Source organism: Rhodoferax sp. GW822-FHT04A08 (genome assembly GCF_058801025.1).
In genome coordinates, this window is record NZ_JBXAMW010000007.1 from 115,344 (window position 1) to 292,519 (window position 177,176).

Consider the following 177,176-nt stretch of genomic DNA (forward strand, 5'->3'; position numbering starts at 1 on the left):
TGGCACAGGTTGTCCAGGCAGGCACCCATCACCTGCGGCACGCAGCGTATGGAGTAGGGGTCTTGCACACGCCCGCAATGGGCGTGGGAAGCCACGATGCCGCTGCCATCTAGTAGCGTGCGCAGCGCAGCCGCCACAGCGACTTGGCCAGCCTGGCCGCGCGCCGTGTGGATGCGGGCATCCAGCGGTTTGACCGATCCCTGTATGGCTTCCAATGACAGGGCTCCGGCCATCAGACCCGCCGCAAAAACCGTCTCGGCACCAAACAGTCCGGACAATGCCAGGGAGGTGGACACCTGCGTGCCGTTGAGCAGCGCCAGGCCTTCTTTGTGGCCCAACACAAACGGTGCAAAGCCAATGCGCTGCATGGCCTCCTTGCCACTGATCACGCTGCCGTCGGGCGCCGTGGCCTCCCCTTCGCCAATCAGTACGCAGGCCATATGGGCCAGGGGCGCAAGGTCACCCGACGCACCTACCGAGCCCTTGGCCGGGATGCGTGGCAACACATTCGCATTGAACAAGGCCAACAGGGCGTCGACCAGCTCCGGTCGCGCGCCCGAGTGCCCACGCGCCAGACTCACTGCCTTGGTGGCCAGCACCATGCGCACCACGCCAGGTGCCAGACTCTCGCCGGTGCCCACGCTGTGCGACAGCACCAGATTGCGCTGCAGTTCTGCCAGACGCTCGGAGGGAATGATGGTCTGCGCCAGCTTGCCAAAGCCGGTGTTGATGCCGTAGACCACGTCACCGCTGTCCACAATTTTTTGCACCGCAGCCTGCGACTTCAGCATGTCTTCCCGCGCAGCGGGGTCCAGCGCCAGGAGAACATTTCCAGCTTCAATCTGGCGCAGTGTGTACAGGTCCACATGGCCTGGCTTGAGTGTGATGGTGGTGGTCATGAATGGCTTTTCTCGGCGGTTGTTGCGGGAGCGGCGGTGTTATCCATTGCGTATTGCATTTTTCATAATGTATAGACAAATATGAAAGAATGCAAGGACATCCACCTACAGACAGGAATGGACCGCAGCTTGTGTAATGCACCATATCCCGTCGTATTGGCCCACCAATCCAGTGCACGTGCACCAGTTCTGCGCATGTAAATTTAAGACGGAATTAGGGTAAACCCTTAGTTTTTGCGTGATGGTCGATGATTTAATATGTATAGGCAAATAGCCCGCGATGCTGGCAGTTGGCAGCATCACTTCCCAACCCTCAATTGGAGTCATCCATGACGAAACGTTTCTTTTTCAAATCGGCGGCTTGCGCGGTCATCGCGTTGGCTTCTCTGGGCGCATATGCCCAAGACGCACTGTCGCGCGTCAAGGCTGCAGGTGTGCTCAAGGTGGGTACGGAAACCGCCTTTGCTCCGTTCGACTTCATCAAGGACGGTGAACACGTGGGCATGAACATGGACCTGTTTGCCGAAATCGCCAAGGAAATGGGCGTGAAGCTGGAATGGGTGCTGCTGCCATGGGAGGGTGTCTTCCCCGGTCTGGAAGCCGGCAAGTTTGACGTGGTCGCTGGCCCAGCCACCATTACCAAGGAACGCATGGCGCGCTTCCGTTTCTCCCCTCCGATAGCAGAGGCAACCGTAGCCTTGCTCAAGCGCAAGAGTGAAACTTCGATCACCAAGCCAGCCGATATTTCTGGCAAGGCCGTAGGCGCTGGCAAGGCCACGGCCCAGCTGGCACAACTCAAGGCGTTTGGTGACACCTTGCCTGGCAAGGTGGACGCTCGCGAATACCCTGGCTACAACGAAGCCTATGCCGACCTGGCCGCCGGCCGCGTGGTTGCAGTTGCCAACTCCATCACCAACATCACTTTCGTGGCCCAGCAGCGCCCCGACTTTGAAGTGGTGAAACCCGCCTTTGGTGCCAAGAGCTACTTTGGTTTCATTTGGCGCAAGGACGCGGACTCCGACAAGCTGGTCGCCGCCCTGAACGCTGCCATCCTGAAGATCAAGGCCGACGGCCGCCTGGCCAGCATCCAGAAGAAGTGGTTTGGCGATAGCTTCGACACGCCCAACGAAATAACCCAGGCCAACTTCTAAGCTACAGGCTTTTGCAAAATAGACCCCGGCGTCCTGGCCCCGTCCAGCGTCGGGGCGTCGATACGCGTTTGGCAAAGGTCTCGCATGTCCCTGAATCTTTTCTGGTTGCTGGTCAAGGCAAGTGGGTGGACGATTCTCATCAGTCTGGTCTCCATTGTTTTAGGCTTGGCGTTGGGCACCGTGATATCGGTGGCCACCTTGGCACGCAACCGTGCCGTTTCTCTAGCGGGCAAGACCTTTGTCAGCTTCTTTCGCGGAGCTCCCTTGCTGGTTCAGCTGCTGCTGATTTACAACCTGCTGCCCGCCATGGGCATCAATGTCCCTAGCGTGGTGGCGGCCATAGTCGGCCTGACACTTTGCACAGCGGCCTATCAAGCAGAGAACCTGCGCGGTGGCTTTGCCAGTGTGCCGCGCGGACTTCTGGAAGCGGCAGAGATGCTGGGCATGAATGCCTTTCAGCAGTTCTGGCGCATACGCACTCCCATCGCCTTGCGGGCCACACTACCCGCCATTGCCAATGAGGCCATCCTGATTCTCAAGGCGTCCTCGCTGGTGTCGGTGGTTGGCGTGGTTGAGCTCTCGCGCATGGCGCAGGATCTCTCGGCCAGCACCTTTCAGCCGCTGCCGCTGTTTGCCTGTGCCGGCTTGCTGTACCTGGTCATCTGCGGCGCAGTGGCATTTGGCGCCCAATATGTAGAGCGTTCCTTTCGCTGGGGAATCAAGCCATGAAGCTCGATTTGAACCTGATTGCATCCCTGGCCCCGGAACTGGCGCGCGCCGCCGGAGTCACCATGAGCGCCTGGTTGGGCGGAGCCTTCATGGCGATTGTGCTGGGCTTCATCGTGGCGCTGCTGCGACGCTTCGGCCCCAGATTCCTGAGCCGCATTCTGCTGGCTTATGTCGAATTGATGCGTGGAACGCCGTTTCTGATTCAACTGTTCCTGCTCTACTACGGTGGCCCCTTCATCGGCATCGCACTGGATCCGTTTCCTGCGGGGTTGCTGGGTCTGGCGATTTATGGCGCAGCGTATTTCAGCGAAATATTCCGCGCGGGTTTTGAAGCCATTCCGCGCGGCCACATTGAGGCCGCCGAGTGTCTGGGCATGACACGGCGTCAGGTGGTGATGCGCATCATGTTGCCGGAAATGACCATGCTCATTCTTCCGGCTGCAGTCAACATGCTCATCATCCTGCTCAAGGAAACGGCCATCCTGTCCATCATCACAGTGCCCGAGCTCACCTTCAAGATCAGCGCGATAGGCACGGAACAATATGCGTTCGTGGAAGCACTGTTTCTGTTGGCTTGCTGCTACTGGGGCATGGTGGAGCTGTGCGGCTATCTGGGTCGTGTGGCGGAAACCAAATTGGCCCGCTTCACTTTTGCCCACCCTTAAGTCAACCTGCATCAACCTATCATTGGCAACCCCATGGCTACACACGCAATCACAGTCAAGAACCTGAGCAAGAGCTTTGGCCAGACAGAAGTCCTGCACAACATCGATCTCCATATCGAAGCAGGCCAGGTCACCTGCCTGATTGGTCCCTCCGGCTCTGGCAAAAGTACCTTGTTGCGTTGCATGGCCTTCCTGGAAGAGGCCACGACCGGCTTCATCCACATCAACGGCGCTCCATTGGGCTTTGAGGAACAGGCCCAAGGTGGTCGTGTACGCATGAGTCCTGAAAATATCCGCGGCGTACGCTCCAAGATCGGCATGTGCTTCCAGCAGTTCAACCTCTGGCCGCATATGACCGCCGTGGGCAATGTGGCCGAAGCGCTCAAGACGGTGAAAAAGATGCCCGCGGCCGAGGCCACTGAGCGTGCCATGGTGCAACTGAGGAAGGTGGGCCTTGAAGCCCGCGCTGGCCACTACCCTTCGCAGCTGTCGGGCGGGCAGCAGCAGCGTGTAGCCATTGCCCGTGCCCTGGCGCTGGAGCCTGAAATCATGTTGTTTGACGAACCGACCTCTTCACTGGACCCGGAGCTGACCGGTGAGGTGCTCAATGTCATGCGTTCCCTGGCGGCCGATGGCATGACCATGGTGGTGGTGTCGCACGAGATCGGTTTTGCCGCCTCCATGGGTAACAAGATTGCCTTTCTCGATCACGGCAAGCTGCTGCTGGAGGGTACACCTCAGCAAGTGTTCGGCAAGCCGCGTCACCCGCGCCTGGACCAGTTTCTCGATACCTACCTGGATCGTGGCGCCGCCATGCTGGTCTGAAAGATGAGTGAAAAGACCGCTGCACCAAGCTCGTCCCTGCACCAGCGCATACTGCACGAGATAGAGCAAAACATACTCACCGGCAAATGGTTGCCGGGCTACCGCATTCCGTCCGAGCACGATCTGGCCATTCAATACCAATGCTCGCGCATGACGGTCAACAAGGTGCTGACCCAATTGGCACAGGCCAATATGGTGGAGCGCAAGCGCAAGGCGGGCACCGTGGTGCTGCGTTCGCAATCCCGCTCGGCTGTGTTGGTCATTCAGGACATACGCGCGGAAGTGGCAGCGCTGAATCTGCCCTATCGCTACGACATCCTGTCACGCAAGAAGCGTCGCAGCACACGCTCCGACATGAAGCTGCTGGACCTGCAGGTACCCGGTCTGGTGCTGGATATGCAGGTCCTGCATTACGCTGGCTCCCGTCCGTTCTGCCTGGAGTCGCGGCTGATCAATCTGGATACCGTGCCGCGCGCCAACGTGGAAGATTTTCTGGATCAGTCGCCGGGGGCCTGGTTACGCGGCCACGTGCCCTGGACATCCGCTGAGCACCGCATACGTGTGGGCAGTGTGGGGCCTGAGCTCACCGAGCTGTTGAAGGTGGCCGTTGGAACGCCTGGGCTCATCATTGAACGCAGCACCTGGTTGCAAGGCAAGTCGGTAACCTTTGTGCACCTGTTGTACCCAGGTGAAGGCCATGAGCTGGTGGCGCGCTTTTCACCCACCATTCAGGCAGGCGGAGCCGAAGAGCAAGGCCCGCTCACCTGACGGGCAAGGGACCAATCGACGCCTTGGCCTGGCGCTTGCCCATGGCCAGCAGCCAGGATCGGAACTGCGGCCCATGCGGCTTTTGCAGCACCGCTCGGTCCCATGCCAGGAAGTAGGGCTGATCCAGAGGCACCCGGTGATCAAAAGGCGCCACCAGACGCCCTGACGCAAGGTCGTCGCCTATCAATGAGACCTGGGCCAGTACCACGCCGCGGCCATGCACAGCTGCGTCGATGGCTGCGCTGGACAGCGAATACGCCAGCTCGCTCGGGGTGCGGTGACGGGAGGCTGCACCAATGCTGGCGGCCCACTCCTTCCAACTCGGCGCATTGCCGAAGCTGCTGTCCCACTCTACGTTGATCAAAGGTAGACGCAGCAGATCCGAAGGCTCCGCCACTGCGTGGGTATGCAGGAGCGACGGCGCACAGACCGGAACCGCCCAGTCATGGAACAACTCCGCGGAGTGTTCAAAGCCACGCACGGCGCTTCCATAGGAGATGCGGAAGTCGACAAACTCACCGGTCAGACGCGGTTCGGTTTCTGCACCGGTCAGGCGGATCTTGGCTTCGGGATGGGCCGCTTGCCAATCGAACAATTGCGGTCCTATCCATCGCGTGGCAATGGACGACAAGCAACTCAGCACCAGGCCGCTGCTGGTCTTGGCGTGCAGCAGTTTTTCCTGGGCACGCCGTAATTGGTCAAAGGCGGGACCCAGTTCCGTCAGATACAGACGACCGAAGAAGCTGAGCTCCAGGCCTTTGCCCTTGCGCTCGAACAAACGCAGCTCCACGCTCTCCTCCAGCTTGCGCAGCTGCTGGCTGATGGCGCCGGAGGACACGCCCATCTCGGCAGCCGCACCTGCCACACTGCCGTTGCGGGCCAAGGATTCAAAGGCCTGCAACGCGCGCAGCGGTGGCAATTTGATCGCGTGATTCTTGCGGGTAGCCATGGTTTTCAGTTTAGCTTATCTAAACTAAATTGCAGAGGAAATGACTTGTATTCCCAGTGGGCCCCTACTAAATTCGTTGCTGATCACCACTTCACTTCAATTGGGGAAAACACATGTTTCTACGCAATGCCTGGTATGTCGCCGCCTGGGATAGAGAGCTGACCGACGCGCCTCTGCCCCTCACGATCCTGGGCGACAAAGTGGCGCTGTACCGCAAGTCGGACAAAACGCCTGCAGCGCTCGAAGACGCATGCCCGCACCGCAAGCTGCCGCTGTCGCTGGGGCGCATCAAGGGCGACCATATCGAATGCGGCTACCACGGCCTGACCTTTGATTGCAGCGGGCAATGCGTCAAGGTGCCGGGCGCCAGCAACATCCCCAAGGCAGCAGTGGTGCGTTCCTATCCGATAGAAGAACGGTTTGGATTGCTGTGGATCTGGATGGGTGAGGCAGACAAGGCCAACCCTGCGGACATCTTTGCGGTGGAGCACTGGGGCGATCCGGCCTGGGGCATGAACCAAGGCGACGGCATGACCATTGCCTGCAACTACTTGTACATGACGGACAACCTCCTGGACCCGTCACACGTGTCCTGGGTGCATCAGACATCGTTTGCTGGCGCTGCGTGCGAGGACACACCGCTGCAGACCACGGTGGCGGACAACGGTGTCACGGTATCGCGGTGGATGATGGACACGGAGCCCGCACCGTTCTATGTACCCTTTCTGAAGTTCAAGGGCAACTGCGACCGCAAGCAGCAGTACGAAGTGCGTTTCCCCTGCCTGGCGTTGATCAGGGCCATCTTCACGCCGGCTGGCCATGGCGGTGAGGGGCGTGCTGCACACCCGGACCTGTTCCACATGGACAGCTACAACTTCATGACGCCCATTGACGAAAACACGACGCGCTATTTCTGGTTCCAGATGCGTAACTTCGCACCCAACGATGCCGAGGTTTCGCGCCAGTTTGCCGAGTCGGTGCGCCAGGCCTTCAGCGAGGACCGCGTCATTCTGCAGGCGGTGCACAAGGGCATGGCAGAAAAGACCGCGCCCAACATCGATCTGCATATCGACGTCGGCCCAATGCGCTTCCGACGCAAACTGGCGCAGCTGATCGACGCTGAAAATGCGCGCTTGTCATTGGCTGCGTGAGTGATGGTGGCGCAGACGGCCAGCAGCCGCGGTTTTCGTCCGCTGAGGGTCAGCGCAAAGATTCGTGAAAGTGACACCATCACCTCGTTTCACCTGAATCCGGTGGACGAAGGGGACTGGCGCCATTTCGAGCCCGGCCAGTTCCTGGTGTTCAAAATCCCGGGGCAGTCAGACGGACAGTCCGTGCTGAGAAACTACAGCGTGTCCTGTGCGCCGGGACAAGTTGGGCACTACCGCATCTCGGTGAAGCGTGAGGCCGCTAGCCAGCCTGGGGTACCGGATGGCTTGGCTTCCTGCTATCTGCATGACCATGTGCAAGTGGGTGATGTCCTGATGGCTGAGGGCCCGCGGGGCGAGTTCGTGTTGGACCGCGCAAGCAACAGGCCGGTGGTATTGCTCAGCGGTGGCGTAGGACTCACGCCCCTGGTGTCCATGTTGCATGCGCTGGCCAGGCAGAGCGAACGGCGCGTGGTGTTTGTGCACGCCTGTGACAACGGATCGGTCCATGCGCTGGGTGATGAGGTGCGTGAACTGGCAGCGTCGCGCAACGGCATTACAAGCCATTTCGTCTACCGATTCCCCACGGCTGCGGATAGTGCCACGGCGCGGCACCATGACGAGGGCGTGATAACGCGAGCACTGCTGCAAAGGCTGTTGCACCTGGATGACTACGATTTCTATCTGTGCGGGCCGCCCCCTTTCATGCAGGCCGTGTACGCACTGGTGCGCAGCCTGGGCGTAGCCAGGAAACGCATTGCCTATGAATTTTTCGGGCCCGCCACGGTGCTGGAGCAGGACCTTGCAACGCAACCCCAAGCAACGGCTCCGGCGGTGAGTACGGCCGCTGCATGCGACGCGGGCATCCAGATCCATTTCAGAAAAAGTGGGCGTACCGCCCCATGGAGCTCCGACGCACGGTCACTATTGGAATTTGCCGAAAGTGTCGGTCTCACACCAGATTTCAGTTGTCGCGCTGGCGTGTGTGGAACCTGTTGCACCGGCCTGCTGGACGGCCAGATCAACTACTTCGAAGAACCGCTCGATGAACCGCCAGCCCATCATGTCCTGCTCTGCTGCGCGCGTCCATCGGGTTCGCTGGTGCTGGATTTGTAGTTTTGGATTGCACTTGGGCCCGAAGTCTCGGGCGGCGATTGGTCCAAATTTTCGACCCTACTTGTTTTCCTGGTGCAGCATGCGGTCTGTTATCTGCTTACGCAAGCTGGCCAGTTCACCACTTGACTTCATCTGACGAATGACGCCTTCGACCCGAGGCACCAGTGCACGATGTCGTTCATTCAGGAAGTGGTATAGCTCGATATGTTGCAACATCGGGAAAAGAGGGTGAATATCCGCCTGAATTCCAAGCCGATTCAAGACAAGCATGCCGCTGAAAAGATCGTTGACTGCCACATCGATGTGGCCTGCATTGAGCATAAGCATCATCTGATCCATGGTCGTGGTCGGAGATACATGTGGCATGCCGGAAACTCCCCGTTCTGACGAGCCAACGCCCCGCACGATTCCTATCTTGTAGGGACGAAGTGAGTCCCAGCCACTTACAGCAAAGCTCAACGATTTGGTAAATGCAATTGGCTCGATGTAGTTGATGGGTTCGGAAACAGCGATCAGCGAGGGGTATTCGCTTTGTACGGCTAGCACGCGCTGTATCTCTCCATCGAGGCGACCTTCGCTTGACTCAATCAACGATCGCTTTGCCGGACCATCTACGAACTGAAGTTGGATACCTAGCTTGCCGTAGACCGCTACAAGAATTTCAGCACCAACCTGTTGGTCGGGAACGTTTTCGATCCTGGCCAGTCGCAAGATGACTTGGGCGTCACATTCGAGGCAGGCAAGGCCGAACAATACGCCGAACAGCGCAATGTATCTCCAACGAGCGAGTCCGAGGCTGCTGCCAACGCACAGCGCACTCATGAGTCATGGCCCTTCAAGAATTTCTACTGAATGGACGTCTAACCTTCTTTCCGCAATTGAAAACACAATTTTCGAAGTACGTCAAGGGCTGCTTCAACTAGCGCTCTTCTCGAGCTGGAATTGGTCTACGCGGCGGCAGTGGAAGCCTCCGCCAAAAGTCAGACTGCCCCTAGAGCGTGGATGTGATCTTGGAAAGATGCCGTGGGGCGTCAGGATCAATCCCGCGCGCGCGCGAAACTGCCTCAACCAGCAGGTAAAAGGACTGTATTGCCACGATCGGATCAAGGTCCGGAATATCTGCCGTGGCCAATGTCAGATCACGTTCGGCAACATCATCAGGCGCGGCGAGCAGCACGTTGGCGCCTCTTTGGCGCATATCTCGCGCGACTTGCAGGAGGCTGGCCTGCGCCGGGCCACGCAGTGCAAAGATCAAGATGATGTACCCCGTATCTACCAATGCCATGGGTCCATGCTGTACTTCGGCACCACTGAATGCTTCGGCCTGAATGCCACAGGTTTCCTTGAACTTCAGCGCCGCCTCATTGGCAATTGCCAGACCCGGACCGCGACCGATGACCAGCAGGCGGTCAGCATCCCTCAGTGCAGGCAGGGCGCAGCTCCAGTCCAGGGAGCAGGCGGTGGCCAAGGCTGAGGAAATATTCCGCAACCCGGCTATCAAATCGAGATAGCCACCCCAGACCGCCGCAAGACGTGCCGCCGCGACCAGTGAGCAGATATAGCTTTTGGTCGCTGCAACACTTTCTTCCGGGCCGGCATGCAATGCCAGTGGCCATTGCACCGCATCTGCGAGCGGAGACTGTGCGGCGTTTACCAATGCCACGGTCGTTGCACCCGCATCGGTAAACATTTGCATGGGTCCATACAAGTCGGGACTGCGGCCGGACTGCGATACCGATACGGCCAGCATGCGCTGATGTGCAATGGGTGCCCGATACAGCGTCATCAGGGACATTGGCAATGACGTCACCAGCTGACCCGTGCGTGACATCACCAGATACGAAAAATAGGAAGCAGCATGATCCGAGCTTCCACGCGCAATGGTCACAATGCCGGTGGGTGCAGAGCCGCGCAACGCGGCTCCCAAGGCCTCATATCGGTCAGTGTCCAAAGACAGTTGCAAAGCTACCTGAGCGGCCGAGGCGCAAGCCTCCTGGTACATCTTGGTTGTCATAAGAGAAATGGATGAAAGGAAGAGCGAAGGCGTATTTATTCACGCAATCAGAATGTCTTGAGCAGCAATTGCGCTGCCCCTTGCATGGCGTCACCTTGTGCACGGGCGATGCGATCGGTGACGGAAAGCGGCAGTCGAGAAACGAGCTGCTGGCCAATGCCTCCAGCAACGACCAATGGAAGCGTATGTCGGTGATCCAGTGCCTCTGCCATGGTGCACAGACTGTCCACGGCCAGCTTGATCAGGTCTTGCGCGGCGGTGTCCTTAGACGCCATGGCAAAGACCAGAGGGGCGCAAGTGGCGTAGGTGTTCTGGTTGGCTTGACCGCACCAATTCAATAATGCTGCGCGACTGCCACCCACATGCTGCAGGATGGCCTGCGTCAGCGCGCAAGGATCCCTGCGACCGTCAAGCGCCTGTTGTGTCAGGCGTATGGCGCGAAGTCCAAGATCGGCTCCGCTGCCTTCATCACCGCTGGGAAAACCCCAGCCACCCACGGTGCGCAGAGCACCATCGCCATCCTGGGCCATTCCGATGGCACCAGTGCCGCAGATGATGAGCGCGCCGGCGGACCCTGCATGTGCGCCATGTAGCGCGGTGAGTGCGTCTGAGTGCAAGTCCACATGCGGGTAGCCAGGATTGGTCCGCAGTAGGTCGGCCGCCCAAACGGGATTGTTGGCACCAGCCAGGCCCAGTCCCAAAGCGGTGTTCGTCCGGATGGGTTTCTGCCAATCGGGGTCGAGATCCGCTGGAGTCGCCGTCTGTATTGCGCATGCGATGTTTTCCCAGGCTTGGGCGCTACCCTGCATCAGTCCTGAAGCGCCAGCGCGCCCCTCTCCGACGAGTACACCACTTCGATGCCAGACCCGGGCTCTTGTACTGGTTCCGCCACCATCCACGGCTGCCAAGTAACTGATATTTGCCGGCAAGGATTGCGGCACTGCCAGCGTACTCATCTTGTGTGCGCGGCGCGCATGTTGCCGGGATTCAGACGCAAGCAAGCAGTGCCATCTACCCGGAAGAGATGCAGTGAATGTGGCGCCGCCCGAACAATTAAATGATCGCCAAGGTTGACTTCCACGTTGCCGTCTCCGCGCAGTATCAGGTCCTGTCCGTCATCGGTGCGGACATACAGCAGATTCGATTCACCCAGGTGCTCAACCAGGGTGATCTCGACGTTCAGCAGCAGATCGTTGCCCACCGGGCGTGCATCGGCGGGCAGTACTTCACAGTGCTCCGGGCGCACACCAATCTCCACCGTCTCGCCAGGCTGAAGCGAACTTGCTTGAACGGTAGCAAACGCAGTGGCGCCATTGCCAAAGCGAACCTGAACGCCTTGCGCATTCACATCAATCACGCGGGCCGGTAGCAAATTGATCGTCGGTGAGCCAATGAAAGTGGCAACAAAGCGGTTGGCAGGCTGCTGGTACAGCGTCAGTGGAGTGCCTGCCTGCTGTACGCGCCCTTCGTTGAGCACCACGATCTTGTCGCCCAATGTCATGGCCTCAATCTGATCGTGCGTGACGTACACCATGGTAGCGGCCAGATCCCTGTGCAGGCGCGCCAGCTCGATACGGGTCTTGGCGCGCAGTGCCGCATCCAGATTGGATAGTGGTTCGTCAAAAAGAAAGAGGCGTGGCTCACGCACAATGGCGCGTCCAATCGCAACGCGCTGTCGCTGTCCTCCGGACAGCTCGCGGGGCAGGCGTTCGAGCAAGTGGTCTATGTGCAGTACACGCGCGGCCTCACGGACACGGCGGTCAATATCGCTGCGGCTGGCTCCGTGCAACTTGAGGCCGAAGGCCATGTTGCGGTACACATTCATGTGCGGGTACAGGGCGTAGCTCTGAAACACCATGGCAATGCCACGTTCGGCGGGTGGCAAGGCGTTGACCACCTGGTTGCCAATGCGGAGTTCGCCGCTGCTGATGGACTCCAGGCCGCATAGCATTCGCAGCAGTGTGGACTTGCCGCAGCCGCTGGGGCCCACCAGTACCACGAGTTCGCCGTGTTCAATATGCAGATCCACATCCTGCAGGACCGGTGGATTGTTGCCATAGGACTTGGTGAGTTTGGAAAGGGTAACGCTTGCCATGGTGTGTACCTTATTTGACGGCGCCCGCGGTGATGCCGCGAATGAGTTGACGGGAGAAGATTGCGTAGAGGCTTACCACTGGAACAATGGCGAGCGAAAGGGAGGCCAGCACGGCATTCCAGTCGGTGGCGTACTGCCCCACAAACTGCTGGATGCCCAGCGTGATGGTCTGGGTCTTTTCGGAAGGCGCCAGAATCAGCGGGAACCACAGGTCATTCCAGATCGGCACCATGGTGAAGACTGCGACCGTGGCTATTGCCGGCCGCACCAAGGGCACTACCACCTTGAAGAAGATGCGAAATTCATCCACCCCGTCACAGCGCGCGGCGTCCTTGAGCTCGCTTGGTACCTGCGCCATGAACTCCGAAAGAATCATCACAGCCAGAGGCAGGCCTTGGGCCACATATACCAGCACCAGCGCCGTCAGCGTGTTGACCAACTGCAGTTCCACCATCAGTTGCAGGATGGATACCGTGCCGAGCCGGATCGGAACCATGATGCCGAAGGCGAAAAAGAATTTCAGCCAACGGTTGCCTGTAAATCTGTACTCCGTCAGTGCCCAGGCGGCCATGGCGCCAAACAGCAATATGAAGAACAGCGAGGCGACCGTCACTGCAAAGCTGTTGCCAAAGTAGTGCATCACGTCCGAGCGCCCCAGTACTTTGGTGTATCCGATGAGCGAAAACGTGTCGGTGGTTGGCCAGGCCAGCGGGTCGTTGAATATTGCGTCGCGGCTCTTGAACGAGTTCATTAGTACCAGCAAGACGGGCAGTAACGCCAGCAGTAGGTAAGCAATCAGCGTTGCGTGAACAAAGACGCGGCTGGTGTCAAACCGCGGACGAATCAGATGGGATGTGCGGTGCATAAACGAGTCCGGGGTTCAAAGTGCAAAGCGCTGCAGACGGCGCTGAACGGCCAGGAAATACCCAGCCACACCACACAGAATGACCAGGAACATGATGGTGGCTACCGCAGCCCCCATCGTTGGACTTGCAACTTGTGACTGGTAGCCAAAGAAGGTCCGATAGAACAGGGTGCCCAGGATGTCGGTGCTGTAGTTGGGGCCGGCCATGGCACCCTTGACGGTATAGATAAGGTCGAACGCGTTGAAGTTGGCGACAAACGTCAGAATGGTGACCAGGCCCAATGTCGGAAGAATCAGGGGCAGGCGGATGAACCAGAAGATGCGCCATGGTGTGGCCCCTTCCACAAGTGCCGCCTCCACGATGTCTTCCGGTATGGCAATCAGTGCGGCATAGATCAGCATCATGGGAATGCCGATGTACTGCCAGACTGACATCAACGAAACTGTAAACAGTGCGCTGCTTTCCAGACCAAGCCATGGCTCGAACCAGTCACCCAGACCAAGCAGTCCGAGCAGACGCTCGGACACTCCCCACAAAGGCGACAGGATCAGTTGCCAGATAAAGCCGATGATCACGACCGAGAGCAAGGTCGGAAGAAAGAAGATGGTGCGGTAGGTGGCAGAAAAGCGCACATTCTTCAGTGACAGCAGTGCTGCCAGGAGGAGTCCAATGGGATTCTGGAAGACCATGTGAATGCCAAAGAACTTGAGGTTGTTGGCCATTGCATTCCAGAAGGCATGCGACCACTGTGGGTCCTGCAGAATGGTGATGTAGTTGTCCATTCCCGCGAAGCTGCGTACTCCGTTTTCATTGGCGGTGTACAGCCCCAGACGCAGGGTGTCCAGCAGTGGAAAGGCACTGAACAGTGCGTAGATGCACAGCGCCGGCAGCAGAAACACCGCCACACGCCATGAGAAACCCGATTGCATGGGGGACTCCCTTCAGATGGAAACTTGGGTGCCATATCCAGCCAACTCGCGCGCCCCAAGAGGTGCGGGAGTTGGCTGATCTTCAGGAAGGCCTACTTGGCGGCCGCGTACCACTTGGCAAAGCCAGTTTGAATCTGGGTCGCCGCTTCCTTGGGCGACATCTTCAGATTGATGACCTGTGAGCCCACGTTCCACAGTTCGTTTTCCATGCTGGGCGTTCCACGACTCATGATCTGAGCGTTCAGGCGGATCGTGCTTTTGCACTGATTACGCCAGCTGATCATCTCCTTGGCTACCGGGTTCTTCACGTCAATCTTGTGGTTGGACAGCGAAAAGAAACCTGTGACCTTGTTGGTATAGAGGTCCGCAAACTCCTTGCTTGCCAACCAGTCCAGAAAGACCTTCGCATCGGCCTTGTTGGGGCTCTTGCTGTTGATGCCCATGGCAATGTCGGTGTGATCCGAGATGTAGCAGGTGTCGCCCGCCTTTTGCACCGGTGGCTTGAACGCGCCGAAGTCCACCTTGCTGTTCTGTTCGAAGTAGGAGATGTCCCAGGAGCCCGCAGGGTAGATGGCTGCGCGGCCGGTGCCAAACAGATTTTGGGAGTCACCGTAGGTCTGGGCTTGGTAGCCCTTTGGCAGATAGGGGGCCCACTTGGCCATCACGTCGAAGGTGCTGACGAACTCGGGATCGGTGAACTTCTTCTTGCCCGCGATCAGCGCCTTGCGACCTTCCTCACCCTTCCAGTGGTTGGCGCCAATGCTGGTGAATACGATCTGGTTGGTTTCCCATTGGTCTGCAGTGCCCAATGCCAGGGGAGCGACCTTGCCAGCAGCCTTGATCTTGTCCAGGACACCAAAGAATTCGGCTTCGGTCTCCGGTACCTTGAGGCCCATCTCGGCAAACACCTTCTTGTTGTAGAAGAAGCCATGGATCACGGAGGCCATCGGCATGCAGTAGGTGGATTTGCCATCGTCCGTTTGCCATGCCACCTGCGCGGATTCGGGAAAGTTCTTCAGTCCGGGTGCGCCGTTCAAGGCGTCGATCTGCCCTTTCTTGAACAGATCCAGCGATACATCGAATGGGCGGCAAGTAATCAAGTCTCCTGCAGTGCCAGCGGTGAGGCGTGCATTCAGTGCCGAGTTGTATTCGGGTGGAGACGTGGGAGCGAACTTCACCGTGATGTCGGGATGGATCTTGTTGAATGCCGGTAGCAGCACATCTTCCCAAAGGGTCTTGTCGTCCACGCGCCAGCTCTCAATGGTGAGATTGCCGGCATGGGCCAAGGTGTTGCAAAGAATCAAAGCACTTGCGGCGACAAGGCGTAGGTTGGATTTCATAACGCACGTTCTCCAAGTTGTTGAGGGAGTGAACTGAAGGTTTATGCAGCGTCCACTGGATGCGCCTACCCGTCAGTGCCGCGGAGGTTATGCTGATACCCATGTAAGCTCAAATGCGCCGCAGAGAGCTCGAATACATTGCGTAACGCATTGATTTGATTCAATAAATTTATGTTTATCACGGCAGTGGCTGACAGGTTTTTTAACGCGCTATCCAACGTTCCCAATAAGGCAACGGTCATGCCTTCGTCTGCCTGCAACATAAAGTTACAAAACGAAATGAAATGAAAGCCTCTATTCGCGCCTGGGGTTCGCTGGTGTTCGGGTTTTCCCTTGCACTGACGGCGATTGCGGTTATGGCGCAGACCCCGGGCACATCGGTCGATGTGTTGCACTGGTGGACGTCCAGCAGTGAACGGCGAGCTGCTGACCAGCTGGCCAGCCAGCTCGCGCTCGCGGGTGTGCAATGGAAGGACGCCGCAATTCCCGGCGGTGGTGGCATGGCCGCAGTGAAGGTGCTCAAGAGCCGTGTGCTGATGGGCGACCCTCCCGATGTTGCACAGTTGATCGGGACCACGCTCACGGACTGGGCAGACATCAAGCTTGTTTTGCCACTCAATGGTGTAGCGCAGCGGCAGCGGTGGCAGAGCGTCCTGTTCCCCACGGTGCTGGACCTGGTGACCTACAAGGGTGACGTGATCGCGGCTCCTTTGGGCATCCATCGCATCAATACGCTGCTCTACAACCGCAGGCTGTTCGCGCATATAGGACTTGCGCCACCGCGCACATGGGCCCAGTTTGAAGTTGCTGCGCAAAAGCTACAGCAGGCGGGCATTCGGCCACTCGCATGGAGCGACGAACCATGGCAAATTGCCACCGTCTTTGAGACCGTTTTGCTTGGCGAAGCGGGCCCTACCCTGTACCAGGATCTCATCGTGCGCAGGCATTCCGCTGCCTGGCTGGATCCGCGCGTGGAGCGGGCGCTTCAACGCCTGCGCTGGCTTCGCAACCTGGCAGGTGAAAATCCGCAGGAGCGGGTTTGGACGGAAGGTGCGCGCGAATTGATGAACGACACCACCGGCATGATGATCATGGGTGATTGGGCCAAGGGGGAGCTGATGGCGTGGGGCGCCAATCCCGCACGGGACTTCGGTTGCATAGAAGTACCTGGCACCAGTGGCATGCATCTGTACAGCATCGATACTTTTGCCATGCTGGTAAGCCCACGCCAGCGAGAAGCGGTGCAGGAGAAAATTGCAGAAGTGGTGGTCGGACCGGTGGCGCAAATCGCCTACAACCGCATCAAGGGCTCTGTTCCGGTGCGGCGTGATATTGATCCTTCCGTACTGGATAGCTGCGCGCGCCAATCGTGGGATACGTTTTCCAATCCGGCCAGCGCCCGGGTGCCAAGCCTGGCGCACAGAATGGCTGCTGACGAGAACATCAAGGATGCCGTGGCGCAGGCGCTATGGCGCTACCTGACTGACCCCAAAGGCGATACGCTGGAAACGCAGCGACGCCTTGCCACCATCATTCGTACTCCAGTTATGGAGCGCTAAGAAAGCCCGCGCCATGTCCCGAACCATATTGGTTGTTGATGACGATCTGAAGACCAGAAACCTGCTGAAGACCTATCTGGAGAAGCAACAGTACGCGGTGCGGGTTGCGCATGATGGTGCCAGCTTCATTGCCGAATTCGAGCGTGGCATGGAGGAACTCAGCCTGGTGATACTCGACGTCATGCTGCCCGACACCGATGGCTTCACGCTGTGCCAGACCGTGCGGAGGTTATCGAGCATCCCCATCATCATGCTCACTGCAAGCGCGGACGATACGGATCGGATCGTGGGCCTGGAACTGGGCGCCGATGACTACATTGCCAAGCCATACAACCCGCGTGAACTGCTGGCACGCATCAAGGCCATTCACCGGCGCATGCAGCTGGGAACACCTTCCGGACCCGTTCGCTATTTGCGATTTGCTGGCTTCACCATGGATCTGGTCGAACGGCTGCTCGTCGATCAAGGCGGCCAGACCATTGCGCTGACCAGCATGGACTTCAATCTGCTGCGCTTTTTTGCCGAGCATGCAGGAGAGACGCTGGAGCGCAGCCGACTGATGGAGCAGACCCGGGGACGCGACTTGGGGCCCATGGATCGCTCGCTCGACGTGCAAATCAGCCGCTTGCGCCAGCGTCTGCAGGACGATGGTAAGCAAACCGCCTTGATCAAGACCGTAAGAGGAAGTGGCTACGTCTTTTCAGCGGAAGTCTCACACCATGGCGATGCCTGAGGGTTCGCGACGCGGTTTGCGATTGCTGCCCGACAGCCTTCTGGGCCGTATCGTGGTGGTCATGGCGCTGGGTGTCATCTGCGCGCAGATGCTGGGAACCCTGCTGTGGGCACGCCAATTGCGCGAGAGCGCACGCGCCGAAGCATTGATTGCCGGTCAACACATTGCGCTGAACGCGGCTGGCAGCATCCGCTTCTTCCGCGATCTGCCGCCGCAATACCGTCCCTTGCTAATTGAGCAGTTACGCACCATGGGAGGGACACGTTTCTTTGTAAACGTGAACAAGTCGGAAGTTCCGCTGCGGCCAGTTGAAGGCAACACGCTGGTTGATGCCGTTGTGAATGTCATTCAGAGCGAGCTGCACAAGAACCTTGGCAATATCCAGACACCGTCTGTTGCCTTCGCCTGGCCCGAAACATTGCAGGTATCAGATGACGGCCGCACAGTGCAAGATCTGCCGGAGTCCTGGGTTGAGGCGACCTTGCTGCTGCATCCGCGCCCGGCTCCGGTATTGGTTGTACAGAGCGAGTTCGAGCCCGGTCGATGGCTGTTCCTTGCCGCTCCTATGCCAGACCCGTACTTTCTCGACAACGCCAATCCGCTCACCATTGATCGGGTGCTGATGCAACTGGTCACGCTCGCAACGGTACTATTGCTGTCGGTTCTGCTGGTGCGTGGGCTGATACTTCCCATCAACCGGATAGCGTCTGCCGCCAACGCATTTGGCAACGACATTGCGCCAGAGCCCGTTCCGGAAACCGGCACTGCCGAGCTGCGCCGTACGGCACGCGCATTCAATGACATGCAGGCCCGCATCCAGGGCTATCTGGTGGACCGTGAGCGGCTGTTTCTGGGTATCTCGCACGGGTTGAAGACTCCCATCATGCGACTCAAGCTGCGTACGGAACTTCTGGACGACGAGACTCTGCGCACGGAGTTCCATGAGGATCTGGATGACCTCGATGTAATGGTCAAGTCGGCTCTGCAAAGCTTGAAAGACACCGATATCCATGAGAACGTCACGCCAGTGCGACTGGACACTCTGCTTGAACGGTTGGCCAGGCGTCCTATTCATCCGGACGCCCGCGTGGAGTGTGACCTGCTGCCGGTTGCTGTGTTGGGCAAACCGCTTGCGCTGGAGCGCGCGCTAAGCAATCTGCTCGACAACGCGGTGTTGTACGGTAAGCGCGTGCAACTGCGCTTGAGCCGCATGGGGTCCAGTGCACTGATTGAGGTGCGGGATTTTGGGCCGGGTATTCCCGTGGCCAGCATGTCTTCAGCGTTTGAACCCAATGTCCGGTTGAGCCATGGACAGCAGCAGAACCGCGCAGGAACAGGCCTTGGCTTGGGCATTGCACGCAATATCGTTCAGGCGCACCACGGTGAAATACGTTTGCACAACCATGTGGAAGGGGGGCTGGTGGTCACAGTGATACTGCCAGCCATCGATGATGTTGCGACTAGCTGAACTTGTCGGCGTGTTGAAGCAGAGGAAGGCTAAGGCCATTGCGAACTACTTCCCCTTCCACCCAGACTTGCTGCACCTGCAAGTCGCGGTCGAGTATTACCACGTCGGCCCACGCGCCCGATGTCAGACGCCCCCGGTCATGCAGGCCGAGATGCTCCGCTGCATAGGTGGATACCCGCCGTGATGCGTCCTCCAAACGGAGACCTACAGCGTCCACCATATTGCGCAACGCGGCATCCATGGTGAGAACCGAGCCGGCCAAGGTTCCGTCAGCTAGGCGTACCCCGCCCAAACATTTGGTGACCGTGTGGCGACCCAGGCGGTAGTCGCCATCCGGCATACCAGCTGCAGCCGTGGAGTCCGTCACACAATAAAGCTTGGGAATGGCCCGCAGCGCCGCCCTGATGGCTCCCGGGTGAACATGCAACAAATCAGGGATCACTTCTGCATATTCTGCATGGCCCAGTGCGGCACCCACCATGCCAGGCTCGCGGTGATGCAAGGCCGACATGGCATTGAACAGGTGGGTAAAGCCGGTAGCACCGCAACGCAGTGCTGCCACGCCCTGTTCATAGCTGCCGGTGGTGTGACCCAGTTGCACGCGAATGCCCATGGCAACCAGTTCAACAATCATTTCCTGGTTGTTGCTCACTTCAGGCGCCAGGGTAAGCAGTCGAATGGGGGCGACGGAATGCAGGCGCCTGATTTCTTCGAGATTTGCGGGCCGAGCAAACGGTGGTTGAGCCCCGAGGCGGGCTTCGCTGATGTAGGGCCCCTCCAAGTGCACGCCCAGCACGCGCGCTGCGCCATGCATTCGCGCAGTGCACACGGCTGCGAGCGCGGCAAACGCGGCATCCAGATCTTCTTGCGGGGCTGTCATGGTGGTCGCCAGCAGCGATGTCGTGCCGTGCGCAGCATGCAGGCGGCTGACCTGTATTGCGGCATCACCGCCGTCCATGATGTCATGCCCCGAGCCGCCGTGCACGTGCAAATCGATAAAGCCCGGCAGTGCAATGGATGCGCGTGCAGCCCGAACAATGCTTTCATCAACGGCAATTCCGCTGATGGATTCGATTCGACCCGAAGTGTCAGTCAGCATGCGGCCCTCCAGGAAGCCGCGCGGCGTGAGAATGAATCCTTCAAATTCGGACATCGGAATCTCCAGTCAATGTGACTTCAAACACGCATTTCGGAAACGAAATCGTAGTAATCACTTCTGCAATAGGACTGCGTGATTTCTACGACGCAGCCGTTGGTTTCAGTGGCAACACGGCTGGCCCACAGCAATGGGGTACCTTGCGGAATCTGTAGATGATGGGCCATCTCTGCACTTGCGCCGATGGCACGGACATGTTGTGTAGCGCGTACAGGCGCACGACCCAAACGGCGCAAATACGCATACAGCGAGCCCTCCAGGCGCTGCGGCTGCGGCAAGATGGCGACAGGCAGAATACTCTGCTCCAAGGCCATACGCACACCGTCTGCAAGTCGGACGCGGTGCAGACGCGCGACGCGTGCGCCCTCTTCCAACCCCATCTTCTGACGCTCGTCATGGTTTGCCGGTCCTACCTTGCGCAACAACCACTCGGAGCTTGGCTGATAGCCGCGTCGCTCCAGCTCTTCGGTAAAACTGCAAAGACGCACTAGAGGCTGTTCCAGATAGGGGGCAATGAAGTTGCCCGAGCCCTGGCGCTGCACCACAAGACCTTGTGCCACCAATACGGCAATTGCCTTGCGCGCTGTAACGCGCGACACCTGAAGTGATTCCGCCAGCACACGTTCGGATGGAAGCGCCTGGTCAACGCTGTAGCGACCCTCGCGAATGTCTAGCGCCAGATCCCTTGCCAACTGCAAATACAGGGGAGAACTATCACTTGTGTCCATGGATATCACAACCGGTAGTTGGTGAATGTCAGTTAATAATACCACTTTAGTACCAGTTATTGAAAGCTCGTTTGATGGCAATATTTGCCGGTCGATCGGCGTACTAGCTACTCTCAGCGATTGCTACATGACGATCGTGCTTCTTCAGATACGCCACATGGCTGCCTTCAATGAAAGAAGCGTTGCAAAGGCGTCTTGCCCTGATCCGGGCTCGCCTAATCCTGCACAGCGGTGAAGAATTGGCTGGGCGTTTGCCCAAACTGCCGGCGAAACATGGTGGCAAACGCACTTGGGCTGTCGTAGCCCAGTGCCATGGCAACTTCAATCACCCTCTCGCCCGTAGCCAGCATTTCCAACGCGCGCAGAAGGCGTGCCTGTTGGCGCCACTGACCAAAGGTCATACCGGTCTCTTTCACAAACAGGCGCTGTATGGTCTTCACATCCACTGCCAGGCGCTGCGACCAATCGGTCATGGTGGAGGCATCGTGTGGGCGTCTTTGCAGACGTTCGCATATCTGCAGGAGACGCGCGTCGGTAGGTAGTTGCAGATGCAGTGGTAGCACGGGCAGGGCGCGCAGCTCGTCCAACAGCAGCCGCATCACACGTCCATCGTGTGTACCTGACGCATACGGCTGCTGTACAGCCATGGCAGCTGCAATCAGTTCGCGCAACAGCGGCGATATGCCCACGGCCTGCGTCTCGTCCAGCAGCTTGGGTGCGGCGTCGGGCATGACCAGAAGGCTGCGCATGTGCACCTCGCCAATGCAGCGAATTTCGTGGCGCATGCCAGCCAGCATCCAGATGGCGCGCGTGGGAGGCACCACCCAGCGCCCCGCCTCGGCCCGTACCACCATGACGCCTTGCACGGCATAGATCAGCTGATGCTTGCTGTGCTCATGCGGCTGTATATGCCAGCCGGACGGATAGTCGGTGGCCCGCCCCATGACGGGTGTGCGGGCCTCTTCTATCTCCCTGAGCGACTGCTCCAGGGCTTTGGGGCTGCGGGAATGGTCCATGTCCTTTTGGCGAAGGTTGTTGGTTTTTTGGCGCGAGGCGGACGTTAGCATGCTTTGCATAATCCGTCCTCGCCGTACTGATTTCCCATTTGAAAGTGAACGCATGACGACTAACGCCGCCAGCCTCGATGGCAAGCAAGCCCGCGCCGCCTCGCCCAAGGCCAAACCCACCTTCGCCATACTGGGCGCCATCAGCAGCGCCCACATGATCAACGACATGATGCAGTCGTTGATACTGGCCATGTACCCCATCCTCAAAGGTGAGTTCTCGCTGAGCTTCAGCCAGGTGGGGTTGATCACGCTGACCTACCAACTGACCGCCTCGCTATTGCAGCCGCTGGTGGGTGTGTTCACCGACCGTCACCCGCAGCGTTACTCCTTGCCCTTCGGCATGACCTCCACGCTCATCGGTCTGATGCTGCTGGCCTTTGCGCCCAGCTTCAGTTTTGTGCTGTTGGCAGCGGCATTTGTGGGCGTAGGTTCATCCGTCTTCCATCCGGAGTCATCGCGCATTGCGCGCCTGGCCTCGGGTGGACAGCATGGCCTGGCCCAGTCGGTGTTCCAGGTGGGCGGCAACACCGGCACCGCCATTGGCCCGCTACTGGCTGCTCTGGTGATCGCACCCTACGGCCAGCACAGCGTCGCATGGTTTGGCCTGGTCGCCTTGCTTGGCATCATTCTGCTGGTCGGGGTCAGTAACTGGTACGCCACGCACCACATGGCTGCAAGTGGGCGCAAGAAGGCCGCGGTCGTGAGCCCTTACCCGCGCAACGTGGTGATAGGTGCCATCGCCGTGCTGTTGATACTCATCTTTTCCAAGTATTTCTATCTCGCAGGCATCAGCAGCTTCTATACCTTCTACCTGATAGAGCACTTTGGTCTCACCGTTCAGGACGCACAGCTGCATCTGTTCCTGTTTCTGCTGGCTTCGGCCATTGGCACCGTGATGGGTGGGCCGATTGGAGACCGCATTGGCCGCAAGCCGGTGATCTGGGTATCCATTCTGGGTGTGGCTCCATTTGCTCTGTTGCTTCCGCATGCTTCCCTGTTCTGGACCACCGCACTGACCGTTGGCATCGGCCTGATTCTGTCCTCGGCCTTCTCCGCCATCCTGGTTTATGCGCAGGAACTGGTACCGGGCAAAGTGGGCATGATCTCCGGCATGTTCTTCGGTTTTGCGTTTGGCATGGGGGGCCTGGGCGCTGCGGTGCTGGGTGTCTTGGCTGACCACACCAGCATTGACTTTGTCTATCAGTGCATCGCCTACCTGCCGCTGCTTGGACTGGTGGCAGCATTCCTGCCCAAGAGCCCGCGCAAAGTCTAGGCAGAGGATCAGGGTGAGGATGTGGCAGAAGTGGCTTCGCTTATCTGAACAGTTTTACCCCAAGAGATAAAGAGACTGCGGGCGGGGTGAATTGATGCAGAGTTGTTCACGCCGCAAGCGGTGGGCAGCTCGGGGCGCCTGGAAATCTCGCGGACGGACATGCTTTCTCGCAATTCCCAACGCCTGACGCCATTCAATGTCGCCACGTTTATCACTCCTAAGTCCCTTGCTTTAAAAACTAGTAGGGTAGGTCCTACGTGGGTCACGTTTTGAATGGAAATTTTTGTCCCAGGTTTCGACGAAACGCAGCACCATAAAGCTGACGTTGGTGAGTACCTTCAGTGTGCCCTAAGCGGAATTCGGCAGCCACAAACTCGTAGCCGGAAACCGGACATTCGGCTTTCGAACTTCCGACAGATGCGGTGGGCGGCTGGAATGGGCTGAAAGAGCTACAAGCAAAAGTCCGCTTTTAGACCGGTCCCTTCGGATTTGTTGAGCAATCAATTTTGACCACTTTCGTTTCAATTCGACCCAGAGTCCTTCTGGGTATAAAGCTGCCTCTCTGTTGCTCAGCTCCGTCGGTCCGTGTGTCCGAGCAAGCAATAAATTAAATACTGAGCTGCTTTGTGTCGTTCGAATGCCATCCCTTGAGATGGTCAATAAACCACCGTCCCGCAGGTCCTGGAGGTGCCGCCGCTTGATGGACTGCAGACATTGGAAGGGGGTAGCCCGTGCGGGGCATGTCGTCTACATCCAAGGCAACCAGTTCTCCCACATCCATGTCGTGCTCAATCATGTGAAGAGGCATGCTGCCCCATCCGACACCGTCCTTGAGGAACGCGTACTTGGTTGACAAGTCCGCCAAACGCCAAGTGGAAGGGGACATCACGCCATAGTCCCGGCCAGCCATCAGCTCTGACCGGTCTGTGAGAACCAACTGCACATACTTTGCAAGTTCATGTCGCGGAATTCGACCCTTGAATTGGGCAAGCGGGTGGTTCGCGCAGGCCACTACAACCAACGGAATTTCACCAAGACGCTCACTCACAAGCGAGGGAAATGCGACAGGCAGTGCGGCCAGGATACCAACGCTGCAACGGCCATCCAGCACGGGTTGGTAGCCTGCCCCCAAGCCCTCCACAAAAAGTCTAAGGGGAGTGAAGGGAAATCGCTCTGCAAATGCCTTGACGGTTGCACTAACCACGTACGTCGGAAAGAAGACGTCAACAACGACAGACAACTCCGCCTCAAGCCCGGCAGCCATCAATTTGGCCCTGGCCTTCAAGGTGTTCACTCCGGATACGACAGCCCGCGCATCTGCCAGTAGCAGCACGCCCTCCGGAGTCAATTTCGGAAACCTCCCAGTGCGGTCGAACAGGCGCACACCGATTTGCTCCTCCAAGCTATTGACCCAACCACTCACTGCGGACTGAACACGGTTGAGCTTTCTGGCAGCAGCAGAAAAGCTCCCCTCATCAACAGCTGCAATGAACGTCCTTAGCTGGTCCAAAGAAACGCCGTCAAGCATCAAAACCTCCTTCTATCTCATATGAAGATAGTTCACATCTCAATATACCGTCTTTTCAGAAGTTGGATTGACCTGCATCATTCGTTCCCATCAAAGCATCTCATTAAGGGATATGACATGAATGCAATCCATCTGAATTCTAAGGGTCACGAAAGTCGGCTGAATACCTCAGTGAATAGAGACCCTGCGGCGGCGCCTAAGCGCTACAGCACCACAGCCATCGTGCTGCATTGGGTGCTGGCTTTGGTCATCGTGGCAATGTTTGGTGCCGGCCTGTACATGGCAAATCTGCCGTTCTCGCCGCTTCGTTTGAAGCTCTACAACTGGCACAAGTGGATTGGAATGACACTTTTGGCCCTGTCGGTGTTTCGCCTGGTATGGCGTGTCACCCATCGCCCGCCCGCACTTCCTGGACACATTGCGGTCGCCATGCCTACCTGGCAACACCATGTGCACCACGCCTCGCATACCGCGCTGTACATCCTGTTCTTTGCTGTGCCCCTGCTCGGATGGGCTTACAGCTCAGCCGTCGGATTCCCCATCGTCCTATTCGGCGTACTGCCTCTGCCTGACTTTGTGGCCGCCGACAAAGCCATGGCGGCGTTCCTCAAACCATTGCACCTGGCCACTGCCTACGCCCTGATTGGCCTGGCGCTGTTACACGCCGCTGCGGCACTGAAGCACCAGTTCATTGACCGCGATGGCCTCATAAGCCGGATGTGGTTCAGCAAACGTTAACACGCGTCACTTCCTCGTTCACCTCTTTTATTTGGAGTTTTTATGAAAACCTATCGTTTATTCATTTCCGCTGCAGTGACTATCTGCGGCCTATGTGCCGGGTCAGCCGTCCAGGCTGAGCAAAAGCTCGTTCAACCGCAAAGCGAAATTGTCTTTGTAAGCAAGCAAATGGGCGTGCCAGTTGAAGGTCACTTCAAGAAGTTTGACGCGCAAATCGCTTTTGAGCCGACCAAGCCTGAAGCCAGCAAGATTGCCTTCACGGTGGACATTGCCAGCGCCACGATTGGTGTGCCGGAAACCGATGCGGAGCTGCCAAAGGCGACCTGGTTCAACACAGCCAAGTTCCCACAAGCAACGTTCCAGTCCACAAGTGTCAAAGGACTGGGCGCAGGAAAATTCGAAGTCAGCGGCAAGCTCAGCATCAAAGGCGCTAGCCGTGATGTGGTGATTCCCATCGCGTTGGTACAGGCCGGAGCCACCACCACCGCAATCGGAACGTTCGCGCTCAAACGTCTGACTTTCAAGATTGGCGAAAACGAGTGGGCCGACACATCCATGGTGGCCGACGACGTTCAAGTCAAGTTCAAGCTCGCACTGACCGGCGTGGGCAAGTTGTGAGTTCCCTCGTTTTTCCCTTTTTCTCAACCTCTCTTTAACTTTTTCTGGAGATTTTTTATGCGTACTACCCTTATCGCTGCAGCATTGGCATCCGCCTCTCTTATCAGCCTGGCCCATGCAGAGGTTTCGACCTACAGCATTGACCCGACCCACACCTTCGTGACCTTTGAAGTCACCCACTTTGGTACATCCACCAACCGTGGTCGCTTCGACAAGAAGGAGGGAACCATCGTGTTGGACAAGGCTGCCAAAACGGGCAAGGTCGAATTGACCCTCGATACCAGCTCTATCAATACCGGCACAACCGCTTTTGACAAGCACCTGCAGGGCGACAGCTTCTTCAACTCAGCAGCGTTTCCCAATGCCAAATTCGTTGCCAACAACTTCAGCTTTTCTGGCGACAAAGTAAGCGAAGTGACTGGCCAACTCACGCTTCTGGGCAAGACCAATCCAGTCGTGCTCAAGGCGACTAACTTCAACTGCTACATCAACCCGATGCTCAAGCGTGAGGTGTGTGGTGGTGATTTCGAAACCACCATTGTGCGCAGTCAATGGGACATGGGCTGGGGCGTCAACCTGGGCATTCCTGACAGCGTGAAACTGGCCGTGCAAGTTGAAGCGGTCAAGCAGTAATCCATTCCAAATTCATTCACCTACACATTCTTTTGAGACACATCATGCAAATCCTACATCTTGACTCCAGCGTACTCGGCACTGCTTCCGTGAGCCGTCAACTCTCTGCCGGAATCGTTGCTCGTTACAAAGCCCTCCACCCGGACATCACCATCGTTTCTCGCGACCTCGCGGCCGACCCCGCATTGCACTTGACAGGCACACACATGGCAGCCTTTCAAGGCGCAGTCGTAGAAGACGCAACCATCACCGCGGATCTCCTCAAAGGCAACGCCTATATGGAAGAACTGTTCGCCTCGGACGTCATCGTCATTGGCGCGCCCATGTACAACTTATCCATTCCCACGCCGCTCAAAGCCTGGATTGACCGCATCGCAGTCGCGGGCAAGACTTTCCAGTACACCGCTACAGGCCCGGAAGGTCTTCTAAAAAACAAGCGCGCATTTATTGCTTCCGCACGCGGTGGCGTCTATTCTGCTGGAAGCCCTGCTGCAGCCATTGAGCACCAAGAGAGCTACCTCATCGGGTTGCTGGCTTTCTTGGGTGTGACGGATGTGACCATCGTTCGCGCTGAGGGCATTGCGTTTGGCCCTGAGGCCAAAGAGGCCGCGGTTACACGCGCACTCGCTGAAATCGAAGCCATCGCGGCTTAATCCCCAACTTTCAACTTTTTCAAGGAAATCATCATGACTTTTTCAATCATCGGTTCAGGCAATGTAGGCTCTGCCCTGGCCCGTCAATTTGCCCGCAATAACATTCCTGTTGGTATCGCCAACACACGTGGTCCAGACTCCATTGCGAAACTCGCCTCTGAGCTGGGTGGCGCAGTCACTGCCATGACGCTCCAGGACGCCCTGAAGGCCGACGTCATCATCTTGGCTGTTCCCTTCATGGCCCACACCTCGGTCGCCGCCGCAAGTAAGAACTGGGCAGGCAAGACCATTGTGGACGCGATGAACACGTACGGCGTGCCACCTGAAGTGATAGCCGGCAAAGCATCCAGCGATGTGGTGGCAGCAGCATTCCCCGGTGCCAATGTGGTCAAGTCCCTCAATCAATTGCCAGCTAAGCTGTTGGCTGCGTCTCCTACTGAAAGCGGAGGGAACCGCGTGATGTTCGTAGCGGGCAATGAAGCGAATTCCACCGCGGCGGTAGTGCAACTTGTCGCCAACCTGGGATTTGCGCCCATCGTTCTTGGCAAGCTTAATGAAGGCGGAGTTTTGCTTGAAAAGGGTGGCCCCTTGGTTTTGCAGAACCTCATTAAATTGGGCTAACCCAAGGTGTGGGAGCCATGGCCACATGGCTCCTATCCTCCATTTCGCGTGCAACGAATATCCAGAATTCTTACCACGCAGAAGAAGTGCACGAAGAGTGCCCGGCTTCCTGAACCCAAAATAAAATGACTTCTGCAATCATCAATGTTCAACCGCTTGGCTCGCACTGGGAGACCATTGACCCTTTTTTGGTCTGTGTCCATCACGTAGACAACTACCCTGCGGGAAACGGCCTGTTCGGACCCGATAGCCTTGAGGGGCGCAACTTGGAGGGGACGAATGGCTGGCGTATGTACCATGGGCGCACAGTGCCAGGGTTTCCCGCACATCCCCACCGCGGATTCGAAACCATCACCATCCTTCGCAAGGGGGTAGTCGACCACGCCGACTCTTTAGGCAACAGTGCCCGATTCGGCGACGGAGATGTCCAATGGCTTACCGCCGGCCGAGGCATTGTCCATTCAGAGATGTTTCCGCTCTTGAATCAGCTCGGTCCCAATCCGTTGGAGCTCTTTCAAATTTGGCTCAACTTGCCTGCCCGAAGCAAAATGGTGGAGCCACATTTCAAAATGTTCTGGGCCAATGACATTCCCGTCCACATGCCAAATGGTGATGACGGAAGTGTTGAAGTTCGATGTATCGTTGGTGCCCTGGAATTAGCCATCCCCTCTCGTCCTCCAGCGCCACCCGTTGATTCATGGGCTGCTGAGCAGAATGCGGATGTGGCTATCTGGACCATCAAAATGGCGCCAGGGGCGAAGTGGACCTTGCCAGCGTCCTTGGTCAAGCTGACACGAAGACAGCTGTTCTTCCATAAGGGAGAAAGCATGACCATAGACGGAAGTTTCGTGCGGGCTGACTCGGCAATTGAAGTCCATTGTTCCGAGAAACTTCAGTTAGTCAATGGCTCCGAACCCAGTGAGCTCTTAATGTTGCAGGGTAGACCTATTGGCGAACCAATTGTTCAAAGTGGACCGTTTGTAATGAATTCAGCCAGAGAAATAGAGCAAGCCTATGCCGATTTTGAACGCACACGATTTGGCACGTGGGACTGGCCAACAATTGACCCCGTCCATGGCAGAGAGAAGTCAAAATTTGAGTCCCCCCAATCACAAGAAAACTCATTTGTCACGCCATCTACATCACTTGGGCGGCACTGTATCTCGTGATACTGCACTTGTGTTGAAGGACCGCTTCTTGCCCTGGGAACATCCCATACGCAATGTCACCTCAGTTCGGCACATGGCACCTGATTAGTTAAAGGCGTAGACCGGTAGCCGAACGGTGAACGTATTGCCAAAAAGCGGACATGGGCAAATGACCACTTCTGGTCGACTCCTGAATGAGAGGCACCAAATCGACCTTACCCAAAGCTGCCGTTCAAATCAGATTGCCAGATTGCTGACCTTGGCGAGTAGCGCCAGTGTGCCCATTGCGGAAGTCCGAGGCCAAGATTGCACTAGCCGCAAACCGTATTCGCTTGATATTGAAATCTGTCGAACGATCTTACGACGTTGATGCTGCCAGTTTGGATGACGTGCATTCAGCGAGAAGGAATGTTGCCAAGACAAATTTCGATATTTCCACAGCGAATCTTGAAATTGCGTGGGCAATAGTTGCCTCGGCTAGAACTCTTGGTGGGCCAATAGCTGATTAACGTTTGAAATATGCTCATTAGAGCTTCGGAATGCGACCCGGCGCAGTAACGTCGCAACTGTCTGAACATAGTGACAGGAGAGGGACTGTATGGAACAGCCAAACTCTGCCCAATGGCATAAATTCATGCCGCTATTAAATGGAAGAATGCGGCCTGGAAACGTTGTACTTACCAAGGCAGCGTGGCGAATCGTTCCACCAAAAAATCCAGCAAGGCGCGCACGGCGGGTGACAGGTGTTTGCGCGAGGGATACAGCGCGTAGATCGCCATGTCGGGCAGCTTCCAATCGGGTAGCACCACTTGCAAGCTGCCATCTCGCAAATACATGTTTGCCTGATAAGTTGGCTGCAACGCAATGCCTCCGCCGGTGCGTGCGGCCCAGAGCAAAGCCGTTGCCTCATTGGCGCTGAAGTGGCTGGCCACCCGGACTTCGCTGGTCTCTGCACCACGCCGAAGCTTCCACACGCTTTTGCCAAAATTGGCGTAACTCAAGCAGCGGTGCGTGGCCAGGTCGGCAGGCGTCTGGGGCACGCCATGCTGTGCCAGGTAGGCAGGTGATGCCACCAGTACCGAGTGGCATGGCGCCAGCACGCGGCCAATGAGAGATGGGTCCGGCTCTGCACTGATGCGAATGGCCAAGTCAATGCGCGACTCGATCAGGTTGAGCGCGCCCTCGCTGGCGTTGAGATCCATCTTGAGTTGGGGGTGTTGTTTCAAGAAATCCACCACGGCGGCTGCCATCTGCGAATAGGCAAACGACATGCTGCAGGTGATGCGCAACTGCCCGCGCAGGGTGTCTCCGTGGTTGCTGCTTTCTTCTTCCACGTTTTCCATCAGTGCCAGCATTTGCTGGCTGCGTCGCAAGCAGTTTTCGCCCGCGTCAGTGAGGGTCACGCTGCGCGTGGTGCGCTGCAAAAGGCGCGCGCCAAGCCACTGCTCCAGTTCGGCTACATAGCGCGTGACCATGGCACGCGACATGTCCAGTTTGTCGGCCGTGGCACTGAAGCTGCCGTTGTTGGCTACTTCTACAAACACCTGCATGGCAGTCAATCGGTCCATATTTGCTCTATTAATGAAACAGTAATGGCCGGATTATGGGATTTATCTGTGCGCCCATTGAAACTAAAGTCCAAACCAACGCTGCAAAGCGTCCCCGCCAATCCATCTGACCCATCCACAGGAGTTCACCATGATCCGTACCACCGTAGTCGCCGCATCTTTGGCCATTGCCTTCACATCCGCTCTGGCCGAACAACCCTTGACCGTCAAGGTCTACAACGCCGCAGGCAGCAGCTTCAACGTCAATTCCACGCTGGTGACTGGCGAAAAAGATGCCATAGTGATTGACGCTGGCTTCACCCGCGCCGACGCCCTGCGCATCGCCGCCAATGTGCTCGACAGCGGCAAGCAACTCACCACCATCTACGTGAGCCAGGCCGATCCCGACTACTACTTCGGCGTCGAAACCCTGAAGGAAGTATTCCCGCAAGCGGACGTGGTGACCACCACCGCCGTGCTGGAGAAGCTTAAGCCCAAGGTGGCAGGCAAGGTGGCCTTCTGGGGCCCGAAGATGGGCGCCAATGCACCACATACGCCTGTGCTGCCACGCGCGCTCGTTGGCAACACCCTGACGTTGGAAGGTCAGACGATTGAAATCCGTGGCACCCAAGGTTTACTGGCACACCGCCCCTATGCATGGATTCCTTCGATTAAGGCCGTCGTGGGCAATATTGGCGTGTTTGGCAACATGCATGTCTGGACGGCTGACACCCAAACTGCAGCAGAGCGCGCGGCATGGGTTGCACAACTCGATGAGATGGCAGCGTTGCAACCCTCTCTGGTGGTGCCCGGCCACATGAAAGCCGGTACCACGCTGGACGCCAGCGCCATTGCATTCACCAAAGACTATTTGCAGACCTTCGAGAAAAATCTGGCCACCAGCAAAACCAGCGCCGAACTGATCAGCGCCACGCAGCGGTCGTACCCGCAGGTAAGCGACGGTGCCATGTCTCTGGACATTGGCGCAAAGGTCAACACTGGCGAGATGAAGTGGTAAGGAGATAACACCATGGGCACCACCATTACCTATCTCTTCGATCCCTTGTGCGGTTGGTGTTATGGCGCATCACCCGCAGTGCAGCGACTCGCAAAGCAAACCCATATCCGCCTGGAACTGGCGCCCACGGGCCTCTTTGCAGGCGGTGGGCGAGTGATGGACGCCGCCTTTGCGGACTTCGCCTGGTCCAATGACCTGCGCATTCAGAAGCTCACCGGTCAACCCTTCAGCGAAGAATACCGCACCCAGGTGCTGGGACAGCGTGGCAGCCGCTTTGACTCCAGCGCCTCCACGCTGGCTCTGACTGCGGTGGCCATCACGGCCCCGGAGCATGAATTGGCAACGCTGAAGGCACTACAAGAAGCGCGTTATGTGCAGGGGCTGAACACCAGTGCCATGGCTGTCGTGGAAAAGCTGCTGCGTGGCATCGGTCAAGACGCCGCGGCGGACCTCATGGTTGCAGGTAACCCAACCTTATTGGCAGCCAACAACGCACGCCTGCGGAAAGCGCAAACCTTGATGCGGGAACTCGGAGCGCAGGGTGTTCCCACTGCGTTGGTCAGTGATGACAAAGGCGTCAGATTACTGCCTGGCAACTTGCTTTACGGAGCCTTTGACAATCTGCTCACCCACATCGCTGCGGCCTGATGCACAGTAGCATGTGCGCACCACCGATTCCACCCCACAGCAAGGAGCGCCATGGATACCCTTCAACAAGTCTTGCTGCACATGCGCGAAGAACGCTGGACCCAAGCGCACGATTTGGTGCAGCGCGACGATTCGTTGCTGGGCGCATGGTTGCACGGCATCTTGCATATCCAGGAGGGTGACCTGGAAGATGCCGAATACTGGTACGACAAGGCGGGCCGACATTTCCGCAGCCGCGGAACACTGGAGGAAGAGTTAGAGCGCTTAAGTGCTGCGATCAAACTCGCGGGGAGAGGTCAGTCGCGGTTGACTGCAGTTGGTCGTGAAGAGCTGATCACTTCTCAAGTGGACTTTACAGAATGCAGCCACTCACTGCCGATACGATTCAACTGTCTTCTGGACCACAACATCCGTCTGGCTGGATGTCTGTGTTGCTCTACAGGGATTCGCCAAACCCGAATCGAAAGCGGCTTATTTGCTATCTGTCTCCGAAGGCGCCGGAGAGTTAGTGCCCTTCACTTTGCGAACCACTTTTTTTAATGCACGGTCGGTTGCCGCAGCTCCTCGCTCAACTCCATTGGCAACTGCATGTGCACCACGCTCAACCCCATGAACGGCCGCCGTCGCTCCGTGCTTAATTGCCTTCTTGACCTTCACAACCTTAGACGGTGGAGATTCCACTGCGGGCGCCGTAGTCTCTTCTGCAATGGCCGAGACGCCGAAGCATATAGTCAAGCTTAAGAGCACAATTTTGATTTGTATTGGGTTTTTCATTTGAAGAATTATGTGCTTGTTCATCACTCACTGCTTCACTCCATACTGCATCAGTATTTCAGCCCCGGGTGACATAGCTCAGGGGTGACGATCTAGGTGTAGAGCACTGTTAACGAAATCAAATGCTAACGGGGGGTGTTCTAAGAGGGCCTCGTTTGCGAATACTATTTGGTGCGGTAGGTGTCTGTCACCATCACGTTCTGTTACAAGATACTGGTATTGTGCCGCGGCCATAGGAATGTCGTTCTTTCCCCGGTGAAGCTGCTTGTATGCAGCCAACGTGTGTTGCTAAAAAGGCCTAGCTCCGACCGCCTGCTCATCATTCGCGTCAATGAAGGAATACGCCATTTCTTGAGGACGGAGCATGCCCATGTTTGTGAACCGCATGCGCTCTTCACAGCGGTGAACTGCCGGTCTCGGGCAGCACCGTCAATCCATCTCTCGAGCACTTTGAGTTTGGTCACTGGAAGGATTTGCTGTGGAGAAGGCTGGCTTAGGACATTCCATCCTGCGCAATGAACTGTTCACGTGCTGTGACTTAAGTAGTTGGGTACGTAATTGCGTCGAGAGGTCAAAGATGTCGTTCAAGCCGTGCGAATGATGTGGTCTCCTGTTCAGGCAAGTGCCGCAGGTTTCAGACCAATCCCGCTGCTCTCCGTCCTCTGGCCTGAAAGCGCTCCGATGGCGGTGAAATCTTCACAAATAGGAAGTTGATCCGGACGATCGAGACAACATGCGATGATGGAATGCCTTCGAGTAATCTTTGACTAAGATGGCCGGTACTCAATGAACAAAAGATTGCATTCGTTAAACGCTGTGGTCGACAACACCTTGAAGCTCAGTCACGAATCTCCAGTGCCCGGTTGATGCTCAATGCCGCCAAAGTGCCAAGTGCACCCGTCAAAAGATAGACCCCCACGTAAGCCAAGCCAAAGTGTGCAGACAGCCCCAGCACCACCAACGGCGCGAACCCAGCGCCAGCTAGCCATGCAAGGTCGGACGTCAGGGCAGCACCGGTATAGCGGTACTTGGTCGCAAAATTGGCGGCGACAGCGCCCGACGCCTGGCCATAGGACAGTCCTAGCAGCGCAAATCCCAGCAGAATGAACAGGCGCTGGCCATTCCAGCCATCGGCCAGTAAATTGGGCGCCAACAGGCTGAACAGCGCAATCAGCAGTGCCAAAGCACCCAGCGTGCGGCGCCGGCCGAAGCGGTCGGAAATCAGGCCCGAGGCCACAATGCCCACGATGGCGAGAACCGCACCCACCATCTGAGTCGCCAAAATATCGTCGGCCGATTGCAAGGAATAGAGGGTGATCCACGACAGGGGGAAAACGGTGACCAGATGGAACAGCGCATAGCTGGCCAGCGCTGCCAAGGCACCGATGACCACGTTGCGACCTTGTGTGCGCACCACTTCCACAACCCCGGCGGGCTCCAGCTCATGCGCGTCCAGCAACCGGGCGTACTCCGGAGTGGATACCAGGCGCAAGCGGGCAAACAAGGCAACCACGTTGATGGCAAAGGCTACATAGAAGGGATAGCGCCAGCCCCAGTCTGTGAAGTCCACCGCGTTGATTTCAGCAAGCAGGTAGGAAAACAGCCCGGCAGCCAGAATGAAGCCGACGGGTGCGCCCAGTTGGCCCAGCATGGCGTACCAGCCGCGCTTGTGCGGTGGCGCATTCAATGCCAGCAGCGAGGGTAGGCCATCCCATGATCCGCCCAACGCAATGCCCTGGCCGATGCGAAACAGTGCCAGCAGCATGACTGAGAGCGAACCCCATTCCGCAAAGGTAGGCAAAAAGGCAATGCCTGCCGTAGACGCGCCCATTAGAAAGAGGGCGGCAGTCAGCTTGCTTTCCCGGCCAAACCGGCGCTGCAGCGCCATGAAGGTCACGGTGCCCAGGGGTCGCGCCACAAACGCCAGCGCAAACAGCATGAAAGCATGCAGCATGCCATCCAGCCGAGTCTCCATCGGGAAAAACACGGATGGAAAAACTAGTACTGAGGCTATTCCATAGACAAAAAAATCAAAATATTCCGATGTTCTGCCGATGATCACGCCTATTGCGATTTCGCTTGGTGCAATGTGCGGTGCCTGTGGGGCAACGTCAGTGTGCGTGCTTTCATTGAAATGGGTGTTCGCGGTAGCAGTCATCATGGTTTGTCTCCGTTCTTTTGACCCAGGTTGGTTCTTCACCGTACCGAGCCAGCTCTACTTTTGACCTAGGACAATATGTCCAATCGCCAAATGGTCTAGCTGCGGCTAGATTAGCCGCTTTCACCCTCGGTGCCCCCCTAGGTTTTCCCCATGACTTATCTCAAGCGTCTATACGGACCGCTTTTTCTATTGTTCTGTGCTGGTTTGGCCGGTTGCAACACGGTTGTGATGAATCCTTCGGGTGACATCGCGTCCCAGCAGGCCCACCTGATTGTTGTATCCACGCTACTGATGCTGTTGATCATCGTGCCGGTGATCGTTCTGACCCTGCTGTTTGCCTGGCGCTACCGCCAAAGCAACAAGAACGCAACCTACACACCCGAATGGGATCACTCCACCTCCCTGGAGCTGGTGATCTGGGGTGCTCCGCTGTTGATCATCATTGCACTGGGGCTGCTGACCTGGATTAGCACCCACACCCTGGACCCCTACCGCCCCCTGCAGCGCCTGGACGCCGAGCGGCCCATTTCGCCCGGCACCTCGGTGCTGACGGTGGAAGTGGTGGCGCTGGACTGGAAGTGGCTGTTCATCTACCCCGAGCTGGGCATTGCCAGCGTGAACGAGCTGGTGGCTCCGGTGGATGTGCCCATCCGCTTCAAGATAACGGCGTCCACGGTGATGAACTCTTTCTACATTCCCGCCCTGGCGGGGCAGATCTATGCCATGCCCGGCATGGAGACCAAGCTGCACGCCGTGATCAACAAGCCGGGGGTGTACGACGGCTTCTCTGCCAACTACAGCGGTGCGGGCTTCTCGGGCATGCACTTCAAGTTCCAGGGTATGGCTGCTGCGGACTTTGAGCAGTGGGTCCAGCAGACCCGCTCGGGATCCGCAACGCTGGGCCGTGAAGACTACCTGCGGCTGCAGCAGCCCAGCATCAATGCGCCGGTGCAGCACTTTGCCAAGGTGGCGCCCAAGCTGTTCGACACCGTGGTGGACCGCTGTGTGGAGCCCGGCAAGATGTGCATGAGCCAGATGATGGCCGTGGACGCCCGTGGCGGTATGGGCGTGAACACGTTTGATGTGGGCAACACCCAGCCCTTGCTTTCGCCCGGCAGGCGTTATGTGCTGGCCGAGGCCTGCACCCCCAAGGACAGCCTGGCCTTCAATGGCCCCAGCGATAACGCATCCCCCAACGGCACCCGTAACTGAACCATGTCTGCACAATTCGACTTAACCAACAACCTGCTGGGCCGCCTGAGCCTGGAGGCCATTCCGTACCACGAGCCGATTCTGGTCGGCACGTTCATTTTTGCCGCGCTGGGCGGACTTGGCGTATTTGCAGCGGTGACCTACTTCAAGCTCTGGGGCACCTTCTGGCGCAACTGGGTGACCAGCATCGACCACAAGCGCATCGGTGTGATGTACATCGTGATGGCCATCATCATGCTGCTGCGCGGCTTTGCCGACGCGCTGATGATGCGCGGCCAACAGGCCCTCTCCTTTGGTGACAACGCAGGCTTTCTGCCACCCCACCATTACGACCAGGTGTTTACCGCACACGGCGTGATCATGATCTTCTTCGTGGCCATGCCCTTGGTCACCGGCTTCATGAACTACGTGGTGCCGCTGCAGATTGGCGCCCGCGACGTGGCTTTCCCGTTCCTGAACAACTTCAGCTTCTGGATGACCGCCAGCGGTGCTGTGCTGGTGATGCTGTCGCTGTTTGTGGGTGAGTTTGCACGCACCGGCTGGCTGGCTTATCCACCCTTGTCGGGTATCCTGCAGAGCCCGGATGTGGGGGTGGACTACTACATCTGGTCCTTGCAAATTGCCGGGGTGGGGACGACGCTGTCGGGCATCAACCTGATTGCCACCATCCTCAAGATGCGCGCGCCGGGCATGACCATGATGAAAATGCCCGTGTTCACTTGGACGTCCCTGTGCACCAACGTGCTGATCGTTGCGGCCTTCCCGGTGCTGACCGCCGTGCTGGTGCTGCTGTCGCTGGACCGTTACGTTGGCACCAACTTCTTCACGAACGACCTGGGCGGCAACGCCATGATGTACGTGAACCTGATCTGGATCTGGGGCCACCCCGAGGTCTACATCCTGGTGCTGCCGGTGTTCGGCATCTTTTCTGAAGTGGTTTCCACCTTCAGCCGCAAGCGCCTGTTTGGCTATGCCTCCATGGTCTACGCCACGGTGGTGATCACCATCCTGTCGTACCTGGTGTGGCTGCACCACTTCTTCACCATGGGTTCGGGTGCGAGCGTGAATTCGTTCTTCGGCATCACCACCATGATCATCTCCATCCCCACCGGGGCCAAGATTTTCAACTGGCTGTTCACCATGTACCGTGGCCGCATCCAGTTTGAGGTGCCCATGCTGTGGACCATCGGCTTCATGATCACCTTCGTGATCGGCGGCATGACCGGCGTGCTGCTGGCTGTGCCTCCCGCCGACTTTGTCCTGCACAACAGCCTGTTCCTGATTGCCCACTTCCACAACGTGATCATTGGCGGCGTGGTGTTTGGCGCATTTGCCGGCATCAACTACTGGTACCCCAAGGTGTTTGGCTACAAGCTGGATTCCTTCTGGGGCAAGTGCTCGTTCTGGTTCTGGTTCGTGGGCTTCTACTTTGCCTTCATGCCCCTGTATGTGCTGGGCCTGATGGGCGTGACGCGCCGCCTGAGCCACTTTGAAGACCCGTCCCTGCAGATCTGGTTCCAGGTGGCCGCGTTCGGCGCGGTGCTGATTGCCTTGGGCATTGGCTGCTTCCTGATCCAGCTGGTAGTGAGCTTCCTGCGCCGTGAGCAACTGCGCGACCTGACTGGCGACCCGTGGGGTGGGCGCACGTTGGAGTGGTCCACTTCTTCGCCCCCACCTGACTACAACTTTGCCTTTACCCCCATCGTGTACGACAACGATGCCTGGTACGACATGAAGCAGCGCGGCCACCAGCGCCCCACCAGCGGCTTCAAGCCCATCCACATGCCCAAGAACACGGCGGCTGGCGTGGTGATTGCAGGCTTGTGCACGGTCCTTGGTTTTGCCGTGATCTGGCAAATGTGGCTGATCGCCATCGTGTCGTTTGCCGCAGTGGTGGTGAGCTCCATCGTGCATACCTTCAACTACCAGCGCGACTTCCACATTCCTGCCGACCAGGTAACCCGTACCGAAGACGCGCGTACCCAGGCCCTCGCGGCTCTGGTGTGAACGGCGCAGGAGAACGACCCCCATGACCGCATCCACTACCCTCCACCCCGCCGGCGCCACGCCGCGTTTCTACGACGATGGCAGCCACCATCCGCAGCAAGGCACCTTGCTGGGCTTCTGGCTCTATCTGATGAGCGACTGTCTGCTGTTCGCCGTGCTGTTTGCGGCCTATGCCGTGCTGGGTCGCAGCTATGCCGCCGGCCCGTCTGGTGCCGACCTGTTTGACCTGCCCGTGGTGGCCACCAACACCGCGCTGTTGCTGTTCTCATCCATTACCTACGGCATGACCATGATTGCCATGCAGCATGGCAAGAAGCAACATGTGCTGATCTGGCTGGCCATTACCGGCCTGTTCGGCCTGGGCTTTCTGACGCTGGAGCTCAATGAGTTTGCGCACCTGATTCACGAAGGTGCGGGCCCGCAGCGCAGCGCCTTCCTGTCGTCTTTCTTCACGCTGGTGGGTACCCACGGTTTGCACGTCACCTTCGGCACGATCTGGCTGGTGACGCTGATGGTGCAAGTCGGCAAGGGCGGCCTCACTGCCGCCAACAAGCGCCGCCTGACCTGCCTGTCCATGTTCTGGCACTTTCTGGATGTGGTCTGGATCGGCGTGTTTACTTTTGTCTATCTGATGGGAACCCTGCCATGAGCCAACATTCTCACGACGAACACCACGATGACGGGCATCACGAAGACGACGGCTACCACGCCACGGTCAAGGGCTATGTCCAGGGCTTCTTGCTGTCGGTGGTCCTGACGGCTATTCCCTTCTGGCTGGTCATGGCCAAGGTACTGCCCACACCGGGCATCACGGCCGCGGTGATTTTGTTCCTGGCGGCAGTGCAGATCGTGGTGCATATGGTGTATTTCCTGCACATGAACGCCAAGGTGGAAGGCGGCTGGTCTCTGCTGGCGCTGATCTTTACCGGTGCGGTGCTGGCCATCATGCTCTCGGGTTCGATCTGGGTGATGTACCACCTCAACACCAACATGATGCCCACTCCGCATTCGATGCAAGAACTGCCCTGAGGCATGACGCTGTCGCCGTGATACCGCCCAAGCGCCCGCGCCGTTCCGTTTGGAAACGGGTGCTGCTGTGCTTCGCCGCAGTCTTGGTCATGGGGCTGCTGGCGCTGGGCACTTGGCAACTGCAGCGACGCACCTGGAAGCTCGCGCTCATGGAGCGCGTCGCCCAGCGGGTTCAGGCCGCTGCGGTGCCCGCACCCGGGCTGGCACTGTGGCCGCACATCGATGCGGCCGGTTATGAGTACCTGCATGTGAGCGCCCAAGGAGTCTGGGAGGCAGACAAGTCCTCCTGGGTGCAAGCCGCAACCGGACTCGGCAGCGGCTACTGGCTGATCGTGCCCTTGCGCGGGGAAGATGGAAACCGTGTACTGGTCAACCGTGGCTTCGTCCCGCCCGAGGCCCGCAGCGCGATGGAGCGCCAACTGGCGCAGACACCGCAACCAGCGGAGCCGATGCGCATCAGCGGCTTGCTGCGCCTGAGTGAGCCGGGCGGGGGCTTTTTGCGACACAACGATGCAGCGGCCAAGCGCTGGTATTCGCGGGACGTGCAAGCCATTGCCGCCGCCTATGCACTCCCGGGCGTGGCTCCCTACTTCATAGATGCCGATGCCGAGCCCGACACGCCGACGATTCCCGGAGCAAAGCCCCAGTGGCCCGCAGGTGGAATGACGGTGCTGGTCTTTCACAACAACCATCTGGTCTATGCTCTGACCTGGTACAGCCTGGCGGCGTTGTTGGCATGGGCCACCTGGTGGGTGGCGCGTGATGCGCGTCGAGGGCGTCATCCAGAGGAATTGCCCGACGTGAACCAGGACGAGTCGCATGCAGATGGCCGCTGAGCGCGAGCGCACAGCAGGCATACCTTTGCCGCAATGGGATGCAGCGGGGCACAAGAACATGCATCAGCTGATCCAGTTGCGCTGGATCGCCATTGCCGGGCAGATCATCACCATTGCCGTGGTGACCTTGGGGTTTGGCGTTGCACTGCCTTTGCCGACCATGGTGCAGACGCTGGCCGTGCTGATTGCCTTCAACATTGGCAGCCACCTGCGCTGGCAAGAGATACCCCAGGTAGCCGACCGCGAACTGTTCATCGCACTGCTGGTCGATGTGGCCGTGTTGACGGTGCAGCTCTACCTCAGCGGCGGCACCACCAACCCGTTTGCATCACTCTACCTTCTGCAAGTGATTCTGGGAGCCATGCTGCTCAAGGCGCGCTGGACCTGGATGCTGGTCGCTATCACCACCCTGTGCTTTGCCGCCCTGGCGGTGCTGTCGCAGCCATTGCGTCTGCCACTGGACCATGACCTGGGTTTGAGCAGTCACTACGTGCAGGGCATGATGTTGTGCTTCGTGCTGAACGCCACACTGCTGGTGGTCTCCATCACCCGCATCAACCGCAATGTGCGCGAGCGTGACAAGTACCTGGCCCAGTTGCGGCAAAGCGCTGCAGAGCACGATCACATTGTGCGCCTGGGCCTGCTGGCTTCGGGTGCCGCACATGAGCTGGGTACGCCCCTGGCCACGCTGGATGTCATCCTGGGTGATTGGCAATACATGCCCGAGTTGCAAGGCAACGCTGAATTGCGCAACGAGATGGTGGAGATGCAAGCGCAGGTGCGCCGCTGCAAGCGGATCGTGAGCGACATCCTGCAGTCGGCAGGTGAACCGCGCGGCGAGTCTTCGGCCAAGACCACGGTGGCTGACTTTCTGAACCACATTGTCACGGACTGGCGCAACAGCCGCGCAGTGGCAGCTTTTGACTACACGCTGCGGGGTGACGTTGAACTCGCCATCGTGGGTGACTCGACCATTCAGCAAATGATTTGCAATGTGTTGGATAACGCACTGGAGGCCTCGCCGCTGTGGTTTGCCATGGAAGCCGAGTGCGTTGATGGGCAGTTGACCATAACCGTCACAGACCACGGGCCGGGTTTCCCGCCGCAGATGCTGGCGCAGTTGGGCAGACCGTACCAGTCCAGCAAGGGGCGCCCCGGCAGCGGGCTGGGGTTGTATTTGTCGGTCAATGTGGCCAGAACGTTGGGCGGTAGCCTGACGGCCCAAAACCGTGCAGAAGGTGGTGCCTCAGTGCAGGTGAGCTTGCCTTTGTTGCCTCTTACAATCGCGCCCCATGCAAGCCCCTAGCAACGAACGCCAACTGCTCATCGTCGAAGACGATGCGGCCTTTGCACGCGCGCTGGGCCGATCCTTCGGGCGGCGCGGCTATACCGTGCTGAGTGCAACCAGTCTGGACGAAGTCCATGCACTGCTGTTGGAGCACAAGCCGGGTTATGCGGTGGTAGACCTCAAGCTCAATGGCGCGGCTTCGGGCCTGGCGTGTGTGCAAGCCTTGCATCGCCACTACGCAAACATGCAGATCGTGGTGCTGACCGGATTCGCCAGCATTGCCACTGCCGTCGAAGCAATCAAACTGGGTGCCTGCCACTATCTGGCCAAACCCTCCAATACCGACGACATAGAAGCCGCGTTCGTGAGCAAGGAAGGCAGCGTGGGCGTGGAACTCACCCAACGCTCCACCTCCATCAAAACCCTGGAGTGGGAGCGTATCCATGAGGTGCTGGCCGAAACGGGATTCAATATTTCCGAGACCGCACGGCGCCTGGGAATGCACCGCAGGACCTTGGCGAGAAAGTTGGAAAAACATAGGGTTACCTAGGGACGCTCGCTGATTCGGCCGGCGTTCCGCGCAATTGCCGATTTCCAGTACAGGTGCGATTGCAACACTTAAGCAGTCGTGCGTGAACTTCTACAACTGGTCGACGCCTGAGATAGAGGCGCGTGATCTACGGACAACAAAGCCGACGTTGAAGTCAGCCTTTGAGGCTGCAGTTAATGGTAGGGGCCTCCAAAGTGCCCACTGCCACCTTGGCATACTTCAAATTCATCGCATCGATGCATCCGTTCGCCATACAGTGGTAGCGTGTTGACCGCCGGGACTTATGGTCAATTAGTGATCGTCAATATTGATAGACTGTGTCAACGGTCACGAATCATCTGCGCACGGGAAAATGTAGTGATCCAAGGTCCGTGCGGCAAAGTGCTTTGAAGTATTCAACTGGCTGACCTGTCTCGTTGTAAGCGCATGACTCGACTTCAATCAGGGGCGTTCCGATGGCAACCTGGAGCAACTTGGCGGCCTCTGGTGTTGCTGCTGTTGCTTCAATCCAGCGGTCAGCGCTCTTGAAGTGCAAGCCATACTGTCGTCGAAGGATGTCATACAGTGAACGTGTCTGCAAGGGCAGTTGAGCGAGTCCAGGGACCAGTCTTTCGGGAATTGAGATGGTTACAAACATACGAGGTATGTTTTCTGCGCTGAGCACGCGCGCGATTTCAACGACTCTGGAGTCTGTGCTTCCGTCTGTTGGAAGGCGGAGCATCTCTTGAACGCGAGGCCCAGGAATCTTGCTTTGCTGTACCAAGATTCGCCGCATGACCGTTCTGTGTTTGCCCAGCCATTCATCAGAGAAGCCCATGGCGGAGGATACAAAAACCTCTTGACTCTCCCTTCGGCCAGCGACGAAGGCACCCTTTCCCTGACGCTTGTAGATCACGTGCTCATAAACCAGCTGATTCATGGCCTCTCTGACAACCGTACGAGAGACGCCAAAGCGTGTACACAATTCGCTTTCGGAGGGTAGCGGCGCATCCGCCTGAAGCTGCTGCGTGCTGATCAAGTCGAGAATTGAATTCTTGACTTGAAGCCATAACAAGTCCCGGCTGGCACGAGGAACTGCTTGCTCAAGCGGGGTGCCGGCTGAATGGGTCTCAGATTGAAATGGTGAATTTTTCATGTGAATGAACTAGACATCTGCCGTGCTGAACTTTAACCCGTACTGATTGGTAAGCAGATAAACGCAGTTGGATACTTCTTCACTTATTCGCGCTTCGTCCCACAACATCTCTTTCGCCATCAGGTCGGCCAGTTGGTTCAAAGTCCTCAGTGTGCAGTTTCCTTCAAAGGCCAGCAGTGTGCGGCGAAGAACAAGGTCAGCCAATCGTGTGACGCACTCGTTTTTGACAATGTACAGTAACTCCCCATACCAGTAACCGGGAGCTGCGGACATCGGCAAACTTTCAGTCGAGGATATGGACTCCAATACATCCGAACAACCGGTTCCGTAGCGGTCCCACATCACCGCGACTATTGAGTCTGGGAGCCCGTATTGCGCGGCGAGCGCAGCAATCCGCTCACTGGCATGTTTGGGCCCCTCTGGCCAGGCCCGGCCACCACCGATTGGCAAATCGGATGTGGATTGCCCCCTTGTTTTGTCCAGCATTTTCAGAACTTCATCTGCAACTTCCTCCGCGCATGAGCGAAATGTCGTCCACTTGCCTCCCACCAGTGCCAACACGGGATAGGAGTGCGAGGCATTGCTCTGGAAGATGTGCAGGCTGTGGTCTCTGCTGACCGCGCCTGCGACAGTGCCATCCGTTCGTGGCAAGGGCCTGATGCCAGCGTATCGAAATACAACGTCTTTTTCGGATACGGAAATACCCGGCAAGATGGCGTTCAGTTCCGTGAAGAGGTACTCCACTTCGGCTGCAGTACACAGGCAGTCGTCTGGGTCGTCTACGCGAATATCTGTTGTCCCAAGCAAGACCTTTTCGTTCCCAATACCGTAAGCAAGGCAAATCCGGTGATCGACCGTCTCAAAGTAAATCATGCGGTCGCCCAGTTGGCGGGCTAGCTCTTTGTGTCGCAAAACTAGGTGTGAACCGCGGGTGCCGCCGATCAAGTTGCCTGGAATGTGCAGATGCTCGTTGACCTTGTCGACCCATGGGCCGGCCATATTGGCCACGATACGCGCGCCAACGGTAAACGTTTCCTTTGTGAGCTCATCACACAGTGTGACGGAATGGGCACTGGAGGCAACAACTGAAAGGTATGGGATTGCAAGCGACGCTTGGCAATCCATTGCGGCGTCCTTTACAAGTTCAAGAGCAAGGCGCTCAGGATGAACCAGACGGGCATCATAGAACTCAGCAATCTTGATGACAGTCGGGTCCAACTTGTTCATCTCTTGATCAAAGTCCGGCTTGGCAATCAATCGATGCTTGGGAGTAGACGGAGCTTTGCGTCCGAATCGGTCATACAGCATGAGTCCAAGCTTTGTGACGATTACACCTTTGGCCCCGGGTGCGCGTGTCCAGCCCAAAAAGCGTGCGGGGGCCTTGAGGAGCCCCGCTATCCAACTTCTCAAGGGCACCCAAACGGCCAGTGGCTTCACCAAATGCGGGGCGTTGCGCAATAGCCGATTTCTCTCAACTACAGACTCGCGTACAAGTGCAAACTCACCTGTTTCCAGATATCGCACGCCGCCATGCACTAGACGCGACGGTGCAGCACTGGTGCCGCTGGAGAAGTCCGACTTGTCAATCAAAAGTGCCGCAACCCCTTGAGCGGCCAAGTCGCGGAACAAGCCTATTCCGTTGATGCCTGCACCAATGATGAGAACGTCGGTTGATGGAGTCGATCGTAGCAACTCCAGAGAGGCGCTACGTGATCGGATGGAGGGAAGGGTATTGGTGTGCCCTTGTTTCATGTGCATAGGTCTCCTACTTGTAGTTACATGTAAAGCGTGAGAAGTATAAGCAGATTTAAAAAATATAGATTTGATGTAACAACATAGGGTAAATACCGTGCAAATAGCTATAAAACAGGCAACTCATGATGTCATGAGGGTCGCATAATTCGTAAAAATTCAACTTGTAATATCAAGTTAAGGAAAAAATAAGAGATGACAAGCTATCTAATAGGCCTCGATGCAGGCAACACCATGACCAAGGCAGTCCTGTTCGACGCCAAGGGGCGTGAGGTTGGAGCTGAGCAACGACGCAACCCGATCCACTTTGCTGCACCAGGGCACACAGAGCGGGATCCTGACCGCATGTGGAGGGACGCTGCAGAGGCAATTTCTACTTTGCTCAAGAAATGCAATGTGCGCTCGAGCCAAATAGCAGGAATTGCCACGTCAGGGTATGGCGCCGGTTTGTACTTCGTAGATGACAAAGGAAACTCCACACGAATGGGCATCATGTCCACGGACGCACGGGCCCAATCCATCATCGACGAATGGATCTTGCAAGAAGGCGACAAGGACGCTCAGAACATGGTGCAGCAAAGGTTCTGGTCGGGGCAACCAGTACCTTTGATGGCATGGGTATCACGCAATGAGCCAGACGTCTGTGCGAAAACGCATAGGGTTTTGTTTTGCAAGGACTACTTGCGCATGAAGCTATGCGGGGAGCTGTCGACTGATCCCACAGACGCTGGCATTGGTGGAATCATCAATGTCCGAAGTCAAGCATATGTGCCCGAATTCTTTGCCTCAAAAGGAATCATGGAATGGTATGACAAGCTACCGGATATACGGCCAAGTACGGAAATAGCGGGGCACATTACTGCAGAGGCGGCGCGAATGACGGGGCTGATGGAAGGAACCCCCGTTGTGAGAGGCGTGGTTGATGTTGTCTCCGCAGCACTTGCGACCGGTGTTACCAAATCGACTCAGATGAGTGTCATCGCCGGCACATTCAGCATCAATTCAACACTTCATCGCACGCCACGGCTGGACAGGCTGCCGCTGCTGCAAACGCCGTATCCAATTGACACTCTCTACATGGCGACCGAGGGCTCTCCAACTTCGGCGAGCAACTTTGAGTGGTATTGCAAATCGGTTTTGGGACCCGTAGTTGTAGCTGCTGCAGAAGCAGCAGGAAAGACTGTATACGAAATGCTGGGTAGCAGGGTCCAGGATGCAATGGGCAGACCAAACGACATCCTCTTCTTCCCATTCCTGTTTGGCGGTCCCAAAGGAGCACCGGCGGGTCTCATTGGGCTCAGGGCATCGCATGACAGTTCTGACATTGTTCGGGCAATATTTGAAGGTATCGCATTTGCGCATCGCCTGGACATAGACGCTCTACTAAAAGGAAACGATGTTGCAGATGTGTCCTCCATAAGACTAACAGGTGGTGCCGCACGAAGTGATTTGTGGGCTCAAATGTTTGCCGATGTTCTCGGTCTACCTGTGGAGATTACCGGTGGTACCGAAATGGGAGCCATGGGCGCGGCCATGGCTGCAGCCGTGGGAACAGGAGTGCACGCTGATTGGGCAACCGCCATTTCAGAGATGGTTCAGGTAACCAAGCGGTTTACACCGATACAAAAATCACAAGATGCGTACGAAGAAAAATACCGACGATTCGTACGCCACATCAAGGCGTTGGTAACGCTGAGTCAGGGAGCAAATGTATAGCTACCCATAGAACAGCCCATTCAGTTGCAATCTGACAGACGCTAGATAGAAGACAGCTAGCCGATTTCTGTCCGAACAATCGAAAGAGTAAGTACTTGGAAATACCCGAGAGGGATAACTGTTGCCAATTTTTTGCATTCAATCGAATGCCAATCAAATCAAAAGGAAAGTGAAATGAAACATGTAGGCGACCTGTTGGCTCATATGCTGATGGAATATGGAGTGGAATACGTCTTTGGAATGCCTGGCGGTCAAACAACTGCGCTGCACGACGGTATCTCTCGCCTGGCTCCACGCATCCAGCACATTCTGGTCCGAGATGAACGCTCCGCTCCCTATGCGGCGGATGCCTATGCCAGACTTACGGGAAAGCCCGGCGTCTGCGACGTGACAGTCGGCCCCGGGGCAACCAAACTACCTGACGGTCTCGTTGAGGCACTCAACGCTTCCATTCCAATGATTGCCATCGTTGGAGAGTTGCCGCTTGATTGGGTCACACTCCGGCACAAGGGAGTTGCTTCGCAAGGGTTCGATCAACAATCATTCTTTCAGAGCATAACGAAGGCTACATTCACAGTTCCAAGCGTAGCGGCATTACCTGATGTTGTGCGAGCGGCGTTTCGAATCGCAACCTCTCCACGTCCGGGCCCCGTCGTCATCATTGTTCCGCACGACGTAATGGATGCCGAATACACCAATGACGTATTGCCTCCCATTGAAGTGCGTTGCAGTCAAGCACCTTCAATACGATATCGTCCACCACAGCAAGACATTATTCGAGCAAGCCAACTTATTGCAAAGGCAAAGCGTCCCGCGATCATTGCAGGTGGAGGTGTACACGGCGCAAGTGCCGCAGAGGCATTCACGCAACTGACAGATATGCTGCAGCCATTGGTCGTGACGAGTCTGTCCGGCAAAGGTGGAGTACCCGAAACGCGCCCCTATGCAGCGGGAGTCTTGAACCCATTAGGGTCCCCAGCCGCCAACGATCTGATTACCAGTGCCGACCTCTTGATATGGTGCGGAAGCAAGGCCAGCCAAAACACAGCCATGAACTGGACGCTTCCAATGGAAGGCCAGGCCACCATCACCATCGATGCCGACCCAACCGAGCACGGAAGGACCTTCGAACCCACCGTCGCACTGTGTGGTGATGTGCGCCATACGCTGGAGGATCTGCATGCGCAATTGGTCACTCTGGGCGTTGCACCGCAACCCGCATGGTTGAAGCAAATATCGGCGCGCAAGATGAAGATGGCCGACTCTGCGATTGCAGAGATGAATGAGGAAGCCGGCATTCTGAAGCCTCCGCGAGTCATGCGGGAGATATGCAGCAGACTCCAGCCCCGCGACGTGGTCATCAGCGATGCCAGTTGGTCGGCAGGATGGATTGCACAGTACATCCCGGCCCAGACAACCGGCCGCCACTTTCTGTACGCACGGGGTCAAGGGGGCCTCGGTTACTCGATTCCAGCAGCCATTGGAGCCGGTGCAGTACAACGATCCACAGGAGGCTATGTGGTAACGGTGGCGGGGGATGGCGGCCATTCGTTTTCGGTGGGAGAGTTGGCAACGCTGGCACAAAATCGGCTGCGCGTAGTCAACGTCGTTCTGAATAACGGCACATTGGGTTGGCTCCAAATGTGGCAGGAGATCTACTTCAATGAACTTCGCCAGTCTGTTGATCTCTCATTTGGAGACAAACCCGACTTCGCCGGTGCGGCCAGCGCCATGGGCCTGCTGGGCCTCAAAGTCCGCGACGCCTCGGAACTGAGCGCAGCCTTTGACAAGGCATTTTCCTATGACGGTCCGAGTGTGATTGAAGTGATCGTGGACTCCCGTGCGACGCCCATCCACAGCTTCCGTCGACGCCTCCAGTCCAACGCGGAGGGCGGGAAGTTGGCTGCACGGCCGGGAACTGTATACAAGCTACGCGAGTGGCGTACGGCGGTGGACCTTTCGAACTCCGGTGACACATCGGCTTAGGTTCAGTGAATTTTCGGGTGGTAAGGCTTTACCACCTGCCTCCAGAGGATGAACCCATGATGAACGTTAACGCATGTCCGGAAAAGGAAGGTGATTGCATGAAAGCCCCAGACATTGAAAGTCGGAGTGCCTTACCTCCCCTGCGCAAAGGAGACGGTGCTGCGGCGATTGAGTGCACCAACATCACCAAAAAGTATGACAGTGTCATTGTGCTCAATGACATGACGGCTTCATTTGAACCCAGCAGCGTCACCATTCTTGCAGGGGAAAACGGAGCCGGAAAGTCCACATTGTTCAAGATCTTGATCGGGCAGATAGCGCCTGACGGTGGAGAGTTGAAGATCTATGGCGAGCGGATGAGTCACTTCAATCCGATAGCTGCGGCTGATGCGGGAATCTCCATCATTCCGCAGGAACTTTTACCCATTCCGGACATGATGGTCTACGAGAACATCCTCATCGGACGCGAAATCAGGAATCGCTATGGATTCCTCATGCGCAAGCAGATGATCAAGACTGCGAAGGACATGCTGGAGAAGGTGGGCGTAGACATAGATCCGTGTACTCCCATGCGCAAGCTCAACGTTGCGGCCACCCAAATGGTTGAAATCGTGAAGGCCACGTCCCGCAGCGCACGCATCGTCTTGATGGATGAGCCCACCTCATCACTCTCCTCCAGAGAGTCCGAGAACCTGTTCAAGGTCATACGACAACTACGCATGAAGGGCGCTTGCATTCTTTACACAACGCATCGGATGGAAGAGATAGAAATCATCGCGGACAACGTGGTTGTTCTGCGAGATGGAAAACTCATTGTCCAACGTCGTGCACAGGATATAGAGGAACGCGAAATCATACGTGCCATGGTTGGCCGGGAAGTCGGAAAGACGTTTCCGGAAATGGGCGTGGTAGCCAAGAATGCCCCTGCCGTGCTTGCTGTGCGGGATCTGCAAGTTGCGGGTTATGAGGCCCAAAACAGCTTCACGCTGGCGAAGGGGGAAATTCTAGGGTTGGGTGGACTGGTAGGCGCAGGCCGAAGCGAAATGCTGGAGGCGATATTCGGTACCCGCTCGTCAAAGGGCGCGATCGAAGTCGATGGGGTCGAGCTGCGAAAGGGAAACGTACTTGCCAGCATCGAGATCGGCATGGCCATGGTTCCCGAAGATCGCAAGCTCGCCGGCATATTGACGGCCATGAGCGTGCTGGACAACATGACGCTGCCCAACATTCGATGCTTCCGGAATCGATGGGGTCTTCTGGAGCGGACCCGACGCAGACAGGCGGCAACAGCAGCCCTCCAGACAACGCACGTTCGGTTCAATGGCCTTGGGCAAATGGTCGGTCATCTGTCCGGCGGAAATCAACAAAAGATAGCGCTTGCGCGTTGGCTGATAGATACACCGCCCAAAGTACTGATTCTGGATGAGCCGACAAGAGGCATAGACGTCGCAGCCCGTGTGGATCTGTACTGGCAAATCGTGGAGCTTGCCAAGAAGGGCGTCAGCATCATTCTCGCTTCTTCGGATATGCCAGAACTCCTGCACTTGAGTCACCGCGTACTGGTGTTTCGGGGGGGAAAGATAGTCGGCGAATTGGGACGCCATGAACTGGATCAGGAAACCATTCTCAGATTTGCAATGGGAGCATCAGATGAACGCTAAAAGCGAAACGTTGGACATGAACATGAGCATCGAAGCAACTATGAAGCCGAAAAAACATGCGCGGGTTAATTGGAAGGGCTTCCTCCTCAAGTACCTGCTTGCCATTTTTATGGTGTGCTTTTTCGCGGTGTTAGGAGCTTCCAGCAAGGAGTTCCTGACGCTGTCAAATTTCGAGGTGATATTGCTGCAGATATCCACGAATGCGTTGCTTGCAACCTGCGCAACCTTTGTGATTCTCTCCGGCGGGATTGATCTTTCGATTGGAAGTATCGTGGGCCTGGCAGGAGTGGTGGCGGCCACCGTGGCACAGCACGATGGCCACACCTACACCGTGTTGGCAATAGCCGCCGGGCTATTCGCAGGTGCCTGTGTTGGCGCGGTCAACGGGGCACTGATTGCGTATGCCAAGGTCCCGGCATTTGTGGCTACATTGGGCACGATGACGGTGGTTCTCGGCGTGGCATCTGTCTTGAGCGACGGACAACCCATATCAGGTCTATCCAACAGCTTCCTTGCGATCTCAGACAGTGTCGGACCACTTCCTACTCCCATAGTGATTATGGTTGTGGTGTTGGTGCTATCGCACATCGTGCTGTCCAAGACACATCTAGGAATGCACTTGTACGCGGTGGGGGGTAATGAACAGGCGGCACGCGTGGCAGGAGTCCGAGTCAACCTGGTCAGAGCTTCCGTATATGTTGTAAGTGGCGTGTTGGCGGCTCTTGCCGGAATCATTCTTTCTTCACGCGTTACAGCTGGTATTCCCACTACCGGGTCGGGTTACGAATTGAATGCCATCGCAGCTGCCGTAATCGGCGGAACCAGCTTGACTGGAGGACGAGGAACCCTGATTGGCACATGTTTTGGCATCTTGATCATTGGTGTGCTGGACAACGGGTTGAATATTCTGAACGTCTCCCCCTTCTATCAAAACATCGTCAAGGGTTGCATCATTATTTTTGCTGTATTCATCGATTCATACGTCAACAAAAAGGAGACTTAACCGGGAAACATTCAACAACCTACCTTCTATCACTCATTCAAAGACACATTAAAAATACTTAAGGAAATGCAATGGAGACAAAAACATTCTCAGGAAAGTTGGCTGCAGCTTCTTTGGCAGTTGCACTCGTCGCTTCTCTACCGTTTGGAGCACATGCTGACGCAAAGAAACCCACCATCGGTTTTGCTATGTACGGGATGCCATCGTGGGTGGCATGGGGCAAGCAAGGTGCAGAGAAAGTGGCAGCTGCAAACAACGTAGAGCTGTTGTGGGTTAGCGCGAACATGGATGTAGACACGCAGATTTCACAAATCCAGCAGTTCATCAATCGCAAGGTGGATTTGATCATCGTGGGCGCCGTCAATTCAGCAACTTTGCAACCCCAGTTGGAAGCCGCTAAAAAGGCGGGTATTCCTGTGGTGGGTGTGAATATGGCGATACACGCTCCCAGTGACGCCTTGCTGACCTCCTACGTTGGGCCAGACGATGTGCAAGCAGGCCGGGAGGTTGCGCAGCAAGTCATAGATGCACTGGGGGGCAAAGGCAATGTAGTCGTCTTGCAGGGGCCCATAGGGCAGTCTGCCGAGGTGGATAGAAGTGCAGGTATCAAGGAAGCGTTGAGTAAGGCCAAGGGAATCAAGGTTCTGGCAATGCAACCCGGCAAGTGGGATCGAACGCTTTCCTACAACGTGACGCAAGACTGGTTGTCTCGATTTGGCAAGGATGTCAACGGTGTCATTGCGGAAAATGACGACATGGCAATCGGCGCCATTCAAGCCCTGAAGGCGCGTGGGCTGTACGGAAAGATTCCTGTGGCCGGTATTGATGGAATCAAGGACGGAATGCGCGAAGTGGAGGCTGGCGGCATGATCAGCACCAATCTTCAAAACGCAGCTATTGAGCTGGGTGAAGCGGTGCAGGTGTCCGTTGACTTCCTGCAAGGAAAGCCCTATCCGAAGCAAGCGCTATTGCATATGCTCCCGGTAAAGAAGAGTGATGTGAAGCGTTACTACGACCAGCTGTATACAAACCCTGATGAATTCCTGAAAGGGTTGCCGGAACTGGTCAAGGCAAATTTGAAGTCTGGAAATTTGGCCGATCAGTGAGTTGGTGAATCTCCGCAAATCCGGCATGACGATCCATCTGGATCTTGCGTGCCGGATTTGCAGGTCATGGCGCTGCATCTGGGTATGACGTGACGCTTGCTGCTCCCAAATAATTCGGAACCTAAACTGATGAAACTCGCACACAAGCTGGGCGCAGCTTTTTTGATACTGATCTTCCTGACTTTGATACTGGGGCTCGTTGGAATATTCAACATGCGCAGCATCAACGAGCGGACGCTTGAGATTGTCGCTGGCAGACTGCCAAATGTGAAGGTGGCTACATCAATGCGTGATATCGCCAGCCTGATACGTCATTCTGAAGCAGATCATGTGCTTTCCGCTACAGAAGATGAAATGCTTCTGGCGGAAAAAGCCATGGGCGATGGCAAGAACCTTTTGGAAAAAGAAGTCGCCAACTATCTTTCACGTATTTCTTCGCCTGAGGAAAAGAAACTCTACGATGAAAGCAAAAGTAAGATGGATGTCTACTTCGCTGTGCAGGCACGCCTGATCAAACTGTCACGTGAACGAGAGTCTCAGGCGATTGCTACAAGGGAAGTATTCCGGGGCGAGTCACGCGAGGCTTTTAGTGCGTACTTGGCGGCTCTAGGCAAGCTGGTTGATCTCAATAACAATGGGGCGGACAAATCCGCCGCTGACGCTCAGGAAACTTATGATTCAGCGCGTTTGCTGATGATGGGTCTTGTTCTGATTGGCGTGATGATCGCAGTCGCGTTGGCACTGTATATTTTGCGAGATTTGACAAACCTGCTGGGAGGCGAGCCTGTCGATGCGCGGAGATTTGCAAAGGAGGTTGCAAATGGCAACCTGCGCAATGTAATTGGCACTAAGGCAGGCGATACCACCAGCATGGTGGCTGCAATCAAGGAAATGCAAGAGAGCCTGGTCAAGGTTGTCCTCCGAGTGCGCCAGGGCTCAGAGAGTGTGGCCACCGCTTCAAGTCAGATTGCCCACGGTAACCAGGACCTGTCCTCTAGGACCGAAAGCCAGGCCAGCGCGTTGGAGCAGACCGCAGCTTCCATGGAAGAGCTCAGCTCCACAGTCAGACAGAACGCCGACAACGCCCGCCAGGCAAACCAGTTGGCGCAGAGTGCGTCCAGCGTGGCTGTCAAGGGTGGCGATGTAGTAGCTCAGGTGGTGGACACCATGAAGGGTATCAACGACAGTTCGCGCAAGATTGCCGACATCATCAGCGTGATTGACGGCATTGCCTTCCAGACCAACATTCTGGCGCTGAACGCTGCGGTAGAAGCGGCTCGCGCCGGCGAACAAGGCCGCGGCTTTGCGGTGGTGGCCTCCGAAGTGCGTAGCCTGGCAGGCCGTAGCGCAGATGCCGCCAAGGAAATCAAGACACTGATCAACGCCAGCGTGGAGCGCGTAGAGCAAGGAACCCTATTGGTAGACCAAGCAGGGGAGACCATGACCGAGGTGGTGGCCAGCATCCGCCGGGTGACGGACATCATGGGAGAGATCAGCGCGGCCAGCACCGAGCAGAGCCAAGGCGTCGTGCAGATCGGCGAGGCTGTTCAGCAAATGGACCGCGTTACACAGCAAAACGCGGCGCTGGTGGAAGAGATGGCTGCCGCTGCTTCGAGTCTGAAGGGGCAGGCGCAAGATCTTGTGCAAGCAGTGAGCGTGTTCCAGTTGGGAGCTCAGCCAGACTTGAGCGTTGCCCCGAGTCTGCAGCATGCCAATGTGTGGAGCGTGGAGCGGGCTCACACATCATCCGCAACTGCCGAGCAGTCGACACCAACTGCAACAGCGCGGGTGCCTATGATTGGAAGACAGGCGAAGAAGACGGTCGTTGCAACTGGTGATGCAGATGGCGACTGGTCCAGCTTCTAAATTCAGCGGCTTAATGTCCTCTTCAGGCGAAGACCCCAACAGTCTCAAACGTCAATATTGCCCGCCCTCAGCGCATTGGTTTCAATGAAGTCGCGGCGCGGCTCCACTTCATCGCCCATGAGCATGGTGAACACGCGATCGGCTTCGATGGCGTCGTCGATCTGTACGCGTAGCAGGCGGCGCACGGTGGGGTCCATGGTGGTTTCCCAGAGCTGGCTGGGGTTCATTTCTCCCAAGCCTTTGTAGCGCTGGCGGCTGGTGGAGCTCTCGGCCTGACCGATCAACCAGGCCATGGCTTCGCGGAAGTCGTTGACCTTTTCTTCCTTCTGGCGCTCGCCCTCACCGCGCATGACGCGTGCGCCTTCGGACAGCAAGCCCTTGAAGGTGTTGGCCGCATCGGCCAAGGCGTGGTAGTCGGCGCCGTGCACGAAGTCCTGTGTGAGCACGCTGCTCTTCACATTGCCGTGGTGGCGGCGGCTGATGCGCAGAATGGGTTTGTCGGTGCGCACGTCAAACTCGCCCGCTACTTCGGCGTCGGGCAGCTTGGCCTGCAGAGCAGCGGCTGAGGCTTCGGCGTCGGCTACGGTGTCCAGATTGAGCGCAACGCCATCGGCCACCGAGCGCAGGGCTTCGGCATCCATGAAGTTTTGCAGGCGCGCAATCACGCTCTGCGCCACCTGGTGCTTGCGTGCAAGCTCGGCCAACGTGTCGCCGCTCAGCGTGGTGCCGTTGGGGCCGCCGGTATAGACCGATGCGTTGACCAGTGCAATGCGCAGCAGGAAGCTGTCGAGTTCGCTGGGGCCTTGCAGATAGAGCTCTTCCTTACCGGCCTTGACCTTGTACAGCGGCGGCTGCGCGATGTAGATGTGGCCGCGTTCCACCAGCTCGGGCATCTGGCGGTAGAAGAAGGTCAGCAGCAGGGTGCGGATGTGGGCGCCGTCAACGTCGGCGTCGGTCATGATGATGATGCGGTGGTAGCGCAGTTTGGCAACGTTGAAATCGTCGTTGCCAGTGCTGCCACCGGCCTTGCCGATGCCGGTACCCAAGGCGGTGATCAGCGTGAGAATTTCATTGCTGGTCAGCAGCTTTTCGTAGCGAGCTTTTTCCACATTCAAAATCTTGCCGCGCAGCGGCAGGATCGCCTGGAACTTGCGGTCACGGCCCTGCTTGGCGGAGCCACCGGCGGAGTCACCCTCGACGATATAGATTTCGCACATGGCCGGGTCTTTTTCCTGGCAGTCCGCCAGCTTGCCGGGCAGGCCCATGCCGTCGAGCACGCCCTTGCGTCGCGTCATGTCGCGCGCCTTGCGTGCGGCTTCGCGGGCGCGCGCGGCCTCGATGATCTTGCCGACAATGATCTTGGCGTCGTTGGGACGCTCCTGCAGATAGTCGGCCAGCAGCTTGCTCACGATGTCTTCCACCGGACCACGCACTTCGCTGGAGACCAGCTTGTCCTTGGTCTGGCTGGAGAACTTGGGTTCGGGCACCTTGACGCTGAGCACGCAGGTCAGGCCTTCACGCATGTCGTCGCCGGACACTTCCACCTTGGCCTTCTTGGCCAGTTCGGATTCGTCGATGTATTTGTTGATGACGCGGGTCATCGCTGCACGCAGGCCGGTGAGGTGGGTGCCACCGTCCCGTTGGGGAATGTTGTTGGTGAAGCACAGCACCTGCTCGTTGTAGCCGCTGTTCCATTGCATGGCCACTTCGACGCCGATGTTGGTGCCCTGATCGCTCTGGCGGTCGCCCATGGCGTGGAACACGTTGGGGTGCAGGACGGTCTTGCCCTTGTTGATGAAATTCACAAAGCCCTGCACGCCTCCGGCACCGGCAAAGTCGTCTTCCTTGCCCGTGCGTTCGTCTTTCAGGCGGATGCGCACGCCATTGTTCAGGAAGCTGAGTTCGCGCAGGCGCTTGCTCAGGATTTCGTAGTGGAAGTCGTTGTTCTCTTTGAAGATTTCGGTGTCAGGCAGGAAGTGCACCTCGGTGCCGCGTCGCTCGGTTTCACCGATCACCTTCATGGGCGAGACTTCCACGCCGTTTTGTGTCTCGACAATGCGGTTCTGCACAAAGCCCTTGCTGAACTCCATTACATGCACTTTGCCATCGCGACGAATGGTCAGGCGCAGCATCTTGGAGAGCGCGTTCACGCAGCTCACGCCCACGCCGTGCAGACCGCCAGACACCTTGTAGCTGTTTTGGTTGAACTTGCCGCCGGCATGCAGCTCGGTCAGGGCGATTTCGGCCGCCGAGCGTTTGGGCTCGTGCTTGTCATCCATCTTCACGCCGGTCGGAATGCCGCGGCCGTTGTCCACCACGCTCACCGAGTTGTCGGAGTGGATGGTGACCAGGATGTCATCGCAGTGGCCTGCCAGCGACTCGTCGATGGAGTTGTCCACCACTTCAAACACCAGGTGGTGCAGGCCGGTGCCGTCAGACGTGTCACCGATGTACATGCCAGGGCGCTTGCGCACGGCTTCCAGGCCTTCGAGAATCTGGATCGAGCCCTCGCCATAGGCTTCTGATGCGCCTGCCTGGTGCGCGTCGATGGTGGGCTGGAAGTTGGAACTCTCCGCGCCGCCCTCACCGGTGTGCACTGCGTCCGTGTTTTCGGGGGTGGAATCAGGCTTGTTGCTATCAGTCATGGCTTACTTCTCTTACAAAATCTCAAACTCTTGAATGACCAAACCCCCGCGGGGCGGGGGTTTGCGTCAAAGGGCGCCTGTGGCTTGCGGCCTTAAATCCGCATGGGCATGACCACGTACTTGAAGGTGGCGTTGTCAGGTATGGTGAACAGCGCGGAGCTGTTGCCGTCGGACAGTTCGATGGACACCATGTCCTGGCTCATGTTGGTGAGCGCGTCGATCAGGTAGGTCACGTTGAAGCCGATTTCAATGCTGTCACCGCCGTAGTCGATGTCCAGTTCGTCCACGGCTTCTTCCTGCTCGGCATTGTTGGATGCCACACGCAGCGAGCCCGGATCAATGTTCAGGCGCACACCCTTGAACTTGTCACTGGTCAGGATGGCCGTGCGCTGCAGCGTGGCCAGCAGCGCGGTGCGACCCAGTGTGATCTGGTTCTTGTGGTTCTTGGGGATAACGCGGTTGTAGTCGGGGAACTTGCCTTCGACCAGCTTGGTCACGAACTCCATGCCGTCGAAGGTGAACTTGGCCTGGTTGTTGGCGAATTGCATTTCAATGGCACCATCCGCATCGCTCAGGAGGCGCTGCAGTTCGATCACGGTCTTGCGCGGCAGAATCACCTCCTGCTTGGGCACTTCCACATCCAACGTGGCAGAGGCAAACGCCAGGCGGTGACCGTCGGTGGCCACCAGGCTGAGCTGCTTGCCTTCGGCGACAAACAGGATGCCGTTGAGGTAATAGCGGATGTCGTGCACCGCCATGGCAAACGCCACTTGGCCCAGCAGGTCCTTCAGGGTCTTTTGCGGCACGCTGAACGCGGGGCCGAAGTTGGCGGATTCCTGTACCAACGGGAAGTCCTCCGCCGGCATGGTCTGCAGAGTGAACTTGCTCTTGCCACCCTTGAGGATGATCTTGCTCTGGCTGGATTCCAGCGACACGGTCTGGTCCGAAGGCATGGTGCGCAGGATGTCGATCAGCTTGCGTGCGCCAATGGTGGTGGTGAAGTTGCCGGTGTCGCCACCCAGTTCGGCCGTGGTGCGGATCTGGATTTCCAGGTCGCTGGTGGTGAGCTGGATCGAGGTGCCAGACTTGCGCAGCAGTACGTTGGCAAGAATCGGCAAGGTATGGCGCCGCTCAACGATGCCCGCAACCGATTGCAGAACCGAGAGCACTTTGTCTTGCGTTGCCTTCAATACGATCATTTCAACCTCTTTCAGAGTCTCAGACTTTGCTACTGCCAGTCAAACTGGCTGCTATTTGGTAAATCCCGCCATTTTCGCTGTTTTATGCAGCATTTCACCGGCACGGAAGCTTGTTTTTAGCAATCAACCCTTGAGCGTTTGCTCCAGCACGTGCAATTGCTGATTCAGCTCGGTCATTTGTTGGCGTTCGCCACCAATTTTGCGCACCGCGTGCAGCACGGTGGTATGGTCCCGTCCACCAAAAAGCTCGCCAATTTCCGGCAGGCTTTTTTGCGTCAGTTCCTTGGCCAGGTACATGGCAATCTGGCGGGGCCGCGCGATGCTGGCCGGACGCTTCTTGGAATACATGTCCGCGACCTTGATCTTGTAGTAGTCGGCCACGGTCTTCTGAATGTTTTCCACCGATATTTGGCGGTTCTGGATCGACAGCAGGTCGCGCAGCGCTTCGCGCGCCAAGGCGATTGAGATGTCTTTCTGGTTGAACCTGGAATACGCCAGGATTTTGCGCAGGGCGCCTTCGAGCTCGCGCACGTTGGAGCGCACATTCTTGGCAACAAAAAAGGCCACTTCCTCGGGCATTTCCGATCCTTCGGCACGCGCCTTGTTGATCAGAATGGCTACCCGCATTTCCAGCTCCGGCGGCTCAATGGCCACGGTCAGGCCGGAGTCAAAGCGCGATACCAGGCGTTCGTGGATGTCCGTCAGCCCCTTGGGATAGGTGTCGCTGGTCATCACGATGTGGGACTTCTTGGCCAGCAGCGCCTCGAACGCATTGAAGAACTCTTCCTGTGTGCGATCCTTGTTGGCAAAGAACTGCACATCGTCGATCAGCAGCAGGTCGAGCGAGTGGTAACGCTCCTTGAATTCATCGAAAGTCTTGCGCTGATAGGCCTTAACCACATCTGAAACAAACTGTTCTGCATGGATGTAGAGAACTTTCGCGCCAGGCTTGTCGTCAAGTAAGCGGTTACCCACTGCATGCATCAAGTGGGTCTTGCCCAGGCCAACGCCGCCATAGATGAACAGCGGGTTGTACAAATGCCCTGGCATGGTGGCCACATGCATGGCTGCGGCGCGTGCCATGCGGTTGGCTGTACCCTCCACCAGCGTCTCGAAAGTGAGCATGCTGTTGAGGCGATTCTTGGGGGTCCCGTTGGATCGCTCTTCGCCAATCTCGGTGACTTCCTCCAATGCGATGGCTTCCGTACTGGCAACGGCAGTTTGAGTCCTGGCAACGGTTTCCCGAGGAGTAATGGCTAACTCAACTTGAACTGGCTGGCCGTAAAGCTTTTCCAGCATGTTGGAAATACGGCTGCTGTATTGCGCCCTGATCCAGTCCAGTTTGAAGCGGTTGGCCACATAGATGGTGACCTTGGAGAAGTCCTCCTGCACCTGGGCCTGAAGGGGTTTGATCCAGGTGTTGAACTGCTGTTCGGGCAACTCCTGGGCGAGCTGGTCAATGCAGCTTTGCCACAGGCTCTGGCCGATGTCGCGGGCAGCCGAAGGCTGGCTGCCAGAGCTTAGTCCCGTGCTCATTCTTGTTCTAGGTTTCTGTGGATAGTTCTACTTATTTAGGAGTCGCATTGTAATTTATCAAAGCGTTATCCACATTCCTGATTTTGATGCCCTTGTTGCCAAGTCAGAACCACAATCCCGTCCAAGCCCTTGCCGCAATTGAGAAAGTTTGCGATAATCTTCGGTTTCCCTGATCGTTGTCGGGGTCCAGAGTAGAGATTCCAAATGAAACGCACATACCAACCTTCCAAAATCCGCCGCGCCCGTACCCACGGCTTTCTGGTTCGCATGAAGACTCGCGGTGGCCGTGCCGTGATCAACGCGCGTCGTGCCAAGGGCCGCAAGCGCCTGGCCGTCTAAGCCAACCCACTGGCAATTCTGATCGGCCAATTCTTGGGGCACTTGCTTTGTCTCAAGGGGTTTCAGTTTCGGTGTGCTCCAACGTGCAACGATTGAAAACACGGCCCCAGTTTCAGGCAGTCCTGGCGGGCAAGACCCTCGCCCGCACTGCCCATTTTGCTTTGCACAGTGCAGGCCTGGTGGCGGCCCCGTCAACGGAGCAAGGGCAGTTGCCGCTCTTTCCGCAGAAGTGCGTCTGGTTGGGAGCCATGGTCCCCAAACGCTGGGCCAAGCGCGCAGTCACACGAAACACCATCAAACGGCAAATCTATAGCGTGAGCGCGCAATTCGAGCCGCAGTTGAGCGTCGCCGCCCACGTCGTACGCTTGCGCGCCGGCTTTGACCGTGCCCAGTTTGTCAGTGCCACATCGGATGCGCTCAAGGCGGCTGTTCGCACAGAATTGCTGAGTCTGTTCGAGAGGGCCTGCACAGTGCCCTCCACCCATTTAACCAGAGGCTGACGCGTGCAGTGGTTGCTGATCAGCCTGGTCAAGGCCTACCGTCTGCTGTTGAGCCCTTGGCTGGGTTCTGCCTGCCGTTTCGAGCCCACATGTTCCGTATACTCCCTGCAGGCGCTTGAGCAGCATGGTGCGATGGCCGGAAGCTATCTCACGGCGGCTCGTCTGGTGCGATGCCATCCCTGGTGTGCTGGCGGCTCCGACCCGGTACCTACTGAACCCCCCCGGCTTTTTGGCCGTCTGATTTCTCCGTCTGAAAAGAAACCCTCATGAACGATATCCGCCGCACCATTTTGTGGGTGATCTTTGGCTTCTCCATGGTTCTGCTCTGGGATCAATGGCAGGTCGCCAATGGCAAACGGGCCACTTTCTTCCCCGGACCTGCCGTGCAGGCCAGTGCGCCCAAGGCGGCGGACGGTAAGCCCGTCGCAGGTAAGGATGGCGCTGTTCCAGCACCTGTGGCAGGTCAGGCCACGGTACCGGCGGCAGCTGATGCTGCGCCCGCGGCACCCAAAGAGCGGTTTGTCGTTACCACGGACGTGCTCAAGCTCACTATGGACACCGAAGGTGGCTCCCTGGTGCGTGCCGAATTGCTGAAGTACGCCGATACCGAAGACAAGACCAAGAACTTCGTACTGCTGGACGACAGCAAGGATCGCGTCTACATGGCCCAGTCGGGCGTGGTGGCCGGAGCTGCTGGAGGGGCATTTCCCACCCATAAGACGGTGATGACAGCCAGCGGCCCGCATGAACTCAAGGATGGCCAGAACGAACTTGTGATCCAGTTCACCTCGCCCGACGTGGGCGGCATCAAGCTGGTCAAGACCTATACCTTGCGCCGCGGAGCCTACGATATTGCAGTCAAGCACGAGCTGATCAACACCTCTGCCAATCCGCAGTCGGCACAGCTGTACCTGCAGCTGGTACGTGACGGCAACAAGCCCGCTGGCGGCTCGTCCTTCTATTCGACCTACACCGGACCTGCCGTTTACACGGAAGCCAAGAAGTTCCAGAAAGTGGACTTCTCCGACATCAAGAAGCACAAGGCAGACTTTGAGCCCAGCAGCTCCAATGGCTACGTCGCCATGGTGCAGCACTATTTCGCCAGTGCCTGGATATTGCCCGATGGCGTGCAACGCAATCTGTCCATGGACGCTGTGGACATCGGTGCCTCTGTGGCGGATTGCTGCTACCGCGCGACCATGGTGGCGCCGCTCGAGCCTTTGGCTCCTGGCGCCAGCAAGGTGGTGGATGCCAAGCTGTTCGTGGGGCCGCAAGAAGAAAAAATGCTGGAAGCGCTCACCCCTGGCCTCGAACTCCTCAAGGACTATGGTCGCCTGACGATTCTGGCCAAGCCTTTGTATTGGTTGCTGGACAAGCTGCACAGCTTCATCCAGAACTGGGGCTGGTCGATTGTGGCCCTGGTGCTGTTGCTCAAGATCGCTTTCTATTGGCTCAATGCCAAGGCCTACGCCAGCATGGCCAAGATGAAAGCCATCAACCCCAAGATCATGGAAATGCGCGAGCGTCTGAAGGACAAGCCGCAGCAGATGCAGCAGGAAATGATGCGCATCTATCGCGAGGAGAAGGTCAACCCCATGGGTGGCTGCTTCCCCATCATGATCCAGATCCCGGTATTCATCGCGCTGTACTCGGTGCTGCTGTCCACCGTGGAAATGCGCAACGCTCCTTGGGCACTGTGGATCCATGACCTCTCGGCACCTGATCCTTTCTACATCCTTCCGCTGGTCATGACCTTGACCACCTTGCTGCAGACTTCGTTGAACCCTGCGCCACCAGACCCCATGCAAGCTAAGATGATGTGGATCATGCCGCTGGCCTTCAGCGTGATGTTCTTCTTCTTCCCATCGGGCCTGGTGATGTACTGGATCACCAACAACGTGCTGTCCATTGCCCAGCAATGGATCATCAACACCCGCATGGGTGTGCCGCCCAAGTTCAATCTGCCCAAGTTCTGATGGGCGGAGCCGGATCGCTGACTGTCTAGTGGCGCACCATGCTGCCACGTCACCACGATCCGGTTCTGGCCATTGCCACCGCGCCCGGCCGAGGGGCGGTGGGCATTGTGCGCATCAGTGCCAGGCAGCTCTCACCTTTTGTCCAGGCCTTTTTCGGCCGTTCTCTGCCTCCCCGCGAGGCCCTGTACCTGCCCTTCAGTGATGCCGACGGCATTGCGATAGACCGCGGTCTGGCCATTTACTTCCCTGGCCCGAATTCCTTCACCGGAGAGGATGTGCTGGAGTTGCAGGCCCACGGAGGGCCGGTGGTGCTGCAATTGCTGCTTGCACGTTGTCTGCAGGTGGCAGCGCAGGTGGGCGCCACCAGCAATTTGCCCGTGTTGCCCGGGCTGCGCCTGGCGACAGCGGGAGAGTTTTCCGAACGCGCATTCCTGAACGACAAGATTGATCTGGCGCAGGCCGAGGCAATTGCTGATCTGATTGACGCCAGCACCGAGGCCGCCGCGCGCAGTGCTGCGCAATCATTGTCTGGAGCCTTTTCAAAGGAGGTTCACGCCCTGCTGGCCGCCCTAACCCATTTGCGCATGCTGGTGGAGGCCACGCTGGACTTTCCGGAAGAAGAGATCGATTTTCTGCAAAAGGCGGATGCAGCCGGACAGCTGGAACGCATTCAGTCATCGCTAAAGGAATTGTTTGCCAAGGCGTCCCAGGGTGCCCTGCTGCGCGAAGGCATTCAAGTCGTGATTGCCGGTCAACCCAATGCGGGCAAATCATCCTTACTCAATGCCTTGGCGGGTGCGGAGTTGGCCATCGTCACGCCCATTGCCGGCACCACGCGCGACCGCGTGCAGGAGACCATTCAGATCGAAGGTGTACCCATCCACGTGATCGATACCGCCGGTTTGCGCGAGAGCGAAGATGTGGTGGAGAAGATTGGCATCTCCCGCGCCTGGGAAGCGATTGCCGCCGCCGACGTGGTGCTGTTTCTGCACGACCTGACACGTGCGACCCAGACTGATTACCTGTCTGGTGATGCTGTCATTGCCCAGACCTTGCAGGCGAAGCTGCCAACCGGTGTTCCCGTCATAGAAGTCTGGAACAAGGCAGATGCAGCGCCGAATTCGCAGGGTCAGGCAGGCATCACACTCTCCGCCAAGACTGGCAGCGGACTGGATGCGCTGCGTCAGGCCCTGTTGCAAGCCGCAGGATGGGGGCCTGCCAGCGGCGGCAATTTCATTGCGCGGGAACGGCACATTCAGGCACTGCGGCGGGTCGAGCACCACTGTGAGCTTGCAGCGGACCATTTGGCCGCCCATGCCCAGTCCCTGGACTTGCTGGCCGAAGAATTGCGCCTGGCGCAAGGCGCTTTGGGTGAGATCACCGGTGAGTTCAGCTCGGACGATCTGCTGGGCGTGATCTTTTCGCAGTTTTGTATTGGCAAGTGATCTGTCCTACACTGCTGGGACACGCTTACTCCATACATCTATGTCCTTCTTAAGCTGGTTTGGAAAACGGAAAACGGCCACTGAATCGGCCTCGGTGCCGCCTTCTGATCTGGGTGCCTCCGACGCGACCCTGCCCTTGCAATACCAGTCCACCGACAAGACTGTTCCAAGCAACAGCCGCAAGAGTGAACGCATGCAACGCCGGGAGCTGCTGTATGGCATCGTGCGCGAATGCATGACGGCCTCGGGCATTCTTTCTTCCACCTACAAGTTCAAGGTGCTGTCACTAGATTCCAGTGGTCGCCAGTACCTGATCATGGTGGACGTGCCGCGGGACTACATGACAGATCCGGAGCGCTTTGTGAACATGGAAGGCGCCATAGCCCGTAGCGCCAAGGAGCGCTTTGATATGCTGGTCACTGCCGTCTACTGGCGGGTGAACGACATGGTGAGTGTCCGACCGGCATCCCCGTCGATGGCGCAAGCTGCGCCAGTGCCCAAGGCGGCAGCGAGGCCCGCCACACCCCCGGGAGTTGCGCCACTTGCCCCGCAATCCCGAACGCCCTCTTCGGACGAAGAGGTGTCCGTTGACGAAGTGCTGGCATTCAAGCGGGCTGTAGCCGCTGCCGCAAGTGGTGCCGCGCCAGCTCGTTCGGGCGAGGTGGTGCGTTCTGGCAGGCGCAATCCGGCGCCTGAGCCGGACTTCAGCGATACCGAGCCGTTTGATGCGAATTCACCTTTGGGTCCTTCGCAATTTGGTGGGCTCAACTAGCGTCGGGTTGTTGGCGACCTCGCCGCCCTCAATGCCCGGCAAAGTCCACCAGCGTGAACAGTGACAGCCCGGATTCGCGCAACTTGGCCGAGCCGCCCAGTTCCGGCAGATCCACAATGGCCGCACCTTCGGTCACCACTGCGCCCTGACGTTCCAACAGACGGCGTCCGGCCATCATGGTGCCGCCAGTGGCAATCAGGTCATCAATCAGCAGCACGCGCTGACCTGGCTTGACCGCATCGGTATGCAACTCCACCGTGGCGCTGCCGTATTCCAGTTCATAAGTCTCTTCCACCGTGGTGAAGGGCAGCTTGCCCTTTTTGCGGATGGGCACAAAGCCCACATTGAGCTCATAGGCCACGACAGCTCCGATGATGAAGCCGCGTGCATCCAGGCCGGCAACCACATCGGGGCGACGATCTGCCGACATGTAGCGGTGCACGAATGCATCGATCAACACCCGGAATACCTTGGCGTCCTGCAGCAGCGGCGTGATGTCACGGAACTGTATGCCGGGTGCGGGCCAATCCGGCACGGTGCGGATATGGTCGCGCAGATACTGGTTCACACTGATGTTTTGCATGGGTTGGTCCAAACGGATAAGGGGCACGGGCGCCCATTGTGCCCTGTCTGGGGGCCCAGTCAGCCCTTGAGCAGGAGTTGCTCCGCCAGCGCCAGCGACTCGGCTTTGCCCGACAGCACCAGGGTGTCCCCGGCTTGCAATAGCACATCAGATGCGGTGCTGACCGCCCTGCCATCGCTGCGGCGCAGACTCAGAACGCGGACCTCCAATGTTTCCAGTGCGAAATGCTCCAGTGCGTTGCCAGCCACCGCAGTCAGTTGTGGCAGGGTGATGGAGACCAGCCGCTCGTGATGAAGCTCGTCCACCGAATCGTCGTCTGCGCCATGGAAAAACCCCCGCAGCAGGTTGTAGCGTGCGTCCCGTTGGTCCTGCACGATACGGATCACGCGCCGCATGGGTACGCCCACCAGCGCCAACGCATGGCTGGCCAGCATCAGTGAGCCCTCGATGGCTTCGGGGACCACTTCGGTTGCTCCAGCGGCCTGCAACTTCTCCAGGCTGTGGTCATCCTGGGTGCGAACGATCACTGGCACCTGCGGCGCATGGGCATGTCGGTTGGCCAGCACCTTCAGTGCCGCTGCCTCGTCCAGGTAGGTGACGACCACGGCACTGGCCCGTGCCAGGCCGGCAGCCATCAGTGCCTGCAACCGGGCGGAGTCACCAAAGACCACGTTCTGCCCGGCCGCTGCGGCTTGGCGTACACGGTCCGGGTCCAGGTCGAGCGCCAGGTAGGGAATGCCTTGACTTTCAAGCATCCGCGCCAGGTTCTGCCCACAGCGTCCAAATCCGCAGATGATCACATGCTGCTTCACGCCAATGGATTTGCGGGCAATCGTGGTCATGTGCAGAGACTGCTGCAGCCATTCGGTGGACACCAAGCGCAAGACAATGCGGTTGCTGTACATCACCACAAAAGGTGTGACCACCATGGACAGCACCATGGCAGCCAGAATCGGGTTCAGCAGCATGGGTGGCACCAATGCGTTTTCCTCGGCCAGCGTAAGCAGCACAAAGCCGAATTCACCGGCCTGACCCAGATACAGGCCGGTGCGCAGGGCCACACCGCTGGTCGCGCCCAGGCCACGCGCCAGACCCGTAACCAGAGCGATCTTGAGCAAGGGGGGAATCAGCATCAGCAGCAATACCAGGCCCCAGCTCTGCAACACCAGTCGCCAGTCCAGCAGCATGCCAATGCTGATGAAAAACAGTCCCAGCAAGACGTCATGGAAGGGGCGGATGTCGGTTTCCACCTGGTGCTTGAACTCCGTTTCGGAAATTAGCATGCCCGCGATGAAGGCGCCCAGGGCCATGCTGAGCCCGGCCTGTTCGGTCAGCCAGGCCAGGCCCAGCGTGATGAACAGCAGGTTGAGCACGAACAACTCCTCGCTCTTGCGCCGTGCCACCAGCGTCAGCCAGTGACGCATCACATGTTGGCCGCCCACCAGTAGCACGGTCACCAGCAGCACCGCCTTGACCCCGGCCAGAGACAGTGCGCTGAGTAGGTTCTGGTCGGAGGCCCCTAGCGCGGGTACCAGCACCAACAGGGGAACAACGGCCAGATCCTGGAACAGCAATATCCCCATGATGCGCTTGCCGTGCTCGGCCTCCAGTTCCAGCCGTTCCACCATCAGCTTGACCACAATAGCGGTGCTGCTCATGGCCAAGGCGCCCGACAACGTCAGTGCCGCCTTCCAGTTCATGGCCCACAGGTTGGGCAGCAGTCGGGCCAACAGCAGCATGACTGCAGTGCCCACCAGCATGGTGACCGTGACCTGCAGAAAACCTAGTCCGAACACATGCTGGCGCATGGCGCGCAACTTGGGCAGATTGAATTCCAGACCGATCACAAACATCAGGAACACCACGCCGAACTCGCCCAGATGCTGCACCGCCTCTACATTGCGTGACAGGGCCATGGCATTGGGGCCAATCAGCACGCCCACGCACAGATAGCCCAGCATGGGTGGCAGTTTGAGCAGTCTGCAGGTGACTACCCCCAGCACCGCCGCCAGCAAATACAGGAGGGTAATCTCAAGACCATTCATGCCTGCATCCTAGCAAGTGCGGCCTGAAGCCACCTGGCTCTATAAAATGCCTGCATGACAGCCATCCCACACCGGACCCCCGATTCAGTAGCCCAACGTGCCATTGCCATGGCCCAGGATGCCCTGGTCATAGAAGCCGCCGCCATCGCCGGGCTGCAAGGCCGCATCGGCGCGCCTTTTGCCAGGACGGTGGAAGCTGTGCTGGCCATCCAGGGGCGTGTGGTGGTCATGGGCATGGGAAAGAGCGGCCATGTGGGGCGCAAGATCGCAGCCACGCTGGCTTCCACCGGAACGCCCGCCATGTTCGTGCATCCGGGCGAGGCCAGCCACGGTGACCTGGGCATGATCACCGAACAGGACCTGGTGCTTGCCATCTCCAACAGCGGCGAATCGCAGGAGATGGAAGTCTTGCTGCCGGTGCTCAAACGCCTGGGTACGCCATTGGTCGCAATGACCGGCAACCCCCAGTCCACCATGGCGCGCTACGCCGATATCTGGCTCGACAGCGCGGTGGAAAAAGAGGCCTGCCCTTTGAACCTGGCACCGACTGCCAGCACGATTGCGCAGATGGCGCTGGGCGATGCCTTGGCGGTCGCCCTGCTCGATGCACGTGGATTCCGTGCCGAAGACTTTGCCCGCTCACACCCCGGCGGCGCGCTGGGGCGCAAACTGCTGACCCACGTAAGCGACGTCATGCGTAGTGGCAATGCCGTGCCGCGCGTTGCACCCGATGCGGGATTTAGCGCATTGATGCGGGAAATGAGTGCCAAGGGACTGGGTGCGGCGGCCATCGTGGATGCGGATGACCATGTGCTGGGCATCTTTACCGACGGCGACTTGCGTCGCTTGGTGGAGCAGGGCAAGGATTTGCGCAACACGGTCGCTGCGGACGTCATGCATACCAACCCCAAGACCATTGGTGTAGACGCGCTGGCAGTGGATGCGGCTGACATGATGGAAAGCCACCGCATCACCGGTGTGCTGGTGCTTGATGCGGAAGGACGCCTGTGCGGTGCCATCAGCAGCAATGATCTGATGCGCGCCAAGGTCATCTGATGCCACCCGCCATCTCTTTCGATCCTGCGCTCCTGCTTCAGGCGCAGGGCATCAAAATCGCTTTCTTTGACGTGGACGGTGTGCTGACCGACGGCGGCCTGTTGTATTCCGAGAGTGGCGAAACGCTGAAGCGTTTCAACACGCTTGACGGACATGGGCTGAAGATGCTGAAGAAGGCGGGCATCATTCCCGCCGTGATCACGGGGCGCGATTCCAAGGCCCTACGCAAGCGCCTTGAAGCATTGGGTATCACCCACACCCATTTCGGTACGGAAGACAAACGCCCTGCCGCCGAGCAAACCTTGCGGGAGTTGGGGTTGCAATGGAGTCAGGCCGCCGCCATGGGCGATGACTGGCCGGACCTGCCCATGATGCAGAGCGCGGCGTTTTCCTGTGCACCAGCCAATGCCCATGTTGAAGCGCTTGGGCTTGCAAATTACCGCACCCGAGCGGTGGGAGGTTCTGGTGCAGTCCGTGAATTTTGCGACCTGCTGATGGTGGCTAGTGGACGCTACGCTGACCTGCTGGCGGAGTACACCTACTGATGTGGAACGCGCGCACTTTCATTCGCGAGGCCGGAGACCGTTTCTTTCTGTACCTGCCGCTCTTGTGCATGGCGGTTCTGGCGCTGGGCACGTACTGGATGGTGCGCACCACGCCCGCAGTCGAGACGCCCGGCGCGCCCAGAGTGCAGCGGCACGATCCCGACTATTTCATGCAGGGGTTTTCGGTCAAAACCTTCGATGCAGCGGGCCGTATCCGCAGCGAGGTCATGGGCGACAAGGTACGCCACTATCCCGATACCCAATGGCTGGAAATTGATGGCATCCGCATCCGCTCCTTTGATACCAAGGGCCATCTGACGACGGCATCCGCAGACCGGGGGCTGACCAACCAGGACGGCTCGGAGGTGCAACTGATGGGGAACGCGGTGGTGGTGCGTGAGGCCAACCGGGAAGCGGGGAAGGACGAAACGCCGCGCATGCAGTATCGCAGTGAGTTTTTACACGCTTTCATGGATACGGAGCGTTTGAAGTCCCACCTGCCGGTGGAAATTCTGCGTGGCAAGGACCGGTTTACGGCAGACAGCATGGACTACGACAATGTCGAGCAGATCGTGCAGCTCAACGGACGGGTGCGCGGTACGCTAGTGCCCACTCCCCAGCACTGAACCAGCGGGACAAAGGCCATGGCTTCATTGGTTTTCATTACCGGCGCATCCAGTGGCATCGGCCAGTCCCTGGCCTGGCGCTTTTACCAAGCGGGCTACAACTTGGCTCTGGTAGCGCGCCGCACGGAAGTGGTACGGGAATGGATGCAGGTCAAGGGCATTTCTGCTGAACGCTGCCACGTCTATGGTGCCGACGTTGCGGACGTGAACAGCATCGTGCATGCGGGGCAGCAGTGCATGCTCAGCCAGGGGTTGCCGGATGTCGTCATTGCAAACGCGGGCATCAGCATCGGCATGGACACGGCGATCCGGTCAGATTTGGACGTCATGGCGCAGACTTTTGCCACCAACAACGTGGGCCTGGCGGCGACTTTCCATCCTTTTATTGACGGCATGTGCAAGCAGGGTTCCGGCACCCTGGTCGGTATCGGCAGCGTGGCAGGTATTCGCGGGTTGCCTGGGCATGGCGCCTACTGCGCAAGCAAGGCGGCTGTCATTTCCTATTGCGAGAGCCTGCGCGGCGAGTTACGCGCAAGCGGAGTGCGTGTGGTCACTGTCTGTCCGGGATACATCGATACGCCGCTCACCCGCAAGAACCGCTATTCCATGCCGTTCCTGATGTCGACGGATGACTTTGCTGATCGTGCCGCTCACACGATTCTGGCAGGCGACAGCTACCGGGTCATTCCCTGGCAAATGGGATGGGTAGCCAAACTCTTGCGGCTATTGCCCAATGCATTGCTGGACAAAGCCCTGGCGGGCAGGCCGCGCAAGCATCGTGCTGATGAGGCTTGAGGGCCCATTTCACCGAGCTCTCAAAGTAAAAAAGGACCCGAAGGTCCTTTTTTACATAGGGGGAGCTGCTTAGTAGCTGCTGCCACGGCCACCGCCGTAACCACCACCGCCGCCGCCGCCAGAACGGCCGCCACCGCCGTAACCACCGCCGCCGGAGCGACCGCCACCACCGTAGCCGCCGCCACCGCCAGCACCGCCGCCGAAGCCGCCGGAACGGGGAGGACGGGGTTCCATGGGACGTGCTTCGTTGACAACCAAGCCGCGGCCACCGAATTGTTGGCCGTTAACGCCGTTGATGGCAGCTTGTGCCTCCGCATCGCTGCCCATTTCCACGAAGCCGAAGCCCTTGGAGCGGCCAGTGTCACGTTCCATCATGACCTTGGCGCTAGTAACGGTACCGTGGGGAGCAAAGGTTTGCTGCAGGTCTTCGTCACGGAAAGAATATGGCAGGTTGCCAACGTAAAGTTTGTTGCCCATGTAAGGACTCCTCAAAATAACTCAAAACGCGATGGAGTCCAAAACCGCAATCAACAAACCAATAAAGACTTAGAGCAGACGCGAAACTGACTAAACACCGCAAACTTCCCCACCAGCTTTCTGGCAAGGCAATTTCATTATGCGCCAATTCCCGCGACATTCCTAATTTTTTTATGGAATGTCCTCCAAGGCCGGTTTGGGGTCAGTCCTGTGTCGTGTAATTGCGCCACTGTTTCATGCCGTTGCGCATGGCGAGCATTTGTCGCTCAAATCGCGGGCACGCCTCGCAGATCAGCAAATGCAGGCGCAAAGCCAGCCGGTCTGCCAGACCCAGCGCGCGGTCCTCCCGGGCCACCATCAGGGCGGTGGCTTCTTTGCAGGTTCTTTTGAATGGCGTCACGAATTCACCTTGTTGCCGTACCAGTTTAATTCCAGGCACTCACGCAATCGCAATCTGGCACGGTGCAATTGAACGTACAGATTGGTCGGAGTCAGGGCCAATTCCTTACAGATTTCCTCGCTGCTGAGCTCCAGCCACTCGCGCATCAGGAACAGGCGCCCCTGCACGGCAGGTAGTCGGTTGGCACAGGCTTCCAGAATTTCAAAGAACTGGCGGCTGCTACTTTGCTGCTCGGGGTTGCCCCATTCGGCGGGCGCTTCCACGTAGTGCCCGTCCGGCTTGAAACCCAGCAGTTCCAGTGGATCTTCCTGGCCATCCGTGGAATCGTCCATCTGACACACTTCACGCCCGTGCAGACGCAGTGCATCGATGATCTTGTGCTTGAGTATGCCCACCAGCCAGGTCTTGAGTTGTGAGCGATTTCCGAAAGATTGCGGCTTGGACAGGGCTGCTACCAGAACTTCCGACACGGCGTCCTCCGCCCAGGTTTCGTTGCGCAATTGCAGGCGCGCGAACTTCATCAGGTAATCGCGCAGTTCGGCAACCTGGGACTCAAAGCTTGGCGCAGCTTTTGGAAGGGGAGATTCGGAGCTTTGCAAAGGAGTCCTCGTTATACGTCAAATTAATTTGGCCATCTTGTAAGAAAAAGCGTGGAGCCCAGACCAAGATATAACCAGCGCGAAGCATCCGATAAACGCAGCTGGTTGATTTTCACAACCCCGTGGTTTTACCACTCTCTAAAGGACTTTGATATGAAACACGCTTCCATGATTGCAGCCACCGCCGCCACTTTGATGACGCTGGCACTCGCTTCTGCGCCAGCCGCTGCGGCAGAAAAAGAAAAATGTTTTGGCATTGCCAAGGCCGGTCAGAACGACTGCGCTAGCACCACCGGCGTGCATTCCTGTGCCGGACAGTCCAAGGTGGACATGGACAAGGCGGAATGGAAGTACGTGGCCAAGGGCACCTGCAAGGACATGAAGGGTATGACGGCCGACGAAGCCATGAAGCCCAAGACCTGAAATACAGGCGCCCGAACACCTTTAGCCAAGCCCACGCCGTGAATCTGCCTTCTCCACACCGTCCCTTGCAGACTGGCCTGGGCTGGCGTCAGCCGCATTACGCCCAACTGCTGCAACAGCAGCCTGCGCTGGATTTTCTGGAGGTGCATTCCGAAAACTTCTTCGCGCCCGGCGGGGCCACCTTGGCGGTGCTGGAGCGCGGACGCAGTTCCTACCCGGTCAGCCTGCATGGGGTGGGGTTGTCGTTGGGCTCGGCGCTGGGGCTGGATGACTGGCACCTCGACCGGTTGGCCGAGCTGGTCAACCGGATCGACCCGGTGCGCGTGAGTGACCATGCCAGTTTTGCGCGCGCAACCTATGCGGGAAGTGCGGTGCATGCGGCCGACCTGCTGCCATTGCCTTTCACCCAGGAGGCGCTGGACGTGCTCTGCAGGAATGTGCAGCGCGTGCAGGACCGCCTGAAGCGGCGCTTCATGGTGGAGAACCTGTCGGCCTATCTGCAATGGACGCCTGCATCGGACCCCTCTCTGGAGGAGACCGACTTTCTGAACGCATTGGCGAGTCGTACCGGGTGCGCCCTGCTGGTGGATATCAACAACATCTACGTCAATGCGCAGAACGCCCAGTTGGCGGGTCTGTGTGCTGATCCTTTGACAAGCTGTGCACGCTGGCTGGAGCGCATTGCGCCCCAGGCCGTCGCAGAGCTGCATCTGGCCGGGCATTGCCATGTACAGGACGAACATGGCGAGATATTCATCGATGACCACGGCAGCCGCGTGTGCCAGCCCGTCTGGGACTTGTACCGCCATGCCGTGGGTTGTTTTGGCGCGGTTCCCACTTTGCTGGAGTGGGATACCGACATTCCTGCGCTGGAAGTCCTGCTGACTGAGGTAGAGCGCTCCCGCGACGAGGCGTGGCAGGTTCTGGGGAGCGGCGCATGAGCAGTCTGGCGTCGCAGCAGCAAGCCTTGCTGGAAGCGCTGTTTGCCTGGCCGGTGCAAGCGGCTGCACAGAGACTGGCCGAGCAGGCAATAGGCGTAGGCGCCAGTCCGCAGCGTGGCCTGCAGGTCTACCAGGCCAACGGCCATGTACTGGCAGAGCGTGCATTGCAGGACGCCTACCCGGTATTGGTGCAGATGCTGGGCACGGAGAGCTTTGCCCACCTGGCGCGTGCCCTGTGGCATGCCCATCCGCCCACGCAGGGCGATATTGCGCAGTGGGGTGAACGCCTAGCCGAGTTTGTGCAGCAAAGCGCACAACTGCAGGAGGAACCTTATCTGGCCGACGTGGCCCGGACCGAATGGGCCATGCACCTCTGCAGCAGGGCCGTGGACCAGGAGGCAGCGCTTTCCACGCTGGTACTGCTCACCACGGAAGACCCACAGACGCTGGGGCTGATTCTGGCGCCGGGGCTGGCAACTGTTTGCAGCCCCTGGCCTGTTGCCAGCATCCTGCTGGCGCACTTGCAGGGCACGCCGAGTTTGGCCGAAGTGGGTGCGCAGCTGCGCAGTCGCACGCCACAGGACGTGGTGGTCTGGCGCCAGGACTTTCAGGTGCGGCTGCGCCAGACGCTGCCCGGCGAATGCGCGTTGCTGACCGCGTTGATGGCAGGTGCGTCGCTTGAGGGTGCACTGGATCAGGCGCCTCTGCTCGACTTTCCCCAATGGTTGCCCATGGCTGTGCAGACGGGTCTGGTGTTGGGCGGACAACGGTTGACGGATGAAATGGCGAGCAACCGTCCTTGACAACTTTTTACGGACTTTGATTTCCATGAACTATTTGCTGCAAATCCCCAGGCTATGGCGCTGGATGGAGTTCCCGCTCAATGCCCTGCAGTCCCCGTTGGCCTTGTTGGGCCGGTTGTACGTGGCCCAGGCATTCTTTCTCTCCGGCCTGACCAAGCTGCGCGATTGGGATACCACGCTGGCACTCTTTCAGGATGAATACCACGTGCCGTTGCTGCCGCCCGAGTTGGCAGCCTATATGGGTACCTGTGGAGAAATCGCCTTGCCCGTGTTGCTGGTGGCAGGACTGGCCGGGCGCTTTGCGCCTCTGGGGTTGAGTGTGATCAACGTCATGGCCGTTTTGTCGCTAACGGAAATTGCCCCTGCGGCCCTGCAGCAGCACATCAGCTGGGGCATTGTGCTGGCGTCGTTGGCCGTATTCGGAACCGGGCGCTGGACCCTGGACCGGTTGCTGGAGCGCATGGGCGGCAAAGCCTGATATTCCCGCCATCCCCTGCAAAGGCTGGTGCCGTCAGCAAGCCTTGGTAGAATTTCGTCCAGCGCCAATTTGCCCTGCTTGCGGGCGCTTTACAAATTCAGCTAAAGACGGACCGACCCAAACTCCCGGCCTCGTTGATTGCGATGCCGGGTTTTGTTTTTTTGGGGTTTGAATGGGAACTAGCTTGGATACGCCTCTGATCGCCCACGCACAAAGCATGCACTTCGCGCAGCCTTTGACGCTGCAGAGCGGTGCTGCCATTCGCGACTATTCGCTATCGTATGAAACCTACGGCACACTGAACGCACACAAGTCCAACGCGGTGCTGGTCTGCCACGCGCTCAATGCCTCGCACCACATTGCCGGCGTATACGAAGGCCAACCCAATTCCGAGGGCTGGTGGGACAACATGATCGGCCCTGGCAAAGCGCTGGACACCAACCGCTTCTTTGTTATCGGCGTCAACAACCTGGGCTCCTGCTTTGGCTCTACCGGCCCCATGCACACCAACCCGGACACGGGCAAGCCCTATGGCTCGGCCTTTCCCGTGGTGACGGTGGAAGACTGGGTCGACGCACAAGCACGCCTGCTGGACGCCCTGGGTATAGACAAGCTGGCCGCCGTCATGGGTGGTTCACTGGGGGGTATGCAGGCCCTGAGCTGGACCCTGCGCTACCCCGATCGGGTCGGACATGCATTGGTGATCGCCAGTGCGCCCAACTTGACGGCCGAGAACATTGCCTTCAATGAAGTGGCGCGCCGCGCCATCGTGACGGACCCGGACTTCCATGGCGGGGATTTCTACGAACATGGCGTCATCCCGAAGCGCGGCTTGCGCATCGCCCGCATGATTGGCCACATCACCTATCTGAGCGACGACGTGATGAATGAGAAGTTCGGAAGGCAATTGCGTGCCGCTGCTCAGGCTGCCAAGGACGGTCGTCCCGAAGAGGCAGCCAGCTACTTGTTCAGCACCCAGGAAGCCGAGTTCCAGATCGAAAGCTACCTGCGCTACCAGGGTGACAAGTTCGCCGAATACTTTGACGCCAATACCTATTTGCTGATCACCCGTGCCCTGGATTACTTTGATCCGGCACGCCACCACGGCAACGACCTGAGCCAGGCACTGGCCGCGGCCACCTGCAAGTTCCTGATCGTGAGTTTCTCCACCGACTGGCGCTTTGCGCCCCAGCGCAGCCGCGAGATCGTCAAGGCACTGCTGCACAACCAGCGCCAAGTGAGCTATGCCGAGATCGATGCCCCGCATGGCCACGACGCCTTTCTGCTGAACGACCCGCGCTACAAGAATGTGGTGCGCAGCTACTTTGACGGTATTGCCCGGGAGGTTTCTGTATGAGCGACGCCGTCATTCAACACGCGATTGCCGAGCTGGTGCCCAAGGGCTCGCGCGTGCTCGACCTGGGTTGCGGCGATGGCGCCATGCTGGACTACCTGCAGCGCGAAAGAGGCTGCAGCGGTTACGGTGTCGAAATAGACGACGCCAATGTACTGGCCTGTGTCGCCCGCGGCGTCAATGTCATCCAGCTCAATCTGGACGAAGGCTTGGCCATTTTTGAAGACGCCTCGTTTGACGTGGTGCTGCAGATCGACACCTTGCAGCATCTGCGCAATGCCGAGGTGATGTTGCGCGAGACCGCACGCGTGGGACGTGTGGGCATTGTGGCCTTCCCCAACTTCGCGCACTGGCCCAACCGACTGAGCATCCTGCGTGGCCGCATGCCGGTCACCAAGCGCCTGCCTTATCAGTGGTACGACACGCCCAACATCCGTGTGGGCACCCATGCCGACCTGGCCGACCTGGCTGCGCGCAACGGCCTGCGCGTGCTCGACAGCTTTGGCTTGCAGGAAGGACACACCGTGCGATTTGCGCCAAACTGGTTTGCCGGGACATCGGTGTACAAGTTGGCGCGCTGAGCGGCGGGCGTGGCATGATTCTGTTGCCGCCACTCGCGGTGACTTGATCCAGGAGACCCCATGAACGCCCGCATTCCTCCACAGGCTCTCAACGCCTCGCAAGCCCTTGGTGAAATTACCAGTGCCTGGGACCATCGCATTGTTCCGGAGCTGACCGACTACATCGCCATTCCCGCCAAGTCGCCGATGTTCGAGGCGGACTGGGAGGCCAAGGGTTTGCTGGAGACGGTGGTGCGCAATACCGCTACCTGGATCGAAGCCCAGAAGGTTCCCGGCCTGACGCTGGAAGTCGTGCGCCTGCCGGGTCAGACGCCGGTGCTGTTTTTCGAGGTGGCTGCCACGCGCAGCCTGGCCGAGCACACGGTGCTGATGTATGGCCATCTGGACAAGCAACCCGAGTTCACCGGCTGGCGTTCGGACCTGGGTCCCTGGACGCCCAAATACGAAGACGGCAAGCTCTACGGGCGTGGCGGTGCCGACGATGGATATGCCGCCTACGCAGCCATTGCCGCCATTCAGGCGCTCAAGAGCCAGCAGGTGGAGCATCCGCGCATCGTTGGCCTGATTGAAACCTGCGAGGAGAGTGGTTCACCCAACCTGTTGCAGTACATCGAGGTGCTGGGCAATCGCCTGGGCGATGTGGGACTGGTGATCTGCCTGGACTCCGGCGCGGGCAACTACGACCAGCTCTGGTTGACCAACAGCCTGCGCGGTGTGGCCGCCGGTGTGCTCAAGGTGCAAATCCTCACCGAGGGTGTGCATTCGGGCGATGCCAGCGGCCTGGTGCCCTCGAGCTTTCGCATCATGCGCCAGGTGCTGGACCGCCTGGAAGACAGCGCCACCGGCCGCCTGCTGCCAGCGGCGTTCCACTGCGAAGTGCCGGCAGAACGCCTGGCCCAGGCAAAAGCCACCGCCGCCATCCTGGGCGATGCGATGTTCCAGAACTTCCCCTGGGCGCATTACGACTGCGATGGTGCCAAGACTTTTGCGCTGCCCACCACCACCGATCCGCTGCAAGGCCTGCTCAACCGTACCTGGGCGCCCACGCTCAGCGTGGTCGGCGTGGATGGATTCCCCGACATGAAGGACGCCGGCAATGTGCTGCGCCCGTACACCGCCTTCAAGCTTTCGCTGCGTCTGCCACCCTTGGTGGAGGCGCACACTGCGGTTCAACAGCTCAAGGCCTTGCTGGAAGACAATGCGCCTTACAAGGCGCACGTTACCTTTGAACCGTTGGGCATGGCCACAGGCTGGAATGCGCCCGATACGGCGCCCTGGTTCGAGCGCGCGCTCAACGATGCCTCGCAAACCTACTTTGGCGCACCGTGTGGCTACATCGGCCAGGGCGGCACCATTCCGCTGATGAACATGCTGTCCAAGGGCTTTCCCAAGGCGCAGATGATGGTGTGCGGCGTGCTGGGACCCAAGAGCAATGCGCACGGACCCAACGAGTTCCTGCATGTGCCCTATGCCAAGAAGCTGACTGCCGCAGTGGCTCAGGTCATCGCCCTGACACCTTGAGCGTGACTCCGCTGCCCGAGACCATGGTTGAACCCGTTCTCTCGCCCCACATCACCCGCGATGGCCGCACCCTGGCCATTTACGACTGGATGTTGCAACCCGGTCTGGCCGTGCGTGGCGTGGTGGTGCTGGTGCACGGGTTGGGAGAACACATGGGTCGCTATGAAGCGCTGGCGGACCGGCTCACCACCTGGGGCTTTGCCGTGCGCGGCTACGACCAGCACGGGCATGGTGAGTCGCATGGCGCACGTGGCTCGCTGCCCAACGACAGCTGTTTGCTCGACGACCTGGCAGAGGTGCTGGATGAAACCCGCACACGCATGGCAGCGGATGTGCCGCTGATATTGCTGGGGCACAGCATGGGCGGCTTGGTGGCGGCACGCCTAGTATCTTTGAAGTTGCGCCCGGTGCAGGCACTGGTGCTGTCCTCCCCGGCGCTGGATGCGGGCTTGAGCGCATTCCAGAAAGTTCTTGTGTCGCTGATTCCCCGCGTGCTGCCCGACTTGCGCGTGGGCAATGGCCTGAATCCCGCTGACATTTCGCACGATCCCCAGGTGGTGCAGGCGTACATGGCAGACCGCTTGGTACATGACCGCATCAGCGCGCGGCTGGGGTCGTGGATTGCAGAAACTGGTCCGGCCACGGTCGCCCTGGCACCCGGCTGGACGGTGCCCACTTTGCTGCTGTATGCCGGGCAGGATCGGTTGGTGAACGCCGAGGGCAGTCGCCGCTTTGCGCAAGCCGCGCCCCAGGGCGTGGTGCAAAGTCAGTGCTTCGAGGCGCTGTACCACGAGATCTTCAATGAGCTGCACGCCGAGCCGGTATTTGCCGCCCTGCAGCAGTGGCTGGATCAGCGCTTTTAGGCCAGTAGCGCCAGTGCGGTGAGTGCCGCCGTTTCCGCCCGCAAAACCCGTGCTCCCAGGCTGACCGGCGCAAAACCGGCAGCAATGGCCGCACTCTCTTCCACTGCGCTGAGCCCGCCCTCCGGACCCGACAGAAAGCAGGCACCGGTCGCAGTCGGAGCCAGACTGCGCAAAGGCACGCTGCCTTCACGCAGCGACAGCAGCAGGCGCTGGGGTGCTTCCTGGGATTGGTGTTCAAGGGTGGTAAGCCACTGGTGCAAGGTTTTGATGCCATGCACCACAGGCACACGGTTGCCACCGCATTGCTCGCAGGCAGCAATCGCCACACCCTGCCAGTGCTCCACCTTCTTGGCAGCGCGCTCGGCAGCAAGACGCAGTACGCTGCGCTCCGTCATCAGGGGCTGGATGCTGGCCACACCCAGTTCGGCCGCCTTCTCGACCAGCCAGTCCATGCGTTCATTGGCAGGCATGCCCACGGCCAGATGCACGGCACGCTGTGCCTCGCGCTCCAACGCATGGTGGACGCCGACCTGCACTTGCACCTGGCTGCGGCCCATGAGGGTGACGGTGGCATCGAATTCACCACCCGGGCTGGTGCCGGCCCAACCAGGCCCGTGGTTGAACAAGGTGATGGCGTCACCCGGTTGCAGCCGCAATACCTGCACGTGACGCGCCGCGCCAGCCGGCAGATCCAGCAGGGCGCCGGTCTGCAGCGGGGCGGGGCAATAGAAGCGCGGCATGGTCCGATGGGGTTGCGGGTGCTGCGCTCGCTCAGAACTTGCCGAAGACAAAGGCGGTGGGCACCTCGATGCCTTCAACAGACTCCACCAGACGCAGCAGCGGCTTGAGCGCCATGTAGCGGCTGCAGGTGGAGCGGATGTAGTGGATGAAGCGTGGCGTATCAGCCAGGTACTGCGGCTTGCCGTCGCGCAGGGTCAGGCGCGCAAAAATGCCGGCGACCTTGAGGTGGCGTTGCAGGCCCATCCATTCCACGCCCTGGTAGAAAGCGCCGAAGTCATCCCCCACGGGCAGCCCGGCCTTGCGCGCCTTTTGCCAATAGCGCACGGTGACGTCCAGGCAGAACTCTTCTTCCCAGGTCAGGAAAGCGTCGCGCATCAGGCTGGCAATGTCGTAGGTGATGGGGCCGTACACCGCGTCCTGAAAATCCAGCACGCCCATGCCCTGGGGCGACATCATCAGATTGCGCGGCATGAAGTCCCGGTGCACGTACACGCTGGGCCAGCTCAGGTTGTTCTGGATGATGCGCTCAAACGCTTCGTCCAGCGTTGCGCGCTGCTTGCTGTCGAGCTCCACCTTGCGGTGCCGGACGATATACCACTGCGGGAATAGCTCCAGTTCGCGGCGCAGCAGCGGCTTGTCATAGGGGGGTAACACTTCCGGTTGCGAAGCCAGTTGCCACTGCAGCAGCTGGTCCACGGCCTGCAGGTACCAGTCCAGCGGCGGTGGGGCCTGCAGGTCCATGCTTTGCAGCATGGTCTTGGAGCCCAGGTCGGTCAGCAGCAGGAAGCCGTGCGGCTCGTCCCAGGCCAGCACCTCGGGCACGCGCAAACCGGCGGCCTGCATCAATTGGCCGACCTTTACAAAAGGTTTGCAGTCCTCCTTGTCGGGTGGTGCGTCCATGATGACCAGACTGCCGCGACCGCTTTCGATGCGCAGGTAGCGACGGAAGCTGGCGTCGGCCGAGGCCAGGCGCAAGCTGGATGGTTCCAGGGCCAGTTCGGTGGGCAGGCTGCCAAGCCATTGCTGGAACTGCGCTTGCCGTTGCGGGTCGGGCCAGTGCGGCAGCTTGTCCTTGTCTGGGGCGGGGGATGGTACGGCGGGTGGGTTGCTCATGGATAATCCATTCTACAAAGCCCGCCTACACTCCGCCCCTCTTCTACGCCTTCATCATCGCGCCTGCTGTCTCCATGTTGCCTTTTCCCCGAGCGTTTCGTTGCACGCCGCAGCGCCTGTGCCTTGCTGTTGTGCAATGCCTGACGGCGTGGGGCAGTGTGCAGGCCAGCCTGGCACAGACCCAAACGTCTTCGGACCAGGGATTGCAGCTCAAACCCACACCCGCCTTGAGCGAGGAACTGACTTCCGCGCAGCGCCGTGAATCACCGGTATTTCTGCGTGGGGATACGGTCTCAGGGCGCACCGATCTGGAAACCGTCATACAGGGCAACGCCGAGTTGCGCAAGGCCGATACCGTAATACGTGCCGACCGGCTGGAGTACAACCAGCCCAGCGACCAGGCGCGCGCCAGCGGGAATGTGCGGATCTACCGCAATGGCAACCTGTACGAAGGCCCGCTCATGGAGATCCAGGTCGAGAGCTTTGAGGGATTCTTCCAGCAACCGTCCTACCACTTTGGCAAGAACGATGCCCATGGCGAAGCCTCACGTGCCGACTTTCTGGACGAGTCCCACACCGTGGTGCACGACGCCACCTACACCACTTGCAGGCGCCTGCCTGGCCCGAGCTGGATGCCGGATTGGGTTTTGCGCGCCACCACCATCACACTGGACAATGACGAAGAAGAGGGACTGGCCGAAGGTGCCTATCTGAGCTTCAAGGGTGTCCCCATTTTGCCGGTGCCCGCCATTGGCTTTCCCCTGACCGAGAAGCGTCGCTCGGGCTTCTTGCCGTTGACGGTGGGTTTTGACAACGTCAGCGGCACCACCGTGGCCGTGCCGTACTACTGGAACATTGCGCCCAATCGCGATGCCACCATCACCCCGACGCTGATGGCCTCCCGTGGTGTGGATGTGGCAGCCAACTTCCGTTACCTGGAGCCTACCTACAACGGACGGCTGTTCGTGGACAGCATGCCCGGCGACAAGATGCGCGATCTGGATCGCTGGGGTCTGGTGTTCGTCCACAACGACACGATCAACACCGGCATTCCCAATGTGGCGCCCGTGACACTGGCGATGAATATCAACCGGGTCAGTGACAACAACTACTGGCGCGATTTCAGCAGTCCGGAAACGACACTGACACAGCGTCTTCTGTCGGGAGACATTCTGGCCAGCTGGTCGTCCGGCCCAGTCAGCGGGACGGTGCACATGCTGCAATGGCAGACCTTGCAGGACCCGGATGCGCCCATCGTCCCGCCCTATGACCGCATGCCACAGATCACGGCGCACTATGGCAAGAACAATGTCAGTGGTTTTGACTACTCGCTGGATGGTGACTTCACCCAGTTCCAGGCAGACAGCCACTTGACAGGGCAGCCCAACGCCCAGCGTACCTTCGCCCTGATGCAGGTGAGTCGTCCCTGGCTGGCCCCTGAAGGCTACATAACGCCCAAACTGCAATTGCATGCAACCAGCTACCAGTTTGATTCCATGCTGAGTGATGGCAGCCAGTCCGCCAACAGCGTGGTGCCCACTTTCAGTCTGGACAGCGGCCTGGTATTTGAGCGGGAGAGCACGCTCCTGGGACGCAACTATGTGCAGACCCTGGAGCCACGGGCGTTCTATGTGTACACGCCCTACGTCAATCAAAGCATGCTGCCCAACTATGACACCGGGGCAGCAGATTTCAACTTTGCCAGCATCTACACGGAAAACGCTTATGTCGGCAACGACAAGATTTCCGATAACAACCTGCTGACTCTGGGTGTCACCACACGTTTCCTGGACCCCGACAGCGGTGCGCAATACGCCCGCTTTGCCATTGCGCAACGCTTGCGCATGGAAGAGCAACGGGTGACGATCAATAGCAGCACCGATACGGCCAAGGCGGGGCTGAGTGACTTGCTCTTGGGCGCGGAAGTCAATCTCAATGAGCGCTGGGCCCTGGACACCACCACCCAGTACAACCCGCTGACGGACCAGTCGGTGCGCTCCACCATAGGTGCGCGGTACAACCCCAGCCCTTATCGGGTCATCAATGCGGCCTACCGCTTCCAGCGCGACGTAAGCGAACAGATCGACGTGAGCTGGCAATGGCCCATCAATGACCTGTGGGGTGATCGGGGGCAGGATCTGGGCGCCGGGCGTGGACAAGGTGAAGGTCGCTATTACGCGGTGGGCCGCATGAACTACAGCATGGACCAGAGCAAGCTCACCGACACCATTCTGGGCGTCGAGTACGATGCGGGTTGCTGGTTGGGCCGCGTGGTGTTTTCCCGTTTGCAGACCAGCACCTCTTCTGCGGTGGAGCGTTGGGTGTTCCAATTGGAGTTTGTAGGATTTACACGCGTAGGTACGGCGGATCCGACATCGACCTTGAAGCAAAATATTTCCCGCTATCAGAATTTGCGCAATTCCGGCTCCGCCGACACCAGTCGCTTCAGCAACTACGAATAAGAATGCTTATGAATTTCCGCCTCAGAACCCTGGCCTTGCTTGCTTCGGCAGTATTGCTGAGCCAGTCCGGATTGGCCCAGCCAGCGCAGTCGGCCGACTTCGTGGTTGCGGTGGTCAATTCCGAACCCATTACCAACAGTGAAGTGCGTGCCGCCATGCTGCGCGTGGCGGAGCAGTTCAAGGCCCAGGGCCAGCCTGTCCCCCCATCGGAAGAGCTGAGAAAAGGCGTGCTGGAGCGGCTTATCAGTGATCGCGCACAACTGCATATGGCGGCGGAATTCGGCATCCGTGTTGACGAAACCACTGTGGATGCAGCAGAGCAAAACCTGGCGCAGCAGAACTCTCTGAGCGTGGAGGCATTTCGCCAGCGCATGGCCAAGGCGGGAGTGTCCGCAACGACATTGCGCGACCAGATCACGCTCACTCGCCTGCGTGAGCGGGAGGTGGACTCCCGTGTCCGTATTTCCGATCAGGATGTGGACCGGGCCATTGCAGAGCAGCAGGCCGCCAATAACGACCCGATGGCGCAGGAAATCAACCTGGCGCAATTACTGGTGGCTGTGCCGGAGCGGGCGGACGCAACTTTGGTATCGCAATTGCAGGCGCAGGCGCAGGCGTTGCTGGTGCGCATCCGCTTGGGGGAGGACTTTGCGACGCTGGTCAAGCAGTATTCCGATGCGGACCGTAGCAACGGTGGCCAGTTCGGGCTGCGGCGTGGTGATCGCTATCCGGCTTCATTTGTGCAGGCCACGCAAAACGTTGCCGTAGGCGCGGTGTCTGACTTGGTTCGCTCGGGCGCGGGCTTTCACATTCTCAAGGTGGTGGAGCGGCGTGCACCCACCAACCTGGTCAAGACCATTACGCAAACCCGGGCTCGTCACATCCTGCTGCGCACCTCGCCGCAGCTGTCCGTCGCAGCAGCTACCCAGCGCTTGAATGAATTGCGCCAGCGCATACTCGATGGCAAGACCGACTTTGCCACGGCCGCGCGCGAAAACTCCCAGGATGGTTCTGCGTCGCAGGGCGGGGATCTGGGTTGGGCCAGTCCGGGCATGTTTGTGCCGGAATTCGAGGCAACCATGAACGCCCTGGCCGAAGGGGAAATCAGCAAACCCTTTGTGTCGCGCTTTGGTGTGCATCTGATTCAGGTCAACGACAGGCGCCGCGTCGACCTGAGTCCGCGTGACGTGCGCGAGCTGGTGCGCAACCAGCTGCGTGAAGCCAAGCTCGAGGAAGCGTATGCAGCCTGGGCTAAGGACGTGCGCGAGCGCGCCTACGTGGAGCTGCGCGAGCCGCCGCAATAAACCATGAAGCATATTGCGCGCAAGCGCTTCGGCCAGCACTTCCTGTCGGACGCGGGGATCATTGACGCCATCGTGCGCGCCATTGCGCCCCAGGCCGGGCAGCGCATGGTGGAAATCGGCCCGGGCCTTGCAGCCTTGACCCAACCGCTGGTGGAACGCCTGGGGCATCTGACGGTGATTGAGCTGGATCGCGATCTGGCGCAGCGCCTGCGCGCCCATGGTCAACTGACGGTGATCGAGTCCGACGTACTCAAGGTCGATTTCAGCCGCATCGAGGCCGTGCCTTCGCAGGCTGCAGGCAAGTGGCGCGTGGTGGGCAATCTGCCCTACAACATCTCCACTCCCATCCTGTTTCATCTGCTGGGCTACGTGGACTTCATAGAAGACCAGCACTTCATGCTGCAAAAGGAAGTGATTGACCGCATGGTGGCGCAACCCAGCACGTCGGCCTACGGGCGTCTGAGTGTGATGCTGCAGTGGCGCTACGCCATGGAAGACGTGTTGTTTGTGCCACCTGAGAGCTTTGATCCGCCGCCGCGGGTCGACAGTGCGGTGGTGCGCATGGTGCCCTGGGAGCAGCCGGCTGAGCTGGACGTGCAGTTGCTGAGCGAACTGGTGCAAGTGGCTTTCAGCCAGCGTCGCAAGCTGCTGCGCCACACGCTGGGCCGCTGGCTGGAGGAAAAAGGCTTCTCGGGCGATTTCGATGTGCAACGCCGTGCCGAAGAGGTACCGGTTGCGCAATACACGGCGCTGGCCCAGCAAATTCGCTAAATTCTGCATTGGCTGTTTTATGATGGTGCGCGCAGTTCGCCGCACCAGACCATATGCAAGATAAGGGGATACCCATGAAGAAGAGGCTCAACGCGCTGCTGGCGGCGGCGCTCGCGATTTTTCTGGGTTTGATGAGTGGGGGAGCGCATGCAGAGCCGCCCAGCTACAACTTTTCGCCCGTCAACCAATACGACATCAACCTCACCGCGGCGTATTGGAATCCCATCATTGCGTACGTTTCAGAAAAGAGCGGTGTCAAACTCAATCTGAAAATCGGGCGTACCTCGGCTGACACCACAAGCTTTGTTCTGGCCAAGGAGGTGGAGTTTGTCTTCAGCAACCATTTGTTCAGTCCGGAGCGCGAGCAGTTGGACTGGAAGGTATTTGGCCGCCGCAACACACCTACCGTGCAAGGGCAGATAGTAGTGCCAGCAGACTCTCCCATTACCGACATTGCGCAGCTCAAGGGGCAGGAAGTCGCCTTTGCAGGGCCCGAGGCCTTCATCATCTACAAAGTACCCTACGCGTACCTGCTCTCCAAGAATGTTGACGTGAAAGTGGTTTTTGCAGGCAATCAGAATGCCGCCTTCGCCCAGTTGTTTGCTGGCAAGGTGGTTGCCAGTGGCGGCAATTCACAACTGGTGGACGGCTATTCCCGGCGCGAAGGAAAGAAGTTCCGTGTTCTTTGGAGTTCCGAGCCCTTTCAGGATCTGGCGCTGATGGCATCCAGCAAAGTACCCGAGGCGGATGTGCGCAAGGTGGCTGCAGCGTTCATTGACATGTACAAGGACCCCAAAGGGCGCGACATCCTGCATCAGGCGTCCAAGGAGGTTGGACTGCCCAACGACGCATATTTTGTGGCCGCCAGCGCGGCCGACTACGCAGCCTACAAGCGCTTCTACCAGAGCGCACCCGTATCCCTGCACTGAATAGGCCGCATCCATGACGGTATTGCAGCGTTTTCTCCCGCAGTCCTTGGTGGGACGGGTTTTTTCGCTGTACGTGGTGTCCCTGCTGCTCTTCGTGATTGCGGGGCTGGCAATCTTTTACCGCTATCAATTCGTGCAGCAGATGGAAGACCAGTTGCTGGCAGGCGAGATGATGGTGAATGTGGCAGCGCAAACCATTGGCGACAGTGCCATCATCGGCGATTACGACACCATTGCCAAGACCTTGGAGCGCGCCATTTCGCAATCGAACTTCGACAAGGCGCAGTTCATTGATACCAAGGGCGGTGTACTCACTGCCAATCACCACGCCCGCATCTGGGCCACGCCACCGACATGGCTGGTGAATCTGGTCTCGGGGCGTCTGTTTGACATCAACGAGAACATCCGTGTGGGTGGCAAGGACTACGGTGTTCTGCGCCTGAGTTTTGACGAAACGCAGATCGCCTCCGAGCTGTGGCGCGTGACCATTTACACCGCGCTGGTGTCACTTGTCGCCCTGTTGGTGGGGGTGGTGCTGATACGCATTCCTCTGAAGCGCTGGCTGGGCAACTTTGACCGTGTGCGCTCGCATGAAAGTGAGATCCTGGCTGGAAGCATCGACATCCGGGCCTTGCTGGATTCCGATGCCCCGGTGGAAATCCGCCACACCATTGACATCATCAACCGCGCTGCGGGTCGGCTCTCTGCGCAACGCGAAGAGGCGGAAGTGACGCTCAACGCGATTACCGATGGCGTCTTGCGTACCGATGCGGACTACAAGCTGGTGTATTCCAATCCAGCTGCGGACCAGATGCTGGGCCTTGGCGGGCAAAATCTGGCGGGAAGGGATGTGCAGAAGATGCTTCCCACTGCCTTCAGCGAAGATGCCGAACCCATGCACTGGAAGGTACGGCGACTCGAGGTCACAGGCCCTGCGGGTCAGCGCGTCATTCTGGACACCACCATGTCCACCATCTTCTCCAGCAGCAATGTCATTGCGGGCCATGTATTGACCTTTCGCGATGTCACGCGCCAGCACGCGCTGGACCTGCGCCTGCGCAACGAGCTGCAAATGCGCCAGCGGGCACTGGATTCGTTGCGGCAGATATTGAGTACGCTGGAAGTGGAGCCCGACAGCGGCACCGTTCCACTGGACGTGGATGACCTAGACACGCTGATCAATCGGGTTGTCACACTGATGCGTGAGCGTGAACTCGGTCGGCGTGCGCTGACCAACCAGAAGTTTGCGCTGGACCAGCATGCCATCGTCAGCATCACCGATCTGCAGGGCAATATCACGTATGCCAATGGCAAGTTCTCGGAAATCAGCGGCTATTCAGAAGCCGAACTCGTGGGCCAGAACCACCGCATCGTCAACTCCGGTCATCACTCTGCGGACTTTTTTGCCCATATGTGGATCACCATCAGTCATGGCCAGGTGTGGCATGGCGAGATATGCAACCGCAGCAAGTCAGGTGCGCGGTACTGGGTTGATGCAACGGTTGTGCCCCTCATGGGCGCGGATGGATTGCCGGAGCAATACATTGCCATTCGCACGGACATTACCGTGCGCAAGACCATGGAAGCCCGGTTGGCCGAGCAGTTGCGATTTGTGGAAGTATTGCTGGAGGCAACGCCCACGGCCATCTACCTCAAGGATCGCCAAGGACATTACCTGCGCTTCAACAAGGCGTTTGAAACGTTGTTTGGCATTGACCGCACCGAGTGGATTGGGCGCTCGGTATTCGAACTCGTACCTGGAGAAGTCGCAGAGCTGATGCGCGCCAAGGACCAGGAGTTGTTTGAGTCCGGTGCGGTACAAACTTATGAGGCAACCTTTCGCAACCGTAGGACCGGGGAGTTGCGCGAGGGGCTTTACTGGAAGGCGCCGCTGACGGATGTGGATGGCAAAGTGACAGGCCTGGTCGGAACGATTCTGGATATCACCGAGAAGAATCGGATTGAGCAGGAGCTGCGCGACGCCAAGCGCAGCGCCGAGGCTGCCAGCCAAGCCAAGAGCGACTTCCTGGCCAATATGAGCCATGAAATCCGCACCCCCATGAATGGCGTCATCGGCATGACCGATCTGGCGCTGGACCTGGTGCAAAGCCCTGCACAGCGGGAGTACCTGCAGATCGTCAAAAGCTCGGCGCAGTCCTTAATGGTCATCCTCAATGACGTGCTGGATTTTTCCAAGATCGAGGCGGGCAAACTCAATATCGAGGCGGTGCGGTTTTCCCTGCGGCAAACCATAGAAGAGACACTGAAGACTCTGCGCAGCCGGGCGATGCAGAAAGGCCTGGAGCTGCAGAGCACACTGCAACCTGATCTGCCCGATGAGGTCGTGGGAGACCCGGTGCGCCTTGGCCAGGTACTGACCAATCTGTGTGACAACGCCATCAAATTCACCAGCAAGGGTGGCGTTTACGTCCATGTGGGTTGTGTTGGGGAAGCGCTTGGCTTCAAGCTGCAATTCTCGGTTCGGGATACGGGCATTGGCATTGCTGTAGACAAACAAAAGGACGTGTTTGAAGCGTTCAGCCAGGCCGACACCTCCACCACGCGGCGTTTTGGTGGAACGGGGTTGGGGCTGACCATTTGCGCACGTCTCGTGGAATTGATGGGGGGGCGGATCTGGCTCGAAAGCTCAGAAGGCCAGGGCAGCACCTTCCACTTCACATTGCAGGTGCAAAGTGCGTCCCCTGTGCCCAGTGCCACCACCCAGATCGCCATGGCGGCGCCACAGCCGTCCAAGTCCTTGCAAGTGCTTCTGGTGGAGGACCACCCGATCAACCAGATGCTGGCCACGACACTGCTCAAGAAATGGGGCCATACGGTGGTCCTGGCCCACAATGGTCAAGAAGCGGTGGACCTGTTCGGTAGCCGGGGTTGGGACATTGTGCTGATGGACATGCAAATGCCCGTCATGGGTGGCCTGGAAGCCACCCGCCTGATTCGGGCGGAGGAGCCAGCAGGTACAAGGACACCCATAGTGGCCATGACTGCCAATGCCATGGAATCTGATCGGCAGGCCTGTCTGGACGCTGGCATGGACGACCATTTGGCCAAGCCCTTCAATGCGGCTGCACTGCTGGCCAAACTGGAGCGATGGGCTCCAGTGAATACGGATTAATGCGCTGAAGGGCCAAAAACAAAGGCCCGCTGCTACACGGGCCTTGGTCTATTTCAACGCAAAAAAGGATCAGGCAGCTGCCAGCCAATATCCTGCGTTGAATGGGCTGCTCATGCGTAGAGCCAGTGGGGAAACGTCCAACAGCTTGTCTGTGGGCATCTTCTCGCCGGTTTCCGTGAGCGCCTCTGCAGTAACTACCACTTCTGTAGCAGCTCCGCTGTTTGCCTCGTTAGCCCGTTCTGCTTGGCTATTTTGTGCAGAACGGGCTACAGAAAAGAATAGAAGCATCGGAAGGGTATCTTCCGGTCTCCCCAGTAGTCCGCCGTGTCGCGGAAGATGTCGAGCAGTTGCTCGCGTGCCTCCTTGTCAAATTTGGCGTTGGCAGGAATATGCTCCAGCACGGCGATGAAGCCGGGCTGCGGGCCCGATTTATGCACCGGATCGGTCATGCTGTCATACAGGGCATCAAAATTCTTGCTGACCTGCGTTGAGAGAATGAACTGCTGGCTGATCATGTCCAGCACATCCTGCTTGGACTGTGCATTGGCCAGGTTGGCGTACAGAAAGTGGTGACCCAGAGCCTGGGCAGCTTCCTGCAAATCCTGCACCCTGAAGGCGCGTATCGACTGAACGATATTGGTTCTTACGGTTCGAAGTGGCGTATCCATCCCCGATTCACTTTCTCAAAGTACAAAATAAAAATTCAAGGCTCGATCCTGCGGAAGTTCGCGTAGTGATCGGCCGAGTAATAACAGGCATTCGGCTGGGTGGCAGGGCCACCGCATACAATTCTTCTGACTCCCCGGTCCCGAGACCCTGGGGTTTTGACGGTGTACTCCCGGTAATAACCGCGCTTGCTGATAGGCAGCAGACGCTCCCGGTTTCCAAACACGACGCCGTCCTTGTCAAACGGAAAAGGGCCACCCTGGCGTATCAAGCGGTATGTCTCCTGGCCTTGCGGTGGCAGCTCGCCCAGCGCAATCGCTCCAACTTCCGGTACCGCTGTGGTGGTTCTCGCTGCTACATTTTCACTGCCTAGTGAACTAATCAACAATAGGCCAGTAAGTACTAACTTAAACCAGTTGGTGCCCACCTGAAATTCCTGTAACAAGGTTCGGGTAAACCCGATATCTCAAGGCCCGTAGTGTCGTCCATCCGGCCCAAAAAAGCAAGGCCTTGCCCAGTTAAGAGGCAAGGCCTTTGGCTAATAAAAGTAAAGAAGTATGTACTAACTAAGCGTATAGGCCTTAGCGGACAGCATTTGCATCTGCGATGGTCAGCGCCGTCATATTTACGATGCGCCTTACCGTGGTGCTTGCAGTCAAAATATGCACCGGTTTGGCCGCTCCGAGCAAAACCGGCCCGATAGCGATGTTTCCGCCCGCCGCCGTCTTGAGCAGGTTGTATGCAATATTGGCCGCGTCGATATTGGGAAGCACCAGCAGATTGGCGTCGCCCTGCAGCGTGCTGCGGGGCATCAGTGCCTTGCGCGCATCGCCGTCCAAGGCCACGTCGCCATGCATTTCACCGTCCACCTCCAGCCAGGGCGCCTGCTGCTGCAGTAGAGCCAGCGTTTGGCGCATCTTGACCGCGCTGGGTTCATTGCTGCTGCCAAAGTTGGAGTGGCTCAAGAGTGCTGCCTTGGGCTTGATGCCAAAGCGCATCATTTCTTCTGCCGCCATCACGGTGATACGGGCCAATTCCTGGGCAGTGGGGTCGTAGTTGACGTGCGTATCCACCAGGAACACTTGGCGTCCGGGCAGCATGAGACCGTTCATGCAGGCATAGATGGCGCAGTCCCCGCCAGGCGCGCCCTTGGCATCGGTGCGATTGCCAATGACCTGGTCGATGTATTCCAGGTGGAGCGCCGTGCGCCCCCAGGTGCCGCAGATCAGGCCGTCCACGTCGCCCTTGTGCAGCAACATGGCGCCAATCAGACTCAGGCGGCGACGCATTTCAATCTTTGCCACCTGCACGGTAATGCCTTTGCGTTCCGTCATGCGGTGGTAGGTCTGCCAGAAGTCGCGATAACGGTGGTCCTGCTCCACATTCACCACGCTGTAGTCCACACCTTCCTTGAGGCGAAGACCGAACTTTTCAATGCGTTCGGCAATCACCGCTGGTCGGCCAATCAGGGTCGGCAGTGCAAGACCTTCATCCACCACGATCTGGGCGGCGCGCAGTACGCGCTCGTCTTCGCCCTCGGCATAGGCCACGCGCTTCTTGAGTGCCTTGCGGGCCGCATTGAAGATGGGCTTCATGGTGGTGCCGGAAGCGTAAACGAAGGTCTGCAATTTCTCGCGGTAGGCATCCAGGTCCGCAATCGGGCGCAAGGCCACACCGCTGTCGGCGGCAGCCTTGGCCACAGCCGGAGCGATCTTCATCATCAGACGCGGATCAAACGGCTTGGGGATCAGATATTCGGGGCCAAAGGCCAGTTGCTCACCGGCGTAGGCCGCCGCAACGACTTCGCTTTGTTCCGCCTGTGCCAGTTCGGCAATGGCATGGACTGCGGCAATTTCCATCTCCACCGTGATGGTGGATGCGCCTGCATCCAGCGCACCGCGGAAGATATAGGGGAAGCACAGGACATTGTTGACCTGGTTGGGGTAATCGGTGCGGCCCGTGGCCATGACGGCGTCGTCGCGCACGGCCTTGACTTCTTCCGGCAGGATTTCCGGCGTGGGGTTGGCCAGCGCAAAAATGAGTGGTTTAGCGGCCATGGACTTCACCATGTCTGCCTTGAGTACACCGCCGGCGGACAAGCCCAGGAACACGTCGGCGCCATTGATAATTTCGCGCAGCGTGCGCGCGTCGGTCTTTTGGGCGAAAAAGGCCTTGTCGTCATCCATCAGCTCGGTACGTCCTTCGTAGACCACGCCAGCCAGGTCGGTTACGTAGATGTTTTCGCGCGGAATGCCTAGCTTCACCAGCAGTCCCAGGCAGGCCAGGGCCGCCGCACCCGCACCGGAGGTGACCAGCTTGACCTTCTTGGGATCCTTACCAACCACTTTCAGACCGTTGAGGATGGCTGCACCTACGCAGATGGCAGTGCCGTGCTGGTCGTCATGGAACACCGGGATCTTCATGCGCTCGCGCAGCTTGCGTTCCACGTAGAAGCAGTCCGGCGCCTTGATATCTTCGAGGTTGATGCCGCCAAACGTAGGTTCCAGCGAGGCAATGATGTCGACTAGCTTGTCCAGGTCCTTCTTTTCGTCGATCTCGATGTCGAACACGTCGATGCCGGCGAACTTCTTGAACAGCACGCCCTTGCCTTCCATCACCGGCTTGGCAGCCAGCGGCCCGATATCACCCAGGCCCAGCACAGCCGTGCCGTTGGTGATCACGGCAACCAAGTTGCCGCGGCTGGTGTACTTGAAGGCGTTGTTGGGGTCCTTGACGATTTCTTCGCAAGGTGCGGCAACACCGGGTGAATAAGCCAGCGCCAAGTCGTGCTGGTTGACCAGTTGCTTGGTGGCTGCAATAGCGATTTTGCCGGGTGTGGGGAACTGGTGGTATTCCAGGGCAGCGCGGCGCAGTTCGGCGCGCTTATCGAGTGTGTTGGAGGAACTGGGGCTGTGAGAGCCGGCGGAGGAGTCCTGGGTCATTGTGCGTCCTTGTTCGTCGGGGCGGGCAAGAAAGGCGCGGGCCCCTGTGGGTGTCGGGCGATTGTAGACCTGTGCGGAAAGCGGTTTGATCCGGATCAGGGCGCCGCCTGCAATACCGTCTCCTGGGCTAGCTCCATGCGCCGCGCACCACTCTTGCCAGTCAGCACAAAGCCCCTCTGCACGCCTTGATCATCCAGGAAGCGCCAGGCGCCGGTCTCGCCACTGCCATCGGCCACCCAGCCGCCCGCCGTTTGCGGGTGCGGTGCGCACACCACGATGGGCAGCGCTGGCGTCTTGATGGAAACCGGCATCAGCGGAAACACCAGGTCGGTCGGCGTGCCGGCCAGCGTAGCGGCCAGCGCCTTGGCCGCACCCATGATGGGCATCACAAATGGCAATGTGCGTGCGCCAGCAGAGGCATATTGCGCGCCATCACCCAGCGCGTACACGCCGTCGACAGAGGTCTGTAGCTGTGCATCCACCACAATGCCGCGCTCGCAGGCGATGCCCGCGGCGCTGGCCAGATCGGTTTGCGCGCGCAGCCCGATGGCACTCAAAACGGTATCGACCCGCAATACGGACCCATTGGCCAGGCTAACGTCAAGGCGACCATCGGGCGCCTCATCCACGGTCCGCACCGTCGTGCCGAAGTGCCAATGCACGCCCAATGCCTGCAACGCGTCCTTGAGTTGCAGACCGGCTTGCTCAGGTAGTAGTGACGCGAGTGGCCGTGTCGATGGGTCTACCACCTGGACGCTATGGCCACCTAGTACCAAATCGTTGGCAAACTCACATCCGATCAGCCCGGCTCCAATGACCAACACGGTTTGGGGTTTGGGCAATCCGTCCTGGCCTGGTGCTGCAGAAGCGCCCTGCAGCTCCTTGTGGAAAAGCGCGAAGTCATCCAGTGAATTCACGCTGCGCACACGCTCTGCCGCTTTGCCCTGCAGCGGTGCGCGAATCGGTTGGGCGCCGGTGGCCAATACCAGTCGTCCAAAACGCAGGGTCTGCACACCGTGCGGCGACCGCAGGGTCAAGGTGCGCGACTTGGTTTCGATGGCTTGCACCGTGCTGAAGGCGAGCAGCGTGACGTTCAACGTCTCGGCCATCTTGGCGGCGGGCGTGGTGACCATCTGATGGGGCGCCCGCTTTTGCGCCATCGCGTTGGAAAGCGATGGCTTGGCATAAAAGTCACCGCTGTCCGCAGTGACCACCACAACCGGCGTTGCGGTATCAAGCTTGCGGAACTCGCGCACGGTAGTCCAGCCGGCCAAACCGGCACCGATCACCACCAGAGGGGCGACCACCACTTCCGCTGCAGGTTGCGCAGAGGTTACCGGGACGGGGGTGCGCGGCTCCATGGTCATGCTCAGATCTCCGTGACTTCGAAGTCGGCCTTGGCCACGCCACAGTCCGGGCAGGCCCAGCTGTCGGGAACATCAGCCCACAAGGTGCCGGGCGCAATGCCGTCTTCGGGGCGGCCCGCCTGTTCGTCGTACACAAAGCCGCAAACGATGCAGATATAGGTTTTCATGGAGTTCAGTCTTTCAAAGTTTAAACGTGGATGGAATAGGGGGCTGGAAACTCAGGCGCTCACCTTGGCAAGCTGAGCCTTGTAGTGGTTGGCATGACGCTCTTCTACCTTGGCCAATGCGGCAAAGCGCTTCTGGGCCTTTTCCAGCGTGGCCTTGAACTGGGCTGCGTGGACCTTGCTTTCTTCAATCTGCTCGTCCATTTCGGTCACGGCTGCGGCGTTGCCCTCGGCTTCGGCGGTCTTGCGGAAGGTGGGGTACATCTCGGTGTACTCGTAGGTTTCACCGTCAATGGCTATCTGCAGTGCCTTGGCCGGGGTCATGGTCGCCTTGGGGTAGAGCAGGTCCAAGTGGCCGAAGGCGTGCATCACTTCCTGGTCAGCGGTCTCTTCAAAGGTGCGGGCCGTCTCTTCATCACCGGCTTCGCGCGCCAGCTTGGCAAAGTAGCGGTACTTGATATGCGCCATCGACTCACCGGCAAAAGCCGCTTCGAGGTTGGCAATGGTCTTGATTTCCGGGCGTTGTGCTTGGGACATGGTCAGCTCCTTGGGGTTTGGATGAATCGGTAGAAGGCTTCTATCAACTTGTGGTCAAGTTTAGCTTTTAACTAAAAATAGGGCAATCGATTGTTCCTATTTGATTAATAGAAACAATCGTCGGACGGCTGCACAATGGGCATCCACCGCAATTTCCGTTCCCAGCCATGACCAACTCTGCCGATCAACCCACCCTGTTTCCCCCTTTGCAACCCCATGGCAGCGGCATGTTGGCAGTGGATGAGATCCACACCCTGTACTGGGAGGAATGCGGCAACCCGAACGGAGTGCCGGTACTGTTCCTGCATGGTGGACCGGGCGCCGGGCTCTCGCCCAAGCACCGCCAGTTTTTCGACCCGGCCTATTACCGCATCGTGCTGTTTGACCAGCGTGGCGCCGGGCAATCCACGCCATTGGGCGAGACCCGCAACAACACCACGCAACTGCTGATTGCCGACATCGAGCGCATCCGCGAGATGCTGGGCGTGCAGCAGTGGCTGGTGTTCGGCGGTTCCTGGGGCTCCACTCTGGCACTGGCCTATGGGCAGGCGCACTCCGAGCGCTGCAGCGGCTTCATCCTGCGTGGCATCTTTCTCTGCACGCCCGCCGAGGTGGACTGGTTTCTCAACGGTATCCGCTGGTTCTTCCCCGATGCGCACGAGCGTTTTGTGGCGCCGATTGCCGAGGCGGACCGCGGTGACCTGTTGCCCGCCTTCTGCAAAAAGCTGTTTGGAGATGACCGCGCTGCGGGAGTGGCCGCTGCGCAAGCCTGGGGCCGCTATGAAGGCAGCACCATCAACTTGCTGCCCAACCCGACGGTGGAGGAGGAGTTCGGCTCCGAGTCGGTCGCCTTGGGGGTGGGCCGTCTGGAAGCGCACTACTTCACGCACGGTGCCTTCCTGTCGGAAGACCAGCTCATCCGCAATGTAGACCGCATCCGCCATCTGCCCTGCATCATCGTGCAGGGGCGCTATGACGTGATCTGCCCGCCGCTCTCAGCCTGGCGGCTGCACCAGGCTTGGCCTGAGGCTGGTTTCCACATCGTCCCTGACGCGGGGCACGGTGCGTTTGAACCCGGCATCAGCCGGCTGCTGGTGCGTGCCACCGAGCAGTTCAAGCACGGCAACCTAGACCTGCGGTAGCAGGAAGCGCCGCTCCCAGGCGCTGATCTCGTGCAAATAGCTGTCGTATTCCACCGCCTTTACCCCACAGTAGCCGGTGACAAAAGCGTCGCCCAGCAGGGCGCGCGCCGACGCACTGTTTGACATGCGCTCATGCGCGGGCAGGAAGCTGCGCTCCAGTCCGTGGGATTTGCCCAAAGCGTTGCTGCCTTCTTCCAGCGGCGCTGAGGGATGCAGCTTTTCGTTTATGCCAGCCAGACCGGCTGCCAGCGAGGCGGCAATGGCCAGATACGGGTTGGCATCCGCGCCGGCAATGCGGTTTTCCACCCGGCGTGCGGCCGGGCCACTCTTGGGAATGCGCAGGCCGGCGGTGCGGTTGTCATAGCCCCAGGCCAGGTTGACGGGCGCCTGCGTGCCGGCGATGAAGCGGCGGTAGGAATTCACGAAGGGCGCGAACACCAGCATCAGGTCCGGGCCGTAGGTTTGCAGCCCCGCAATGAAGTGTCCAAAGGCTGCCGTCTCGCTGCCGTCTTCCGCACTGAAGATATTGCGCCCGGCACTGTCCACCACGCTCTGGTGCAGGTGCATGGAGCTGCCCTGGTCACCGGCAATCGGCTTGGCCATAAACACGGCATTGAGCCCGTGCTGGATGGCAATTTCCTTGGCCGCGTACTTGAACAAAAAGGCTTGGTCGGCCACCGCCAGCGGGTCGCCGTGCATCAGGTTGATCTCGTACTGGCTGGTGCCCACTTCATGGATCCAGGTGTCGGCCTGGATGCCCAGGCCCTCCAGGGCCTTGCGGAATGCGTCCCAGAACGGGGCCAGCTCGTTGAGCATGTTCATGCTGAAGGCCGACTGGCCGGCTTCGGCACGGCCATTGCGCGCCTGCGGCGGTGTCAGGGGCACGGCCGGGTCCATACACGGTGCGGTCAGGTAGAACTCGATCTCAGGCGCCACCACGGGCGTGAGGCCCTGTGCGGTGTAGCGCGCCACCACGGTTTCCAGCAGCGAGCGCGCCGAAAATGCGCAGGGCTCGCCATTGAGTTCCACACAGTCGTGGATGGTAAAGGCGCGTGGAACGCTGGACCAGGGCGACAGCTTGAGCGTGCGGTAGTCCGGCACCAGGCGCACGTCGGGGTCGGCATCCGGGAAGATCGGGTCGTAGGAGTAGTCGCCGGTTACGCACTGCATGGGAATGGCCTGCGCGATACGCAACTCATTGCCTGCAGCAAAGCTGTGTGCGGGCATGAGCTTGCCGCGCGGATAGCCCGACACGTCCGGAAAAATGCACTCGACATCGCGGATGCCGTGTTGGTCGAAAAAGGCCTGCAGTTCGGCGCGGTTGTTGTGGGTCATGGTGAAATGCGAAGGGATGGGGACATCAGTCTCCAAGCCATTCTCGCGCAAGCGCTTGGGCCCCGAAGGGTCCACTTGGGGTGAAACACATGCAGCAATTTGACTTGGTCGTGATCGGTGGCGGCTCCGGTGGCGTGCGGGCGGCGCGCATTGCCGCGGGCCACGGTGCCAAAGTGGCACTGGTAGAGGAGTACCGCCTGGGCGGCACTTGCGTGATCCGTGGCTGCGTGCCCAAGAAACTCATGGTGTATGCCTCGCGCTTTGCCCAGGAGTTCGAAGAAGCGCACGGCTTTGGCTGGACCGTAGGCCAGAGCCACTTCGACTGGGCCACACTCAAGGCCAACCGCGACCGCGAAGTGGCCCGCCTGGAAAGCGTGTACCGCAGCAACCTGTTGGCGGCCGGTGTCACCCTCTTCGACAGCCGTGCCGTGCTGCAGGAGTCGCATGTGGTGCGCCTCACCGATGGAACGCTGCTGCAGGGCAAGACTATTCTGGTGGCCACCGGCGCCAGGCCGGAAACGGGCCCGGCCATACCAGGTTTGGAGCTGAGCATCGACTCCAACGGCTTTTTCGAACTGGAACAACTACCCAAGCAGGTGGTGGTCCAGGGCGCAGGCTACATTGCTCTGGAGCTGGCCTGTGTGCTGCGCCGGCTGGGATCAGAGGTCAGCGTGGTGCTGCGAGGGGAACAGATCCTGCGCGGCTTTGATGACGAGTTGCGCGCACACCTGTCCAACGAGCTCGCCGCCATCGGTATCCGCTTTCTGTTCGGTCGTACCTTCGCTGCAATCAGCCGCCAGGGCGCGGGACTGCAGGTCACACTGGACGACGGGCAGACACTGGATGCCGACTGCGTGTTGCGTGCTGTCGGGCGTACGCCCAACACCGCCGGACTGGGTCTGCAGGAAGCCGGCGTGGCACTGGATGCCAAGGGCGCGGTGCGGGTGGAGGGGCTTTCCCAAACCTCGGTGCCGCACATCCATGCGGTGGGGGATGTCACCAACCGCGTCAACCTCACGCCCATGGCCATCCGCGAAGGCCATGCTTTTGCCGACACCGTGTTCGGCAAGACGCCGCGCGGCGTGGACCACACGCTGATTCCCAGCGCCGTGTTCACCACGCCGGAGGCCGGTGTGGTGGGACTGACCGAAGCACAGGCACTGCAACAGTATCCGCATCTGGATGTGTACCGCACCACCTTCCGGCCGATGAAGGCCACGCTGTCGGGCCACGCATCCCGCGTCTTCATGAAGCTGCTGGTGGACCGCGATACCGACCGCGTGCTGGGCTTCCATGCGGTAGGACCGGATTCGGGCGAGCTGGCGCAATTGGTGGGTGTGACGCTGCAACTGGGTGCCACCAAGAGCGCCTTTGATGCCACGCTGGCGGTACACCCTACGGCGGCGGAAGAGCTGGTGACCATGCGTACGGCCACCGTGCGGCACAACCTGTAGACGTCGCAGACAAACCAGGCTCCCCCTCAGCATGTCCACCCGTTCCAGCGATCACCTGCCTGCTTCCATGATGGCCATGGTCACCGTTGGTCAGGGCGGATACGACCAGTTGGTCTACCGAGAAGTACCTGTGCCGACACTGCAGGCCGGCGAAGTGCTGCTGCAGGTACTGGCCGCAGGAATCAACAACACCGATATCAATACCCGCGTGGGCTGGTACGGAGCGGGCTGGAATAGCGCCACACCCTTCCCCTTGATCCAGGGTGCCGATTGTTGTGGCCGCGTGGTGGCCATGGCGCCGGATGTGATCAGCCAGGTGCCAGGTCAGCGCGTGCTGGTGCGCAGCTGCATGCGCACCGCAGGCTTTGGCTCCATGGACACGCGCTGGCTGGGCACCGACTTTGACGGAGCCTTCGCTCAATACGTGAAAGTGCCGGCCACTGAAGTCTTCGCCGTTCATTCCGATTGGACGGATGCGGAACTGGCCTCTCTGCCCTGCGCCTGGGGCACCGCGGAAAACATGCTGGAGCGCGCGCACCTGGGGGTGGATGAACAGGTCTGGGTCACCGGCGCCTCCGGCGGAGTGGGTTCGGCAGCTGTGCAACTGGCCAAGCGCCGCGGCGCGGTGGTCACCGCCATCACCAGCCGCGACAAGCGTGAACAGGTCGCCGCGCTGGGTGCCGACAACGTGCTGTGCCGCGAGGACGGCGCTGCCGCCTTTGCCCAACTGCAGGCCCCCGACCTGGTGGTGGACAACGTCGTTGGCTCGGGCTTTGCCGCGCTGCTGAAGGCGTTGCGCCGGGGCGGTCGCTACGTGACATCCGGTGCCATTGCCGGCGCCGACGTGGCGCTGGACATGCGATCGCTCTACTTGCGCGACATCACCCTGATCGGCTCCACCGCTTGGGACGAGGCGGTGTTTCCCAACCTGGTCGGCTATGTGGAGCGCAATGAAATCCGTCCAGTGGTAGCTGCCACCTTCGCCTTGCAGGACATGGCGCTAGCGCAGCAGGCGTTTCTGGAGAAACGCCACACCGGCAATCTGGTGCTGATTCCCTGAGGCCGCCTGGACACCCTCTACCTAGTCGGGTCGATCCAATTTGGTGGACAACAAAATGGTCGAGAATGCCGTCGCAACGCCTTTGATGGCGCGCACCTTGTCCATCAGGGCGTCCAACTCCTGCGTGGACTCCGTCGTCAACAGTGCGCAGTAATCGTAGCGGCCACTCACCGTATACAGCTTGGTGATTTCGTGTCGCCTCGAGAGCGCACGCACCACCTCGGACTCATGCCTGGAGTCGATGGTGATCAGCACCATGGCCCGTATGCCGGGTGTTGCGCGCGGAACGGTCACGCTCACGGTGTAGCCGGAAATCACGCCTGCATCTTCCAGTGCCTTGATGCGCAATTGCGCCGTGCTGCGTGCACAGCCCAGGGCCTTGGCCAACTTGATGACTGGCAAGCGCGCATTCACCTTCAGCAACTCAATGATCTGGCGATCCAGAGAATCCAGTGGGGGCAAATCAGGAGCGGTTGGAGACATGCGTTTGGAAGACGTCGATTTCATCGGACCATTGTGAGATGACAGGGGGTCATCAGTCAATATGACTGATGATGAATCAATATGCCTGATTTGGCGACAGTGCATCAGTCATATTGGATGTTTCCAACGGCTGGGTACCTCCCTAAACTCAAGTTCAAGGCGGAGCTTGCGCATGCGATGCCAGGCCCAGTCGTTCACCTACATCCCAACAAGTATTGCCCATGCCTATTGATACCCCCAAGCCCGTCACGCAGTTCGGTCCGGACTTTCCATTCGCATTTGATGACTGGATTTCCCATCCGGCAGGGCTTGGCCAAATACCCGCCGCTCGGTATGGCCAAGAGGTTGCCATCGTGGGTGCAGGGATGGCGGGCATGGTGGCTGCCTATGAACTGATGAAACTGGGCCTCAAACCCGTCATATACGAGGCCTCGCGAATGGGCGGCAGGCTGCGGTCCCAGCGTTTTGAAGGCACGCACGATGTGGTGGCTGAATTGGGCGGCATGCGCTTTCCGTTATCGGGGACGGCCTTCTTTCATTACGTCCACACACTCGGCCTGAAGACACGACCCTTCCCCAACCCGCTCACACCGGCGTCGGGCAGCACGGTCATCGACCTGGAGGGAAATACGCACTATGCCGAGTCGCTCCAGGACCTGCCGCCCTTGTTTCAAGAGGTAGCGAATGCCTGGGCCGAGGCACTGGAGACCGATGCCCGCTTCAGCGACATGCAGCGCGCCATACGGGAACGTGATGTCCCTGCCCTCAAGGCACTATGGAACGTGTTGGTGCCACTCTGGGATGACCGCACTTTTTACGACTTCGTGGCCACCTCCAGTGCCTTCTCCAAGCTCAGTTTTGCGCACCGGGAGGTGTTCGGGCAGGTGGGGTTCGGCACCGGCGGATGGGACTCCGATTTCCCCAACTCCATGCTGGAGATCTTGCGTGTGGTTATCACCAGCTGCGACGACAACCAGCACCTGATTGTGGGCGGCTCCGAGCAGGTGCCCCATGGCCTGTGGCGCCACGCTCCTGAACGATTGGTCCACTGGCCTCTGGGCACCACGCTGGAACGCCTGCATGCTGGAGCGACGCGCCCCGGTGTGACCGGGATCGTGCGAGACAGCGACGGCCAACTGGTGGTAACAGACACCTGGGGCACCCAACGGCGCTACGCCGCTGTACTGACTACCTGCCAAAGCTGGTTGCTGACGACGCAGATTGCGTGCGATGAGGCGTTGTTCTCGCAAAAAATGTGGATGGCACTGGACCGTACCCGCTATATGCAATCAAGCAAAACGTTTGTGATGGTGGACCGTCCGTTCTGGAAAGACAAGGATCCGCAAACCGGGCGTGACGTCATGAGCATGACTCTGACCGATCGCCTCACACGCGGCACTTATCTGTTTGACAACGGCCCTGACAAGCCCGGTGTCATATGCCTCTCCTACGCATGGATGGGTGACGCCCTGAAGATGCTGCCGCAATCAGTGGACAAGCGTGTTCGTCTGGCGCTCAAGGCCCTGAAGCAAATCTACCCGAAAGTGGATATCGCCAGCCACATCATTGGTGATCCCATCTGTGTCTCCTGGGAGGCAGATCCCCATTTTCTGGGGGCCTTCAAAGGGGCGCTGCCGGGTCACTACCGCTACAACCAGCGCATGTATTCGCACTTCATGCAGGACCAATTCCCCGAAGCGCAGAAGGGCATCTTCATTGCGGGTGACGACGTGTCCTGGACGCCTGCCTGGGTGGAGGGCGCGGTGCAGACCTCACTCAATGCCGTGTGGGGTATCCTGCACCACCTGGGCGGCAGCACGCACCCGGTAAACCCAGGCCCGGGCGATGTGTTCGACGCCATCGGACCATTGAAACTGGAAGACTGATGAGCGCCGCTGAACTCCCCGACCAAGTACGCAGTCCGCTCACGCTGGCCGTGTACCAGTGCCAGTCCCGACCGCTGGACGTTGCTGCCAACCTGGAGCGCATGGAACGCGTTGCTGGGCAGGCGCGCACGCGCGGTGCCGAAGTGGTGCTGTTTCCCGAGATGTTTGTCACGGGCTACAGCATTGGCGCCAGCGCGGTTCGGGCCTTGGCGCAGAGCTCGGAAGGCGCCTATCGCCACGCCGTGGCGCAGATTGCCCGCTCGGTCGGCATTGCCATCGTATTTGGATATCCCGAGCGCGATTCGACCGACCGTGTATTCAATGCCGCACAGTGGATTGATGGCAAGGGTGAGGTGGTCCTGAACTATCGAAAGACGCATCTGTACGGAGCACTGGATCGCAGCCAGTTCAGCGCAGGTGTGGCTGACCCATCGAACCTCCAGCTGGGGGAGCTCAACGGCTGGAAAATGGGTTTGCTGATTTGCTATGACATCGAGTTCCCCGAGAACACGCGCCGCCTGGCGTTGGCGGGTGCGGACTGCGTCCTGGTGCCAACCGCAAACATGGACCGCTACGACTTTGTGCCCGACACCCTGGTGCCCACGCGGGCCTTTGAAAACCAGATGGTTGTGGCGTACGCCAACTACTGTGGGCCTGAAGGGAGCTTGCGCTACGGCGGACTCAGTTCCATTGTCGATGCTTTGGGCCGGCCACTAGCCAAGGCAAAACGGGATGAAACGCTGCTCGTCGCGGTACTACAACCCGCCGAGCTGAACGACGCGAGACTTCAACAAACGCATCTGCAAGAGATGCGCGCATACATGCTTGGGTCCGCGATGAACCAGTAGACGGGCCGTGCGGGCACGGCCTGGTCAGCTTGGGCAAACTACTGATGCCCGTCCGGTTTGTTGCGATTGATGGGGGCGCTGGATCCTCAGTCGCGCATCAGCGCCTCGATGGCGTCCGCGTCCACTGGCACGCCGCGGCTGATCAGCTCGCAACCGTCTGCGGTCACGATGGCATCGTCCTCGATGCGGATGCCGATGTTGTGGAACTGCTCCGGCACGCCTTCGGCTGGGCGCACATAGATGCCCGGCTCTATGGTCAGCACCATCCCGGGCTGGAGGATGCGCGCCGGGCGGTTGATGATGGTCTCGCCGGTGAGCGCATCCTTGCGCTCGGTCTTCTGCCCGATCTCCGAGGGCTCGGTGTACGGGCCGCAGTCGTGCACGTCCATGCCCAGCCAATGGCCGGTGCGGTGCATGTAGAACTGGAAGTAGGCGCGCTTTTCAATCACGTCGTCCAGTGTTCCCACCTTGTTCCTGTCCAGTAGCCCCAGATCCAGCATGCCCTGGGCCAGCACCTTCACCGTGGCTTCGTGCGGGTCGGTAAAGCGTGCACCCGCATGGGTTGCCGCAATGGCAGCCTCCTGCGAGGCGTGCACCAGGTCATAGAGCGCACGCTGCGGACCGCTGAACTTGCCGTTGGCCGGGAAGGTGCGGGTGATGTCGGAGGCGTAGCCATTGAGCTCGCAACCCGCGTCGATCAGCACCAGCTCGCCGTCGCGCACCAGTCCGGCGTCGGCTCGGTAATGCAGCACGCAGGCATTGGCACCTGCGGCCACGATGGACTCGTATGCCGGGTATTGCGCGCCCTGCGTGCGAAAGGCGTGCAGCAGCTCTGCATCCAGGTGGTATTCGCGCACCTCCTTGCCTGCGCGCAGCATGCGCGCACACGTCTGCATGGCGCGCACATGGGCCTGTGCGCTGATCTGGCCGGCACGGCGCATGGTGTCCTGCTCGCTGGCGTCCTTGACTAGGCGCATCTCGTCGAGCGGGCCGCACAGGTCACGCTGCTGTTCCGGTGCCAGGGTGCCGTAGCGTACCCGGGCGCGCAAGGTGCCCAGCCAGCCGTCCACGCGCGACTCCAGACCCTTGTGGGTAGCGAATGGGAACCACACTGCATCACAGCCATCCAGCAGGGCAGGCATGCGGGTGTCGAGCTCGGTGACCGAATAGGCCGCATCCACCCCCAGGGTTTGTGGTGCCGCGTCAGGGCCGACGCGGAAGCCGTCCCAGATCTCGCGCTCCAGATCCTTGGGTTGGCAGAACAGGGTGGTGTGGCCGTTGGCCTTGATCACCAGCCAGGCCTTGGGTTCGCGAAAGCCGCTCAGGTAGTAGAAGTAGCTGTCATGGCGGAACTGGAAGTCGGAGTCGCGGTTGCGTTGCTGTTCGGGCGCGGTGGGCAGTATGGCCACGCCATGGGGGCCCATGTGCTGGGCCAGGGCGGCGCGTCGTGCTTGGTAGAGGGCGGTATTCATTGCGGATTCCAGATCAGTTGTTGAGCAGGGCCAGGCGCTGAGGCGTGCCTACGTCGGTCCAGGTGCCAGTGTAGAGCGCGGCACTCACCCTTTGCTGGTCCATGGCCAATCGCAGCAGTGGTGCCAGGGCTGCATGTGTACCTGCCGGATTGCCCGGCGGTACGTCGCACCAGGGCTGCAGGAACAGCTCCTTGCGGTACAACCCGATGGTCGAGAAGGTGTAGCGCGGCATGCCCGTGTCCTTGGGTATGTTGAGCGCCAGCCCGCTGGCTGGGTCCAGACCAAAGTCGCCCGCCGGGTTGTGCTCCGGGTTGGGCACCAGCCAGATGTGCGCCAGTTTGTCGCTGCGCAAAAAGGCCTGTACATCGTCCCGACTGAACACGAAGTCGGGTGCAAACACGTCGGCGGCCATGGCCCAGAACGCGTCGCCCAGCAGCGGCAGGGAACGGCAGATGCCGCCTGCGGTTTCCAGCGCACCGCCAAAGTCCAGGCCCTCGCGTGAATAGCGCAGTTGCATGGACCCGGTGGCCGGAGGATGTGCAAAGGTGTTGCCGAAGCGGGCCTCGATCTGCTCGCCCAGCCAGGCGGTGTTGATCACTCCGTTGTGGAATCCGGCTTGCAGCAGTGCCTCCATGCGCCACTGCAGCAACGGCTTGCCGCGCACGGTCAGCAGGGGTTTGGGCGTGCGGTCGGTCAAGGGACGCATGCGTTCACCGCGTCCGGCGGCCAGCAGCATCACAGGGATATCAAGGGTGATTTCAGAAGGCATTTAGGCGTGTTGCAAGAGCAAAAGAGTAAACAAACGTAAGCAAGACCATGATTTGTATCGTAGAAGCACCAATCCGGGTCATATATGGCTTGCTATGCGTACGCGGCCCGCTATATTGGCAGATGGACGCATGCTGTATCGGGAGACAGTTGTGAAAATAGACCATAAATTAAAGAACCGCATCCGCTTCAATCAGTTGGACGCCGATGCCCGTGACCGTTTGCGTCGTATCTACCACCTCACCTCCGCAGCTGCAGCCCTGCAGATTGTGCAGTCCGGCTTCATCTGGAGCGACGCGCCCGACCTGTGTCCCAATTTTTCGCCCAATTCCAGCAGCAAGCCGGTGATCAAGGCCGCACCTGAAATCTGGCTGGGATTCCGGTTTTCCGGCCCGGCCCATCTGGTGTCGGAAGATACCGAGGCCTCCAGCTATGCGCCGCAGTCCATGTACGTGCACCTGTACGAGTGGCCCGATATGTTTGGGCTGCAAGGCATGCGGGTGGCCCGCATACGCATCTCGTCGCCCACTGCCGCCGGTCTGGAGTGCATAGGCTTTCAGGCAACACCCGCCTTCATGGAAAAGTGCAAGACCGACATTGCATCCACCTTGCTGCTCACGCGCCTGAAACGCCTGACGGCCCTGTCGCGCAGCGTGCAGGTGCCCGCCAACGCGGCCGAGCGCGCGGCCACGTTGGCCGCATTTCCGGTGCCACAATTCAGCGCCATGGATATCTACCAGATGCGTTTTCAGCTGTGGCGCAGGCGCCTGCTCAAGCGGTTCCAGAAATAGCCGCGGCACCTATGGAACAAGAGGAGGAACTGGCTTCATTACCCATGATTCTGGTGGTGGATGACTCGCCGGACTTTCTGATTCTGATGCATGGTCTGTTGCGCGACCGATACCGGGTCAAGGTGGCCAGTGACGGTGAGCGTGGCTTGGCTGTGGCGCGCCAGTCACCGGCGCCTGACCTGATCCTGCTGGACGTCTCCATGCCTGGCCTGGACGGCTATGCGGTCTGCCAGCAGCTCAAGCAGGACCCCGCCACGCGGGACATACCGGTGATCTTTCTGACCTCCCGCAGCGAGGTGCAGGACGAAGAAAAGGGCTTTGCCCTGGGCGCAGTGGACTACATCACCAAGCCCGTGAGTCCGGTGGTGGCACTGGCCCGGCTGCGCACGCATCTGGCCATCAAGACCAGTACCGACTATCTGCGTGACAAGAATGCGCTGCTGGAAGAGGAAGTGTCGCGGCGCACGCGCGAAATCAATGCCATCCAGGACGTGACCATTCTGGCCATGGCCTCCATGGCCGAGGCCCGCGATGTAGACACGGGCAACCATGTGCGGCGGGTGCAGCACTATGTGCGCGCCCTGGCCTGGAAGCTCTCCAGCCATCCGCGCTTTCGCGACTACCTCACCGTGCCCACCATCTCCATGCTGTTCAAATCCACGCCGCTGCACGACATTGGAAAGGCCGGCATACCGGATCGCATTCTGCTCAAGCGCGGGCGCCTCACCCCGGAAGAGTTCGAGGTCATGAAGACCCACACCACCCTGGGGCGCGATGCCATCGCCCATGCGGAAGCGGCACTGGGTGTGGACGTGCCGTTCTTCACCATGGCCAAGGAGATTGCCTACTCGCACCAGGAAAAGTGGGATGGCACGGGTTACCCGCAAGGTCTGGCAGGAGACCGCATCCCCATCCCTGCGCGTCTGATGTCGGTGGCTGACGTGTACGACGCGCTCATCAGCCGCCGCGTGTACAAGGAGCCGATGCCGCATGCCGACGCGGTGCAGGTGATACAGGGCGCCAGCGGTCAGCATTTCGATCCGGACGTGGTCGAGGCGTTCATGCAGATCCATCAGCAGCTGTATGCCATCGCTCTCACTTACGCCGATAGCCATAGTGACCTTGAGCGCAAGGCACAATACCTAAAAATCAGTCTGGAGACACCCCCATGAACAACGATATCTCTCCCGCCGAGCAGGCGCTACGCGACGCCGCCCGCGAATACCATCGCACCCCCACGCGCGGCAAGATTTCCGTCAACGCCACCAAGCCGCTGCAGAACCAGCGCGATCTCTCGCTGGCCTACTCACCGGGTGTAGCCTATCCGTGTCTGGACATCCAGGCGGACCCGAGCCTGGCCTACGAGTACACCAGCCGCGGCAACCTGGTGGCCGTCATCACCAACGGCACGGCGGTGCTGGGGCTGGGGGACATCGGCCCGCTGGCGGGCAAGCCGGTGATGGAAGGCAAGGGCTGCCTGTTCAAGAAGTTTGCCGGGATCGATGTGTTCGACATCGAGTTGGCCGAGCGCGACCCCGACAAGCTGGTGGACATCATTGCCGCCATGGAGCCCACGCTGGGCGGCGTCAACCTGGAAGACATCAAGGCGCCCGAGTGCTTCTACATCGAGCAGAAATTGCGCGAGCGCATGAACATCCCGGTGTTCCATGACGACCAGCACGGCACCGCCATCATCTCCAGCGCCGCCCTGCTCAACGGGCTGGAGCTGGTGGGCAAGGACATTGCCAAGGTGCGCGTAGCCGTCTCTGGCGCGGGCGCAGCGGCCCTGGCCTGCCTGGATGTGATGGTGGGCTTGGGCGTGCGGCGCGAGAACGTCTACGTGTGCGACTCCAAGGGCGTCATCTACGAGGGCCGCCCCGGCGGCTACGACGAGTCCAAGGCGCGCGTGGCACAGAAGACCGAGCTGCGCACCCTGGCCGACGTGGTCAACGGCGCCGACGTGTTCCTGGGCTGCTCCACCGCCGGTGTGCTGACGCAGGCCATGGTCAAGACCATGGCCGACAAGCCCATCATCCTGGCGCTGGCCAACCCGGAGCCCGAAATCCGCCCCGAGCTGGCCAAGGAAGTGCGCCCGGACTGCATCATCGCCACGGGTCGCTCCGACTACCCCAACCAGGTCAACAATGTCCTGTGCTTCCCCTACATCTTCCGTGGCGCGCTGGACTGCGGCGCCACCAAGATCACCGAGGCCATGAAGCTGGCCTGCGTGCGCCAGATCGCCGATCTTGCCAAGGCCGACATCAGCGAGGAAGTGGCCACAGCCTACGCCGGCAAGGAGCTGGTGTTCGGCTCCGACTACCTCATCCCCACACCCTTTGACTCGCGCCTGATCCTGCGCATCGCACCCGCCGTTGCGGCCGCTGCAGCGGAGTCTGGCGTGGCCACCCGTCCGATAGAGGACATGGAGGCCTACCGCCAGCAGCTATCGCGCTTTGTCTACCAGACCGGCATGTTCATGCGCCCGGTCTTCACCGCCGCCAAGAGCGTGCCCATGGAGGCCAAACGTGTGGCCTATGCCGAGGGCGAAGACGAGCGCGTGCTGCGCGCCGTGCAAGTGGTGGTGGACGAAGGCCTGGCCAAGCCGATTCTGGTGGGCCGCCCGGCCGTCATCGAGGCGCGCGTCAAGAAGGCGGGCCTGCGCATCCGCATGGGAGCGGACTTCGAGGTGGTGAACCCCGAGGACGATCCGCGCTTCAAGCAGTACTGGGAAACCTACCACCGCATCATGGGCCGCAACGGCGTCTCCATGGAGGCGGCCAAGGCCGCAGTGCGCCGCTCCAGCACCACCATTGCCTCACTCATGGTCAAGCTGGGCGATGCCGACGCCATGCTGTGCGGCCTGGTGGGCCGCTTTGACACCCACCTGGACCATGTGCGCGACGTCATCGGCATGCGCCCCGACGCCACCAGCATGGCCGCCCTGAACGCTCTCATGATGGAGCACCGCACGCTCTTCATTGCCGACACCTTTGTCAACGAAGACCCGGACGCCCAGCAACTGGCTGAGATCGCCCTCATGGCCGCAGAAGAAGTGCAGCGCTTCGGCCTGCCGCCCAAGGTGGCCTTTCTGTCGCACTCCATGTATGGCAGCTCCAAACGCAAGTCCGCCGTCAAGATGCGCCAAGCCTTTGAGCTGTTCAGCAAGATGGCGCCGCATATCCCCTGCGATGGCGAGCTGCATGGGGACGCCGCACTGAGTGAAGAGATGCGCAACAACGTGCTGATGGACGGCAAACTTCAAGGCGAGGCCAATATCCTGATCTGCCCCAACCTGGATGCCGCCAACATCCTGTTCAACGTGCTCAAGATGGTGGGCGGCCATGGCGTGACCGTAGGCCCCATCCTGCTGGGTGCAGCCGGCCCCGCCCACGTGCTGACGCCCTCGGCGACGGTACGCCGTGTGGTCAACATGACGGCACTGGCTGCCGCACACTCGGTCCTGAAGGCGGGCAGCTGATTGACTGGCCATGCGCCTTGCATAACGGGGATGACGCCTTGAGCACGCTGCAGGCCGAGCTGGCGCGCCTGTACGGGCAAGCGTCCGAGCCGCGGGCGGATGCCGCTGGCATGGTGGATGTCAGTGGACAGGTGCGTGCTTTGGTTCTGGAACTGGCCAGGCCGGCCGACTGGACGGCCTTGTCCGCCGTATGGCGCGGCGTACAGGCGGACCTGGATCTGCCGGCACCTGCCATTGCGGTCAACGGGAATGATGGCTACCAACTGTGGTTTTCACTGGCCGACCCGGTCACGGTGGCCGATGCCCATACCTTTCTGGAGGCGCTGCGCAAACGCTATCTGGATGCCGTGCCGGTAGCGCGTATCAGCTTGTTTCCCGCCATGGATGAAGGTGTGGGGACCTTGCGCCAGGCCCCACCGGTGCCGGCCCAACAGCCGCAGACCGGGCACTGGTCCGCCTTTCTTGCACCCGATCTGGCATCCATCTTTGTCGAGGAACCCTGGCTGGAACGCGAACCCAGCCAGGAAGCGCAGGCCGGTGTGCTCGCAGGTCTCCAAAGCATCAAACCTGCCGAATTCCGCAGCGTGTTGCAGCAGTTGAGGTCCGTAAGCGCCGTCGCCGCGCCAGTTGCGTCCAGCACCATGGCACCGGCTTCTTCAACCCAGGCCGGAAATTTGCAGCCCCGACAGTTTCTGCTGGATGTGATGAACAACCCAGGCGTGGAACTGCATTTGCGCATCGAGGCCGCAAAGGCCTTGCTGCCTTACTGCTCCGACTGAAGCGCCAGTTCGGCCAGCCGGATGGTGCCTTCCAGGCTGCGGGCGCCACCGATGAACAGGTTGAGGTGACAGAACACGCTGTCTTCCACGCCGGTGACTGCGGCCAGCTCCGCATCGCGCAGGCCGGCCCAACTGGCAGGCAAGTCCTTGCGGGAAGTAAATGAGCCATGCGCGACGGGTGTTGTCTTCAACTGGTACTGCCGTCCGTCGGAGTCGGGGTAGATGACAAACAACACCTCGGGCATTTCTTCCACGACCACGCGCGTCCATGGCATGCCGCCTTCCTGCAAATGCAGCACCCGACCGTCGAACAATCGGGGTGACTGGCGCACGATGTCCATGGAACGCAGCTGCGAAATTTGCTTGAGGATGGCGCGGTCCAGGAAGCGGGTGGTGATGGCCACCGCTTCGCGAAAGCGCTCTTCCTGCAGGCTGGCCTTGGCGTCCACGTCCAGACCGGCTTCTTCCATCCAGTTGGAGTTGAGCTGGGCAATCAGCGCCGACAGCCCGAAGATGCCGGGCGCCACGTCGCCCTGGCCAGTGTCCACAATGTCCAGGTACTGCACCAGGGCGTTGTCAATGGAGTGGGTGATGTCCGCGATTGCCTGGGCATCCGCCTGCCAGCCGGTGCGCGCGGCAAAGGCGCGCACGTAATCGGCGCCATGCGCGGACCACACCAGGCCTGCGCTGGCATAGCCCACACCGGGAACCCCCGCACCGTCTACCAGGCGTGCCGGGCGGGCACCTTCAAAACCACGCTGGTGGTGGTCAAAGCGGCCGCTGCCCGCATCCCACAGGCCGCCCACATCGACGGCGAAGTCGGCGGCTTCAATCAGGGCGCCATTGCGCGTGCGGACCAGGGTATGGGCGGGGAAGACGCCCATCAGGACGGCGACGCCGAAGACGTCGTCGGCGTGAAAGCTGCCGTTGTGTGTGGCAATGGTTCTGTGTTGGGTCATGGCTTGATTATCAAGGAGCCAGACGTTTTATGGGCTTGTGCGAGTGGCTAGTATCATGGCCTCACTTGCCACCTCAGGAGCGCACCATGGGTTTGCTGGACTTCATCAAGAAACAGTTTATTGACGTCATTCAATGGACCGAAGAGTCCGATGGCACTTTGGCCTGGCGCTTCCCCATGGAAGACATGGAAATCCAGAACGGCGGTGTGCTGGTGGTGCGCGAGTCGCAGATGGCGCTGTTCGTGAACGAAGGCAAGGTGGCCGACGTATTCGGCCCCGGTACGCACAAGCTCACCACACAGACGCTGCCACTGCTGACCAACCTCAAGAACTGGGACAAGCTGTTCGATTCCCCGTTCAAGAGCGATGTGTATTTCTTCAGCACGCGCCAGCAGATCGACCAAAAGTGGGGTACCCCGCAGCCCATCACCATCCGCGATGCGGACTTCGGCGCGGTGCGGCTGCGTGCCTTTGGCAACTTCAACTATCGCATTGCACAGCCAGCCCTGTTCTACACCGAAATTTCCGGCACCCGCAGCAGCTACGGTGTGGATGAAGTGGACGGCCAGTTGCGCGGTCTGGTGTTGCAAAACATCAGTGCTGCCATCGCTGGCAGCGGCGTGGCATTCCTGGATCTGGCGGCGAATCAGGTGGCGTTTGCGCAGGCGCTGACCCAGCAGCTTGCGCCCGAGTTCGAAAAAATCGGTCTCAAGCTCGAGGGTATGACGGTGCAGAGCGTGTCCCTGCCCGAAGAGCTGCAAAAGGTGCTGGACCAGAAGATCGGCATGGGCATGGTCGGTGGCGACATGGGCAAGTTCATGCAGTACCAGACGGCGCAGGCCATTCCAAAGTTTGCCGAGGGCGCAGGCCATGGCGGCGGCGTGGCAGGGGACGCCATGGGGCTGGGTGCCGGTGTGGCCCTGGGCCAGGTGCTGGCGCAGAACCTGCAGGCCGGTTTGCAGGCTGCACCTGCGGGCGCGCAAGCCGCTGTTGCGGGCGTGAAGCCCGACGAGGTCATGGCCACACTGGAAAAGCTCGCCGACCTCAAGGCCAAGGGCATCCTCACCCAGGAAGAGTTTGACGCCAAGAAGGCCGAACTGCTCAAGAAACTGGTCTAGCCCTTTGTAGCAGGGAGTGGCCACCGACAACCTTCAGCGCAGCTATCGGGCGCCCTGCCCGGGGTGTGGCGCGCCAGTCGATTTCCGCAGCGCCCAGTCCACCCATGCCATTTGCGCGTATTGCCGCAGCATGGTGGTGCGTGATGGCGAGGTGCTCAAGCGCATCGGCAAGATGGCCGAGCTGTTCGACGACCACAGCCCATTGCAACTGCAAACCTCCGGGACCTGGAACGGCAACGGCTTCACCCTGGTGGGCCGGCTGCAATACAAGTGCGACGAAGGCACCTGGACCGAGTGGCATGCGCTGTTGGCCGACGGCAGCAGCGCCTTTCTGAGCGAAGACAACGGCGCCTATGTATTCGGCACCGACCTGCCGACTCCGCGCGAAATACCCGCGCCAGAAACTTTCCGCGTAGGCGCCACCACGGCCATCAATGGCAAGTCGTATGCCGTAGCCTCCAACCAGCAGGCGGTGTTCATGGCGGCACAGGGCGAGCTGCCGCACCTGCCCGAGCTGGGCCGCCCATTTGCCCTGGTGGAGTTGCGCAGCCAGAGCGGCGAAGTGCGCGACGCGGGCGAGGTGCTCAGCATCGATTACAGCCGCACACCGCCGGCCCTGAGTGCGGGCAGTGCGGTGTTGCTGGAAGACCTCAAGCTCTCGGGCCTGCGGGATGAGCAGACCAAAGAGGAAAGCGGGCGGGCCTTCAATTGCCCCAACTGTGGTGCCACTCTGACCCTGCAGCTGTCCACCACCCAGAGCATGACCTGCGGCTCCTGCCACAGCATCATCGATGTCTCCCAAGGTCTAGGCGGCGAGCTGCGCCACGCCACGCAGGATGAGCCGGTACAACCGCTCATCGCGCTGGGCAGCACCGGCACCCTGCAGGGGGTGGAGTGGCAGGTGGTGGGTTTTCAGCACCGCATGGGCATGGACCCGGCCGACACCAGCGAACAATTCGGCTGGGAGGAGTACCTGCTCTACAACCGCAAGCGTGGGTTCACCTTTCTGGTGGACAGCACGGAGGGCTGGAGCGTGGTCAAACCCGCCACCGGCGCACCCGTGGTCAGCAGCAACGGCCAGAGCGCAAGCTACCTGGGCACGCGCTACCAGCTCAAGGAAAGCTACAGCGCCGAAACCAACTACGTGGTGGGCGAGTTCTATTGGCAGGTGCACCGCGGCCAGCGCACCAGCAACCGCGACTACGCCAGTGGCAGAAGCATTCTTTCCATGGAGCAGTCGCCCCAGGAGCTGACCTGGTCGGTGGGTTCCATGGTCTCCAGCGACACGGTGACCCAGGCCTTCAAGCTGCAGGACCGCAAGGAACTGCTGCAACGCAGTGACGTCAAACCCTTTGCTGCCAGCGGCGCGTTCTGGATGCGCCCGGACTTCTGGGTGTTCGTTGTCATCGTGCTCATCATGCTGTCCATCGCCACCTGCTCGAACGACTGCGACCCGAATACGCAGGACTGCTCCAGCTCATCCTCCAACTATGGGCGCACTTCGGGTGGGTCGTTTGGCGGGTTCTCCACCGGTGGTGGGCATAAGTAGCCATGTACGGCAGAGGTTTTCGCAGAATGCCTCGAAATATGTGTAACAAACTTCGGCCCACCCTGATTGGCCGCATTGCCCGAGAGAAAATCGGCACCGATACGCGACAATCGGTGCTCTGCCTGAAATCACAATGCAAACCAAAACTTTCCCCATTCTCCCCATCGTCTTTGCAATCGCTGCTGCCACCCTGATTCCCGGTACTGCCTCCTTCGCAGCCAGCCACCACGCAACCAAGTCCAAGCCCGTTGCCAAACCTGCAGCCGCAAAGAAGGCCGCTGCTGCCGATAGCGGCTTGCCCCCGCTCGCCGCCCAGACCACTCTGGCAGCCAATCCACCCGAGCTGCCCGCCAAGGCATGGCTGCTGATGGACTTCGACTCCGGTGAGGTGCTTGCTGCGGCCAACCCCGACGAACCCCTGCCACCGGCCTCGCTGACCAAGATGATGACCAGCTACCTGGTCGAGCAGGCGCTGCGCTCCGGCAAGCTCAAGCAGACGGATCTGGTCTCGGTCAGTGAGAACGCCTGGTGCCGCGGCTCCAGTACCGAGTCGTGCATGTACCTGCCGCTGAACAGCCAGGCCACGGTGATCGACATCCTGCGCGGCATCATCATCCAGTCGGGCAATGACGCATCCAAGGCAATCGCCGAGCACATGGCCGGTACCGAAGAAGGCTTTGCCAAGCTGATGAATGCCGAAGCCCAGCGCCTGGGCATGACGCACACGCATTTCGTGAACCCCACGGGCCTGCCCGACCCGGCGCACAAGTCGTCGGCGCGTGACCTCGCCATCCTGGCGCGCGCCATCATCCGCGATAGCGTTGACTACTACCCGATCTACGCAGAGCGGGATTTCAAGTACAACGGCATCAAGCAGGGCAACCGCAATGCCCTGCTCTACACCGACCCTACGGTTGACGGACTGAAGACCGGTCACACCGAAGATGCCGGTTACTGCCTGGTCACTTCCTCCAAGCGCAACGGAATGCGCCTGATCACGGTCATTCTCAATACCCACAGCGCCCAGGCACGGGCCGACGAAACGCGCGCGCTGCTCGGTTGGGGCTTCAGCAGCTTTGAGAAGGTCACGCCGATTCAGCCGAACACGGTGGTCGCAACGGCCAAGGTCAGCTTCGGCAAGGCAGACACGGTAGCCGCCGGACTGGGCGAACCCTGGATGCTGACCGTGCCACGCGGACAGCAGGTGCAGACCTCGGTAGAGGTCAAGCCGGGCCTGGAGGCTCCGGTGGCCAAGGGCGCCGTCATCGGCAAGGTGATTGCAACCTCGAACGGCAAGCCAGTAGGCGAAGCGCCGCTCGTTGCACAGGCTGAAGTGGAGCGCTCAGGCCTGCTGCTGCGCGCCTGGCAGCACGTGACCAAGCTTTTCGGAAAGTAAGCGCCGACAGGCCTACTTTCCTCCGAACAAATCCTTCAACCGTTCCAGCAGATCCAGGTCAATCGGCTTGGCTGCTGTGTTGCCCTGGAACTCGTCATAGACCCAGTCGCCCTGCACCTGTGACACGCCTGTGGGTTGGGGTATTTGGTTGGGGTATTTGATAGGGGGGGCGCCCTTGAGCAAGAAAGCATTCAGGGCGACAAGATGTCGATCAATGAAACGATTTGGTTCGGTGCGCCGCCGAACATTCTTTGCATCTCCGCATTCATTCAAGAAGTCTCGCGCCCCCCGGTTTTCCGTGCCGTGTAAATAAAAAAGCCACCGATTGATCCAAGGTTTTTCTTTAGAAACTGTCGGAAGGTTTGGGTGCAGCTGCTACAGGGAATTCGCTCGGAGACAAGCGTAAGAAACCCCGGCGTATTGTTCCGCTGCTGGATTTTTTCGGACGAAATCAGAAGATGAAGGTAGTTCACGACAAGGTGTTCAGAGTCATGACGACGGTCATCACCTTCGCTGCACTTTGTCTGAAAGATGGGATTGAACTCATGCGTCCACTCGAATAGCGTCCATTCTTGTCCTCCGAGTCTGCGTTGATCTGGGAATCCGGTTGCGTGTACCTTGAAGGAGAGACTCTGGGCAATCCACGCTCTATGTCATGTTGTCACAGGTCAAAGCGACCTTTGCCAGATTGCCTTGCAGCACGGAGCCCTTCGCGACATCAAGCAAGCGCGGTGCATGGTGGCCTGCTCTTGCCGTGCCGTTGTGAGGCTTTTCCGAACCGTTCAACGTCGCACCGACAGCGCTGTGCAATGTGTATTCCGCGTTCTTTCCAACGATCAACAGATGGCTAACTGCATTAGCGAGAACATCAGGATTACGCGGCTTGGGGCCCATGGCATCTTCAACTTTGCCGTCAACGCTTGATGGACGCTTGAAGCTTCCCTCCATGGGTGAGCAGCAGCTTCTCGATCGTTGGTCGCATGGCCTTGAAACGCTGGGTGGGAACTGGAACGGAGATCGCGGCGATTTCTCCACTGGGCAGGCTGAGTGCCATGGCCACCGCGCAGATGCCCATCGAGTTTTCTTCGACGTCGGCACCGATGCCACTCTCGCGTACCACTGCAATCTCCTCGACCAGGTCCGTCCATGTCGTGATGGTGTTGGGGGTCATGCGGGCGAATGACATGCGTGGACGCAGCGCGAGCATGTCGGCGTCGGACATGGCTGCTAGCATGGCTTTGCCAGGGGCCGTGGAGTGCAGGCTGAATGAAACGCCGATGCCGGATTCCGCCTTCAGGCGGTGTCCCCCCACCACCTGGTCTACGAACACCAGCTTGTTGCCGTCCAGCAGTGACAGGTCCACGGTTTCCCCACTGAGCAGCGAGATCTCCTGCAGGGTGGGGCGAGCGACTTCGGAGATTTCAAATCGCGTAGCGGCGGCCAGCGCGAGCAAGGCCGGACCCAGGCGTACTCCGCGGGTGGGTGAGGCCGAGATGACAAGGTTTTCATCGTCCAGCGCGGCAACGATGCGTTGAATCGTGGACCGGGGCAGCTTCAACAGCTTCGCCAATTCGCCCAGTGACAAGCCAGCTGGGTGCTCCCGCAATTTCTGCAGCACGGCCGCTGCACGCGCAATTACCTGAATCCCTCCCTTGCTGGCGGACTCATCGGCCAATTCGTCTTCTGTGGTCATGCAAGTTTTCTCCTTGTCCAAGTGTGCCAGCAGAACGCGTTGGTCATGCACGCGCGGGTTTACCCGATGCGGGTATGTCCCAGTTCCTGGCCCCCAAGTCGATCGATACATTACGCCACATTGAATCGCATAACGATACAACTGTATCGCAATACGGTTCAGTATAACAGATCAAATTTTCAAATCCGTCAGCAACAAGGAGCCTGTGATGATTAATGTGCGCGGCACGATGTACGAAGAGAACCTCAACAACAAGATGGGGTTGGAGTTTTATGACCTGAGTCATCCCTGGGGTTTGGGACAGCCCTGCTGGCCCTACTTCGAAGATGTCAAGATCGAACGGCTGCACACCATGGCCCGTTCCGGCGTGCTGACCCAGAAGATCACGACCGTGATGCACTCGGGCACCCACATCGATGCGCCGGCGCACGTCGTGGAAGGCACCGCGTTCATGGACGAAGTGCCGTTGCCGCACTTCTTCGGCACCGGAGTGGTGGTGTCCATCCCCAAGAAAAAGTGGGAAGTGATTACCGCTGCCGACCTGGAGGCCGCAAGTCCGCAAATTCGCGAGGGCGACATCGTCATCGTCAACACCGGTTGGCATAAGCACTACGGCGACAACCGCATGTATTACGCCTATTCCCCCGGCTTCTACAAAGAGGCCGGCGAATGGTTTGCCAAGAAGAAGGTCAAGATGATTGGCAGCGACACGCAAGCCCTGGACCATCCGCTGGGTACGGCCATTGGCCCACATGGCCCCGGATGGCCCAATGGCCTTCTGCCCGACATCAACCGTGAATACGAACGGGAAACCGGCCGCAAGGTGATCGAAGACTTCCCTGAGTGGGAGCCCTGCCACCAGGCCATCCTGAAGCAAGGCATCTGCGGCTTCGAAAACGTGGGTGGCGACATCGACAAAGTCACCGGCAAACGCGTGACCTTCGCCGCCTTTCCGTGGCGCTGGACCAAAGGCGATGGATGCATCGTGCGCCTCGTGGCCATCGTGGACCCGAGCGGCCAATACCGTTTCGAGACGGGCAAGTAAGCACAGGGAGCGGATGCGATGAAGGTCAAACGTTTCCCGGATGCGCAAGCCTATGTGGCACCCAACCACTATGAGATGCGCTCCCTGCGGTTGCAAGGGTTTGAAGAGGGTGGTCCGGAGTCGTTCTGGACGGGGCTGTCGCACTTTCTTCCCGGTGGAGGTGCCGGGCCTGACTCGTCTCCGCTGGAAAAGGTCTATGTAGTGGTCGCGGGTGAATTGACCGTGGCCGTTGGCGGTGAAGAAGTCGTTCTGGGGGCCATGGACAGTTGCTTCATCCCGGGTGGGGAAATACGTGAAGTCAAGAACCGCACGAACGCCGTCGCCAGCATGCTGGTGGTCATGCCGTATCCGCCAACCCAGCAGGGAGCCCAGTGATGGACGACGCAACACCTGATTGGCTGAAGAACCCGGCCCGGCTCTTTGACATACGCGGCAAAGTAGCAGTCGTGACCGGAGCCTCGGGCGCCTTTGGCATGTTGGCCGTCAAGGTATTGGCGGGCGCAGGGGCCAAGCTGGTTCTGGCCGCTGGAAACGGGAAGGCCCTTGATGAAGCAGCCGCAGCCTGCAATGCCATGGGCGCAGAGGTGGCCTGCGTAGCGCTGCGCCCGAACACGGAGGCGGACTGCGACACCATCATCCAGACCGGCATAGATGCATTCGGCGGAGTGGACATTCTGGTGGTGGGCTCCGGCATGAACGACCCCTGCCCCATCGTCGACATGCCACTGGAGCGATTTGAATCCGTCATGGACGGAAACGTCACGGGTGCATGGCTGATCTGCAGAGCCTTCGGCAAACACGCCATTGCCCGAGGACGTGGAGGCAAGGTGGTACTGGTCTCTTCTGCACGCGGCAAACTGGGCCATCCGGCGGGCTACAGCGCCTACTGCGCCTCCAAAGCGGCTACCGATGGCCTGACCCGGGCGCTGGGGTGCGAATGGGGCAAATACGGAATCACGGTGAATGCCATTGCGCCGACCGTCTTCCGATCTCCCCTGACCGCATGGATGTTCGAGGACAACGAAAAGGCCAATGGCGTGCGGGCCGGCTTTCTATCCCGCGTACCGCTGGGGCGCCTGGGTGAACCGGAGGACCTGGCTGGTCCTCTCCTGTTCCTGGTGTCCAGGGCATCCGACTTCCATACCGGGCATACCGTCTATGCCGACGGTGGTTACACGGCGGGCTAGACATGCAACACATATCCGTCATAGGTGCTGGCCTCATGGGCCATGGCATTGCACAGGTGTTCGCACTGGCAGGACGCATTGTGCGTGTCTACGACCCGGACCAGAAAGCGCTGATGTCGCTGCGTGAGCGCATAGAACGCAACCTGAAGGATTTGAAGCAGGACGTGAACGCTGCAACCCGGGTGTTTCCATCGGAAGACCTGGGAGAGTGCGTCAGCGGTGCGGATGTCGTATTTGAAGCGGGGCCGGAAAACCTCGCCTTCAAGCAACGCCTCTTTGTGCAGCTCGAGCAACTGGCGCCGCCGCATGCTCTGCTGGCAAGCAACACCTCGGTGATACCCATTACGGAAATCATGCGCAACGTCGGGACCGGGCACAGGGCCATGGGCACCCACTGGTGGAACCCGCCGTACCTGGTGCCGCTGGTCGAAGTGATCAAGACCCCCCACACCGATCCGCGGCTCGCACAAGACATGTTCAACCTGCTGGCAGAAGTAGGCAAGACGCCTGCCATGGTGGAAAAGGACATACCAGGGTTCATTGGCAACAGGCTGCAGCATGCCCTGTGGAGGGAGGCCATTGCATTGGTCGCCAGCGGCGTATGCGACGCCGAAACAGTGGACACCGTTGTCAAGGCCAGTTTTGGTCGGCGTCTACCCGTTCTCGGGCCTTTGGAAAACGCAGACCTGGTTGGAATCGAGCTGACCCAGGCGATTCACCAGACGGTACTTCCCTTTATCGACCACACCCCAGGCCCATCACCGTACCTGCAACGCCTGATCGACGACGGCAGGCTGGGAATGAAAAGCGGTGAAGGCTTCAGAACCTGGACACCTGAACAGCAAGACGAACTACGCGCCAAGGTCTTGTCCCATCTCAAAGCAATGAACGTGGCGGAAGGCCGCTAAAGGAATACATCATGGATGAAAGCAGCAGGGTCATTCTCACGGTAGCCTGCACTGGCGCCTGGCCCCAAAAGTCAGACACGCCCTACGTGCCACTGACACCACAAGAGGAAGCTGATGAGATCGTACGTTGTGCCGATGCGGGCGCATCCATCGCACACATTCACGTGCGCGACGATGCCTTCCACGCGTCCATGGACTTTGACAAATTCGCCGAGACCGTGCGCCTGGTGCGGGCCCGTTGCAACATAGTCTTGAACCTCACGACCTCGGGCGGACTGGGCCTTTCAGACGAAGTACGCATGAGGCCCTTTCAAGAGCTGCGCCCCGAGATGGCCTCGTTCGACGCAGGAACGATGAACTGGGCCCACACCACCGTCTTTGAGAACAGCCCGCGGTTCCTGGAGAAGCTGGCCAACTCCATGTCGGAATGCAACGTCAAGCCCGAGTTCGAAATCTTTGATGCCGGAATGATCTACAACGTCCTGCACTACATGAAGAAGGGCCTCATCACCGGCCGCCCGCATTTCCAGTTCGTGCTGGGTGCGCCTGGCGGCATGACAGCCGACGTGAAGAACATGATGTTCCTGCTGGACACCTGCAAGGACAACCTGGGTACAAATTTCACCTGGTCCGCTCTGGGCATTGGCAGAGGCCACCTACCCATCATCTACGCCGCCCTGGCCATGGGCGGGCATGTGCGCGTAGGGATGGAAGACAACATCTTCTACCGCAAAGGCCAGCTTGCCAAATCCAATGTGGAGTTTGTCGAGCGGGTGAAGCGCACGGTGGCCGAGATTGATCGCACGGTCGCCACCCCGGACGAGACACGAAAAATACTGGGCCTGAAGAACGTGCCCGCAGCGGTTGTCTGAAGCAAGCGCAAAGAAAGAGAGACAGGGAAGACCCACCACCCCACCAAATAAATACGAGGAGCACAGATTGAAAAACACCCCCATCAGCATGGCATGCGCCGTGGTGATTGCATCCGCAATGGCCACCGGAGCAGCAGCACAAGGCAGTGACGGTGACGGCGACGAAAAGCCGTTCTCACTGTTTGGAGACGCACTGGAAAGCGCGGCAGGAATCAACGCCTTTGGCTTTCTGCAGGTTGGCTTTTCCTCCAACAACACCTCGACGCACGACCAGGCGGCGGCAGGGCACTCCAACTTCCCGATTGCAGGTGCCGCAGACGAGGGCTTGCAGCTCAACGCCTTGTCATTGGCGCTGGAGCGGCCTATCACGACGAACATCATCCCCCGCGTCACTCCTACGCCAGGGCCTGTACCATGGGAGTTTTCGTGGGGGTTCCGCACGGAGTTGCTGTATGGACGCAACGGTTTGCCAGCCCAGATGTTTGGCTTTGATTCGCAATGGACGGTCAACCAGACACCCGCCGGAGTGAACCCGGGAAGCACACGGCAAAACTACGTCGCCATGCCCCAGGCATTTTTGCAAGCCTACTTTCCGGTGGGCATGGGTGTTGCCGCGATGGTGGGGCGGTTTGGTTCCGGTGTGGGGCATGACATAGCACCCGAATGGCGGCCAGGCCCCAATGTGTTCTATACCAAAACCTACACCTTTGTAGCGCAGCCCGATCAGGTCTACGGGGCCCTGGTGTCGGCCAATCTGATGCGCAACGAATATGGATTTCTGGCGGGCGAACTGGGTATTGTCAAAGGCCGCCAGAACCTGAACGACAACAACAACAGCAACAGCACGATTGGTGCGCTGCGTTGGCGCAGCACCGATATGAATACCTGGGTTGACTACAGTTTCATGATAGGGGACGAGCAGAACGACCCTATAGTCAACAACGTCCAGATGCCCATTGCGCGCATCATTTCGGCCAATGGCCAAAAGCGTGAGCACCACTCCCTGAGCGTGGGCTTCAAGCCAGCCGATGCCTGGCAAGCCAATGTGGAGTTTGTATACGGCAAACAAAGCGGCGATGGCCAGCCGGGAACGATTGACATCCTGACCTTCAACCCGGCTGCTGGAAATTTCTTCACGGGTGGGGAATACACCGGCGTGGTTGCGCAGGCGGTCTATACCGCCAATGAAAAGCTGAGCTATGGCGCACGGTTTGAGAACTTCCGGGACCCCCAGGGCGTGGCACTGTTTCCCGTAACCGCCGTAGCCAGCGACTTCAATGCGGTCACGTTGGGGCTGACCTACAAGCTCAGCAAGAGTGCCATCCTGCGTCCCGAGGTCCGTTACGACTGGCAGACCGGCAACAACGGAGTCAATGCGTTCGGCGGTGGCACTGCCGACAAGCAAACCACGCTGTCGACCGACCTGGTCATCTATTTCTAAAAAACAACGAGGAGCGTCAAATGAATTTCCAATACAAGCTCGCGCAAGTGTCGATCGCAGCATGTCTGCTGGCGGGTGCCATGTCCGCCACGCATGCAGCTGATGAAATCGTGATCGGCGCCTCGATTCCATTGTCCGGCCCCTTGGCTGGCTTTGGCATGTACCAGAAGTGGGGTTACGAGACAGCCGTGAAAGACCAGAACAAGGCCGGAGGCATTCTGGTGGACGGCAAGAAGATCCCGGTGCGATTGGTCATCCGGGACGACAAGACCGACCCCAACGTGACTGCGAGCAACTCCGAGTCACTGCTTTCGCGGGACAACGCCGTGGCATTGCTGGGTTCCTGCACGCCAGCGTTGGTGAACGCAGGCGCACTGGTTGCGGAGCGGCGCAAGGTTCCCATTGTTGCGGGTTGTGATCCATTGGGCGCTTTCCGCTCCGTGCGCAAGTGGAATTACGCCTGGGTCATGTTCTTTGATGAGGGCGATCTGGCCACAGCGCCCTTTCGCATGATGAACGACTACGGCATCGTCACCAACAAGAAGGTCGCGATATTGGCGGACAACGGCCCTGATGGCATTGTCGTGGGCGGAAAGATATGGCCTGAAACTGCCAAGGCCAATGGCTATTCCGTGGAGCAAAGCACCTCCTTCCCCACGGATGCGCAGCAGTTCACCTCCATGGTGGCGCAAGCCAAATCCACCGGAGCGGACGTGGTGCTGGTGGACGCCATACCGCCCCAGGCCATTGCCATGCGCAAGCAAATGGCTTCAGCCGGATTCAGTCCCAAGGTGCTTGTGATGGAGAAGGGGGCTGAGCCCGAGTTCTTCGCACAGGCCACCGGAAAGTTGGCAGACGGTGTTCTGGTCGGCGGCTACTGGGACCCCAGCTTCCCGTATCCAGGTGCAGCCGATCTCGCCAAACGCTTCGAGTCGGAAACCAAACAGACCCAGAGCCAGCACATTGCAGACTCCCACGCCGCAGCGCAAGTCCTCATGGATGCCATAGCTGCCGCGGGAACCCTGGACCGCGAAAAGATCAACGCGGCCATAGCCAAGACCAACAAGACCTACGTCATTGGTCCGGTGAAGTTCGACGCCACCAACACTTCGGCCATTCCCATCACCTTGATGCAATGGCAGAGTGGCAAGGCCGTCGTGGTCTGGCCCAAAGACCGAGCCAATGGCAAGCTGCTCTTTCCCCTGCCTGAAGCCAAGTAAGAGAAGCCCCTGCAGTCCATTGGGTTGGCTGCAGGGCATCAAGAAGGAGTAGGCATATGAGTTTGCCAAACGTGGAAGTAATAGCCGGGAGCCTGGCTTCCGGGCTGCTGTTGGGCGGCAGCCTGTCGCTCATTGCACTGGGCCTGTCCATTTCGCTGGGCGTGATGCGTCTTGTCAATCTGGCGCATGGCGAGTTGTTGGTGTGTGGTGCCTACCTGAGCTACTTCCTGCTCAGCTACCTGGGGCTCGATCCCATTCTGGGTTTGCCGCTGGTGGGGGCCCTGGTTGCGCTGGTGGCATTGCCTTTCCACCGGCTGCTGATCGCACCTCTGGCGGGCAAAGGAATGGAGGCGCCCATGATGACCATGTTTGGCGTTTCCATCATCCTGCAGAACCTGTTGCTTCTCGCCTTCTCTGCCGACACCCGCAACATCGAGGCGTCCTATGCCACCCAACCTCTGATACTGGGGCCGGTCGTCGTGCCCAAGATCTACCTCATCGGGTTTGTGGTTTCGGTGGTCTTGGTGTGGTGTGTGCACTTGCTGGTCACCTGTACCGCATTTGGCAGGGAGCTGCGGGCCAGTTCGGCCGACCCCGGTGCGGCCGCCACGCTGGGCGTGGATGTGCGGCGCGTGCACGCCCTGACGTTTTCCATGGGGGCCGCTTGTGCGGCCATGGGAGGAGTATTGATCGGTACCGCCTTCTCCTTCACCCCGAGCACGGGTGCTACCTACCTGCTGATCAGCTTCGCCATTGTGGTTCTGGGTGGGGTTGGAAATATCTTTGGAACACTGGTTGCGGGAGTCGCCATGGGTGTCTTGCAAAGTATTGGGGCGGTCGTGCTGGGTGATGGTTACCGAGACCTGGTCGGCCTTGTGTTATTCCTTCTGGCACTGGCACTGCGCCCGGCCGGAATCGTGTCAGCGAGGGCGTAACCACCATGCTTTATGCCGAATACGAACCCACCAGCGATCCTGAAGTGGCCGAAATGATCCGAAGAAACGTTTCAAAAATTGTGGTGCCCACGCTCCTGATGGCACTGGCGATAGCGAGTCAGGGGTTTTCAGATTACGCACTTGAAATCGGCTTTCGCCTCATGGTGATGATCACGTTGGCCGAGGCGTGGAACCTGCTTGCAGGCTATGGTGGTCTGGTGTCCTTGGGGACGGCCTCCTTTGTCGGCATTGGCGCCTATGCGCTTACCGGCCTTGTGAACAATGCGCACCTGCCTCTGTATCTGGCCATACCCGGCGCGGGTCTTGCTGCCGCAATGCTTGCGCTGCTGGTCTCCCGCGCAGTGTTTCGGCTCCGGGGGTTGTACTTCACAGTGGGCACGCTCGCCTTGGCGGAAGCCTTGCGCATGTTCATGGTGAACTACGATGGCTTTGGTGGAGCCTCCGGTCTCTTCTTGTCGCAGGACCCGCCGGGCCTGTATGCGCTGTTTTGCATTGCCATTGGCTTGATGGCCGTCACCACGCTGGTGATAACCATCGCGACGGCATCCCGGTTTTCCATCCTCCTGCGGGCGGTGCGTGACGACGAAGACGCGGCTGCGCAAATTGGCGTGAAGGCATTCCGCATCAAGCTGGTTGCCTTTGTGCTGGCAAGTTTCCTGATGGGCATGGCAGGCGCGCTACAAGGGCTGAAGGTGGGAACCGTGGAGCCCTACGGCATGTTTGGCATTCAGTGGACCGTCAGCGTGCTGTCGATCGTCATCATTGGCGGTCAGGGCTTGCGTCTGGGGCCGGTTGCCGGCGCATTCTTTGTCATCGCCCTGGGTGAAGTACTGGCGGACTATCCCGCATTGCATCTGGCCATTACCGGCGTGATATTGATTGTCGTTATTCGGTTTGCCCCCAAAGGTCTGGTCGGGCTCGCCCGCGATATTGCAGCCAGAAACAAGGGGGAGGCGAAATGAGCACACCACTTTTGCAAGCGAACGGCTTGGTCAAGCGCTTTGGCGGTGTGGTTGCAACCGACAACGTTTCCTTGGCAGTCCATCCACACCAGGTCATGGGAATCATCGGTCCCAACGGCGCTGGCAAATCCACCTTGATCGGGTTGCTCGGTGGCGGCCTGATGCCCAGTGCCGGAAGCATTGCGTTCGACGGGCAGGACATCACGCAGATGCAAGCGTTTGACCGCGCCCGTATCGGGATTGGCCGGACGTACCAAATCCCTCGCCCCTTTCTCGACATGACCGTGCGGGAGAATTTGTTGGCGGCCAGATATTCATTGCGTCCCTGGGAAGCCGGGGTCAAGGCAAACCGCGCATGCGATGCCATTCTGGAGCGCACAGGCCTTGCCGATGCGGCACACCTTACGGGGCGGGGGTTACCCTTGTTGCGTCGCAAGCGCCTGGAAGTTGCCCGCGCACTGGCCTTGCAGCCCAAGCTGCTGCTGCTCGACGAAGTTGGTGCCGGCCTGATTGACTCGGAAGTCACGGAGCTTGTGGAACTGATCAAGTCCTTGCGCAAAGAGGTGCAGGGTATTGTCATCATCGAACACGTGTTGCGTGTCGTGCGGGAATGTTGCGACCGCCTTGCGGTGATCAATTTTGGAAAGAAGATCGCCGAAGGCAGTACCAAGGATGTGCTCAATAGTGACGACGTCGCGGCTGTTTACCTGGGCACTTCGCACTCGGCAAAGAAGGTGGAAACTGTCCGCTCCGAGGCAACGCAGCCAGGGCAAGCGACCGTTTCACGCGCCATGGCGGGGCTGGTTACTCCGACCCGGATCGAGGCCGGCAAAGCGCGTGCGCCCATTCTGGAGTTGCGTGGCATCCATGCGGGCTATGGCCAGGCTCGGGTTCTCAACGGCATCGATCTTGTCGTGCAACCCGGCAAGGTGATCGCCATTCTGGGAACCAATGGCGCCGGCAAGACCACCTTGGCCAATGTGGTGAGCGGCGCCATCAAGGCCAGTGCGGGGCACATCCTGGTGGAGGGCAAGGACGTCACAGGTTCTGCTCCGTATCAGTTTGCAAGGCTTGGCCTGGCGCAGTGCATGGAGGGGCGCCGCATATTTGCGCCGCTTACCGTTGAAGAAAACCTGATGCTGGCAGCCCGTGGCGTGGCGCAGGCAGAGGTGGCCGATCGACTGGAGCGCATCTACACCCTGTTCCCAGAACTGGCGGAGCGCAGGCGCATTGGCGGCACATCCATGTCCGGTGGGCAGCAGCAGATGCTGGCCATAGGCCGCTCCTTGATGTCCAAGCCCAAGCTCGTCCTGTTTGATGAGATCAGCCTGGGCCTGGCGCCGGTCATGATGGACCGCCTCTACCAGGCGCTTGGCGAACTCAAGGCTGCCGGGCTGACCATGCTCATCGTGGAACAGGACGTGGAGCGGGCACTCCATTTGGCAGATGAGGTGCATGTCATGGAGCACGGCACCTTTGCGCTCTCGGGCAATGCCACATCCATACGAGAAGACCCGCGTCTGCGCCACCTCTATATTGGCACTGCGGATTGAAAATATTCTTAATGAAAACAGGAGACACAAGATGGAACTGAAAGAAGCCAATCGTTTGCTAGACCCCACACCCATGCCTTTGGAACTGGGCTATGAGCGCCTTGCGGATGGCGTGCTGCACGTGGCCTGTCGCACGGACCTGCACGGCTGCACTGGCGAGATGTTCGAGTGGTGGTTCAGATCCCGTCCCAACACCCAGCACTATGTGTGGTGGCACCCGGTAGACCATGTATCGAGCGACTGGATTGGGGGCGACGCGTCCACGCACGTGGGGTCCATCCACAAGGTGGAGGAGTTCTTCACCGGACTGCCATCGGCCAAACTGCTGATTCAGTTCCGTCCCAACGAGGAGTTCTTCGACGCCGATCGCTACCAAAAGGCACGTCAGGAAGGGCGCATCAGTGCCTCGGTATGCGGGCGGACCGGTATGTCCTGGGATACACCGACCTTGCCCGACGGGAAACTGTTGGGCGGACGCTTGCTCCATATCGGCCGTGACACACCGTGGGGCTGCGCTTTGCGTAGCCATTTCTACATGGGGCAGGATCTACCTTCCATTGGAAAGTCACCGAAGGAAATCGAGGAGATGATTCCGGATGCGTTCGGCATTGCACTGCTTCAGCACTGCTACAACGAATTCACCTTCCTCTCGCGGTTCCTTCCTTCCCTTTTCATTGCCGAGAACCGTGCAACGCATGAAGTAAAGCTGCCTTGGTAGCGGGAGCATCCTGGTTGACCAGCACTGCGCAAGGCAGGGCGAAGCTCCTGTTATGGGTTTCGCCTGCCTTCATTTCTTCCAACTACATCCTTGCCAAGGCTGCCAGCGGGGAGATTGCGCCCCACCTGATGGCGCTGATTCGGTGGTCTGTGGCGTTGTGCCTCATGGGCGCCTTTTCATGGAGGCAGCTCGGTCAATTGATGCGCCTGCCCGCGCGCGAGTACCTCCATGTGCTGGTGCTTGGTGGACTGGGCATGTGGATTTGTGGCGCCTTCGTCTACGAGGCTGCGTTCTCAACCAGCTCCACCAACATTGCCCTGATCTATGCCGTCACACCGGTTGCCATTGCCGCGGTCAACTCCGGAGCATCCGGCGGTACCGTGCTGCCGCGCCATTGGGTGGGCATGTTGCTGGCGCTGTTCGGTGTCCTGTTTGTGATTTCCAAGGGTCACCTTGGGAACTTGTCCGCCACGCGGCTTGTCGTGGGAGACGTGTGGGTTGTGGTTGCCGCCACGGCCTGGGTCGCCTACACCTTGTTGACGCAGCGCTGGCCAAGCGCCTTGGATACCTCGACGCGCTTGTGCGCCGTGACATGTGCAGGTGTGCTGATCCTGCTGCCATGCACCGTAATCGAGGCCTTGCACGCGGGGCAGGTGCTCCTTACGCGGCGCGGGCTTTTGCTGGCAGCGGTGGCGGGTGTAATTCCCGGCTTCGTTGCCTACAAATCCTATGCGTTTCTGATCCAGAAGCTGGGCCCGGCCCAAGCCGGTCTGGTGATGTATCTGTCACCCGTGTATGCCGCAGCCATTGCCTGGGTTCTGTTGGGTGAGGCGCCGTCGTGGTTTCACTTCGCAGGTGCCGCCATGATCTTGCCCAGCATTTATCTGGTGACTTCGCAAAACACCAGAAGCACGGAAGCGGGCCGTTGACCTACTTGCCCCCGAACAGATCCTTCAACCGTTCCAGCAGATCCAGGTCAATCGGCTTGGCTGCTGTGTTGCCCTGGAATTCGTCGTACACCCAGTCGCCCTGCACCTGTGACACGCCTGTGGGTTGGGGCATCTGGGTGGGCGGTTTGCCCTTGAGCGCGACGCCCATGTAATCCATCCAGATGGGCAGCGCCAGCGTGGCGCCGAATTCGCGGCCCCCCAATGATTGCGGGTCGTCATAGCCCATCCAGGCCACTGCGGTCACATTGCCGCTGTAACCGGCAAACCATCCGTCCACCGCGTCGCTGCTGGTGCCGGTCTTACCGGCCAGGTCCGGGCGGCCCAGCTTCTGTGCAGCGGCTGCGGTGCCGCTCACGGTCACCTCGTGCAGCATGCTGGTGGTGACGAAGGCATTGCGAGCATCCAGCACGCGGTCGCTCTCCTGCGCCACGGCCACGGGCTTGGCCTCGAATAGCACGGCGCCACGCGCATCGGTCACTTTCTGGATCAGATACGGATTGATCTGGAAGCCACCATTGGCAAACACCGAGTAGGCGCCTGCCATCTGCAGCGGCGTGACCGAGCCGGTGCCAAGTGCCAGTGTGTAGTTGACGGGCTGCTTGGTGCCGTCAAAGCCAAAGCGCGGCAGGAAGTCGTGGGCGTACTGCGGCGTGATGGCGCGCAGCAGCCGCACCGCGGCCACGTTCTTTGACATGGCCAGCGCATGGCGTAGCGTGATGGCGCCTTCGTACACATCGTCATCGTTCTGCGGAGACCAGGGCTGGCTGCCGGTTTCTGCGGGCGTGAGCGTGAGGGGCGCGTCGTTCACCTGCGTGGCGGGCGAGTAGCCCTTCTCCAAGGCAGCTGAATAGATGAAGGGCTTGATGGACGAGCCGGGCTGGCGCCAGGCCTGGGTGGCGTGGTTGAACTGGCTGGCGTTGAAATCAAAGCCACCCACCAGCGCGCGGTAGGCGCCGGTCTGGTTGTTGAGGGACACAAAGGCGCTACCCACATTGGGCAACTGCGTGATGCTCCAGCGGCCCTTGGCGTCCTGCACCACGCGGATGATGGAGCCGGCCTTGAGCTTGAGCGCGGCTGGTGCCTTGGGAGCCAGGGCTGCTGCGGCCCAGCGTACGCCATCACCATTGACGTCGATCTGGTCGCCATTGGGCAGCGCAGCGCGCACGCTCTTGGGTGTGACCGTCAGGGCCACGGCCGACAGCATGCGGTCGCTGGCCGGGTGCTGCTGCAGTGCATTTTCTATGACCTTTTGGCGTTCGGTCGCGTTGGCAGGCAGCTCCACAAAGCCTTCTGCTCCGCGGTAACCATGACGCTGGTCATATGCCAGCACATTGCGACGCACCGCATCGTAGGCCGCATCCTGCTCGGTGCTGATGAGTGTGGTGGTGACGCTGATGCCACGCGTGTAGGTGTCGTCCTTGAACTGGGCCGCCATGCTCTGGCGCACCATCTCGGCCACGTACTGCGCATGGCTGTTGTAGCTCTGACCATCCATGCGCACGTGCAGGTCTTCGGCCATGGCCTGTTTGAGCTGCGCGTCATTGATATAGCCCAGCTCGCGCATACGCTTGAGCACCAGCTGCTGGCGCGCCTGTGCGCGCTTGGGGTTGACCACGGGGTTGACCGTGCTGGGTGCCTGCGGCAGGCCGGCCAGCATCGCGGCCTGTGCAATGGTGACGTCCTTGAGCGACTTGCCGAAGTAGATCCGCGCTGCGCTGCTGAAGCCGTAGGCGCGCTGGCCCAGATAGACCTGGTTCATGTAGAGCTCCAGGATCTGGTCCTTGGTGAGCGTGCGCTCTATCTTGTAGGCCAGCATCACTTCGGTGAGCTTGCGCGAGAGCACCTTCTCCTTGGTGAGGTAGAAGTCACGCGCCACCTGCATGGTGATGGTGGAGGCACCTTGCTTCATGCCGCCAGTCAGGTCCGCGATCAATGCGCGCGCCACGCCCTTGAAGTCCACGCCGCCGTGTTCGTAAAAGCGCGAGTCTTCAATGGCCAGCAAGGCCTGCTTCTGGATCAGCGGGATGTCCTTGATCGCCACGAACTCGCGCCGCTCCTGGCCGAACTCGCCAATCAGCACGCCGTCGCTGGTGTACACGCGCAGCGGAATCTTGGGGCGGTAATCCACCATTGCGTCCAGACTAGGGAGGTCCAGCGGGGTGGCAGCCTGCGTGCCAGGAGTTGCCAGTGCGGCTGCAAGCAGCACACTGGCGCAGCAAAACGAAGTGAGGAATTTCAAGATAGTCGCGAGTCTAGGCCAAATGGGCGCCACCGATCGGGCGGCCAGAGCAGCATGCTATTGTCGCTCGAGGGGAGGACGCCCAGGGTGGGCGCCGTTTTTACCTTCGTTTACAACAATCCCGCAATGTGGAAGCGGCTACGGGCGCAACCAGGCGCCGAAAATGAGGGACACTGCGGCTTTGTGTTCGCTTCCCAAACAAACACCAACCACCGAGGACGCATCATGGAATGGATGAAACCCGGGGTCCTGCTGGGCTCCATCGTATTTGCATTGATGGGTGTGCTGATCTTCTGGATCAGCTTTGTCATCATCGACAAGATCACGCCCTACAACCTGTGGGAAGAGATTGTGGAAAAGCAGAACCAGGCGCTAGCCTTGGTCGTGGCAGCCATGTCGCTGGGCATCTGCATCATCGTCGCTGCCGCCATCCATTGAGCCTGCATGCTTCCAAACCGGGCCCCAGCCCGGTCGAGCTGGCGCTGCTGACCTCCGTCTTCGTCGTCTCTGCCTGCGGGCTGGTGTACGAGCTGGCGGCGGGCGCGCTGGCGTCGTATTTGCTGGGCGACTCTGTCCTGCAATTCTCCACGGTGATTGGCGCTTACCTGTTTGCCATGGGCGTGGGCTCGTATCTCTCGCGCTTTCTGGAGCGCCAGCTCAGCGCCCACTTTCTGCGTATTGAGCTGCTGGTGGCACTGGCCGGGGGCCTGCTGCCGGTGCTGCTGTTCGTGGCGCATGCGGCGCTGCCCAATTCCTTTCGCTTCGTGTTGTATGCCATGGTGGTGCTGGTGGGCATTCTGGTGGGGCTGGAGATCCCGCTGGTGATGCGCATGCTCAAGAAGAACGTGGCGCTCAAGGACCTGGTCTCCCAGGTGCTGACCTTTGACTACCTGGGCGCGCTGGCGGTGTCCATTGCGTTCCCCTTGCTGCTGGTTCCGCATCTGGGGCTGGCGCGCACCGGCCTGCTGTTCGGGCTGATGAATGCGTTGGTAGCGCTCTGGGCCCTGTGGCTGTTCCGCCATGAGTTGCGGCATCTGTCCGCGCATGCGTTGACGTGTGTGGCCACCCTGGCGGTGCTGCTTGCGGTGTTTGCCTGGGCCGACCACATCACCACCTGGGCCGAGGACAAGCTCTACCAGGACCACGCGGTGATCGCGCTGACCACGCCCTACCAGCGCATCGTGGTGACCAACGCGCCGGGTGAGGGGCGCCTGGGATTGCGTTTGTTTTTGAACGGCAATCTGCAGTTTGCCCAGCGCGACGAATACCGTTACCACGAGGCCCTGGTGCATCCGGTCATGGCAGCGTTTGCGCAAGGTGGCGCGCCCAAAAAGGTTGCCATCCTGGGCGGCGGTGACGGCATGGCCGCGCGCGAAATCCTCAAGTACCCCGGCGTGGTAAGTGTCACGCTGGTGGAGCTGGACCCGGCCATGACCGATCTCTTCACCCGTGAGCCCATGCTGACGGCGCTCAACGCGCATGCGCTTTCTTCGCCCAAGCTCAAGGTGGTCAATACCGATGCCTTTGGCTATCTGGAAAACGCCAGTGACGTGTTTGACGTAATCGTGGTGGACTTCCCCGACCCCACCAACTTCTCCATCGGCAAGCTGTTCACCAACTCCTTTTATGCGCTGCTGGACAAGCATCTGTCGGCCAGCGGCTACGCCGTGATCCAGACCACCTCGCCGCTGGTAGCACGCAAGAGTTTCTGGACGGTGGTGCACACGGTGGAGTCCGTGGGGCTGACCGCCACGCCCTACCATGCGCACGTGCCCAGCTTTGGCGAGTGGGGCTTTGTGATTGCCAGCCGCAGGCCCTACCGGCTGCCTACTGCATTGCCGGCGGGCCTGCGCTTTCTGAACCTGCAAAGCCTGCCGTTGCTGTTCGACTTTCCGCAGGACATGGACCGCGTGCCCACCGAGATCAACCGCCTGTCCAACCAGGTGCTGGTCACCACCTATGAAGAGGAGTGGGGCCGTGTCGCCCACTGAAGGCCGGGCTCAGACGAACATGCCGCCAGACACCTCAATGCGCTGGGCGTTGACCCAGCGGTTGGCCGGGCTGCACAGCGAGGCAATCATGGCGCCAATATCGTCGGCCTCACCCACGCGGCCCAAGGCAGTTTGCGACGCCACGAAGGCGTTGAGCTGAGCGTTGTCGCGCACCGCGCCGCCGCCGAAATCGGTGGCAATGGCGCCCGGCGCCACCACGTTGACCGCAATGCCGCGTGGGCCCAGCTCCTTGGCCATGTAGCGGGTGAGCGTCTCGATGGCGCCCTTCATGGACGCGTAGGCTGCGTAGCCGGGCAAGGCAAAGCGCGCCAGCCCGGACGACAGGTTGACAATGCGCCCGCCGTCTGCCATCAGCGGCAACAGCTTTTGCGTCAGGAAGAAGACGCCTTTCAAATGCACGTTGACCAGCGCATCAAACTGGGCCTCGGTGGTGTCCATCAGCGAGGCATGCACGCCGGTGCCGGCGTTGTTGACCAGGACCTGGAAGTGCTCGGTGTTCCAGCGGCTGCGCAGGGCTTCGCGCACGCTCTGGGCAAACGCGCTGAAGCGGCTGCTGTCGGCCACGTCGAGCGGCAAGGCCAAGGCTTTGCGCCCGGAGGCTTCGATTTCTGCAACCACGGCTTGTGCCTGTGTGGCCTGGGTCTGGTAGGTCAGGATGACGTCAAAACCTTGGCCGGCCAGATGCAGCGCAGTGCTCCTGCCCAGACCGCGGCTGCCGCCGGTAACGATGGCGATGGGGTTGGTGGTGGTGCTCATGGGGTTTGCCTTTCATGCAATGTGGATGGGATGAAGTGCAGTCTATTGATCGGCGCGAAATGAATAAATGGTTGAAAGTTGATTGCTTTGTTCAATAAAATAAAACAATGAACTTTCTGGAACACATGCGCATCTTTTCGCGCGTGGCCGAGCTTTCCAGCTTTACGCAGGCGGCAGACAACCTCGGGCTGCCCAAGGCCACGGTCTCGACTTCGGTGCAGCAACTGGAAAACCAGCTGGGCGCACGGCTGCTCCACCGCACCACGCGCAAGGTGTTGCTGACGCAGGACGGGCAAGCCTTCTATGAGCGCTGCGTTGACGCTTTGGCCGACATGGATGAGTTGCAGACCATGTTCCTGCAAAAAGATGCCGCGCTGCTCAAAGGGCGCGTGCGCATCGACATGAGCACGGTGATGGCGCAGGACGCCGTGCTGCCGCGCCTGCCCGAGCTGTTGCAAACCTATCCCCTGCTGGAAGTGGAGGTCAGCAGCACCGAACGCCGCGTGGACCTGGTGCGTGAAGGCTTTGATTGCGTGCTGCGGGCCGGCAAGGTGGTGGAGCCCGGCCTGATTGCCAAGCCGCTGTGTGACATGCGGCTGGTCAACTGCGTGAGCGCGGACTATGTGGCGCGCCATGGGCTGCCTCATACGCTGGCCGATCTGGCCGCGCACCAGCTGGTGCATTACGCGGCGGTGCTGGGGAGCAAACCCACAGGATTTGAATACTTGCAGGGCGACGAGGACCGCGCGCTGCCAATGCCGGGTCAGGTCACGGTCAACAACGCTGGCGCCTACCAGTCGGCCTGTCTGGCGGGTTTGGGGCTCATCCAGGCGCCCTATGTGGGCCTGCGCCGCTGGATCGCTAGCGGGGAGCTCATCATGGTGCTGCCCGCGTTCGAGGCGCGGCCCCTGCCGCTGTCACTGGTGTATGCCAGCCGGCGCAACCAGTCGGCCCGGGTGCGCGTGGTCATGGACTGGCTGAGCCGTGTGGTCATCGCGCATTGCACCGTGGATGCCGCTCATTTGGGTTCGCAATGAAGCAGCCCATACCGAACCGCCGCCAGTTTTTGCACGGTGCTGCGGGCACGCTGGCGGCCTTGGCCGGTTGCAGCGCCCGGGAGCCGCTGCAAGGTGGCTTCACGGGCATCAACCATGAACGCGGCCACTCGTTGCGCGACACCACCTCCTGGCCTGCTCCTGCGGTGGTGCGCAGGGCACGCGTTGTCATTGCCGGTGGCGGTGTGGCCGGTCTGGCCGCGGCGCGCGCCTTGGGCCTGCAGGGGGTGGAGGACTTTGCCTTGCTGGAGCTGGAAGACGAAGCGGGTGGCAATGCACGTGGCGGAAGTGTTGGGGGAATAGCCTGCCCATTGGGCGCGCACTACCTGCCCATTCCCGGCGATGACGCGCCCGACTTGCAGAATCTGCTGCAGGAACTGGGCCTGCGCAGACGGGTTGCAGGGCGCTGGGAATACGACGAGCGCCACTTGTGCCACAGCCCGCAGGAGCGCTTGTACTTCCACGGTGCCTGGCAGGACGGCCTGCTGCCTGCGCGGGGCGTGGGGGGCGATACGCTGGCGCAGTACCGGCGGTTTGCGGCGCTGGTGGACGAAGCCCGCCGCGCAGTGCGTTGGAGCATTCCCGCTTCGCACTCCCCGCACAGCGCCTTCAAGCAGCGGCTGGCCTCCATCACCTTTGAGACCTATCTGGGTCAGCAGGGGCTGACCGATGCGCATCTGCGCTGGTACCTGGACTACTGTTGCCGGGACGACTATGGCGCAGGGCTGTCCACCGTGTCGGCCTGGGCCGGCATCCATTACTTCGCTAGCCGCCATGGCTTTCAGGCGCCGGGCGCCGAACACCCGGAACACGACGGCCTGCTCACCTGGCCCGAGGGCAACGCCTGGCTGACGCGGCGCATGGCTGTACCGCTGGGCGAGCGGTTGCACACCGGGCAGGTGGTGCTGCGCATTGCGCAAGACAAACACCAGGTGGAGGTGGACAGCTTCAACACCCGCACCCACACCGTGGAGCGCTGGCAGGCGGACCGCGTCATCGTGGCGCTGCCCCTCTTCATCGCAGCGCGCGTGCTGCAGGACGCGCCGGACTTTGTGCACGAGACGGCCGCGCGCACCCAGCACGCGCCCTGGCTGGTGGCCAACATCCATATCGACCGGCCCCTGCAGGACAGGCCCGGCCCGGCACCCAGCTGGGACAACGTGCTGTACGGCGACGCGCAGACCACGCCCGGCCTGGGCTATGTAGACGCCATGCATCAGAGCCTGCTGCCGGTTCCGGGCGCTACGGTGCTGACCTACTACCGCGCCTTGGGCGACGTGCCGGGCGGGCCGCTGCGGGGGCGCAGGCAGTTGCTGCAGCAGCCCTGGAGCGTCTGGCGTGAAGCCATCATCAGTGAACTGACACCTGCGCATCCGGACCTGCCCTCCAAGGCGACGCGCATGGACATCACCCGCTACGGCCACGCCATGGCCATCCCCACGCCAGACGCGCAAGGCCGGGTGGGCTATCTGCCGCCAACTACCGGGCGCATTCACTTTGCCCATAGCGACTGGGCGGGCTATTCGGTGTTTGAAGAGGCCTTTGCCGCAGGACACCGCGCCGGGTCCACACGGATGCGTGACTGAGTCGCAAATTTCAAGAGGCGTATTGTTGCGATAAGCGAAACATGCTTGTTCTGTTTTGATGATTTCTCTTTGTATTTGGAAATACTAAAGTTCATCCCATCGACGAGACGAATGCAATTCCGCCCCATCGGTACCGCAAACAAGGCGTATTGCCGCAGTTTGCGGAATCATCAACTTTTAAGGAATGAAATCATGAAAACCTCTTACGCAAGCGCAATCGTTTTGGCTCTTTCTGCTTTGGCTGCTGGACATGCATCTGCAGGTACCGGCCCCGACCCATACGGTGAGGTTATGGGCTCGGGTGCTTCGACAATTTCCGCAGCCGGCAAAACCCGAGCGCAAGTGCTGAAGGAACTCGCTGACGCACAACGCACAGGCAATATTGTCGCCAATGTTGGCGGTGAAAAATCTGGCGTGAAGCTAGTCCAGCTGTACCCAACACAGTTCGCTACACAGGAAGCCCCAATTGGCAAGTCCCGCAGCCAAATAATGAAGGAGCTGTCTGAAGCACAGCGTACAGGTGACATCGTTGTGAACGTGGGCGGCAGCCACGGCGGTTTGAAGCAAAACCAAGTATTGGAACAACAGGTCTTCGCCGAATAGTCCTTTAGAAGACCTTGGCCATCAAGGCGCCTCTTCAAGGGGCGCTTTTTTTATGTGCGCGAGGGGCCCCATCGGCATGGTCTGTGCATATCATTCGCATGACTACCATGCGGAGCCGCTGTGAAGAAGTTCTTTTTGACTTTGGTTATTTTTCTGACTGCTGGGAGCGCCGTTGCGGAAAACGGTCGACTGGACTGCACCACGTTCAACGGCGGAAACAAGGTCTTTCACTTTCTCATCGATGTGGACCGGGATCGCAAGATCGTGCTGGTAGATGGCCAATTCACCACTGAAGTGTCCATTTCGGATTTCCACGTCAGTTTTGTGCTTGCCGATGGCAATGAAAGCTACAACTTCAATATCTATCCCAATGGCCGCCTGATTGCCATCCATGCGTCCAACAAGTCAACCTTGCTGATGCAGTGCACTTAGGTGAATGCCCGTTGGTCTGGGGTGATTCCGACAACTTGTTCACACCAGCCCGCGCAGCAATTCCTTTTGCTGGTAGTGCGCCGGCTGAAACAGGGCGAGCAAGGTATTCAGCAAGGCGTGCGCCTTGGCAGAGTGGTCACCACCGAAGTTGCACACATATACGTCCAGCGTCACCGCGCCCGTTTCCGGCCAGGTGTGTACGCACAGGTGCGACTCTGCCAGCAGCACGGTGGCGGTGACGCCACCCGGGCCCTGGGCGGTTGCGGGGAAGGTGTGAAACAGCTGGGCCACGGCCTGCAGGCCCGCGTCGTCCACCGCCTGCACGCAATGCGCGCCCAGGCGTATCGCATCGGTCAGAAGGGCCGCATCACAGCCACACTGGCGGAGGTCCGCGGTAAGGTGCAGGCCTTGCATGGCGGTACCGCGCCTCAGCGTGCGCCTATCGAAACCTTGCCAAAGACCTGTTGCGCCTCGCGTGGCAGGCAGCGCCAGTACACCGGGTTGGCCTGTACCGCGTCACCCAGGGCCGCGGCGGCCTGCCAGCCCCAGCGTGGCTGGTACAGAAAGGCACGCGCCAGGGCAATGAGGTCGGCATCCCCGGCTTGCAGAATCGCCTCGGCCTGGTGGGCGTCGGTGATCAGCCCCACGGCGGTGGTGACCATGCTGCTTGCCGCGCGGATCTGCCGGGCAAAGGGCACTTGGTAGCCGGGGCCGATGGCAATCTTCTGCTGCGGCGAGAGGCCTCCGCTGGACACGTGGATGAAGTCGCAGCCCAACGCCTTGAGCCGCTTTGAAAACTCGGCAACCTGATCGGCATCGAGTCCACCTTCCACCCAGTCGGATGCGGAAACGCGTATGCCCAGCACACCCTTGAACACTTCACGCACGGCGGCGAACACTTCCAGTGGATAGCGCATGCGGTTCTCCAGGCTGCCGCCGTAGGCATCGGTGCGCGCGTTGGACAGCGGGGACAGGAACTCGTGCAGCAGATAGCCGTGTGCACCATGCAGCTCGATGGCGTCTATGCCCATCTTGTCGGCGCGGCGGGCGGCGGTGACAAAGGCATCCCGCACCCGCGCCAGATCGGCCTCGCCCATTTCCTGGGGCGGCGCTTCTGACGGCAGTTGCGCGATGGCCGAAGGCCCAAAAGGCTTCCAGCCTCCAGCCTCTGCGCTGAGCAATTGCCCTCCGTGCCAGGGCAGGGCGCTGGAGGCCTTGCGCCCGGCGTGCGCCAGCTGGATGCACACGGCGGTGTGAGGCGCCAGCTTGCGCGCGCGTTGCAAAGTGTCGGACAGCTTGGCCTCGGTACGCTCATCCCACAAACCCAGGCAAGCAGGTGTGATACGCCCTTCGGGCAGCACAGCAGTGGCTTCGATGGTGAGCATGGCAGCGCCACCGTTGAGCAGATTGCCCCAGTGCATCAAATGCCAGTCCGTAGCCTCGCCATTCACGGCCGAGTATTGGCACATGGGCGCTATCACAATGCGGTTGGGAAGGGTGATGCCGCCGCGCGGCGAGGGCAGTGTCAGGGGGGAGAAAAGCAGGCTCATGGGGCAAGCATAGCGCGGGCAAGTAGCCCCGGGTTGCGCTGCATTAAAGGACTACACAGTGGCACCGGTAAAATGCGGAGTTCTCCCACAGCCCATCCCTTTACCGGAGCCGCCAACAATGGCCAATACCCAACAGATGGCAAGCGCAATCCGCGCTCTTGCCATGGACGCAGTTCAACAAGCCAATTCGGGTCACCCCGGCGCCCCCATGGGCATGGCCGATATGGCCGTTGCCCTCTGGGGCGAACACCTGCGCCACAACCCGGCCAATCCCCATTGGATCAACCGTGACCGCTTTGTGCTCTCCAACGGCCACGGCTCCATGCTGATCTATGCGCTGTTGCACCTCACCGGTTACAAGCTGCCCATGGAAGAGCTCAAGAACTTCCGCCAGCTGCACAGCAAGACCGCTGGTCACCCCGAGTTCGGCATCACGCCCGGCGTGGAAACCACCACCGGCCCCCTGGGCCAGGGCCTGACCAATGCCGTCGGCATGGCACTCGCAGAAAAACTGCTGGCCAAGGAATTCAACCGCGAAGGCCACACCGTGGTGGACCACAACACCTATGTGTTCATGGGTGACGGCTGCCTGATGGAAGGCATCAGCCACGAAGCCGCCTCACTGGCCGGCGCCTGGAAGCTCAACAAGCTGATCGCCCTGTACGACGACAACGGCATCTCCATCGACGGCCAGGTCGCACCCTGGTTCAGCGACAACACTGCGCTGCGCTTTGTCGGCTACGGCTGGAACGTGCTGGGTCCCATCAACGGCCACGACGCCGAGCTGGTGTCCAAGACCATCACCGAGGCCAAGAAGTCCACCGAGCGCCCCACGCTGATCATCTGCCGTACCAGCATCGGCAAAGGCAGCCCCAACCGCGCCAACACTTCCAAGGCCCATGGCGAACCTCTGGGCGCTGAAGAAATCAAGCTCACCCGCGAAGCCATTGGCTGGGAATACCCACCCTTTGTCATCCCCAAGACCGTGTACGCCGACTGGGACGCCAAGAAGGCTGGAGCTGCCGCGCAAAAGGAATGGACCGACAAGTTCAACGCCTACAAGGCCGCCTTCCCCGCATTGGCCAAGGAACTGGTACGCCGCTCCAAGGGCGAACTGCCCAAGAACTTCGTGCAGACTGCGGTGGACACCATCATCGGCGCCCACAACAAGGCCGAAACCGTGGCCAGCCGCAAGGCGTCGCAACTGGCGCTGGAATCCTTTACCGCAGCCATTCCCGAACTGCTGGGCGGCTCTGCCGACCTGACCGGCTCCAACCTCACCAACACCAAGAGCACGCCCAACCTGCGCTTCACGTCCCACGGTGACGTGGTGCAGACGCCCGATGCCAATGGCAATCTGGTCGGCGGACGCCACATCAACTACGGTGTGCGCGAGTTCGGCATGGCAGCCATCATGAACGGCATTGCGCTGCACGGTGGTTTCATTCCCTATGGTGGCACCTTCCTGACCTTCAGCGACTACAGCCGCAATGCCATCCGCATGGCCGCACTCATGAAGATTCGCGTGGTGCATGTGTTCACCCATGACTCCATCGGTCTGGGCGAAGACGGCCCCACCCACCAGTCCATTGAGCATGCTGCATCGTTGCGCCTGATCCCCAATCTGGACGTATGGCGTCCGGGCGACACGGCAGAAACCGCCGTGGCCTGGACCGTGGCGCTGCAGAACGAGAGCAAGCCCACTGCACTGCTGCTGTCGCGCCAGAACATCAGCTACGCGACCAAGGGTGACTCCGAATCGGCCCCCGATGCCAGCGGCCTGGATGCCATCAGCAAGGGTGCCTACGTCCTGTCTGAGCCCGCCGATTCCGGCCTGAAGAAGAAGGCGCAAGCCGTCATCATCGCCACCGGCTCCGAGGTGCAACTGGCGCTCAAGGCCCAGCAGGTGCTGGCCGAGCGCAAGATTGCCGTGCGCGTGGTGTCCATGCCCAGCAACACCACCTTCGACCGCCAGAGCGCCGAATACAAGAGCGCCGTGCTGCCTGCGGGCCTGCCGCGCGTGGCCGTGGAAATGGGCTCCACCGATGGCTGGTGGAAGTACGGCGTGTCGGCCGTGGTCGGCATTGACACCTTTGGTGAATCCGCTCCTGCGCCGGTGCTGTTCAAGCACTTCGGCTTTACCGAGCAGAATGTGGCAGACACGGTGCAGGCCGTGTTGCAGCGCAAGTAAGACAAGCGATTTTTCGGCAGTTTATTTTTAACGGAAGAGAGAGAAGCAAATGACTATCAAGATTGGTATCAACGGTTTCGGTCGCATCGGTCGCAATGTGCTGCGCTCTGCATTGCAGAACTTCAGCGACATCGAAGTGGTGGCCATCAACGACCTGCTCGAACCCCATTACCTGGCTTACATGCTGCAGTACGACAGCGTGCACGGCCGCTTCAAGGGCAGCGTGGCTGTCGATGGCAACACCCTGATCGTCAACGGCAAGAAGATCCGCCTGACCCAGGAAAAAGACCCGGCCAACCTGAAGTGGAACGAAGTCGGTGCCGACATCGTCATCGAATCCACCGGCATCTTCCTGGACAAGGCCGGCGGCGAGAAGCACCTGGCAGCGGGCGCCAAGAAGGTCATCTTCTCCGCCCCCAGCAAGGACGACACACCCATGTTCGTCTACGGTGTGAACCACACCAGCTACAAGGGCGAGGCCATCATCTCCAACGCTTCCTGCACCACCAACTGCCTGGCTCCTCTGGCCAAGGTGGTGCATGACAAGTGGGGCATCAAGCGCGGCCTGATGACCACCGTGCACGCTGCCACCGCCACACAGAAGACTGTGGACGGTCCTTCCAACAAGGACTGGCGTGGCGGCCGTGGCATTCTGGAAAACATCATTCCTTCCAGCACGGGTGCTGCCAAGGCGGTGGGCGTGGTGATTCCCGAGCTGAACAAGAAGCTCACCGGCATGTCCTTCCGCGTGCCCACCAGCGATGTGTCCGTGGTGGACCTGACTTGTGAACTCAACAGCCCTGCCACGCTGGCCGAGATCTGCGCCGAGATGAAGGCCCAAAGCCAGGGCGCCTTGAAGGGCGTGCTGGGTTACACCGAGGACAAGGTCGTTGCCACCGACTTCCGCGGTGAAACTTGCACCAGCGTGTTCGATGCCGATGCCTCCATCGCTTTGGACGGCACCTTCGTCAAGCTGGTGAGCTGGTACGACAATGAGTGGGGCTATTCCAACAAGTGCCTGGAAATGGTACGCGTGGTCAGCAAGTAATTTTTGCCGGCTCCCTCAAGGCGCGCCTCGGCGCGCCTTTTTTTATTTGCCACAGTGATTGGATTGACTTCATGAACCCGGGCGTTCTTTTTGCCTCCAGTGCCTACATTGCGTGGGGCCTGTTTCCGCTGTACTTTCACATGCTGGGCGGCGTGGGTGCGCTGGAGGTGGTGATGCACCGCACCGTGTGGTCGCTGGTGTTCCTGCTGTGTGTGCTGCTGGTGATGCGGCGCTGGGCCTGGTTGCGCCAGGTGACCAGCCAGCCGCGCGTGCTGGGAGCGTTTGCCCTGTCTGCGGCGCTGCTGACGGTCAACTGGCTGACCTACGTGTGGGCCGTGCAGAACCGCCATGTGCTGGATGCCAGCCTGGGTTACTTCATCCTGCCGCTGGTGAATGTGGCGATCGGCTTTTTCGTGCTGCACGAGCGGCCACGACGCGGCCAGTGGCTGGCGGTGGTAGTGGCGACCGCGGGCGTGCTGTGGCTGGCCATACAGGCCGGGCATCCGCCCTATACCGCACTGGTGCTGGCCTTGAGCTTCGGTGTCTACGGCTTGCTGCGCAAGGTGGGCGCATTGGGCGCGCTGGAGGGGTTGACGCTGGAGACCCTGCTGCTGGCGCCGTTTGCCGTCTGCGTGCTGGCCTACCTGACCTGGCAGGGGCAGAGCGCCTTTGTCCAGGGCGACGTGCCTACCCTGGCGTGGTTGGTGCTGGGCGGCCCGTTGACGGCCACTCCCTTGCTGCTGTTCGCTGCAGGCGCGCGGCGCATCACACTGACCACCATGGGCATCCTGCAATACATTGCGCCCAGCCTGCAGTTTGCGCTGGGGGTATGGCTGTTCCATGAGCCGTTCCAGAGTGCGCGCTTTGTCGGCTTCCTGCTGATCTGGACCGCGCTGGTGATCTACAGCGTGGAGGGCTGGTGGATGAGCCGAACGGTCTGAGTTCGTTGCAAAAGGCCGTGCAATTTTTTTGGCGCGGCGCAATAATCGCGAAAAAACTGGGAGGTCAAAAAGTTCGCGCCCTATAGGTGTGCAGCATAGGCTAGAGGCGCGGTGTTCTGGGAGGCGCATTCCATGCGTTCGACGAATATGCACACGCGTTGGCAGCTGTCTGCCCTCGCCTTGGCCATTTATTTGGGGTTTGGCTCCTCCGCCTGGGCAGCGGGTGCGCTGCCGCAAGGCGCCACCGTGGTCAATGGGCAGGTTGGCATCAGCCAGACCAATCCCAATAGTCTTCAAATCCAGGCCACTGCTGGCTCCATCGTCAACTGGCAGCAGTTCTCCATCGGTTCGGGCAACCAGGTTCGCATCGCTTTGCCCAGTTCATCGAGCTCCATGCTCAACCGCGTGGTGGGGGTGGACAGCTCCCAGCTGCTGGGTTCGCTACAGAGCAATGGCCGCATCTTTCTGATCAATCCCAACGGCATTGTGGTGGGCTCCGGTGCCCGCATCGATGCCAGCAGCTTTATAGCCTCCACGCTGGACATGGCGGATGGTGATTTCCTGGCTGGCAAGTTGCGCTTCATGGCTACTTCGGGTGCGGGTGCCATTCGCAACGACGGGGTGATCACGGCCGGCCCTGGCGGGCGCGTGGCCCTGATTGCGCCCGACATCCAGAACACCGGCATCATTCAGGCGCCTGACGGGCAGATCCTGCTAGCCGCAGGGCGCAAGCTGGAAATATCCAGCCTGGACTTTGAAGGCGTGACCTTCGAGATCCAGGCGCCTACCGACGCAGTGTTGAATCTGGGCAAGCTGCTGGCGGAAAACGGCGCGGTATCGGTCTTTGCCGGCACCTTGCGTCATAGCGGTGAAATCCGCGCCAACCGCATGGAGCAGGATGCGGACGGCAGCATCCGCTTGGTGGCCAGCAATGCGCTTAACCTGGACAGCGGCAGCATCACCACGGCAGATGGTCTGGCCGGGGGCAGCATCCGTTTTGAGACCACTGGCGGAACCACCCATGTGGCTGGCTCCGTATCGGCGGTCGGTGCCGATGGCAAAGGCGGCAGCATCCAGATACTGGGCAACCGCGTGGCGCTGGATGCGGGCGCCCGCGTTGACGCTTCCGGTGCGCGTGGCGGTGGCGAAGTACTGGTGGGGGGCGACTTCCAGGGTAGGAACGCAGCCATCCAGAACGCTGAGCGGGTCTATGTAGACGCCGATGCCAGCCTGCGGGCCGACGCTACGCAAAATGGCAATGGCGGCAAGGTGGTGGTGTGGGCCGACGGGAACACGCGCTATCTGGGCAGCCTCTCTGCCCGTGGCGCGGGCGACGGCAAAGGCGGCAATGCGGAAGTGTCGGGCAAGCAGAACCTGTCCTTTGCCGGATCGGCCGACCTGGGCGCGGCGGCAGGCCTGAGTGGCAATCTGTTGCTGGACCCGCTGGATATTCTGGTTTCCAGCACGGGCGGCATATTGACTTCGGTGGTGGACCAGTTCTCCGACTTTTCCGGCAATGTGGTCACCATCTCGCCCACCACGCTCAACAGCGTCAAGGGCAATGTCACCCTGCAAGCCGAGCGCGACATCTATTTCAACAGCGCCGTAGCCCTCACCACGGCCGGCGCCGGCCTCAGCGCCACCGCAGGCGGCACCAGCTTCAATGCTGCGGGTGGCGGCCAGATCTATCTGAACCAGGGCATCACCACCAATGGTGGCGCGGTGACGCTGCGCGCCGTGGGAGTCACGGGCTCGGGGACCATCAGTACGGCTGGCGGCGCAGTGGACATCAAGACCTCGGGCAACGAGAGCTATTCAAGCGCCATCAGTTCGGGCGGTGGTGCCGTCAGCCTGGAATCGCAAACCGGCTATGTGAGCGGGGCCAACGTCAGCGCAGGCAGCGGCGCCATTGCGGTGACTGCTGCAACCAGCATCTACGGCGGGGACTACAGCAGCACCGGCAACGTGAGCCTGCATACAACCGCGGGCTCCATCAGCAGCGGCAATGTGACGGGTGGGACCGTCAACCTGTCTGCAACCGGCGGCAGTATTTCCGGCGAATACGTGAACGCAGCCACGCGGGTGGACGCCACGTCATCCAGCAGTTCCATCTACCTGCTGAACTATGCAAGCCAGCCCTTGCGCGTGGGCACGTTGAGCGCACCTTCGGTCATCAACCTCAACTCCAGCAATGGGTTTGAGCAGGCCGCGGGCGGCTCCATCACCGCGCCATCGGTGTACATCAGCAGCAACTACGGCAGTGCCCAGACCGGCTCTCTGGCGTCTCCGCTGCGCATCAGCTCGCCGCAACTGACACTGCAGTACCTGGCCGCAGATGCACACATCCAGTTTGTCGGCAACCCGACGCTGACGGCGTTGACGCTACAAGGCTCCCTGGCTGCGCTCTCCAGCACCACCGTCAGCGGCGCGGCCAATCTGGGCACATTCACGCTGGGCACCTCGGGTGGCAATCTAAGTGTGACGGCCGATAGTGGCGCAGTCAGTGGCTTCGGTTCGGGCTTCGTGCTGCAGGTCAACGACGCTGGCATCACCGCACCCACACTCAACCTGCTGGGCGGCAACGTCACCCTGAGCGCTGCGGGAACACTCAACATCGGCACACTCAATGCCGCCAGCCTGTACGCAACCGCCCAAGGCGCGGTCAGCCTGGGCAGCATCACGACCACGGGCAGCTCCGGCATCTATGTTTCCACCAACGCTTGCACTGCGAGCTATGTAGGTTGCGCGAATTCCAGTCCCATCAACGCAACCACACTCACGGCGGGCGGCAGCGGCGCGGTGCAGCTGAACACCTATGACAACGGCGACATCACCATCAGCGGCAGCCTGAGCGCGTCTTCCGCCACGCTCAGCGCGGGCAGCACTTACTACACCTCCGCCTATCCGTACTACTACACCATGCGTACCGCGAACAACATCAACGTGGCTTCGGCCACGCTGAGCGGCGGCCTGAGCGTGAGTGACAACGGCGCCGGCAATATCACGCTGGGCAGTTTGACGGCGGGCGGCGCGGTCAACGTCAGTGCAGGCGGAACTTACAAGGTCGTCAGCGGGACCTACCCTTACTACCAATACCTCACCACCAGCAACAACATCAACGTTGCCGTGGCCGAACCCGGCACGCCCGCAGGCTCCTTCCAGATCAGCAACAGCGGTACGGGCAACATCAGCGTCACCGGGGTGGTGAACCGGCCCAGCGGCAGCATCAGCCTGTCCGCATCCAACGGCAGTGTCACAGCGGCCAATGACCTCAGTGCCAACGGCACCATCACCGTCAGTGCGGGAGGCACCACCTCAGCCACGACGCTGGCCAATGTGACATCCGCCAACGGCAGCGTGTCCCTGGGGGCCGGCGGAAACCTGACCGTGGGGCAGGTGTCTGCTGGTTCAATGACTGCCTCTGGCAACAGCAGTGTCAACGTGAGTGCGGGTGGCGACATCAGCTTTCTGAGCATCAACTCGCACTCCCTGGGAACCGCGGGCGTTTCGCTCAGCTCTTTCAGTGGTTCGATCAAGACACGCCAGGACAACACCAGCGCCGATATCAGTACCAATGGCAACGTCACGTTGTCGGCCAATGATCTGGGCAACGGTGTCATTGGCGACTCCAGTTTCACCAATCCGCTGGACATCGTCTCGGGCCTGCTCACCAGCAACGCGATTACGCTGTCCGCCGGCAAGGACATTGGTGCGATGGGCAAGACGGTGAATGCCGACACCCTGGGCACGCTCAGCGTCACCTCGCTCGGCGGCAAGTTCTTCGTGGCTGCGCAGACCGGCGACGGCGTGACGCAGCAGAGCCTGAGCACCATACGCCTGTCGGCTTCAGCCGCCGGGATGGGGGCCAGCGGAACGTCGTCGCTGAGCACGCTGGACCTGAACATCAATGCCACCAGCGACGGCAGCACCATCACCTTGGGCGACGTGGTGCGTTCCACCGGCAGCCTCAATGAATTCCGCTTCACCACAAGCAATGGCGGCCTGGCCATCGGCAACATAAACCTGAACACAAGCGGCTACAACCAGCTGTACCTCAATGCCGCCGGTGCGCTGACGCAAACCAGCCCGGTGACCACCAACAACATCAGCGCTGGCTACATCTATCTGAACTCGGCCGGCAATCCCATGACGCTGGGCAACGTCAGCGCGTCTTCCCTGACGGCGGGGAACATGGTGGATATCTATGGCGGTGACGTCACCACGGGCGCGCTCAATGGTCCTGGCGTGCAGGTCACGGGCGCCAACCTCAGCCTGGCTTCTGTCACAACCACTGGCACCAACCGCGGCTACTACAGCGCCTACTACTACGTCCCGCGCGTGGGCTACAACATCTATGTGACCGATGAATTGCGTCTCACGGCCTCGGGCACGCTCACCACGGCGGGCGCCATCAGCAGCCAGACCTCGGCCATCGTCAGTGCCAACGGCCTGACGGTGAACGCGGGCAGCGGCACCGTTACCGGAGGGCATACCTACACGGGCTACTACGCGGATACGGTCAACCTGAACTCCGGCACCGGCGCGCTGTCGGTTGCCAACGTCAGCAGCTACAACGTGACGGCACAGGGCAACAGCCTGACCATGGGCACGGTCAGCGCAAACAACGGGTTGAGCCTTGGCAGCGCCACCACCACCTCGCTGACTACTGCAGGCCTGAGCGGCTCCGGCAGCGTGACCTTGAACGCCGGCAGCTTCTCCACCGGCAACATCACGACGTCTGGCGGACTGAACCTGACGGCCAATGCCACCGGAGCCCAGACATACCTGCCCGGCGCCATCAGCATCTCGTCCGCCTACACCACCATCAATGCGACCAATGGCATCAATCTGAGCAGCGCCACTGTCACAGCGCCATCGGCCACACTCAACGCCACTGCGGGAGACATCACCGCCACGTTGACGGGCACCACCAGCCTCACGCTCAATACCGGGGGGGTGTTTACTGTCAGCTCGCTGTCCGCGCTGACCAGCCTAAATGTCACTGCCGATGGCTCGGTGGCCGGGGCCGGGGGCGGCTCCAGCGTTACCGACTCCGCCAACCAAGTCATGAAGGTGCAGGGCCCTGTGGGCGCGCTGGCCGTGACGCTCAAGCCGTCGGCTGCGGGAATCTCGGAGCGCTATACCGAGACCAGCGCCGCAGTGACCGACATGACGCTGAGCACCAGCGGTACGCTGGGTAGTGGCAGCAGCATCAGCGTGTCGACTCCCTACGCCAACATCACCACATCTAGCGTTGCCATGACCAATGGCAGTCTGACGCTTTCCACCGATGGCGACGTCAACCTCACCTCGGTGACCACGGGCGGTGGTGCGGTCAATGTGTACAGCGGCTCCGGCACGGTTAACCTCACCTCGGTCGGAACCGGCGGCGGCAGCGTGACCGCGCGTACATCGGGTGACGCCACCAAGAGTGTGAACGTGGTCAGCGTGAACACCCTGGGCGGCAGCGTTGCACTGACGGCCGACAACGGCAGCATCACAGGCACCGGCGCATTGGCCATCGACATGCGCAACGGCGCTGGCGCGGCCAGCGGTACGCTGACCCTGCTGGCCGAGCAGGGCAGCATAGGCAGCGGGGCGACCCCGTTGCTGACCAGCGGCGCCGTCACGCTGGATGCGCGCTCCAAGGACGATCTGGTGGTGGACGTGGCCAACACGGCCTTGACCAATCTGTACATCACCACCCAGGCGTCGGGTACCGGCACGGTGCAGGTCACCAACAGCAACTACAGCGGCCTTGCCATCGGCCGCGTGGGCGGCACGGACCTGAACCTGAGCGGCTTGAACCCCACCGCAACCGGCTCCTTCTCCCTGAGTGCGCGTGATGGCAACATCAATGTCACCAGCGACATCGGCAACCTGTACAACCTCACACTCAATGCCGGATATGGAAACGGTGCGGGTGACCTGAACATCGTTGCCACCGGTGGCGTGGCGCGTTCCGTTGCCACCACCAACAGCATGTCGCTGCAGGCGGGCCGCGATATCACCATCTCTGCCGGCGCCAATGCTGCGGAGAGCGTCAGCGTTCAGAGCAGCTACAGCATGACACTGCAGGCCCAGCGTGACATCCAGGTGCTTGCCAACGGTGGCAGCGCGGCAGTCAAGCAGGTGGGCCCTTATTACGCCTCGCAGAATGTGACCGCAGGTCGCGACATCGTGGTCAGCGGCGGCTCTTCGAGCAATGCCTACGCCGCCCTGCAATCCACGCTGGGCAGTCAGAGCCTGAACGCAGGGGGCAACACCCAGATCCGGGGCGGCAACGGAACCGGCGCCTATGCCATTGCCCAGGCCGGGCAGAGCCAGTATCTGTACACCAACAACCTGAGTGTGCTCGGCGGATCGGATGGGGCCTATGCCTCGCTGCAAGGCGCCTCACAGAGCGCAGAGCACATCTACGGCATTGCGCTGGTGCAAGGCGGTAGCGGCACTGGCGCGTATGCCGAAGTGGTCAGCACCTCGGGCTCCCAGGGCTTTGGCAACCAGAGCACCTATTACTACGGCAACGTCACCGACGGCATTACCGTGCAGGGAGGCAGTGGCTCGGGCGCCTATGCCTCGGTCCGTTCCGCCACGTCACAGGAAGTGCACAGCGCAGGCGACATCCAGATACTGGCCGGCACCGGTGCCAACGCCAATGCCGAGATCAAGGCCACCACTTCGCAGAACGTGGGCGGCACCTCCACCTACTTCTACAGCTACCCAGCCAATACGCCCACCGGCAACGTGCTGGTGCAGGCCAGCGGCACGGGCACGGCACGCATTCTTGCCGGCGGCAACCAGACGGTCTACGCCGGCGGAAACATTGCGGTGATTGCCGGCAGCGGCGCCAACATGACGGCTTCCATCGAGTCCACCGCAGGCTCGCAAACCATAGGGAACAACACTCTCTCTACCAACGATCCCACGGGCAATGTCAGCGTGACCGGCGGCACGGGCACGGGTGCCGCGGCGTGGATACGCGCTGCGTCCAATCAGACCGTCATGCCGGGTGGAACGCTCACGGTAACGGGCGGCTCCGGCACCAATGCCTCGGCCTCCATCGAGTCCACCGCGGGCTCGCAGACCATTGGCAGCACTTACATCTATTCCTACGATCCAGGAGACGGCATCGTGGTCCAGGGCGGCACAGGCAGCGGCGCAGCCGCCTGGATCAAGGCGGCCACCGGCCAGACCGTGGACACAGGCGGTGCGGTTGTCGTGGCTGGTGCTGGCGCCTATGCGGAAATCGTGTCCACCGCGGGCAACCAGACGCTTGGCAACCGCCTGGGCGGCAGCTATGCGCCCACCAGCAGCATCACTGTCACCGGTGGCACTACCGCCAATGCCTACGCCCGCGTTGCCGCATTGGCAGGTTCCCAGAATGTGCAGTCGTCTGGAACCGTCAGCGTGGCGGGCGGCACCGGCGATGGTGCGAATGCCGTGTTGCTTGCAGCCACGGGGCAGACGGTGGGCACCTCCGGCAGTCTGTTGATCACGGGCGGCACTGCTTCTTCTGTGGTGGGCAATGAAAGCGGGTTGCGCAACACGCTTTCGGGCGCGCAGAGCGTGCAGTCGGATCTGGGCATCGCCCTCACTGGTGGCGGTCTGGCGTCCAACACCTGGATTCGCCAGGCGGGAACGGGTGCGCAGACCCTCAACACCAGTGGTGACCTGCAACTGCTGGCACCCACTGCGGGTGCGGAAAGGGTCAGCATCGACTCCGGTGCTGGCGGACAGACCGTGGTTGCGGGCGGTGTGGTCACGCTCGACAACGCAGGCGCCCATGAGATGCGGCTTTCCTCCGGTGCGGCGCAGAGCATCAATGCGGACTCCCTGACCATTCGCCTGAGCTCCACTACCGGCGCATCGCCGTTGACCGCGGTTACAGCCATCGCCAACCAGAGCATCGTTCTCAACGGCGTGGACAGCAACAACCCGGCCACGCTGACCGTGTCCAACCTGAGTGCATCCAGCGGCTCCCAGGCTTTGCTGCAGTCCGGCGGCAATCAGACCATCACCATGAACTATCTGGCGGCCGGGCAGATGCAGGTGGGCGATGCGAATGGGCAAGGCGTTTCGAAGGTCTATGCCACGGGCAACCAGACCATTGTGGCGGGCGCATTGCTGGTGCAGGGCGGCTCCAGTGCAGCGGCCAGCTCCACCTTGAGCGATGGCACGACGCTGAGTGGCACCATGCTGATCAGCACCCTCAACGGTCAGGTGAGTGTGCATGCCGGTTTGGCGGGGCCTGCAATGCTGGACCCGCTCAACCTGAGCGTGGTATCCAATGGCTCCATTCTGGTGACCAGTGGATCAGCGTCCACCGCCAGCGCCGGTGTGACGGCCGGCATCATCAACATGACGGCCACCAACGGGAACATGGCCGTGGTCAGTGGCGGTGCTCCAGCGACCGTGACGGCTTCCACCACGTCGACCGCTCTGGGGGCCAACACCTTCAATCTCAGCGCCTCCGGCGGGTTGACCATTGCTGGTGACGCCTCCATCACCGCGTCGGCGGGTGGCTCGGTGTTGCTGGGCGGCCCCTGCACCGGCTGCAGTACGGGGCTGGTCGGTCCCTTTACCGTGTCCGTACCGCCTGCGACTGCCACGGGCTCCAATGCGTCGTTGGGCAATGGGCTCTATCTGTGGACGTCGGACGTTGCCTCTCTGGACCAGTCTCTGCTGGACCTGATTGCAGCCGGCTATGACCTGGTGGTGGCAGAAGACGGCACCGTCATCAGCCGCCGTCGCAACCTGACTCAGTGCTATTGAGGGGCCAGCATGAAACACCCTCTTACAGCCATGATCACCGCGTCCTCCTCTCTGCCGCGTTGGGCGCTGTGCCTGCTGATGGTGCTGGCAGCGACCATGCCAAATGTAGCGCGGGCGCAGCAGCCTGCCGGGCAGGTGCAGCATCTGCAAGGCATGGCCACGGCGCAGCAACCAGGGGCCGCCGTCCGCTTCATCGCCGCGGGGGACAGCATTGCCGAAGGTGATGTCATCACCACCACTGAGAAGGGCTATGCCGTGGTGGCGTTCACCGATGGCACCAAGATCACCTTGCGTCCGGCCACCACCTTTGCGGTGGAGCGCTATGCGCACAACGAAGGCACGGAAGCTGGCCTGATGCGTCTGATCAAAGGCGGTATGCGCGTGGTGACGGGCCTGATCAACAAGATCAATCCCGGAGCACTGCAGTTCCGCGCATCCACCGCCACCATTGGCATTCGCGGCACCAGCTTTGATGCGCGCCTGTGCAACGAGGACTGCCGCTCTGAAGACCGTGCAGCGCAGTCGCGGCCACCGCCCGCTGCAGTGCTGGCCAGCGATCTGGTGGTGGCACGCCTGATCAAGGTCTCGGGTGACGTCACCGCGCAGCAGGAGGGCAAGCCGGTGCGGCATTTGCTGGAAGGCGCTCCGCTGTATATGGGGGACGCTTTGCAGACGGGGCCCGATGCCACTGCGCTGGTAGGATTTCGCGACCAGTCGCGTCTGGCAGTCAACCCGCAGACGCTGGTCAGGATCAATGGCTTCAGCTATTCCAGCGCGCGCCAACCGAACAACTTTGCCTTGCAACTGCTGCATGGCGGGCTGCGCATGTTTACGGGCCTGATTGCCAAGGCCCAGCCGCAAGCGGTGTCTGTGCGCACGCTGGTAGCCACCATAGGCATTCGCGGCACCGGCATGGACATCAGCTGCGAAGGCCCTTGTGCTGACGGTGCCGGCACTGGGGAAGGCGCCTCACCTGCGCCTGCTCTGCCTGCGGCGGGTGACGGACTGTTCATGCACACCTGGCTGGGTCTGACATTCCTGGATGGTGGTGGCAGCAGTGTGGATGTGCCACTGGATGCGGTCGGCTTTGTCGGGGCGGACCGCATGCCCCGTCTGCTGGCCGCACTGCCCGAGTTCATGAACAGCTTCAAAGTACCGCGGCCAGATCTGGAGTCGGTCGACTGGGACGCTCTCTTTGGCGCGCAGGCCTACAGCGGTGAAGATGGCTTGTATCTGTTTGTGCGCGACGGCCATGTGTTTCTGGAGACGGCCAACGGCAGGCGTGACTTTGGTGTGGGCGAGGCCGGCTTTGTCGGCGGCGACAACCTGCCGCGTCGCTTGGCACCACCCGTGCCGCGCTTCCTGAGTGACGATCCATTCCCGATCCCGGAACTGTTTGTGAGCGGTGACAAACGCATACTGCAGTTGTTTGGTGCCACGCTGGGACAGCCCGGCCAGGAGATTTGCAGGCTATGAATCCCATGACGCCCACACACTTCTCCAAGCTGCCTCTGCTGGCGTCGACGGTGCTGTCGCAGCTGGCCTTCAACCCATCCGCCATGGCGCAGCAGACTCCGCCAGCCGTTGCGGTGCCAGCTGAGCCCACCCTGGATATCCGCAGCTATATGATCGATGGCAACAACCCGTTGTCAGACGCGCAAACTGCCCTGTTGCTGCAGCCCTATACCGGAGAGCAGCGCAAACTCAGCCAGATTGAGCAGGCGGCGCTGGCGCTGGAGAAGGCGTTGCGCGAGCGCGGCTATATATTTCACCGCGTGTTTGTGCCCGTGCAGAAACCACAGAATGGCAAGGTCACGCTGCAGGTCATTGCTTTTCGCGTGGGCCAGGTGACGGTGATGGGCAACCAGAGTTTCTCCACCGGAAACATCCGCCACAGCCTGCCCAACCTGCAGGAAGGCAGCGTGCCTGATATCCGCGAAGTCGGGCAGGATCTGACTGCAGCCAATGCCAATCCGGCCAAGCAGGTCACGGTCACCTTCAAGGAGTCGGCCCAGTCAGATGCGGTGGATGCTGATCTGCGGGTCAAGGACTCGGATCCATTGAGCTATTTCGTGAGCTACACAGGCAATCTGCCCGCTGCGGCCAAGAACCCGGATGACACAGTGCCCCGCGTGGGTTTGGGTGTGCAGCACGCCAACCTGTGGGATCGCGACCACGTGGGGTCCCTGACCTATAGCACCGACCCCAGCAAGCAGGACAAGGTGTCGCTCTGGGGGGCGTACTACCAGTTCCCCATCTATGGGCAAGGCTTGAATGTCTCGGCTTACTACACCAGCTCCGACGTCAACTCCGGCCTGGGCAGCCTGGGGCTGCCCGACGTGTCCGGCAAAGGCGAGTTTCTGGGCGCACGTGTCACCTATTCGTTGCCGCGCAACGGCCCAGCTTCCCAGACGCTGGGCCTGGCGCTGGACGACCGGCACTTTGACCAAGGCCTGCCGGGAACCAATGTGGCCTCCTTTCCGGCGTCGCTCAAATACACCTTCCGACGTGACGAGAGCTGGGGCACGGTAGGTGCCAATGTGGAATATGCCGTCAACACCAGCGAGGGCAGTGACAACAACCAGGCCAACTACACGGCCCAGGCTGCGGACTGGAATTGGGAGGCATGGCGCGCCGGGCTGGATTTCAGCTACCGCGGCAGCCAGTGGTACTGGGCCGCCAGGTTGCGCGCCCAGGCCAGCTCCAGCCGGCTCATTACTGGCGAAAAGATGAGCCTGGGCGGTGCCGGATCGGTACGCGGTTTTACTGATGCGGTGGTGCGGGGTGACATGGGCTACTTCTGGAGTCTGGAGGCAACCGGTCCGGAAATGTTGCTGCCTCTGCTGCGCCCTGTGCTTTTCGTGGAAGGCGGACAAGTGCAATCCAACGGCGCGGTGGCCGACCACGAAGAGCTGGCCAGTGTGGGCGCAGGTATACGCTGGAGTTATCAGAAACTCGATGTCTCTGCCGATCTGGCTTTGGCAACCAAGGTCAACAGCGCGGAGAAGCAGACCGACCCGATGCGGCTGCACCTCAGTGCCATTTATCGCTTCTAGTCACGCCAGGTTCTTGACGGGCTTTGGCAGCGTGGACAGCAAGTGCTGCTCGAACTCCTCCACCGGGCAGGGCTTGCCGAACAGATAGCCCTGGAAGTCGCGGCAGCCCAGGCTGAGCAGGAAGTCGCGTTGCGCCTGGGTTTCCACGCCCTCGGCGATCACGTGCAGCGAGAGGTTTTCGGCCAGGTTGATGACGGTCTGCGCGATGGCGGCGTCCTTGGCATCCAGCAACAGATCGCGCACAAAGGACTGGTCGATCTTGAGCTGGTCCAGTGGCAGGCGCTGCAGGTAGGACAGTGAGGAATAGCCGGTGCCAAAGTCGTCCAGCGAGAAGGCGATGCCCAGCGCGTGCAGCGCGGCCATCTTGCCCACGGTCTCCTGAATGCTGTTGACCATCAGGCTCTCGGTCAGTTCCAGCTTGAGCTGGCGTGCATCTATGCCCGCGGCCTGCACGATGGACTGCACCTGCTCCACAAACTGGCTTTGCCGGAACTGGCGTGCGCTCACGTTGACGGCGATGGTCAAGTGGGAGAAGGCATCCTGGGTGGACCAGCGTTTGAGCTGGTCGCAGGCGGCTTCCAGTACCCAGGTACCTACGGGCAATATCAGTCCGGTGTCTTCGGCCAGCGCGATGAAGTCCGATGGCAATACCATTCCGCGCCGCGGATGCTGCCAGCGTACCAGTGCCTCGGCACCCTGAATCTGGCCATCGGCATTGACCTGGGGTTGGTAGTACACCCGCAGCTCACCTTGCGCGATGGCGTGACGCAGTTCAACTTCCATGGCCGCACGGGCATCCACGGCCAGCTGCATGCGGGGATCGAAGAAGCGGACCGTGTTGCGGCCAGCCGCCTTGGCCTGGTACATGGCGGTATCCGAGCGCTTGAGCAATTCATCGGCGCTGACGTTCTGGCTGTTGAACAATGCCAGGCCGATGCTGGCGCTGCACAGGTAGTCATGCTGGAAGCCGCCATGCGCATTGGTTGCAAGCTCCAGGTTGTAGGGCTGGTGCAGTGAGGAGAGGATTTTTTCCGCCACGGATTCGGCCTGGCTGGCAGCCAACGTGCTCTCGTCGAGATCCTCCAGAATCACCACAAACTCGTCGCCCCCCATGCGCGCAGCGGTATCGCCCATCCGCACACAGCTTTGCAGGCGTTTGGCCACTTCGATCAACAACTGGTCGCCCACGCCATGGCCCAGCGTGTCATTGAGCATCTTGAAGTTGTCCAGATCGATCATCAGGAGCGCGGCATGGCGGTGGTGCCGCTCACATCCCACCATGGCGCGGTTCAGACGTTCCAGCATCAGCCGTCGGTTGGGCAGGTTGGTCAGTGGGTCGTAATAGGCCAGCATCTCGATCTTCTCCGCGTTGGCCAGACGCTCGGAAATGTCGCGGATCGAGGTGTGCACATGCAGATGCTTGGACCAGTAGAAATGGCTGGACCGCACCTCCACATCCACCAGCCGGCCGTCCTTGCGGCGCAGACGTGTCTCCCGGGAAATCGGCTCCGCGGTCAGATCCGTATGTTGGAGGATGGCGTTGCGGGCCACTTCGTCGGGCCAGCACTCCTGCCACTTGTGATCATCAAAGTCCAGCAGCTCCCTGCGGCTGTAGCCGAGCAGGCGGCAGAAGCGGTCATTGACCTCCACCAGCCGGCCCATGGAGTCGGTGATCTGGATGCCGTCACTGGCATTGCGCAAATACATTCTGTTGCGCAGGTTTTCTTGTGTCGCGCGCTGCAGCATTCCCGACAAGACCAGACCCAGTGCAATCGTGACTGCGGCAAAGCAGATCACCGTTGCAATGACCTTGTTGCGCTCGGTCGTCCAGCCCGCCAGGTAGTCTGAACTGGCCACGCCGGCCAGCACCATCAGGTGCGCCTTCTGCATACGCAAAAAGGAGTAGATGCGTTCCTCGCCGTCTACGGCGTTGGGGGTGTAGAAGGTCGTGGCCGTGGCACCACTTTCATAGGCCTTGCGGAACTCGGAAGAGATGACCTTGTTGCCCACCGTGCCGGCGGGCATGTTCGGCAAAGGCGGGAAACGCACGATCAGCCCCAGCTCCCTGTCACGCAGGGCGATGGTTCCCTTGCGGCCCAGATCGAACTGGGACAACATGTTCTGGAACTGGTCAAGCGCCACGGCACCAAAGACGATGCCCGCAAAGGCACCGCCCGGGAAGTTGTATCGGCGCGCAAAGATGATGATGTTGTGTTGCTGCAGTCGCCCGACGACGGGTTTGCTGATGGCCAGTTCCTTGCCGGTGCTATCCCGGAGTTGCTGGTAGTAGTCCCGGTCGGTAATGTCGACCGATGTGGGCTGATTCGATTCGCTGCGCAGAAACACACGGCCCTGTGCGTCGGAGATGCGCACGCCCTCGACTTCCGGCACGCGCTCCTGGAAGCGTGCAAAAGCATCGCGCACCAGGGCGGTCTTCACCGGCTTGCCGCCGATGACCTGCTGCTCCATGTCATCCACCAGATATTGCAGCGCCAGGTCGATCTTGTCGATGCTCGACGCCAGGTTGTGCTCCACCGCATTGGCGATGTTGCGGGTCTGAACCTCGGCCTGCTGGACGTATTGCAACTTGCTCTGATTGAGCCAATACGCTGACGCGGCAATGGCCAGCAGATTGACGCCCAACAACACCCCGATCAGCAGAACCTGTATGGACCGTGCACGCGACATGGGCAGATAGGTGTTGGTAACGCTTGGGCGTTCAGATTGTTGTGGTTTAACGGGGCAGCGCTGTCAGCATTGCATGCCCGGCTGATTCTGGCACAACTAGGACCGCTTGGGCGCCATTAGCTGGTACGCTTGCGCCATGGGCCGACGCAGTGGCATGCACGGAGTGTGACAAGTGACAGTACCGATGGACACCGACGACGCGAATGCAGACAGTGTGATGCACCGTCTGCTCCTGCTTCCCGAGCGCATTGGTGCTGCCGCATGGTCGGCAGTGCGCGTGGCGCAAGACATGCTGTACCTGCTGGCCAACTCCCTGTCGGGCGCTGCGGCGTTGCGCTCGCCCTATTTCTGGCGCAGCCTCATCCAACAGTTGTACTTCACTGCCGTGCAGGTGTTCTGGCTGGCCAACGTCATCGGCCTGGCGCTGGGCGTGCTGGGTGTGCTTCCGCTGCTGTCCTTTGGATTGATCGAGGCCGAGTTGCAAGCCACGGTCATGCGCGTGGTGCTGTTTCACCAACTGGTGCCGCTCATGGTGGCACTGGTGGTGATTGGACGCTCGGGCACTGCCATCACCTCCGAGCTGGGTGATATGCAATCCAAGGGCGTGGTGGACAGCCTGCTCATCATGGGCATAGAACCGCACCGCTTTCTGGTCCTGCCGCGTCTGGTGGGCATGGTCATCTCGCTGCAGATACTCACCCTGTGGGCCAATCTGGCAGCTATTGCCGGTGGTGCGTTCTACAACAACCTGCAGGGTGCGGTGGGAGCGCAGCATTTTGTGGATGCCTGCCTGAACGAGCTGGAGCCCATGGCGGTCCTGCAGAGTTCCCTGATGGTGGTGGCCTATGCCGTGTCCATCGGCCTGGTGCATTGCTACTACGGCCTGCGTGCACGCACCAGCACCGACGTCCAGCGCAATCTGGCATTGGCCTTTGTGCGGTCCTTCATTGCCTGCGTGGCCATCACCGTGCTGTTTGGCGTAGTGGGCAAATGACGGCGTTGCTGCAGGCACGGGACCTGACCCTGGCTTCCTTTGCGGATGCGCGGGGTTTTGATCTGGATATCGGTGCGGGCCAGCGCTGGCTGATCACGGGCGCAACGGGTTCGGGCAAGTCGACCCTGATGCGCACCTTGCTGGGCCTGATCTCGTCGCGCGGCGGCAAGGTGCTGCTCGATGGCTGCGACCTGGAAGAGGTCACGCCCCACCAACTACTGACCTTGCGCCAGCGCACCGGCGTCGTGTTCTCCGGCGGTGGCTTGCTGCCAGCCTGGAGTGGCCTGCAGAACCTGATGCTGCCGCTGCGTGTCATCAGGGGGTTGAGCGAGGAGCAGGCGCAGGACGCGGTGCTGGAATTTGCCGAGCGCTGCCTGATTCCGGAAATCTGGCTGGAACGCGTGGCCGCCCAGCTCTCGGCCGAGCAGGGCACGCTGCTGGCATTGGCACGCGCACTCATCATTGCACCCAAGCTGCTGTGGGTGGACAGTGAACTGGTATGGGGTGTGCTGTCCCATGCCAGCACCCGCCTTGGCGCACAACTGGTTGCACAGGTCAGCCAGGGCTGCACGCTGGTGGTAGGGGCTGGTGCACATGGTGTGGCGCGTGATCAGGTGCCGCCTTGCGGCGCGCCGACCCACTGGGCGCATATGCAGGGTGGCTGGCTAGAATGTGCTGCCCCTCCAACCTCCTGGACACTGGAACCCGCAGATGCTCAAACACCGCTCGCGTGATCGCCTCTACAAGCGGGCCGTGGGGCTGCTGGTGATCAGCAGCCTGCTGGTGTTGTTGCTGGCCATGCGCTTCTACCGCAGTGCCGATCGGCTGCTGGGCAACTCATTTCAGTTGCATGCCCAGGTCCGCAACGTCAATGGTCTGGATGTCGATGCCAAGGTCACCATGGCCGGGCTCAAGGTAGGCAAGGTGCACAGGATCGATCTGCTGCCCGACAAGACGGCGCGCATCACCGTGGATATCGAACTGCGCTACCACGACTTGGTGCGCTCCGACTCCGTCGCCACGCTGGCCAAGCCGCTCATTGGTGGCCCGGTCGTGGACATCAGCATTGGTACGCCGACGCAGCCGCGTTTGGAAGACGAGGCCACGATTGCGTTGCTGGTGCAGCCCGATGTGAACGAGGTCGTGGCCACCCTCCCGGCCAAGCTGGAAAAAGTTGACCATGCGCTGGACAACCTGGTCGCCATCACCGACCTGGCGCGCGCCAGCGTGCAACGCATCACCGCACCGCAAGGATCGCTGGATGCGATGCTGAGCGAGGCGCGGGCCGCCGCGCAGAACGTTCGCGCTGCCACCGAAACGCTCAAGGGCACCTTGACCGATGTGCGCGCCGTGGCCGCTTCGGGTCAGGCCGCGGTGGGTCAGGCACAAGCCGTGTTGACCGACGTGCGTGGCTTCACCCGGCAAAGCACGGCGATGGCGGAGAGTCTGCAGCGTTCGCTCGGCAATGCGGAAGAGATCACCGGTGGTTTGCGTGCCCTGGTGCCGCAACTCGGTAGTGGCCTGCATGCCGCACAAGGCGCTGCCGAAGAGGCAGACAAGGTGTTGCGTGCTGCGGGCAACAGCTTCCTGCTCGGAGGCCCGGCCCCCGCGCCCCTGGCACCCACCCTGATGAGTCCGCGTGCGCCATGAGCCCACTTTCATTCTTCCCCGCCGTAAGAATGAACGCCCTGGTGCTGGCGCTCGCCTTGGCGCTTTCGGCCTGCGCCAGTCGCCCGGTACCGGAGCTTGCTGTGCAGCGCTATGAATCTGCCGTGCGCAACGGCAACGACAAGCTCGCGGCGGGTGATCTGCCGCAGGCCACGGCCGCCTTTGCACAGGCCGAGCAGGTGGCCACTTTGTATGACCGGCGTGCCTTGCGCATGCAGGCGCTGTTCGCCCTTGGGGCCGTGGCGGCTCTGGCCGAACAGGACGAGGTGTCCCGGCAGGCATATGCCCAGGCCCTGGCAGAGGCGCAGGCGCTGAACGATGCCCATGGCCGCGGTGTGGCCTGGGCCGGACTGGCCGACACCATGCGGCGCTTGGGGGACCGTGAAGGGGCCTTGCAACACTACACCCTGGCACTGGCGCCACAGGCCTTGCGCGCCGACAGCGCCGAGCGGCTGCAGGCCCGTATGGGGCTGGCGTTGGTGTGGCACGCCCAGGGCGATACGCCTGCCGCGCTCGATGCCTTGGGAACACTGGAGGCTCAGGCACGCGCGGCATCCAGCCCGCTGTTGCCCGGCGTTCTGGTCAATCAGGCGGTGGTGCTGCGCGACAAGGGCGATGTGCGCTCAGCGCTTGCCAAGGCCCTGGAGGCCCTGACGCTGGACAGGCTACAGGCCAACCCCGCCGTGCTGGCGAAAGACCTGGAACTGCTGGGTGGTCTGTACGCGGCAAACCAGAGTGCTGCCCTGGCACGCGACAGCTGGGAGCGCGCGCTGCGCATTGCGCAGGTTACCGGCCAGAGCAAGCTGCAAGTGCGATTGAAACAGGCGCTGACCACCTTGCGCTGAGGCGAAAGGGGCGTTGGCGTTTCCGCTCAGGAGCGTTGCGAGGCAAAGGGCTCGTGGTCTTTGTCGGGTCGGTGTGCCGGGTCCACGTGGGTCATCAGGTTGAGCACGCGGTGGCGCTGCATCACGGCTTGGCGCGCCGCCACGGCGATGTTGTGGCCCGCTTCCACGGTGAGTGTGGCGTCCACTTCGATGTGGGCATCCACCACCACCATGTCACCCATCTTGCGGGTACGTACATCGTGCACGCCAGCCACGCCCGGTGTGGATTCCAGCGTTTGCCGAATGGCCTGCACCTCGGCTTCATCCAGGCCGCGGTCCATCAGGTCGTGCAGCGCGTCCCAGCCAAAGCTCCAGCCCATCTTTCCGACCATGAAGCCCACGATGAGTGCGGCAATCGGGTCCAGCAAGGGGTAGCCCATCAGGTTGCCGATCAGGCCAATGCTGACCACCAGGGACGAAGCTGCATCCGAGCGCGCATGCCAGGCGTTGGCCACCAGCATGCTGGACTTCACTTCCTTGGCAATGCGCAGCATGTAGCGAAACAGCAGTTCCTTGGCGGCGATGGCACCCAGCGCCACCCAGAGCGCGGTGGCATGTGCCGTGGGAATGGTGGCAGGCGACTCCAGCTTCTGCAAGGCCGACCACACCATGCCCAGCCCCACCGCCAGCAGCAACACGCCCAGCGCCAGAGACGCCGCAGTTTCAAAGCGCTGGTGCCCGTACGGATGGTCCTCGTCCGCATCCTTCTTGGCATGGTGGCTGGCAAACAGCACTACGAAATCGGCAACCAGGTCCGACAGGGAGTGGATGCCATCGGCAATCAGGCCCTGTGACTTGGCGACCACCCCGACCACAATCTGCGCAATGGACAGGAGCAGATTCACCACCACGCTCACATGCGTGCTGCGGGTGGCGGCAGCCGAGCGTTCAGCGGGAGTGTGTGTGGCGTGTTCGGATGTGTCGTCCAAATCTGCAAAGTTCATGGTGGTTCTATCGATGTTCAGAAGGGCTGGGTTATTGTTGCAGGTCCAGCTTCTGGTTTGCTTAAGTGCCGCAATGTCTTTTGCACAGATGCAACGCGGTATTTTTACAATCCCTCTTTTATTCAACCCGTAACCGAGTCTCCGTATGGCCGAACACCCTTCGCCTCGTTCTGCAACCAAGTTGCGCCCCCTGCCTGCGCTGATATTTGCCAGCCGCTGGCTGCAGCTGCCGCTGTATTTGGGCCTGATCGCGGCACAGGCTGTGTATGTCTACCATTTTTGGGTGGAACTGATGCATTTGCTGGAGGCCGCGTTTGGCAGCCAGACCGCGCTACAGGCCCTGATCAACAGCATCGGCTACCACGGCGAGGCGCAAAGCAACTCGCTCAACGAGACCATCATCATGCTGGTGGTGTTGGCGCTGATCGACGTGGTGATGATCTCCAACCTGCTGATCATGGTGATCGTGGGCGGCTATGAAACCTTTGTGAGTCGCATGAACCTGGATGGCCACCCCGACCAGCCGGAGTGGCTGGACCACGTCAACGCATCGGTGCTGAAGGTCAAGCTGGGCACGGCCATCATCGGCATCAGCTCCATCCACCTGCTCAAGACCTTCATCAATGCGGCCAACTACGAGGAAAAGGTGCTGCTGTGGCAGACGCTGATTCACATCACTTTCCTGCTCAGCGCGATTGCCATTGCCTACACCGACAGGCTGCTCAACAGCAGCCACGTCGACAAGCATTGAATCTCAGGCCTGTGCCATGCGCAAGCGGCGCGCCGCGTCTTCGGCCCGCGCGTCGTCAATCTCGCGCAGCACCGCCTGCATGTCCACATCGGCATGGGCACGTTCAAAGCGGCCGGTCAGCGGCGTGTCATTGCTGAGCAGGCCGGCGCGGTACAGACTCCAGATCTCGGGGCCGTAGTCGGTGTGCAACAGCTCCGGCGCAAAGCGGCCGAAGAAGTCGCGCAGATTGCCCACGTCACGCATCAGCATGCGCTGCGCGTGGTTGTTGCCCGCCGCGTCCACGGCCTGCGGCAGATCGATGATCACCGGCACGTCCACGCCATCGCTGCCCTCTGGACCCGCCACATGCCCGAGCAGGATGTTGAACTCCGACAAGTCGCCGTGCACCACGCCCGCGCACAGCATGCGTACCACCTCGGCAATCAGTGTCTGGTGGTGGGCCAGGGCCTGTTCCGGCGTAAACGCCACATCGTTTAATCGTGGCGCTGCGTCGCCATGTGCGTCGGCCACCAGCTCCATGAGCAGCACGCCATCGTGAAAGTTGTAGGGCTGGGGCACCCGCACACCGGCAGCAGCCAGCCGGTAGAGCGCATCCACTTCGGCGCTCTGCCAGGCGGCCTCCTGCTGCTCACGGCCAAAACGGCTGCCCTTGGCCATGGCACGGGCCGAGCGGGAGTTCTTGACCCTGCGGTTTTCGGTGTAGTCCACGGCTTGGCGAAAGCTGCGCTGGGTGGCTTCCTTGTAGATCTTGGCGCAGCGGGTTTCGTCACCGCAGCGCACCACATACACCATGGCCTCCTTGCCGCTCATCAACTGGCGCACCACGGTATCGATCAGGCCTTCGTCAACAAGGGATTGGAGTCTGGGGGGAGCTTTCATCGCTGCATTGTGCGCTGGTCGGTGCCCAGGTCGCGCAAGCGCAGGTGTGCGGCGTCTTCCAGATCGACCGGCACACTGTTTTTGGCATTCAGATAGTGGTTGGTGAAAACGTCCAGATAGGCGCTCAGCGTGTCTGCCGCGTGCTGCTCCTGGGCTAGTTCCAGACACAGGGCCGCCACCTCCGAGGTGCACAGATGGTCACCCCGCTTGGAGCGGCGCAACCGGTAGTTGGAGAGCTGCTCGGGCTGCAGGCTGAGCACCGGCAGATGGTCCAGGTACGGGCTCTTGCGGAACATCTTGCGCGCCTCGGCCCAGGTGGCGTCCAGCAACACAAACAGCGGCCGCTTGCCGGCCACAGGAACGACTTCGGTCACCACCCGCTCGGGCGCCACGTATTCACCCGGGAACACCACATAGGGCTGCCACTGCGGATCAGCCAGCATGGCCAGCAGGGCTGGGTCCACCACGGTGCGCGCCCAGCCAAAGGCCGCCGTGTCTGCCACCATGTCGGCAATCAGCCAGCCCGTGTTGCTGGGCTTGAGCGGCTCGATGTCGCACATGATCAGGCACACGCCAGCTTGCGTGGGCACGCTGGGACGCAGCGCGCACAGGCAATGGCTGTGCATCACCCGGCAACCCGGGTAACGCTCCTTGCGCGAACCGCGGGCGATAAAAGGCTTGGCACTGCGTGCCAGGCGCGCGGCGCGCAAGCGGGAGACGGCGTGGGGCCGGTCTTTGGGGTTCATGTGGGTATTTTGACCAATTGGAAGATCATTTTATGATCAATAACCTATTGTTTATATTAATTTTTCGGTACAAAATACAAAAATTTCCAACATGCCGAAATGCAAGAACTTAGTCCCGCCATTACCCGCCAGATGATTGACGCCGTCGCCGTGTTCGATGCACTGGCTGAGGCTACCGTCGAAGCGGCCCAGGTGCGCGGCGGCATGTACTGGCATGCGGGGCCGGCATCATCGCCAGAGTCCAGGTATCTGGTGCGCACCACACCTGCCGGTGCAGAGACCAGTCTGGGGCCACGCACACCGCAGACGCAAGCTATCTACGACAAATTCATGCAGAGAAAGCAGGCCAGTGCCGAGCGGCTGACCGGGCTGAAGGCGGCACTGGACCAGCATCAGCGCATGAACCGTGCACTGCGTGTGGGCCGTGTGGACCCGTTGGTGGTGGCGCTGCTCAACCGTTTGGCGAGTACGCAACTGAGTGAACACTTTCGTGTCGTCGGCACCCACGCGCTGTACGCCTATGAGGCTGCGGCCGGTGTCAGGCTGGACGCAGATACCTTGGCCACGCGTGATATTGATTTGTTGTGGGATACCCGCAAGCGCATCATCTTCTCCACCCAACTGGCCCGGGTGGACAGCTCCATGCTGGGCGTGCTCAAGAAAGTGGACGCCAGCTTTCGCATGCGCCGGAGTCAAAAATATACAGCAGTGAACAAGGATGGTTTTGAGGTTGACATCATCCGGCGGGAGCAGACGGATGGTGATCCACACCCCATCAAGCTCAGTGATGAGGATGAAGACTTCTGGGTGGCCCAGGCGCGGCGCGCCAATGTGCTGCTCGATTCGCCGGGCTTCTCTGCGGTCATTGTGGCCACCAACGGCACCATGGCTCGCATGAACACGGTGCACCCTGCAACGTTTGTGGCATTCAAGCGGTGGCTTGCCGGACAACCAGACCGCGATCCACTCAAGCGTCGTCGCGATGTGTTGCAGGCTGATGCGGTGCAGGAACTGCTTGAGCAGTATCTGCCGCAGGTTTGAAAGGCAGATTGGCTATCAGCCCCCTTTATCCGGCGGTGCCTGCGTGTAGGTTCAGCTCAGATGCTTGCCCGCAATCCCCGCCAGCTCAAACATCGTCACCTGGGGCTTGCCAAACACCGGCAGCAGCTTGGCGTCGGCGTTGATGGCGCGCTTGTCCTTGGCGTCCTGCAGGCCGTTGGCCTTGATGTAGTCCCACAGCTTCTTGATCACCTGGGTGCGCGCCACCGGTTCGCTGCCGATGACTGCGGCCAGCTCGGCGCTGGGTTGCATGCCGGAGGCGGTGGTGGTCTTGCGCGGTGCTTTGGGCTTGGCCGTTGCAGATTTTGCTGCGGCTTTCTTCGCTGGCGCCTTCTTGGCGGCTGCACCCGCAGTCTTGGCCGCGGCGGCAGGTCGTGCGGCAGCGGTCTTGCGCGGCGGGAACTTGGATGGTGCGAATTCGAAGTTCACCTTGCCGGCTTCGGCATCCCAGGCCAGCATGGCCTTGAAGGCGCGGCGTGTGCGCATGGAGACGAACTTCTCCAGCATGTCGGTTTTGCCGGTGGCCAGCAGCTTTTGCATCTGCTCGCGCTCGATGGGCTGCTGCAGAATGATCTGGCCGCTCTTGAAGTCGCAGCTAGGTGTGGGCTGCTCGTGCGTGGGCACCGAGCGGTTGCACACATAGTTCTTGCCGTGCTCGAATACCGAGCCGCCGCACTTGGGGCAGGTGCCCAGCGATTCTTGGCCGGAGAAGTCCACCAGTTCGCCGGTTTCCTCGCCCGCCTTGTCGTCGCCGAAGTCGAACTCCAGCTTGTAGTTCTTGGTCTCGTCATCGAACTTGAGGATCATCTCGGCCACAAACGGCCAGCCCGCCTTGGAGCGGAAGCCATCCAGCGGGCCTATGTGCTTGTCGCGCAGGAACTGCTCCACTTCGGTGAGCTCGAAGGTGCGTCCGGCGGGTGACTTGCCAAAGCTGAAGCCGCAGCCGTCGTCCGTTCCCTTGGGACCGGTGCAGGCGTAACGGCGGTAGTTTTCCTTGACGATACCGCCGCAGTTGGGGCAGGGCGCACTCAGGGTGGCGTAGTCGCCGGGGATGGTGTCGCGGTCGTATTCCTTGGCTTTTTTCACCATGCGCTCGGTCATGGCAGCAATCTCGGCCATGAAGGTCTCGCGGCGCAGTTTGCCGTGCTCCATCTGGTTGAGCTTGTATTCCCATTCGCCGGTCAGTTCGGCCTTGGAGAGTTCTTCCACGCCCAGGCCGCGCAACAGCGTCATGAGCTGGAAGGCTTTGGCCGTGGGTATGAGCTCGCGGCCTTCGCGCAGCATGTATTTCTCGGCAATCAGCCCTTCGATGATGCTGGAGCGTGTGGCAGGCGTGCCCAGGCCTTTTTCCTGCATGGCTTCGCGCAGTTCGTCGTCTTCCACCGTCTTGCCGGCGCCTTCCATGGCGCCCAGCAGCGTGGCTTCGGAATAACGCGCGGGCGGCTTGGTCTTGAGGCCTTTGGGGTCTACCGGGTTGCCATGCACCTTTTCGTTGGGTTGCACGGGCACCAGGTTCTGGCCCTTGTCGCCGTCCTTGGCGTCGGCCACTTCCTCGGCGGCTTCCTTGCCGTAGATGGCCAGCCAGCCCGGCTTGACCAGTACCTTGCCTTCGGTCTTAAAGCTATGTCCGGCTGCCGTGGTGATACGCGTGGTCACCTGGTATTCGGCGCTGGGGAAGAACACCGCCATGAAGCGGCGCACCACCAGGTCGTACACCTTTTGTTCGGCGTCCGACAGGCCGCTGGGTGCCTGCAGCGTGGGGATGATGGCAAAGTGGTCCGACACCTTGGCGTTGTCGAACACGCGCTTGGTCGGCTTGATGTAATTGCCCTTGAGCGCGGTCGCGGCATGCGGCGCCAAGTGGCGCATGCTGCTATCAGCCAGCATCTGGAACGTGTCTTTCACCACCGGCACATAGTCTTCGGGCAGGTTGCGCGAATCGGTACGCGGGTAGGTCAGGGCCTTGTGGCGTTCGTACAGGCTCTGGGCAATCGACAAGGTGGTCTTGGCACTGAAGCCGAACTTGCCGTTGGCCTCACGCTGCAGGCTGGTCAGGTCAAACAGCAGGGGCGAGGCCTGTGTGGTGGGCTTGCTCTCTTCAGTGACGGTGGCGGGCTTGCCACGCACGGCGTCGGCAATTTCCTGCGCCTCGCGCAGGCTCCAGACGCGGTCGGCCTTGAGTTCGGCATCGTCCGGGTTCTTCTTCCACTGGGGGTTGAACCATTTGGCCGGGTATTCGCCTGCCTGGGCGGCAAAGGTGGCATGGATTTCCCAGTAATCGCGGCTGATGAACTTGCGGATCTGTTCTTCGCGCTCCACCACCACGGAGAGGGTTGGCGTCTGCACCCGGCCCACGGTGGTGAGGAAGAAGCCGCCATCGCGGGAATTGAAGGCGGTCATGGCGCGCGTGCCGTTGATGCCCACCAGCCAATCGGCCTCGGAGCGGCAACGTGCGGCGTCGGCCAGCGGCTGCATCTGCGCGTTGGTGCGCAGGTGCTCAAAGCCCTCGCGGATGGCCTGTGGCGTCATGCTCTGCAGCCACAGGCGCGAGACTGGCTTGCCCAGCGGCTTGGCGCCACCGGCGTACTGCTCGATCAGGCGGAAGATCAGTTCCCCCTCGCGGCCCGCGTCACAGGCGTTGACGATCTTGTCCACGTCCTTGCGCTTGGCAAGCTTGACCACCGCATTCAGGCGCGTCTTGGTCTTGTCCACGGGCTTGAGCTCGAAGTGCGGCGGGATCACTGGCAGGTTGGCAAAGCTCCACTTGCCGCGTTTGACGTCGTAGGCCTCGGGCGCCTGGATCTCCACCAAGTGGCCCACGGCACTGGACACCACGTAGGTGTCGCTCTCAAAGTACTCGTCGTGTTTTTCAAACTTTCCGGCAGTCGGGGTGAGTGCCCGTACGATGTCCTGGGCGACGGAAGGCTTCTCGGCAATGACCAGTGTTTTATTCAAGGCGGCATTCTTCATCTGACTACAATCCAGTTCTCGCGGGCGCGCAGGCGCGCTCACATACGCAGGCACGCACATGCGCGCCCATACGATTCACCATACCAAATTTTTCTGACGTGGCCAAAAACCCAGTGAAATCCTCGGCGCAATCGGACGGACGCCGCATCCAGACCCGCCGCTCCGGCGTGCATGGCAAGGGCGTGTTTGCCCTGGTGGACATCGCCGAAGGCGAGACCATCATCGAGTATGTGGGCGAAGTCATCAGCTGGAAGGAGGCCCAGCGCCGCCATCCGCACGATCCCAAGGACCCCAACCATACGTTCTACTTCCACATCGATGAAGACCACGTCATCGATGCGCTGTACGGTGGCAACTCGTCGCGCTGGATCAACCATTCCTGCGACGCCAACTGCGAAGCCGACGAGCAGGACGGCCGCGTGTTCATCAAGGCCCGCCGTAATATCAAGGCGGGTGAAGAGCTGAACTACGACTACGGCCTGATCATCGACGAGCGCTACACCAAGAAGCTCAAGGCCGAGTACCCCTGCTGGTGCGGTGCCAAGAAGTGCCGCGGAACCTTGCTTGCGCCGAAGCGTTGAACACCCCCAGGCTGCGCGCACTGCGTGTCGCTGCGCCACCCCCCTTGCAGGGGGCAATGCCAGCGGCCCGGCAGAGCCGGTTCCACGGCATTTCTGGGAAGGGGCATTCACGCGCTGCTTTGGGAGTCATGAATGACGATTCGCTGGCCCGCTGAAACCATCTGGGAGCAGGTGGAGCCCTTGTTGCCGGGCTTTACGGTTGAGGTATTGCCGCAGGTTGATTCCACCAATACCGAGTTGATGCGCCGAGCCCGTGCCGGGCAGACCGAGCCCATTTTGCTGGTGGCCGAGCGCCAGACCGCTGGGCGCGGTCGGCTGGGGCGGGACTGGCACAGCGATACCCAGGCAGGCGGTGCGACGCTGACGTTTTCCCTGGGGATGCCGCTGCAGCCCGCTGACTGGTCGGGTCTGTCCCTGGCGGTGGGGTTGGCCGTCGTGGAGAGCCTGCACCCGTCGCTGCAGCTCAAATGGCCCAACGATGTCTGGCTGCAGGAGCGCAAGCTGGCGGGCATTTTGATCGAAACCACCAGCATCGGCGATGTGCGTTATGCCGTGATCGGCATCGGTATCAACATCCTACCCAGAGCTGCAGAAGGTTTGCGTACAGCGCCAGCGGCGTTGACGGAAGTTATGCCGCAGGTGGATGCGCCGACAGCGTTGGGCGCCGTCGTGTTACCACTGGTGCGGACGTTGCAGGCGTTTGAAGCCAGTGGGTTTGCTCCGCTGCGCACGGCGTTCCATGGTCGCGACCTGCTGTATGGCCGCGAAGTGATCTGCACGGACGGCACCACCGGCACGGCACGGGGCGTGGACGCGGTCGGTGCGCTGCTGGTGCATACTGCCAGCGGACTTCAGAAAATCAGCAGTGCGGAGGTCAGTGTGCGACCGCAGACACCCGCTGACCCACCTAACGGATCTTCGGCCTGACATGTTGCGATTGCTTGCACTGGTTCTGCTTCTTGCCAACGCGATGTATTACACCTGGGGCAACGGATATTTGCTGCCCTTGGGTTTCGGCCCCGTGCAGCAACGCGAGCCGCAACGACTGGCGCAGCAGATAGAGCCGGATTCCGTCAAGCTCATCAGTCCCCAGGAATTCAAGCGCATCGAAGAGCAGGTCAAGGCCGACCGTGAGCCCAAGGAATGCCTGCAGGCGGGGCCGTTCGATGATGCGCAAAGCACGGTGTTGCGCCAGGCCTTGGGGGACGCTTTGCCCGTCGGCTCCTGGCAACTGGATGAAGAGCATGTGGCTGCGCGCTGGATTATCTACATGGGCAAGTACGCTGGCGCGGAGGCCTTGGCAAAGAAGCGCTCCGAGGTCGTGGCGATGGGTATCAAGACCGAAAGTCTGGAGAACGCCGCTTTGGAGCCAGGCTTTTCTCTGGGCGGCTTTGACACCAAGGCCGATGCCGATGCAGCGCTTGCACGCCTGTCTGCGCGGGGACTGCACACGGCCCGCGTGGTGCAGGAGCGTGAGGCGTTGCAGGACTATCAGCTCAAGTTGCCTGCCGTCAATGCCGCACTCAAGGCCAAGCTGACCGATCTGCGCGGACCACTGGCAGGCAAGTCGCTACACGCCTGTAACTAATTCTCCGTAGGTCGTCACCCCGGCATCCGCCGGAAAGCGCACGGTAAAGCAGCATCCCGGCGGTGTCTGGCCCGGGCGGGCGTCTTCCACCGTGACCTCGGCGCGGTGTTGCCGCGCAATTTCCAGCACGATGGGCAGCCCCAGGCCGGAGCCATCGGCTTCGTTGCCCAGGGCACGGTAGAAAGGCTGGAACACCAGTTCGCGCTCGGCCAGGGGGATGCCGGGACCGGAGTCCTCCACCTGAATGACCTGCACCCGGCTGAAGGGGTCGATCAGCACCCGCGCGGTGATCACGCCCGGTTTGTCGGCGCCGGATGGCGTGTAGTTGATCGCGTTGTCCACCAGGTTGCGCACCATCTCCTTGAGTAGGGTCGGGTTGCCCATCACCATGACGCCATCGGATCCGGGTTGCGCGCCCTCATAGCCCACGTCGATGTGCTTGTCCATGGCGCGTGGTACGCAGTCGCGGATCACGTCCATGGTCAGCCGTGCAACGTCACAGGGCTGGTGTGCCAATATCGTGCTGCTGCTTTCGGCGCGTGCCAGGGCCAGCAACTGATTGACGGTGTGGGTGGCGCGAATGCTGGAGCGGCCGATCTGACGCAGGGACTGCTTGAGGTCTTCGGCGCTGGCACCTTCGCGCTGGGCCAGATCCGCCTGCATGCGCAATCCCGCCAGCGGCGTCTTGAGCTGGTGGGCGGCATCGGCCAGGAAGCGCTTTTGCGTGACGATGGACTCTTTCAGGCGCATCAGCAGATCATTCACAGAGGCCACCAATGGCGCCACTTCCATGGGGACCGCCTCGACCTCCAGCGGACTCAGGTCATCCGGGTTGCGCGCGCGAATGCGTTCTTCCAGCCGGTTGAGCGGCTTGATGGCCTGCACCAACGCCAGCCAGACCAGCAGCACTGCCAGCGGTAGCACCACAAACTGCGGCAGCATCACGCCCTTGACGATCTCCGTGGCCAGGACAGAGCGCTTGTCCATGGTCTCGGCCACCTGGACCAGCGCCGGTCTGCTATTGGGGACGTCCAGCTTGACCCACATGTAGGCCACTTTGAGCTCGCTGCCCTTGTACTCGTCGTCGCGCATGTGTACTTCGCCGGTGGTGCTCTTGTCATCGTCCCCGGGCAGAGGGAGATTTCTTTCGCCACTCAAGAATTCGCCTTGTGGTCCCAGCACCTGGTAGTACACCGTGTCGGCGTCATCGGCGCGCAGCAGTTCGCGCGCGGGCAGGGGTAGCACAAACTGCGCATGGTTGTTCTTAAGGGTGATGAGTTGCGCCAGGGCGCTGACGTTGTATTCCAGCGCGCGGTCAAACGGCTTGCCCGCAATGCCTTGCGCCACCAGCCAGGTCAGCACCAGGCTGATAGGCCACAGCAGCAGCAATGGCGTGAGCATCCAGTCCAGGATTTCCCCGAACAGGGAGCGCTGCTCGCGCTGGAAGATTTTCACCCCGGAATCTTCTCCAGGCAATAGCCCAGTCCGCGCACGGTTGCAATCCGGATCGGTCCCTTTTCGATCTTCTTGCGCAGACGGTGGATGTAGACCTCGATGGCGTTGTTGCTGACCTCCTCACCCCATTCGCACAGTCGCTCCACCAGTTGGTCCTTGCTGACCAGACGTCCGGCGCGCTGCAGCAGCACTTCCAGCAGACCCAGCTCGCGGGCAGACAGTTCCACCATCTTGCCGTCGATGGTGGCCACACGACCGGCCTGGTCGTATATCAGCGGACCGTGCTTGATGCTGCTGCTGGATGCCCCCATGCCACGGCGCACCAGGGCGCGCACACGGGCTTCGAGTTCCTGCAGGCTGAAGGGCTTGGCCATGTAGTCGTCGGCACCGTAGTCCAGACCTTTGACGCGTTCTTCCACGCTGTCGGCCGCGGTGAGTATGAGGACGGGCAACGATGAGCCGCGGGCGCGCAGCTTCTTGAGTACTTCCAGGCCGTGCATTTTGGGCAGGCCCAGGTCGAGGATCAGCAAGTCGAATTCGGTATTGGTCATCAGCGCGGCGTCGGCCTCCGAACCATTGGCCACATGGTCCACCGCGGCACCTGCGCTGCGCAAGGCCCGCAGCAAACCGTCCGCCAGGACTTGGTCATCTTCCGCAATCAAAATCCGCATGGCCGTCTCCTTGTTTTCGCCATTCTAGGCCTGCACCGTGCGCATTTACCGTCCGCTGTAGGCCTCCAGCCCCAGAGCGATCACGGTAACGACTTCGTCACCGACGGCCGCGCGCATCTCGCTTTCAGCCTGCGCGACGGCTTCCTGGTAGGCGCCAAGCCAAGCCATCCCGGTGTCTGTGAACACCACGCGCTTGGCGCGGGCGTCGACCGGATCGTTCTCGCGGCGCACCATGCCCCAGGCTTCACACTGCGTGACCAGGGTCGCCATGGCCTGTTTGGTCATGCCGGCAGCCTGTGCCAGCTCGGTCAGGCGTGCGCCGTCAGGGGGGAGGTGGCGGGTGATGTGGATGTGGGCTGCGCTGACCTGGCCGCGTGCTGCCAGATTGGACAGCCCCAGAGGCACGCTGGGGTGTTGCGCCATGCATTCCATGACCCGTGCGTCAAACCGCTCCTGCGCCAGGCGCAACCAGTGGCCCAGATGGGTGCTGCGCCAAGAAGATTGTGGTTCTGGCGGTGCTGTGATCATGGTTCAAATGGTAATGCAAACTGACTAAATATTGTGTTTACCAATTTCAACAAGCCCCGTTAAACTACTGTTCAAGCATCCAGCCTGTAATTAAATGCAGATGCTGAGCAAGCCACAACCCGATTGATTTTTAAGGAGATTTCCATGGACGCACCCGTCAAGAACCCCAACAACACGAATGGCGCCAACACCGAAAAAGCCAAGGCGCTGCAAGTCGCGCTGGCGCAGATCGAAAAGCAGTTCGGCAAAGGCACCATCATGCGCCTGGGTGAGGGCGAGGTGATCGAGGACATCCAGGTGGTCTCCACCGGTTCGCTGGGGCTGGATATCGCCCTGGGCGTGGGCGGCCTGCCGCGTGGCCGCGTCGTGGAAATCTACGGCCCGGAATCCTCCGGCAAGACCACGCTGACACTGCAAGTCGTGGCCGAAATGCAAAAGCAAGGTGGCCAATGTGCTTTCGTGGATGCCGAGCACGCACTGGACATCCAGTACGCGCAAAAACTGGGCGTGAACCTGCAGGACCTGCTGATCAGCCAACCCGACACCGGTGAACAAGCGCTGGAAATCGTCGACAGCCTGGTGCGTTCCGGCGCGGTCGATCTGATCATCGTGGACTCGGTGGCGGCACTGACCCCCAAGGCCGAACTCGAAGGCGAAATGGGCGATTCCCTGCCCGGCCTGCAAGCCCGTCTGATGAGCCAGGCGCTGCGCAAGCTCACCGCCCACATCAAGAAGACCAACTGCATGGTCATCTTCATCAACCAGATCCGCATGAAGATCGGCGTGATGTTCGGCTCGCCCGAAACCACCACCGGCGGCAATGCGCTCAAGTTCTACGCCTCCGTGCGCCTGGACATCCGCCGTACCGGCACCATCAAGAAGGGTGAGGAATCCATCGGCAACGAGACCAAGGTCAAGGTGGTCAAGAACAAGGTGGCGCCTCCCTTCAAGACGGCCGAGTTCGACATCCTGTTCGGCGAAGGCATCAGCCGCCATGGCGAAATCATCGATATGGGCGTGAACGCCGGCATCCTGGAAAAATCCGGCGCCTGGTATGCCTACCAGGGCGAAAAAATCGGCCAGGGCCGCGACAATGCCCGCGAGTTCCTGCGCGAAAACGCTGATCTCTCGGTAGAAATCGAAAACAAGGTGCGCGAGTCCCTGGGCATCCCGCTGCTGCCGGTGGTCGAGGTGGAAAAGGTCAAGGGCAAAAAGGCTGACAAAGCCGATAAAGCAGACAAGGCTGCGTAAGCCCGGTGCTGCCGCGAAGCAATGGCCGTCACACCGCTTTCCCTGACCGGTCGGGCCTTGCGGCTGCTGTCCACGCGTGAGCACTCACGCGCGGAGCTGGAGCGCAAGCTGGCGCCGTATGAAGAAGAGCCCGGCGCCTTGGCCAAGGTGCTGGATACCTTGCAGGCCAAGGATTTCATCAACGAAGGCCGGGTGCTCGAGTCCGTCATTCACCGCCGCTCCGCCAAGCTGGGGGCGCAACGTATCAAGCAGGAGTTGCAGGCAAAGGGGTTGGAGCCCGAAGCAGTTGCCAGAGCCCTGGATACGCTACGCGCCAGCGAGGTGGAGCGTGCGCGCGAAGTCTGGCGCAAGAAGTTTGGTCAACCGCCTGCCGATGCGTCTGAGCGGGCAAAGCAGATGCGGTTCCTGGCGGGGCGCGGTTTTGGTGGGGATGCGATTCGGCGAGTGGTTTCTGGGGGCGATGAAGACTAATTGCCTTTTGCAGCCTGCTGACTTTTTCTTGCGAGCCCGCCGCCGGAGTGGGGTATGCGTTTTGCTCCGTGTCCCCCGGCCCTGAAGGGCCTCCTCCTTTATCTGCGCAAAATGCATACCCCACTCCGGAGGCTCGAAGTGCGAGCGCCACAGGTTGGAAGTGCTATTTAGAGACACTGCATTACAGTGCGCACCCATACCCGGAGGCCCGTGAGGGCGGTGCGTTTTGCGCAGGTAAAGGAGGAGCGCCCAAAGGGCGCGGGGGACACGGAGCAAAACGCGCCGCCCTGACGGGCCGTAGCGCGTACCAACAACCCGACTGAGAGCGTTAAAGCCCCAACATCAACTGCAAGTTCTGCACCGCAGCACCCGATGCGCCCTTACCCAGGTTGTCCAAACGGGCAACCAGCAAGGCGTGACCAAATTCCTCATTGCCAAACACCCGCAACTCCATCTTGTTGGTGTCTTTGAGGGCCACCGCATCCAGCTTCAGGTCGGCGGTGACGGGCTCCACTGTCACCCAGGTACTGCCCGCATAGTGCTTGGCCAATGCCGCGTGCAAATCCGCAGAAGTGGGTTTGCCGGGCAATGTGTCCAGATGCAAGGGCAACTGCACCAGCATGCCTTGGTCAAAGTTACCCACCGAGGGCACAAACAAAGGCCTGCGGGTCAGGCCGGTGTAACGCATGATTTCCGGGATGTGCTTGTGCTTCAGGCCTAGGGCGTACAGCTCAAACGGCGGTGCCTTGCCCTGCTCGTAGGCTTCCATCATGCTGCGCCCACCGCCCGAATAGCCGCTGACCGATGGCAGGCAGACAGGGAAGTCGGCAGGCAGCAGACCGGCATCCACCAGGGGGCGTATCAGCGCAATGGCGCCGGTGGCGTAGCAGCCTGGATTGGCCACGCGGGTTGCGCCGATCACGGCATCGCGCTGGCCTGCGGCCAGTTCAGGAAAGCCATAGACCCAGCCTGGCGCCGTGCGATGGGCAGTAGAGGCATCAATCACCTTGGGGCCGGTGGTTCCGGTTTCCCGGGCGATGGCATCCACCATGGCTACGGACTCGATGGCGGCGTCGTCATGCAGGCACAGGATCACCAGATCGGCCTGGGTCATCAGAGCTTTCTTGGCGAGTGGATCCTTGCGCAATGCTGGATCAATACTGAGTAGCTGGATGCCAGCCATGGCCAGCAGCCGCTCACGAATTTGAAGGCCGGTGGTACCGGCTTCGCCGTCAATAAAAATCTTTTTCATGGGATATGCCAAGTAAGAACCCAGAAACCTTCACTCTGTAACCTCGCTGTAACACGGGGCCTCAACGGGGCGGCGCTGTAAGACTGTAAAAAGTTTGGCGCGCCGCAGCATGATACAGTCCCGCCCTGATGTGCCCAGTGCCATGCTTGCGAAATCCTCTCGCACCGCGTGGTGAACATTGTCCAG

At 60.1% G+C, this 177,176-nt stretch carries 155 protein-coding genes and 2 pseudogenes (1 of these 157 only partly in view); 103 read left to right on the plus strand and 54 right to left on the minus strand.

What is annotated here, in order from left to right; genetic code table 11:
• Nucleotides 1-899 (minus strand): annotated as a pseudogene (hutH, locus tag AC1RMF_RS15065) (histidine ammonia-lyase) (its annotated part extends 634 nt beyond the left edge of the window); the annotation flags it as partial.
• Between the two features lie 329 nt (nucleotides 900-1,228).
• On the opposite strand from hutH, the gene AC1RMF_RS15070 reads away from it, so the two are divergent.
• From AC1RMF_RS15070 to hutC, 5 genes are all read left to right on the plus strand, one after another.
• On the plus strand, nucleotides 1,229-2,050 hold the full coding sequence (locus tag AC1RMF_RS15070) for a transporter substrate-binding domain-containing protein (RefSeq protein ID WP_342620143.1): 822 nt from the start codon (nucleotides 1,229-1,231) through the stop codon (nucleotides 2,048-2,050).
• An 84-nt stretch (nucleotides 2,051-2,134) separates the two neighbouring features.
• Nucleotides 2,135-2,779 carry an amino acid ABC transporter permease gene (locus tag AC1RMF_RS15075; protein WP_342620144.1) on the plus strand — a complete coding sequence of 215 codons (645 nt, stop codon included), beginning with the start codon at nucleotides 2,135-2,137 and terminating at the stop codon, nucleotides 2,777-2,779.
• Entirely contained in the window at nucleotides 2,776-3,444 is a 669-nt protein-coding gene (locus AC1RMF_RS15080; protein ID WP_342620145.1) for an amino acid ABC transporter permease, read from the plus strand. The genes AC1RMF_RS15075 and AC1RMF_RS15080 overlap by 4 nt, the downstream gene beginning before the upstream one ends.
• Nucleotides 3,445-3,477: 33 nt before the next feature.
• Complete coding sequence (locus AC1RMF_RS15085) at nucleotides 3,478-4,269, plus strand: amino acid ABC transporter ATP-binding protein (RefSeq protein WP_342620146.1); 792 nt, start codon at nucleotides 3,478-3,480, stop codon at nucleotides 4,267-4,269.
• A 3-nt stretch (nucleotides 4,270-4,272) separates the two neighbouring features.
• Entirely contained in the window at nucleotides 4,273-5,037 is a 765-nt protein-coding gene (hutC, locus tag AC1RMF_RS15090) for a histidine utilization transcriptional repressor HutC (RefSeq protein WP_342620147.1), read from the plus strand.
• On the opposite strand, the gene AC1RMF_RS15095 is transcribed toward hutC, so the two are convergent.
• A complete protein-coding gene (locus tag AC1RMF_RS15095) occupies nucleotides 5,030-5,986 on the minus strand; it encodes a LysR substrate-binding domain-containing protein (RefSeq protein ID WP_342620148.1) in 957 nt (318 codons plus the stop codon). The two genes, hutC and AC1RMF_RS15095, sit on opposite strands and share 8 nt — an antisense overlap.
• Before the next feature lie 113 nt (nucleotides 5,987-6,099).
• Here AC1RMF_RS15095 and AC1RMF_RS15100 point away from each other — a divergent pair, with 113 nt between their 5' ends.
• Together AC1RMF_RS15100 and AC1RMF_RS15105 are read left to right on the plus strand one after the other, a co-directional pair.
• Nucleotides 6,100-7,137 (plus strand): aromatic ring-hydroxylating dioxygenase subunit alpha, encoded by a 1,038-nt coding sequence (locus tag AC1RMF_RS15100; protein ID WP_342620149.1) that lies wholly within the window; start codon nucleotides 6,100-6,102, stop codon nucleotides 7,135-7,137.
• Nucleotides 7,138-7,140: 3 nt separating this feature from the next.
• The gene (locus AC1RMF_RS15105) at nucleotides 7,141-8,250 is read left to right on the plus strand and encodes an FAD-binding oxidoreductase (RefSeq protein WP_342620150.1); all 1,110 of its coding nucleotides are present in this window, start codon (nucleotides 7,141-7,143) and stop codon (nucleotides 8,248-8,250) included.
• A 57-nt stretch (nucleotides 8,251-8,307) separates the two neighbouring features.
• On the opposite strand, the gene AC1RMF_RS15110 is transcribed toward AC1RMF_RS15105, so the two are convergent.
• From AC1RMF_RS15110 to AC1RMF_RS15140, 7 genes are all read right to left on the minus strand, one after another.
• A complete protein-coding gene (locus tag AC1RMF_RS15110; RefSeq protein ID WP_342620151.1) occupies nucleotides 8,308-9,072 on the minus strand; it encodes a substrate-binding periplasmic protein in 765 nt (254 codons plus the stop codon).
• Nucleotides 9,073-9,241: 169 nt separating this feature from the next.
• Nucleotides 9,242-10,264: an SIS domain-containing protein gene (locus tag AC1RMF_RS15115; protein ID WP_342620152.1), complete on the minus strand. Its 1,023-nt coding sequence runs from the start codon at nucleotides 10,262-10,264 to the stop codon at nucleotides 9,242-9,244.
• Between the two features lie 47 nt (nucleotides 10,265-10,311).
• Nucleotides 10,312-11,220 carry a glucosamine kinase nucleotide-binding domain-containing protein gene (locus AC1RMF_RS15120; protein ID WP_342620153.1) on the minus strand — a complete coding sequence of 303 codons (909 nt, stop codon included), beginning with the start codon at nucleotides 11,218-11,220 and terminating at the stop codon, nucleotides 10,312-10,314.
• Nucleotides 11,217-12,359: an ABC transporter ATP-binding protein gene (locus AC1RMF_RS15125; RefSeq protein WP_342620154.1), complete on the minus strand. Its 1,143-nt coding sequence runs from the start codon at nucleotides 12,357-12,359 to the stop codon at nucleotides 11,217-11,219. Before AC1RMF_RS15125 ends, AC1RMF_RS15120 begins: the two co-directional genes overlap by 4 nt.
• A 10-nt stretch (nucleotides 12,360-12,369) precedes the next feature.
• Nucleotides 12,370-13,224, minus strand: a complete 855-nt coding sequence (locus AC1RMF_RS15130; protein WP_342620155.1) for a carbohydrate ABC transporter permease — start codon at nucleotides 13,222-13,224, stop codon at nucleotides 12,370-12,372.
• Nucleotides 13,225-13,239: 15 nt separating this feature from the next.
• Nucleotides 13,240-14,154, minus strand: a complete 915-nt coding sequence (locus AC1RMF_RS15135; RefSeq protein WP_342620156.1) for a carbohydrate ABC transporter permease — start codon at nucleotides 14,152-14,154, stop codon at nucleotides 13,240-13,242.
• 92 nt (nucleotides 14,155-14,246) lie between these two features.
• Nucleotides 14,247-15,494 (minus strand): ABC transporter substrate-binding protein, encoded by a 1,248-nt coding sequence (locus tag AC1RMF_RS15140; protein ID WP_493142472.1) that lies wholly within the window; start codon nucleotides 15,492-15,494, stop codon nucleotides 14,247-14,249.
• Nucleotides 15,495-15,778: 284 nt separating this feature from the next.
• Between AC1RMF_RS15140 and AC1RMF_RS15145 the strand changes: the two genes are divergently transcribed.
• From AC1RMF_RS15145 to AC1RMF_RS15155, 3 genes are read left to right on the plus strand one after another with little or no spacing between them, the layout of a single operon-like run.
• Entirely contained in the window at nucleotides 15,779-17,053 is a 1,275-nt protein-coding gene (locus tag AC1RMF_RS15145; protein ID WP_342620158.1) for an ABC transporter substrate-binding protein, read from the plus strand.
• Between the two features lie 13 nt (nucleotides 17,054-17,066).
• Nucleotides 17,067-17,786: a response regulator gene (locus AC1RMF_RS15150; protein ID WP_342620159.1), complete on the plus strand. Its 720-nt coding sequence runs from the start codon at nucleotides 17,067-17,069 to the stop codon at nucleotides 17,784-17,786.
• Entirely contained in the window at nucleotides 17,773-19,254 is a 1,482-nt protein-coding gene (locus AC1RMF_RS15155; protein WP_342620160.1) for an ATP-binding protein, read from the plus strand. Before AC1RMF_RS15150 ends, AC1RMF_RS15155 begins: the two co-directional genes overlap by 14 nt.
• Here the strand turns inward: AC1RMF_RS15155 and nagA are convergent.
• The 3 genes from nagA to AC1RMF_RS15170 form a co-directional block, all read right to left on the minus strand.
• Nucleotides 19,247-20,407, minus strand: a complete 1,161-nt coding sequence (gene nagA, locus AC1RMF_RS15160) for an N-acetylglucosamine-6-phosphate deacetylase (RefSeq protein WP_493142474.1) — start codon at nucleotides 20,405-20,407, stop codon at nucleotides 19,247-19,249. The two genes, AC1RMF_RS15155 and nagA, sit on opposite strands and share 8 nt — an antisense overlap.
• 23 nt (nucleotides 20,408-20,430) lie before the next feature.
• Nucleotides 20,431-21,138 carry a GntR family transcriptional regulator gene (locus AC1RMF_RS15165; protein WP_342620162.1) on the minus strand — a complete coding sequence of 236 codons (708 nt, stop codon included), beginning with the start codon at nucleotides 21,136-21,138 and terminating at the stop codon, nucleotides 20,431-20,433.
• A gap of 215 nt (nucleotides 21,139-21,353) precedes the next feature.
• On the minus strand, nucleotides 21,354-22,154 hold the full coding sequence (locus AC1RMF_RS15170; protein WP_493142476.1) for an AraC family transcriptional regulator: 801 nt from the start codon (nucleotides 22,152-22,154) through the stop codon (nucleotides 21,354-21,356).
• Between the two features lie 103 nt (nucleotides 22,155-22,257).
• On the opposite strand from AC1RMF_RS15170, the gene AC1RMF_RS15175 reads away from it, so the two are divergent.
• The gene (locus AC1RMF_RS15175; RefSeq protein WP_342620164.1) at nucleotides 22,258-23,478 is read left to right on the plus strand and encodes an MFS transporter; all 1,221 of its coding nucleotides are present in this window, start codon (nucleotides 22,258-22,260) and stop codon (nucleotides 23,476-23,478) included.
• A gap of 125 nt (nucleotides 23,479-23,603) precedes the next feature.
• Here the strand turns inward: AC1RMF_RS15175 and AC1RMF_RS15180 are convergent.
• A pseudogene (locus AC1RMF_RS15180) lies at nucleotides 23,604-23,693 on the minus strand (XRE family transcriptional regulator); the annotation flags it as partial.
• A 392-nt stretch (nucleotides 23,694-24,085) separates the two neighbouring features.
• A complete protein-coding gene (locus AC1RMF_RS15185) occupies nucleotides 24,086-25,006 on the minus strand; it encodes a LysR family transcriptional regulator (RefSeq protein ID WP_493142478.1) in 921 nt (306 codons plus the stop codon).
• Nucleotides 25,007-25,123: 117 nt separating this feature from the next.
• Here AC1RMF_RS15185 and AC1RMF_RS15190 point away from each other — a divergent pair, with 117 nt between their 5' ends.
• From AC1RMF_RS15190 to AC1RMF_RS15215, 6 genes are all read left to right on the plus strand, one after another.
• Nucleotides 25,124-25,744 carry a cytochrome b gene (locus tag AC1RMF_RS15190; protein ID WP_493142479.1) on the plus strand — a complete coding sequence of 207 codons (621 nt, stop codon included), beginning with the start codon at nucleotides 25,124-25,126 and terminating at the stop codon, nucleotides 25,742-25,744.
• Between the two features lie 42 nt (nucleotides 25,745-25,786).
• A complete protein-coding gene (locus AC1RMF_RS15195; RefSeq protein WP_493142481.1) occupies nucleotides 25,787-26,362 on the plus strand; it encodes a YceI family protein in 576 nt (191 codons plus the stop codon).
• Nucleotides 26,363-26,419: 57 nt separating this feature from the next.
• Nucleotides 26,420-26,995 (plus strand): YceI family protein, encoded by a 576-nt coding sequence (locus tag AC1RMF_RS15200; RefSeq protein WP_493142482.1) that lies wholly within the window; start codon nucleotides 26,420-26,422, stop codon nucleotides 26,993-26,995.
• Between the two features lie 44 nt (nucleotides 26,996-27,039).
• On the plus strand, nucleotides 27,040-27,648 hold the full coding sequence (locus tag AC1RMF_RS15205; protein WP_493142484.1) for an FMN-dependent NADH-azoreductase: 609 nt from the start codon (nucleotides 27,040-27,042) through the stop codon (nucleotides 27,646-27,648).
• A 33-nt stretch (nucleotides 27,649-27,681) separates the two neighbouring features.
• A complete protein-coding gene (locus AC1RMF_RS15210) occupies nucleotides 27,682-28,269 on the plus strand; it encodes an NADPH-dependent F420 reductase (RefSeq protein WP_493142485.1) in 588 nt (195 codons plus the stop codon).
• A 125-nt stretch (nucleotides 28,270-28,394) separates the two neighbouring features.
• Nucleotides 28,395-29,438, plus strand: coding sequence for a pirin family protein (locus tag AC1RMF_RS15215; protein WP_493142487.1), 1,044 nt, complete (start codon nucleotides 28,395-28,397; stop codon nucleotides 29,436-29,438).
• A gap of 656 nt (nucleotides 29,439-30,094) precedes the next feature.
• Here AC1RMF_RS15215 and AC1RMF_RS15220 read toward each other — a convergent pair.
• On the minus strand, nucleotides 30,095-30,985 hold the full coding sequence (locus AC1RMF_RS15220) for a LysR family transcriptional regulator (RefSeq protein ID WP_342620174.1): 891 nt from the start codon (nucleotides 30,983-30,985) through the stop codon (nucleotides 30,095-30,097).
• A gap of 130 nt (nucleotides 30,986-31,115) precedes the next feature.
• On the opposite strand from AC1RMF_RS15220, the gene AC1RMF_RS15225 reads away from it, so the two are divergent.
• Genes AC1RMF_RS15225 through AC1RMF_RS15235 form a run of 3 tightly spaced genes read left to right on the plus strand, consistent with a single transcriptional unit; the run spans nucleotide 31,116 to nucleotide 33,170 of the window.
• Complete coding sequence (locus AC1RMF_RS15225) at nucleotides 31,116-31,982, plus strand: MBL fold metallo-hydrolase (protein ID WP_342620175.1); 867 nt, start codon at nucleotides 31,116-31,118, stop codon at nucleotides 31,980-31,982.
• 12 nt (nucleotides 31,983-31,994) lie between these two features.
• Nucleotides 31,995-32,630 (plus strand): DsbA family protein, encoded by a 636-nt coding sequence (locus AC1RMF_RS15230; RefSeq protein ID WP_342620176.1) that lies wholly within the window; start codon nucleotides 31,995-31,997, stop codon nucleotides 32,628-32,630.
• A 51-nt stretch (nucleotides 32,631-32,681) separates the two neighbouring features.
• Nucleotides 32,682-33,170, plus strand: coding sequence for a hypothetical protein (locus AC1RMF_RS15235; protein ID WP_493142488.1), 489 nt, complete (start codon nucleotides 32,682-32,684; stop codon nucleotides 33,168-33,170).
• A gap of 1,072 nt (nucleotides 33,171-34,242) precedes the next feature.
• Here the strand turns inward: AC1RMF_RS15235 and AC1RMF_RS15240 are convergent.
• Nucleotides 34,243-35,565: an MFS transporter gene (locus AC1RMF_RS15240; protein WP_342620179.1), complete on the minus strand. Its 1,323-nt coding sequence runs from the start codon at nucleotides 35,563-35,565 to the stop codon at nucleotides 34,243-34,245.
• 150 nt (nucleotides 35,566-35,715) lie between these two features.
• On the opposite strand from AC1RMF_RS15240, the gene cyoA reads away from it, so the two are divergent.
• The 7 genes from cyoA to AC1RMF_RS15275 are packed head-to-tail and all read left to right on the plus strand — an operon-like array spanning nucleotide 35,716 to nucleotide 42,487.
• Nucleotides 35,716-36,777, plus strand: a complete 1,062-nt coding sequence (gene cyoA, locus AC1RMF_RS15245) for a ubiquinol oxidase subunit II (RefSeq protein WP_342620180.1) — start codon at nucleotides 35,716-35,718, stop codon at nucleotides 36,775-36,777.
• Between the two features lie 3 nt (nucleotides 36,778-36,780).
• Nucleotides 36,781-38,784: a cytochrome o ubiquinol oxidase subunit I gene (gene cyoB / locus AC1RMF_RS15250; RefSeq protein WP_342620181.1), complete on the plus strand. Its 2,004-nt coding sequence runs from the start codon at nucleotides 36,781-36,783 to the stop codon at nucleotides 38,782-38,784.
• 22 nt (nucleotides 38,785-38,806) lie between these two features.
• Nucleotides 38,807-39,433: a cytochrome o ubiquinol oxidase subunit III gene (gene cyoC / locus AC1RMF_RS15255; protein ID WP_342620182.1), complete on the plus strand. Its 627-nt coding sequence runs from the start codon at nucleotides 38,807-38,809 to the stop codon at nucleotides 39,431-39,433.
• Nucleotides 39,430-39,813 (plus strand): cytochrome o ubiquinol oxidase subunit IV, encoded by a 384-nt coding sequence (gene cyoD, locus AC1RMF_RS15260; protein ID WP_342620183.1) that lies wholly within the window; start codon nucleotides 39,430-39,432, stop codon nucleotides 39,811-39,813. Before cyoC ends, cyoD begins: the two co-directional genes overlap by 4 nt.
• 59 nt (nucleotides 39,814-39,872) lie before the next feature.
• Nucleotides 39,873-40,649, plus strand: a complete 777-nt coding sequence (locus tag AC1RMF_RS15265; RefSeq protein ID WP_493142490.1) for an SURF1 family protein — start codon at nucleotides 39,873-39,875, stop codon at nucleotides 40,647-40,649.
• Nucleotides 40,633-41,955, plus strand: a complete 1,323-nt coding sequence (locus tag AC1RMF_RS15270; RefSeq protein WP_342620185.1) for an ATP-binding protein — start codon at nucleotides 40,633-40,635, stop codon at nucleotides 41,953-41,955. The genes AC1RMF_RS15265 and AC1RMF_RS15270 overlap by 17 nt, the downstream gene beginning before the upstream one ends.
• A complete protein-coding gene (locus AC1RMF_RS15275; protein ID WP_342620186.1) occupies nucleotides 41,942-42,487 on the plus strand; it encodes a response regulator transcription factor in 546 nt (181 codons plus the stop codon). Before AC1RMF_RS15270 ends, AC1RMF_RS15275 begins: the two co-directional genes overlap by 14 nt.
• A 334-nt stretch (nucleotides 42,488-42,821) precedes the next feature.
• On the opposite strand, the gene AC1RMF_RS15280 is transcribed toward AC1RMF_RS15275, so the two are convergent.
• Together AC1RMF_RS15280 and AC1RMF_RS15285 are read right to left on the minus strand one after the other, a co-directional pair.
• The gene (locus AC1RMF_RS15280; protein ID WP_342620187.1) at nucleotides 42,822-43,622 is read right to left on the minus strand and encodes a GntR family transcriptional regulator; all 801 of its coding nucleotides are present in this window, start codon (nucleotides 43,620-43,622) and stop codon (nucleotides 42,822-42,824) included.
• Between the two features lie 9 nt (nucleotides 43,623-43,631).
• Nucleotides 43,632-45,374, minus strand: coding sequence for a glycerol-3-phosphate dehydrogenase/oxidase (locus AC1RMF_RS15285; protein ID WP_493142493.1), 1,743 nt, complete (start codon nucleotides 45,372-45,374; stop codon nucleotides 43,632-43,634).
• 195 nt (nucleotides 45,375-45,569) lie between these two features.
• On the opposite strand from AC1RMF_RS15285, the gene AC1RMF_RS15290 reads away from it, so the two are divergent.
• From AC1RMF_RS15290 to AC1RMF_RS15315, 6 genes are all read left to right on the plus strand, one after another.
• Nucleotides 45,570-47,090, plus strand: a complete 1,521-nt coding sequence (locus tag AC1RMF_RS15290; protein ID WP_493142495.1) for an FGGY-family carbohydrate kinase — start codon at nucleotides 45,570-45,572, stop codon at nucleotides 47,088-47,090.
• Nucleotides 47,091-47,264: 174 nt separating this feature from the next.
• Nucleotides 47,265-49,076 (plus strand): thiamine pyrophosphate-binding protein, encoded by a 1,812-nt coding sequence (locus tag AC1RMF_RS15295; RefSeq protein ID WP_493142498.1) that lies wholly within the window; start codon nucleotides 47,265-47,267, stop codon nucleotides 49,074-49,076.
• Between the two features lie 56 nt (nucleotides 49,077-49,132).
• Nucleotides 49,133-50,737 carry a sugar ABC transporter ATP-binding protein gene (locus tag AC1RMF_RS15300; RefSeq protein WP_493142500.1) on the plus strand — a complete coding sequence of 535 codons (1,605 nt, stop codon included), beginning with the start codon at nucleotides 49,133-49,135 and terminating at the stop codon, nucleotides 50,735-50,737.
• Nucleotides 50,738-50,759: 22 nt separating this feature from the next.
• Nucleotides 50,760-51,740 (plus strand): ABC transporter permease, encoded by a 981-nt coding sequence (locus tag AC1RMF_RS15305; RefSeq protein WP_493142502.1) that lies wholly within the window; start codon nucleotides 50,760-50,762, stop codon nucleotides 51,738-51,740.
• 71 nt (nucleotides 51,741-51,811) lie between these two features.
• On the plus strand, nucleotides 51,812-52,846 hold the full coding sequence (locus AC1RMF_RS15310; RefSeq protein WP_493142504.1) for a substrate-binding domain-containing protein: 1,035 nt from the start codon (nucleotides 51,812-51,814) through the stop codon (nucleotides 52,844-52,846).
• A 129-nt stretch (nucleotides 52,847-52,975) separates the two neighbouring features.
• Nucleotides 52,976-54,712: a methyl-accepting chemotaxis protein gene (locus AC1RMF_RS15315; protein WP_493142506.1), complete on the plus strand. Its 1,737-nt coding sequence runs from the start codon at nucleotides 52,976-52,978 to the stop codon at nucleotides 54,710-54,712.
• Nucleotides 54,713-54,756: 44 nt separating this feature from the next.
• On the opposite strand, the gene gyrB is transcribed toward AC1RMF_RS15315, so the two are convergent.
• The 3 genes from gyrB to dnaA all read right to left on the minus strand — a co-directional run bounded on the left by gyrB (nucleotide 54,757) and on the right by dnaA (nucleotide 60,092).
• The gene (gyrB, locus tag AC1RMF_RS15320) at nucleotides 54,757-57,357 is read right to left on the minus strand and encodes a DNA topoisomerase (ATP-hydrolyzing) subunit B (RefSeq protein ID WP_342620194.1); all 2,601 of its coding nucleotides are present in this window, start codon (nucleotides 57,355-57,357) and stop codon (nucleotides 54,757-54,759) included.
• A gap of 92 nt (nucleotides 57,358-57,449) precedes the next feature.
• Nucleotides 57,450-58,556: a DNA polymerase III subunit beta gene (dnaN, locus tag AC1RMF_RS15325; protein ID WP_342620195.1), complete on the minus strand. Its 1,107-nt coding sequence runs from the start codon at nucleotides 58,554-58,556 to the stop codon at nucleotides 57,450-57,452.
• Between the two features lie 123 nt (nucleotides 58,557-58,679).
• On the minus strand, nucleotides 58,680-60,092 hold the full coding sequence (dnaA, locus tag AC1RMF_RS15330; RefSeq protein WP_342620196.1) for a chromosomal replication initiator protein DnaA: 1,413 nt from the start codon (nucleotides 60,090-60,092) through the stop codon (nucleotides 58,680-58,682).
• Nucleotides 60,093-60,296: 204 nt separating this feature from the next.
• Here dnaA and rpmH point away from each other — a divergent pair, with 204 nt between their 5' ends.
• The 6 genes from rpmH (at nucleotide 60,297) to AC1RMF_RS15360 (ending at nucleotide 65,124) form a co-directional block, all read left to right on the plus strand.
• A complete protein-coding gene (gene rpmH / locus AC1RMF_RS15335; RefSeq protein WP_006299042.1) occupies nucleotides 60,297-60,431 on the plus strand; it encodes a 50S ribosomal protein L34 in 135 nt (44 codons plus the stop codon).
• 83 nt (nucleotides 60,432-60,514) lie between these two features.
• Nucleotides 60,515-60,931, plus strand: a complete 417-nt coding sequence (locus AC1RMF_RS15340; protein ID WP_342620197.1) for a ribonuclease P protein component — start codon at nucleotides 60,515-60,517, stop codon at nucleotides 60,929-60,931.
• 3 nt (nucleotides 60,932-60,934) lie between these two features.
• A complete protein-coding gene (gene yidD, locus AC1RMF_RS15345) occupies nucleotides 60,935-61,201 on the plus strand; it encodes a membrane protein insertion efficiency factor YidD (RefSeq protein WP_342620198.1) in 267 nt (88 codons plus the stop codon).
• Nucleotides 61,198-62,907 carry a membrane protein insertase YidC gene (gene yidC / locus AC1RMF_RS15350; protein WP_493142509.1) on the plus strand — a complete coding sequence of 570 codons (1,710 nt, stop codon included), beginning with the start codon at nucleotides 61,198-61,200 and terminating at the stop codon, nucleotides 62,905-62,907. The genes yidD and yidC overlap by 4 nt, the downstream gene beginning before the upstream one ends.
• A gap of 38 nt (nucleotides 62,908-62,945) precedes the next feature.
• On the plus strand, nucleotides 62,946-64,352 hold the full coding sequence (gene mnmE / locus AC1RMF_RS15355; RefSeq protein WP_493142511.1) for a tRNA uridine-5-carboxymethylaminomethyl(34) synthesis GTPase MnmE: 1,407 nt from the start codon (nucleotides 62,946-62,948) through the stop codon (nucleotides 64,350-64,352).
• 94 nt (nucleotides 64,353-64,446) lie between these two features.
• Nucleotides 64,447-65,124, plus strand: a complete 678-nt coding sequence (locus AC1RMF_RS15360) for a hypothetical protein (protein WP_342620201.1) — start codon at nucleotides 64,447-64,449, stop codon at nucleotides 65,122-65,124.
• A 28-nt stretch (nucleotides 65,125-65,152) separates the two neighbouring features.
• Here the strand turns inward: AC1RMF_RS15360 and AC1RMF_RS15365 are convergent, their stop codons facing one another.
• Entirely contained in the window at nucleotides 65,153-65,707 is a 555-nt protein-coding gene (locus tag AC1RMF_RS15365) for an adenine phosphoribosyltransferase (RefSeq protein WP_342620202.1), read from the minus strand.
• Nucleotides 65,708-65,766: 59 nt separating this feature from the next.
• The gene (locus tag AC1RMF_RS15370; RefSeq protein ID WP_342620203.1) at nucleotides 65,767-67,752 is read right to left on the minus strand and encodes a cation:proton antiporter domain-containing protein; all 1,986 of its coding nucleotides are present in this window, start codon (nucleotides 67,750-67,752) and stop codon (nucleotides 65,767-65,769) included.
• A gap of 108 nt (nucleotides 67,753-67,860) precedes the next feature.
• Here AC1RMF_RS15370 and AC1RMF_RS15375 point away from each other — a divergent pair, with 108 nt between their 5' ends.
• The 4 genes from AC1RMF_RS15375 to AC1RMF_RS15390 are packed head-to-tail and all read left to right on the plus strand — an operon-like array spanning nucleotide 67,861 to nucleotide 70,774.
• Entirely contained in the window at nucleotides 67,861-68,808 is a 948-nt protein-coding gene (locus tag AC1RMF_RS15375) for a KpsF/GutQ family sugar-phosphate isomerase (protein WP_446738031.1), read from the plus strand.
• Nucleotides 68,808-69,353: a KdsC family phosphatase gene (locus tag AC1RMF_RS15380; RefSeq protein WP_493142514.1), complete on the plus strand. Its 546-nt coding sequence runs from the start codon at nucleotides 68,808-68,810 to the stop codon at nucleotides 69,351-69,353. The genes AC1RMF_RS15375 and AC1RMF_RS15380 overlap by 1 nt, the downstream gene beginning before the upstream one ends.
• Nucleotides 69,353-69,979, plus strand: coding sequence for an LPS export ABC transporter periplasmic protein LptC (gene lptC, locus AC1RMF_RS15385; RefSeq protein ID WP_342620206.1), 627 nt, complete (start codon nucleotides 69,353-69,355; stop codon nucleotides 69,977-69,979). The genes AC1RMF_RS15380 and lptC overlap by 1 nt, the downstream gene beginning before the upstream one ends.
• Nucleotides 69,980-69,997: 18 nt before the next feature.
• Complete coding sequence (locus AC1RMF_RS15390; protein WP_342620207.1) at nucleotides 69,998-70,774, plus strand: SDR family oxidoreductase; 777 nt, start codon at nucleotides 69,998-70,000, stop codon at nucleotides 70,772-70,774.
• 69 nt (nucleotides 70,775-70,843) lie between these two features.
• Here the strand turns inward: AC1RMF_RS15390 and rbp are convergent, their stop codons facing one another.
• From rbp to AC1RMF_RS15405, 3 genes are all read right to left on the minus strand, one after another.
• On the minus strand, nucleotides 70,844-71,251 hold the full coding sequence (gene rbp, locus AC1RMF_RS15395) for an RNA-binding regulator (protein ID WP_493142517.1): 408 nt from the start codon (nucleotides 71,249-71,251) through the stop codon (nucleotides 70,844-70,846).
• 202 nt (nucleotides 71,252-71,453) lie between these two features.
• Nucleotides 71,454-71,651 (minus strand): zf-HC2 domain-containing protein, encoded by a 198-nt coding sequence (locus tag AC1RMF_RS15400; protein WP_342620209.1) that lies wholly within the window; start codon nucleotides 71,649-71,651, stop codon nucleotides 71,454-71,456.
• Nucleotides 71,648-72,250: a sigma-70 family RNA polymerase sigma factor gene (locus tag AC1RMF_RS15405; RefSeq protein WP_493142520.1), complete on the minus strand. Its 603-nt coding sequence runs from the start codon at nucleotides 72,248-72,250 to the stop codon at nucleotides 71,648-71,650. The genes AC1RMF_RS15400 and AC1RMF_RS15405 overlap by 4 nt, the downstream gene beginning before the upstream one ends.
• Before the next feature lie 153 nt (nucleotides 72,251-72,403).
• Between AC1RMF_RS15405 and AC1RMF_RS15410 the strand changes: the two genes are divergently transcribed.
• From AC1RMF_RS15410 to AC1RMF_RS15445, 8 genes are all read left to right on the plus strand, one after another.
• On the plus strand, nucleotides 72,404-72,673 hold the full coding sequence (locus AC1RMF_RS15410; RefSeq protein ID WP_342620210.1) for a BufA1 family periplasmic bufferin-type metallophore: 270 nt from the start codon (nucleotides 72,404-72,406) through the stop codon (nucleotides 72,671-72,673).
• A 44-nt stretch (nucleotides 72,674-72,717) separates the two neighbouring features.
• The gene (gene bufB, locus AC1RMF_RS15415) at nucleotides 72,718-73,614 is read left to right on the plus strand and encodes an MNIO family bufferin maturase (RefSeq protein WP_493142588.1); all 897 of its coding nucleotides are present in this window, start codon (nucleotides 72,718-72,720) and stop codon (nucleotides 73,612-73,614) included.
• A complete protein-coding gene (locus AC1RMF_RS15420) occupies nucleotides 73,611-74,417 on the plus strand; it encodes an HvfC/BufC family peptide modification chaperone (RefSeq protein ID WP_342620212.1) in 807 nt (268 codons plus the stop codon). Before bufB ends, AC1RMF_RS15420 begins: the two co-directional genes overlap by 4 nt.
• Nucleotides 74,418-74,442: 25 nt before the next feature.
• Entirely contained in the window at nucleotides 74,443-74,895 is a 453-nt protein-coding gene (locus AC1RMF_RS15425) for a DoxX family protein (protein WP_342620213.1), read from the plus strand.
• Between the two features lie 172 nt (nucleotides 74,896-75,067).
• Nucleotides 75,068-76,252, plus strand: coding sequence for a homoserine O-succinyltransferase MetX (gene metX / locus AC1RMF_RS15430; RefSeq protein ID WP_342620214.1), 1,185 nt, complete (start codon nucleotides 75,068-75,070; stop codon nucleotides 76,250-76,252).
• Entirely contained in the window at nucleotides 76,249-76,830 is a 582-nt protein-coding gene (gene metW, locus AC1RMF_RS15435; RefSeq protein WP_342620215.1) for a methionine biosynthesis protein MetW, read from the plus strand. Before metX ends, metW begins: the two co-directional genes overlap by 4 nt.
• A 60-nt stretch (nucleotides 76,831-76,890) precedes the next feature.
• The gene (locus AC1RMF_RS15440) at nucleotides 76,891-78,351 is read left to right on the plus strand and encodes a M20/M25/M40 family metallo-hydrolase (protein WP_342620216.1); all 1,461 of its coding nucleotides are present in this window, start codon (nucleotides 76,891-76,893) and stop codon (nucleotides 78,349-78,351) included.
• Nucleotides 78,352-78,374: 23 nt separating this feature from the next.
• Nucleotides 78,375-79,214 carry an alpha/beta hydrolase gene (locus AC1RMF_RS15445; protein WP_342621064.1) on the plus strand — a complete coding sequence of 280 codons (840 nt, stop codon included), beginning with the start codon at nucleotides 78,375-78,377 and terminating at the stop codon, nucleotides 79,212-79,214.
• Here the strand turns inward: AC1RMF_RS15445 and AC1RMF_RS15450 are convergent.
• Complete coding sequence (locus tag AC1RMF_RS15450; RefSeq protein WP_342620217.1) at nucleotides 79,211-79,954, minus strand: 16S rRNA (uracil(1498)-N(3))-methyltransferase; 744 nt, start codon at nucleotides 79,952-79,954, stop codon at nucleotides 79,211-79,213. The two genes, AC1RMF_RS15445 and AC1RMF_RS15450, sit on opposite strands and share 4 nt — an antisense overlap.
• 31 nt (nucleotides 79,955-79,985) lie before the next feature.
• Nucleotides 79,986-81,068 (minus strand): aminoglycoside phosphotransferase family protein, encoded by a 1,083-nt coding sequence (locus AC1RMF_RS15455; RefSeq protein WP_342620218.1) that lies wholly within the window; start codon nucleotides 81,066-81,068, stop codon nucleotides 79,986-79,988.
• Between the two features lie 74 nt (nucleotides 81,069-81,142).
• Here AC1RMF_RS15455 and AC1RMF_RS15460 point away from each other — a divergent pair, with 74 nt between their 5' ends.
• The 5 genes from AC1RMF_RS15460 to AC1RMF_RS15480 all read left to right on the plus strand — a co-directional run bounded on the left by AC1RMF_RS15460 (nucleotide 81,143) and on the right by AC1RMF_RS15480 (nucleotide 89,667).
• Nucleotides 81,143-83,530, plus strand: a complete 2,388-nt coding sequence (locus tag AC1RMF_RS15460) for an LPS-assembly protein LptD (protein ID WP_342620219.1) — start codon at nucleotides 81,143-81,145, stop codon at nucleotides 83,528-83,530.
• 8 nt (nucleotides 83,531-83,538) lie between these two features.
• Nucleotides 83,539-84,834, plus strand: a complete 1,296-nt coding sequence (locus tag AC1RMF_RS15465) for a peptidylprolyl isomerase (RefSeq protein ID WP_493142524.1) — start codon at nucleotides 83,539-83,541, stop codon at nucleotides 84,832-84,834.
• 3 nt (nucleotides 84,835-84,837) lie between these two features.
• The gene (rsmA, locus tag AC1RMF_RS15470; protein WP_342620221.1) at nucleotides 84,838-85,605 is read left to right on the plus strand and encodes a 16S rRNA (adenine(1518)-N(6)/adenine(1519)-N(6))-dimethyltransferase RsmA; all 768 of its coding nucleotides are present in this window, start codon (nucleotides 84,838-84,840) and stop codon (nucleotides 85,603-85,605) included.
• Between the two features lie 74 nt (nucleotides 85,606-85,679).
• A complete protein-coding gene (locus AC1RMF_RS15475) occupies nucleotides 85,680-86,534 on the plus strand; it encodes a phosphate/phosphite/phosphonate ABC transporter substrate-binding protein (RefSeq protein ID WP_493142527.1) in 855 nt (284 codons plus the stop codon).
• A gap of 13 nt (nucleotides 86,535-86,547) precedes the next feature.
• The gene (locus AC1RMF_RS15480) at nucleotides 86,548-89,667 is read left to right on the plus strand and encodes a PAS domain S-box protein (RefSeq protein ID WP_342620223.1); all 3,120 of its coding nucleotides are present in this window, start codon (nucleotides 86,548-86,550) and stop codon (nucleotides 89,665-89,667) included.
• Nucleotides 89,668-89,933: 266 nt separating this feature from the next.
• Here AC1RMF_RS15480 and AC1RMF_RS15485 read toward each other — a convergent pair whose 3' ends face one another.
• The 6 genes from AC1RMF_RS15485 to AC1RMF_RS15510 all read right to left on the minus strand — a co-directional run bounded on the left by AC1RMF_RS15485 (nucleotide 89,934) and on the right by AC1RMF_RS15510 (nucleotide 95,343).
• A complete protein-coding gene (locus tag AC1RMF_RS15485; RefSeq protein ID WP_342620224.1) occupies nucleotides 89,934-90,335 on the minus strand; it encodes a barstar family protein in 402 nt (133 codons plus the stop codon).
• 35 nt (nucleotides 90,336-90,370) lie between these two features.
• Nucleotides 90,371-90,715 (minus strand): guanyl-specific ribonuclease, encoded by a 345-nt coding sequence (locus AC1RMF_RS15490; RefSeq protein WP_446738032.1) that lies wholly within the window; start codon nucleotides 90,713-90,715, stop codon nucleotides 90,371-90,373.
• 199 nt (nucleotides 90,716-90,914) lie between these two features.
• The gene (locus AC1RMF_RS15495; RefSeq protein WP_342620225.1) at nucleotides 90,915-93,275 is read right to left on the minus strand and encodes an NADP-dependent malic enzyme; all 2,361 of its coding nucleotides are present in this window, start codon (nucleotides 93,273-93,275) and stop codon (nucleotides 90,915-90,917) included.
• Between the two features lie 95 nt (nucleotides 93,276-93,370).
• On the minus strand, nucleotides 93,371-94,642 hold the full coding sequence (locus AC1RMF_RS15500; RefSeq protein WP_342620226.1) for an FAD-dependent oxidoreductase: 1,272 nt from the start codon (nucleotides 94,640-94,642) through the stop codon (nucleotides 93,371-93,373).
• 2 nt (nucleotides 94,643-94,644) lie between these two features.
• The gene (locus tag AC1RMF_RS15505) at nucleotides 94,645-94,809 is read right to left on the minus strand and encodes a rubredoxin (RefSeq protein ID WP_342620227.1); all 165 of its coding nucleotides are present in this window, start codon (nucleotides 94,807-94,809) and stop codon (nucleotides 94,645-94,647) included.
• A 51-nt stretch (nucleotides 94,810-94,860) separates the two neighbouring features.
• On the minus strand, nucleotides 94,861-95,343 hold the full coding sequence (locus tag AC1RMF_RS15510; protein WP_342620228.1) for a rubrerythrin family protein: 483 nt from the start codon (nucleotides 95,341-95,343) through the stop codon (nucleotides 94,861-94,863).
• A 167-nt stretch (nucleotides 95,344-95,510) separates the two neighbouring features.
• On the opposite strand from AC1RMF_RS15510, the gene pip reads away from it, so the two are divergent.
• On the plus strand, nucleotides 95,511-96,485 hold the full coding sequence (gene pip, locus AC1RMF_RS15515; RefSeq protein ID WP_342620229.1) for a prolyl aminopeptidase: 975 nt from the start codon (nucleotides 95,511-95,513) through the stop codon (nucleotides 96,483-96,485).
• Here pip and AC1RMF_RS15520 read toward each other — a convergent pair.
• Entirely contained in the window at nucleotides 96,471-97,820 is a 1,350-nt protein-coding gene (locus AC1RMF_RS15520) for a glutamine synthetase family protein (RefSeq protein WP_493142529.1), read from the minus strand. The two genes, pip and AC1RMF_RS15520, sit on opposite strands and share 15 nt — an antisense overlap.
• A gap of 89 nt (nucleotides 97,821-97,909) precedes the next feature.
• Between AC1RMF_RS15520 and gorA the strand changes: the two genes are divergently transcribed.
• Together gorA and AC1RMF_RS15530 are read left to right on the plus strand one after the other, a co-directional pair.
• Nucleotides 97,910-99,274 carry a glutathione-disulfide reductase gene (gene gorA / locus AC1RMF_RS15525; RefSeq protein ID WP_342620231.1) on the plus strand — a complete coding sequence of 455 codons (1,365 nt, stop codon included), beginning with the start codon at nucleotides 97,910-97,912 and terminating at the stop codon, nucleotides 99,272-99,274.
• A gap of 31 nt (nucleotides 99,275-99,305) precedes the next feature.
• Complete coding sequence (locus AC1RMF_RS15530) at nucleotides 99,306-100,334, plus strand: zinc-binding dehydrogenase (RefSeq protein WP_342620232.1); 1,029 nt, start codon at nucleotides 99,306-99,308, stop codon at nucleotides 100,332-100,334.
• A 21-nt stretch (nucleotides 100,335-100,355) separates the two neighbouring features.
• Here the strand turns inward: AC1RMF_RS15530 and AC1RMF_RS15535 are convergent, their stop codons facing one another.
• Entirely contained in the window at nucleotides 100,356-100,841 is a 486-nt protein-coding gene (locus AC1RMF_RS15535; RefSeq protein WP_342620233.1) for an Lrp/AsnC family transcriptional regulator, read from the minus strand.
• A gap of 197 nt (nucleotides 100,842-101,038) precedes the next feature.
• Here AC1RMF_RS15535 and AC1RMF_RS15540 point away from each other — a divergent pair, with 197 nt between their 5' ends.
• Complete coding sequence (locus AC1RMF_RS15540; protein WP_342620234.1) at nucleotides 101,039-102,703, plus strand: flavin monoamine oxidase family protein; 1,665 nt, start codon at nucleotides 101,039-101,041, stop codon at nucleotides 102,701-102,703.
• Entirely contained in the window at nucleotides 102,703-103,551 is an 849-nt protein-coding gene (locus AC1RMF_RS15545) for a carbon-nitrogen hydrolase family protein (RefSeq protein WP_342620235.1), read from the plus strand. The genes AC1RMF_RS15540 and AC1RMF_RS15545 overlap by 1 nt, the downstream gene beginning before the upstream one ends.
• An 86-nt stretch (nucleotides 103,552-103,637) precedes the next feature.
• Here the strand turns inward: AC1RMF_RS15545 and AC1RMF_RS15550 are convergent, their stop codons facing one another.
• Both AC1RMF_RS15550 and AC1RMF_RS15555 read right to left on the minus strand, forming a co-directional pair.
• The gene (locus AC1RMF_RS15550) at nucleotides 103,638-105,023 is read right to left on the minus strand and encodes an aminopeptidase P N-terminal domain-containing protein (RefSeq protein ID WP_342620236.1); all 1,386 of its coding nucleotides are present in this window, start codon (nucleotides 105,021-105,023) and stop codon (nucleotides 103,638-103,640) included.
• Nucleotides 105,024-105,036: 13 nt separating this feature from the next.
• Nucleotides 105,037-105,792 carry a nucleotidyltransferase family protein gene (locus AC1RMF_RS15555; protein WP_493142530.1) on the minus strand — a complete coding sequence of 252 codons (756 nt, stop codon included), beginning with the start codon at nucleotides 105,790-105,792 and terminating at the stop codon, nucleotides 105,037-105,039.
• 151 nt (nucleotides 105,793-105,943) lie between these two features.
• Between AC1RMF_RS15555 and AC1RMF_RS15560 the strand changes: the two genes are divergently transcribed.
• The 4 genes from AC1RMF_RS15560 to AC1RMF_RS15575 are packed head-to-tail and all read left to right on the plus strand — an operon-like array spanning nucleotide 105,944 to nucleotide 110,839.
• Nucleotides 105,944-106,582 carry a hypothetical protein gene (locus AC1RMF_RS15560; protein ID WP_342620238.1) on the plus strand — a complete coding sequence of 213 codons (639 nt, stop codon included), beginning with the start codon at nucleotides 105,944-105,946 and terminating at the stop codon, nucleotides 106,580-106,582.
• An 11-nt stretch (nucleotides 106,583-106,593) separates the two neighbouring features.
• Nucleotides 106,594-107,754, plus strand: coding sequence for a response regulator (locus AC1RMF_RS15565; protein ID WP_342620239.1), 1,161 nt, complete (start codon nucleotides 106,594-106,596; stop codon nucleotides 107,752-107,754).
• Nucleotides 107,751-110,060 carry an NADP-dependent malic enzyme gene (locus AC1RMF_RS15570; protein WP_342620240.1) on the plus strand — a complete coding sequence of 770 codons (2,310 nt, stop codon included), beginning with the start codon at nucleotides 107,751-107,753 and terminating at the stop codon, nucleotides 110,058-110,060. The genes AC1RMF_RS15565 and AC1RMF_RS15570 overlap by 4 nt, the downstream gene beginning before the upstream one ends.
• Before the next feature lie 38 nt (nucleotides 110,061-110,098).
• Nucleotides 110,099-110,839 carry a hypothetical protein gene (locus tag AC1RMF_RS15575; protein ID WP_342620241.1) on the plus strand — a complete coding sequence of 247 codons (741 nt, stop codon included), beginning with the start codon at nucleotides 110,099-110,101 and terminating at the stop codon, nucleotides 110,837-110,839.
• Here the strand turns inward: AC1RMF_RS15575 and AC1RMF_RS15580 are convergent.
• Nucleotides 110,824-111,798 (minus strand): MYG1 family protein, encoded by a 975-nt coding sequence (locus tag AC1RMF_RS15580; protein ID WP_342620242.1) that lies wholly within the window; start codon nucleotides 111,796-111,798, stop codon nucleotides 110,824-110,826. The genes AC1RMF_RS15575 and AC1RMF_RS15580 overlap by 16 nt on opposite strands.
• 86 nt (nucleotides 111,799-111,884) lie before the next feature.
• Between AC1RMF_RS15580 and AC1RMF_RS15585 the strand changes: the two genes are divergently transcribed.
• The 3 genes from AC1RMF_RS15585 to AC1RMF_RS15595 all read left to right on the plus strand — a co-directional run bounded on the left by AC1RMF_RS15585 (nucleotide 111,885) and on the right by AC1RMF_RS15595 (nucleotide 115,861).
• Nucleotides 111,885-112,916, plus strand: a complete 1,032-nt coding sequence (locus tag AC1RMF_RS15585) for an SPFH domain-containing protein (RefSeq protein WP_342620243.1) — start codon at nucleotides 111,885-111,887, stop codon at nucleotides 112,914-112,916.
• 16 nt (nucleotides 112,917-112,932) lie between these two features.
• Nucleotides 112,933-114,465: a DUF4178 domain-containing protein gene (locus AC1RMF_RS15590; protein WP_493142534.1), complete on the plus strand. Its 1,533-nt coding sequence runs from the start codon at nucleotides 112,933-112,935 to the stop codon at nucleotides 114,463-114,465.
• A gap of 133 nt (nucleotides 114,466-114,598) precedes the next feature.
• Nucleotides 114,599-115,861, plus strand: a complete 1,263-nt coding sequence (locus tag AC1RMF_RS15595; protein WP_342620245.1) for a D-alanyl-D-alanine carboxypeptidase family protein — start codon at nucleotides 114,599-114,601, stop codon at nucleotides 115,859-115,861.
• Nucleotides 115,862-116,509: 648 nt separating this feature from the next.
• Here AC1RMF_RS15595 and AC1RMF_RS15600 read toward each other — a convergent pair.
• Nucleotides 116,510-116,809, minus strand: coding sequence for a hypothetical protein (locus tag AC1RMF_RS15600; protein ID WP_493142590.1), 300 nt, complete (start codon nucleotides 116,807-116,809; stop codon nucleotides 116,510-116,512).
• The gene (locus AC1RMF_RS15605) at nucleotides 116,775-117,554 is read right to left on the minus strand and encodes an IclR family transcriptional regulator (RefSeq protein WP_342620247.1); all 780 of its coding nucleotides are present in this window, start codon (nucleotides 117,552-117,554) and stop codon (nucleotides 116,775-116,777) included. The genes AC1RMF_RS15600 and AC1RMF_RS15605 overlap by 35 nt, the downstream gene beginning before the upstream one ends.
• Nucleotides 117,555-117,762: 208 nt before the next feature.
• Here AC1RMF_RS15605 and AC1RMF_RS15610 point away from each other — a divergent pair, with 208 nt between their 5' ends.
• The 12 genes from AC1RMF_RS15610 (at nucleotide 117,763) to AC1RMF_RS15665 (ending at nucleotide 129,345) form a co-directional block, all read left to right on the plus strand.
• The gene (locus AC1RMF_RS15610; protein ID WP_342620248.1) at nucleotides 117,763-118,599 is read left to right on the plus strand and encodes a cyclase family protein; all 837 of its coding nucleotides are present in this window, start codon (nucleotides 117,763-117,765) and stop codon (nucleotides 118,597-118,599) included.
• 18 nt (nucleotides 118,600-118,617) lie between these two features.
• Nucleotides 118,618-118,974, plus strand: coding sequence for a cupin domain-containing protein (locus AC1RMF_RS15615; protein WP_342620249.1), 357 nt, complete (start codon nucleotides 118,618-118,620; stop codon nucleotides 118,972-118,974).
• Nucleotides 118,974-119,786 carry an SDR family NAD(P)-dependent oxidoreductase gene (locus AC1RMF_RS15620; RefSeq protein WP_342620250.1) on the plus strand — a complete coding sequence of 271 codons (813 nt, stop codon included), beginning with the start codon at nucleotides 118,974-118,976 and terminating at the stop codon, nucleotides 119,784-119,786. Before AC1RMF_RS15615 ends, AC1RMF_RS15620 begins: the two co-directional genes overlap by 1 nt.
• Before the next feature lie 2 nt (nucleotides 119,787-119,788).
• The gene (locus AC1RMF_RS15625; RefSeq protein ID WP_342620251.1) at nucleotides 119,789-120,694 is read left to right on the plus strand and encodes a 3-hydroxyacyl-CoA dehydrogenase family protein; all 906 of its coding nucleotides are present in this window, start codon (nucleotides 119,789-119,791) and stop codon (nucleotides 120,692-120,694) included.
• A gap of 11 nt (nucleotides 120,695-120,705) precedes the next feature.
• On the plus strand, nucleotides 120,706-121,566 hold the full coding sequence (locus AC1RMF_RS15630) for a beta-keto acid cleavage family enzyme (RefSeq protein WP_342620252.1): 861 nt from the start codon (nucleotides 120,706-120,708) through the stop codon (nucleotides 121,564-121,566).
• A gap of 67 nt (nucleotides 121,567-121,633) precedes the next feature.
• Entirely contained in the window at nucleotides 121,634-123,007 is a 1,374-nt protein-coding gene (locus AC1RMF_RS15635) for an outer membrane beta-barrel protein (RefSeq protein WP_493142536.1), read from the plus strand.
• Nucleotides 123,008-123,027: 20 nt separating this feature from the next.
• Nucleotides 123,028-124,227, plus strand: a complete 1,200-nt coding sequence (locus AC1RMF_RS15640) for an amino acid ABC transporter substrate-binding protein (RefSeq protein WP_342620254.1) — start codon at nucleotides 123,028-123,030, stop codon at nucleotides 124,225-124,227.
• Between the two features lie 56 nt (nucleotides 124,228-124,283).
• Nucleotides 124,284-125,162, plus strand: coding sequence for a branched-chain amino acid ABC transporter permease (locus tag AC1RMF_RS15645; RefSeq protein ID WP_342620255.1), 879 nt, complete (start codon nucleotides 124,284-124,286; stop codon nucleotides 125,160-125,162).
• A 5-nt stretch (nucleotides 125,163-125,167) separates the two neighbouring features.
• Nucleotides 125,168-126,145 (plus strand): branched-chain amino acid ABC transporter permease, encoded by a 978-nt coding sequence (locus AC1RMF_RS15650; RefSeq protein WP_342620256.1) that lies wholly within the window; start codon nucleotides 125,168-125,170, stop codon nucleotides 126,143-126,145.
• Nucleotides 126,142-127,698 carry an ATP-binding cassette domain-containing protein gene (locus AC1RMF_RS15655; RefSeq protein ID WP_493142539.1) on the plus strand — a complete coding sequence of 519 codons (1,557 nt, stop codon included), beginning with the start codon at nucleotides 126,142-126,144 and terminating at the stop codon, nucleotides 127,696-127,698. The genes AC1RMF_RS15650 and AC1RMF_RS15655 overlap by 4 nt, the downstream gene beginning before the upstream one ends.
• Before the next feature lie 31 nt (nucleotides 127,699-127,729).
• On the plus strand, nucleotides 127,730-128,416 hold the full coding sequence (locus AC1RMF_RS15660; RefSeq protein WP_342620258.1) for a DAPG hydrolase family protein: 687 nt from the start codon (nucleotides 127,730-127,732) through the stop codon (nucleotides 128,414-128,416).
• 14 nt (nucleotides 128,417-128,430) lie between these two features.
• Complete coding sequence (locus AC1RMF_RS15665; protein ID WP_342620259.1) at nucleotides 128,431-129,345, plus strand: DMT family transporter; 915 nt, start codon at nucleotides 128,431-128,433, stop codon at nucleotides 129,343-129,345.
• Between the two features lies 1 nt (nucleotide 129,346).
• Here the strand turns inward: AC1RMF_RS15665 and AC1RMF_RS15670 are convergent, their stop codons facing one another.
• Nucleotides 129,347-131,605: a penicillin-binding protein 1A gene (locus tag AC1RMF_RS15670; protein ID WP_493142541.1), complete on the minus strand. Its 2,259-nt coding sequence runs from the start codon at nucleotides 131,603-131,605 to the stop codon at nucleotides 129,347-129,349.
• Nucleotides 131,606-131,830: 225 nt separating this feature from the next.
• On the opposite strand from AC1RMF_RS15670, the gene AC1RMF_RS15675 reads away from it, so the two are divergent.
• Together AC1RMF_RS15675 and AC1RMF_RS15680 are read left to right on the plus strand one after the other, a co-directional pair.
• Entirely contained in the window at nucleotides 131,831-132,043 is a 213-nt protein-coding gene (locus tag AC1RMF_RS15675; RefSeq protein WP_342620261.1) for a DUF350 domain-containing protein, read from the plus strand.
• Nucleotides 132,040-133,596 carry a polyamine aminopropyltransferase gene (locus AC1RMF_RS15680; RefSeq protein WP_342620262.1) on the plus strand — a complete coding sequence of 519 codons (1,557 nt, stop codon included), beginning with the start codon at nucleotides 132,040-132,042 and terminating at the stop codon, nucleotides 133,594-133,596. The genes AC1RMF_RS15675 and AC1RMF_RS15680 overlap by 4 nt, the downstream gene beginning before the upstream one ends.
• Nucleotides 133,597-133,605: 9 nt before the next feature.
• Here the strand turns inward: AC1RMF_RS15680 and AC1RMF_RS15685 are convergent, their stop codons facing one another.
• Entirely contained in the window at nucleotides 133,606-134,373 is a 768-nt protein-coding gene (locus tag AC1RMF_RS15685) for an SDR family NAD(P)-dependent oxidoreductase (protein ID WP_342620263.1), read from the minus strand.
• 107 nt (nucleotides 134,374-134,480) lie between these two features.
• Between AC1RMF_RS15685 and AC1RMF_RS15690 the strand changes: the two genes are divergently transcribed.
• The 4 genes from AC1RMF_RS15690 (at nucleotide 134,481) to AC1RMF_RS15705 (ending at nucleotide 138,049) form a co-directional block, all read left to right on the plus strand.
• Nucleotides 134,481-135,410: a LysR family transcriptional regulator gene (locus AC1RMF_RS15690; RefSeq protein WP_493142544.1), complete on the plus strand. Its 930-nt coding sequence runs from the start codon at nucleotides 134,481-134,483 to the stop codon at nucleotides 135,408-135,410.
• The gene (locus AC1RMF_RS15695; protein ID WP_342620265.1) at nucleotides 135,407-137,014 is read left to right on the plus strand and encodes an FAD-dependent oxidoreductase; all 1,608 of its coding nucleotides are present in this window, start codon (nucleotides 135,407-135,409) and stop codon (nucleotides 137,012-137,014) included. Before AC1RMF_RS15690 ends, AC1RMF_RS15695 begins: the two co-directional genes overlap by 4 nt.
• 192 nt (nucleotides 137,015-137,206) lie before the next feature.
• Nucleotides 137,207-137,617, plus strand: coding sequence for a DUF4148 domain-containing protein (locus tag AC1RMF_RS15700; protein ID WP_342620266.1), 411 nt, complete (start codon nucleotides 137,207-137,209; stop codon nucleotides 137,615-137,617).
• A 135-nt stretch (nucleotides 137,618-137,752) separates the two neighbouring features.
• On the plus strand, nucleotides 137,753-138,049 hold the full coding sequence (locus tag AC1RMF_RS15705; RefSeq protein ID WP_493142547.1) for a hypothetical protein: 297 nt from the start codon (nucleotides 137,753-137,755) through the stop codon (nucleotides 138,047-138,049).
• A gap of 39 nt (nucleotides 138,050-138,088) precedes the next feature.
• Here AC1RMF_RS15705 and speD read toward each other — a convergent pair whose 3' ends face one another.
• On the minus strand, nucleotides 138,089-138,463 hold the full coding sequence (gene speD, locus AC1RMF_RS15710; RefSeq protein ID WP_342620268.1) for an adenosylmethionine decarboxylase: 375 nt from the start codon (nucleotides 138,461-138,463) through the stop codon (nucleotides 138,089-138,091).
• A 14-nt stretch (nucleotides 138,464-138,477) separates the two neighbouring features.
• On the minus strand, nucleotides 138,478-139,599 hold the full coding sequence (locus AC1RMF_RS15715) for an NADH:flavin oxidoreductase/NADH oxidase (RefSeq protein ID WP_342620269.1): 1,122 nt from the start codon (nucleotides 139,597-139,599) through the stop codon (nucleotides 138,478-138,480).
• A gap of 118 nt (nucleotides 139,600-139,717) precedes the next feature.
• On the opposite strand from AC1RMF_RS15715, the gene tkt reads away from it, so the two are divergent.
• The 6 genes from tkt to AC1RMF_RS15745 all read left to right on the plus strand — a co-directional run bounded on the left by tkt (nucleotide 139,718) and on the right by AC1RMF_RS15745 (nucleotide 155,610).
• Nucleotides 139,718-141,790 (plus strand): transketolase, encoded by a 2,073-nt coding sequence (gene tkt, locus AC1RMF_RS15720; protein ID WP_342620270.1) that lies wholly within the window; start codon nucleotides 139,718-139,720, stop codon nucleotides 141,788-141,790.
• A gap of 49 nt (nucleotides 141,791-141,839) precedes the next feature.
• On the plus strand, nucleotides 141,840-142,838 hold the full coding sequence (gene gap / locus AC1RMF_RS15725) for a type I glyceraldehyde-3-phosphate dehydrogenase (RefSeq protein ID WP_342620271.1): 999 nt from the start codon (nucleotides 141,840-141,842) through the stop codon (nucleotides 142,836-142,838).
• Nucleotides 142,839-142,909: 71 nt separating this feature from the next.
• Nucleotides 142,910-143,779, plus strand: a complete 870-nt coding sequence (rarD, locus tag AC1RMF_RS15730) for an EamA family transporter RarD (protein WP_342620272.1) — start codon at nucleotides 142,910-142,912, stop codon at nucleotides 143,777-143,779.
• 132 nt (nucleotides 143,780-143,911) lie between these two features.
• Nucleotides 143,912-152,554 (plus strand): beta strand repeat-containing protein, encoded by an 8,643-nt coding sequence (locus AC1RMF_RS15735; RefSeq protein WP_493142550.1) that lies wholly within the window; start codon nucleotides 143,912-143,914, stop codon nucleotides 152,552-152,554.
• Nucleotides 152,555-152,563: 9 nt separating this feature from the next.
• Nucleotides 152,564-154,030 carry a FecR family protein gene (locus tag AC1RMF_RS15740; protein WP_493142552.1) on the plus strand — a complete coding sequence of 489 codons (1,467 nt, stop codon included), beginning with the start codon at nucleotides 152,564-152,566 and terminating at the stop codon, nucleotides 154,028-154,030.
• Nucleotides 154,031-154,035: 5 nt separating this feature from the next.
• Entirely contained in the window at nucleotides 154,036-155,610 is a 1,575-nt protein-coding gene (locus tag AC1RMF_RS15745) for a ShlB/FhaC/HecB family hemolysin secretion/activation protein (protein WP_493142553.1), read from the plus strand.
• On the opposite strand, the gene AC1RMF_RS15750 is transcribed toward AC1RMF_RS15745, so the two are convergent.
• Complete coding sequence (locus tag AC1RMF_RS15750; RefSeq protein ID WP_493142555.1) at nucleotides 155,611-158,298, minus strand: bifunctional diguanylate cyclase/phosphodiesterase; 2,688 nt, start codon at nucleotides 158,296-158,298, stop codon at nucleotides 155,611-155,613. It abuts the gene before it with no gap.
• A gap of 217 nt (nucleotides 158,299-158,515) precedes the next feature.
• Here AC1RMF_RS15750 and AC1RMF_RS15755 point away from each other — a divergent pair, with 217 nt between their 5' ends.
• The 4 genes from AC1RMF_RS15755 to AC1RMF_RS15770 are packed head-to-tail and all read left to right on the plus strand — an operon-like array spanning nucleotide 158,516 to nucleotide 161,805.
• On the plus strand, nucleotides 158,516-159,292 hold the full coding sequence (locus AC1RMF_RS15755) for an MlaE family ABC transporter permease (protein WP_493142557.1): 777 nt from the start codon (nucleotides 158,516-158,518) through the stop codon (nucleotides 159,290-159,292).
• On the plus strand, nucleotides 159,289-160,026 hold the full coding sequence (locus tag AC1RMF_RS15760) for an ATP-binding cassette domain-containing protein (protein WP_342620278.1): 738 nt from the start codon (nucleotides 159,289-159,291) through the stop codon (nucleotides 160,024-160,026). The genes AC1RMF_RS15755 and AC1RMF_RS15760 overlap by 4 nt, the downstream gene beginning before the upstream one ends.
• Nucleotides 160,004-160,942, plus strand: coding sequence for an MlaD family protein (locus tag AC1RMF_RS15765; RefSeq protein ID WP_493142560.1), 939 nt, complete (start codon nucleotides 160,004-160,006; stop codon nucleotides 160,940-160,942). The genes AC1RMF_RS15760 and AC1RMF_RS15765 overlap by 23 nt, the downstream gene beginning before the upstream one ends.
• On the plus strand, nucleotides 160,939-161,805 hold the full coding sequence (locus tag AC1RMF_RS15770) for a hypothetical protein (RefSeq protein WP_493142562.1): 867 nt from the start codon (nucleotides 160,939-160,941) through the stop codon (nucleotides 161,803-161,805). Before AC1RMF_RS15765 ends, AC1RMF_RS15770 begins: the two co-directional genes overlap by 4 nt.
• Nucleotides 161,806-161,831: 26 nt before the next feature.
• On the opposite strand, the gene AC1RMF_RS15775 is transcribed toward AC1RMF_RS15770, so the two are convergent.
• Nucleotides 161,832-162,788: a cation diffusion facilitator family transporter gene (locus AC1RMF_RS15775; RefSeq protein WP_493142564.1), complete on the minus strand. Its 957-nt coding sequence runs from the start codon at nucleotides 162,786-162,788 to the stop codon at nucleotides 161,832-161,834.
• Between the two features lie 145 nt (nucleotides 162,789-162,933).
• Here AC1RMF_RS15775 and AC1RMF_RS15780 point away from each other — a divergent pair, with 145 nt between their 5' ends.
• Entirely contained in the window at nucleotides 162,934-163,539 is a 606-nt protein-coding gene (locus AC1RMF_RS15780) for a TIGR00645 family protein (protein WP_493142565.1), read from the plus strand.
• A gap of 3 nt (nucleotides 163,540-163,542) precedes the next feature.
• On the opposite strand, the gene AC1RMF_RS15785 is transcribed toward AC1RMF_RS15780, so the two are convergent.
• Together AC1RMF_RS15785 and AC1RMF_RS15790 are read right to left on the minus strand one after the other, a co-directional pair.
• Nucleotides 163,543-164,418, minus strand: a complete 876-nt coding sequence (locus AC1RMF_RS15785; RefSeq protein WP_493142567.1) for a PA4780 family RIO1-like protein kinase — start codon at nucleotides 164,416-164,418, stop codon at nucleotides 163,543-163,545.
• Complete coding sequence (locus tag AC1RMF_RS15790) at nucleotides 164,415-165,164, minus strand: tRNA-uridine aminocarboxypropyltransferase (protein ID WP_493142569.1); 750 nt, start codon at nucleotides 165,162-165,164, stop codon at nucleotides 164,415-164,417. The genes AC1RMF_RS15785 and AC1RMF_RS15790 overlap by 4 nt, the downstream gene beginning before the upstream one ends.
• 99 nt (nucleotides 165,165-165,263) lie before the next feature.
• Here AC1RMF_RS15790 and AC1RMF_RS15795 point away from each other — a divergent pair, with 99 nt between their 5' ends.
• Nucleotides 165,264-166,205, plus strand: coding sequence for a GSU2403 family nucleotidyltransferase fold protein (locus tag AC1RMF_RS15795; protein ID WP_493142571.1), 942 nt, complete (start codon nucleotides 165,264-165,266; stop codon nucleotides 166,203-166,205).
• Nucleotides 166,206-166,256: 51 nt separating this feature from the next.
• On the opposite strand, the gene AC1RMF_RS15800 is transcribed toward AC1RMF_RS15795, so the two are convergent.
• Nucleotides 166,257-169,193 carry a DNA topoisomerase III gene (locus tag AC1RMF_RS15800; RefSeq protein WP_493142573.1) on the minus strand — a complete coding sequence of 979 codons (2,937 nt, stop codon included), beginning with the start codon at nucleotides 169,191-169,193 and terminating at the stop codon, nucleotides 166,257-166,259.
• A 98-nt stretch (nucleotides 169,194-169,291) separates the two neighbouring features.
• On the opposite strand from AC1RMF_RS15800, the gene AC1RMF_RS15805 reads away from it, so the two are divergent.
• From AC1RMF_RS15805 to AC1RMF_RS15815, 3 genes are all read left to right on the plus strand, one after another.
• Nucleotides 169,292-169,774 (plus strand): SET domain-containing protein, encoded by a 483-nt coding sequence (locus tag AC1RMF_RS15805; RefSeq protein ID WP_342620287.1) that lies wholly within the window; start codon nucleotides 169,292-169,294, stop codon nucleotides 169,772-169,774.
• A 132-nt stretch (nucleotides 169,775-169,906) separates the two neighbouring features.
• Complete coding sequence (locus AC1RMF_RS15810; RefSeq protein WP_493142575.1) at nucleotides 169,907-170,701, plus strand: biotin--[acetyl-CoA-carboxylase] ligase; 795 nt, start codon at nucleotides 169,907-169,909, stop codon at nucleotides 170,699-170,701.
• Between the two features lies 1 nt (nucleotide 170,702).
• Nucleotides 170,703-171,362, plus strand: a complete 660-nt coding sequence (locus AC1RMF_RS15815) for an SPOR domain-containing protein (RefSeq protein ID WP_493142577.1) — start codon at nucleotides 170,703-170,705, stop codon at nucleotides 171,360-171,362.
• On the opposite strand, the gene AC1RMF_RS15820 is transcribed toward AC1RMF_RS15815, so the two are convergent.
• From AC1RMF_RS15820 to AC1RMF_RS15830, 3 genes are read right to left on the minus strand one after another with little or no spacing between them, the layout of a single operon-like run.
• On the minus strand, nucleotides 171,345-172,817 hold the full coding sequence (locus AC1RMF_RS15820; RefSeq protein WP_342620290.1) for a sensor histidine kinase: 1,473 nt from the start codon (nucleotides 172,815-172,817) through the stop codon (nucleotides 171,345-171,347). The genes AC1RMF_RS15815 and AC1RMF_RS15820 overlap by 18 nt on opposite strands.
• The gene (locus tag AC1RMF_RS15825) at nucleotides 172,814-173,488 is read right to left on the minus strand and encodes a response regulator (protein WP_342620291.1); all 675 of its coding nucleotides are present in this window, start codon (nucleotides 173,486-173,488) and stop codon (nucleotides 172,814-172,816) included. The genes AC1RMF_RS15820 and AC1RMF_RS15825 overlap by 4 nt, the downstream gene beginning before the upstream one ends.
• A gap of 45 nt (nucleotides 173,489-173,533) precedes the next feature.
• Nucleotides 173,534-174,016: a MarR family winged helix-turn-helix transcriptional regulator gene (locus AC1RMF_RS15830; protein WP_493142579.1), complete on the minus strand. Its 483-nt coding sequence runs from the start codon at nucleotides 174,014-174,016 to the stop codon at nucleotides 173,534-173,536.
• Between the two features lie 144 nt (nucleotides 174,017-174,160).
• Here AC1RMF_RS15830 and recA point away from each other — a divergent pair, with 144 nt between their 5' ends.
• Both recA and recX read left to right on the plus strand, forming a co-directional pair.
• Nucleotides 174,161-175,267: a recombinase RecA gene (recA, locus tag AC1RMF_RS15835; protein ID WP_493142580.1), complete on the plus strand. Its 1,107-nt coding sequence runs from the start codon at nucleotides 174,161-174,163 to the stop codon at nucleotides 175,265-175,267.
• A 21-nt stretch (nucleotides 175,268-175,288) separates the two neighbouring features.
• The gene (gene recX / locus AC1RMF_RS15840) at nucleotides 175,289-175,738 is read left to right on the plus strand and encodes a recombination regulator RecX (RefSeq protein ID WP_493142582.1); all 450 of its coding nucleotides are present in this window, start codon (nucleotides 175,289-175,291) and stop codon (nucleotides 175,736-175,738) included.
• Between the two features lie 328 nt (nucleotides 175,739-176,066).
• On the opposite strand, the gene argC is transcribed toward recX, so the two are convergent.
• Nucleotides 176,067-176,990: an N-acetyl-gamma-glutamyl-phosphate reductase gene (gene argC, locus AC1RMF_RS15845; RefSeq protein ID WP_493142584.1), complete on the minus strand. Its 924-nt coding sequence runs from the start codon at nucleotides 176,988-176,990 to the stop codon at nucleotides 176,067-176,069.
• Nucleotides 176,991-177,176 lie beyond the last annotated feature (186 nt).

What these genes read in the sequence shown, in the direction of transcription:
- AC1RMF_RS15070 (WP_342620143.1), top strand. Translation starts at nt 1,229, where the DNA reads ATGACGAAACGTTTCTTTTTCAAATCGGCGGCTTGCGCGGTCATCGCG.
- AC1RMF_RS15075 (WP_342620144.1), top strand. Translation starts at nt 2,135, where the DNA reads ATGTCCCTGAATCTTTTCTGGTTGCTGGTCAAGGCAAGTGGGTGGACG.
- AC1RMF_RS15080 (WP_342620145.1), top strand. Translation starts at nt 2,776, where the DNA reads ATGAAGCTCGATTTGAACCTGATTGCATCCCTGGCCCCGGAACTGGCG.
- AC1RMF_RS15085 (WP_342620146.1), top strand. Translation starts at nt 3,478, where the DNA reads ATGGCTACACACGCAATCACAGTCAAGAACCTGAGCAAGAGCTTTGGC.
- hutC (WP_342620147.1), top strand. Translation starts at nt 4,273, where the DNA reads ATGAGTGAAAAGACCGCTGCACCAAGCTCGTCCCTGCACCAGCGCATA.
- AC1RMF_RS15095 (WP_342620148.1), bottom strand. Translation starts at nt 5,986, where the DNA reads ATGGCTACCCGCAAGAATCACGCGATCAAATTGCCACCGCTGCGCGCG.
- AC1RMF_RS15100 (WP_342620149.1), top strand. Translation starts at nt 6,100, where the DNA reads ATGTTTCTACGCAATGCCTGGTATGTCGCCGCCTGGGATAGAGAGCTG.
- AC1RMF_RS15105 (WP_342620150.1), top strand. Translation starts at nt 7,141, where the DNA reads ATGGTGGCGCAGACGGCCAGCAGCCGCGGTTTTCGTCCGCTGAGGGTC.
- AC1RMF_RS15110 (WP_342620151.1), bottom strand. Translation starts at nt 9,072, where the DNA reads ATGAGTGCGCTGTGCGTTGGCAGCAGCCTCGGACTCGCTCGTTGGAGA.
- AC1RMF_RS15115 (WP_342620152.1), bottom strand. Translation starts at nt 10,264, where the DNA reads ATGACAACCAAGATGTACCAGGAGGCTTGCGCCTCGGCCGCTCAGGTA.
- AC1RMF_RS15120 (WP_342620153.1), bottom strand. Translation starts at nt 11,220, where the DNA reads ATGAGTACGCTGGCAGTGCCGCAATCCTTGCCGGCAAATATCAGTTAC.
- AC1RMF_RS15125 (WP_342620154.1), bottom strand. Translation starts at nt 12,359, where the DNA reads ATGGCAAGCGTTACCCTTTCCAAACTCACCAAGTCCTATGGCAACAAT.
- AC1RMF_RS15130 (WP_342620155.1), bottom strand. Translation starts at nt 13,224, where the DNA reads ATGCACCGCACATCCCATCTGATTCGTCCGCGGTTTGACACCAGCCGC.
- AC1RMF_RS15135 (WP_342620156.1), bottom strand. Translation starts at nt 14,154, where the DNA reads ATGCAATCGGGTTTCTCATGGCGTGTGGCGGTGTTTCTGCTGCCGGCG.
- AC1RMF_RS15140 (WP_493142472.1), bottom strand. Translation starts at nt 15,494, where the DNA reads ATGAAATCCAACCTACGCCTTGTCGCCGCAAGTGCTTTGATTCTTTGC.
- AC1RMF_RS15145 (WP_342620158.1), top strand. Translation starts at nt 15,779, where the DNA reads ATGAAAGCCTCTATTCGCGCCTGGGGTTCGCTGGTGTTCGGGTTTTCC.
- AC1RMF_RS15150 (WP_342620159.1), top strand. Translation starts at nt 17,067, where the DNA reads ATGTCCCGAACCATATTGGTTGTTGATGACGATCTGAAGACCAGAAAC.
- AC1RMF_RS15155 (WP_342620160.1), top strand. Translation starts at nt 17,773, where the DNA reads ATGGCGATGCCTGAGGGTTCGCGACGCGGTTTGCGATTGCTGCCCGAC.
- nagA (WP_493142474.1), bottom strand. Translation starts at nt 20,407, where the DNA reads ATGTCCGAATTTGAAGGATTCATTCTCACGCCGCGCGGCTTCCTGGAG.
- AC1RMF_RS15165 (WP_342620162.1), bottom strand. Translation starts at nt 21,138, where the DNA reads ATGGACACAAGTGATAGTTCTCCCCTGTATTTGCAGTTGGCAAGGGAT.
- AC1RMF_RS15170 (WP_493142476.1), bottom strand. Translation starts at nt 22,154, where the DNA reads ATGGACCATTCCCGCAGCCCCAAAGCCCTGGAGCAGTCGCTCAGGGAG.
- AC1RMF_RS15175 (WP_342620164.1), top strand. Translation starts at nt 22,258, where the DNA reads ATGACGACTAACGCCGCCAGCCTCGATGGCAAGCAAGCCCGCGCCGCC.
- AC1RMF_RS15185 (WP_493142478.1), bottom strand. Translation starts at nt 25,006, where the DNA reads ATGCTTGACGGCGTTTCTTTGGACCAGCTAAGGACGTTCATTGCAGCT.
- AC1RMF_RS15190 (WP_493142479.1), top strand. Translation starts at nt 25,124, where the DNA reads ATGAATGCAATCCATCTGAATTCTAAGGGTCACGAAAGTCGGCTGAAT.
- AC1RMF_RS15195 (WP_493142481.1), top strand. Translation starts at nt 25,787, where the DNA reads ATGAAAACCTATCGTTTATTCATTTCCGCTGCAGTGACTATCTGCGGC.
- AC1RMF_RS15200 (WP_493142482.1), top strand. Translation starts at nt 26,420, where the DNA reads ATGCGTACTACCCTTATCGCTGCAGCATTGGCATCCGCCTCTCTTATC.
- AC1RMF_RS15205 (WP_493142484.1), top strand. Translation starts at nt 27,040, where the DNA reads ATGCAAATCCTACATCTTGACTCCAGCGTACTCGGCACTGCTTCCGTG.
- AC1RMF_RS15210 (WP_493142485.1), top strand. Translation starts at nt 27,682, where the DNA reads ATGACTTTTTCAATCATCGGTTCAGGCAATGTAGGCTCTGCCCTGGCC.
- AC1RMF_RS15215 (WP_493142487.1), top strand. Translation starts at nt 28,395, where the DNA reads ATGACTTCTGCAATCATCAATGTTCAACCGCTTGGCTCGCACTGGGAG.
- AC1RMF_RS15220 (WP_342620174.1), bottom strand. Translation starts at nt 30,985, where the DNA reads ATGGACCGATTGACTGCCATGCAGGTGTTTGTAGAAGTAGCCAACAAC.
- AC1RMF_RS15225 (WP_342620175.1), top strand. Translation starts at nt 31,116, where the DNA reads ATGATCCGTACCACCGTAGTCGCCGCATCTTTGGCCATTGCCTTCACA.
- AC1RMF_RS15230 (WP_342620176.1), top strand. Translation starts at nt 31,995, where the DNA reads ATGGGCACCACCATTACCTATCTCTTCGATCCCTTGTGCGGTTGGTGT.
- AC1RMF_RS15235 (WP_493142488.1), top strand. Translation starts at nt 32,682, where the DNA reads ATGGATACCCTTCAACAAGTCTTGCTGCACATGCGCGAAGAACGCTGG.
- AC1RMF_RS15240 (WP_342620179.1), bottom strand. Translation starts at nt 35,565, where the DNA reads ATGATGACTGCTACCGCGAACACCCATTTCAATGAAAGCACGCACACT.
- cyoA (WP_342620180.1), top strand. Translation starts at nt 35,716, where the DNA reads ATGACTTATCTCAAGCGTCTATACGGACCGCTTTTTCTATTGTTCTGT.
- cyoB (WP_342620181.1), top strand. Translation starts at nt 36,781, where the DNA reads ATGTCTGCACAATTCGACTTAACCAACAACCTGCTGGGCCGCCTGAGC.
- cyoC (WP_342620182.1), top strand. Translation starts at nt 38,807, where the DNA reads ATGACCGCATCCACTACCCTCCACCCCGCCGGCGCCACGCCGCGTTTC.
- cyoD (WP_342620183.1), top strand. Translation starts at nt 39,430, where the DNA reads ATGAGCCAACATTCTCACGACGAACACCACGATGACGGGCATCACGAA.
- AC1RMF_RS15270 (WP_342620185.1), top strand. Translation starts at nt 40,633, where the DNA reads ATGCAGATGGCCGCTGAGCGCGAGCGCACAGCAGGCATACCTTTGCCG.
- AC1RMF_RS15275 (WP_342620186.1), top strand. Translation starts at nt 41,942, where the DNA reads ATGCAAGCCCCTAGCAACGAACGCCAACTGCTCATCGTCGAAGACGAT.
- AC1RMF_RS15280 (WP_342620187.1), bottom strand. Translation starts at nt 43,622, where the DNA reads ATGAAAAATTCACCATTTCAATCTGAGACCCATTCAGCCGGCACCCCG.
- AC1RMF_RS15285 (WP_493142493.1), bottom strand. Translation starts at nt 45,374, where the DNA reads ATGAAACAAGGGCACACCAATACCCTTCCCTCCATCCGATCACGTAGC.
- AC1RMF_RS15290 (WP_493142495.1), top strand. Translation starts at nt 45,570, where the DNA reads ATGACAAGCTATCTAATAGGCCTCGATGCAGGCAACACCATGACCAAG.
- AC1RMF_RS15295 (WP_493142498.1), top strand. Translation starts at nt 47,265, where the DNA reads ATGAAACATGTAGGCGACCTGTTGGCTCATATGCTGATGGAATATGGA.
- AC1RMF_RS15300 (WP_493142500.1), top strand. Translation starts at nt 49,133, where the DNA reads ATGATGAACGTTAACGCATGTCCGGAAAAGGAAGGTGATTGCATGAAA.
- AC1RMF_RS15305 (WP_493142502.1), top strand. Translation starts at nt 50,760, where the DNA reads ATGAGCATCGAAGCAACTATGAAGCCGAAAAAACATGCGCGGGTTAAT.
- AC1RMF_RS15310 (WP_493142504.1), top strand. Translation starts at nt 51,812, where the DNA reads ATGGAGACAAAAACATTCTCAGGAAAGTTGGCTGCAGCTTCTTTGGCA.
- AC1RMF_RS15315 (WP_493142506.1), top strand. Translation starts at nt 52,976, where the DNA reads ATGAAACTCGCACACAAGCTGGGCGCAGCTTTTTTGATACTGATCTTC.
- gyrB (WP_342620194.1), bottom strand. Translation starts at nt 57,357, where the DNA reads ATGACTGATAGCAACAAGCCTGATTCCACCCCCGAAAACACGGACGCA.
- dnaN (WP_342620195.1), bottom strand. Translation starts at nt 58,556, where the DNA reads ATGATCGTATTGAAGGCAACGCAAGACAAAGTGCTCTCGGTTCTGCAA.
- dnaA (WP_342620196.1), bottom strand. Translation starts at nt 60,092, where the DNA reads ATGAGCACGGGACTAAGCTCTGGCAGCCAGCCTTCGGCTGCCCGCGAC.
- rpmH (WP_006299042.1), top strand. Translation starts at nt 60,297, where the DNA reads ATGAAACGCACATACCAACCTTCCAAAATCCGCCGCGCCCGTACCCAC.
- yidC (WP_493142509.1), top strand. Translation starts at nt 61,198, where the DNA reads ATGAACGATATCCGCCGCACCATTTTGTGGGTGATCTTTGGCTTCTCC.
- mnmE (WP_493142511.1), top strand. Translation starts at nt 62,946, where the DNA reads ATGCTGCCACGTCACCACGATCCGGTTCTGGCCATTGCCACCGCGCCC.
- AC1RMF_RS15365 (WP_342620202.1), bottom strand. Translation starts at nt 65,707, where the DNA reads ATGCAAAACATCAGTGTGAACCAGTATCTGCGCGACCATATCCGCACC.
- AC1RMF_RS15370 (WP_342620203.1), bottom strand. Translation starts at nt 67,752, where the DNA reads ATGAATGGTCTTGAGATTACCCTCCTGTATTTGCTGGCGGCGGTGCTG.
- AC1RMF_RS15375 (WP_446738031.1), top strand. Translation starts at nt 67,861, where the DNA reads ATGGCCCAGGATGCCCTGGTCATAGAAGCCGCCGCCATCGCCGGGCTG.
- AC1RMF_RS15380 (WP_493142514.1), top strand. Translation starts at nt 68,808, where the DNA reads ATGCCACCCGCCATCTCTTTCGATCCTGCGCTCCTGCTTCAGGCGCAG.
- lptC (WP_342620206.1), top strand. Translation starts at nt 69,353, where the DNA reads ATGTGGAACGCGCGCACTTTCATTCGCGAGGCCGGAGACCGTTTCTTT.
- AC1RMF_RS15390 (WP_342620207.1), top strand. Translation starts at nt 69,998, where the DNA reads ATGGCTTCATTGGTTTTCATTACCGGCGCATCCAGTGGCATCGGCCAG.
- rbp (WP_493142517.1), bottom strand. Translation starts at nt 71,251, where the DNA reads ATGGGCAACAAACTTTACGTTGGCAACCTGCCATATTCTTTCCGTGAC.
- AC1RMF_RS15410 (WP_342620210.1), top strand. Translation starts at nt 72,404, where the DNA reads ATGAAACACGCTTCCATGATTGCAGCCACCGCCGCCACTTTGATGACG.
- AC1RMF_RS15420 (WP_342620212.1), top strand. Translation starts at nt 73,611, where the DNA reads ATGAGCAGTCTGGCGTCGCAGCAGCAAGCCTTGCTGGAAGCGCTGTTT.
- AC1RMF_RS15425 (WP_342620213.1), top strand. Translation starts at nt 74,443, where the DNA reads ATGAACTATTTGCTGCAAATCCCCAGGCTATGGCGCTGGATGGAGTTC.
- metX (WP_342620214.1), top strand. Translation starts at nt 75,068, where the DNA reads ATGGGAACTAGCTTGGATACGCCTCTGATCGCCCACGCACAAAGCATG.
- metW (WP_342620215.1), top strand. Translation starts at nt 76,249, where the DNA reads ATGAGCGACGCCGTCATTCAACACGCGATTGCCGAGCTGGTGCCCAAG.
- AC1RMF_RS15440 (WP_342620216.1), top strand. Translation starts at nt 76,891, where the DNA reads ATGAACGCCCGCATTCCTCCACAGGCTCTCAACGCCTCGCAAGCCCTT.
- AC1RMF_RS15445 (WP_342621064.1), top strand. Translation starts at nt 78,375, where the DNA reads ATGGTTGAACCCGTTCTCTCGCCCCACATCACCCGCGATGGCCGCACC.
- AC1RMF_RS15450 (WP_342620217.1), bottom strand. Translation starts at nt 79,954, where the DNA reads ATGCCGCGCTTCTATTGCCCCGCCCCGCTGCAGACCGGCGCCCTGCTG.
- AC1RMF_RS15455 (WP_342620218.1), bottom strand. Translation starts at nt 81,068, where the DNA reads ATGAGCAACCCACCCGCCGTACCATCCCCCGCCCCAGACAAGGACAAG.
- AC1RMF_RS15460 (WP_342620219.1), top strand. Translation starts at nt 81,143, where the DNA reads ATGTTGCCTTTTCCCCGAGCGTTTCGTTGCACGCCGCAGCGCCTGTGC.
- AC1RMF_RS15465 (WP_493142524.1), top strand. Translation starts at nt 83,539, where the DNA reads ATGAATTTCCGCCTCAGAACCCTGGCCTTGCTTGCTTCGGCAGTATTG.
- rsmA (WP_342620221.1), top strand. Translation starts at nt 84,838, where the DNA reads ATGAAGCATATTGCGCGCAAGCGCTTCGGCCAGCACTTCCTGTCGGAC.
- AC1RMF_RS15475 (WP_493142527.1), top strand. Translation starts at nt 85,680, where the DNA reads ATGAAGAAGAGGCTCAACGCGCTGCTGGCGGCGGCGCTCGCGATTTTT.
- AC1RMF_RS15480 (WP_342620223.1), top strand. Translation starts at nt 86,548, where the DNA reads ATGACGGTATTGCAGCGTTTTCTCCCGCAGTCCTTGGTGGGACGGGTT.
- AC1RMF_RS15485 (WP_342620224.1), bottom strand. Translation starts at nt 90,335, where the DNA reads ATGGATACGCCACTTCGAACCGTAAGAACCAATATCGTTCAGTCGATA.
- AC1RMF_RS15495 (WP_342620225.1), bottom strand. Translation starts at nt 93,275, where the DNA reads ATGACCCAGGACTCCTCCGCCGGCTCTCACAGCCCCAGTTCCTCCAAC.
- AC1RMF_RS15500 (WP_342620226.1), bottom strand. Translation starts at nt 94,642, where the DNA reads ATGACCATGGAGCCGCGCACCCCCGTCCCGGTAACCTCTGCGCAACCT.
- AC1RMF_RS15505 (WP_342620227.1), bottom strand. Translation starts at nt 94,809, where the DNA reads ATGAAAACCTATATCTGCATCGTTTGCGGCTTTGTGTACGACGAACAG.
- AC1RMF_RS15510 (WP_342620228.1), bottom strand. Translation starts at nt 95,343, where the DNA reads ATGTCCCAAGCACAACGCCCGGAAATCAAGACCATTGCCAACCTCGAA.
- pip (WP_342620229.1), top strand. Translation starts at nt 95,511, where the DNA reads ATGACCAACTCTGCCGATCAACCCACCCTGTTTCCCCCTTTGCAACCC.
- AC1RMF_RS15520 (WP_493142529.1), bottom strand. Translation starts at nt 97,820, where the DNA reads ATGACCCACAACAACCGCGCCGAACTGCAGGCCTTTTTCGACCAACAC.
- gorA (WP_342620231.1), top strand. Translation starts at nt 97,910, where the DNA reads ATGCAGCAATTTGACTTGGTCGTGATCGGTGGCGGCTCCGGTGGCGTG.
- AC1RMF_RS15530 (WP_342620232.1), top strand. Translation starts at nt 99,306, where the DNA reads ATGTCCACCCGTTCCAGCGATCACCTGCCTGCTTCCATGATGGCCATG.
- AC1RMF_RS15535 (WP_342620233.1), bottom strand. Translation starts at nt 100,841, where the DNA reads ATGAAATCGACGTCTTCCAAACGCATGTCTCCAACCGCTCCTGATTTG.
- AC1RMF_RS15540 (WP_342620234.1), top strand. Translation starts at nt 101,039, where the DNA reads ATGCCTATTGATACCCCCAAGCCCGTCACGCAGTTCGGTCCGGACTTT.
- AC1RMF_RS15545 (WP_342620235.1), top strand. Translation starts at nt 102,703, where the DNA reads ATGAGCGCCGCTGAACTCCCCGACCAAGTACGCAGTCCGCTCACGCTG.
- AC1RMF_RS15550 (WP_342620236.1), bottom strand. Translation starts at nt 105,023, where the DNA reads ATGAATACCGCCCTCTACCAAGCACGACGCGCCGCCCTGGCCCAGCAC.
- AC1RMF_RS15555 (WP_493142530.1), bottom strand. Translation starts at nt 105,792, where the DNA reads ATGCCTTCTGAAATCACCCTTGATATCCCTGTGATGCTGCTGGCCGCC.
- AC1RMF_RS15565 (WP_342620239.1), top strand. Translation starts at nt 106,594, where the DNA reads ATGGAACAAGAGGAGGAACTGGCTTCATTACCCATGATTCTGGTGGTG.
- AC1RMF_RS15570 (WP_342620240.1), top strand. Translation starts at nt 107,751, where the DNA reads ATGAACAACGATATCTCTCCCGCCGAGCAGGCGCTACGCGACGCCGCC.
- AC1RMF_RS15580 (WP_342620242.1), bottom strand. Translation starts at nt 111,798, where the DNA reads ATGACCCAACACAGAACCATTGCCACACACAACGGCAGCTTTCACGCC.
- AC1RMF_RS15585 (WP_342620243.1), top strand. Translation starts at nt 111,885, where the DNA reads ATGGGTTTGCTGGACTTCATCAAGAAACAGTTTATTGACGTCATTCAA.
- AC1RMF_RS15595 (WP_342620245.1), top strand. Translation starts at nt 114,599, where the DNA reads ATGCAAACCAAAACTTTCCCCATTCTCCCCATCGTCTTTGCAATCGCT.
- AC1RMF_RS15600 (WP_493142590.1), bottom strand. Translation starts at nt 116,809, where the DNA reads ATGGAGGGAAGCTTCAAGCGTCCATCAAGCGTTGACGGCAAAGTTGAA.
- AC1RMF_RS15605 (WP_342620247.1), bottom strand. Translation starts at nt 117,554, where the DNA reads ATGACCACAGAAGACGAATTGGCCGATGAGTCCGCCAGCAAGGGAGGG.
- AC1RMF_RS15610 (WP_342620248.1), top strand. Translation starts at nt 117,763, where the DNA reads ATGATTAATGTGCGCGGCACGATGTACGAAGAGAACCTCAACAACAAG.
- AC1RMF_RS15615 (WP_342620249.1), top strand. Translation starts at nt 118,618, where the DNA reads ATGAAGGTCAAACGTTTCCCGGATGCGCAAGCCTATGTGGCACCCAAC.
- AC1RMF_RS15620 (WP_342620250.1), top strand. Translation starts at nt 118,974, where the DNA reads ATGGACGACGCAACACCTGATTGGCTGAAGAACCCGGCCCGGCTCTTT.
- AC1RMF_RS15625 (WP_342620251.1), top strand. Translation starts at nt 119,789, where the DNA reads ATGCAACACATATCCGTCATAGGTGCTGGCCTCATGGGCCATGGCATT.
- AC1RMF_RS15630 (WP_342620252.1), top strand. Translation starts at nt 120,706, where the DNA reads ATGGATGAAAGCAGCAGGGTCATTCTCACGGTAGCCTGCACTGGCGCC.
- AC1RMF_RS15640 (WP_342620254.1), top strand. Translation starts at nt 123,028, where the DNA reads ATGAATTTCCAATACAAGCTCGCGCAAGTGTCGATCGCAGCATGTCTG.
- AC1RMF_RS15645 (WP_342620255.1), top strand. Translation starts at nt 124,284, where the DNA reads ATGAGTTTGCCAAACGTGGAAGTAATAGCCGGGAGCCTGGCTTCCGGG.
- AC1RMF_RS15650 (WP_342620256.1), top strand. Translation starts at nt 125,168, where the DNA reads ATGCTTTATGCCGAATACGAACCCACCAGCGATCCTGAAGTGGCCGAA.
- AC1RMF_RS15655 (WP_493142539.1), top strand. Translation starts at nt 126,142, where the DNA reads ATGAGCACACCACTTTTGCAAGCGAACGGCTTGGTCAAGCGCTTTGGC.
- AC1RMF_RS15660 (WP_342620258.1), top strand. Translation starts at nt 127,730, where the DNA reads ATGGAACTGAAAGAAGCCAATCGTTTGCTAGACCCCACACCCATGCCT.
- AC1RMF_RS15675 (WP_342620261.1), top strand. Translation starts at nt 131,831, where the DNA reads ATGGAATGGATGAAACCCGGGGTCCTGCTGGGCTCCATCGTATTTGCA.
- AC1RMF_RS15685 (WP_342620263.1), bottom strand. Translation starts at nt 134,373, where the DNA reads ATGAGCACCACCACCAACCCCATCGCCATCGTTACCGGCGGCAGCCGC.
- AC1RMF_RS15690 (WP_493142544.1), top strand. Translation starts at nt 134,481, where the DNA reads ATGAACTTTCTGGAACACATGCGCATCTTTTCGCGCGTGGCCGAGCTT.
- AC1RMF_RS15695 (WP_342620265.1), top strand. Translation starts at nt 135,407, where the DNA reads ATGAAGCAGCCCATACCGAACCGCCGCCAGTTTTTGCACGGTGCTGCG.
- AC1RMF_RS15700 (WP_342620266.1), top strand. Translation starts at nt 137,207, where the DNA reads ATGAAAACCTCTTACGCAAGCGCAATCGTTTTGGCTCTTTCTGCTTTG.
- speD (WP_342620268.1), bottom strand. Translation starts at nt 138,463, where the DNA reads ATGCAAGGCCTGCACCTTACCGCGGACCTCCGCCAGTGTGGCTGTGAT.
- AC1RMF_RS15715 (WP_342620269.1), bottom strand. Translation starts at nt 139,599, where the DNA reads ATGAGCCTGCTTTTCTCCCCCCTGACACTGCCCTCGCCGCGCGGCGGC.
- tkt (WP_342620270.1), top strand. Translation starts at nt 139,718, where the DNA reads ATGGCCAATACCCAACAGATGGCAAGCGCAATCCGCGCTCTTGCCATG.
- gap (WP_342620271.1), top strand. Translation starts at nt 141,840, where the DNA reads ATGACTATCAAGATTGGTATCAACGGTTTCGGTCGCATCGGTCGCAAT.
- rarD (WP_342620272.1), top strand. Translation starts at nt 142,910, where the DNA reads ATGAACCCGGGCGTTCTTTTTGCCTCCAGTGCCTACATTGCGTGGGGC.
- AC1RMF_RS15735 (WP_493142550.1), top strand. Translation starts at nt 143,912, where the DNA reads ATGCGTTCGACGAATATGCACACGCGTTGGCAGCTGTCTGCCCTCGCC.
- AC1RMF_RS15740 (WP_493142552.1), top strand. Translation starts at nt 152,564, where the DNA reads ATGAAACACCCTCTTACAGCCATGATCACCGCGTCCTCCTCTCTGCCG.
- AC1RMF_RS15745 (WP_493142553.1), top strand. Translation starts at nt 154,036, where the DNA reads ATGACGCCCACACACTTCTCCAAGCTGCCTCTGCTGGCGTCGACGGTG.
- AC1RMF_RS15750 (WP_493142555.1), bottom strand. Translation starts at nt 158,298, where the DNA reads ATGTCGCGTGCACGGTCCATACAGGTTCTGCTGATCGGGGTGTTGTTG.
- AC1RMF_RS15755 (WP_493142557.1), top strand. Translation starts at nt 158,516, where the DNA reads ATGCACCGTCTGCTCCTGCTTCCCGAGCGCATTGGTGCTGCCGCATGG.
- AC1RMF_RS15760 (WP_342620278.1), top strand. Translation starts at nt 159,289, where the DNA reads ATGACGGCGTTGCTGCAGGCACGGGACCTGACCCTGGCTTCCTTTGCG.
- AC1RMF_RS15765 (WP_493142560.1), top strand. Translation starts at nt 160,004, where the DNA reads ATGCTCAAACACCGCTCGCGTGATCGCCTCTACAAGCGGGCCGTGGGG.
- AC1RMF_RS15770 (WP_493142562.1), top strand. Translation starts at nt 160,939, where the DNA reads ATGAGCCCACTTTCATTCTTCCCCGCCGTAAGAATGAACGCCCTGGTG.
- AC1RMF_RS15775 (WP_493142564.1), bottom strand. Translation starts at nt 162,788, where the DNA reads ATGAACTTTGCAGATTTGGACGACACATCCGAACACGCCACACACACT.
- AC1RMF_RS15780 (WP_493142565.1), top strand. Translation starts at nt 162,934, where the DNA reads ATGGCCGAACACCCTTCGCCTCGTTCTGCAACCAAGTTGCGCCCCCTG.
- AC1RMF_RS15785 (WP_493142567.1), bottom strand. Translation starts at nt 164,418, where the DNA reads ATGAAAGCTCCCCCCAGACTCCAATCCCTTGTTGACGAAGGCCTGATC.
- AC1RMF_RS15790 (WP_493142569.1), bottom strand. Translation starts at nt 165,164, where the DNA reads ATGAACCCCAAAGACCGGCCCCACGCCGTCTCCCGCTTGCGCGCCGCG.
- AC1RMF_RS15795 (WP_493142571.1), top strand. Translation starts at nt 165,264, where the DNA reads ATGCAAGAACTTAGTCCCGCCATTACCCGCCAGATGATTGACGCCGTC.
- AC1RMF_RS15800 (WP_493142573.1), bottom strand. Translation starts at nt 169,193, where the DNA reads ATGAAGAATGCCGCCTTGAATAAAACACTGGTCATTGCCGAGAAGCCT.
- AC1RMF_RS15810 (WP_493142575.1), top strand. Translation starts at nt 169,907, where the DNA reads ATGACGATTCGCTGGCCCGCTGAAACCATCTGGGAGCAGGTGGAGCCC.
- AC1RMF_RS15815 (WP_493142577.1), top strand. Translation starts at nt 170,703, where the DNA reads ATGTTGCGATTGCTTGCACTGGTTCTGCTTCTTGCCAACGCGATGTAT.
- AC1RMF_RS15825 (WP_342620291.1), bottom strand. Translation starts at nt 173,488, where the DNA reads ATGCGGATTTTGATTGCGGAAGATGACCAAGTCCTGGCGGACGGTTTG.
- AC1RMF_RS15830 (WP_493142579.1), bottom strand. Translation starts at nt 174,016, where the DNA reads ATGATCACAGCACCGCCAGAACCACAATCTTCTTGGCGCAGCACCCAT.
- recA (WP_493142580.1), top strand. Translation starts at nt 174,161, where the DNA reads ATGGACGCACCCGTCAAGAACCCCAACAACACGAATGGCGCCAACACC.
- recX (WP_493142582.1), top strand. Translation starts at nt 175,289, where the DNA reads ATGGCCGTCACACCGCTTTCCCTGACCGGTCGGGCCTTGCGGCTGCTG.
- argC (WP_493142584.1), bottom strand. Translation starts at nt 176,990, where the DNA reads ATGAAAAAGATTTTTATTGACGGCGAAGCCGGTACCACCGGCCTTCAA.